The following is a 220,684-nucleotide window of genomic DNA, read 5'->3' on the forward strand; positions in this document are numbered from 1 at the left end:
AGCAGGCTGGCCTCGGCGTGGGCGCTGTCCTGGGCATCGCGCACGCTCAGCTGCAGGCGGCCGGCGCGGTACACGGCGTCGTCGCTGAAGGGGCTGTCCAGCAGGTTCAGGCGCAGGATGCCGTGACGGTCGGTCAGCAGCTCCTGGGTCTCCTTGCCGACGCTCACCTGCACCGGGCGCTCGGCCCAGGGCAGGCTGGAGTACTCGGTGTGCCTGTTGCGCCGCTGTTCGTCGATGTTGGCCAGGTTCTGCTCGGCGCGGCCGTTGGATTGCACGTTCATGAACGGGTTCATGCCGTCGATGCCGTAGCTGATCCAGCCGCGGGTGACGCTTTCCGGCAGGTTGCCCAGGGCGAACACGTTGACCACGTTGGCGCCGATGCCGGCGACGAAGGTCAGCGCACCCAGCGGCACTTCGTAGAACTCGCGCCAGCCCTGGTAGGGCGTGTAGCGGTCGTAGCGGCGGGTGACCTCGAAGGTGGTGACTTCGAAGGTCTTCTGCTCCTGCACGCGGACGCGACGCTGCGGCAGCTGCAGGACGCCGGGCTCGCCGACGTCTATCTGCAGGCTGTGGTCGAACAGCTTGCGCTCGACGCGCTCCTCGTGTTCGCTGCGCTGCGACATCTGGTTGGCGCAGCCGCTCAAGACAAGGCTGCCGCACAGGGCGGCAACCTTGAGGCGGGTAGTGCTTCGGGACATCGCGCTGCTCAGTTGCCGATCTTCGCCTTGAGGAAGCTCATCACGTCGGCCACGGCGATGTTCTGCGACTCGCTGTCGCGACGGCCCTTGTACTCCAGGGTGCCTTCGCCCAGGCCGCGGTCGCTGACCACGATGCGGTGCGGGATGCCGATCAGCTCCATGTCGGCGAACTTCACGCCGGGGCTGGTCTTCTTGTCGCGGTCGTCCAGCAGCACTTCGTAGCCGGCGGCGGTCAGCTCGGCGTAGAGCTTGTCGGTGGCCTCGCGCACGCTTTCGGTCTCGTACTTCAGCGGCACGATGGCGACCTGGAAGGGCGCCAGGGCGGCCGGCCAGAGGATGCCGCGCTCGTCGTTGTTCTGCTCGATGGCGGCGGCGACCACGCGGGAGACGCCGATGCCGTAGCAGCCCATGATCAGGGTGACCGGCTTGCCCTGCTCGCTGAGCACGGAAAGGCCCATCGCCTCGCTGTACTTGGTGCCGAGCTGGAAGATGTGGCCGACCTCGATGCCGCGGCGGATCACCAGGGTGCCCTTGCCGTCGGGGCTGGGGTCGCCGGCGACGACGTTGCGCAGGTCGGCGACTTCCGGCAGCGGCAGGTCGCGTTCCCAGTTCACGCCGAAGTAGTGCTTGTCGTCGAGGTTGGCGCCGATGGCGAAGTCGCTCATCAGGGCCACCGAGCGGTCGACGATGCAGGGCAGCGGCAGGTTCAGCGGGCCGAGGGAGCCGGGGGCAGCGCCGATGGCGGCCTTGATCTCGGCTTCGCTGGCCATCTGCAGGGGGCTGGCGACCTGGGGCAGGTTGGCGGCCTTGATCTCGTTCAGCTCATGGTCGCCGCGGACCACCAGGGCGACCAGCTTGCCTTCCTCGGCGCCGCGGACCACCAGGGTCTTGATGGTCTTCTCGATGGGCAGGCCGAACTTCTCCACCAGGTCGGCGATGGTCTTGGTGTCCGGGGTATCGACCAGGCGCAGTTCCTCGGTGGCGGCGCCGCGCGCGGTTTCACGCGGTACGGCCTCGGCCTTCTCGATGTTGGCGGCGTAGTCGGAGCTGTCGCTGAAGACGATGTCGTCCTCGCCGGAGTTGGCCAGCACGTGGAATTCGTGGGAGCCGCTGCCGCCGATGGAGCCGTTGTCGGCCTGCACGGGACGGAAATCCAGGCCCAGGCGGGTGAAGATCTTGCAGTAGGCCGTGTACATGCCGTCGTAGGTCTGCTGCAGCGACTCCTGGTTCATGTGGAAGGAGTAGGCGTCCTTCATGATGAACTCGCGGCCGCGCATCAGGCCGAAGCGCGGACGGATCTCGTCACGGAACTTGGTCTGGATCTGGTAGAAGTTGATCGGCAGCTGCTTGTAGCTGGACAGCTCATTGCGCGCCAGGTCGGTGATGACCTCTTCATGGGTCGGGCCGACGCAGAACTCGCGGTCGTGGCGGTCCTTCAGGCGCAGCAGCTCGGGGCCGTACTGCTGCCAGCGGCCGGATTCCTGCCACAGCTCGGCGGGCTGCACGGCCGGCATCAGCACTTCCAGGGCGCCGGCGGCGTTCATTTCTTCGCGGACGATGGTCTCGGCCTTGCGCAGCACCCGCAGGCCCATCGGCAGCCAGGTGTAGAGACCCGAGGCCAGCTTGCGGATCATGCCGGCGCGCAGCAGCAACTGGTGGCTGATCACCACGGCATCGGCAGGGGTTTCTTTCAGGGTGGACAGCAGGTACTGACTGGTACGCATGGTTGGCCGTTATTCGATAGCGAGACAGGGGTAGGCGGGCATTGTACGGTGCGTGCCTGGCGCCGTACAGGGCGCGGCCGGGGGAGCCGGATGCCGCGGAACGCGGAAAAGGAAAAGCCCGGCGCGGGGCCGGGCTTTCCTTGACCTGCGGTCGTTCCGGTTACAGAACGGACAGCGGGTAGTCGACGATCAGGCGGAACTCGTCGATATCGCCTTCGGCCTGGTCGGAGTTGGCGCGGTGCCAGGCTTGGCGGATGCGGAAGGACAGGTCCTTCGCCGGGCCGCTCTGGACGACGTACTTGGCTTCCACGTTGGTTTCGTGGTGCTTGCCATCTTCGCCGTAGCCGTAGGCAGCGTAGGCGCTGGTCGGATCGATCTTGGTGCCGTCGATGTCCTTACCGTTGATGTAGCGAGCCATGAAGGTCAGGCCAGGTACGCCGTACTCGGCCATGTTCAGGTCGTAACGAGCCTGCCAGGATTTTTCGCCCGGGCCGTTGAAGTCGGAGTATTGGACGGAGTTGGCGAGGAAGATCGAGTCCGCCGCTTCGTTGTTGTCACCGATACCGATGTAGTCGAACGGAGTGTTGCCGTTCACCTTCTGGAAGGCCAGGGTGAAGGTGTGGGCACTCAGGGTGTAGGCGGCGGCCAGGGAGAAGGTGTTGTTGCTGATGTCGCCAGCTTTCGCGCTGCCTTCATCCTTGGTGTTGTAGTAGTTGAAGTCGAAGCCCAGGGACTGGGAGTCGGCGATCGGCAGGGTGTAGTTCAGGTTGACGTAGTACTGCTTCCAGATGTCTTCCAGCTTGGCGCCGTACAGCGATGCGCTGAAGTTGTCGTTGAAGGCGTACTTGCCGCCGACGAAATCGGCGGAGCTGGCGTCGATGCCGGCATAGGTGGCCCAGATGTCACCATCGCGGTTGGTGGTGGTCTGGCCAGTGCCGGAATAGTAGTGACCTGCCTCGACGTCCAGACCTGCGATCTCGCTGCTCATCAGGCTGAAGCCAGTAGCGGTCTGCGGCAGCAGGCGGGTACCGCCAACGGCGAATACCGGTGCGGTGGGCTGCATGTCGCCGAATTTCAGCTCGGTCTTGGATACGCGGACTTTGACGGCTGCACCGGCTTTGCCGTAGTCGTCGGCCTTGTCGCCGTCGTCGTGGACCGGCAGGTTGCCGGTGGCGCCATAACCGCTGCCGCCATCCAGTTTCAGGCCCAGGTAGCCGAAGGCGTCAACGCCGAAACCGACAGTACCCTGAGTGAAGCCGGAGTTGTAGTTGGCCCAGAAACCTTGGGTCCAGTCACGGGCGTCAGCGGCGCCATCTTTCTTGTTGCGGTTGAAGTAGTAGTTGCGAACCAGGAAGTTCAGGCTGCTGTCTTCGACAAAGCCTTTGGATTCCGCTTGGTCGCTGACGAAGGCTTCGGCCATGGCCAGTTGCGAGGTGGCTGCAGAAATCGCCAGGGCAATGGCGCTCCACTTCATCACTTTCATCGTGATTGCTCCTTTGGTTTTGAAATTATTTGCCATCACTATGTGCCGCGGTGACGGCTCGTTCTTCTTGTCGGCGCTAACTTATAGCACGCGTGTTGTCTTGGCGATAGTTGCCGGAAACTTCAAACGGTTTCTTTATGGCACTGTCGCAAACATGTATGACAAGTGTCGCTTCCAAGTAGGTCTCATCTTGAGAATCTGGTTACGCGACCACTTGACACTCGTTTCTTTTATTTCCCCTTGGTATTTCCCCTTGGTGATGTCGCGTATCTTCTGGTTGTTTTTTGCTCAGTTGCGATCCGCGCTTTTGTTTGTTCTTCCCGGTGGCGAGCATCTAGCAACATCCGTGCTCAAAACCCGATTCGTCCCCTCGAAGGTTTCGCCATCGTTCCGGATGCTGCACGGTGTATGCCGTTGGCGCGCAGATTTCAAGATGTTGCGAGAATATTTGCGGCTTGCCTTACTCCCTTGGCGCTCGCCCGGGGTTGCAGGTTCGTTCGAGAAGCCGGGGTTTTCCTGCCAGGTTCCTTTCCGTAGGCAGCAGATGCCTTAGCTTCCCTGTTGTCGGAAAGTGCCCCGATTTGGCGCAGTGCACGAATAGGGTGCCGCGCCGCCGCGGGACGGCTGCCGTTCCCCGCCTGCCTCTAGTATCCTGCGCGCCCAGCGCTCCCCCGAGGGGGCTAAGCTTCTATTTCAAGACTGGTCGAACAGGAGAAGTCAGATGTTCGTCTTGGATTCCCGCCTGCAGCAGGACACCATCGCGCTGGGCGACTTTCCCCTGAGCCGCCTGCTGCTGATGAACGATGCGCAATATCCCTGGCTCATCCTCGTGCCGCGCCGCGACGATGTCAGCGAGATCTTCCAACTGGCGCCGGACGAGCAGCAGGAGCTGTGGCGCGAGGCGACCCATCTGGCGGAAGTGCTCAAGGACACCTTCAAGGCCGACAAGATGAACGTCGCCAACCTGGGCAACGTGGTCAGCCAATTGCACATGCACGTCATCGTGCGGCGCCGCGACGACGCGGCCTGGCCGGGCCCCGTCTGGGGCCGGCATCCGGCGCGCCCCTACACGCCCGAGGAGTTGCTGGCGGTGCGCGGCAAGCTGCGCATGGCCCTGGGCGACGCCTTTCGTTTCGAGGAGTGAATGCCATGAGCCTGGAGGAACGGGTAACCGATCTGGAGAGCCGGCTGGCGTTCCAGGATGACGCCCTGCAGACGCTGAGCGACGTGGTCTATGAGCAGGAGCGGCTGATCGAGCGCCTGCGCCTGCAGATGCAGGTGCTGCTCAAGCGCCTGGAAGACCTGCAGGGGCAGGTCGGTATTGCCGAGGATGATGTGCCGCCGCCGCATTATTGAGTGGTGGTAGTAGAGGCAGCGTCGTTTACGGGGCTGGTGTCTGCCGGTGGCGTTTAAGAGCCCCCTCTCCCGAAGGGTGAGGGGGTTGTTCTGAGCGGCTTCTTGGTTTGGCGCCATCCTCCTGCCCTCGTCATTTCCGCGAGCGCGGGTTTCGCTCGGCCTTCTGAAGGGGCGTTTCGGCGTGCGCGGAGGTTTCTCTGGAAATCCGTAGGGCGCATAACGCCTACGGCGTTATCCGCCGAATCGCGGACGGAGTCCGCTCCTACACCCTCCGGCAAGCACAAGACCCGTAGGATGGTGTTGAGCGAAGCGATACCCATCGCCATGACCGCATGGGTTTCGCAAGCTCAACCCATCCTACGAAGAGCACCCCGGCGCGGCTTGCAAGACAGTTGCTCCTACGGTTACAGGGAAGCGCGGGCGTAGGAGCGGACTTGTCCGCGATTGGATTCACCGGCCACGCCGGACACCCCGGTGGCACGAACAGCCCGCTCTCCCTTCCAGGCAGGGCGCGCAGCCGGGGGGCGCTCTTGAGCCAAAAATGAAAAATGCCGTTTCCCCATGGAGGGAAACGGCATCTGTCTCAAGCAACCAGCATGCGCCGATCGGCGCTTCGGCTCGTTCCTCAGCGGCGGCCGGGCAGGGCGGCGATCACATCCTCCGCCTGCAGGCCCTTGTCGCGTTGCACCACGGAGAACTCCACGCGCTGGCCCTCGATGAGGATACGGTGCCCTTCGCCACGGATGGCGCGGAAGTGCACGAAGATGTCCTCGCCGGTGTCGCGGGAGATGAAGCCGAAGCCCTTGGAGGTGTTGAACCACTTCACGGTGCCGGTCTCGCGGTTCTCGTCGCTGATCGGGGCTTCGGGCGCTGTGCTTGCGCTGGGGCGCTTCTGCAGTCGGCCGGCGAGTTGCAGGGCCACGGCGACGGCCAGGATCAGCAGGGGCAGGACGATGGCCGGCTGGTCGCCGATGGACGGCAGCGGCGCCAGCAGGATGAGGATCTGCAGGACCACGGCCAGGGCGATCAGCGCCGATACCAGGCTCTGCAGCTGTTGCACCCGCTGGCTGGCGGGGGTGAGCAGCAGGGCGGTCAGGCCGAGCAGGGCCAGGTAGACGGCGTCGGGGTTCTGCAGGTAGGGGATGGCATCGGTGCGCAGCGAGGGTGCGAAGGACAACACGAGGGCGGCAACGCCCGTTAGCAGGTGGACGATTTTCAGCATGGTTATGGATTCACCTTGAGCGATAAGCGTAAAGAGAAGCAGCCGGTCGTGCGGTCTGGTTCGCAGCGATGAAAATGACCTGAAAGAGGCCGGCGGCCTATGCGCGAGGCGCACGGGCGGTATTTAACAGCAAACCGATAGCCTTCTCAAATCAACCGCTTAGCGCCTGGGCGAGCAGAGGGGCCCGGCATGATGCCGGGCCCGGCGGGGAGCGTCAGTGGGCGAGCAGGCTGCGCAGCATCCACGCGGTCTTCTCGTGGACCTGCATGCGTTGCGTCAGCAGGTCGGCGGTGGGCTCGTCGGCTGCCTTGTCGGCCAGCGGGAAGATGCTGCGCGCGGTGCGCACCACGGCTTCCTGGCCCTGGACCAGCAGGCGGATCATTTCCTGGGCGTCCGGCACGTCCTGCTCTTCCTTTATAGAGGAGAGGCGGGCGTAGGCGGCGTAGGTGCCCGGCGCCGGGAAGCCGAGGGCGCGGATGCGCTCGGCGATGCTGTCCACCGCCAGGGCCAGCTCGGTGTACTGCCCCTCGAACATCAGGTGCAGGGTGTTGAACATCGGCCCGGTGACGTTCCAGTGGAAGTTGTGGGTCTTCAGGTAGAGGGTGTAGGTATCGGCCAGCAGGCGCGAGAGCCCTTCGGCGATGGCGGCGCGGTCCTGTTCGGCGATGCCGATGTCGATTTCCATGGCGTCTTCCTCTTGATGAAAATTCCCGGTCAGGCTAGCACGGGCTTTGACGGGAGCCTTTTGGTTTGAATCAAAGCTTCCGATAGAGGATTTCTATCGACTGCCCGCCGCGGGGGCCGCTGGAGGGCGGCTGCAAGTCATGGTTTTTTCAGGCTATAATCCGCGCCTTTGCCGCGGGATGCGGGCCCGCGGCCATGTAGCAGCCAAGGTGTCCCGATGCCGATTTACGAATACCAATGCCGTTCCTGCGGCCATCAGCTGGAAGCCATGCGGAAGCTCAGCGATGCGCCGCTGGTCGATTGCCCGGCCTGCCAGGCCCCGGAATTGAAGAAGATGGTCTCCGCCCCCGGCTTCCGCCTGAGCGGCGGCGGCTGGTACGAAACCGACTTCAAGACCGGCGCGAAGAAGAACCTGGCGTCCGCCGAGCCCGCCTGCCCCGCCACGGGCTGCGGCTCGGGCGCCTGTGCCGCCGGCGAATGAGCGGTTCCCTCGAATCCAAGACTTGCGAGAAGCGAAACACACCATGATGCGCAGCCACTATTGCGGCCAATTGAACGAGAGCCTGGACGGCCAGGAAGTCACGCTTTGCGGTTGGGTGCACCGCCGCCGCGACCACGGCGGGGTGATCTTCCTCGACATCCGTGACCGCGAAGGCCTGGCCCAGGTGGTGTTCGACCCGGATCGCGCCGAAACCTTCGCCAAGGCCGACCGCGTGCGCAGCGAGTACGTGGTCAAGGTCACCGGCAAGGTGCGCATGCGTCCGGAAGGCGCACGCAACGCCAACATGGCCTCCGGCGCCATCGAGGTGCTGGGCTACGAGTTGGACGTGCTGAACCAGGCTGAGACTCCGCCGTTCCCGCTGGACGAATATTCCGATGTGGGCGAGGAAACCCGCCTGCGCTACCGCTTCATCGACCTGCGCCGTCCGGAAATGGCCGCCAAGCTGAAGCTGCGCGCGCGCATCACCAGCAGCATCCGCCGCTACCTGGACGACAACGGCTTCCTCGACGTCGAGACGCCGATCCTCGGCCGCCCGACCCCCGAGGGCGCGCGCGACTACCTGGTGCCCAGCCGCACCTACCCGGGCCACTTCTTCGCCCTGCCGCAGTCGCCGCAGCTGTTCAAGCAACTGCTGATGGTCGCCGGCTTCGACCGCTACTACCAGATCGCCAAGTGCTTCCGCGACGAGGACCTGCGCGCCGACCGCCAGCCGGAATTCACCCAGATCGACATCGAGACCAGCTTCCTCGACGAGAGCGACATCATCGCCATCACCGAGAAGATGGTGCGCCAGCTGTTCAAGGAAGTGCTGGACGTGGAGTTCGACGAATTCCCGCACATGCCTTTCGAAGAGGCCATGCGCCGCTACGGCTCGGACAAGCCGGACCTGCGCATCCCGCTGGAACTGGTGGACGTCGCCGACCAGCTCAAGGAAGTCGAGTTCAAGGTCTTCTCCGGCCCGGCCAACGATCCCAAGGGCCGCGTCGCCGCCCTGCGCGTTCCGGGCGGGGCGAGCATGCCGCGCAAGCAGATCGACGACTACACCAAGTTCGTCGGCATCTACGGCGCCAAGGGCCTGGCCTACATCAAGGTCAACGAACGCGCCAAGGGCGTGGAAGGCCTGCAGTCGCCGATCGTCAAGAACATCGCCGAGCCGAACCTGAACGTGATCCTCGATCGCGTCGGTGCGGTCGATGGCGACATCGTGTTCTTCGGCGCCGACAAGGCCAAGGTCGTCTGCGACGCCCTGGGCGCGCTGCGCATCAAGGTGGGCCATGACCTCAACCTGCTCACCAAGGAGTGGGCGCCGATGTGGGTCGTGGACTTCCCGATGTTCGAAGAGAACGACGACGGCAGCCTGACTTCGCTGCACCATCCGTTCACTTCGCCCAAGTGCAGCCCGCAAGAGCTGGAGGCCAACCCGGCCGCCGCGCTGTCCCGCGCCTACGACATGGTGCTCAACGGCACCGAGCTGGGCGGCGGTTCCATCCGTATCCACGACAAGTCCATGCAGCAGGCGGTGTTCCGCGTGCTGGGCATCGACGATGCGGAGCAGGAAGAGAAGTTCGGCTTCCTCCTTGACGCCCTCAAGTACGGTGCCCCGCCGCACGGTGGCCTGGCCTTCGGCCTGGACCGCCTGGTGATGCTGATGACCGGCGCCGCGTCGATCCGCGAAGTGATCGCCTTCCCGAAAACCCAGAGCGCCGGCGACGTCATGACCCAGGCTCCGGGCACCGTGGACGGCAAGGCCCTGCGCGAGCTGCACATCCGCCTGCGCGAGCAGCAGAAGGCCGCCGAGTAATTCCAGATGAACCGCGGCGGCGCACAGCCTGCGCCGCCGCCGCAACAAGCTAGACGGAGTGAGTTATGGCTGGTCATTCCAAATGGGCCAACATCAAGCACCGCAAGGAGCGTCAGGACGCCAAGCGCGGGAAGATCTTCACCAAGCTGATCCGCGAACTGACGGTCGCCGCCAAGCAGGGCGGCGGCAACCCGGCTGACAACCCACGTCTGCGCCTGGCCGTGGACAAGGCGCTGACCGCCAACATGACCCGCGACACCATCGATCGCGCCATCGCCCGTGGCGCCGGCTCGAACGACGCGGACAACATGGAAGAACTGACCTACGAAGGTTACGCGCCCAGCGGCGTGGCGATCATCGTCGAGGCCATGACCGACAACCGCAACCGCACCGCGGCGGAAGTGCGCCATGCCTTCAGCAAGTGCGGCGGCAACCTCGGCACTGATGGCTCGGTGGCCTACATGTTCGACCGCAAGGGGCAGATCAGCTTCGCCCCCGGCGTCGACGAGGATGCCCTGATGGAAGCGGCCCTGGAGGCCGGCGCCGACGACGTGGTGACCAACGACGACGGCTCCATCGACGTCTTCACCAGCTTCGCCGACTTCATCGCGGTGAACGAGGCGCTGACCGCCGCCGGCTTCAAGGGCGAGGAAGCGGAGATCTCGATGATTCCCTCGACCACCGCGACCCTGGACCTGGAGACCGCGCAGAAGGTGCTCAAGCTGATCGACATGCTCGAGGACCTGGACGACGTGCAGAACGTCTACTCCAACGCGGACATCCCCGAAGAGGTGATGGCGCAGCTTGGCTGACGCCATCCCCGACATGGGCCTCGCGCCGGAAGCCGGAGCCGTCGGATTCGACCGCTCCGGCTTCCGGCTTTTGGTATCCGGCACATGACCCTGATCCTAGGCATCGACCCCGGCTCGCGCATCACCGGCTTCGGCGTGGTGAGGGACACCGGCCGCGGCTGCGAATATGTCGCCTCCGGCTGCATCCGCACCGGCAGCGGCGCCCTGCACGAACGCCTGCAGATCGTCTTCCGCGGCGTGCGCGAGGTCATCCAGACCTACCACCCGAGCATGATGGGCATCGAGCAGGTGTTCATGGCGCGCAACGCCGACTCCGCGCTCAAGCTTGGCCAGGCCCGCGGCGCGGCCATAGTGGCGGCGGCGGAGGAGGGGCTGGAAATCGCCGAATACACCGCCAGCCAGGTCAAGCAGGCCATCGCCGGCACCGGCGGGGCCGACAAGCTGCAGGTCCAGATGATGGTCATGCACCTGCTGAAACTGACGCAGAAACCGCAGATCGACGCCTCCGACGCCCTGGCCATCGCCCTGTGCCACGCCCACACCCGGCAGAGCCTGGTGCCCCATGGCCTGTCCACCGCGCGCCGCCGCGGCGGGCGCCTGCGCCTTTGACCGACAACCTGCAAGGACCCTGAGCCGTGATTGGACGCCTGCGTGGCACCCTGGCGGAAAAGCAGCCGCCGCACCTGATCCTCGACGTCAACGGCATCGGCTACGAGCTGGAAGTGCCGATGACCACCCTTTATCGCCTGCCCGCCCTCGGCGAGCCGGTGACCCTGCACACGCACCTGGTGGTGCGCGAAGATGCCCACCTGCTCTACGGCTTCGCCGAGAAGCGCGAGCGCGAGCTGTTCCGCGAGCTGATCCGCCTCAACGGCGTCGGCCCCAAGCTGGCCCTGGCCCTGATGTCGGGCCTGGAAGTGGATGAGCTGGTGCGTTGCGTGCAGGCGCAGGATACTTCCACCCTGGTGAAGATCCCCGGGGTCGGCAAGAAGACCGCCGAGCGCCTGCTGGTGGAGCTCAAGGACCGCTTCAAGGCCTGGGAGAACATGCCGACCATCGCCCCCCTGGTGGCGGAACCGAAACTGGCCGCAACAGTCTCAAGCGCCGAGGCCGATGCCGTCAGCGCGCTGATCGCGCTAGGCTTCAAGCCCCAGGAGGCGAGCCGCGCCGTGGCCGCCGTGGAGGAAAAAGATTTGTCCAGCGAAGAACTCATCCGCCGCTCGCTCAAGGGCATGGTCTAGGTAGCCGCGCATGATCGAGACCGATCGCCTGATCTCGGCCGCCACCGCCGGCCCTCGCGAGCGCGAGGAGCAGCTGGACCGCGCCATCCGCCCGCTGAGCCTGTCCGACTACATCGGCCAGCCCAGCGTGCGCGAGCAGATGGAGCTGTTCATCAGCGCCGCCCGCGGCCGCAAGGAGGCCCTGGACCACACGCTGATCTTCGGCCCGCCGGGCCTGGGCAAGACCACCCTGGCGAACATCATCGCCCAGGAGATGGGCGTGGCCATCAAGAGCACCTCCGGCCCGGTGCTGGAGCGCCCGGGCGATCTCGCCGCGCTGCTGACGAATCTCGAGCCGGGCGACGTGCTCTTCGTCGACGAGATCCACCGCCTCTCGCCCATCGTCGAAGAGGTGCTGTACCCGGCGATGGAAGACTTCCAGCTCGACATCATGATCGGCGAAGGGCCGGCGGCGCGCTCCATCAAGCTCGACCTGCCGCCCTTCACCCTGGTCGGCGCCACCACTCGCGCCGGCATGCTGACCAACCCGCTGCGCGACCGCTTCGGCATCGTCCAGCGCCTGGAGTTCTACAGCGTCGACGACCTGGCGACCATCGTCGCCCGTTCGGCCGGCATCCTCGGCCTGGACATGGACCCGGCCGGCGCCTTCGAGATCGCCCGCCGCGCCCGTGGCACGCCGCGCATCGCCAACCGCCTGCTGCGCCGCGTGCGCGATTTCGCCGAAGTGCGCGCCAGCGGGGCGATCAGCAGCGAGGTGGCGGACAAGGCGCTGAACCTGCTGGACGTCGACGAACGTGGCTTCGACCACCAGGACCGGCGTCTACTGCTGACCATGATCGACAAGTTCGACGGCGGGCCGGTGGGGCTGGACAACATCGCCGCGGCCATCGGCGAAGAAAAACATACGATCGAGGACGTGCTGGAGCCCTATTTGATCCAGCAAGGCTATATCATGCGCACGCCGCGGGGACGGGTGGTCACCCGGCATGCATACCTGCATTTCGGCCTGAAGTTGCCGAAGCGGATGGGCGAGGGGGCGATGCCGGATCTTTTCTCCCCTGAAGATGGTAATTAATTGCATTTGTGGCTGATTGCCGATTGGCAAAGCCCCAACTTGGTTCTAGAGTATGCGCGCGCAACACGGGGGTCAGCCGTTCGAGCATCGATTCCGGGTCTATTACGAGGACACCGATGCAGGCGGCATCGTCTACTACGTCAACTACCTCAAGTTCATGGAGCGGGCTCGCACCGAGCGGCTGCGGGCTTTGGGCTTCGCCCAATCCCAGCTGGCAGGTGAGAACCTGCTTTTCGTCGTTCATTCGGCCGAAGCGCGCTACCACGCGCCGGCTCGCCTGGACGACGAACTGGTCGTCAGCGCCGAGGTCGAGGAGTTGAACCGTGCGAGCCTGCGGTTCCGTCAACAGGTTCGTCGAGCGTCGGATTCGGCCCTGTTATGCGAGGGCCGCTTCCTGGTGGCGTGCGTGCGGGCCGACAACCTGAAGCCCCGCGCCATCCCCGAAGCGTTGCGTGCGGCATTTGCCGGCACTCCGGACACCCTTTCAGCAGGAGAATAACGTGGAACCGAACGTCGTCGACCATACCTCCATGTGGAGCCTGATCAGCAACGCCAGTATCGTGGTGCAACTGGTCATGCTCACCCTGGTGGCCGCCTCGGTCACTTCTTGGATCATGATCTTCCAGCGCAGCAACATGATGCGCTCGGCCAAGAAAGCCCTGGATGGCTTCGAAGAACGCTTCTGGTCGGGCATCGACCTGTCCAAGCTGTACCGCCAGGCCGGCAGCAACCCCGACCCGGACTCGGGCGTGGAGCAGATCTTCCGTGCCGGCTTCAAGGAATTCTCGCGCCTGCGCCAGCAGCCCGGCGTCGACCCGGACGCGGTGATGGAAGGCGTGGCCCGTTCCATGCGCGTGGCCATCTCCCGTGAGGAAGAGAAGCTGGAAACCAGCCTGCCGTTCCTCGCCACCGTCGGTTCCACCAGCCCGTACATCGGTCTGTTCGGCACCGTCTGGGGCATCATGAACTCCTTCCGCGGCCTGGCCGCCGTGCAGCAGGCCACCCTGGCCACCGTCGCCCCCGGCATCGCCGAGGCCCTGGTCGCCACCGCCATCGGCCTGTTCGCCGCGATCCCCGCGGTCATCGCCTACAACCGCTTCGCCGCGCGCTCGGAAATGCTGATCGGCCGCTACTACACCTTCGCCGACGAGTTCCAGGCCATCCTGCACCGCAAAGTCCACGCCAGCGACGATTGACCAGAGAGGTAAGCCGACATGGCAAGGGTCCGTCATAAACGCAAGCCGGTCGCGGAAATGAACGTGGTGCCATACATCGACGTGATGCTGGTACTGCTGGTCATTTTCATGGTGACCGCACCGATGCTGAACCAGGGGGTCAAGGTCGACCTGCCCAAGGTTTCCAGCGAAGTGCTCCCGCAGGACAACGATTCGCGGGTGCTGACCATTTCGATCAAGGCCGACAAGACCTACTACTGGAACATGGGTTCGGAAGTCGATCCTGACCAGGGCAAGGGCAGTCAGACCGCGATCAATCTCGACCAACTGGTGAGCGCAGCCACCGGCATCATGGCCGAGAACAGCCGTCAGGGTAAGAAAGTGCAGGTCTTCGTGCGTGGCGACAAGGCTGTCGACTACGGCTCCGTCATGGCTGTCATGGGCGGGTTGCAGAAGGCCGGTGTAGGTAACGTCGGGCTGATCACCGAGGCGCCCGGAAGCTGATATGCACCAACTCGAACGCTCTCCATCGGAAAGCTACTTCTGGCCGGTCGTACTGGCGGTAGCGCTGCACGTCCTGATTTTCGCGATGCTCTTCGTCAGCTGGGCCATGACGCCCGAGTTGCCGCCTGCGCGTCCGATCGTCCAGGCTACGCTCTACCAGCTCAAGTCCAAGAGCCAGGCCACGCAGCAGACCAACCAGAAGATCGCCGGGGAGGCGAAGAAGACCTCTGCCAAGCAGTACGAGCAGGAACAGCTGGAGCAAAAGAAGGTCGAGCAGCAAGCCATAGCCGAAGCGAAAGCTGCGGAACAAAAGAAAGCCGATGAGGCTCGAAAGGCTTCGGAGGCCGAGAAAGCTGCGGAAGCAGCCAAGGCCGCCGAGGCGAAGAAGGCCGCGGACGCCGCCAAGAAGGCGGCCGAGGCCAAGGCTGCGGCGCAGAAGCAGCAGGCCGACATCGCCAAGAAGAAGGCCGAGGAAGAGGCCAAGAAGCAAGCCGAGGAAGAAGCCAAGAAACAAGCCGCGGAGGAGGCCAAGAAGAAGGCCGCCGAAGAGGCCAAGAAGAAAGCTGCGGAGCAGGCCAAGAAACTCGCCGCCGCGGAGGACGCCAAGAAGAAGGCGGCCGCCGACGCCGCGAAGAAGAAGGCCGCGGCCCAAGCTGCAGCGAAGAAGGCTCAGGAAGACAAGAAGGCCCAGGCCCTGGCCGAACTGCTGTCCGACGACACGCAGCGGCAGCAGGCCCTGGCCGACGAACAGGGCAACGAGGTGGCAGGCAACTTCGACGACCTGATCCGCTCCCGGGTATCCGAGGGCTGGTCGCGTCCGCCATCGGCCCGTAACGGCATGAGTGTTACCGTGCAGATCAACATGCTGCCCGATGGCACCATCACCAATGCGACCGTCGTCCGCTCCAGCGGCGACAAGGCGTTCGACAGTTCCGCGGTGAACGCCGTGAGGAACGTCGGTCGCATTACTGAAATGCAGGGCCTGAGTCCCAAGGACTTCAATCCCTACCGTTCCTTCAAGATGACCTTCACGCCTGAGGACCTCACGCTGTGATCAAGATTTTCAGAGGATTGCTCGTCGCCCTGCTCTGCGTGGCAGGCGTGGCGATGGCAGATGAGAAGAACATTCTGGTGACCAGCGGCGCCGATCGCGCCGTGCCGATCGCCGTGGTGCCCTTCGGCTGGCAGGGCGGCAACGTCCTGCCCGACGACATGGCCAACATCATCGGCAACGACCTGCGCAACTCCGGCTACTTCGAGCCGATCCCGCGGCAGAACATGATCAGCCTGCCGGCCCAGGCCAGCGAGGTGATCTACCGCGACTGGCAGGCCCTGGGCGCGCAATACGTGCTGATCGGCAACATCACCCCGGCCGGCGGCCGCCTGCAGGTGCAGTACGGCCTGTTCAACGTCGCCACCCAGCAGCAGATCGTCACCGGCAGCGTCGGCGGCAGCGTCGAGCAGCTGCGCGACATGTCGCACTTCATCGCCGACCAGTCGTTCGAGAAGCTCACCGGCATCAAGGGCGCCTTCTCCACCAAGCTGCTCTACGTGACCGCCGAGCGCTTCTCCGCCGACAACACCCGCTTCACCCTGCAGCGCGCCGACTACGACGGCGCCCGCCCGGTGACCCTGCTGCAGTCGCGCGAGCCGATCCTCTCGCCGCGCTTCTCGCCGGACGGCCGGCGCATCGCCTACGTGTCCTTCGAGCAGAAGCGCCCGCGCATCTTCATGCAGTACGTGGATACCGGCCGCCGCGAGCAACTGACCAACTTCGAAGGCCTCAACGGCGCCCCGGCGTTCTCCCCGGACGGCAACCGCCTGGCCCTGGTGCTGTCGCGCGACGGCAACCCGGAGATCTACCTGATGGACCTGGGCTCGCGCCAGCTGCGCCGCCTGACCAACAACGCGGCCATCGACACCGAACCCTTCTGGGGCAAGGACGGCTCGACCCTGTACTTCACCTCGGACCGTGGCGGCAAGCCGCAGATCTACAAGATGAACGTCAACAGCGGCGCCACCGACCGCGTGACCTTCACCGGCAACTACAACGCCAACCCGAAACTCTCGGCCGACGAGAAGACCCTGGTGATGGTCCACCGCCAGGAAGGTTTCACCAACTTCCAGATCGCCGCCCAGGACCTGCAACGCGGCAATCTGCGGGTGCTTTCGAACACCACGCTGAACGATTCGCCCACTGTTGCGCCAAATGGCACGATGCTAATATACGCCACCCGCCAGCAGGACCGGGGCGTGTTGATGCTCGCCAGCATCAACGGACGTGTTCGGTTACCGCTACCCACCGCTCAGGGCGACGTGCGCGAGCCATCCTGGTCCCCTTACCTGAACTGACGGTTGCCAACTGTTCCAAACTTATACACTGGGGTTCATTAGGAGTTACATGATGGAAATGCTGAAATTCGGCAAATTTGCCGTTATCGCCCTCGCCATGGCCGTAGCCGTAGGTTGCTCGTCCAAGAAAGGCGATGCTACTGGTGAAGGCGCCAATGGCGGCGTTGACCCGAACGCTGGCTACGGCGCCAACAGCGGTGCCGTTGACGGCAGCCTGAGCGACGAAGCCGCTCTGCGTGCGATCACCACCTTCTACTTCGAGTACGACAGCTCCGACCTGAAGCCGGAAGCCATGCGCGCTCTGGACGTACACGCCAAAGACCTGAAAGGCAGCGGCCAGCACGTCGTCCTGGAAGGCCACACCGACGAACGCGGCACCCGCGAGTACAACATGGCTCTGGGTGAGCGTCGCGCCAAGGCCGTTCAGCGCTATCTGGTGCTGCAGGGCGTGTCCCCGGCTCAGCTGGAACTGGTTTCCTACGGTAAAGAGCGTCCGGTTGCCACCGGCCACGACGAACAGTCCTGGGCTCAGAACCGTCGCGTTGAGCTGAAGAAGTAAGACCCTATGCGCCTGCGACTCCTGACCTTGATGGTCTGCGGCCTGCCGCTGATGGCGGCGGCCGCGGTTCCGGTGGTGGATGGTAACGATGGCGGTTACGCCAGCGCGCCGCCCGCGGGGTACGGCACCGCAGGTGCTGATGGTGCTTATGCCGGTGGCGGGGCGGCTTCGGCCGCTCCCGTCTCCGGGCAAGCCCAGCTGTTCCTGCAACTGCAGCAGATGCAGGACGAGATCGCCCGCCTGCGCGGCACCCTCGAAGAGCAGCAGAACCAGATCCAGCAGCTGAAGCAGGAAAGCCTCGAGCGTTATCAGGACCTCGACCGCCGCCTTTCCTCCGCTCCGGCAGCCCAGAACCCCTCCACCGACGGCAGCGCCGCCGGTGCGGGCGCAGCGGCCGGCGCCGCTGCCGCCCAGCAGCAACAGGCCCAGCCCGCGAGCAGCGAGCCGGGCGATCCGGCGAAAGAGAAGCTCTACTACGATGCGGCTTTCGACCTGATCAAGGCCAAGGACTTCGACAAGGCCAGCCAGGCCTTCGGCGCCTTCCTGCGCAAATACCCCAGCAGCCAGTACGCCGGCAACGCGCAGTACTGGCTGGGCGAGGTGAACCTGGCCAAGGGCGACCTGCAGGGCGCTGGCCAGGCCTTCGCCAAGGTCAGCCAGGCCTACCCGAGCAGCCCCAAGGTGCCGGACTCGCTGTACAAGCTGGCCGACGTGGAGCGTCGCCTGGGTAACAACGACAAGGCCCGTGGCATCCTCCAGCAGGTGGTTGCCCAGTACCCGGGCAGCTCCGCGGCCCAACTGGCCCAGCGGGACCTGAAGAGCCTCAAGTAAGCCTCTTGTCGTTCATCTGAAAACGCCGTTTCTTCCAGCAGGGGGAAACGGCGTTTTTCATTCCAGCGGGACATGCTCCTCCTGTAGGAGCGAGCTTGCTCGCGAACCTTTATCCCGCGCTCTGATCCTCACCCGGAGGTTTCTGCGATTGGATTCACCGGCCACGCCGGACGCCCCGGTGGCACGAGTCCCGTAGGATGGGTTGAGCGAAGCGATACCCATCACCATGGCCCGATGGGTATCGCAAGCTCAACCCATCCTACGAAAAGCTCCTCGACGCAGACAGTTGCTCCTACGGTTCAGGGAAGCGCGGGTGTAGGAGCGGACTTTGTCCGCGATTGGATTCACCGGCCACGCCGGACGCCCCGGTGGCACGAGCAGCTTAGCCCCTACGAAAAGCGTGCCCGCCCGTTACACCCGAACGAACGACTCTGCGCGCCGAACACCTGGTTTTCCGTTAGAATCGCCGCCACCCGGAGCCGCGGAGCGGTTTCAGCTCGGCTGATGTCTGCCCGCCCGGGAATTCCCGAACGCCTGGCGTTCGTTCGATTACACCGCAACGGAGGCGGATGGCCTGTGTAGCCGTCACGCCCGTGGCTGATATGCAACAGACCCTGCGAATCACCGAGATCTTCTACTCGTTGCAGGGGGAAGCGCGCACCGTCGGATTGCCGACCGTGTTCGTGCGCCTGACCGGCTGCCCCCTGCGTTGCCAGTACTGCGACTCCGCCTACGCCTTCAGTGGCGGCGAGATCCGCAGCCTGGACAGCATCCTCGAAACCGTCGCCGGCTACCGGCCGCGCTACGTCTGCGTCACCGGCGGCGAGCCGCTGGCGCAACCCAACTGCCTGCCGCTGCTGCAGCGCCTGTGCGACGCCGGTTACTCGGTATCCCTGGAGACCAGCGGCGCGCTGGACATCTCCGCCACCGACCGCCGCGTCAGCCGGGTGCTTGACCTGAAGACCCCGGGCTCCGGCGAGGTGCGCCGCAATCGCTACGAGAACATCGCCGAGCTCACCGGCAACGACCAGGTCAAGTTCGTCCTCTGCTCCCGCGAGGACTACGACTGGGCGGTGTCCAAGCTGATCGAATACCGCCTCGACGAGCGCGCCGGCGAAGTGCTGTTCTCGCCGAGCCATCACCAGCTGGCGCCGCGCGAGCTGGCCGACTGGATAGTCGCCGACAACCTGCCGGTGCGCTTCCAGATGCAACTGCACAAGATCCTCTGGAACGACGAACCGGGCCGCTGAGGCGCGGACGGGAAGGGTAACCACATGACTCAGAAGAAAGCCGTCATCCTGCTCTCCGGCGGGCTCGACTCCGCCACCGTGGTAGCCATGGCCAAGGCCGAGGGCTACGCCTGCTACAGCATGAGCTTCGACTATGGCCAGCGCCACCGCGCCGAACTCCAGGCCGCCGAGCGCGTGGCCCGCCAGTTGGGCGTGGTCGAGCACAAGGTCATCGGTCTGAACCTCGACGGCATCGGCGGCTCGGCGCTGACCGACAGCAGCATTGCCGTGCCCGAGGCGCCCAGCGAGGGCATCCCGGTGACCTACGTGCCAGCGCGCAACACCGTATTCCTTTCCCTGGCCCTGGGCTGGGCCGAGGTGCTCGGTGCGCGGGACATCTTCATCGGCGTCAACGCCGTGGACTATTCCGGCTACCCGGACTGCCGCCCCGAGTTCGTCGAGGCCTTCGAGCGCATGGCCAACCTGGCCACCAAGGCCGGGGTGGAAGGCGATGGTTTCCGCATCCAGGCGCCGCTGCAGTTCCTCTCCAAGGCGCAGATCATCCAGGCCGGCGTGGCCCGCGGCGTGGACTACGCGCTCACCGTGAGCTGCTACCAGGCGGACGACGCAGGCCGTGCCTGCGGCAAGTGCGACAGTTGCCGCCTGCGCGCCGAAGGCTTCGCCGCGGCGGGAATTTCAGACCCTACGCGATATTTCTGAAAAATTTTTCGTAAAGGTGTTGTTTTTGCGTTAGAAATCAGTATTATACGCCTCGCGTTGGGTCGTTAGCTCAGTCGGTAGAGCAGTTGGCTTTTAACCAATTGGTCGTAGGTTCGAATCCTACACGACCCACCACTTCGCAAAGCCCCTGGCCATCGGCCAGGGGCTTTTTCTTTGCCCTCGGGAAACTCAGAACGGCCGGCTGCCGCCCAGGCTGATGCGCTTCAGGCGGCGCCGCTCGCTGGCCGGGAAGGCGTTGCGGCCGTGCAGGGTGGCCTGGTTGTCCCACCAGACGATGTCGCCGACCTGCCATTTGTGGCTGTAGATCAGCTCCGGCTTCTGCAGGTGGGCGCGCAGGCGCTCGACCAGGGCCTTGCCCTGCTGCGGCTCGTGGCCGGGGATTTCCACTTCGGTGTGGACGCTGAGGTAGAGCACGCGCTTGCCGCTTTCCGGATGGGTGCGCACCAGCGGGTGCTCGGTGCCCTGGATCGGCTCGATGTCCGGGGTGCGGTAGGTGACGAAGCCGCCCGAATAGCCGTTCTTCAGGCGCACGAAGGGGTTGTAGCTGATCAGCCGCAGGTCGTCGATTTCCTTGCGCGTGGCTGCGTCCAGGCTCTGGTAGGCGAGCGCCAGGTTGGTGAACAGGGTTTCGCCGCCCTGGCTCGGCACTTCCAGCGCGTAGAGGAAGGAGCCGGAGGAGGGCAGCGGCGTCCACTGGTGGTCGATGTGCGCGGGCAGGGCGAAGTTGCCCAGTTCGCCATCGCCGGTATTGGCCACCTTGACGATGTCCGGGGCCTTGCCGTCGACGCCGGAAGACAGCACCGGCACGTCCGCCGGCGGCTGGAACACCGCGCCGAACAGGGTGGCGAAATTCAGGTACTGCCGATCGTCCAGTTGCTGGTTCCTGAAGATGAGGATGTGGTGGTCGCGGTGGGCCTGCTTGATCGCCAGGATCTGCTCGGGCGTCAGCGGCTGGCGTGCGTCCAGGCCGCGGACCTCGGCGCCCAGTGGGGCGTCGAGGGGGATGATGGTGAAGGGGGCGGGGGCGATCTTCAGGGCGGCGGATTGGCTCATGCTTGGGTGCTCCGTATCGGGTTTGGGTTGCCCTCTCCCCAGCCCTCTCCCTGAAGGGAGAGGGGGTATCCGTGTGAAGCGGACCTTGCTGTCTTCCTGCTGCATGCTTGCAGGCGAGAGAGGTTGTTCCGCTTGATGCCGATCCAGTCCCCTCTCCCTTCAGGGAGAGGGTTAGGGAGAGGGGCTCTTGCTGTGCTTTCAGGCTTTCCTGACGGTCCGGCTCCGCTGCCCATCCACCCCCACCGGCACCTCGCCGGCCAGCGTCACGCGCCGCACGATGCGCGGCTGGGTGCCGTAGTCGTCCACCGCGTAGTGCTGGGTGGCGCGGTTGTCCCAGATGGCCACGTCGCCGGCCTGCCAGCGCCAGCGCACGGTGTTCTCCAGGCGGGTGACGTGGCTCTGCAGCACCGCGAACAGATGCTGGGAGTCATGCTGCGACAGGCCCTTCAGGCGCTTCACGAAGTGCCCCAGCAGCAGGTTGCGTTCGCCGCTGACGGGGTGCACGCGCACCACCGGGTGCTCGGTCTCGTAGACGGTGGAGGTGAACACCTTGCGGTACTGCTCCAGGCGCGCCGGGTCGGCGTTGGGTTTGATGGCGGCGTAGTCGTATTCGTTGCTGTGCACCGCCCAGAGCTTGTCGGCCAGGGCCTTGAGTTCGTCGCTGAGGTCGTCGTAGGCGGTCGCGGTGTTGGCCCAGACGGTGTCGCCGCCGGCCTCCGGGGCCACCACGTTGCGCAGGATCGAGGCCTTCGGGTAGGCCTCGACGAAGGTCACGTCGGTGTGCCAGGAGTTGGCCCGGCGGCCTTCGGCGCCGTCCAGTTCGAGCAGGTATTCGGTGCCGTCGCGCACCGGCACCGTCGGGTGCGCCACCGGCTCGCCGAGCAGCTTGGCGAAGGCTTCCTGGCCCTGGTCGTCGAGCTGGCTCTGGCCGCGGAAGAAGATCACCTTGTGCTTCACCAGGGCGGCCTGGATGGCCTCGACCGTGGCCGCGTCCAGCTGGCCGGAAAGCGTCACACCGCGGATCTCGGCGCCGATGCGCCCGGCCACCGGGTGGATGTCGAGTTGTACGGCGGGTCGAATGGCTTGTGCTGCGTTGCTCATCTCGTGTTCCTCATTGCTGTAGGTGGTACTGCAAGGAGCCGCGCGGGGCGGCGAGTGGGATCAGAAGTCGTAGCGGACCGAGGCGCCCAGGGTGCGCGGCTGGCCCACCGAGGCGGTGTAGGAGCCGTTGATGCTGGCGAAGGCGGCCAGGTAGTAGTCCTTGTCGAAGGCGTTCTTCAGCCAGACCGAGGCGTCCAGCTGGCCGTCGCCCAGGTCGTGGCGCACGCCCACGGAGAAGTTCGCCAGGCCGTAGCCGGGGATCTTCGAGAGGTCGGAATCGTCCAGCGTGCCCTCGGCCTCGGAGCGGTACGAATAGCTGGCGTTGACGTAGGGCTCGAAGCGGTTGGCCAACTGCCACTTGTATTCGCCGTTGAGGTTGGCGATCCATTTCGAGGCGCCGACCACGCGCTTGCCGGTGAGGTCGCAGCTGGCCGGGGCGCCGGGCTGGGTGCTGATCTCGGCCGGGCACGGGGCGTCCTTGAACGACAGGTAGCTGACGTCGTTGTAGGAGCCGTTGAAGTTCAGCGTCAGGCCGCGCAGCGGCAGGGCGGTGGCCTCCAGCTCCAGGCCGCGGGAGCGCACGCTGCCGGCGTTGGACAGCACCTGCACCAGTTGGGTGGAGCCGGCCGGCTGGTACAGGGTGGTGGCCTGGTAGCCGTGGATGCCGGTCCAGAAGATGTTGGCGTTGAGCTGCAGGCGGCGGTCGAGCAGCGTCGACTTGATCCCCAGTTCGGCATCGTTGGCGCGTTCCGGGCCGACCAGCAGCGAGTCGGCGCCAGCGCTCGGCGCGCTGGCCACCGCCAGGTTCACCCCGCTGGACTTCTCACCGTGGGACAGCGAGGCATAGCCCAGCAGCTCGTCGCTGAACTGGTAGCTCAGGCTGAGCAGCGCCGAGGGGGCGAAGCTGTAGATGCTGAGGTCGCCGGAGTCGTAGGCGCCCAGTTGGCCGTTGCGCACCACCGCGCCGGCGCCGCTCACGGGGGCGCCGCCCACCGGGGCGTAGCGCTTCACCTTGGCGTCCTTCTCCTCGTAGGTGCCACGCAGGCCGGCGGTGAAGTCGAGTTTGTCGGTGAGGTGCCAGGTGCCCTGGGAGAAGAGCGCGAAGCTGTCGGTCTCGATCTTGCCGTTGGCCTTGCTGGAGGTGTCGTTCAGGGCGTTGAGGTTGGTGCCCAGCAGGTAGCTGTCGGCGAAGGGGCCGTAGTCGGTGAAGGTCTTGTTGCCCAGGTTCTGGTTGAACGCGTAGGCGCCGACCACGTAGTCGAAGGCGCCGCCGGTGGGCGAGGCCAGGCGGATTTCCTGGGAGAACTGGCGGTCGCGCACCGCCACCCCGGTATTGCGGATCGCCGAGACGTTCAACTGTTCGTCGTTGGCCGGGGTGAAGTTCCAGAAGCGGTAGGCGCTGATGGAGGTCAGGGTGAAGTCGTTGGCCAGCTTCCAGTTGGCCTCCACCGAGCTGCCGCCCTGGTGCACGCTGACGTGCTGGCGGCTGTCGATGTTGACCTTGTGCCGGTCCGGATCGGCGATCGGCGAGGCGCCGACCAGCGCGGCGCGCTGCCAGAAGCGCGGGGCGGCGCCGTAGACCACCATGCTGCCGTTGCTGGAGTCCTCCTCGTTGTACTCGCTGATCCAGCGCAGGCTGAAGTCCTCGCCGGGCTTGTACAGCAGCTGGCCGCGGATGCCCTGGCGCTCGCCGCCGTTGAGCTTGTTGTCGTCGTGGATGTTGGTGATGTAGCCGTCGCTGCGCGTGCGGTAGGCGGAAACGCGCCCGGCCAGCTCGTCGGTGAGTGGCCCGGAGACGGTGCCGCGGCCCTGGAAGTAGCCTTCCTGGCCGCCGGAGACCTCCACCGTGCGCTCGGGGGTGAAGGTCGGCGCGCGGGTGCTGATGTTCAGCACGCCGGCGGTGGTGTTCTTGCCGAACAGCGTGCCCTGCGGGCCGCGCAGCAGCTCCAGCTGCTCGATGTCCAGCAGGTCGAACACCGCCATGCCCGGGCGGCCCAGGTAGACGTTGTCCAGGTAGACCCCGGCGGAGCCCTCCAGGCCGTCGCTGGCCGGGTTGTTGCCGATGCCGCGCACGGCGATGCTCGACTGGCGGGCGTGGATGTAGGCGACGTTGACGCTGGGCAGCACCTGCTGCAGGTCCTGCACCTTGGTGATGCGCTGGTTCTCCAGGGTGGCGCCGTCGAGCACGGTGATCGGCGTGGGCACCTTCTGCGAGTCTTCCTCGCGGCGCCGGGCGGTGACCGTGACCTTGCCCAGGGCGGTGGCCTGGGGGCTGGTGCCCTTGTCGGCGGTGCTGGCGGCCTCGGGCGTGGCGCTGGCCTCGTCCTGCTCGGCGGCCTGCAGCGGCAGCGCGCCGCCCAGGGCGAGCAGCAGGGCCAGGGCGTAGTCGGGAGCGCCGGGCCGGGTTCGGCCGGGGCGCAGCGTGAACGGGGTTTGCAGCGAAGCACTCTGGCTCATCGTCTTTTCCTTGCATCAGGCACTGCCCGGCGGATCGCGGGCAACAGGGGGCCGCGCCATGCGGGGCATGGCGAAAACGGCTCTCTTCTAATCGGTGGGCGTCGTCCGGCGACGCCGGGGCTCAGCGGCTACAGCCGCGAGAGGGAAGCATTCGTGCCGGCAACAGGCGTGGGGCGAAAGGGTGCAAGGCCATTGGGGCTCCTGGTCGAGGGGCATATTCTTATTTCTTAAAAGAATAAATTTAAGTTTTATTCTTCGTTGACGGAATAAGAGCTTGCATTTAAAACCAGCGCATCCCCGAGGGCAAATGCCTTTGTCCAATATTTTCAATGCCGGTAAAGCATCATGGATCTGCGCCAACTGCGTTACTTCATCGCCCTCACCGAACACCGCAGTTTCGTCCGCGCGGCCGATGCCATGGGCATCACCCAGCCGGCCTTCAGCCGCAGCATCCAGGGCCTGGAGCAGGAGCTGGGCTGCCAGCTGGTGGACCGCGGCAGCAAGGAACTGCGCCCCACGCCGGAAGGCCAGGTGGTGCTGCAGCACGCGCTGCGCCTGGTGCAGGGGGCGGCCAACCTGACCCAGGAAATCACCCAGTTGAACAAGCTGGATGCCGGCGAACTGCACTTCGGCTGCGGGCCGGCGCCGGCGCAGAAACTGGTGCCCGACGCGGTGGCGCGGCTGATCCGGCGCCACCCGCGGCTGCAGATCGATTTCCAGGTGGACAACTGGGAGCGTCTGTCGCGCAGCCTGCTGCGCGACGAGATCGAGTTCTTCATCGCCGACATCCGCCACTTCGAGGCCGACCCCGGCTTCCAGACACGGCCGCTGAGCCCGCGCCGGGGCTTCTTCTTCTGTCGCACCGGGCACCCGTTGCTGGCCAAGGAGAGCCTGTCCACCAACGACCTGTTCGCCTACCCGCTGGCCTCGGCGCGGATGCCGCCGGGTATCCGCAAGCTGCTGGCCAACCTGAGCGGCAAGAGCGACCTGCAAGCGAACATCCAGTGCGAGCACCTGGGCTCGCTGGTGCGCATCGTCAGCCAGACCGATGCCATTGGCGTGGGCAGCGAGGATGGTTTGCGCCATGCGCTGGCCAATGGCGAGGTGGCGCGCCTGCATCTGCGTAACCTGCCGCATAACATCGACAGTCTGCAGGCGCGCTGTGGGATCGTCAGCCGTACCGGCTATCGCCTTTCGGCGGCGGCGCGGGCGTTGATCGAGATGTTGGTGGAGTTGGACGAGGAAGAGCGGAGTGCGGTGGCGTGAAGGTTTGCGGGGAGGGGGCGGCGGATAACCGCGAACGGTTATACGCCCTACGGTGGGTTTGGCGTAGGGCGAATAACGCTCCGCGTTATCCGCCGTTTGGCCTTGGTTCCAGGCGGCGCCGGGGTTGACCTGGGCGTTATCCGCGATTGAGCTCGCAGGCTGCTACGGGCTCAATCACCGCACCTGCGCCACCGGCTGCGCCGCAGCCAGCTTGGCGGCGGCCGCGAGGTAGTCCGGCTTGGCCCAGTCGGCGGCCTTGAAGTCGCGGCGGATCAGGCCGTACTGCCTGGCCGCCTGGATCGAGGCGTCGAGCTGGCCGAGGAAGCCGGCGTCCAGTTGCGGCGACAGGGCCTCGGCCAGCGGGCGGTCCTTGTATTCGGTCTGCAGGATGATCGGCGGGTAGCCGGCCTGGTTCGACACCAGGTCGATGAAGGCCGCGTGGTTGGCTTCGGCGCCGGCCCAGGCCAGGGCCTGCAGTTCCACCTTGAGCAGGCGCTGGGTGATTTCCGGGTGGGCGTCGACGAAGGCGCCGTTGCCTACCAGCACGGCTTGCAGGGTGCCGGCGCCGCCGAGGTCGCGGGTGCTCAGGGGGATTTCCGCCAGACCTTTCTCGCGCAGGGCGAAGAGACCGGCCAGGCCCCAGGTGGCGTCGATCTGCTTGGCCGCGAGGGCTGCCAGGGCAGCGTTGAAGTCCAGGCTGATGACTTTCAGGTCCTTCTCGCTCAGGCCCACGCTGGCCAGGGCGTTGTCGAACGACAGTTGGCTGGCGGTGCCGCGGAAGATGCCCACGCGCTTGCCCTTGAGGTCGGCCAGTGTCTTGATCCCCGAGCCCGGCTGCACGCCCAGGTAGTGGTTGACGCCGCGCCCGGTGGCGGCCAGCAGGCGGGTGTCCAGGCCGCTGGCCTTGCCGATGATGGCCGCCAGGTCGCCGAGGTAGGCGAAGTCCACCTGGCCGTTGGCGAAGGCCTCGTTGATCACCGGGCCGGCGCCCTTGAAGTAGGTCCACTTGATCTGGATGCCGTCGTTGGCGAACTCCTTCTCCAGCAGCTTGCGGGTGTAGAGCACGTCGACGAGGCCGCCGCCGGAATGGTTCTGCCCGGCGCCCACGTCGGGCACGGCGATGCGGATTTCCTTCGGCGCTTCGGCGGCGCTGGTGAACGGGGCGTAAGCGCCGAGCAGCCCGGCGAGCACCGGGGCGGCGAAGAGCGATAGCAACGGGTGGGTGAGGGCCTTCATGGCGCCTGCCTCCTGCGGGGGAATGGGAAAGGCACTAAGGCAGGTCATGGATGATTAATAAAATAATAAAAATTTATTTTTTAATAATTTATGGAGATAAGTCAGTCCGCATCCGCGCTGCCGGGCGAATGCACGAAAGGCATAAAAAATATTCGTCGAATGCATTGGCTGCGCTGGGGAGGCTTCCCTTAAATGGGGACTCTTAGCTCATAAATGCATTGATAGATTTTTTCATATTCCAATGAAGAATATTTCTAAGGCACTCGCCTTGCCTGTGTACCCCACCGCAAGCGCCGCCGCCTCGCAGCGGCTGGCGCTGATCGCCCCGCGCTTGCTGCCCTGGCTGTTGCCGGTGGCCCTGTTCGTCCTCTGGTGGCTGGCTGCCGACCAGCACTGGATGTCGGCGCAGATACTGCCGGCGCCGTCGCTGGTCTGGCAGAGCGCCCGCGAGCTGTTCGCCGGCGAACTCTGGCAGCAGCTGTGGATCAGCCTGCAGCGGCTGTGCTGGGGCCTGCTCGCCGGCATCGCCAGCGGCGCGGCGCTGGGCGCCTGGCTGGGCTTCAGCCGCCGCGCCGAGCGCTTCGTGCTGCCGACCTTCCTGGCCCTGGCGCAGGTCCCCACGCTGGCCTGGATCCCGCTGTTCATGCTGTTCTTCGGCATCGGCGAACTGCTCAAGCTGGTGGTGCTGGTCAAGGCGGTGATAGTCCCGGTGGCGCTGCATACCCTGGTCGGCGTGCGCGATGCCCAGCCCAGGCTGCGCGAGGCCGCCGCTGTGCTGCGCCTGCCGCCGCCGCTGCTGGTGCGCCGGTTGCTGTTGCCGGCGGCGCTGCCGGCCTTCCTCACCGGCGTGCGCCTGGCCCTGGCCCAGGGCTGGACCTCGCTGCTGGCGGTGGAGCTGCTGGCCTCCAGCGAAGGCATCGGCTACCTGATGGTGCAGAGCCGCCAACTGTTCATGCTCGACGTGGTGTTCGTCTGCATCCTCGTCATCGGCCTGGTGGGCGCGGCCATGGACCAGGGCATCCAGGCCCTGGAGCGGCGCCTGGTGCGCTGGCCGCAGCAGGCCGCCGGCGAGTTCCGCCGTAGTGTCCGTGGCCAGGGCTGGCAGCGCCTGCAGCCGTGGCTGCTGCCGCTGGCGCTGATCGGCCTGTGGCAGGCGGCGAGCGTCGGCCAGTGGGTCGATCCGGCGATCCTCGCCAGCCCCACCGCGGTGGTCGAGACCACCTGGCGCGGCCTGCTCGACGGCAGCCTGCCGACGGCCTTGCTGGCCAGCCTGCAGCGTTCCCTGCTGGGCCTGCTGCTGGGCGGCGGCGCCGGCTTCCTGCTGGGCCTGGCCCTGGGGCTGTGGCGCCCGGCGGAGCGCCTGCTCGGCCCGTCGTTCTCGGCCCTACGCCAGGTGGCGATCTTCGCCTGGGTGCCGCTGCTCACCGCCTGGTTCGGCCTGGGCGAGGCGGCCAAGGTGGTGTTCGTCGCCCTGGCCAGTTTCTTCCCGCTGCTGCTGGCCACCCAGCGCGGCATCGCCAGCCTGCCGGCGCAACTGGGCGAGGCCGCCCGCGTGCTGCGCCTGTCGCCCTGGCAGCGTCTGCGCCGCCTGGTGTTGCCGGGCGCGGCGCCGTCGATCTTCGCCGGCCTGCGCCTGGGCCTGATCTACGCCTGGCTGGGCACCATCGGCGCCGAGTACTTCATGCCCTCGGACGGCGGCATCGGCAGCCTGATGATCGGCGCCCAGCAGCTGTTCCGCATGGACCTGGTCAGCGCCGGGATGCTTCTGGTCGGCCTCACCGGCGCCCTGCTCGGCGCCCTCGGACAACGCATCGAAGCGCGCGCCACGCGCTGGAGACACACATGAACGCTTTCACTTCCGTGCCGCTGGTGAGCTTCCGCCAGGTCGGCAAGAGCTTCCCGGTGGACGGCCGGCAACTGGAGGCCATCCAGCGCTTCGACCTGGACATCGCCACGGGCGAGTTCATCGCCATCGTCGGCGCCAGCGGCTGCGGCAAGTCCACCCTGCTGCGCCTGCTGGTGGGCCTGGACCGCGAGTACCGCGGCGAGATCCGCATCGGCGACAAGGCCATCGACGGCATCGGCGGCGAGCGTGGCATCGTGTTCCAGGAACACCGCCTGTTCCCCTGGCTGACGGTGGAGCAGAACGTCGCCCTGGGCCTGGTCAACGAGCCGCTGAGCGAGGAGGGCAGGGCGCGCAAGGTCGCCGACTACCTCGAACTGGTCGGCCTGTCCGCGTTCAACCGCGCCTACCCGCACCAGCTCTCCGGCGGCATGGCCCAGCGCGTGGCCATCGCCCGCGGTCTGGTGGCCAGCCCGCGCATCCTGCTGCTGGACGAACCCTTCGGCGCCCTCGACGCGCTGACCCGCCAGCAGTTGCAGGAAGAACTGCTGCGCATCCGCGAGCGCGAGCGCATCACCACCCTGCTGGTGACCCACGACGTGGAGGAGGCGCTGTTCCTGGCCGACCGCGTGGTGGTGATGGCGCCGCGCCCGGGGCGCATCAAGCGCATCGTCGAGGTGCCCCTGGCGCACCCGCGCGAGCGCGGCGGCTTCGACTTCCTGTGCCTGCGCGAGGAACTGCTGCACGAGCTGACCGGCGATGGCGACTACCTCGCGCCGCAGCCCAGGCGGGTGGAGAACCTGCCGTTCGAGTTCATAGCCTGCTGAGGCGCCTTTTCTTTTTTTCGTAGGAGCGAGCTTGCTCGCGAACAGACTCCGCTGCGGGGCTCATTCGCGAGCAAGCTCGCTCCTACAGGAAACTTCCCAAACACCGACCGAGTTCCGACATGAGCAAACGCCCCAACTTCCTGGTGATAGTCGCCGACGACCTCGGCTTCTCCGACATCGGCGCCTTCGGCGGCGAGATCGCCACGCCCAACCTCGACGCCCTGGCCCACGCCGGCCTGCGCCTGACCGACTTCCACACCGCGCCGACCTGCTCGCCGACGCGCTCGATGCTGCTCACCGGCACCGACCATCACATCGCCGGCATCGGCACCATGGCCGAGGCGTTGACGCCGGAGCTGGAAGGCAAGCCCGGCTACGAGGGCTACCTCAACGACCGCGTGGTGGCGCTGCCCGAACTGCTGCGCGAGGCCGGCTACCAGACGCTGATGGCCGGCAAGTGGCACCTGGGCCTGAAGGCCGAGCAGGCGCCCCACGCGCGCGGCTTCGAGCGTTCCTTCTCGCTGTTGCCCGGCGCCGCCAACCACTACGGCTACGAGCCGCCCTACGACGAAAGCACGCCGCGCATCCTCAAGGGCACGCCGGCGCTCTACATCGAGGACGACCGGTTCATCGAGCAACTGCCCGAGGGCTTCTATTCCTCCGACGCCTTCGGCGACAAGCTGCTGCAGTACCTCAAGGAACGCGACCAGGCGCGGCCGTTCTTCGCCTACCTGCCGTTCTCCGCGCCGCACTGGCCGTTGCAGGCGCCCAAGGAGGTGGTGGACAAGTACCGCGGCCGCTACGACGCCGGCCCCGAGGCGCTGCGCCAGGAGCGCCTGGCCCGGCTCAAGGCGCTGGGCCTGGTGGCGCACGACGTCGAGGCGCACCCGGTGCTCGCCATCAGCCGCGAGTGGGAAGCGCTGAGCGACGAGGAGCGGGCCAAGTCGGCACGGGCCATGGAGGTCTATGCGGCGATGGTCGAGCGCATGGACTGGAACATCGGCCGGGTGGTCGACTACCTGCGCCGGCAGGGCGAGCTGGACAATACCTTCGTCCTGTTCATGTCCGACAACGGCGCCGAGGGCGCGCTGCTGGAAGCCTTCCCGAAGTTCGGCCCGGACCTGCTGGGCTTCCTCGACCAGCACTACGACAACAGCCTGGAGAACATCGGCCGCGCCAACTCCTACGTCTGGTACGGCCCGCGCTGGGCCCAGGCGGCCACCGCGCCGTCGCGGCTGTTCAAGGCCTTCACCACCGAGGGCGGCATCCGCGTGCCGGCTTTCGTGCGCTATCCGCAGCTGGCGCGCCAGGGCGTGATCAGCGAGCAGTTCGCCACCGTCATGGACATCACCCCGACCCTTCTCGACCTGGCCGGCGTGCGCCACCCGGGCAAGCGCTGGCGCGGCCGCGAGGTCGCCGAGCCGCGCGGCAAGTCCTGGCTGGGCTGGCTCTCCGGCGAGACCGAACGCGCCCACGACGAGAAGACCGTGACCGGCTGGGAACTGTTCGGCATGCGCGCCATCCGCCAGGGCGACTGGAAGGCGGTGTACATCCCCGCGCCGGTGGGGCCGGCCAGTTGGCAGCTGTACGACCTGGCCAGGGACCCGGGCGAGATCCACGACCTGGCCGAGGCCCAGCCGGGCAAGCTGGCGGAGTTGATCGAGCATTGGAAGCAGTACGTCAACGAGACCGGCGTGGTGGAGGGGGCTTCGCCGTTTCTGGTGAAGTGATGCGCTGAGCGACGAAAAAGCCCCGGGCAGCGATGCCCGGGGCTTTTGTTTTGTAGTCCGCGGTACCAGGGAGGCACAGTTGTAGGAGCGGGCCCTGCCCGCGAATCGCGCGCAGGGCGCGCTCCTACATGGGAATGGCGACATCCGCGATGATTCGTCGTTGGGAACGGCGGGACTCCCGTCCCAGCGCCGAGGTGCTCTTCGTAGGAGCGAGCTTGCTCGCGAATAAGTCCCGCAGCGGAGTCTGTTCGCGAGCAAGCTCGCTCCTACGAGAAGCCGCGCCTGCCCGTACGGTAGGAGCGGATCTTATCCGCGAATCGCGCCGGGATGCCCGGCTATCGCGGACAAGGTCCGCTACGGGGAAACGCGGCATACCCAAGGCTCTTTCGCGAAGATAAAAAAAGGCCGCTTTCCCCTGCCTGAGTTGAAGAAAGCGACCTGGAAGAACGGATGTTTCGATGGGGTATTACATGAAGATCCGCGCGGAACCTCTCAGCGCGCCGTGATCACCGAAAGCTTGGTGATCCCGGCCTTTTCGATCGAGGCCATGGCCTTGGCCACCTGGCCGTAGTTCACGCCCTCGTCGGCCTGCAGCTGCACGCGCAGTTCAGGTTCCTTGGCCTTGGCCGCCTCCAGGCTGCCCTGCAGCAGCTCGGGCTGGATCTCGTCCTTGTTGATGAACCACTTGCCGGCGCCGTCGATGCTCACCACCAGCGGATCCTTCTGTTCCGGCGGGGCCACCGATTCGGTCTTGGGCAGGTTGATCGGGATGGCGTTGGTCAGCAGCGGCGCGGTGACGATGAATACCACCAGCAGCACCAGCATCACGTCCACCAGCGGGGTGACGTTGATCTCGGAAAGAACCTCGTCGCTGTCCTGGGTCGAGAAGGCCATGTCAGCTCGCCTCCTTCACGCTTTTGCCGCCGGCCACCGGCTTGCGGGCCGTGGCGGGGTGCACGATGACGCGGAAGGCGTTCTTCTGGGCGAGGCTGTAGAAGTCGTGGGCGAAGTCGTCGAGGTCGGCCGCGGTGAGCTTCAGGCGGCGCAGGAAGTAGTTGTAGACCAGCACCGCGGGCACGGCGACGGCGATGCCCACGCCGGTGGCGATCAGCGCCGAGCCGATCGGGCCGGCCACGGTTTCCAGGCTCGCCGAGCCCGCGGCGCTGATGCCCTTGAGCGCTTCCATGATGCCCCACACGGTGCCGAACAGGCCGATGAAGGGCGAGGTCGAGCCGATCGAGGCGAGCACCGCCAGGCCCGATTCCAGGGAGCGCCGCTCGCGCTGGATCTGCTGGCGCAGGGCGCGCTCCAGGCGGTCCTGGTGGTTGATCGACTGGGCCAGGTCATGCGGGTTGCCGTCCGGCACCTGGATGGCGGCGAAGCCGGCCTGGGCCACGCGGGCGCTGGCGCCGGGCTGGCCGGCGGACTGCTCGCCGGCCGATTCGAGGCTGGTGGCGCCCCAGAACTGCTTCTGGAAGCGGCGGTCCTGGGATTTCTGCCGGCCGAACTGGATGCCCTTGACCAGGGCCAGGCTCCAGGTGAGGACGGAGAAGCCGGCCAGCAGCCAGATCACCGCGCCTTCGACGGATTCCACGGGGTTGAGGGGCAGACTCATGGGGTTCTCTCCTGTGCGAACGGGTCGCAGATCAATTCAGTTTGAAGTCGATGGGCACGCTGACCCAGCCGTCCTGGGCCACGTCGCCGCGTTTGGCGGGTACGAACTTCCAGCGCTGCACGGCTTTGATCGCCGCCTGGTCGAGGGCCTCGCGGCCGCTGGAGGTCTGCACCTGGATTTCGCTCGGGCCGCCGCTGGCCAGCACGTGGACGCGCAGCAGCACCGTGCCTTCCCAGCCGCGGCGCTGCGCCAGGGCCGGGTATTCCGGCGCCGGGTTGTGCAGGTAGCCGGCGTGGGCCGAGGGCGGCGTGACCGGGGCCGGCGCCGGTGGAGCCGGGGGCGCGGGCGGTGCCGGCGGGGTTTCCGCCTTGGGCGGCGCGGGCGGCTGTTCCACCGGCTTGGGTTTGGGCTTGGCCACGGGTTTCGGCTTGGGCTTGGGGATCGGCTTGGGCGGCGGCGGTTTCACCGCGTTCTCGTCCACCACGGGCGGCGGCGGTTCCTCCACCACCGGCGGCGTCGGCTCGGGTGGCGGCGGTTCCACCACCGGCGGGGTGGGGGCGCTGAATTCGATGGTCATGGGCGGTACCTGCGGCGGCACCTCGGGCAGCCTGGGCGTGGGCTGCTGGCTCAGCCAGTAGGCCACGGAGCCATGCAGGGTCAGGACCAGCAAGCCGAGCAGCAGCGCTTCGCGGCGGCCCAGCACACTGTGTTTCGCCGGCACGTGGCGCACCAGCTGCAGGGGCGGGCGCAGCGGCCGGCCCAGCTCGACCATATCGCCACCGGGCGCGTGGCGCAGGAGCGGGTCCTGCGCGACGGCGGGCTGGGGGTTGGCCATGGACGATCTCCTCGGGTTTCTAGCGAAAGCGCGGCACCGTGGAGGCGCCGGGTACGGGCTGGATGATTGAGGGAGCGCCTTAGCTATTAAAGTAATTGTTTGCCTTATTTAAATTTCCCTAAGGAATAAGTGATTCGTGCGGATCGCTGCAGGCGGCGTGGCACTAGGGCTTGGCCGATCCGCTGGAAGCCTTCATGCCTTTGCGGCATGAAAAATATGCCCGCAGGGCTGGGCGCCGGAGCCCGTTCCAAAGCCTTCGCGACAGGGCGTCGCCAGGTGCCCCGAAACCATCGCCGTTGCCGAGTCCCATACCCAGGCCCGCGCCAGCCCGCGGCCGCCTGGCGCTTGCCTCCCGGCGGCTTTCCCCGCAAGATCGCGCGCTCGCTTTCGCGGCGATGTAAAATCGCCCCCACAGCTGGTCGTACCCCCGCAGGTGCAGTAAAGACATGACGCAGATATCCGAACGCCTCCTGGTCCAGGCCCACCTCGCCGCCAAGCAGCCCCGTGTGCTGAGCGCGCAGGAAGAGGCCGAGTACCGCGCGGCCATCGCCGCCGAGCTGAAGGCGCAGAACGCCGTGCTGGTGGCGCACTACTATTGCGACCCGGTGATCCAGGCCCTGGCCGAGGAGACCGGCGGTTGCGTCTCCGACTCCCTGGAGATGGCCCGCTTCGGCAACCAGCACCCGGCGCAGACCGTGGTGGTGGCCGGGGTGCGCTTCATGGGCGAGACGGCGAAGATCCTCAACCCCGAGAAGCGCGTGCTGATGCCGACCCTCGAGGCCACCTGCTCGCTGGACCTGGGTTGCCCGGTGGAGGAGTTCTCGGCCTTCTGCGACCAGCACCCGGAACGCACCGTGGTGGTCTACGCGAACACCTCGGCGGCAGTGAAGGCGCGCGCCGACTGGGTGGTGACCTCCAGCTGCGCGGTGGAGATCGTCGAGCACCTGATGGACAACGGCGAGCCGATCCTCTGGGCCCCCGACCAGCACCTGGGCCGCTACATCCAGCGCGAGACCGGCGCCGACATGCTGCTCTGGGACGGCGCCTGCATCGTCCACGAGGAGTTCAAGGCCAAGCAGCTGGAAGACCTCAAGGCGCTGTACCCGGACGCGGCCATCCTGGTCCACCCGGAATCGCCTGAGGCGGTGGTAGAGCTGGCTGACGCGGTGGGCTCCACCAGCCAGTTGATCAAGGCCGCGCAGACCCTGCCGAACAAGCGCTTCATCGTCGCCACCGACCGCGGCATCTTCTACAAGATGCAGCAGCTGTGCCCGGACAAGGAATTCATCGAGGCCCCCACCGCCGGCAACGGCGCGGCCTGCCGCAGCTGCGCGCACTGCCCGTGGATGGCCATGAACACCCTGGAACGCACCCTGGCCTGCCTGAAGGAAGGCAGCGGCGAGATCTTCGTCGACCCGGCGCTGATCCCGCGGGCCATCCGCCCGCTCAAGCGCATGCTGGAGTTCACCCAGGCGGCGAGGCTGAAGGTGGCGGGCAACGCCTGAGCCTTCCAGCGGAGATGAAAAAGCCCGGCGATGCCGGGCTTTTCTTTTACTGTAGAGCGGGCCCTGCCCGCGATTCGCGCGCAGGGCGCGCTCCTACAGGGGAATGGCGCGGGTGGGGCGGCGTAGGAGCGGATCTCATCCGCGAATCGCGCCGGAACGTCCGGTTATCGCGGACAAGGTCCGCTCCTACGGGGGACGCCATGCCTCATGGTGAGTTGTAGGAGCGGGCCCTGCCCGCGATTCGCGCGCAGGGCGCGCTCCTACAGGGGAATGGCGCGGGTGGGGCGGCGTAAGCGGATCTCATCCGCGAATCGCGCCGGAACGTCCGGCTATCGCGGACAAGGTCCGCTCCTACGAAGAGCCCGCAATCGCTTCTACGACCGCGATCCGGCCGCCAGGCCGGTCAACCGCGCATCATCTCCTTGAGGATCTTCTCCTGCTCGCGGAACGCCTGCTGGCGCGCGTCCAGCTTAGCGGCCAGGGTGAAGTTGCCGCCGGCGCGGCGCTTGGCGAAGTCCAGCTGCTCGATGGCCGAGGGGTAGTCGCCGGTCAGCGCCAGGTACTCGGCGCGGGCCTGGTGCACGCCGATGGCGTTGCCGTCGATGGTGCGGGCGTCGGCCAGGCGGCTCCAGACGTCCGGGTCCAGCGGGCGGTCCTGGGTCAGCTTGATCAGGATCTTCTCGGCGTCGGCGGCCTTGTTCTGCTTGAGCAGGATGTCGGCCTGGGCCTGGACCAGCGGGTAGTTGCCGGGGTACTGGCCGAGCAGGCGCTGGACCCGGGCGAGAGCGTCGCCGAGCTTGTTCGAGGTGATGTCCAGGTCGACCTGGGCCAGGTTGTAGGCCACGTCGTTGGGCGCCTTGGCCAGCAGCGGCTGGAGGGTGGCGCGGGCGTCGTTGAGCTGGCCGACGCGGATCTGCGACAGCGCCAGGCCGTAGCGCGCGGCGTCGAGCTTGGGATTGTCGTCGAGCATGGCTCGGAAGCGCTTGCCGGCGATGCCCGGGGTTTCCTCGAAGAGCAACTGCACGCGGGCGCGCATCTGCTGGTAGCGCAGTGAGTCTTCCTTGCCGCCCTGCGGGTACTGCTCGGCGCGGTTGCGGGTGTCGGCGATACGCGAGTCGGTCACCGGGTGGGTGAGCAGGAACTCCGGCGGCCTGGCGTCGTAGCGGTACTGCCGCGCCAGGCGCTCGAACATGGTCGGCATGGAGCGCGGGTCGTAGCCGGCGCGGACCATGTTGGTCACCCCGACGCGGTCGGCCTCCTGCTCGTTCTGCCGGGAGAAGCGCAGCTGGTTCTGGATCGCCGCCGCCTGGGTCGAGGCGATGGCGGCGATGCCGGCATCCCCGGCGCCCGCCGCCGCGGCCACGATGCCGGCGAGCATCGCCGCCATCACCGGCAGCTGCATCTGCTTCTGCGCTTCCAGGCCACGGGCGAAGTGGCGCTGGATCAGGTGGCCGAGTTCGTGGGCCAGCACCGCGGCGTACTCGCCTTCGGTCTGGGCGTAGAGGAACAGGCCGCCGTTGACGCCGATGACGCCGCCGGGGGCGGCGAAGGCGTTGATCTGCGGGTCCTTGATCAGGATGAAGGCCAGGCGGTGGTCCTGCAGGTCGCTGGTTTCCGCCAGGCGGTAGACGCTGCTTTCGACGAAGTCCTTGAGCTGGGTGTCGTTGATCGAGTCGACCTGGTTGCGCAGCATGCTCAGCCAGGCGCGGCCGAGCTGGAATTCCTGTTCCGGCGAGACGATGGACGAGCTGGCGTCGCCCAGGGCGGGCAGGTCGTCGGCCAGGGTGGGCATGGCCAACAGGCAGGCAAGCGACAGCAGGGCGGGGCGCAGTACTTTCATGTACAGGGAGCTCGTTCCGGGAAAGGCTCTACTTTAGCCGCAGGTCGTCGCCCATGCCTAGGTCGGGGCGGCGCCCGGCGGCCGTCTGTGCGAAGGCCGTCCAACCCTTGTAGGCCGCGCGCCTGAAGGATCGCTTAAGGCCGCGTGCATGCCGGCCCCTGGCGGCTTTTCCAACGGATTCGGTATTCTTGGGCGCCCATCTCGGAGTGCGTCGCCATGCCACCTGTCTCGTCCGCCGAAATTCCTTGTGACGCGGAACTGGACGCCAGCGGTCTCAATTGTCCCTTGCCCCTGCTCAAGGCCAAGCTGGAGCTCAACCGCCTGGCCAGTGGCCAGGTGCTCAAGGTGACGGCCACCGATGCCGGCTCGCAGCGCGATTTCCGCGCCTTCGCCCAGCTGGCCGGGCACCAGTTGCTGCATGAAGAGGTCGAAGACGGCCTGTACCGCTACTGGTTGCGCAAGAAGTAACCCGCCCCCGGACGCCCGGGACGGCGTCCTCATCGATCGCAGGAACCCCGATGCTCAAAGTTCTGCAAGGCTGGATGCAGCGCTACTTTTCCGACGAGGAAGCAGTGGTGCTGGCGGTCATCCTGGCCCTTGGCTTCACCGTCATCCTGGCCTTCGGCAGCATGCTCGCGCCGGTGCTCGCGGCCATGGTCATCGCCTTCCTGATCAAGGGCCTGCAGGGCCACCTGGAGCGCCTGCGGGTGCCGCGGCTGTTCGCCCTGTGGCTGGTCTACGCGCTGTTCCTGGGCATGCTCGCGCTGTTCCTGCTGGTGCTGGTGCCGCTGATCTGGAAGCAGCTGTTCACCCTGCTCAACGAGTTGCCGCGGATGTTCGGCGAATGGCAGTCGGTGCTGCTGATGCTGCCCGAGCGCTACCCGGCGATGGTCACCGAGGAGCAGGTGCTGCGCCTGATCGAGACCGCGCGCAACGAACTCGGCCAGCTCGGCCAGTGGGCGCTGACCTTCTCCCTGTCGGGCCTGCCGGTGCTGGTCAACGTGATGATCTACCTGGTGCTGGTGCCGATCCTGGTGTTCTTCTTCCTCAAGGACCGCCGGCGCTTCTACAACTGGTTCCGCAGCTACCTGCCGCGCGAGCGCGGGCTGATGAAGCAGGTGTGGGCGGAGATGGACAAGCAGATCGCCAACTACATCCGCGGCAAGGTGATCGAGATCATCATCACCGGCGGCGTCACCTACGTGGCCTTCGTCGCCCTGGGGCTGAACTACGCGGCGCTGCTGGCCCTGCTGGTCGGCCTGTCGGTGGTGGTGCCCTACATAGGCGCGGTGGTGGTGACCGTGCCGGTGGCGCTGATCGCGCTGTTCCAGTGGGGCTGGAGCGACCAGTTCATCTACCTGATGGCTGCCCACGCGATCATCCAGGCGCTGGATGGCAACGTGCTGGTGCCGCTGCTGTTCTCCGAGGCGGTGAACCTGCATCCGGTAGCGATCATTTGCGCGGTGCTGCTGTTCGGCGGGCTGTGGGGATTCTGGGGGGTGTTCTTCGCCATTCCCCTGGCCACTCTGGTCAAGGCGGTGCTCGATGCCTGGCCGCGGCAGCCGGAGGCGCAGCCTCAGGTTAGTCCGATGATGTGAGCGTTTGGCTGAGCGGGGGAGCCCAGGCCGCTCCCTCCCACATCGCGGACGGAGTCCGCTCCTACGGTTACAGGGAAGCGCGGGCGTAGGAGCGGACTCCGTCCGCGATTGGATTCTCCGGCCGTGCCGGCCGCCCCGGTGGCACGAACAGCTTGTGAGAGGGATTTCCTGGCAACGGGCTCAGGCCTTGGCCAGCTCCTGGGCAGCGGCGAGCACCTCGTCGACATGGCCAGGCACCTTGACCCCGCGCCACTCGCGACGCAGCACGCCCTTGGCGTCGATCAGGAAGGTGCTGCGGTCCACGCCCATGTATTCCTTGCCGTAGAGCTTCTTCAGCTTGATCACGTCGAACAGCTGGCACAGCGCCTCGTCCTTGTCGCTGATCAGCTCGAAGGGGAAGCACTGCTTGGCCTTGAAGTTCTCGTGGGACTTCAGGCCGTCGCGGGAGACGCCGAAGATCACGGTGTTGGCCTTGGCGAAGGCCTCGATCTTGTCGCGGAAGCCCTGGCCTTCGGTGGTGCAGCCCGGGGTGCTGTCCTTGGGGTAGAAGTACAGCACCACCTGCTGGCCCTTCAGGGCCGAGAGTTGCACCTGCTGGCCGCTGGTGGCCGGGGCCTGGAAATCGGCGACGGGTTTGTCGAGTTCGACGGCCATGGAGCTCTCCTTGGAAATATCGGCCTTGGAAATACTGGCGACTTACGGGTGCTGCGGGCGCCAGGGTTCGATCAGCGCGTCCAGGTTCAGGGCGTCGGCGAAGTCGAGGAACTGGTCGCGCAGCCAACTGATCTGGGTGCCGGCCGGCAGCGTCACGGTGATGGTGGCGTTGAGCATGCTGGTGTTGGTGTGCGGCGCCTGGTAGGTGTCGCAGGTCAGGTTCTCCAGCTCGATGTTGTGGTCGATGAAGAACTGGCACAGTTCGTTGAGGATGTCCGGGCGGTACACCGCGCTGACATAGGCCACGTAGGGCAGGGCCTGGGCGCGGGTGACGTGGGCGTTGCTGCGGGTCAGGCTGAGGGTGAAGGAGTGGCGCTTGGCCAGCGCCGGCAGGCCGCCCTCGAGGCGGGCCAGGGCGTCCCAGCTGCCGGACACCTGGAGCACCAGCGCGCTGAACTCGCCGTGGCGGGTCAGGCGGCTGCTGACGACCGAGCAGCGGTTGTCCACGCAGGTGCGGCAGAGCACGCTGGTCAGCTCCATGGGGTTGGGCCCCAGGGCACTGATCAGCAGGAATTGTTCACGGGGGTGTGAGGCGGACATGCAGCTTTCCTGGGATGGGCGGCCAAGAGGGCCGCGTCGACAAAGGGGAAAGGGTAGCGAAAAGCGGCCGCCAGGGGAATGTCCGGCGTGCGCCGGGCGCCGCGCTCAGCTTGTGCAAGGCAGGTGGCACCAGTACCATTACGGCTTTCTTTTTCCGGCAGGAGCGGTTGCATGATTGCGGGCAGTATGGTGGCGCTGGTCACCCCCTTCGATGCTCAGGGTCGACTGGACTGGGACAGCCTCGCCAAGCTGGTGGACTTCCACCTGCAGGAAGGCACCAACGCCATAGTCGCCGTCGGCACCACCGGTGAATCGGCGACCCTCGACGTCGCCGAGCACCTGGAAGTCATCCGCCGCGTGGTCGACCAGGTCAAGGGCCGCATCCCGGTGATCGCCGGTACCGGCGCCAACTCCACCCGCGAGGCGGTCGAGCTGACCGAGGCGGCCAAGAGCGGCGGCGCCGACGCCTGCCTGCTGGTCACCCCGTACTACAACAAGCCGACCCAGGAAGGCCTGTACCAGCACTTCCGCCACATCGCCGAAGCCGTGGCCATCCCGCAGATCCTCTACAACGTCCCCGGCCGCACCGCCTGCGACATGCTGCCGGAGACCATCGAGCGCCTGTCCAAGGTGCCGAACATCATCGGCATCAAGGAAGCCACCGGCGACCTGCAGCGCGGCAAGGAAGTGCTCGACCGCGTCGGCAAGGACTTCCTGGTCTACTCCGGCGACGACGCCACCGCCGTCGAGCTGATGCTGATGGGCGGCAAGGGCAACATCTCGGTGACCGCCAACGTCGCCCCGCGCGCCATGAGCGAGCTGTGCGCCGCCGCCATGCGCGGTGACGCCGCCGCCGCGCGCGCCATCAATGACCGCCTGATGCCGCTGCACAAGGCGCTGTTCATCGAATCCAACCCCATTCCGGTGAAATGGGCCCTGCACGAGATGGGCCTGATCCCCGAGGGCATCCGCCTGCCCCTGACCTGGCTCAGCCCGCGTTGCCACGAGCCGCTGCGTCAGGCCATGCGCCAGACCGGCGTGCTGGCCTGAGGAGCATCGCGCATGAAGCGACTGGCAGGACTGACCGCGCTCGCCCTGGTCATCGGCAACACCTCCGGCTGCGGCTGGCTGTGGGGCAAGGACGGCTACTTCCGTGACCGCGGCACCGACTACCTGGATTCCCGGCAGACCGGGCCGATGAAGGTGCCCGAAGGGCTGCAGAGCAAGCAGCTCGACCCGCTGCTGCCGATTCCCATGAACATCGCCGACAGCCACGAGAAGGCCGGCGAGTTCGAAGTGCCGCGCCCGCTGCCGCTGGCCAACGCCGGCAGCTCCAGCGACTACAGCCTGCAGAAGAGCGGCGACTCGCGCTGGCTGATCGCCCAGCGCCCGCCGGCGGAAGTCTGGCCGGTGGCCCACCAGTTCTTCCAGGACAACGGCTTCTCCTTCGCCGACGAGCGCCCGCAGACCGGCGAGTTCTCCACCAACTGGCAGCCGCTGACGCAGCTCTCCGCGCCCCTGGCCCGCCGCCTGGGCAGCCGCGTCGCCGGCGTCGACCCCAGCAGCGAGGCGCGCGTGCGCGTGCGCATCGAGCCGGGCGTGCAGACCAACACCAGCGAAGTCTACGTCCTCAGCGAAACCCGTCCGGCCGGCAGCAGCGCCAGCGCCGACTGGCCGAGCAAGCCGGCGGTGCCGGCGCTGGACGCCGCGCTGCTCGACGAAATGCTCGCCAACATGTCCACCAGCGCCGAGAAGGGCGGTTCGGTGTCGTTGCTGGCCGCGCACTCCACCTACGACACTCCCGGCAGCGTGACCCTGGAGAAGGACGGCAACGGCAACCCGATGCTGACCCTCGACTCCGACTTCGACCGCGCCTGGGTCAGCGTCGGCCGCGCCCTGGAGCGCGCCGACATCCGCGTCGACGACCTCAACCGCAGCCTGGGCGTTTACTACGTGAACGTCGCCGAGGGCGCGAAGAAGCTCGAGGAAGCGAAGAAGCCCGGCTTCTTCAGCCGCCTGTTCGGCGCCAGCGAAGAGAAGGCCAAGGCGGAGGAAGACGCCAAGGCGCAGCGCTACCAGGTGCGCCTGACCACCGTGAGCAACACGGTGCAGGTCACCCTCGACAAGGACATCAACACCTCCGCGCCGACCGACGTCGCGCAGAGCGTCCTGGAAAAACTTCAAGAGAGCATGCGCAATGCGTTTCGCGGTACTGGGGAGCGGAAGCCGGGGCAATTCGGCCTTGGTGAGCAGTTCTGACACCCGGGTACTGATCGATTGCGGCTTTCCGCTGCGTGAAACCATCAAGCGTCTGGCTCGCCTGGGTATGCACCCCGGCGAGCTGGACGCCATCCTGGTGACCCACGAGCATTCCGATCATGTCCACGGCGTCGAGCTGCTGGCCCGGCACTACGGCATTCCCGTGTACCTCAGCGACGGCACCCTGCGCGGGCTGCGCAAGCCGCTGCAGCCGGCGGGCCTGCTCAAGGCCGGCGAGCGCCTGGAGCTGAAGGACCTGGAAGTGACCGCGGTGGGCGTGGCCCACGATGCCCGCGAGCCCCTGCAATACGTGATTTCCGATGGCCGGCGGCGTTTCGGCCAGCTCACCGACCTGGGCAGCGTCACCGCCGAGGTGCTGGAATGCTATCGTGGCCTGGATGCCCTGGTAGTGGAGGCCAACCACGACAGCGACATGCTGGCGCGCGGCCCCTATCCCTACCCGCTGAAGGTCCGCGTGGGCGGCCAGTGGGGACACCTGAACAACCGCCAGTCCGCGCAATTCGTCGCGGAACTGGGCTGGGAAGGGCTGCAGCACCTGGTGCTGGCCCACCTCAGCGAAAAGAACAACACGCCGCAGCTGGCCCGGCAATGTTTCGTCGACACCCTCGGGTGCGACCCGGACTGGCTGCAGGTAGCCGATCAGCATTCGGGGCTGGACTGGCGCGAAATCGCCTGACCCCCTACCAACCTAGCAAGCGGAGCCCATCATGGAAAAACGCGAAGAACTCTATCGCGGCAAGGCCAAATCGGTTTACACCACCGACGACCCCGACCGCCTCGTCCTGCTGTTCCGCAACGACACCTCGGCGTTCGACGGCAAGCGTATCGAACAGCTGGACCGCAAGGGCATGGTGAACAACAAGTTCAACGCCTTCATCATGCAGAAGCTGGAAGCGGCGGGCATCCCGACCCAGTTCGACAAGCTGCTGGCCGACAACGAAGTGCTGGTGAAGAAGCTGGCGATGATCCCGGTCGAATGCGTGGTGCGCAACTACGCCGCCGGCAGCCTGGTGCGCCGCCTGGGTGTGGAAGAGGGCCTGCAGCTCAATCCGCCGACCTTTGAACTGTTCCTGAAGAACGACGCCCTGGGCGACCCCTTCATCAACGAATCCCACGTCCAGGCCTTCGGCTGGGCGACCCTGGAACAGCTGGCGCAGATGAAGGCCTACTCCTTCAAGGTCAACGAAGTGCTGAGCAAGCTGTTCGACGACGCCGGCCTGCTGCTGGTGGACTTCAAGCTGGAATTCGGCGTGTTCCACGGCCAGATCGTCCTTGGCGACGAATTCAGCCCCGACGGCTGCCGCCTGTGGGACAAGGAAACCCGCAAGAAAATGGACAAGGACCGCTTCCGCCAGGGCCTGGGCGGCGTGATCGAGGCCTACGAGGAAGTGGCGCAGCGCCTGGGCGTACCGCTCTGACCTGTTCCAGGCGCGCAAGCATCTGATAGCACGCGAAAATTTCTCAAAAGAAGGCTTCGCGTTCGCCAATCAAGCTGATATGATGCGCGCCGCACGGAGAGATGCCGGAGTGGTCGAACGGGACGGATTCGAAATCCGTTGAGTCAGCAATGGCTCCTAGGGTTCAAATCCCTATCTCTCCGCCATTATTGAAATGGCTGAAGCCCCTGAAATTCCTAGCGTTTCAGGGGCTTTGTCTTTTCTGCGCCAGGGCAGTCGAAACCTCCGACGCAAGCCTGCTTCCGTTCCGTCAATGACTGCAGCAGAATGCCGGGAACATGGATGCCCGGGAAGCAGCGGATGCGTACCAACTACGTACTGATCGACTACGAAAGCATTCCGGTCCGGTCGCTCGACCTGCTGCAGGACGCGCATTTTCGCCTGCGGGTCTTCCTCGGCCCGAACAACTCCAGGCTGCCCACCGAACTGGTCGTCGCCATCCAGCGCCTGGGTGAGCGGGCGGACTACATCCAGCTCGAAGCCGCCGGCCCCAACGCCCTCGACTTCCATATCGCCTACTACTTGGGGCGCTTCGCCCTGGAGGATCCCACGGCTTTCTTCCACGTGATTTCGGCCGACAAGGGCTTCGATCCCCTGCTCAGGCACCTGAAGGGCAAGGGTATCTTCGCAATGCGTTCCGAAAGCATCGAGGCCATGCCCTGCTTCAAGGATTTGCCTGCACTGCAGGCGACGCTGGCAGCCAGCGCGGCAAGCGCGAACGATGCCAAGCCGGCCAGCCAGGCATCTTCCAAGCTTGCTTCTGAGAGCGATGCCCATCTGAAGACCGTCATGGCCGACCTTGTTCGTCGGAAGGCTTCGAAGCCGGCTTCGGTCAAGACGCTGACCAGCACGATTCGAGCGACGCTTGGCAAGGACACTCCACTGGCCGAGGCTGAGCGCGTTTACCAGCTCCTGTGCAAGCGTGGCCTCGTGAAGGTGAAAGGGCAGAAGGTCACCTATTCGCTGCCGGAGCGTGTCTAGGGATGGTTTCCATACGCTGCGAATCTGGAGCTTACGCATCCATGGGGATCAAGCCGAACGGGAGGGCGCTCTAGACGCTGGAGTTCTATGCGGAATGTAGGCGCCGCGATCAGGCAAAGCCCTGCAGATAGTCAAAGCTCCTGGAGCGCCCAGCGCTCCAGGAGCTTTGTCCTTTCTGCGTCTACCTCAATCCTGCCCCTTCCACGCCCCCGAAGTCGCCGCGGCGCGGAACTTGGCGCGATTGGCCGGGGTGTCGGCCGGTTCCGATTCGCCGAAGATCGCTTTCATCCAGTGGCCGTCGGTGGGGTTGGGGAAGAGGATGAAGCGCTCGCCGAACTGGGCGCGGTCCTCGTCGAGCAGGGCGGCGCGTTGCTTGGCGTCGTCGACGTAGTAGCGGCGTTTGAAGTCGTTGAGGTTGTCGCCCAGCATCAGCAGCACGTCGTAGCGTTCGGCGATGGCTTTCTGCGCGGGCTCCTTGTTGGAGCTTTCGCGCAGGATGGTGACGTGTTCCTTGTCGGCGAAGGGGACCTTGAGGCTGCGCAGGTTGTTCAGGGCGTATTCGTCGGTCCTGTCGCCCTGGTCGCGGCTGGAGACGTAGAAGATTTCCACGCCCCGGGACTTGGCGTAGTCGAGGAAGTCCAGCGCGCCGGGCGTCAGGGTGGGGCCGTTGGCGGCCACCCAGCGGTCCCAGAGGGTGTCGTCGAAGAAGTCCTTGCCCTGGCTGAGCAGGGCGCCCCAATAGCTGTTGCTGCTGAGGATGGTGTCGTCGAGGTCGCTGATGATCGCCGGTGGCCTGGCGCCGGGCTTGCGTTCGGCCAGGGCCTGGTCCAGGCGCAGCTTGGCCAGGTTGAAGCCCTGGTAGTAGAGGGCGCGGTATTCGGCGGCCGTCTGCCGCCAGGCGACGGCGGCGGTCAGCAGGTTGGGCGAGGCGGTGTCGGTTTTCGCAGTGTCGGCCAGTGCCAGTTGGAGGGGTGCGGCGAGGACGAGCAGGGCGGCAGCGATTGTCGTTCCTGGATTGGGCATGGGTGACGATCCTTGTGGCTTGTGTGCCATGGCGGCGGGGGTGGAGTTCTCATACCCCAGGCGGGGGCGGGCCTCAATCGGGGCGACGCATATCCGTAAGGAGTTGGCGTGCTTGCGGAAGGATCGGACCCGGTCGCGGGGGATGGCCTACAGACTCGTTCCGCCATGGGATTGGCGCTGTGGCCGGGCGATGGCGTGGGCGGGAGGTAATGTCAAATTGCCGCCAATCCGCGTAGGCGCTTTCCTGCCGATCTGCTAGCTTGCTCTATCGGATGCCTGGATCAGGATTATGTATGGGGGCTGTGGTCGGTAAGGGGTTGTCTTTCGCCAGGCGCATCTACGTGCCGCGCATGGTCGGGTTGGGCATCGGCTTCTTCTGCGTGGCGGCGGCGCTGGAGCCGTTGCAGCGGCCGGGTTGGGCCTGGGCTCTGCTGGTGGCCAACGGCTTTCTCTGGCCGCAGCTGGCCTACCAGTTGGCGCGCCTGTCGCGGGCGCCGTACCAGGCGGAGCGGCGCAACCTGTTGCTGGATTCGCTGTTCGGCGGCTTCTGGGCCGGCGCCATGCAGCTCAACCCGCTGCCGAGCGTGACCATCCTGTCGATGATGGCGATGGACAACATCGCCGCCGGCGGCCTGCGCTTCTTCCTGCTGGGCAGCGTGGCGCAGCTGCTGGGCGTGCTGCTGGCCTGGCTGTGCTTCGGTATCGCCTTCACCACCGTGGCCACGCCGCTGCAGGTGTATGCCTGCCTGCCGATGCTGGTGGTCTACCCGCTGGCGGTGGGCGGCGTGAGCTACAGCCTGGCCAGGCGCCTGTCCGAGCACAAGCAGGCGCTGCGCGCGGTCAGCCGCACCGACAGCCTCACCGGGCTGCTCAACCACGGTTCCTGGATGGACCAGTTGGAGAACGAATTCCAGAAGTGCCGCCAGCAGCACACCCGGGCCAGCGTGGTGCTGATCGACATCGACCACTTCAAGGGCATCAACGACCGCTTAGGCCATGTGCTGGGCGACATGGTCATCACCGAGCTGAGCCACCTGCTCACCCATTCGCTGCGTGAAACCGACACCCCGGGGCGCTATGGCGGCGACGAATTCTGCGTGATTCTGCCCGGCACCACCCAGACGCTGGCGGTGGAGATCATGGAGCGCTTGCGCCAGAGCTTCGCGGAAAAGCACTACCAGTTGGCGACGGACCTGTCCGTCGGCCTGAGCATCGGCGTGGCGTCCTACAGCCCCTACCAGGTGGATGCCAGTGCCTGGCTGAGCGACGCGGACAAGGCGCTGTACCGGGCCAAGCACCAGGGCCGCAACCAGGTGGTGGGCGCCGGGCCTCAGCCGCAGTAGCCGTCCATCTTCAGCCGGTTCTTCTCGCTGGGGTCGGCCTGGTACTGCTGGCGCCAGAACTGGCAGGGCGCGCTGTTGAAGCGCTGTTCCCGCTCGCTCTGTTCGAGTTGCCGGCTCTGTTCGGCCTGGGCCTTGCGCTGGTTCTCCAGGTACTGCTGGAACATCGCCGCGTTGGCATCCGGGATGGGCGCCGGAGCGCTGGCCGGCGCTGGCGACAGGCCGGCGGGCAACGGCAGGGGCGCGCCGGGCCAGAAGCGCAGGAGCAGGAGGCAGCTCAGGGCCACGGCGACGAAGCCCAGCCAGATGCCGGCAGCGATGCCTAGGGCGAGTTTGCAGAGACTGATGCTGGGCGAGGACATGGCGGCTCATCGTTGGGCGAAAGCGCAATGGATAACCCAATTCCGCCGCCGGAGAAAGCCTGGGCGCGGCGCCCGGCGCCGCGCCTGAACCTCAGCCCTGCGGCTGTTCGAAGGCCTCCAGCGCGCGCAGCGAGTAGACGTAGGCGGCGCCGGCGTTCATGGCGATCGCCGTGGCCAGCGCCTGGGCCACTTCGGCCTCGCTGGCGCCGGCCTTGCGCGCGGCCTCGGCGTGCACGCCGATGCAGCCGTCGCAGCGGGTGGTGATGGCCACCGCCAGGGAGATCAGCTCGCGGGTCTTGGCGTCCAGCGCATCGCCATCCGCGGCGGCGGCATCCAGCGCCTGGTAGGCGGCGATCATCTTCGGATGTTTCTTACCCAATGAGCCGAAGGCCTTCTTCACCGCGGGAACGTATTCGGACCAGTTGAACAGCATGGCGGCATCTCCTTTTCGGGTTGACGGCCATGCAGCTTAGTCCGGGATTCGCCGGTCTGCGGGCGGGGTGCTCAGAGCGTCGCGACGATCTCGTAGGCCTGGCGCGCCGAGCCCAGGCCGACCTCGATCTCGTCGCCGGGGTGGCGGCCGAGCAGGGCGCCGCCCAGCGGCGAGCGCGGGGTGATGACCAGGACCTCGTGGCCGTCCAGTTCGATCTTCAGGCCGGCGGCGTCCGGACCCAGGAACAGCCAGCGACGGCGGTCCTCATGGTCTGCCAGTTCGACCAGGGCGCTGGTCTGGATGCCCAGCTCGGCGTCGAAGTCGCGCAGCACCAGGCCCTGGAACGAGGCGAGCGCCTGGCGGATCTCCTCCACCCGGCGCGATTGCCCGGCGGCCAGGTAGGCCGCTTCCAGGCCGAGGGTGTCGTACTTGTTCTCGGCGATGTTTTCCTCGTGGGTGGCGGCCTCGTGGGCGGTGCGCGCGGCGCGGACGGCGACATCGAGGTCGGCGTCGAGGCGCTGGAGGATCAACTGGTGGGCGCGTTGCTTGTCCATGGTGACGGCTGCCTGGGCATGAAGGGGCCTATCCTAGGGCCTTTGCCTGGCATCGGCGAATGGTCTTTCAAGTTTTTCCTACAGCAGTCGATAGAGCGGCAGAACACCCGGAAAAAGGAACCTCGGGCATGAACCTTTCCCTGACGCCTTCCAGCCAGGCCCTCGCCGGTCAATTGCGGATAGCTGCCAATGGCGATGGCGGCACGGCGGCCGATGCCACCCAGGACGACGGCGCCGTGACCAGTCGTGGCGCGAAGGCCGGAAGCCAGGGCGCGGCTGGCGCCGGCGCCGAAAGCGGCGGTAGCTCCAGCGTCGCCGTCGAGCAGTTGCAGAAGCGCCTGCAGCAGCTGCAGAAGCAGTTGCAACAGGAGCAGCAGGAACTGGCGGCCGCGCAGGAGCGGCAATATTCCTCGGAAAACGAGCGCACCGCGATCATCATGGCCCTGCAGAGCCGCATCGCCAGCACCAGCGCCGCCATGCAGGCCACGGCGGCGGCGCTGGCCGAAGCGATCCGCAATGGCGGCGGTGGCGCCGGCGCCTTGCTCAGCACCAGCGCCTGAGGCGCCTCAATAGCCGGCCAGGATGTTGACGATCACCCCGGTGGCGATGGCCACCAGCACGTAGTCGCCGTTGACGTACAGCCAGCGATGGTCGCGCGGCGGCGCGTAGAGGTGACGGGCGCGCCAGTCGGTGACCCAGTAGCGGTCGCTGCGGTAGACCGGCTGCACCACCACGCCGCGGCGCCATTCGCGATGCGGCACCGGCATGCCGGCCTGCGGGCGGAAGTGCGGGTCGCGGTAGTAGCGCGGGTCGGCGTGGCCCGTGCGGCCCTGGTAGTGGCCGCCCTGGTGGCCTTTCTGCTGCTGGTATTGCTGGTGCTGCTGCGGGCGATTGTCCGGGCGGTTCGGGCCGTGGTCCGGGCCGGGGCCCGGCTGGGCGAAACTCGCCAGCGGGCTGCCGAGCATCAGGGCGGCACAGAGCAGGGCGACGGTCTTCTTCATGGTGTTCTCCTGGCGCGGCCGGCGGTTGCGGCGCGCGCTGCTATCGGTCGATCCCGGCACCGGGCGCAGCCGGTTCGGGTACTTCATGAGACCGTGCGTCCAGGTCAAGAAACGCCAATGTGGAGTAAAGGTCCGGTAAAGAATTCGTCGCTTTCGTCAGGGCGCTGATACATGGCCGCCCGAACCGCGTCCGGCGCTCTGCCGGAAAAGGGGAAGTGCTTTGTGCGGTTTTCACATTTGATGGTATGTTTGCATCAAATGCACGAAAGAGGTACGGCATGAGCGCACTGATCAGGGAAACTCCGTCGGCCGATCTGGTCCTGGCCAAGGCGGTACTGGCTGCCCGTGAGCAACTGGGCATGACGCAGCAGGAGCTGGCCGCCATCGTCGGCGTCGACCGCAGCGCGGTGAGCCGCTGGAAGAGCGGCGGCCTGCGGGTGGGCAGCAAGACCGGCGAGCTGGCGCTGCTGCTGGTGCGGGTATACCGCGCGCTCTTCGCCCTGTTCGGCGGCAACTTGGACGACATGCGCCACTTCCTGCGCACCCCCAACCGCCACCTGAGCGGTGTGCCGCTGCAGCGGATGGAGCAGGTGCAGGGCCTGGTGCAGGTGGTCGAGTACCTCGACGCCATCCGGGGCAAGATCTGAATGGCCCTCGACGCCGGCGCCGAACTGTGGCGCGAATGCCGGGGCGAGCAGGCCATCGCCCCGCTGCGGGGCAAGCTGGTGCGCCTGGTGGAGAGCCAGGAGCAGGTCGCGACCCTGCAACTGGTGGATACCCTGGAGGAGCAGGCCCTGCTGGAAGAGCTGATCGAGACCAGCAAGCCGCACCTGCCGCCGTCCACCGAAACCCTGCACTACCTGCTCAAGACGCCGTTCCGCTACCCGCCGCTGCGCTGGGGCTCGCGCTTCGGCCGGCGTCACGAACCCAGCCTGTTCTACGCCGCGTTGCGCCTGGAGACGGCCATGGCCGAGGCGGCCTATTACCGCTTCGTGCTCTGGGAGGGCATGGCCAGCCCGCCGCCCAGCGGGCGCATCCTTTCCGAGCACGCTTCTTTCGAGGCGCGTTTCCAGGTGCAACGGGGCATACGCCTGCAGGCGCCGCCCTTCGACAGCTATGCCGAGCGCCTGCAGGACCCGCGGGACTACCGCCTGACCCAGGCGCTGGGCAGCGCGATGCGCGCTGCCGCGGTGGAGGCCTTCGAATACCGCTCGGCGCGCTGCCCGGAAGGTGGGCTGAATGCCGCGCTCTTCGTGCCTTCGGCCTTCGTCGACAAGCGCCCGCGCAACCTCATGCCCTGGCTGTGCGAGACCACCGCCGACTACGTGGCCTTCAAGCATGCCCAGGTGCCGGGGGCGCCGCGGTTGTTCCCGCGCGCGGGATTCCTGGTCGAGGGCGACCTGCCGCACCCGGCGTGACCGTCCGTCGTCCTGCCCGCGCGGGGTGGGGCGAACGCGCTAGCTTATTGCGCTGGCCAAGCAACGGAGTGCGCCATGGACATTCGCCTGGAAGCCCATCCCCATGACCGCCGCCAGTGGCGCGTCTACCTCAACCAGTACTTCTTCCAGTACCCCGACAAGCCCGCCGCGCAACGCATGTACGAGCGCGTGCTGGAGTCGTTGGGTCAAGCCGCGCCTGTTGCCGGGGCGGGCAATATTCCTAGCCAGGAACGTCGGCGCAGAGCCCGCGAATGCGTCTGATTCGCTGCTGAAGCTTGCCTGAAAATCCCTTCGGATTGCCCTGAAATGAGGCGGTCCGCCCCTGTCCGGCGCGGACTTGTGCACAATGTTGGTGGCTGTTGTCAAGCGCTGGAAACATTCCTCCGTAAGCGCTTGATTTTTCGTTGAGCGTTTGTAAATTATTGATTTTTAATGGCTTTATTTATTGGTGAAAAAAGCACCAATCTAAGCGGCAGCCCCAGCGGGCAAGGCGTATAAGACGTTTTCATCACCTTATCCACGAAGTTATCCACAGCTTCTGTGGATTGTCCCAAGCGCTTGCTTTCCTTCCGCATTGTCAAGAGCCCTGACGGCAAAAGCCGCACTGAATTCCTATTCGCGGCTGCTACCATGACGCGAATTTTCCTGCGACCACCCGCCCTGGAGCGCCCATGCCCGTCGACTTGCCCAACCTGCTGATCGGACTGCTGGCCGCCACGCTGCCGCTGGGCTGGTTGGCCTGGCACCTGCGCGAGCGCGCGGCGCGGCAGGAGAGCGAACTGGCGCTGTTGCGCGAACGCCTGACCACCGCGCAACTGGCCCAGGATGGCCTGGGTGCGCAACTGGAGGCCGAGCGTGAAGCCTTCCAGCGCCTGAGCGGCCGACACGGCGAGCTGGCCGGCGAGGCCGCGGCCTTGCGCCGCGAGGTGGACCTGGGCCGCGCCGAGCGCGAGCGCCAGCAGCAGGCCGAGCGCAGTTGGCAGGCCGAGCGCGAGGGCCGCGAGGAGGAGCTGCGCCGGCTGTCCGCCGAACGCGCCGCGCTGGCTGCCGAACTGCGCGAGCAGCAGGAAGGCCACCAGCAGCGCCTGGGCGACCTGCAGGCGGCGCGGGACGAGCTGCGCGCGCAGTTCGCCGAGCTGGCCGGGAAGATCTTCGAGGAGCGCGAGCAACGCTTCGCCGAGGCCAGCCAGCAGCGCCTGGGGCAATTGCTCGACCCGCTGAAGGAGCGCATCCAGGCCTTCGAGAAGCGCGTGGAAGAGAGTTATCAACAGGAAGCCCGCGAGCGCTTCTCCCTGGGCAAGGAACTGGAGCGCCTGCAGCAGCTCAACCTGCGCCTGGGCGAGGAGGCGACCAACCTGACCCGCGCGCTCAAGGGCCAGAAGACCCAGGGCAACTGGGGCGAGCTGGTGCTGGAGCGCGTGCTGGAACACGCCGGCCTGGAGAAGGGCCGCGAGTACGAGACCCAGGTGAGCCTGCGCGCCGCCGACGGCGAGCGCTTCCAGCCCGACGTGCTGATCCGCCTGCCCGGCGACAAGCAAGTCGTGGTGGATGCGAAGGTCAGCCTCACCGCCTACCAGCAGTTCGTCGCCAGTGACGACGAGGTGATCCGCCAGCAGGCGCTGAAGCAGCACGTGCTGTCCCTGCGCAACCACGTGAAGGGCCTCTCCGGCAAGGATTACCGGCGCCTGGAGGGCCTGCATAGCCTGGACTTCGTGCTGCTGTTCATGCCGGTGGAGGCGGCTTTCTCGGTGGCCCTGCAGGCCGAGCCGAACCTGTTCCAGGAGGCCTTCGAGCGCAATATCGTGATCGTCAGCCCGACCACCCTGCTGGCCACCCTGCGGGTGATCGACAGCCTCTGGCGCCAGGAGCGGCAGACGCAGAACGCCCGCGAGATTGCCGAGCGCGCCGGCGCGCTGTACGACAAGTTCGTGCTCTTCGTCCAGGACCTGGACGAGATGGGCTCGCGCCTGCAGCAGCTGGACAAGGCCTACGCGGCGGCGCGCAACAAGCTCTGCGAGGGCCGCGGCAACCTGATCAGCCGAGCGGAACAGATCAAGCTGCTCGGCGCGCGGGCCAGCAAGAGCTTGCCGGGGGATTGGCTGGAGCGGGCGCTGGGCGACGAGCCGCAGGTTCTGGAAGAAGACAAATAGTCCTACGTTGCCGCGCTTTTCGTAGGAGCGAGCTTGCTCGCGCACCCTAGGCTGTGGCGCGGGGATTGAGTCCGCTCCCTCTCCCCAGCCCTCTCCCTGAAGGGAGAGGGGGCTAGTCCGTGCCGAGAGAAGGAATGGCTCCAGCCGGTAACCCTCGGTGTTGCCGGCTAACTCCAGAACACCCAGCTCTGCCCAACGGCCCCTTCTCCCTGAAGGGAGAGGGGGCTTGTCCGTGCCGAGAGAAGGAATGGCTCCAGCCGGTAACCCTCGGTGTTGACGGCTAACTCCAGAACACCCAACTCTGCCCAACGGTCCCCTCTCCCTTCAGGGAGAGGGTTAGGGAGAGGGTGCTCTTGCTCTTACCCGGAACTCCCCTCAACCCCGCGCCGCCCGACTCGCCGCCGGCGAGCGCGCCAGGTAGTCCAGGGCCTCCTGGGTGTTGGCCTCGTGGTCCGGGTGGTACCAGGGCTTGAAGTAGCGCAGGAAGCTTCCGGCCAGCGAGGCTCGCCGCGGCAGCAGGCCGCGTTTTTCGCTGTCGCGCCAGATGCGCCAGAAGGGCCGCGGCCTGCCCAGGCTCGGGTCCTGGCGGGCTAGGGTGCGGGTGCCGAAGGCGAACAGCCAGATGATCAGCGGCCAGACCACGAACATCCACAACTGGCGGCTGACGAAGCTGCCGCCCAGGTGCACGTGCAGGTCGTGGGCGACGTTGCGGTGCTCCACTTCCTCGGCGCCGTGCCAGCGGAACAGGTCCAGCAGCACCGGATCGGAGCCGGCGCGGTCCAGCGCCTCGGCTTCCAGCACCCATTTGCCCAGCACACAGGTGAAGTGCTCGACCGCGGCGACTATGGCGCAGCGCTGGCCGATCCACCAGCGGCGCAGCCAGGGCGTTCTGTTGAACAGCTGCAGCCCCAGCGGGGTGTCGCTGAGCAACTGCTCGAACAGGTAGTCCATGGCCTTCAGGTAGCGGCTGGAGTCGATGCCGTGCACCGTCAGGTAGCGCTCCACGGCGCCGGAGTGGGCGCGGGCGTGCATCGCTTCCTGGCGGATGAAGCCCTGCACGTCGTCGCGCATGCGCGCGTCCTTCACGAAGGGCAGGGCCTTGTTGTACAGGCGGCAGAACCACAGCTCGCCGGCCGGCAGCATCATGTGGATGACGTTGATGACGTGGGAGGCCTCGGCCTGCCCGGGGATCCAGTGCAGCGGCGAGGCGCTGTAGTCGAACTGCACCTTGCGTTGCACCAGGCGGTGATGATGGTCGGTCATGGTTGGCCTCGGGAAGTCAGGTCGAAACGGGCGAACAGGCGCGACAGGCCTGGCAGCAGGCGCCACTGCCAGCGCGCCAGGTGCACCTCGGCGCCGACGGCGACCACCGGCTGGTTGCGCTGCACGGCCTGGACGATCTTCTCGCCCACCCTGTCCGGGCTCAGCCGGCGCCGGCGGTAGAAGCGCTGCACCCTGGCGCGGCGGCGGGCCTGCTGCTCCTCGCTGAGGCCGGCGAAGCGGGTGGCCTGGACGATGCCGGTGTCGACGAAGCCGGGGCAGGCCGCGCTGACGCCGATGCCGTGCCCGGCCAGTTCGGCGCGCAGGCATTCGCTGAGCATCAGCACCGCCGCCTTGCTGGTGGCGTAGGCCGGGTAGTTGCGCGAGGGCGCGAAGGCCACGCCGGAGGCGACGTTGACCAGGTGCCCGGGCTTGCCGGCCTCGACCATCTGCCGGCCGAACAGGCGGCAGCCGTCGATGACGCTCCACAGGTTGACGCGCAGCAGGTGCTCCCAGTCCTGCGCGCTGGTGTCGAGCATGGCGCCGGCCAGGCCGATGCCGGCGTTGCTGACCACCACGTCGGGCACGCCCAGACTGCTCTTCACCCAGGTGGCGAAGCGTTCCATGGCGGCGCTGTCGCCGACGTCCACGCAATAGCTGAAGGCCGTGGCGCCAAGGCTGCGGGCCTGGGCGGCGCTGGCTTCGGCGGCGGCCGGGTCGATGTCCGCGGCGAGCACGCTGGCGCCCTGTTCGGCGAAGCGCAGCAGCGTGGAACGGCCGATGCCGCCGCCGGCGCCGGTGACCACCACCAGCTTGCCGGCGAAGGGCCCGGCGCCGGGTTTCTGCTGGGCGCGCTGCAGCGGCTGGCTGGCCTCGCCGCCGTCGATGTGGCGGGCGAATTCGTCGATCCAGCCGGCCAGTTGCTCCGGTTCGGCGAGCAGTTGCCAGTGTCCGGCGGCCACCTCGCGGCGCCACAGCCGCGGCGCCCACAGCGAAAGCTGCTGGAACAGCTGCTGGCCGACGTAGCGGTCGCGGGTCGGCACCACCAGTTGCACCGGCACCTCGGTATGGCGCTTGCGCGGCTTGAAGATCGAACCGATGAAGTTGGCCCGGTACAGCTTCACGCCGTGCTCGCCGTCGCTGGCCTGGTGCGGGTTGCGCCCGGGGTTGCGGATGCCCTCGACCTTGCGCAGGTACTGCGGCCACAGGCGCGCGGCGCCCAAGCGCCAGGACAGCGCCGGGAGCAGCGGCAGGTGGAAGTAGTAGATGTACCAGGAGTGCAGCAGCTGGCTGAGCATCTGCAGCAGCGCGGCCGGGCGCCTGCGCCGCAATCGGTCGCGCATCCAGTGGCCGACGTGGTCCAGGCAGGGCCCGGAAATGCTGGTGTAGGAGGCGATGCGCTGGCGCAGCGCCGGGTCGGTGACGCTCTCCCAGGTCTGGATCGAGCCCCAGTCGTGGGCCACCAGGTGCACCGCGCGTTCGGGGCTGACGGCGTCGAGCACGGCTTTCAGGTCCTGGCTGAGCAGCTCCAGGCGGTAGTCGCGGGTGCGCCGTGGTTTGTCCGAGGCGCCGGCGCCGCGCACGTCGTAGGCCACCACCTGGTAGCGGCCGAGCAGGCGGGCGATCAGCGGCAGCCAGACTTCGTGGTTGTCCGGGTAGCCGTGGACGAACAGCAGCATCGGCTTGTTCGCATCGCCCCAGCGGTACACCGCCAGGCGCACCGCGCCGGATTGCACGTCGAGGCGTTCGGCCGGCGGCAGGCCGGGGTTTTCGAGCATGGCGTTCATGCGGCCTCCCGTGGCGGCGGCGGGAGCGGATGGGCGGACGGGGTGCCTCGGGGCATGACGTTCTCCAGGCCATTGTTGTTGTACGGAGCGACCATGACATTGGTCGATGTCACGGTGGATGCTGACCCATTCGCCACGCCCGCGCCATGCCCGGCGGCGCTGTTACCAATGCGGGCAGCGGCGCGCAGCCCAGTTGTCATGCGGGTTTGGCGGCAAGGGCAGGGTGCGCGGGGCGATGAAGTCCCGCCTTTGGTTGGGCGTTGTGATGGGCTTCGCAAGCGCTTGGGTATTGATGCCTTGCGGTTGTGGCCGGCGCCGGGCGCTGGCTATGATCGCCGCCATGAGCACGCCCCTGAGCCTTCTGCAGCGCCTGCTCCAGCGCCCCGAGCAAAGCCCGGCGGCGCTGGAGGACGAGCGCGAATTCAGCGTCGACGAGCTGGCCCGCGAGGCCGGCAGCACGGTGCGCAACATCCGCGCCTACCAGGACCGCGGCCTGCTGCCGCCGCCCGAGCGGCGCGGCCGCAGCGGCGTGTACTTCGCCAGCCACCTGCGCCGCCTGCGCCTGATCGGCGGCCTGCTGGAGCGCGGCTACGGCCTGTCGAACATCAAGGAGCTGCTGGAAAGCTGGGAGCGCGGCCACGACCTCGACCACGTGCTGGGCCTGGACCAGGCCATCCTCGGCGCCTGGAACCTGGAGACTCCGGGGCAGATCGGCTTCGACGAACTGCAGGCGATCTTCGGCGACGAACTCAACGACGAGGTCATCGACCGCGCCCTGCAGCAGGGCCTGCTGCAATTCGACGGCGAGCGCATCAGCATCCCCAGCCCGCGGCTGTTCAACGCCGGCGTCGAGCTGTACCGCTCGGGCATTCCCCTGGCCGCGCTGCTGGAGCACCTGGCGGTGCTGCGCGGCGACACCGAGCACCTGGCCGCCGGCATCGTGCGCCTGGTGGTCACCCACCTGGTGGACAAGCGCGGCGCCGAGCTGCTGCCCGGCGCCGCCGACCTGGAACAGCTGGCCGAGGTGTTCATGCGCCTGCGCCCGCTGGCCGAGCAGGTGGTGCTGGTGGAACTGGCGCGGGGCCTGAAGCGGTCGGCCAACGAGATGCTCGGCGAGCGGGTGGGGGAGATCCTCCGCCAGTTCGAGCAGCCGCGCTGACGCCGCTTCTGCAAGGTGCTTTTCGTAGGATGGGTTGAGCTTGCGAAACCCATGCGGTCATGGCGATGGGTATCGCTTCGCTCCACCCATCCTACGGGCGTTGCATTGGCTCGCCTGATCTACACGAAGAGCAGCGTCAGCGCCCCCGCGGCGAGGCCGGCGACCATCACCGGTACGCAGCGCAGGGCCAGCCGGGCGCCGCCGACCAGGGCGATCAGGACGGCCTTGACCAGGCTGTTGCTGACCACGGCGAGGACGATGCCGTGCCCGGCCACTTCGGCGTCCAGCCCGCCCAGGGCGTTGCTGGCCAGGGACAGGGTGATGGCGTCGACGTCGGCCAGGCCCGAGAGCAGCGCCACCAGGTACACGCCGACGTCGCCCAGGTAGCGGTGCCCGGCCTCGACCAGGAACAGGATCAGCGCCAGCAGGGCAGCGAAGCGCAGGGCCGGTCCCAGTTCGAAGGGGTTCTTCAGCGGCGGTTCGCTGGTGGCGGGCGTCTCGTCCCGGCTGGCGCGCTGCCAATACAGCAGCGCGCCGCCGGCATAGACCAGGGTGGCGACGATCAGCGGCGGCAGCAGGTCCGGCAGCAGCTCGACGTTGACCAGGCCGACCTCCAGGGCCACCCGCGGGAACATCAGCGCCGAGGTGGCCAGCAGGCCGGCGGCCAGCAGCGGTTGCAGGCGGCGTTGCCCGTGCATGCCGGCGAGGGTGAGAGTCATTGCCGTGGAGGACACCAGGCCGCCGAGCAGCGCGGTGATCAGCAGGCCGTGACGGGTGCCGGTGAGGCGCACGGCGACGTAGGCGGCGAAGCCCAGGCCGGCGATCAGCACCACCATCCACCAGCTGGCGTAGGGGTTGAACACCTGCCAGGGACCGTAGCCCTGGTTGGGCAGCACCGGCAGCATCACCACCGAGATGAACAGCAGCTTGAAGGCCGCCGAGAGTTCGCGGGCGTCCAGGTGCTTCAGCGCGGCATGCAGGGATTCCTTCAGGCTCAGCAGCAGCGCCACCACCACGCCGCCGCCGGCGGCCAGCAGGCGGCTGTCGGCCACCGCCAGGCTGCCCAGCAGGAAGGTGGCGAGCAGGGCGACCTCGCTGGTCATGCCCTGGTCGCCGCTGCGGCCCACGTCGGCCAGGTAGCCGGCCACCGCCAGCAGGCCCACCAGCAGCGCCATCACCGCCCAGGCCCAGACGCCGAAGTGCCCGGCCAGCAGCGCGCTCAAGCCGCCCAGCAGGCCGGCCAGGGTGAAGGTGCGGATGCCGGCGACCTGGCGGATGTCCTCGAAGTCGCGCTCGCGCCAGCCGCGCTCGGTGCCGACCAGCAGGCCGATGGCCAGGGCGGTGGTGAGGTCGAGGACGAGTTCCATGTGGTCCAGCATCGCGGGGCGGCTCCGTGCGGGGATGCTGGGAGTCTAGAAGCTGACGGCGTGGAGGGGATGTTCCAGGTCAAGGCGGGGATGCCATTCGTTACAAGGGAATGGCGTGGCTGGGGTGGCGTAGGCGGATCTTATCCGCGAATCGCGCCGGTGGTTCCGGCTATCGCGGACAAGGTCCTACCCCCTCCGGCAGGCACAAGACCCGTAGGATGGTGTTGAGCGAAGCGATACCCATCAGCGCAACCGCATGGGTTTCGCAAGCTCAACCCATCCTACGCAAAGCACTCTGGTGCGGCTTGCAAGACAGTTGCTCCTACGGGGGAGAATACCGTGCCTCCCGGAACCGTAGGGCGGATAACCGTTCGCGGTTATCCGCCGATACACCGGGGCCACAGCCAACGCCAAGGTCAACCCCGGGGCCGCCGGCAAGCAAGGCCAGGCGGCGGATAACGCCGTAGGCGTTATGCGCCCTACGACGTCCGCTCAGCGCAGGCTCAGGTGCCGGCTCAGCAGCGCCCGCAGCGCCGCCGGCTTCACCGGCTTGGCGAGGAATTCCAGGCCGGCGGCGTGGATCTGCGCCACCAGCTCGGGGCGGGCGTCGGCGCTGATCACCACGCCGGGCACCGGCTCGCCCAGGCGGGTGCGCAGCCAGGCCATCAGCTCGGCGCCGGTCTCGCCGTTGTCCAGGTGGTAGTCGATCAGCGCCAGTTCCGGGCGCGCGTCGCTGTCCAGCAGTCGCTCGCACTCGGCCTTGCTGCGCGCGGTGAGCACGCGGCAGCCCCAGCGGCTGAGCAGGCTGTTCATGCCGACCAGGATGCTGTCCTCGTTGTCCACGCACAGCACCTGGGCGCCGTTCAGCTCGGTGGGCACCTCGGCCTTGTGGCCGTTGAGCTCGGCCGGCGCCGGCTGCCGCGCCAGCGGCACGCTGACGCTGAACACGCTGCCCTTGCCCGGCCAGGAGCGCACCTGCAGGCGGTGGCCGAGCACCTTGCACAGCCGGTCGGCGATCGCAAGACCCAGGCCCAGGCCCTTCTCGGCGCGGGTCTGGTGGCTGTCCAGGCGCTTGAACTCCTCGAAGATCACGCTGAGCTTGTCCTCGGGGATGCCCGGGCCGCGGTCCCACACCTCCAGGCGCAGGTGCCCGTCCTCGCGGCGCACGCCCAGCAGCACGCGGCCCTTGGCGTAGCGGAAGGCGTTGGTCAGGAAGTTCTGCAGCACCCGGCGCAGTAGCTTGATGTCGCTGTCCACCCGCAGCTTGCTGCCGCGCAGGTGGAAGTCGATGCCCTGTTCCTGGGCCAGGGCGCGGAATTCGGCGCCCAGCGGGTCGAGCAGGGCGCTGAGCGGGAAGGCCGCGCGCTCGGCGCTGACGCGGCCGCTTTCCAGGCGCGAGATGTCCAGCAGGTCGGTGATCAGGTCCTCGGCCGAACGCAGCGAGGAGTCCAGGTGGCGCACCAGGTCGCTGGACTCGCCGGGCAGCTCGCTCTGGGCCAGCGCCGCGGAGAACAGCCGCGCGGCGTTCAGCGGCTGCATCAGGTCGTGGCTGACCGCGGCGAGGAAGCGCGTCTTCGACTGGTTGGCGGCCTCGGCGGTGCCCTTGGCCTCGGTCAGCGCCTGGTTCAGCTGGGAGAGTTCCTGGGTGCGTTCCTCGACGCGCTGCTCCAGGCTCTCGTTGGCTTCCTTGAGGCCGTGCTCGGCGTCGCGGAACGCGGTGATGTCGGTGAAGCTCATGACGAAGCCGCCGCCGGGCATGGGGTTGCCGATCAGCTCGATGACGCGGCCGTTGGGGAACAGCCGCTCGGAGGTGTGCGGGGTGCCCTGGCGCATCCAGTACAGGCGCTTGGCCACGTGCAGGTCGGGGTCGCCGGGCCCGCACAGGCCGCGCTCGGCGTTGTAGCGGATGATGTCGGCGATCGGCCGGCCGACGTGGATCAGCCCCTCGGGGTAGTCGAACAGCTCGATGTAGCGGTGGTTCCAGGCCACCAGGCGCAGCGACTGGTCGACCACGCTGATGCCCTGGGTGATGTTCTCGATGGCGCCCTGCAGCAGCGCGCGGTTGAACTGCAGCACCTCGGAGGCTTCGTCGGCGATCTTCACCACGTCCTCCACCTGCATCTCGCGGCCCTCGATGGCGGCCTTCACCACCGCGCGCGCCGAGGAGGCGCCGAGCACGCCGGCGAGCAGGCGCTCGGTGTGGGCGATCCACTCGTCGTTGGCGTTCTGGCTGGGCACGAAGCCCTTGCCCTGGCGGTAGGCGAAGCGGATGAAGCTCTGCCGCGCGCGCTCCTCGCCGACGAAGCGCGCGGCGAGCATCAGCAGGTCTTCCAGTTGCACCGCCAGCATCGAGCGCGAGCTGAGCCGCTGGGAGATTTCCTGGCCGATGAAGCGGCTGGCCTGCCAGTGCTCGGAGACGCGGGTGCGGGAGAACACCGAGACCAGGCCGAACAGGGCGAAGTTGCCGATCAGCGAGAGCAGCACGCCGAGGGTCAGCGGCTCGATGTTGATGCCGAAGGGGTGGGCGGCCAGCCAGGTCAGCCCGGGGAAGTGCTCCAGCGGCCAGCCCAGGCTGCGGGCGATCACCGGCAGCACCAGGGTGTAGGCCCAGAGCGCGGCGCCGGCGGCCAGGCCGGCGAACACGCCGCGGCGGTTGGCCTGCTTCCAGTACAGCGCGCCGATCATCGCCGGGCCCAGCTGGGCGATGGCGGCGAAGGCGATCTGGCCGATGGTCGCCAGGCTCGCGGTGGAGCCCAACAGGCGGTAGCTGACGTAGGCCAGCAGGAGGATCAGCGCGATGCTCACCCGGCGCACGGTCAGCAGCCAGTGGCGGAACACCTCGAACGGCTGCTCGGCGTCGGTGCCTTTGCGGCGCAGCAGCCAGGGCAGCAGCATGTCGTTGGAGACCATGGTGGACAGCGCCACGCTGGCCACGATGACCATGCCGGTGGCCGCCGAGGCGCCGCCGATGAAGGCCAGCAGCGCCAGCGCCGGGTGCGCCTCGGCCAGCGGCAGGCTGATCACGAAGGAGTCGGGGATGACCCCGGCCGGCAGCTGCATCTGCCCGGCCAGGGCGATGGGCACCACGAAGAGCGCGGCCAGCACCAGGTAGGCGGGGAACACCCAGCGCGCCAGGTTGAGGTCGCGCGGCTCGATGTTCTCCACCACCAGCACGTGGAACTGCCGCGGCAGGCACATGATGGCGGTCATGGCCACGCCGGTTTGCAGCAGCATGGCCGGCCAGTGCACGGTCTCCTGCCAGTATTCGGCCAGCTGCGGGGCGTCGCGGGCCCTGTCGAACAGGTCGCCGAAGCCGTCGTAGAGGCCGAAGGTGACGAAGATGCCCACGGCGAGGAAGGCGGTCAGCTTGACCAGCGACTCGAAGGCGATGGCCAGCACCATGCCGCGGTGGTGCTCGGTGACGTCCAGGCTGCGGGTGCCGAAGACGATGGTGAACAGCGCCAGCACCAGCGAGACGATCAGCGCCGTGTCCTGGGCGCGGCTGCCTCCGGAGTCGGCGCCGGCGCCGATCAACAGGTTCACGCCCAGGACGATGCCCTTGAGCTGCAGGGCGATGTAGGGCAGCACGCAGACCACGCAGATCAGCGCCACCACCACCGCCAGGGCCTGGGACTTGCCGTAGCGCGCGGCGATGAAGTCGGCGATGGAGGTGATGTTCTCCTGCTTGCTGATCATGATCATCTTCTGCAGCACCCAGGGCGCGAAGAGCATCAGCAATACCGGGCCGAGGTAGATCGGCAGGAACGACCAGAGCTGGCCGGCGGCCTGGCCGACGGCGCCGAAGAAGGTCCAACTGGTGCAGTACACCGCCAGCGACAGGCTGTAGACCCAGGCGCGCAGGCGCGGCGACAGGGGCGCGCGGCGGCGGTCGCCATAGAAGGCGATGGCGAACAGGATGGCCATGTAGAGAAGGGCGACCGTGGCGATCAGCCCACTGGACAACGACATGCGAACTCCGACAAATCGACTCGCTCCCCCGCAGGAGCTGCTGGGATGCAGTTTCGCACCAAAGTCCGATGCTGTCAGAACCCCTGCGACCAAGGTCTCAGAGGCCGCTTGCCGCAGTGGGAAAGCGCTGGTAGCTTTGCCGGCCTTTTCGCCCGGCCCCCGCCCGTCGCGCCCTGGCGCGGCTGTGGCACTATTGCCGGGCGCCGGGTTCCGATAGGAGCCGGCGGAAAGTCGAGGTACGAGGAGGGGCCATGTTCAGACCGTCACCCATCACCCTGCAGCGCGGTGCGCTGCGCCTGGAGCCCATGGTCGAGGCCGACGTGCCGGACCTGGTGGCGCTGGCCGAGGCCAACCGCGAGGCGCTGAAGTTCATGAGCGCGCCGCAGCGTCCGGACTGGTACCGCAACAGCCTCGCCGAGCAGCGCGAGGGCCGCGCCCTGCCGCTGGTGGTGCGCCTGGGCAACCAGCTGGTGGGCACCACCCGTTTCATGGATTTCCTTCCGGCGCTGCCGGCCTGCGAGATCGGTGGCACCTGGCTGGATGCGGCGCAGCACGGCACCGGGCTGAACGCCAGCATCAAGTACCTGATGCTGCGTCAGGCCTTCGACAACTGGAAGATGGTCCGCGTGCAGCTGAAGACCGCCGCCAGCAACCTGCGCTCGCAGCGCGCCATCGAGAAGCTCGGCGCGGTGCGCGAGGGCGTGCTGCGCAACCACCGGCGCCTGGCCGGCGGGCGCCTGGACGACAGCGTTCTCTACAGCATCACCGACCTGGAGTGGCCGCAGGTGAAGGCCGCCCTGGAAGCCGGCTTCATCGGCTGAGGCCCCGGCATGCCCCTCGACAGCGCCCAGGGCGAGCGCACGCGCTTCTGGCGGGCCCAGGAACTGGGCGGCCTGGAGCTGCTGCACGCGCGCTTCATCGAGCAGCGCTTCGCCCCCCACGTCCACGAAGGCTTCGCCCTGGTGCTGATCGAGCAGGGCGCCCAGCGCTTCCGCCACCGCGGCGCCGAGCACCTGGCGCCCAGCGGCAGCCTGGTGCTGATCAATCCCGACGAGGTCCACACCGGCTCCAAGGCCCATGAGGCGGGCTGGTTGTACCGGGGGTTCTATCCGGAGATCGGCCAGGTCGGCAGCGTGCTCGACGAGCTGGAGCTGGGCGGCCGCGGCCTGCCCACCTTCGACGCCAGCGTGTTGCACGATACCGAGTTGAGCCGGGCCTTCCTGCACGTGCACCGCCTGCTGGAATCCAATGCCAGCAGCCTGGAGCGCCAGACCTGCTGGCGCGAGGCATTGCTGTTGCTGTTCCAGCGCCACGCGCGGGTGCCCGAGGCGCGGCCGGCCGGCCAGGAACCCCAGGCGGTGGCCCGCGCCCGCGAGCTGCTGGCGGCCCGGCTGGTCGAGCCGCCGTCGCTGGAAGAACTGGCGGCGGCGGTGAACCTGTCGCCCTTCCACTTCGCCCGGGTGTTCCGCAAGGCCACCGGCCTGCCGCCCCACGCCTGGATCAAGCAACGCCGCCTGGAACAGGCCCGCGCCCTGCTCAAGGGCGGCTGCGCGCCGGCCTCGGTGGCGGCGCAGTTGGGCTACGCCGACCAGAGTCACCTGAGCCGCCAGTTCAAGCAGGCCTACGGCGTGGCGCCGGGCGAATACCGCCAGGCCTGCGGACGCTCCGGCCTGCCACCTGGCAACCTGTAGGAGCGGGCCCTGCCCGCGATTTCGCGCGCAGGGCGCGCTCCTACATGAAATGGTGCGGGTGGGGCGGCGTAAGCGGATCTTATCCGCGAATCGCGCCGGTGGTTCCGGCTATCGCGGACAAGGTCCGCTCCTACGGGGGAGGAATACCGTGCCCCCGGCAACCTGTAGGAGCGGGCCCTGCCCGCGATTCGCGCGCAGGGCGCGCTCCTACATGGAATGGTGCGGGTGGGGCGGCGTAGGAGCGGATCTTATCCGCGAATCGCGCCGGTGGTTCCGGCTATCGCGGACAAGGTCCGCTCCTACGGGGGAGGAATACCGTGCAACCTGTAGGAACGGGCCCTGCCCGCGATTTCGCGCGCAGGGCGCACTCCTACATGGAATGGCGTGGGTGGGGCGGCGTAGGAGCGGATCCCATCCGCGAATCGCGCCGGGGCGTCCGGCTATCGCGGACAAGGTCCGCTCCTACGGGGAGAGGAATACCGTGCAACCTGTAGGCGGGCCCTGCCCGCGATTTCGCGCGCAGGGCGCGCTCCTACATGGAATGGTGCGGGTGGGGCGGCGTAGGAGCGGATCTCATCCGCGAATCGCGCCGGTGGTTCCGGCTATCGCGGACAAGGTCCTACGGGGGAGGAATACCGTGCAACCTGTAGGAGCGGGCCCTGCCCGCGATTTCGCGCGCAGGGCGCGCTCCTACATGGAAATGGCGTGGGTGGGGCAGCGTAGGATCTCATCCGCGATTTCGCCCCGGCCTGTCCGGCCACGCGAGAGGCAATTCGGAATTTTTGCCCGTGGATGTGGCCAGAGGCATCGCAGTTGCAGTCAAATTTGCGACGGACGCCGCGGCGTTCTCCCGGCCCGCTTTCGGGGTCGCCTGACCAGGTACACACGGACGATGAGCCAACACTCGCAATTCGCCCTGCTGGGCTCCCGGCGCTTTTTGCCGTTCTTCATCACCCAGCTGCTCGGCGCCTTCAACGACAACATCTTCAAGCAGTCGCTGATCCTGGCGATCCTCTACCACCTGAGCGTCGGCGGTGACCGCAACCTGCTGGTCAACCTCTGCGCCCTGCTGTTCATCCTGCCGTTCTTCCTGTTCTCCGCCCTGGGCGGGCAGTTCGGCGAGAAGTTCAACAAGGACGCGCTGATGCGCGCCCTGAAGGCCGCAGAGATCGTCATCATGCTGGTCGGCGCCGCGGGCTTCCTGCTCGGCAGCCTGCCGCTGCTGTTCCTCGCGCTGTTCGCCATGGGCACCCACTCGGCGCTGTTCGGCCCGGTGAAGTACTCGATCCTGCCGCAGCACCTGCGCGACGACGAACTGGTCGGCGGCAACGCCCTGGTGGAGATGGGTACCTTCCTGGCCATCCTCGCCGGCACCATCGGCGCCGGCGTGCTCATGTCGCGCCAGGCCTACGCTCCGGCGGTGGGCATCGCCGTGGTGCTGGTGGCCGCCTGCGGCTACCTGGCCAGCCGCGGCATTCCCCGCGCCGCCGCCGCGCTGCCGCAGCTGCAGCTGGACTGGAACATCTTCAAGCAGTCCTGGGCCATCCTGCGCCTGGGCCTCGGCCAGCGCCCGGCGGTGTCGCGCTCGCTGGTGGGCAACTCCTGGTTCTGGTTCCTCGGCGCGGTCTACCTGACGCAGATCCCCACCTACGCCAAGGAGCTGCTGCACGGCGACGAGAGCGTGGTGACGCTGATCCTCACCGTGTTCTCGGTGGGCATCGCCCTGGGCTCGATGCTCTGCGAGAAGCTCTCGGGCAAGAAGGTGGAGATCGGCCTGGTGCCCTTCGGCTCCATTGGCCTGAGCCTGTTCGGCATCCTGCTGTGGTGGCACAGCGGCGGCTTCCCCGTCGGCGCCGCGCCGTTCACCTGGCTGGAAGTGCTGGAGCACCCGCAGAGCTGGGCGGTGCTCGGCGACATCCTCGGCATCGGCGTCTTCGGCGGCTTCTACATAGTGCCGCTGTACGCCCTGATCCAGGCGCGCACCGAGGAGGACAAGCGGGCCCGGGTGATCGCCGCGAACAACATCCTCAACGCGCTGTTCATGGTGGTCGCCGCCGTCGTCTCGATCCTGCTGCTGTCGGTGGCCAAGCTGAGCATCCCGCAGCTGTTCCTGGTGCTGTCGCTGATGAACGTCGCGGTGAACGTGTACATCTTCAAGATCGTGCCCGAGTTCACCATGCGCTTCCTGGTCTGGCTGCTCAGCCACTCCATGTACCGCGTCGACCACCAGAACCTAGAGGCCATCCCCGACGAGGGCCCGGTGGTGCTGGTGTGCAACCACGTGTCCTTCGTCGATGCGCTGCTCATCGCCGGCTCCATCCGCCGCCCGGTGCGCTTCGTGATGTACTACAAGATCTTCCGCCTGCCGGTGCTCAACTTCATCTTCCGCACCGCCGGCGCCGTGCCCATCGCCGCGCGCCACGAGGACGAGCGCATCTACGAGGAGGCCTTCCGCCGCGTGGCGCAGTACCTGAAGGACGGCGAGGTGGTGTGCATCTTCCCCGAGGGCAAGCTGACCGCCGACGGCGAGATGAACGAGTTCCGCGGCGGGGTGGAGCGGATCATCGAAGAAACCCCGGTGCCGGTGATCCCCATGGCGCTGCAGGGCCTGTGGGGCAGCTTCTTCAGCCGCGACCCGGACAAGGGCTTCTTCCGCCGCTTCTGGTCGCGCGTGCGCCTGGTGGCGGGGCAGCCGCTGCCGCCGCAGGAGGCTGGGCGCCAATACCTGCAGGCGCAGGTGGCTGGCCTGCGCGGCAACGCCCGCTGAAACGAAAAAGCCCCGGCAGAGCCGGGGCTTTTTCACAGGGGCGCGAGGTTCAGATGACCTGAACTTCGTCCGCCTGCAGGCCTTTCTGGCCTTCTACAACGATGAAGGAGACCTTCTGGCCTTCCTGCAGCGACTTGAAGCCATTGCCCTGGATGGAACGGAAGTGAACGAACAGGTCGCCACCGTTTTCCTGGGTGATGAAGCCAAAGCCCTTGGCATCGTTGAACCATTTGACGGTGCCGGTCTGACGATTCGACATGGAGTTACACCTTGAACGTTGTGGTTTGCTGCACGGCGTTACCGCCGCCTGTTCTGAGTTGCAAGGTGTGGGCCGGGCCGAACGAAGAGCGTCGCCGCCTTCAGGTCATCAGCCGTGACGATCCTGGCAAGCACAGTTGCCGCAGCATACCGGGACTTTTCCGGGAAAGCGACAGGACGGACGTGCCGATTTCAATGGCTTAACTTCAGCCCGACCAGGCCGCAGAGGATCAGCGCGATGCTGAGCAGGCGCAGCGGGGCGACGGATTCGCCGAACAGCAGGATGCCGAGGGTCACCGTGCCCAGCGCGCCGATGCCGGTCCAGATGGCGTAGGCGGTGCCCAGCGGCAGGTGTTTCATGGCAAGGCCCAGCAGGCCGATGCTGGCGGCCATGGCCAGCGCGGTCAGCACGCTGGGCCACAGGCGGGTGAAACCTTCGGTGTATTTCAGACCGACGGCCCAGGCCACTTCGAACAGGCCGGCGAGGAAAAGGATGAACCAGGACATGGGAGACCTCCGGGATGACTGATGGGCAGGGCCGTCCCCGTCGGTGCACCAGGTGGTGGTGAGGTCGTCCTCACGATGTGCAGTATTTTGCACAATCTGGCCCGGACGGCAACCTGTGCAGGCGCCGCCCGGGCCAGCAGGTTTCAGGAGGATTGTTCGGGCTTGTCCGTCAGGCGGCGGAACCAGCTCGACAGGGTGGCCCCGGAGATGTTGTGCCAGACGCTGAACAACGCGCTGGGCACCGCCGCCAGCGGCGAGAAGTGCGCGCTGGCCAGGGCCGCGCCGAGCCCGGAGTTCTGCATGCCGACTTCCAGGGCTAGCGACTTGCGCTGCGCCAGGGGCAGGCCGAAGACGCGTCCGGCGAGGTAGCCGAGGAGGAAGCCGAAGCCGTTGTGCAGGATCACCACGGCCATGATCAGCAGGCCGGACTCGGCGATCTTCGCCTGGCTGGCCGCCACCACCGCCGCGACTATCACCACGATGCACACCACCGAGACCAGCGGCAGCACTTCCACCACCTTGCCCACCCGTGCGCCGAACAGGCGCTGGGCGACCACGCCGAGGGCGATGGGCAGCAGCACCACCTGCAGGATCGACCAGAACAGCTCGGCGAAGGACACCGGCAGCCAGGCCGAGGCCAGCAGCCAGATCAGCGCCGGCGTCAGCAGCGGGGCGAGCAGGGTGGTCACCGCGGCGATGGCCACCGACAGCGCCAGGTCGCCGCGGGCGAGCCAGGTCATGACGTTGGAGGCGGTGCCGCTGGGGCAGCAGCCGACCAGGATCACGCCCACGGCGATCTCCGGCGGCAGGTGCAGCAACTGGCACAGCAGCCAGGCCACGCCGGGCATGATGACGAAGTGGGCGACCACGCCCAGGCACACGCGCCAGGGGTGCCGCGCCACTTCGGCGAAGTCTTCCAGCTTCAGCGTCAGGCCCATGCCGAACATGACGATGCCGAGCATCGGCACTATCGCCGGCGCCAGCGGGCGGAACCACTGCGGCGCGAGGAAGGCCAGCACGGCGAACAGCAGTACCCAGAGGGCGAAGGTGTTGCCGACGAAGCGGCTCAGCAAGGCGATGGCGCGCATGGACGGTGATCCTTGTCGTTATTGTCGGGCCGGCGCCATATAGGGCGCCGGCCGGGATGGGCTTAAATGCCTTGTGGGATTTCCTCGCCACCCAGCGCTTCGAACAGCGCCGGCAGGAACTGGCCGAAGGTCAGCATCATCAGGATGAAGCTGGCGTCGAGCTGGCCGAGGGCGTCGTCGCCGCCGTCCTTCTCGGCCTGCTCCTGCAGCAGTTCCTCGAAGCGCAGGCGCTTGATCGCCAGCTTGTCGTCGAGCACGAAGCTGAGCTTGTCCGACCAGGCCAGCGCCAGCTGGGTGACCAGCTTGCCGGAGGACAGGTGCAGCTGGATCTCGTCGCTGGTCAGGTCCTGGCGCTTGCAGCGCACCACGCCGCCGTCCTCGTGGGTGTCGCGCAGTTCGCACTCGTCGAGCACGAAGAAGTCGCCGGCGGCTTCCTGGGTCTTCACCCAGTCGGTGAGGGTGGCGCTGGGCGCGACCTTGACGCTGAGCGGGCGCACCGGCAGCGAGCCGAGGGCCTCGCGCAGGGTGGAGAGCAGGTCCTCGGCCTTCTTCGCGCTGGCGGTATCGACCAGGATCAGGCCCAGCTCCGGGGCGATCGCCGCGAAGGTCGAGGAGCGGCGGATGAAGGCGCGCGGCAGCAGGCTCTGGACGATCTCGTCCTTGAGCTGGTCGCGTTCCTTCTTGTAGACCTTGCGCATCTGCGCGGTCTCGATCTCGTCCACCTTGTCCTTCAGCGCATCGCGCACCACGCTGCCGGGGAGGATGCGTTCCTCCTTGCGCGCGCTGATCAGGTAGAAGCCCTGGCTGACGTGGGCCAGGGGCGCGTCGGGGCCCTTGCCGAAGGGCGCGGTGAAGCCGTAGGTGGTCAGTTCCTGGCTGGCGCAGGGGCGCGCCGGCTTGCTGGCCAGGGCTTTCTCGAGGGCATCGGCATCGATCTGCAGATCCTGGGTGAGGCGGTAGACGAGCAGGTTACGGAACCACATGAGGGTCAAACTCCCGGACACAAAGGACTGCATTATTCCCACAGCGGCGGTCCAGGCCAAGCCCATGGCGTTTCGCCGGCGTTTTCCTAAGCCTTTGGAACGGCAGAAAAAATTTTTCACGCGGGGGCTTGCCAGGGTGCGAATGCCTCCGTAGAATGCGCCCCACTTCGAGAGTGAAGGGTGATTAGCTCAGCTGGGAGAGCATCTGCCTTACAAGCAGAGGGTCGGCGGTTCGATCCCGTCATCACCCACCAAACTCGAGGTCCGACGCAGCGGTAGTTCAGTCGGTTAGAATACCGGCCTGTCACGCCGGGGGTCGCGGGTTCGAGTCCCGTCCGCTGCGCCATATTCCAAGCCCTCAGGCAGAAATGCCTGGGGGCTTTGTCTTTTCCGGCTCCGGAAAAGGCCCGCGTGCGACGCCGTTCGCAACGCCTATCCCGTTAATTTTTCTATAAGTTTGCCGTGGGAACTTATCCCCCGGCAGCGGTTCCTATTGCCCATAGCCATTGGCCGCGGCGCCCTGATAAGCTCGCGGTTTCATCGAAATGCCAGCATGGCAATCAGACAAGGAATCAGCATGAAACAACATCGGTTGGCGGCAGCGATCGCACTGGTCGGCCTGGTTCTCGCGGGCTGCGATCAGCAGGCTGCCAATGTGGAGCTCAAGACGTCGGCGCAGAAGGCCTCCTACGGCATCGGCCTGAACATGGGCAAGAGCCTGGCCCAGGAAGGCATGAACGATCTGGACTCCAAGGCCGTCGCCCAGGGCATCGAAGATGCCATCGGCAAGAAGCCGCAGCGCGTCACCGATGAAGAGCTGACCCAGGCGTTCACCGACCTGCAGAAGCGCTCCGAGGAGCGCATGGCCAAGCTGAGCGAGGAAACCCTCAAGGCCGGCAAGAAGTTCCTCGAGGACAACGGCAAGCGCGAAGGCGTGGTCACCACCAAGTCCGGCCTGCAGTACGAAGTGGTGAAGAAGGCCGACGGCCCGCAGCCCAAGGCCACCGACGTGGTCACCGTGCACTACGAGGGCAAGCTGACCGACGGCACCGTGTTCGACAGCTCCATCCAGCGCGGCAGCCCCATCGACCTGCCGGTCAACGGCGTGATCCCGGGCTGGGTCGAAGCCCTGCAACTGATGCACGTGGGCGAGAAGATCAAGCTGTTCATCCCCAGCGAACTGGCCTACGGCTCGCAGAGCCCGAGCCCGACCATCCCGGCCAACTCGGTGCTGGTGTTCGACCTGGAACTGCTGGGCATCAAGGATGCCAACCAGGCCGGCGGCGAGCAGCCGCAAGCCCCGGCGCAGAACTGAGTACATTCGTACCAAGAGGACGCCCCGCCCGTGCGGGGCGTTCCTGTTTCTGCAGGAAGATGGCGCTGCTCCGCGGCTGACCAGTCGGTCGGAAAGGGCGTAGTCTGGTGCGGGATGTTACCCTTATGCACATATATGTCGCAGCCGTGGTTACGGCCGGTGCTTGACAGCGAAGGGTGATATCGAATAGCCGCAACTGTATGATTTTTATAAGGTTTCCCGAGCTGAACAAAAAATCGCCGATCTGTCTGTAGGCCGCTGGCGACGGGCTTTCCGGCGTGGAGACCGGATACTTTCAACAGAGTTATCCACAGGAAAGGTGGATAACCCAAACGTCCCCCGGTGACACCGCCGGGACGAGGTGCCCGATGAAGAAACCCGCCGGTTTCGACCGTTATCTGGCCCTGGCCGAACGCTTTCTCGCCCGGGGCCGGGTACCGGCGCTGCTGTTCGCCGTGGCGCGCAAGAGCGCGCGCCTGAAGCTGGTCAAGGCCGACCTGCGCCTGCTGCAGGAGCTCGCCCTGGCCACCGTGCGCGGGCAGTATCGCCAGCTCAACCCCAGGGCGCTGCTGGCCGTGGTGGCGGCGCTGCTGTATTTCCTCTCGCCGCTGGACATGATTCCCGACTGGCTGCCCGGCGTGGGCCTGCTGGACGACCTGGCGGTGCTGGCCTGGGTGGTGCGCCACTGGCAGGCCGAGCTGGATGCCTTCAAGCTCTGGCGCGACGCGCAGAGCCGTGAGACGCGCCAGTCCCTGGCGCTGCTGCCGGGGCCGGAGCGGCCGGCGCGCGGCTGAGTTGCCGTCCACGCGAACCGTGCGCGGCGTTGCGATGCCGTGCGCGATGATGCGCCCGATGAGGCCGAGCGGCGTTTCATGGGCGATACTGTGAAGGGTCGGAATGCCGGGCAGGCGCCAGTGGTTGCCGTCATTGCCCGTTGAAATGCCGGCATGCAAGGAGTGTTGTCGATGAATGTGCAAGTGATCACACGAGACGGCGAAGCGGAGTACGCCGTGCTTCCCTGGGCCGACTACCAGGCGCTGCTGGCCGCTGCCGGCGCCCGCGCCGCCCAGCCCCCGGCGCCTGCCGTCACGGTGGCGGCGCCGACCGCCTCCTGGCGCGAACTGCGCGAGGCGCGCGGCCTGTCCCTGGAGAGCGTGGCCCGCGAGGTGGGGATCAGTCCGTCCTACCTGGGGATGATCGAAAGCGGCGAGCGCGAGGTCAGCGAAGCCATCGAGCACGGCCTGCGTCGCGCACTGGGAGCGAAGTCGGAGTCGGCATCTTGAGCGTGCATATCAGCCGCAAGCACTGGCAGGGCTTGCTGGACGAGCTGGAAGACGCGCGCCGCCAGCGCCACCTGTTGACCTACCGGGCACTGATCGAGCGCCTGCAACTGCCGACCCCGGCGATGACCACCCTGACCGCGGCCCTGGAACACCTGGCGCAGCTCGATGCCCGCGCCGGCCGGCCGCTGCGCAGTTCGCTGGTGATCAGCCAGGGCGCCAGCCGTCTGCCGCGCACCGGGTTCTTCGAGTGCGTGGAGCGCCTGGGGCGCTTCTCCGGCGCTTCTGACGGCCCGGCGGCGGCGGGCTGGCATGCCGCCGAGGTGGTGCGGGTGTTCGAATTCGATTACCCGGAAGAGCCGTGAGCCGCGAGTTCGTCTGGCGCCTGCGCGCCCGCCTGTCCTACGCCGTGGCGCGACGCCTGATGGGCTGGCCCTGGCTGGTCCGCCAGCCGCGCGCCTGGCAGTGGATGCAGGGGCAGTTCTCGCGCATGGCCAATCTTGGCGACGTGGCTGCGCAGAGCTTCTACGGCCACCTGCTGCTGTTCCGCGGCCAGGGCTTCGGCGCCCGCGAGGAGGGCCTGCGCCTGCTCGCCCTGGCGGCTGCCGGTGGGGATGCCAAGGCTGCCTATCAGTTGGGCGTGCAGGCTCTGCAGGGCAGCGCGCAGCGGCAGCCGGACGGCGCCGCTGCGGCGCGTCATTGGGCCCAGGCCGCCGAGGCTGGCCATCCGCTGGCTGCGCGGCGCCTGGCCGAGCTCTATCGCGACGGGGCCGAAGGCCTCGCCGCCGATGCCGAGCAGGCCGCGCGCTACCAGGCCCTGGCGGCGCGCCTGGGCCTCTGAGCGGCTGCTACTCCAGGGTGATGACGTGCCGGCTGTAGCCCGGGACTTCCTTGGCGTGGCGCTTGGCCTCGGAGGCGATGCTCGCCAGCTGCGCCGCGTCCAGGCGTTCGCCGGCACCGGGCTTGAGGTGCACCACGCCCACCGACAGTGACAGCAGCGGGAATTCCTGGCGCTGGCCGCGGCGGTTGTAGGCGACGAAGCAGCCGGCCTGCAGGTGCTCCTGGTTGTAGAAGCGCCGGCACTGGCCCTGGAAGTCCTCCAGCAGCTGGTTGAGGCGGTTGCGCCAGTCCTCGGAGGTGAACACCAGCATGAAGTCGTCGCCGCCGATGTGGCCGACGAAGTCGCAGCCGGGGTCCACCCGGTCGCTCAGGCATTGCGCCAGGCACAGCAGCACCTCGTCGCCGCGGGCGTAGCCGTAGAGGTCGTTGAAGGGCTTGAAGCTGTCGATATCGACGTAGCACACCGCCGCCTCGCGCTCCTGTTGCAGTAGACGGCCCAGGCACTGCTGGATGGGCACGTTGCCCGGCAGCAGGGTCAGCGGGTTGGCGTAGCGCGCCTGGCGGATCTTCAGTTCGGTGATCAGCTTGAGCACGTCGATCACCCGGCCCAGGCCGAGGTAGCGGCCGCCCTGGGTGATGATGAAGTCTTCCTCGATGCGCTGCCGCGCGCGGCTGGTGAGCAGGCGGCTGACCTGTTGCAGCGACTGGCTGCGCTCCACCGCGAGGAAGTCCTCGCTCATCAGCCGGCTGATTGGCTTGCGCGCGTACAACTCGGTGCCGAAGGGCTTGAGCAGGGCATCGGAGAGCGCATGGCGGTGGACGATGCCCACCGGCTGCTGGTGCTCGTCGAGCACCGCCAGGGCGTTCAGGTTGGCCTGGGCGCGGAACGCTTCCAGCACTTCGGCGATCGGCGTGTCGCGGCCCACCGCCGGCTGTTCCAGCAACAGCGGGCGCAGGTCGGCCTGTTCCTCGCCGTGCAGGGCGTCCGCCCGTTCGAGGTCCGGCAGCAGCCCGCGGACCTCGCGTACCGGCTGTTCCTGCGGGCGGCCGATCAGGTAGCCCTGGACCAGGTCGACGCCCATCTCCGAGAGCACCGCCAGTTCCTCCGGCAGTTCGATGCCTTCGGCTATCACCTGGGCGCGGGAGGCGTGGGCCATCTTCAGGATGGAGCCGACGAACTCGCGCTTGACGCCGTCCTGGTGGATGCCGTCGATGAAGTGGCGGTCGATCTTCACGTAGTCCGGGCGCAGCTCAGACCACAGGCGCAGGCTGGAGTAGCCGGCGCCGAGGTCGTCCAGGGCGATGCAGAAGCCCATGGCGCGGTAGTGGTGCAGCGCGGTGTCGAGCAGGCCGAAGTCCTCGATGGGCGCCTGCTCGGTCAGCTCGATGACCACGTCGCCCGGCGCTATGCCGAGGGTCTGCAGCAACTGCAGGGTGCGGCCGGGCTGGTGGTTGGGGTCCAGCAGCGACTCGGGGGCGACGTTGAGGAACAGCTTGCCGCCCAGCCCCAGCTCGTGGAAGCGCTGGCAGGCGCGGCGCCGGCAGAGCACGTCCAGCTCGCTCAGGCGGCCGGCGTGGCGCGCGGTGCTGAACAGGGTGAGGGGGGAGTGCAGCGGGCTGTTGGAGGGGCCGCGGGTGAGGGCCTCGTAGCCCACCAGGCGCCGCTCGGAGAGCGACACTATGGGTTGGAACAGACAATGCAGGTCGCCGTGAGCGATGATCTGGGCCAGCGCGCTCAACTGCTCGGTGACGGTCATGACGGTTCTCTGTGGGTGAAAAGACGAAGGGCCGGTCTCCCGGCCCTTGCGCATTTCACTACTGAGTCATGACTGTTTCGTGACGACTCCGCTCTTTCAGTGCTTGGCCAGCGCCGAGCTGAGCGTCAGGTAGTCCAGCAGGATGTGCCCGGACTCGGTGAGGTAGGCGTCGTCCTGCGGCTTGGTCTTGTCGTCGTCCGGCAGGGCGTTGTCGTCTTCCTGCTTGAGCTCCTTCAGCGGCTCCTGGCCCTTGGATTTGCGCAGTGCGTTCTCCATGGCCAACTGGCGGCCCTCGATGCTGCTCTGCTGGGCGCGGCGCTTGGCCTCGTTCAGGCTGACGGTCTTCTCCTTCATCAGCTCCTGGGCCAGGGCCAGGCGCTGGCGGGCGTAGACGAAGTCGGCATTGTTCGCGGTGCGCGCGTCGTGCTGGGTCTTCAACTGGTCGAGGAACGGCTTGAAGGGGTCGCTCTGCGCCGACAGCACCGGGCGGATGGTGTCCCAGGGCATGGAGTCGGGCAGGGCGCTCTCGCCGATTTCCTTGTCGTCGACGATGGACGGGTAGGCGATGTCCGGGATCACGCCCTGGTGCTGGGTGCTCTGCCCGGAGACGCGGTAGAACTTGGCCAGGGTCAGCTTCAGCTCGCCGTGGTTGAGCGGCTGGATGGTCTGCACGGTGCCCTTGCCGAAGGTCTGGCCGCCGACGATGAGCGCGCGGTGGTAGTCCTGCATGGCGCCGGCGAAGATTTCCGAGGCCGAGGCGGACAGGCGGTTGACCAGCACGGTCATCGGCCCGGTGTAGAAGGCCTTGCCCTCGTCATCGTTGAGCACGTCGACGCGGCCGTCGCTGTTGCGCACCAGCACGGTCGGGCCCTGGTCGATGAACAGGCCGGTCAGCTCGGTGGCTTCCTGCAGGGAGCCGCCGCCGTTGTTGCGCAGGTCGATGACGATGCCGTCGACCTTGTCCTTCTGCAGCTCGCCGATGAGCTTCTTCACGTCGCGCGTGGTGCTCTTGTAGTTCGGGTCGCCGGCGCGGTAGGCCTTGAAGTCCAGGTAGAAGGCCGGCACGTCGATCACGCCGAGCTTGTAGCTGCGGCCGTCGTGGTCGAGGGTGATTTCCGACTTCTTCGCCGCCTGGTCTTCGAGCTTCACCGCCTCGCGGGTGATGGTGACGATCTTGCTGGTCTGGTCGTTCGGCGCGTTGCTCGCCGGGATCACTTCCAGGCGCACCTGCGAGCCCTTCGGCCCGCGGATCAGCTTGACCACCTCGTCCAGGCGCCAGCCGACCACGTCGACCATCTCGCCCTTGCCCTGGGCGACGCCGATGATCTTGTCCGAGGTGGCGATCTGCTTGCTCTTCTCCGCCGGGCCCGCCGGCACCAGGCGCACGACCTTGACGTAGTCGTTGTCGCTCTGCAGCACCGCGCCGATGCCCTCCAGGGAGAGGCTCATGTTGATGTCGAAGTTTTCCGCGCTGTCCGGCGACAGGTACTGGGTGTGCGGGTCGTAGGTCTGCGCGAAGGCGTTGATATAGGCCTGGAAGATGTCTTCGCTGCGCGTCTGCTCCAGGCGCATCAGCTGGTTCTTGTAGCGCTTGGTCAGCTGTTCCTGGATGGCCTTGTCGTCCTTGCCGGCGATCTTCAGGCGCAGCACCTCGTCCTTGACCTTCTTGCGCCAGAGGTCGTCGAGCTCGGCGCCGTTCTTGGCCCAGGGCGCGTTCTCGCGGTCGATGGTCAGGCTCTCGTCGACCTTGAAGTCGATCTTGTCGACGCCCTTGCCGAGCATCGCCAGGGCGAAGTCCAGGCGCTCCTTGAGGCGGTCCAGGTGACGCTTGTAGATGGTGAAGCCGGGGTCCAGCTCGCCGCTCTTGAGGAAGTCGTCGAACTGGGTGCGCCAGGGCGCGAACTGGGCGATGTCGCCGGCGGTGAAGTACATCCGCGACGGGTCCAGGGCCTTGATGTAGGCGTCGTAGATCTTCGCCGAACGGTCGTCGTTGAGCGGCGGCTTGCTGTAGTGATGGCGCTTGAGCAGCTCGACGATGTTGAGGCTGGCGATCACCTGGTCACGGTCCGGCTGCAGGCCGTCCCAGGAGTTCTGGCCGGCGGAGGGCGCGGCGAACGAGGACAGGGCGCTGGCGCCGAGGACCAACAGCAGGGCGGTGCGGGGCAGAAATCGCTTCATGCTTAATCGACTGGGTGCGGAGTTATGACGCATATTAGGCCGTATCTGGCGTCGCCGGGTTCCAAGCTTGTCGAGATTGGGCTCTGGCGCGACGAGCGAAGAGAAAGGCCCGACCGACGTGGTGCGGGCCGTGCAAGCACTATGGAGGTAGCGTGAACGCATTGCAAGGTATCGAAGGGCGGGTGGAGTGGGCCGAGCGCGCCGCGCCGACCTGCGGGGCTGGGCAGGTGCGCATCCGCGTGGCCGCGGCGGGTCTGAACCGCGCCGACCTGCTGCAGCGCGCCGGGCTCTACCCGCCGCCGCCGGGGGCCAGCGACGTGCTCGGCCTGGAATGCGCCGGGGTGATCAGCGAAGTGGGCGCCGGCGCCACCTGGCAGGTGGGCGACCGCGTCTGTGCGCTGCTGGCCGGCGGCGGCATGGCCGAGGAAGTGGTGGTCGACGCCCGCCACGTGCTGCCGGTGCCCACCGGCCTGTCGCTGGCCGAGGCGGCGGGATTGCCGGAGGTGTACGCCACGGCCTGGCTCAACCTGTTCCAGCTGGCTGGCCTGCAGCCGGGCGAGAAGGTCCTGCTGCACGCCGGCGCCAGCGGCGTGGGCTCGGCCGCCATCCAGCTGTGCAAGGCCTTCGGCAGCCCCTGCTGGGTCAGCGTCGGTTCCGCCGACCGCCTGGCCTACTGCGAGGCCTTGGGCGTCGAGGGCGGCGTTCTGCGCGGCGAGGGGCTGGAATCGCTGCGCGATTTCGCACCCTTCGACGTGATCCTCGATCCGGTGGGCGCCAACTACGCGGAGCTCAACCTGCAGGTGCTGCGCCAGGACGGCCGCTGGGTGGTCATCGGCCTGATGGGTGGGCGCAAGGCCGAGCTGGACCTGGCGCTGCTGCTGGGCAAGCGCATCCAGCTGACCGGCTCGACGCTGCGCAGCCGCGACGCCGACTTCAAGGCGCAACTGATCGCCGAGCTGGGCACCCGCGTCTGGCCGCTGTTCGCCAGCGGCCAACTGCAGCCGCGGCTGGAACGCCAGTTCGCCGCCAAGGACGCCGAGCAGGCCTTCGAGGTCCTGGCCAGCAACCAGGTGCAGGGCAAGGTGGTGCTGCTGGTCGACGAGAGCCTGGCCTGACGGGCTGTTCCGCACGGTGTTTGCCCTGAATCTGTAGGCGCAACTGTCTTGCCGGCTGCGCCGAGGCGCTCTTCGTAGGATGGGTTGAGCCTTGGCGAAACCCATGCGGCCATCGGCGATGGGTATCGCTTCGCTCAACACCATCCTACGCGGCGTCGTGTTTGCCGGTGGGTAGCGGGCCCTGCCCGCGATTTCGCGCGCAGGGCGCGCTCCTACAGGGGAATGGCGTTTCCTGGTGGACTCAGCGCCAGGCGAGGATTTCCCAGCCGTGTTTTTCCGCTTCGGCGCGCAGTACCGGGTCGGGGTTGACCGTGTGCGGGTTGCCGATGCGGCGCAGCAGCGGCAGGTCGTTGCGCGAGTCGGAATAGAAGTGCGCGGCGGCCAGCGGGTCTTCGTCGCCGCCCAGCCAGTCGAGCAGGCGGACGATCTTGCCGTCGCGGTAGGTCAGCACGCCCTGGGTGCGGCCGGTGTAGTGGCCGTCCAGCACTTCCAGGTCGATGGCCAGGACGTCCTGGATGCCGATGCGCTCGGCTATCGGCTGCACCAGGTGTACGCCGGAGGCGGAGATCACCAGCGGGCTGTCGCCGGCGGCGCGGTGGCGGGCCAGGGTGCGGCAGGCGTCGTTGTAGATCAGCGGTTCGATGACGTCCTCGACGTAGGCCTCCACCTCCCGCTCCACTTCCTCGACGCTGCGCCCGGCCATGGGCTCCAGGCTGAAGGCCATGTAGGCCTCCATGGACAGTTCGCCCAGGGCGTAGCGCGCCATCAGCTCGGTATCGCGGCGGATGAAGGATTCGCCGTCGACCCAGCCCAGCTCGGCCATGCGCCGGCTCCACAGGCTGGCACAGTCGCCGTCGATGAGGGTTTCGTCAAGGTCGAAGATCACCAGGGCCATCAGGCCACCTCCCGGATGCTTTCATGATCGATCGCCAGTGCCAGTTGGCTGCCGGCCGGATAAAGGCGTTCCGCGCTGCGGTTGAGCACGTCCACCGTGAGTTCGACGCCGTTGGCCCGCACCCGGTAACGGATGACGTTGCCCAGCAGGCTGTGGGACAGCACCTGGGCGGCGATGCCGTCGCCCGCATCCACGCTTAGGCGCAGGGATTCCGGGCGGATCGCCACCTGCCCGGTGAAGGGCCGGCCGAGCAGGCGGCCGGCCTGCTCGGCGTCGAGCAGGTTGTAGTTGCCGATGAAGCCGGCGGCGAAGGCGTCGGCCGGCGCGGTGTAGAGGGTTTCCGCGTCGCCGCTCTGGACGATGCGCCCGGCGTTCATCAGCACGATGCGGTCGGACAGCGTCAGCGCCTCCTCCTGGTCGTGGGTGACGAACACCGTGGTCAGCTGTAGCTCCTGCTGGATGCGCCGGATCTGCTCGCGCAGGTGCTTGCGGATGCGCGCGTCCAGCGCCGACAGCGGCTCGTCGAGCAGCAGCAGGCGCGGGCGGGTGACCAGCGAGCGGGCCAGGGCCACGCGCTGGCACTGGCCGCCGGAGAGCTGGTGCGGGTAGCGCGCGGCGTACTGGCCCAGCTCGACCATCTCCAGCACCTCGGCCACCCGGCTGGCGGCCTCCGCGGCCGGCACCTTGTGCATGCGCAGGCCGAAGGCGACGTTCTGCTGCACGGTCATGTTGGGGAACAGCGCGTAGCTCTGGAACACCATGGCGATGCCGCGCTTCTGCGGCGGCAGCGGCACCAGGTCCTGGCCGTCGACCAGGATGCGCCCGCTGTCCACCGCGGTGAGCCCGGCGATGCAGCGCAGCAGGGTGGACTTGCCGCAGCCGCTGGGGCCGAGCAGGGTGACGAACTCGCCGCGCCGGGCGGCGAAGTCGATGTCCTGGAAGACCTGGGTGTCCCCGAAGCTCTTGTCCAGGCGTTCGACGCTGAGGAAGCTCATGTGCGGTCCTTGTTCAGGCGGTTGGCGGCCCAGGTCAGCAGCAGGATGAAGAGGAAGTAGGAGACCACCACCGCGCTGGTGTAGTGGCCGCTGCTGTTGCGCATGTTGTTGAGGAAGACCTGCAGCGTCTCGTAGCGGGTGCCGACCAGCAGGTTGGCGAAGACGAACTCGCCGATGAGGAAGCTGAAGGACAGGAACAGCGCCACCATCAGGCCCTTGCGCAGGTTCGGCAGCACCACCAGCAGGGCCGCCTGCCAGGTGCTGGCGCCCAGCAGCTGGGCGGCGTCCATCAGGTCGTGCAGGTTGATCGCCTGCAGGTTGTTGCCGATGGCCCGGTACATGAACGGCAGGGCGATGGTGAAGTAGCAGCCGATGAGGATCCAGGGCGTGCCGGTCAGCGCCAGGGGCCCGGAAGCATACAGCTGCAGCAGACCCACCGAGGAGACCACCGGCGGCACCGCGAAGGGCAGCAGGATGAGCACGTTCATCAGCGCGTCCAGGCGCGGGTAGTGGTAGTGCACCACGAACATCAGCGGCAGGATCAGCAGCACGCTCAGCAGCAGCGCGCCGCAGCACACCAGCAGCGACTGGCCGAAGGCGGTGAGGAAGCGCGGGTCGGTCCACAGCGCCAGGTACCACTTCAGCGTCAGTCCGTCGGGCAGCACGCTGGCCGACCACTGGGTGGCCAGGGAGTAGAGCAGGGTGGCGGCCAGCGGCAGCAGCAGGATCAGGAACAGGGCCCAGACCACCAGCCGGTGGTACAGCGGGCTAGCGTTTCTGGACATGGTAGCTCCGCCGCAGCAGCCACTGGTGGGCCAGGGTGATGACGGTCATCAGCCCGACCAGGATCATCGCCAGGGCGCTGGCCATGTTCGGGTCGAGGAATACGTCGCCGGAGACCAGGCCGGCGATGCGGATCGGCACCACGTTGAAGTTGCCGGTGGTCAGCGAGTAGACGGTGGCGTAGGCGCCCAGGGCGTTGGCCAGGAGGATGACGAAGGTGCCCAGCAGCGCCGGCGTCAGCACCGGGATGCCGATGTGCCGCCAGAACTGCCAGTGGTTGGCCCCCAGCAGCGCCGCCGACTCGCGCCAGTCCTCGCGCAGGGCGTCGAAGGCCGGGTAGAGCAGCATCACCCCCAGGGGAATCTGGAAGTAGGTGTAGAGGATGATCAGGCCGGTCTTGGAATAGAGGTTGAAGTCCTCGATCAGCCCGGCCTGCTTGAGCAGCAGGGTGATGGCGCCGTTGAAGCCGAGGATGATGATGAAGGCGAAGGCCAGCGGCACCCCGGCGAAGTTGCTGGTCATGTTGGCGAAGGCCATGACGAAGTCGCGCAGGCGGCTGTCCACCTGGCGCAGCGAATAGCTGCCGAGCACGGCGATGGCCAGGCCGATCAGGCTCGACCACAGGGAAATCTCCAGGCTGTAGCGGATCGCTTGCCGGTAGAAGGGCGAGGCGAATATCTCGGCGAAGTTGCCCAGGCCCCAGGCGTCCTCGCTGCGCAGGCTGTTGACCGCCACCCACAGCAGCGGGGCGATCTGGAAGGCGAAGAAGAATAGCGCGAAGGGCAGCAGGCAGAGCAGGGCCAGGCGCTTTCCGCGGTTCGCGCTCATGGCCGCAGCAGCCCTTGGCAGACCGGCTTGTCGTGGGGCGCGCCGAGGATTTCGCAGAGGCTGCCGCACAGCTCGACCTGGCGCGGGCGCACCTGGTCGTCGAGGCTGAAGGCCTCGCCGAAGACGAACAGCGGCACCTCGCGCTCCTCGGGGAGGATGCCGCCGTGGGTATGGTCGTCGTTCATGCCGTGGTCGGCGGTGACCATCACCTGGTAGCCGGCGGCCAGCCACTGGTGCAGGTATTCCGAGAGCAGCACGTCGGCCTGGCGCGCGGCGTTGCGGTACTGGGCGCTGTTCAGGCCGTGGCGGTGGCCGGCGTCGTCGATGTTCATCGGGTGCGCCAGCAGCACGTCGGGCTTGTGGCGGCGGCGCAGGTGCTCGGCGTCGGCCAGCAGATGCGAGTCGGGGTAGTGGTCGGTCCAGTAGAAGTGGCCGAACTGGATCGGTAGCGCCGTGTCCTCGGTGTGGCGGTCGCGGGCCGCATCGAAGGGCGAGCGGTTGTACAGCTCGCTGACCCAGTGGTAGGCCGCCGCCGCGGTGCTCAGGCCGGCGTCGCGGGCGTAGTGGAACAGGCTGCGCTCCTTCGACAGGCGCGACACCTGGTTGTGCAGGATGCCGCTGTCGATCGGCGCGACGCCGGTGAGCAGGCATTCGTAGAGCGGCCGCGACAGCGACGGCAGCTCGCACTGCAGGCGGTAGAGGCGGCCGCGGCCGGCGTTGCAGAGCGCCTGCAGGTGGCCCATGCAGTCATGGGCGACGCCGTAGTTGAGGCCGTCGAGAATGACCAGGATGACGGGACGGGACATCGTAGCTGCCTGTGTCGGGGAAACCGGAACGGGCGCCCCGGCCGTGGCCGGGGCGGCGCCGCGTCACTGCATGTTGATGATCACGTTTTCCTGCCACATGCGCGGCAGGCGCTTGGAGGTTGCTTCCCAGGCCTGGCCGTCCTTGATCGGCTGGGCCTTGGCGTACTGCTCGTTGGGCAGCAGCTTGGCCTTGACCTCGGCCGGCAACTGCAGGTGCTCGGCGCGGATCGGCCGGGCGTTGCCCTTGGCCAGGTTGATCTGCCCGGCGTCGCTGAAGATGTACTCGCGGGCCAGCTTGGCGGCGTTGGGGTGCTTGGCGTACTTGTTGATGATGGTGGTGTAGCCGGAGATCACCGAGCCGTCGGAGGGGATCAGCACCTCGAAACGGCTGGGGTCGATCTGGTCGCGGTAGCTCAGGCCGTTGAAGTCCCAGACGATGCCGACTTCCACCTCGCCCTTCTCCAGGGTGTTGATCACCGGGTTGGTCAGCGACAGGCGGCCCTGCTTGGCCAACTGGGCGAAGAACTCCAGGCCCGGCTTGATGTTCTTCTCGTCGCCGCCGTTGGCGATGGCCGCGGCGAGCACGCCGTTGACCGCCTGGGCCGCGCTGCTGACGTCGCCGATGGTGACCTTGTACTTGCCCTTGAGCAGGTCGGCCCAGCTGCGCGGCACGTCCTTGACCAGTTGCTTGTTGACGATGAAGGCGATGGTCCCGGTGTAGGCCAGGGCCCAGTGGCCGTCCTTGTCCCTGGCCCAGTCCGGGACCTGGTCCCAGGTGCTCGGCTTGTAGGGCTGGCTGACGTCCTGTTGCACGGCGATGGGGCCGAAGGCGGCGCCGACGTCGCCGATGTCGGCGCTGGCGTTCTCGCCCTCGGCCTTGAACTTGGCCAGCTCCTGGGCCGAGCTCATGTCGGTGTCCATGTGCTTGAGCCCGTACTTGCTCTCCAGGTCCTTCCAGGTGTCCTTCCAGTTCGCCCAGCTGTCGGGCATGCCCACGCTGTTCACCTGGCCTTCCTTGCGCGCGGCCTGTTCCAGCGCCTGCAGGTCGGCCTCGGCGGCCATGGCGGTCGCGCTGCCCAGGGCAATCGCGGTTCCCAGCAGTGAAGCAAGCAAGCGTTTCATTCGGTGCTCCTTCGGTCATCGGGTTTGGCAGTCGGGCCCGCGCCTCGGCAAGGGCGCGGCGCGTCGCTGGTCTAGATCAGCAAGACCCAGGCCAATCTACGAAGCGGGCATGACAATTTCGTGTCCGGGCGGCGGCCGGTCGTTCGGCAGACAGCGCCCGGATACAGCCTAGACCATGCACAAGACCTTGATGCGCCGGGGCTATGCCGGGCCCGGGAGCTGGCATGGGGCCTGCTTGCCATGGCATTGTCACCGGACGGTCACCGGCGATTCCTACAGTGGAAGCTGCCGCCGGTTGCGGTGAAGTGCCCCAGGTTGGGGCTGGTCTAGTCCAAAAGAGGGAAACAGCATGCGCGACGAGGCGCTACCGACGGTGACGGCGATCTGCCGGGCGCTGCTGGAACAGATCGACAGCGGCCTGCTGCCGGCCGGCGGCAAGCTGCCAGCGGAGCGGCGCCTGAGCGAGCTCTTCGACACCACGCGCATCACCCTGCGCGAGGCGCTGACGCAGCTGGAAGCCCAGGGCCTGATCTACCGCGAGGAGCGCCGCGGCTGGTTCGTCTCGCCGCCGCGGCTGCTGTACAACCCGCTGGTGCGCAGCCACTTCCACGCGATGGTCGCCGGCCAGCAGCGGGTACCGGCCACCGAGGTGCTGTCGGCGCGCCAACTGCCGGCCAGCCCGGCGATCTGCGCGCACCTGGAGCTGCCGGCGCTGTCCAGCGTCTACCAGATCCGCCGCGCACGGCGGGTGGACGGGCGCCTGGTGCTGTACGTGGAGCACTACCTGAACCCGGCCTACTTCCCCGGCATCCTCGACAGCGACCTGCGCCAGTCGCTGACCGATCTCTATGCCAGCCGCTACGACATCCGCTACGGCCGCGTGCGTTTCGACATGGTGCCCACCGCCCTGCACGGCGAAGCCGCCAGCGCCCTGCGGGTGGCCGAGGGCAGCCCGGCGCTGCGCATCACCCGCATCAACCGCGACCAGCACGGCCGGGTGATCGACTGCGACCTGGAGTTCTGGCGGCACGATGCCATTCATGTGAGCGTGGAGGTGCCGGATTGAGGGCGTGGGGCTCTTCGTAGGAGCGAGCTTGCTCGCGAACCTGGACCTTCGTGCGTTTGGCTGACCTTCGCCCCCTCTCCCCAGCCCTCGGCTGCGCGCCCCGCCCTGAAGGGAGAGGGGGCTTGTCCGTGCCGAGAAGAGGCCTGGTTTCAGCCGACAATCTCTGTGCTAGCCGGCTAACTCCAAACTATCCAAACACACCGAACGGTCCCCTCTCCCTTCAGGGAGAGGGTTAGGGAGAGGGAACAGAGGTCATCCCGAACATCGGAGTGCCCGGGAAACGCCGTTCGCGAGCAAGCTCGCTCCTACGAAAAACCGCAGCCTCAAGGCAGCTCGGCACTGCCATAGAACGCCCCCAGCACCTTGGCCAGGTAGCGCAGGTCGTGGCTGCCGGCCAGTTCGCGGATGCTGTGCATGGCGAAGGTCGGCAGGCCGATGTCGACGGTGCGCACGCCCAGCTGGCTGGCGGTGATCGGGCCGATGGTGGAGCCGCAGCCCATGTCGCTGCGGGTCACGAAGCTCTGCACCGGCACTTCGTTTTCCAGGCACAGGTGGCGGAAGTAGCCGGCGGTCTCGCTGCTGGTGGCGTAGCGCTGGTTGCTGTTGACCTTGATCACCGGGCCGCCGTTGAGCAGCGGGCCGTGGTTGCCGTCGTGTTTGTCGGCGTAGTTGGGGTGCACGCCGTGGGCGTTGTCGGCGGAGACCAGCAGCGAGCGCTGGATCACCCGCACGAAGGCGTCGCCGTCGGGCAGCAGGCGGCGCAGCACCTGCTCCAGGAAGGGGCCGTCGGCGCCGCAGGCCGAGCAGGAGCCGACTTCCTCGTGGTCGGTGCAGACCAGCACTGCGCTCTGCTCGTCGCCGCTGGCCAGCAGGGCCTCCAGGCCGGCGTAGCAGGACAGCAGGTTGTCCAGGCGGGCGCCGGCGATGAACTCGCCGCCCAGGCCCACCACCGTGGCGCGCTGGGTGTCGTAGAAGCTCAGTTCGTAGTCGAGGATGGCGTCGGCGATGATGCCGTGCTCGTTCTGCAGCTGTTCGCCGAGCAGGTCGCGGAAGTCGCGGGTCTCGCCGGCGGCCAGTTGGGCGAGGATCGGCGGCAGTTCGGTCTGGGCGTTGATCGCCCAGCCCTGGTTGGCCTCGCGGTTGAGGTGGATGGCCAGGTTGGGGATTACCGCGATGGGCGCGCGGAAGTCGATCAGGCGGCTTTCCACCTTGCCGGCCAGGCGGAAGGTGACGCGCCCGGCCAGGGACAGGTCGCGGTCGAACCAGGGTGCGAACAGGGCGCCGCCGTAGACCTCGACGCCCAGCTGCCAATAGCCCTTGCGGGCCAGTTCCGGGTTCGGCTTGACGCGCAGGCAGGGGCTGTCGGTGTGCGCGCCGACCAGGCGCAGGCCGTGCTCCAGCGGGGCGTTGCGGCCGAGCTTGAAGGCGATCAGCGAGGAGTCGTTGCGCGTCACGTAGTAGCGCCCGCCGGCCTCGGTGCGCCAGGCGTCGCGCTCGTCGAGGCGCTGGTAACCGGCCTCCTCGAGGCGCCGGGCGAGGCTGGCGGTGGCGTGGAACGGCGTCGGCGAGGCCGCGAGGAAATCGATCAGGCCCTGGTTGAGATCTGCACGCATGGGAAACTCCGGACAACGATGGGCGGAAGTTTATCGCAAATGGCGGGGGCGGCGGGGTTGTGGCTATGCCGGCGGGGATTCATCGCGGACTCCGTCCGCGATTCGCGCGCAGGGCGCGCTCCTACAGGGGAATGGTGCGGGTGGGGCGGCGTAGGAGCAACTGTCTTGCCCAGCGCACCGGGGCGCTTTTCGTAGGATGGGTTGAGCCTGCGATACCCATCGGACCATGGCGATGGGTATCGCTTCGCTCAACACCATCCTACGAGGCCTTGTGTGCCGGTGGCGTAGAAGCGGATCTCATCCGCGAAACGCGCCGGGATGTTCGGCTATCGCGGACAAGGTCCTACGGGGGAGGAACACCGTGCCCCCGGCGACCTGTAGCGGGCCCTGCCCGCGATTTCGCGCGCAGGGCGCGCTCCTACAGGGGGATGGTGCAGGTGGGGCGGCGTAGGAGCGGATCTCATCCGCGAATCGTGCCGGGACGTCCGGCTATCGCGGACAAGGTCCATCCAACTACTGGATAAGGCGGGTTCCCGCTCAGAACGGCGCCGGCGACTCGAAGCGCAGGCGCTCGCCGGTCTGCGGGTGGGTCAGGCACAGCAGGCTGGCGTGCAGGCACAGGCGGTCGCGCAGGGTCAGGGCTTCGCCTTCGGCGTAGAGGCGGTCGCCGAGCAGCGGGTGGCCGATGGACAGCATGTGTACGCGTAGCTGGTGCGAGCGGCCGGTGATCGGCGTCAGCTCGACTCTTGCGTACTGGCCGCAGCGTTCCACCACGCGCCAGAAGGTCAGGGCGTGGCGGCCGTGCTCGTGGTCGACGATGTGTCGCGGCTTGTTCTCCGGGTCGTAGCGCAGCGGCAGTTCGATGCGCCCGCTGTCCAGCTCCGGTTCGCCCCAGCACAGGGCGGTGTAGGCCTTTTCGGTCTCGCGGTCGTGGAACTGCCGGGACAGCTCGCGGTGGCTGTCGGGGTCGCGGGCCAGCACCATCAGGCCGGAGGTTTCCCAGTCCAGGCGGTGGACGATGCGTGCCTCCGGGTAGCCGTTTTCCTGTAGGCGAGTGACCAGGCAGTCCTTGTTGTCCTCGGCGCGGCCGGGCACCGAGAGCAGCAGGGTGGGCTTGTTCACCACCAGCAGGGCGGCGTCCTGGTGGACGATCTGGATGTTCGACAGCGGCATGGGGCCTCGACAGCGGCTAGAAATGACTGCGGCGGCCGAGGCCGCCGCAGTTCACTCCGGGAACGATCAACGTTCCGGCAGAGTGATGTTGAGTTCCAGGATCGAGCAACTGCCCTGGTTGGCCAGTTCCACCTGGACCTGTTCCTGGTCGATCGGCACGTATTTGCGGATCACTTCCAGCAGGTCTTTCTGCAGCTGCGGGAGGTAGTCCGGTTGCGAACGGTTGCCGCGCTCGTGGGCGACTATGATCTGGAGTCTTTCCTTCGCGATGGACGCGCTGTTCGGCGCTTTCCGGCTGCGAAAGAAGTCTAAAAGGCTCATTCACGTCCTCCGAACAGTCGTTGCAGGAATCCTTTCTTCTGCACATCGAGGAACCGATGTGGCATCTCTTTGCCCAGCAGGCGGTCGACCGCGTCGCTGTAGGCCTGGCCGGCGTCGCTCTGCTCGTCGAGGATGACCGGCACGCCCTGGTTCGAGGCCTTGAGCACGGCCTGCGACTCGGGGATCACGCCCAGCAGGCGGATCGCCAGGATTTCCTCGACGTCTTCCACGCCGAGCATCTCGCCCTTGGTGACGCGCTCGGGGTTGTAGCGGGTCAGCAGCAGGTGTTCCTTGATCGGCTCCTCGCCCTTCTCGGAACGCGCCGACTTGCTGGCCAGCAGGCCGAGCATGCGGTCGGAGTCGCGCACCGAGGAGACTTCCGGGTTGGTCACGACTATCGCCTCGTCGGCGAAGTACATGGCCAGGTGGGCACCCTTCTCGATGCCGGCCGGGGAGTCGCAGATGATGTATTCGAAGTTCTGCTTGAGTTCTTCCATGACCTTGCCGACGCCTTCCTGGGTCAGGGCGTCCTTGTCACGGGTCTGGCTGGCGGCCAGGACGAACAGGTTCTCGAGGCGCTTGTCCTTGATCAGGGCCTGGGTCAGCGTGGCTTCGCCGTTGATGACGTTGACGAAGTCATAAACCACGCGGCGTTCGCAGCCCATGATCAGGTCGAGGTTACGCAGGCCCACGTCGAAGTCGACGATGACGGTCTTGTGGCCGCGCAGGGCCAGGCCGGTGCCGATGGCGGCGCTGGTGGTGGTTTTACCGACGCCACCCTTACCGGATGTGACTACGAGGATCTTGGCCAAGGTGATTCACCCCAAAGAAAAAACGAAGAGTTCTGGTCCCTGAAATTCGCGGCAGTATCCGTTAAAGGCGGGTGATGTTCAACACGTCTCCCGACAGGCTGACGTGTACCGCCTGCCCCCATTGCGGACTGCGCCTAAGGTCTTCTGCCACCTTGTAATTCCCGGCGATCGAGACCAGTTCGGCGCCCAGTTGCTGACAGAAGATTCGCGCGCTGGTGTCGCCCTTGACGCCGGCCAGGGCACGACCGCGCATCGGACCGTATACGTGGATGTTGCCGTCGGCCAGAAGTTCCGCACCGGGGCTCACGGGGGCGAGCACGATGAGGTCGCCGCCGGCGGCGTAGATCTGCACGCCGCCGCGTACCGGGGTGGTCACCAGTTTAGTCGGACGGACGGCCGGGGCGGCGGGTTCGGCGGCCTTTTCAGAGGTCTTTTCAGGGGCTTTTTCAGGCGCCTTGTCCGCCGTCTTGCCGTTGGCCTTGTCGATGGCTTTTTCGACCACCGGTTCGGCCAGCTTCTCGCTGCGCGGGCGGCGCACTATGCCTTCGTTCGCCGGGGCCGCCGCGGCGTCCCGGGGTTCCAGCGGGCGGTCGCGGGAGCCGGAGGGCGGCAGCACCGGGATGTCCAGCATGGTCGCCAGGCGCAGGTCTTCCTCGCGGTTGGCGCGGATGGCCAGGGTGCGCAGGCCGTGGCGGCGGCAGATGTCCAGCACGCCCTGCAGGTCGAGCTGGCCCTCGCCGTCGGGCAACTTGTCCAGGGCCAGCACCAGCGGGGTGTCGCGGAAGAAGTTGGGAGCCTGGGCGACCTTGTCGGCGAGCTGACGGTCCAGGCGCGACAGGTCGTTGTGCGCCAGTTCCAGCACGGTGACGGCGAGCATGCTGCCCTTGAGCTGGAAAACGGGATCTTGGTCGAGGAGGTCGGCTTGGCTCATGGTCGCACTGCATCGCTAAATGGCCTCGACTTATAGCGAACCCTCCCGGCAGCCGCAAGCCTGGCGCGGGGCCAGGTGCGATAGTGGCACCGGGGCGGCGGCGCAAAGGCGGCGCTCGCGGTAGAATGCCGCCTTTGCCCGTCATTTCGGAACCCTCCATGGATCGTCCCAGCTTTCGTCCCGCCTTCCTCCATCCGCGCTACTGGCCGCTGTGGCTGGGCCTGGGCGCGCTGTGGCTGGTAGTGCAGCTGCCCTATCCGGCGCTGCTGGCGCTGGGGCGCGGCCTGGGCGCGCTGATGTACCGCGTGGTCGGCAGCCGCCGGGCGATCGCCGCGCGCAACCTGGAGCTGTGCTTCCCCGAGCTGTCCGCCGCCGAGCGCACCCGGCTGCTCAAGGCCAACTTCGCCTCCACCGGCATCGCCTTCTTCGAGATGGCCATGAGCTGGTGGTGGCCCCGGGCGCGCCTGGCGAAGCTCGCCCATATAGAAGGCCTGGAGCACCTGCGCCAGGCCCAGGCCGAAGGCAAGGGCGTGATCCTCATGGCCATGCACTTCACCACCCTGGAGATAGGCGCGGCGCTGCTCGGCCAGGTGCAGACCATCGACGGCATGTACCGCGAGCACGACAACCCGGTGTTCGACTACGTGCAGCGCCGCGGCCGCGAGCGGCACAACCTGGACGCCAGCGCCATCGAGCGCGAGGACGTGCGCGCCATGCTCAAGGTGCTGCGCGCCGGGCGCGCCATCTGGTACGCCCCGGACCAGGACTACGGCGCCAAGCAGAGCCTGTTCGTGCCGCTGTTCGGCATCCAGGCCGCCACCGTCACCGCCACCACCAAGTTCGCCCGCCTGGGCCGCGCGCAGGTCATGCCCTTCACCCAGACGCGCCTGGCCGACGGTTCCGGCTACCGCCTGGTGGTGCACCCGCCGCTGCAGGACTTCCCCGGCGAGAGCGAGGAGGCCGACTGCCTGCGCATCAACCAGTGGGTGGAAGCCGAGATCCGCCAGCAGCCCGAGCAGTACCTCTGGGCCCACCGCCGTTTCAAGAGCCGCCCGGAAGGCGCGCCGAAGCTCTACGACAAGCGCTGAGCGCGGCGGCCGGCTTTACCGCGGCGAGCGGCGCTGCATACTCAAATGCAGGACGCATCCAGGACTCCGGTCGTGACTGAATCTGCCGTTCCCCAATCCCCCCAGGCCGTCACCGGCCTCATCCTCTCCGGCGGCGGCGCCCGCGCCGCCTACCAGGTGGGCGTGCTGGCGGCCATCGCCGAGCTGCTGCCGGAGGGCGCGGCCAATCCCTTCCCGGTCATCGTCGGCACCTCGGCCGGCGCCATCAACGCGGTGGGCCTGGCCTGCGGCGCGCTGTCCTTCCGCGAGGCCATCCACAGCCTGACGCGGGTGTGGAAGGGCTTCCACACCGGCCAGGTGTACCGCGCCGATTTCACCGGGGTGCTCGGCCAGGCCCTGCGCTTCCTCGGCCACAGCCTGCTGGGCCTGGGCCGGCGGCGGCCGGTGGCGCTGCTCGACAGCACGCCGCTGCGCCACCTGCTGGCCCGCGAGATGGACTTTTCCGGCATCAGCGCCGCCCTGCAGCAACGCAAGCTGCGCGCGGTGGCGGTGACCGCCTTCGGCTACGACTCCGGGCAGGCGGTGACCTTCTACCAGGGCCGCGCCACCATCGAGCCCTGGCTGCGCCACCGGCGCATCGGCGTGCCGACGCGGCTGTGCCTGGAGCACCTGCTGGCCAGCTCGGCGATCCCGCTGCTGTTCGCCCCGGTGCGCATCAAGCGCGAGTACTACGGCGACGGCGCGGTGCGCCAGCAGGCGCCGATCAGCCCGGCGCTGCACCTGGGCGCCAACCGCGTGCTGGTGATCGGCGTCAGCGGGAACCCGACGAACAACGGGCCCGACGAGGGCGCCAGCGGCCACGCCAGCGGGCGGCCGCCGAGCCTGGCGCAGATGGGCATCCACCTGCTCAACAGCACGTTCATCGATAGCCTCGAAGGCGATATCGAGGTGCTGCAGCGCGTCAATTACCTGGGCTCGCTGGTGCCCCAGGAGCGCCGCTGCCACGAAGCGGGACTGCGCGAGGTGGAAGTGCTGCTGGTGTCGCCGTCGCGGCCGCTGGACGAGATCGCGGCCAAGCACCGCAAGGAACTGCCCTGGGCGGTCCGCCTGTTCCTGCGCGGCCCGGGCGCGACGCGGGCGAGCGGGGCGGGGGTGCTGAGCTACCTGCTGTTCGAGCGCGGCTATTGCCACGAGTTGATCCGCCTGGGCTACAAGGACGCCATGGACAAGCGCGCGGAGCTGGTGCGCTTTCTTGGGCTGGAGGAGCATTGTCTGTAGGGTGGGGCAGCGTAGGAGCGGACCTTGTCCGCGATAGCCGGAGGTTCCGGCGCGATTCGCGGATAAGATCCGCTCCTACGCTGCCTCACCCTCGCCGTATCCATGTGGGCGCGCCCTGCGCGCGATTTCGCGGGCAGGGCCGCGACGCCGGCGGCTCAGACCGCCAGCACGCCGTCCCGGTAATCGCGCAGGGCCTGTTCGATTTCCTCGCGGGTGTTCATCACGAAGGGCCCGTATTGCACGATCGGCTCGTTCAGTGGCTTGCCGGCCAGCAGCAGGACGCGCGCGCCCTGGTCGCTGTGCAGCTTCACCGCGTCGCCTTCGCCCAGGCGCGCCAGGCGGTTGGTGCCGACCTCGCCGCCGCGCTCGGCCTGCACCTGCAGGCTGCCTTCGTAGACGTACAGCAGCGTGCGGTGGCTGCCCGGCAGGTTGAGGCCGATGTCGGCGCCGGCCGGCAGCTTCAGGTCGTAGTAGTGCGGTTCGGTGTCCGGGCGCTGCACGGCGCCGTCGAGTTGCGCCTGGCCGTCGTCGAAGCGCCCGGCGATCACCGTCACTTCCACGCCGTTGGCGGTGGTGGTGCGCGGTACGTCTTCCGGCTCGATGTCGCGGTAGCCGGCCGGGCCGAGCTTGCTCTTGCCGGGCAGGTTCAGCCACAGCTGGAAGCCGCGCATGGCGCCGTGCTCCTGCTCGGGCATCTCGCTGTGGATGATGCCGTGGGCGGCGGTCATCCACTGCACGCCGCCGGGCTTGAGCAGGCCCTCGTTGCCCAGGTGGTCGCGGTGGCGCATGCGCCCTTCGAGCATGTAGGTCACTGTCTCGAAGCCGCGGTGCGGGTGGTCGGGGAAGCCGCCGATATAGTCGTCGGGGTTCTGGGTGTCGAACTGGTCGAGCATCAGGAAGGGATCGAAGCGTTCGATGCCCGGGCCGCCGATCACGCGGGTCAGGCGCACGCCGGCGCCGTCGGAGGCGGGGCGGCCGATGTGCAGGTCGATCAGGTTGCGCAACTGGGTCATGGTGGACCTCCTCGTTCAGGCATGGAGGCCATGGTAGTCCCGCCGATTGAATGAATGGTTGCGAGTTTTGCGGGCCGAATATCGAATTTGTCGATATTCGGCCCGGCCCACTCATTCGCCGATCTGCAGCTTGCGCGCCTCGGTATAGAAGTAGCGCAGCTTCTCGTACTCGAAGGGCGTGTTCATCTGCCCGTAGCGGAAGCTGTTGCTGTAGCGCCGGTCGATGACCTCCAGGGTGGGGATTTCCCAGTAGTCGCCGCTGGCGCTGGCCACGCCCAGGTAGTCCACCTGCTGGCCGGCGACGAAGTCGGTGACCAGCCCGCCGGTGTCGCGCAGGTTGGACGGGCCGAGGATCGGCAGCATCAGGTAGGGGCCGGCGGGCACGCCGTAGAAGCCGAGGGTCTGGCCGAAGTCCTCGGGTTGCCGCGGCAGGCCCATGCGGGTGGCCGGGTCCCACAGGCCGAGTACGCCGAAGGTGGTGTTGAACAGCAGCCGCGCGGTGGTGTTCATGGCCCGCTTGCCCTTGAACTGCAGCAGGCTGTTGAGCAGGCTTGGCACCTCGGCGATGTTGCTGAAGAAGTTGCTCACGCCGCTGCGCACGAAGCGTGGGGTGACGTACTCGTAGCCGTGCACCACGGGCAGGAACACCCACTCGTCGAAGCGGTAGTTGAAGTGGTAGACGCGGCGGTTCCACGACTCCCAGGGGTCGTAGACGTTGAGCGCGCTGAGGGTGGCGCGTTCGAACTCGCGCTGGTCCAGGCCGGGGTTGAACTTGAGCGCGTCCAGCGGGTGCTTGAAGCCGTCCGCGTCGGGCGTCAGTTGCACCTGCCTGGCGGCCGAGGGCGGCACGGCGGGTGCCGGGCCGAGGTCGGAGGCGTTGTCGGCGTGGGCCAGCGCGCTGCCCAGCAGCAGGGCCAGCAGCCAGGGGGATCGGCGGGTCATCTAGCGCTTTCCTGTGTCGGCGGCGGCCTGCAGGGTGGCGTCCTGGCCGCGGAAGAAGTCCAGCATGTCCTGGGCGTTGACCCGGTAGTTGAGGTTGCCGCAATGGCCGCCCAGCGGGTACAGCGTCAGCCGGTTGCCGAAGGTGCGGCGCAGGAAGCCGATGTCGCCGGGGCCGAGGATGACGTCGTCGGCGTTGTGCATCACGGCGATCTTCGGGCTGTCGTGCAGGTACTGCTGCAGGGCGTACAGGCTGGTCTGCTGGATCAGCTGCGGCAGGCTGCCGCCGCCATGGCGCTTGCGCCACATGGGGATCAGCTGCTCGACCATGTAGCAGTCGAAGTCGCATTGCAGCGCGCGCTTGAAGAAGGGTTCCAGGCTGGTGCCCTCGTTGATCGGGTAGTGCGGCGGGGTGACCAGCCCGCGCTGGTTGATCAGGTCCGAGGTGAAGGCGATGTCGGCGGAGGAGAAGCGGAAGCTCGTGCCGATCAGCATGGCCATCTCTTCGTTGGTCAGGTGCTGCCTGGAGTGCTGGAAGTCGTAGAGGAAGGCATCGTTGAGGTCGATGTAGCCCTTCTGCTGGAAGTAGCGCGTCAGCTTGCCGAGCACCAGCTGGTAGTAGGTCCTGGAGTCGGTGATGCCTTTGACCTGGGTCTGCACCAGCCGGTCGAGGTTGCTCACCGAGGTGTAGAGGTTCACCGGCGGGTTGAGCAGCAGCACGCGCTTGAAGTTGAAGCTGCGGCGGGTTTCGTCGAGGTGGCTGACGAAGGCCGCGTGCAGCGCGCCCAGGCTGTAGCCGGTGAGGTAGTAGTCGGTCACCGGCAGGCTCGGGTGCTGGGCGCGCACCGCCTGCATCACCCGGTACAGGTCGTCGGCGTCGTCGGGGCTGTAGCCGGGGGTGGCGCGCATCGAGGCGCCGGCCATGAAGTCCCAACTGGTCGGCGAGGAAATCTGCACCACGTGGTAGCCGGCGCCGTAGAACAGGCGCTTGAGGTACTCCGGGGTGCTGCTGAGGTAGCTGGCGCCGGTGCCGGCGATGACGAACACCAGCGGCGCGGGGTGGTCCTGGCGGGCCAGGCGGTAGTGCAGCTTCTTCACCGGCCAGAAGTTGTCCGGCAGCTGGAACTCGCGCTCCGGACGCAGCTTGAGGGCGTAGTCGTGCTGGTCGATGTCGGCATCGTCCGGCAACTGCGGGCGCAGCTCCGCCGGGGTGGTGGCGATGGTCGCTTCGAAGGGGTTGCCCAGGGGGTAGCCGTAACTGGCTGGGTCGACATCCCTGGCGAGCGCCGGACCTGCGAAGCCCATGACGAGGCTGCCGAGCAGGGCAGCCACGCGCGTAAGCAGAGGCATGCGGTGGATTCCTTTCAGTAGGACGCGAAATGCAGTGAAACCGAGCACTGTGACAAGTGCAAGTTCTACAAGTGCTGTAGGACGCGTCCGGAATCCTCCTGGGTGGTCGTTCAGTCGCGCCGGCCGAGGCGGGCGAGGGCATCGCCCGCCAGGCGGTAGACGGTCCATTCGTCCAGGGGCACGGCGCCCAGGCTGCGGTAGAAGCCGATGGCCGGTTCGTTCCAGTCCAGCACCGACCACTCCAGGCGCCCGCACTTGCGTTCCACCGCCAGGCGCGCCAGTTCGCTCAGCAGCGCCTTGCCCAGGCCCAGGCCACGGGCGCTGGGGCGCACGTAGAGGTCTTCGAGGTAGATGCCGGGCTGGCTCAGCCAGGTGGAGTAGTTGTGGAAGAACAGCGCGAAGCCGGCGCCGACGCCGTCCACCTCGCCGATCAGCACCTCGGCGTAGGGGCGCGGGCCGAACAGGTGCTCATGCATGCGCCCGGCGTCGGCCTTGTTCTCGTGGGATAGGCGTTCGTAGTCGGCCAGCTCGGCGATCAGTTCGAGAATCAGCGGGACGTCGTCGGGGCGGGCGGGGCGCAACTGGATGCGGGACATGGCGATCTCCTTGAAGCGGACCGCCGAGCATGCCGTGCCGGCCCGGCGCTGGCAACCTCGGCGGTGGGGGATGCGCAGCTGCTGCAGCCGCCCACGCCAGGGGGCTGCGCCTCTTGCATCGGGCCTTGCGCTGGTTATGCTGGGCGCCCTTCGCCCGCGGAAGTGGCGCCATGCCCTCACGTTCATCGCTGATCCTGCTCTGCCTCGCCGCCCTCTGGCTGGCCGCCTGCTATGGCGTGCGCTTCGGCCTGCTGGAAAACGGCAGTTGGGTGGACGTGTGCGCCGACGATGCGGCGCTATGGGCGTGCCAGGCGCGCTCCGGGCTGGGCCTGCTGATCCATTTCGGGGTGTTCGGCCAGGCGGCGTTGGCGGCGTCCGTGCCGGCCTTTCTGCTGCCAGGGCGCATCGGCTGGTGGCTGGCGGTCCTGGCGCTGTTCGTCGGCCTGCTGGCGCTGGTGTTCTACAGCGTGAGCATGGCGGTGTTCGCCGTAGTGCTGGCCGGGCTGCGCCTGGTGCGCCAGCCGCGCCCGGCGCGGGCCTGAGTCAGGCGGTCGAGGCTGCGGCGGTCACGTACCTTTCCTGGCGCAGGCCGCGCCACAGGGCGCCGGCGAGCAGCAGGGCGATCCCCGCCCAGATCAACGCCTGGCGGTTGCCCAGCCCTTCCAGCACGAGTTGCGGGACTATGCCCGCGGCGATCAGCAGCGCCAGCAGGCCGGCCTCGCGGCGTGGCGCGGTCGTTGGCCGGCAGAGGTAGACCAGCGCCGGGAACAGCAGCGCCGCGTTGGGGAAGTTGCGGTAGCGCGCGTCGAACACCAGGGCCAGCATCCACACTGCGCCGGCGAAGCCGCTGGCCAGCAGCCACCAGCCGCCGCGGGCCTCCAGCCAGGCCAGCAGGCGCGCGCGCCAGCCGGTGCCGGCGCCCAGCGCCAGGGAGAGGTGCGCCAGCACCAGCAGGTTGAGCAGCACCAGGTAGGCCGCCCACAGCCACTCGTCGAGGAAGGTGCTGATCACCAGTGCCTGGGCGCCCCACAGGCCGACGCAGGCGGCGCCGAGGGTGGCGGCCAGCGGTTGCAGCAGGGCGTCACGGGCGCGGGCCGGGCGGCCGCCGAGCAGCAGCGCGGCGCCCCACAGCGCCAGCGAAAGGCCCAGCCAGAGCGGCCAGTCCGGTTGGTTGGAAACCGGCCCGGCAAGCACGTTCTTGTCCTGCCGGTCGGCGTCGAACAGGCCCCAGTAGCCGCCCACGGCGCCCTCGATGCGGCGCTTCCACGGCTGGTCGAAGGCCTCGATCAGGTTGTAGCGCCAGCCGTGTTCCTCGGCCAGGCGCACGAAGTCGCGGATGTAGCGCGCCTCGTTGACGCGGCTGGGCAGGGCGGTCTGGCGCTGGCGGCCCTCGCTGGGCCAGCCGGTCTCGCCGATCAGGATGGCCTTGCCGGGGAAGGCCTGGTCGAAGCGCCGGCGGATGTCCGCGACGTGTTCCAGGGCGCCGTCGATGCCGCTGGGCTGGTTGTCCCAGTAGGGCAGCAGGTGCAGGGTGATGAAGTCGACGCCGCCGGCCAACTGCGGGTGCTTGAGCCAGTATTCCCAGACCTCGGCGTAGGACACCGGCTGACGCACCTGGCTTTTCACCCGCGTCAGCAGGCCCTCCAGGTACTTGCTGGTGACCTCCTGGCGCAGCAGCGTCTCGTTGCCGACGATCACCGCCTGGACCACGTCGGGGTAGGCGTTGGCCGCCGCTATCAGCTTCTGCACCTCGCGTTCGCTGTCCGCGGGGATGGCGTTGATCCAGGCGCCGAGGATCAGCTTCAGGCCATGCTTGCGGGCCAGCTCGGGAATGCCCTCCAGGCCGCTCATGGAATAGGTGCGCACGCAGCTGAAGCGCGTCGCCAGCAGCGCCAGGTCGGCGTCCATCTGCGCCGGGCGCAGGGTGAAGGGCTGGTCGAAGGGCGACTGGTCCTTGCCGAAGGGGCTGTAGGAGGCGCACTGCAGCTTGTGCGTGGGGCCGGCGGCGTCGGGCAGGACGATGGCGCGGCCTTGCAGGTACCAGGTGGCGCAGAGGGCAAGGGTGGCCAGGAGCAGACCGAGACAGTAGGCTGAAAAAGGATGGCGCTGGAATATGGGCATGGGCGCGGTGCTTTCGAGCAGGTCGCGCATCTTAGCAATGCCCCGCCTCCGGCGTCTGTGCAGACGAGCGTGGGATGGCTCTCTGGCATCAGTGGGGGACACGAGCATGTCGTAAATGCTCCGTGGTTGTCGCAATTGGACAGTCGTTGTCGCGTACCGGCAGGTTGCGCGTCGTTCTCGGAGCAGCCCGCCAGCCCCTCGCGCAGATGATGGAGGGGCGGCCAAGACCGTCCCGGAGCGCTCGTTCCGGTGAACCTAGAACAAGGGGAGACTCTTATGCGAATGATGCGACGACTGATGGGCCTGGGTGCGGGGCTCGTGCTGTCGGCGGCAGCGGGCCTGGCCGGTGCGGCGGCCAAGCCGGAGATCACCATCGGCTACGTGGATGGCTGGTCGGACAGCGTGGCGACCACCCACGTGGCCGCCGAGGTGATCCGCGAGAAGCTCGGCTACCCGGTCAAGCTGATGCCGGTGGCGGCCGGGATCATGTGGCAGGGCGTGGCCCGCGGCAAGCTCGACGCCATGCTCTCGGCATGGCTGCCGGTGACCCACGGCGCCTACTACGCGAAGATGAAGGACCAGGTGGTCGACCTGGGCGTCAACTACCCCGGGGCGAAGATCGGCCTGATCGTGCCGGAGTACGTCAAGGCCAACAGCATCGAAGACCTCAAGGCGATGAAGGACGACTTCGGCGGCCGCATCGTCGGCATCGACGCCGGCGCCGGGGTGATGCTCAAGACCGACCAGGCGATCAAGGACTACGGCCTGGACTACAAGCTGGTGGCCAGCTCCGGCAGCGGCATGATCGCCGAGCTGACCCGCGCCGAGAACGACAAGAAGGCGGTGGCGGTGACCGGCTGGATTCCGCACTGGATGTTCGCCAAGTGGAAGCTGAAGTTCCTCGATGACCCGAAGAAGGTCTACGGCGAGGAAGAGCACGTCGACAGCGTGGCCAACCCGGCGCTGGAGAAGAAGGCCCCGGAAGTCTGGGCGCTGCTGAAGAAGCTGCAGTGGAAGGACGGCGCGGAGATCGGCCAGGTGATGCTCGCCATCCAGGACGGCGCCAAGCCCGAGGAGGCGGCCAAGCAGTGGGTGGCCAGCCATCCGGACCGGGTGAAGGAGTGGACGCAGTAAGGCTTTGCCTGGCCTGGCGGTAGGTTGCTGCCGGGTCGGTGGAGGTTGTGAGGAGAGCCGCTTCCCTTTTGGGGGAAGCGGCTTTTTTGTTTGTTGGGGGCTGTTCGTGCCACCGGGGCGCCTGGCGTGGCCGGCGAATCCAATCGCGGACAAGGTCCGCTCCTACGCCCGGCCTTCCTGGAGCTGTAGGAGCGGGCCCTGCCCGCGATTTCGCGCGCAGGGCGCGCTCCTACATGGGAATGGTGCGGGTGGGCGGCGTAGGAGCGGCTCCTACGAAGAGCCCCACGGCGTGGCCGCCAAGGCTCAACCCATCCTACGAAAATCATCCTGGCGCGGTCGGCAAATGACGGGAGTGGAGGAGGGTGCCGGACTGGCAAGCCACTCCGAACGGCCCCCTCTCCCTCTGGGAGAGGGCTGGGGTGAGGGCGCCCTTGAACCCAGCACCATAACTCCCGGCAAACCCCATTCGCGAGCAAGCTCGCTCCTACAGGTACCTCCGCCATTTCTGCGCCGAAGGCTCTAGCCAGCACCTCCCAGCCCGCTACGACTAAAGTCGTCTGGAGGCCTTGCACCAGAGTCCTAAAGTGGGGATCGACGACATCCGCGTCATCCCCCGCTGTGAGGACAAGAACAAAATGAACGACAGCATCTACCAGCGGATTGATACCAATCCGCGCTTCAAGGAACTGGTGGCCAAACGCGAGCGATTCGCCTGGCTGCTCTCACTGATCATGCTGGGCCTGTACGTGGCCTTCATCCTGCTGATCGCATTCGAACCGCAAGTGCTGGGCACCAAGGTGAGCCCCGATTCCTCGGTGACCTGGGGCATTCCCCTGGGCGTCGGGCTGATTCTGTCCGCCTTCGTCCTCACCGGCATCTACGTGCGCCGCGCCAATGGCGAGTTCGACCGCCTGAACCAGGAAGTCCTCAAGGAGGTCCAGCAATGATCGCCCGCCTGTTCGCGGCCCTCGGCCTGGCCGCCTTCGCCCCCGCCCTCTGGGCCGACGCCCTGACCGGCGATGTGCAACGCCAGCCGATCAACGTCTCGGCGATCGTCATGTTCGTCGCCTTCGTCGGCTTCACCCTGTGCATCACCTACTGGGCCTCCAAGCGCAGCAAGTCGGCCGCCGACTTCTACACCGCAGGCGGCAGCATCACCGGCTTCCAGAACGGCCTGGCGATCGCCGGCGACTACATGTCCGCCGCGTCCTTCCTGGGGATTTCCGCGCTGGTGTTCACCTCCGGCTACGACGGCCTGATCTACTCCATCGGCTTCCTCGTGGGCTGGCCGATCATTCTCTTCCTGATCGCCGAGCGCCTGCGCAACCTCGGCAAGTACACCTTCGCCGACGTGGCCTCCTACCGCCTCAAGCAGAAGGACATCCGCACCCTGTCCGCCTGCGGCTCGCTGGTGGTGGTGGCCTTCTACCTGATCGCGCAGATGGTCGGCGCCGGCAAGCTGATCGAACTGCTGTTCGGCCTGAACTACCACGTCGCCGTGGTCATGGTCGGCATCCTGATGGTGCTCTACGTGCTGTTCGGCGGCATGCTGGCCACCACCTGGGTACAGATCATCAAGGCCGTGCTGCTGCTGTGCGGCGCCTCCTTCATGGCGATCATGGTGCTCAAGCACGTCAACTTCGACATCAGCGCGCTGTTCTCCGAAGCCATCAAGGTGCACCCCAAAGGCGAGGCCATCATGAGCCCCGGCGGCCTGGTGAAGGACCCGATCTCGGCCTTCTCCCTGGGCTTCGCGCTGATGTTCGGCACCGCCGGCCTGCCGCACATCCTGATGCGCTTCTTCACCGTCAGTGACGCCAAGGAAGCCCGTAAGTCGGTGTTCTTCGCCACCGGCTTCATCGGCTACTTCTACATCCTGACCTTCATCATCGGCTTCGGCGCCATCGTGCTGGTGAGCACCAACCCGGCCTTCAAGGACGCCGCCGGCGCCCTGATCGGCGGCAACAACATGGCCGCCGTGCACCTGGCCGACGCCGTGGGCGGCAGCCTGTTCCTCGGCTTCATCTCCGCGGTGGCCTTCGCCACCATCCTCGCGGTGGTCGCCGGCCTGACCCTGGCCGGTGCCTCGGCGGTGTCCCATGACCTGTACGCCAGCGTGATCAAGGGCGGCAAGGCCAACGAGAAGGACGAGCTGCGCGTGTCGAAGATCACCACCGTCGCCCTGGGCGTGGTCGCGATCGTCCTCGGCATCCTGTTCGAGAAGCAGAACATCGCCTTCATGGTCGGCCTGGCCTTCTCCATCGCCGCCAGCTGCAACTTCCCGGTGCTGCTGCTCTCGATGTACTGGAAGAAGCTGACCACCCGCGGCGCCATGATCGGCGGCTGGCTGGGCCTGATCACCGCGGTGGTGCTGATGATCCTCGGCCCGACCATCTGGGTGCAGATCCTCGGCCACGAGAAAGCCATCTACCCGTTCGAATACCCGGCGCTGTTCTCCATGGCCGTGGCCTTCATCGGCATCTGGTTCTTCTCCATCACCGACAAGTCGGCGGCGGCGGACGAGGAGCGCGCACGCTTCTTCCCGCAGTTCATCCGCTCGCAGACCGGCCTGGGCGCCAGTGGCGCAGTAGCCCACTGATGCCTCGCGGCTGACCCGACGAAGCCGGAGGCTCGCCTCCGGCTTCGCCTTTTACGCACTGCCACAAGGGGCTCGCGATGCCCGAGAGCTTCAACTTCTCCGCGCCGCCGTTCGACCAGTTGCGCGCGGGCGAGCGCCAGGCCTTCGCCGAGGCCCTGAGCGTCGCCTACTACACCAGTGGCGAGACCGTGCTCGAAGCCGGCGCGGCGGTACCCTGCCTGTTCATCGTGCTCAAGGGCGTGGTGGAGGAACGCGGCGAGGACGGCCGTTTGTTCGCCCAGTACGCCGGCGACGACCTGTTCGACATCCGCGGGCTGTTCTCCGGCAGCAGCAAGCACGCCTACCGCGCGGTGGAGGAGAGCATCCTCTACGAACTGCCGGCCAGCACCTTCCACCAGCTGTGCGGCGACAACCCCGGCTTCGCCCGCTTCTTCCAGGCCGACCTTGCGGCCAAGCGCCAATTGGCGCGGCGCGACGGGCAGAACCTGGCCGAATTCATCCTCACCCGCATCGCCCGCGAGCACCTGCTGCCGGCCATCGAAGTGGACGCCGGGTTGCCCCTGGGCGACGCCGCGCGCCTGCAGCTCAGCCATGGCGCCGATGCCCTGCTGGTGCGTAGCGGCGGCGAGCTGGGCATCGTCACCCGCACCGACCTGATGCGCGCGCACTTCCGCGACGGCCGCGCCGAGGACGAGGCCATCGGCCCGCTCGCCCACGGCCCGCTGGCCAGCATCGAGCTGGGCGACTTCCTGTTCGACGCCATGATCCTCATGACGCGCCTGCGCATCGAGCGCGTCGCGGTGCACGAGGAGGGCGAAGTGGTCGGCCTGCTGCACCTGACCCAGGTGCTCAGCCTGTTCTCCACCCATTCCCACGTCCTGGCGCTGCGCATCGCCCGCGCCGAGACCGAGGAGGAACTGCGCGGCGCCGCCGAGACGCTGCACACCCTGATCGCCACCCTGGCCGGCAACGGCATCCGCCTGCGCTTCATCATGCAGCTGGTCGGCGCGCTCAACGAGCAATTGCTCGAACGCCTCTTCGAACTCTTGATACCGGCGCCGCTGCGCAGCCGCTGCTGCCTGGTGGTGATGGGCAGCGAAGGCCGCGGCGAGCAACTGCTCAAGACCGACCAGGACAACGCCCTGATCCTCGCCGACGACTTCCCCCAGGAGCAGGCCTTGGCGCTGATGCAGCGCTTCAGCGAAGCACTGCTGGCCTGCGGCTACCCGCCGTGCCCCGGCGGCGTCATGGCCAGCCACGCGCAGTGGTGCAAGCCACTGGCCGCCTGGCAGCGCGAGCTGAACGCCACGGCCCTGGAAGGGCGCCCGGAACAACTGCTGCGCCTGTCGATCCTCGCCGACGCCTGGCCGGTGGCCGGCAACCGTCAGCTGTTCGACGGCCTGCGCCAGGGCCTGCTGGGCTTCGCCGCGGACGGCGAGCGCTGGCTGGCGGACATCGCCGTGGCGGCCCTGCAGTTCGACACCCCGCTGACCTTCCTCGGCCAGCTGAAGACCCGCGAAGAACACCTGGACATCAAGCGCGGCGGCATCTTCCCCATCGTCCACGGCTGCCGCGTGCTGGCCCTGCGCGAGGGCCTGGAGGCGCGCGGCAGCCTGGCCCGGCTGGAGGCGCTGAAGGCGCGCGGCGTGCTCGACGAGGGCCTGGCGGAGAACCTCGCCGAAGCCTTCGAGCTGTTCCTGCAGCTGCGCCTGGTCCAGCAACTGGCCGGCGAGCGCGATGGCCGCCAGCAGGGCCTGGACGTCGCCCGCCTGAGTCGCCACGAGCGCGACATGCTGCGCTTCGGGCTGCATGCGGTGAAGAAGTTCAAGCAGAGCCTGGAACGGCAGTTCCACCTGGAGAGCCGATGAACGCCCTGGTGAAGATTCCCGACCATCACTGGTCCGGCTGGCGCCGCCGGCTGTACTGGTGCCTGCACGCCCCGGAGGAGGCCGAGGAGATCGTCTCCCTGGACCTGGAGACCACCAGCCTCGACCCGCGCAAGGCGGACATCCTCAGCATAGGCGCGGTGCTCATCCGCCGCGGCAAGCTGGTGCTCGGCGAGCGCCTGGAGCTGCTGGTGGAGCCGCCGGCCAGCCTCGACGGCGAGTCGATCCGCATCCACAAGCTGCGCCGCGCCGACCTCGAAGGCCAGTTGCCGCTGGACGAGGCGCTGCGCCGGACGCTGGCCTTCATCGGCGACCGCCCGCTGCTGGGCTACTACCTGTCGTTCGACGTCGCCGTGCTGCGCCGCCACCTGCGCGAGCGCCTGGGCGAGGCCCTGGGCAATCCGCGCATCGAGGTCTCCGCGCTGTACCAGCGCAAGATGGCGCGGCGCTACCCGGACCTGCACCTGGACCTGCGCTTCGACACCCTGGCGCGCACCCTCGGCATTCCCGTGGAAGGCCGCCACACCGCGCTGGGCGATGCGCGCAGCGTGGCGCTGATGTTCCTGCGCCTGCGCAAGGGCTCGCTGCCCGACCTGCAGCACTGAGCCCGCGGCGCAGAAAAACTGAATCCCGGCGTTGCGGCGCCAGTCCCAATAGCAGGTGGGCAGCCCGTGCGCTGCCCGTTCCGCGGACGCGGGCCGGCATTGCCGGCGTGCCGTCCGACTGCCTACGGGAGGCGCACCATGGGAACCATTCTGCTGGTCATCCTCATCCTTCTGCTCATCGGCGGCCTGCCGGTGTATCCCTATTCGCGCAGCTGGGGCTACGGGCCCTCGGGGATCCTCGGCGTGGTCCTGGTGGTGCTGCTGGTCATGCTCCTGCTGGGCTACGTATAGCGTGAACCCTTTGCGGTTCGCCGCCGGCGCAAGGTGCGCAAAGTGATCCAGGACACAGCCCGCCGTCCGCCCACGCCCTACCATGATGGCCTTTTGCAGGACGGGGGAAAGGGAATGCTCGGAGTCGTACTGGTCGCCCTGGGCAGCCTGTGGCTGCTCGGCCAGTTGCTCAGTGGCCTGGTGGCGCTGCCGGCGGCGGACTGGCTGGCGCGGGAGAGCGATCCGCAACGCTACTGGCAGTTCGTCTATTTCGCCCCGGCCCTGCTGCTGGCGCTGGGCTTCTTCCTGTTGCGCTACCGCGTGCATTCGTTCGCCGGCCTGCGTCGCGAGAAGGTCAATTGCGCGGCCTTCGTGCTGATCTTCGCGGGCGTCGCACTGGTTCTCGGGAAGCTTTCCTGTCTGCTGCTTCCATTGTTCTGAAGGCCGCGCCTTACCTGGCTGTGGCGCCGGTTTGCCGGCGCCATTCAGCAGCCTGATTAAAGCGCAGCGCGGGCGGGGCCTTGGCTACACTGCCGGACAATTCCCCGGACAAGACAAGGCAACCCCCTATGCAAAACCGCATGATGATCACCGGCGCCGGTTCCGGCCTGGGCCGCGAAATCGCCCTGCGCTGGGCCCGCGAAGGCTGGCGCCTGGCCCTGGCCGACATCAACGACGACGGCCTGGCCGAAACCCTGCGCCTGGTGCGCGAGGCCGGCGGCGACGGCTTCACCCAGCGCTGCGACGTGCGCGACTACAGCCAGCTGACGGCGCTGGCCCAGGCCTGCGAGGAGAAGCTCGGCGGCATCGACGTCATCGTCAACAATGCCGGCGTGGCCTCCGGCGGCTTCTTCGAGGAGCTGTCGCTAGAGGACTGGGACTGGCAGATCTCCATCAACCTGATGGGCGTGGTCAAGGGCTGCAAGGCCTTCCTGCCGCTGCTGGAGCGCAGCAAGGGGCGCATCGTCAATATCGCCTCCATGGCCGCGCTGATGCAGGGCCCGGCGATGAGCAACTACAACGTGGCCAAGGCCGGCGTGGTGGCCCTGTCGGAAAGCCTGCTGGCCGAGCTGAGCCTGGTGGACGTGAAGGTCCACGTGGTCTGCCCGTCGTTCTTCCAGACCAACCTGCTGGATTCCTTCCGCGGCCCCAGCCCGGACATGAAGAACCAGGTGGGCAAGCTGCTGGAAGGCTCGCCGATCAGCGCCGCCGACATCGCCGACTACATCCACCAGGAAGTCGAGCGCGGCAGCTTCATGATCCTGCCCCACGAGCAGGGCCGCCTGGCCTGGCAGGTCAAGCAGCAGAACCCGCAGGCGATCTACGACGAGATGACGCGCATGGCGCAGAAGATGAAGGCCAAGCAGCGCAGCCTGGCCTGAGTCTCTGCACCGCTTCGGTGCAAGCGAAAACAGCGCTTGCCCAGGGCGGTGCAAAAGCGTAGTTTTGCTTCACCGGCCTGCCTGCCGATGTAAGTTGGACCCCAGTGAAAGCCCCGCCTCCATCGCGGGGCTTTCGCTTTTCCGGGCCAGGCCACGCAACATTGCCGCCCGGCGCTTCCGTGGCGCCAGCGCCTGTGCTAGAAGGCAGCGTCGTCCAGAGGGAGTCTCACCGTCTTGCAGTCCGAATCCATCGTCTATGGTTGCATCCGCGACTGGCCCGGCGACTCCATGGAGCGGCGCCTGCGCCGCGCGGCCAACCGCAAGGTGCTGGACAGCCTGCCGATGGGCGAGGCCTGGCCGTTCCTCGGCCGCGAGATGTTCAGCCGCTGCGAGCAGGAAGGTGCCGGCCTGTACCAGTCCCAGGTGATCCACTTCGGCGCCAGCTACCCGGCCATCGAATACGAGTGGAACCTGTGGGTGGAACAGTTCGAGGCGCTGCTCAAGCGCCTGTACTGGGCCAGCGCGGTGGTGCACCTGGAAACCGAACTCAACGGCTGCCACACCTTCCGCTGGGAATCCGAACGCGGCTTCCACAGCCCCCAGGAAGGCGACCTGCGGGTACGCTGCGCCTGGGAACGCGAAGGCGGCCTGCGCGGCTGAGCCGCCAAGGAAAGCGAGATGCTCAACTACCTGTGGTTCCTCCTGGCGGCGTTCTGCGAGATCGCCGGCTGCTACGCCTTCTTCCTCTGGCTGCGCCTGGACCGCACGCCCCTGTGGATAATTCCCGGGCTGTTCAGCCTGCTGTGCTTCGCCCTGCTGCTGACCCGCGTCGAGGCGGCCTATGCCGGGCGTTCCTATGCGGCCTATGGCGGCATCTACGTGGCGGCGTCGCTGTTCTGGTTGGCCTATGTGGAGAAGAGCCGGCCGCTGTGGAGCGACTGGCTGGGCGTGGCGCTGTGCATCGTGGGGGCGAGCGTGGTGCTGCTGGGGCCGAAGTTGGCGCCTTGATGGAGGCTGGCTTTTCGTAGGAGCGAGCTTGCTCGCGAACAAGCTCCCCGGTGACTCCGCCGCTGGGCCCACCTCTGTTCCCTCTCCCTAACCCTCTCCCTGAAGGGAGAGGGGACCGTTCGGCGTGCTCGGGTATTTTGGAGTTAGCCGGCAACTCCGAAGGTTGCCGGCTGAAACCATTTCCTCTCTCGGCACGGACAAGCCCCCTCTCCCTTCAGGGCGGGGCGCGCAGCCGAGGGCTGGGGAGAGGGCGCTCCAAAGCCCAGCACCTAAAGTCCCCGGCAAGCGCCATTCGCGAGCAAGCTCGCTCCTACGCGGCATCAGCCATGGCGTACCCCTGTAGGAGCGGGCCCTGCCCGCGATATCGCGCGCAGGGCGCGCTCCTACACCACCACACACCCCGTAGGATGGGTTGAGCGAAGCGAAACCCATGCGGCCGTGGCGATGGGTATCGCTCAGCTCTCCAGCCACTCCTTCGGCACTTCCACCTTGAGCATCAGTTGGCACTGCTGGCTCTCCGGATCGAACACGATCACCGCCTCGCCGCGCCTGAGCGCGTGGCGGGCGCGTTCGACGCGGGTGGCCAGGGGGGTGTCGTCGCCGTTGTCGGTGCCTTCGCGGGTGACGAAGTCTTCCAGCAGGTTGTTGAGGGTCTCGGCTTCGAGCAGGTCGTGGGGAATCAGCATGGGCGGGTACTCGGCGGAACAGGCGGCGATTCTAGTCGCGCGCCGGCCCGCCGGCGAGTGCGGAGCGCCTCAGTGGTGCCCCTTTTCGTCGTCCTTGCCGTTGTCCAGCAACTCGCCCACCGGTTGCACGTGGGTGGTGCTCTCCATGTGCACCGGGTGTTCCAGCTGCTTGCTGAAGCGCTCGATGGCGCCTTCCTTGGGCTCGGCGTCGCTGTCGAACACCGGCGGGCTGAGCAGGTAGGCGCAAAGCAGGCGCGCCAGGTTGGCCAGGCTGTCGATATGGGTACGCTCGTAGCCGTGGGTGGCGTCGCAGCCGAAGGCCAGCAGCGCGGTGCGGATGTCGTGGCCGGCCTCGATCGCCGACTGCGCGTCGCTGTGGTAGTAGCGGAACAGGTCGCGGCGCACCGCCACCTCGTGGCGCTCGGCCAGGCGCAGCAGGTGCCGCGAGAGGTGGTAGTCGTAGGGCCCGCCGGAGTCCTGCAGGGCCACGCTGACTGCGTGTTCGCTGGAGTTCTGCCCCTCGGCCACCGGGGCGATGTCGATGCCGACGAACTCGCTCACGTCCCAGGGCAGGGCGCCGGCCGCGCCGGAGCCGATCTCCTCGGTGATGGTGAACAGCGGGTGGCAGTCGATCGGCGGTTCCTGGCCGCTTTCGACGATGGCCTTGAGCGCCGCCAGCAGCGCCGCCACGCCGGCCTTGTCGTCCAGGTGGCGGGCGCTGATGTGGCCGCTGTCGGTGAACTCCGGCAGCGGGTCGAAGGCCACGAAGTCGCCGATGGACACACCCAGCGAGGCGCTGTCGGCCGGGCTCACGGTGTAGGCGTCCAGGCGCAGCTCGACGTGGTCCCAGCTGATCGGCAGGCTGTCCACCGCGGTGTTGAAGGCGTGCCCCGAGGCCATCAGCGGCAGCACGCTGCCGCGCAGCACGCCGTTGTCGCAGAACACGGTGACGCGGCTGCCCTCGGCGAAGCGGCTCGACCAGCAGCCCACCGGGGCCAGCGCCAGGCGGCCGTTGGGCTTGATCTCGCGGACGATGGCGCCGATGGTGTCCAGGTGCGCCGAGACCGCGCGGTCCGGGCTGTTGCGGCGGCCGGCGAGGGTCGCGCGGATGGTCCCGCGGCGGGTCATCTCGAAGGGGATGCCGATCTCCTCCAGGCGCTCGGCGACGTAGCGCACGATGGTGTCGGTGAAGCCGGTGGGGCTGGGGATGGCGAGCATCTCCAGCAGCACCCGCTGCAGGTAGTTGAGGTCCGGTTGCGGCAGTCGGCTCATGCGGGCACCTCGCGGTCCAGGGGTTCGCGGCTGAGCGGGAAGAGCAGGTCGAGGAAGCGTTCGGCGGTGGGCTGCGGCTCGTGGTTGGCCAGGCCCGGGCGCTCGTTGGCTTCGATGATCACGTAGTCCTCGCCCTCCACGTCGGGCACCAGCAGGTCGAGCCCGGTGACCGGGATTTCCAGCGCCCGCGCGGCGCGGATGGCGGCCTCGCTCAGGGCCGGGTGGAGCTTGTCGGTGACGTCTTCCAGGGTGCCGCCGGTGTGCAGGTTGGCGGTGCCGCGCACGGCCAGGCGGCGGCCTTCGGGCAGCACGTCGTCGTAGCCGAAGCCGGCGGCCTGCAGGGTGCGCTCGGTCTCGCCGTCCTGGGGGATGCGGCTTTCGCCGCCGGTGGCGGCCTGGCGCCGGCGGCTCTGCGCCTCGATCAGCTGGCGGATGCTGTGGCGGCCGTCGCCGATCACCGTGGCCGGGTGGCGCACCGCGGCGGCCACCACCTCGTAGCCGATCACCAGCACGCGCAGGTCCTGGCCGGGGTGGTAGCTCTCCAGCAGCACGCGGCCGTCGAACTGGCGGGCGTGTTCGATGGCGGCCTCGACCTCTTCGCTGTTCGTCAGGTTCACCGCCACGCCCTGGCCCTGCTCGCCGTCCACCGGCTTGACCACCAGCGCGCCGTGCTCGGCGAGGAAGGCGGCGTTGTCCGCGGCGCTGGCGGCCAGGCGCTGCTGCGGCTGCTTCAGCCCGGCGCGTTCCAGCGCCCGGTGGGTCAGGCGCTTGTCCTGGCAGAGGGTCATGCTCACCGCGCTGGTCAGGTCGCACAGCGACTCGCGGCAGCGGATGCGCCGGCCGCCTTGGGTCAGGCTGAAGATGCCGGCCTCGGCGTCCTGCACCTGCACCTCGATGCCGCGGCGATGGGCCTCGTCGACGATGATCCGGGCGTAGGGGTTCAGGCCCTGCTCGGGGCCGGGACCGAGGAACAGCGGCTGGTTGATGCCGTTCTTGCGCTTGATGGCGAAGGTCGCCAGCTCGCGGAAGCCCAGCTTGCGGTACAGCGCCTTCGCCTGCTTGTTGCTGTGCAGCACCGAGAGGTCGAGGTAGGCCAGTTCGCGGCTCATGAAGTGCTCGATCAGGTGGCGCACCAGCGCCTCGCCGACGCCGGGCCGGCTGCATTGCGGGTCCACCGCCAGGCACCAGAGGCTGGAGCCGCCTTCGGGGTCGTGGAAGGCCTTGGCGTGGTTCAGGCCCATGACCGCGCCGACCGCATTGCCGGTCTCGCTGTCCTCGGCCAGCCAGTAGGTGGGCCCGCCCTGGTAGTGCGGGGTGAGCCGCTGCGCGTCCACCGGCAGCATGCCGCGGGCCAGGTACAGGCGGTTGACCGCCGCCCAGTCGTCCTCGCCGTGTACCCGGCGGATGCGGAAGCCGCGGAACGAGCGGCGCGCCGGGCGGTAGTCGGTGAACCACAGGCGCAGGGTGTCGGAGGGGTCGAGGAACAGCTGCTGCGGCGCATGGGCCAGCACCTGCTGCGGCGCCGCCACGTAGAGGGCGATGTCGCGCTCGCCGGGGCGCTCGTTGAGCAGCTCGCCGGCCAGCGCGTCGGGTTCGGCGAAGGTGTGCCCGATCAGCAGCCGGCCCCAGCCGCAGTGCAGGCTGTGGGGCTCGCAGCCGGGCCGCTCGTGGTCCTCGGCGAAGCGCGCCTGCAGGCGCTGGTAGGTCGGCACCTGGCCGCGCAGCAGGCGCTGGTTGTGCGGATGGGGCAGGTTGAAATGGCTTTTCATGGTTCGCTCCCTGGAGGGCGGGCCGCCGGTATGGTGCCGGCGGCCCGCGCTGCTGGCTGGGTCAGAGTCCCTGTTCGGTCAGCCAGAGGTTGAGGGCGGCCAGCTGCCAGAGCTTGGAGCCGCGCAACGGGGTGAGGTCGTCCTGCGGGCTGCCGAGCAGGCGGTCGATCTGCGCCGGCTCGAACAGGCCGCGGTCCTGGCTCGGGTCCAGCAGCAGTTCGCTGACCCAGGCCCGGGTGTTGCCCTGCAGGTGCTTGAGGCCCGGCACCGGGAAGTAGCCCTTGGGCCGGTCGATCACCTCGGCCGGGATCACCCGCCGCGCCGCGGCCTTGAGCACCTGCTTGCCGCCGTCGCCGAGCTTGAAGCGCGCCGGGATGCGCGCCGAGAGTTCGGCCAGGCGGTAGTCGAGGAACGGCACGCGGGCCTCCAGGCCCCAGGCCATGGTCATGTTGTCGACGCGCTTGACCGGGTCGTCCACCAGCATGATGGTGCTGTCCAGGCGCAGCGCCTTGTCCACCGCGTCGCTGGTGCCGGGCATGGCGAAGTGCTCGGCGACGAAGGCCTGGGCTACGTCCTCCACGCGCATGGCCGGACGCACCGTGGCCTCGTACTCGCCGTGGCTGCGGTCGAAGAAGGCCGCGCGGTAGGCGTGCAGCGGCGAGGCGGCGTCGACCATGGGCGGGTACCAGTGGTAGCCGGCGAAGAGTTCGTCGGCGCCCTGGCCGCTCTGCACCACCTTGCAGTGCTTCGACACCTCGCGGGCGAGCAGGTAGAAGGCGATGCAGTCGTGGCTGACCATGGGTTCGCTCATGGCGCGGAAGGCCGCCGGCAGCTGCTCGATCACCTCGTTCTCGCCGATGCGCAGCTGGTGGTGGCGCGTGCCGTAGCGGCGGGCGATGAGGTCGGAGTAGCGGAACTCGTCGCCGCGCTCGCCGCCGGCATCCTCGAAGCCGATGGAGAAGGTCAGCAGGTCGTCCACCCCGGCCTCGTGCAGCAGGCCGACCAGCAGGCTGGAGTCCACCCCGCCGGAGAGCAGCACGCCCACCTCGCGGGCGGCGCGCTGGCGGATGGCCACGGCCTCGCGCAGGCTGTCCAGCACGCGGTCTTCCCAGTCCTCCAGGCGCAGTTCGCGCTCGTCCTCGCGGCAGCCGTAGTCCAGGCGCCACCAGCAGTGCTGCTCGCTGCGGCCGTCGGCGTCGATGCTCATCCAGGTCGCTGGCGGCAGCTTGCGCACGCCGTTGAGAATGGTGCGCGGCGCGGGCACCACGGCGTGGAAGTTCAGGTAGAGGTTGAGCGCCTCGGCGTCCAGGCTGGTGTCGACGCCGCCGCCCTGCAGCAGCGCCGGTAGGCTGGAGGCGAAGCGCAGGCGCTTGTCGTCCCGGGCCAGGTACAGCGGCTTGATGCCCAGGCGGTCGCGGGCGATGAACAGCCGGCGGGCGTCGCGCTCCCAGATGGCGAAGGCGAACATGCCATTGAGCTTGGGCAACAGCTCCTTGCCCCAGGCGTGGTACCCCTTGAGCAGCACCTCGGTGTCGCCGCCGGAGAAGAAGCGGTAGCCGAGGGCTTCCAGCTCCTTGCGCAGCTCGGGGTAGTTGTAGATGGCGCCGTTGAACACCAGGGACAGGCCCAGGGTGGTGTCGATCATCGGCTGGCCGGAGGCTTCGGCCAGGTCCATGATCTTCAGCCGGCGGTGGCCGAGGGCCACTGGCCCTTCGCTGTGGAAGCCCCAGGCGTCGGGTCCGCGGGGGGCGAGATGGTGGGTGATGCGTTCGACCGCCGCGAGGTCGGCCGGTTGATTGTCGAAGCGTAGTTCTCCTGCTAAGCCGCACATTTTCCTTACCGGTTCTCCGTTGGGGATGAATGGGGTTCAGGCCGGGGCCCTTTTTTGTGTTAACAGAAAGACTCTTTCATGTGAAAGTAGTTCTATGATTTTTTTATGAATTACTGCGGTTTTTGAACGGACGATTGATTATGGTTGAAAGGAAAAATGCCTTGGAGGATGCCTATGCGCTGTCCATGTTCCAGGCCCTGCGGCGGCTGCAGCAGGGCAGCGAGGTGCACGCCAAGCGCCTGAGCCGCTTCGGCGGGCTGACGCCGCTGCAGTTGCTGATCCTGCAGGTGATGCTGGTGGAGCGGGAGATCACCGCCAGCCGCCTGGCCAAGCGCGTGAGCCTGTCCCAGGCTTCGCTGTCCGGGGTGCTCGACCGTCTGGAAAGCCGTGGCCTGCTGGCGCGCCGGCGTGATGAGCAGGACAGGCGCAAGCAGTGGTTGCTGCTGGAGGACGCCGGCCGCGATGCGCTGCTGTCGGCGCCGCCGCTGTTGCCGGAGTATGTGCTGGCGCGCTTCGCCGAATTGCCCGAGTGGGAGCGGCATGCGGTGCTGGCGGGGTTGTTGCGGGCGGCGGAGTTGTTCGAGTTGCCGGAGGAGGAGGAAGAGGAGTGATGGGGCCACGCAATGCCAATCGCGGTACGACCGTGCCTCAGCGTAGGGCGAATAACCGTTCGCGGTTATCCGCCGATGCACCGAAGCCACAGCCCACGCCAAGGTCAACCCAGACGCCGCCGGGAACCAAGGCCAAACGGCGGATAACGCCGTAGGCATTATGCGCCCTACGATTTTCTGATGGGTATCGCTTCGCTCGACACCATCCTACGGGGTGGTTTGCCGGCCACGCCGGACGCCCCGGTGACAATCCGTTCAGCCTTCAGCCTTCAGCCTTCAGCCTTCAGCCTTCTTCTGCCCCCGCACCAACTCGCGCAGGAAGAACCGGTTGGGATGGCAGGCCTCGGCCACGGCGCGGGGCAGGGGTAGCGGTTCGTCGTCCAGCCAGGCCGCCAGCAGTTCGCCGGACAGCGGCGCGCTGATCAGCCCGCGGGAACCGTGGGCGCTGTTCAGGTACAGGCCGTCGAGCCAGGGGCAGGGCGCTTCGGGCACCTGGCGGGCGTCCTTGGCCAGCACGGCGTAGGCCTCGGCGAAGGCTTCGCGCGCGGCCAGCGGGCCGATCAGCGGCAGGTAGTCCGGAGTGGTGCAACGGAACGCGGCGCGGCCTTCGAGGGCTGCCGGGTCCTGCGGGCCCAGGCGCTGCAGCAGGTCCGGGGAGATTTCCCGTAGCAGCTCCAGGTTGCCCTGGTGTTCGGCGACGGTGGGCTGCAGGTCGTCGCTGTGAAAGTCGAAGCTGGCGCCCAGGGTGTGCTCGCCCAGGCGCGGCGGGGCGACGTAGCCCTCGGCGCAGACCACGGTACGCAGCGCCGCGCTGGCGTCGGTGGCCGGCAGGCGGCTGATCTGCCCGCGGATGCGCTTGAGCGGCAGGCTGGCCGCGCCGGGGAAGGCGCGTACCTCGGCGGCGGTGGCCAGGACTGCCACCGGCGCCGAGGCCAGGCGCTGCTCGCCGTCGAGGGCATGCCACTGCCCGCCGTCGCGCTCCAGGCGCACCTCGTGGCCGCTCAGCAGTTCGATGTTCGGGTGTTCGGTCAGGGCCCGGCACAGCGCCGGCGGATGCGCCCAGCCGGCTTCGGGGAAGAACAATCCGCCGGCGGGCAGGGCGACACCGGCGCGGGCCTCGGCGTCTTCCTTCGACAGGGCTTGCAGCAGGTCCTCGGGGAAGGCCTCGGCCAGCTTCGCCTGGCGCTTGCCCTCGGCTTCGTCGAAGGCCAACTGCAGCACGCCGCAGGCGTCCCAGTCGCGGCCGCGTTGCAGGCGTTCCAGCAGCCGGCGGGTATGGCCGAAGCCGGCCACCACCAGGCGCGACAGCGCCGTGCCGTGGGCCGAGAGCTTGAGGTAGAGCACGCCCTGGGGGTTGCCCGAGGCTTCCGTGGCCAGTTCGCCATGGCGTTCCACCAGGCTCACCTTCCAGCCGCGCGCAGCCAGGCTGGCGGCCGTGGCGCAGCCGGCCAGGCCGCCGCCGACGACCAGCGCGCGGCGTTCGCCCATAGGCGCCGGCGGGCGCGCGTACCAGGGCTTGGCGGCGCCCTGCGGTTGGCCCTGGAACTCGCCCACCAGCATCTCGCGCTTCTGCCCGAAGCCCTTGACCCGCTGCATGGCGAAGCCGGCGGCGATCAGCCCGCGGCGGACGAATCCGGCGCTGGTGAAGGTGGCCAGCGTCGCGCCGGGGGCTGCCAGCCGCGCCAGTTCGGCGAACAGCGGCTCGGTCCACATCTCCGGGTTCTTCGCCGGGGAGAAGCCGTCGAGGAACCAGGCGTCGATGCGTGCGTCCAGCTCCGGCAGGGTTTCCAGCACGTCGCCTACCAGCAGGGTGAGCACCACCCGGCCGCCGTCGAACAGCAGGCGCTGGAAGCCGGGATGGATGGCCTGGTACTGCGCCAGCAGCTGTTCGCTCCAGGGCCGCAGTTCGTCCCACAGGGCCAGGGCGCGCGCCAGGTCGTCGCGGCGCAGCGGGTACTTCTCCACGCTGACGAAGTGCAGGCGCGCATCCGCCGGGGCCTGGGCCTGGAACTGGCGCCAGGCGCAGAGGAAGTTCAGGCCGGTGCCGAAGCCGGTCTCGCCGATGCACAGGCGCCCGCCCGCCGGCAGTGCGGCGAAGCGTCGCGGCAGCTGGTTGCCGTCGAGGAACACGTGGTGGGTTTCCGCCAGGCCCGAGGCGCGGGAGAAGTACACGTCGCCGTAGGCGCGCGACAGGGGCTGGCCGTTTTCGTCCCAGTCGAGCTGGGCGCTGTGGTGGTCGGGCATGGGGCTACCGGCAGGAAAGCGAAGCGCGCATTTTAGCCGATCCCCCGCGCAGACAGCCTGCGTCACATCCGCTACCTTCAATGCAACCCGCAGTCAGGAGGCAGTGCATGTTCGAGTCCGCCGAGATCGGCCATTCCATCGACAAGGAAACCTACGAAAGGGAAGTCATAGAGCTGCGCGAAGCCTTGCTGGAGGCCCAGTACGAGCTCAAGCGGCAGGCGCGGTTCCCGGTGATCATCCTGATCAACGGCATCGAGGGGGCCGGCAAGGGCGAGACGGTCAAGCTGCTCAACGAGTGGATGGACCCGCGGCTGATCCAGGTGGACAGCTTCCTCTGGCCCACCGACGAGGAACTCGCCCGCCCGCCGCAGTGGCGCTTCTGGCGGCGCCTGCCGCCCAAGGGGCGCACGGCGATCTTCTTCGGCAACTGGTACAGCCAGATGCTCCACGCGCGGGTCAACGGCGACATCAAGAGCAGCCGCCTGGACGTGGCCATCGACGCCGCCGAGCGTTTCGAGCGCATGCTCTGCGACGAGGGCGCGCTGATCTTCAAGTTCTGGTTCCACCTGTCCAAGAAGCAGCTCAAGGAGCGCCTGAAGACACTGGAGAAGGACCCCCAGCGCTCCTGGCAGCTGAGCGAGATCGACTGGCTGCAGAGCGAGGTCTACGACAAGTTCGTGCGCTACGGCGAGCGCGTGCTGCGCCGCACCAGCCGCGACTACGCGCCCTGGTACATAGTCGAAGGCGCGGACGAGCGCTACCGCAGCCTGACCGTCGGCCGCACCATCCTCGAAGGCCTGCAGGCGGCGCTCGACGTCAAGGACCGGCCGCGCCGGCAGCCCCATGCCGCGCCGCTGGTGGCCAGCCTGGACAACCGCGGCCTGCTCGACAGCCTCGACCTGAGCCTGGCGCTGAGCAAGGACCAGTACAAGACGCAACTGGCCCGGGAGCAGGCGCGCCTGGCCACGCTGATCCGCGACAAGCGCTTCCGCCAGCATTCATTGCTCGCCGTGTTCGAGGGCAACGACGCCGCCGGCAAGGGCGGCGCCATCCGCCGCGTCACCGACGCCCTGGACCCGCGCCAGTACCACATCGTGCCCATCGCCGCGCCCACCGAGGAGGAGCGCGCCCAGCCCTACCTGTGGCGCTTCTGGCGGCACATGCCGGCGCGCCGGCAGTTCACCATCTTCGACCGTTCCTGGTACGGCCGGGTGCTGGTGGAGCGCGTCGAGGGCTTCTGCCCGCCGGCCGACTGGCTGCGCGCCTACTCGGAGATCAACGACTTCGAGGAGCAACTGGTGGAGTTCGGCATAGTGGTGGTGAAGTTCTGGCTGGCCATCGACAAGGACACCCAGTACGAGCGCTTCAAGGAGCGCGAGAGCATTCCCTTCAAGCGCTACAAGATCACCGAGGAAGACTGGCGCAACCGCGACAAGTGGGACCAGTACGTCGACGCGGTGGGCGACATGGTGGACCGCACCAGCACCGAAATCGCGCCCTGGACCCTGGTGGAGGCCAACGACAAGCGCTTCGCCCGGGTCAAGGTGCTGCGCACCCTCAACGATGCGCTGGAGGCGGCGTTCGATAAGGACAAGTGAAGGAGACGGCGATGGTCTACGTGCAGCGCGATGATAACGGCCGCCTGGTGCGGGTCGAACGCGAACCCTTCGCCGGCGGCCAGGGCGCCCCGGCCGACGACCCCGAGGTGCTGGCCTGGATGAGCGGCGCCCTGGACGCGCGCCTGCAGTCCCTGCAGCGCTCGGACCTGGAGCTGGTGCGGGTGATCGAGGACTTGGTCGGCGTGCTGGTGGGCCGCGGCCTGATCCGCTACACCGACCTGCCCGAAGCGGCCCGGCGCAAGCTGGAGGACCGCGCCACCACCCGCGCGGGGCTGGATGGGTTGGGGGCTTTGGTGGAGGAGGAGGATGAGCGGTTGTTCTGAGGGGGCATGGTTTTTTTGGTGTTGGGCTCAAGAGCGCCCTCACCCCAGCCCTCTCCCAGAGGGAGAGGGGGCCGTTCGTGCCACCGGGGCGTCCGGCGTGGCCGGTGAATCCAATCGCGGACAGAGTCTCCTACAGCATGAACGAGCATGGCTTTTCGTAGGATGGTGTTGAGCGAAGCGATACCCATCAGCGCAACCGCATGGGTTTCGCAAGCTCAACCCATCCTACGAAGAGCGCCCTCGGCGCAGACAGTTGCTCCTACGTCCGTGCGCCCCTGTAACCGTAGGAGCGGACTCTGTCCGCGATTCGGCGCCCCTCTATCCCCTCTCACCCCAGGGCGCCGGCGCCCCGACCAACCGCCCCATCGCCCCCTTGATCCCCATCTCGCGCAACACCCGCAGTTCCCCCTCGCTCTCCACCATCTCCGCGATCAGCGGCAGGTCGATGCTGTTGGTGGCGCGGAACACCGCCTCGATGAATAGGCGCTTGGCCTGGTCCTGGTCGATGGCGCGGATGTAGCTGCCGTCGAGCTTCAGGTAGGCCAGGCCCAGATGGGTGAGGTTGCCGATCAGGCTGAAGCGCCCGCCGAAGTGCTGCAGGCCGAGGCTGGCGCCGGTTTCGCGCACGGCCTGGCCGAGTTGTTCCAGTTCGGCCGGCGGCGGCAGGTAGCGCTCGTCCAGTTCCAGGGTCAGCAGGGCGGCCTGCTGCGGGTTGGCCTTGATGGCTTCGAGCAGTTGCCGCAACGCCCGGGGCTCGCGCACGCTGGCGGCCGACAGGCTCAGCGCCACGGGCTCGGGGTGCTGGGCCAGATGGGCCAGGGCGTGTTCGAGCATGGCCCGGTCCAGGCGCGCCGCCCAGCCGAAGCGATCCACCCAGGGCAGGAACTGCCCGGCGGCTACTGCCTGGCCCTGCGGGTCGAGCAGGCGCGCCAGCAGCTTCTGCTGCAGCAGGGCGCCGTCGGCGCAGGCGCGTACCGGTTGGAACCACAGTTGCAGCTGGCTCTTCTGCAGCGCGCTGTCGATCCAGGCGTGCCAGGCGTGGCTGTCCTGGGCCGGCTGGCCATTGGATTCGTCGAGGCGCTGCCAGGGCCGTTCGGCGCTGGCCTGGGCGCTGGCCAGGGCCTGGTCGGCGCGGGCCAGGACGCTGGCCGCCGCTTCCCCCGGGCGGAAGGCGGCCAGGCCCAGGTGCGCCACCGGCTGGACGTCGCTGGCACCGGTGCGCTGGAGGCTTTCCAGCTGGTCGCTGAGGGCTTCGGCCAGGCGCTCGGCGCCGCTGCCGTCCAGCCCCGGGGCGAGCAGGGTGAATTCGCCGCCGCGGCTGCGCGCGGCCAGCCAGTCGGGCTTGCCGTGCTGGACCTGGGCGCCCTGCAGCAGGCCGGCGACTTCGCGGATCAGCGCGTCGGTGCGCTGGCCGCCCAGGCGCTGGTTGAGCCCGGCCAGGTCGTTCAGGCGCAGCAACAGCAGATAGCCGGCGGCGCTCTGCTCGCCGGGGGTCAGCTGGGCTTCCAGGCGGGCGTCGAACAGGCGCCGGTTGGCCAGACCGGAGAGGCTGTCCTGGTAGGCCTCCTCGCGTAGCTTCTCGCTGCGCGAGGCCTCCTCGGCGAACAGCGCCTTGAGCTTCTCGACCATCTGGTTCATCGCCTGCACCACCCGGCGCAGTTCCGGGGTGCGCGGCTCGCGGGGCAGGGTGAGGAATTCGCGGCGGGTGATGGCCCGGGCCTGTTGCACCATCTGGTCCAGCGGGCGTAGCTGGGTGCGCAGCAGCCAGCCGCCGAGGATCGCGCTGACCACCCCGCAACCGAGCAGCCAGGCCAGGCTGCCCAGGGCGCTGTCCCACAGCCGCGCCAGGGCGAACTGCGGGTGGCTGACCACCTCGACCCGCGCCGCCTGTTCCCAGCCGCGCATGATCAGGGCGTCGCCGCCTTCGGCCTTGAGGTTGACCAGGCGGGCGAACCAGCCGGGCACCTCGCCGTTGCCCGGGGCGGCCTTGCGTTCCACCAGCACCTGGCCGTCGGCGATGCGCACCACGCGGATGCTGGCGAAGTAGCCGCTGTCGAAGATCGAGCTGACCATCAGCTCGATCATCGCCGGGTCGTCGACGTGGGGCGTCAGCGACAGGCCCAGGGCGGTGGCGGCGTCCTGGGCGTGGGAGCGCAACTGGCTTATGAGCTGCTCGCGGGAACTCTCCAGGCTGGTGGCGAAGCTGCCGGCGAAGGCCACCACCAGGAACAGGCAGATGGCCAGGAAGAGTTGCTTGAGTAGCGACATGCATGCCTCCTAGCGCGTCTCGTCGAGGATCAGCCCCTCGCCGCGCATCTTGGTCAACAGGTCCTGCCAGCGCGACAGCTGCTTGCTGCTGCCGCTGCGCTTGCCGCCGCCGGGGCCGGGCAACCACAGCCCCTCGGCGTTGAAGGCGTAGACCGGGAGCAGGTCCTGGCGCTGCGAGGCGGGGCGGATCTGCGGGATGAGGTTGTCGAGCACCAGCGGCTCGGCGTCGGGGCTGGCATACCAGGTCAGCACCATGTGCGCCTGGTTCAGGCGCAGCGCCTTGACGTAGGTGATGCGTAGCTTGTCGCTGGGGATGCCGAGCTGGCGCAGGGTGACGTACTTGGCGATGGCGTAGTCCTCGCAGTCGCCGGCGCCCTTGTACAGGGCCTCGACGGGCGTCGCCCAGTAGTCTTCCTGGCCCCACACGCTGCGGTCGTCGCGGAACGCCAGGCTGGCGTTGAAGAAGTCGTTGGCGGCCTTGAGCTTGCCGGCCTCGTCCTGGCCCCGGGCGCTTTGCAGCAGCTCGCCCCAGTCGCGGATGCGCTGGCGCGCCGTGCCCAGGTCGCCCCAGCGTTGCTCGGCGCTGCGCAGGATGGCGTCGAAGTCCCACTGCGCCTGGATGCCCAGAGCCAGGACGAGGAGCAGCGCCAGGCCGGCCCGGAGGTGGGGCAGGCAGACGAACAGCCGACGGGCTCCTCGCAATGGCTGCATCGCCAGTGCTCCAGGGGGGATGTGGCAAGTCTAGGCGCTGTTCGCCGGCTGTCGATGCCGCCTCAGAGACGGCGGGTCTTCACCTTCAGCAGGATGTACAAGCTGACCAGCACCGCGCTGGCGAGCATGAACACCCGGGCCCAGAGGTGCGGGACCAGGTAGCAGGAGAAGCCGATGCTGATCCACATCAGCCCCACGGTGTAGAGCTTGCCCTTGAGCGGGATGCCGTTGCCTTCCAGGTAGTCGCCGATCCACGGGCCCAGCCTGGGGTGGCTCACCAGCCAGTCGTAGAAGCGCTGCGAACTGCGCATGAAGCAGGCCGCGGCGAGCAGCAGGAAGGGCGTGGTGGGCAGCAGCGGCAGGAAGATCCCGGCCACGCCGAGCGCCACGCTGAGCCAGCCGACGGCCAGCAGCAGGTAGCGCACCCAGGCGTGACGGCTATGGCGGATTTCCCGCGTTGCCATAGGCGCCGGATCAGTGTTGGCGGGGCTTGAGCAGCGCCGGCTTCTCTTCCGGGGCCTGGCAGAGCAGGAACAGGTTGGTCAGCAGCTCGGGAATCTGCGCGACCATGTCGTCCACCAGGTGGCGGTCGCGGGCGATCTCGTCGAACTCCGGCTGCTCGTCGAACAGCCCGGAACCGACCATGATCGGCAGCAGCAGCTCGCTGACTTCTTCCTCGGCCTGCTCGAACCACACGGCCTCGCGCAGGAACACGCCTTCCATGAAGCCGATGCACCAACCGCGGATATCGGAGTCGTCCGGCTCGTCGCCCAGGTAGGGCTCGCAGGGCAGCTCCAGCTCCTCGTCGCCGGCCAGCTGGCGGGTGATGTGCGCCTTGAGCAGCAGCAGGGAGCCCTCGATTTCCTCGCGCTCGGCCTCGCTGCGGTAGTGCGGCGGCTCGGCGAAGAGCGCATCGATCCACTCGCGGTCGGGCACCTGGTCCGGGCAGATCGCCAAGGCGGTCAGGTAGCCGTGGGCCGCGACATAGTCCAAGGCTTCCTCGTGCAGGTCGTCGGCATCGAGAAAGGCTTGCAGGCGGGCCAGTTGGTCGGCGAAGGACATCGGTTACTACCTCGGCGGGGATGCGGGCCTGAATTGTAGTCTTTCCGCGGCCCGCGGGCCAGCCACGGGGCTTGGTGGCCGGCGTAGGGTTCTGCTTTCGTGGGAGCGAGCTTGCTCGCGAACGGAGTTCCCCGGTTGCAACGGAGCCTTGGATTGACTCCGTTCCCTCTCCCCAGCCCTCTCCCTGAAGGGAGAGGGGGCTAGTCCGTGCCGAGAGGAGGTGTGGTTTCATCCTGATGGCGCGGAGTAGCCGGCTAACGCCGAAACATCAGCGCGCTCCGAACGGTCCCCTCTCCCTTCAGGGAGAGGGTTAGGGAGAGGGCGCTCTTCAGGACTCGCACCGACCCCACCCGGCAGAACGCCATTCGCGAACCTCCTGAGCGGGGGTTTCGTTCGGCCTTCTGAAGGGGCGTTTCGGTGCGCTCGGATGTTTCATCGTAGGGCGGAGTCCGCTCCTACGCCTGAACCTTAGGCGTAACTGTCTTGCGCCGAGGTGCTCTTCGTAGGATGGATTGAGCTTGCGAAACCCATGCGGTGGCGGCGATGGGTATCGCTTCGCTCAACCCATCCTACGAAAAGCCGTGCTTCCTGGAACCGTAGGACCGGACTCTGTCCGCGATTGGATTCTCCGGCCACGCCGGACGCCCCGGCGGCACGAACGGCGCTCTCTTCCGTCAGGGAGAGGGCGCTCTAATAGAGCAGGTGCCTCCATCCATTGCGACGGCTGACCCACCCCCATCGCCCCGCTTGCGTATAATGCCCGGCTCGAAACGGAGTCCCCCATGCTCGACCAGGCTCAGCGCATCCTCAAAGACGTATTCGGCTACGACGCCTTCCGCGGCAACCAGGCTCGCATCATCGAACGCGTGGCCAGCGGCGGCGACGCCCTGGTGCTGATGCCCACCGGCGGCGGCAAGTCGCTGTGCTTCCAGGTGCCGGCGCTGCTGCGCGAGGGCCTGACGGTGGTGGTCTCGCCGCTGATCGCGCTGATGGAGGACCAGGTCGCCACCCTCGACGAGCTGGGCGTGCCGGTCGCCGCGTTGAACTCCTCGCTCAGCCCTGAGGCGCAGCGCGACATCGCCGCGCGCCTGCAGCGCGGCGAGATCAAGCTGCTCTACCTCGCCCCCGAGCGCCTGGTGCAGCCGCGCATGCTGGACTTCCTGCAGCGCCTGAACGTCGGCCTGTTCGCCATCGACGAGGCGCACTGCGTGTCGCAGTGGGGCCACGACTTCCGCCCGGAATACCTGCAGTTGGGCCAGCTCGCCGAACTGTTCCCCGACGTGCCGCGCATCGCCCTGACCGCCACCGCGGACATGCGCACCCGCGAGGAAATGATCCAGCGCCTGCACCTGCAGAACGCCGAGCAGTTCCTCTCCAGCTTCGACCGGCCGAACATCTTCTACCGCATCGTGCCCAAGGAGCAGCCGCGCAAGCAGCTGCTGGGCTTCCTCGCCGAGCGCCGCGGCGACGCCGGCATCGTCTACTGCCTGTCGCGCAAGAAGGTCGAGGAGGTCGCCGAGTTCCTCTCCAACCAGGGCTTCCCGGCGCTGCCTTACCACGCCGGGCTGTCCAACGAACTGCGCGCCTTCCACCAGAAGCGCTTCCTCAACGAGGAAGGGCTGATCATGGTGGCGACCATCGCCTTCGGCATGGGCATCGACAAGCCCAACGTGCGTTTCGTCGCCCACCTCGACCTGCCCAAGAGCCTGGAGGCCTACTACCAGGAAACCGGCCGCGCCGGCCGCGACGGCCTGCCGGCGGACGCCTGGATGGCCTACGGCCTGCAGGACGTGCTGCTGCTGCGGCAGATGATGCAGAACTCCGAGGGCGACGAGCGCCACAAGCGCGTCGAACGGCACAAGCTCGAAGCCATGCTGGCGCTGTGCGAGGAGCCGCGCTGCCGGCGCCAGGCGCTGCTGGCCTACTTCGACGAGGTCATGCCCAACCCCTGCGGGCATTGCGACAACTGCGTCGACGGCGTCGAGACCTGGGACGCCACCGAGCCCGCGCGCCAGGCGCTGTCGGCCATCTACCGCAGCGGCCAGCGCTACGGCGTCGGCCACCTGGTGGACATCCTGATGGGCAAGGAAACCGAGAAGGTGCGCAGCCTCGGCCACCAGCACCTGGCGGTGTTCGGCATCGGCAAGGGCCGCCCCGAGGACGAGTGGCGCACCCTGTTCCGCCAGTTGGTGGCGCGCGGCCTGGCCGACGTCGACCTCGACGGCTACGGCAGCCTGCGCCTGACCGAAGCCTGCCGGCCGCTGCTGCGTGGCGAGGAGACCCTGGCCCTGCGTCGCGATCCCAAGCCGCAGCGCAGCAAGTCCCCGTCCTCCGGCGGCGCCAGCCCGGCCAGCCAGCTGGTGCGCCAGGAAGAGCGCGAAATGTGGGAAGCCCTGCGCACCCTGCGGCGCAAGCTGGCGCAGGAACATTCGGTGCCGCCCTACGTCATCTTCCCCGACGCCACCCTGCTGGAAATGCTGCGCAGCCAGCCGACCACGCTCACCGCCATGGCCCAGGTCAGCGGAGTCGGCGCGCGCAAGCTGGAGCGCTACGGCCAGGCCTTCCTCGACGTGCTCACCGAGTCCGAGGCGGCGCCCGCCACGCCGACGCCGGTGGTCGACCTCAGCCACGAACTGGTCAGCCTGGCCCGCGCCGGCATGACCCCGGCGCAGATCGCCCGCCAGCTCGATTGCACCGAGAAGAACGTCTATAACCTGCTGGCCGAGGCCATTGCCGCGCAGCAGCTGAGCCTGGAACAGGCCCTGGACCTGCCCGAGGAGCTGCTGGCCGAAGTGCAGGACGCCTTCCTCGAAGAGGACGGCGAGCTGCCGCCGGTAGCGGCCCTGGCCGAGCGCTTCGAGGGCCGCGTGCCGCAGGGCGTGTTGCATTGCGTGCGCGCCGCGCTGCAGGCCGAACTGGAAGTCTGAGACCGGCGCCGGCCATGCTGGCGCTCTGATGGCTGACAGAAAAGTGGCGTTTCGAGGCGACAAACTTGTGACGCGCTTCGCAACGGGCTAAGGTGTGCCCAAGACCTCCACCAGAAGAGGCGGACGTGCCACACCATGCCTGGCTCGACGACGTGCGCGCCAACCCCTACGCCGAACAGCTCGCCCGCGGTTTCCGCCGCCTGCGCTTCGACGCGCCCGTGGAAGGCGAGTACCGCGCCTACCTGCTGGAAGACAACTTCGCCCTCAAGTGCAGCGCCCTCGGCTTCGCCGTGCTGGCCTGGCTGGCGCTGGCGGCCATCGACCTGCTGCTGATCCCGGGGCCGGAGCACTGGAGCATGCTCGCCGTGCGCGCCGCGGTGCTGGTGCTGCTGGTGGTCTGCGGCGGGCTGATCCTGCAACGGCGCTTCGTGCGCCTGGTGGTGCCGCTGAGCCTCGCCTGCATCCTCGCCGTGGGCATCGGCGCCGCCGTGGTGGTGGGCATCGCCCACCGCGTCGACCCCGGCTATCCCTACGAGGGCCTGCTGCTGGTCAGCATGGCCGCCTACTTCCTGGTCGGCCTGCGCTTCTCCGAGGCGCTGGGCTCGGCCTCGCTGATCCTCCTGGCCTACCTGGGCTGCGAGCTCTACGCCGGCCTGGCGCCGGCCAAGCTGCTGAACAACCTGGTGTTCCTGCTGCTGGGCAACCTGGTCGGCGCGGTGGGCTGCTACCTGCTGGAGTACAAGTCCCGCGAGCACTTCCTGGTCAGCCGGCTGATGCGCCAGATGGCCGACCACGACGCCCTCACCGGCCTGCACAACCGGCGCAGCTTCGACCGCCAGTTGGAGCGCTTGTGGCGCCAGGCCCAGCGCGACGGCACGCCGCTGTCGCTGCTGCTCTGCGACGTCGACCACTTCAAGGCCTACAACGACCGCTACGGCCACCAGGCCGGCGACGAGGTGCTGCGCCGCATAGGCAAGGCCCTGGCGGCCAGCGCGCGGCGGCCGCTGGACATGGCCGTGCGCCTGGGCGGCGAGGAGTTCGCCGTGCTGCTCTATGGCACCGACCTGGACGAGGCCCGGCAGCGCGCCGAGGTGTTGCGCCAGGCGGTGCAGAGCCTGGGCATCAGCCACGAGGGGTCGAGCACCGCGGCGGAGGTGACGCTGTCCATCGGCGTTTCCTGCCTGCAGCCCGGCGCCGCCTCGGCCCTGCAGGCGATCTACGCCCATGCCGACCGCGCCCTCTACGAGGCCAAGGCGTTCGGCCGCAACCAGGTGGTGGCCTGACCCATTCGGTCCCCCGTCCTGGCGCCGCCGGTGACTGCGCCTGCCGGCACGCCGGTGCTAGGATGCCGCCGACCCCGCAGCCGAGCGCCCGCCATGCAGCGACTGATCCAGGCCAACGGCCAGCCCCACTACGGGGTGTTCGCCGAGACCCCGCAGGACGTCAACCACCGCGACTTCGACTACCGCTCGCCCATGGGGCGCAAGCTGGGCGCGCTGAGCAAGTGGCGCAACTTCCACCAGTTCCAGTACTTCGGCCTGATCAGCCCGCAACTGATCGGCGGCTGCGCCCTGGCCGAACTGAGCCTGGTGGCCGTCGGCTTCGTCTACCTCTATGAACCGAGCAGCGGGCGCATGCTCGAGCGCCGCTTCAAGTGCCCGCTGGGGATGGGCACGCGCTTCTCGCAGCGCCCGGACGACGGTGCCTGCGAACTGCGCCAGGGGCGCAACCGGCTGCGCCTGGAGAACTCTGCCGGGCCGCTGCGCAAGCGCCTGCTGGTGGAACTGGACGATGGCACGCGCATCGACGCCTGTTTCGACGAGACTGAGCCGGCCTTCCAGCCCATGAGCCTGTGCACGCCCGCGGCGGTGAACGGCTGGGTATACGCGCGCAAGGTCGCCGGGGTGCGCTGCGCGGGCCAGGTGCGCAGCGCCCTGGGCGATTTCGACCTGCGCGCCATCGACGCCTTCGCCCACCACGACTGGTCGGCCGGCTACATGCGCCGCGAGACCTTCTGGAACTGGGCCTGCCTGTCCGGCGAAGCGCAGGGGAGGCGGGTGGGGCTGAACCTGTCGTGCGGGGTCAACGAGACCAGCTTCACCGAGAACTGCTTCTGGCTCGACGGCGAGCTGTGCAAGGTCGACAGCGTGCGCTTCGAGTTCGACCGCGACCGGGAGCTGGGCCCCTGGCGCATCCGCTCCTTCGATGGCCAGGTGGACCTCACCTTCGAGGCCCACGGCCTGCATCGCGAACGCCTGAACCTGGGCCTGCTGGCGAGCAACTTCAAGCAGATCTTCGGGCGCTTCCGCGGCGAGCTGCGCCCCCATGGCCGCGCGCCCGTGGCCATCGACGACCTGTGGGGCTTCGTCGAGGACCAGTACGCCAAATGGTGAACGGGTAAAGCCCTGCGACAAAATGTCATTGTACGGGCTTGATTAGCCGACTAATAATTAGCCAAATCAATTAGCCTGAAACTGCTGCAGCACAATGACAGATAAAGACAAGCACTACTTCGGCACCCAACTGGCCCAGGCCTCGCGTGCATGGCGCGCCGAACTCGACCGCCGCCTCAGCCACCTGGGGCTTTCCCAGGCCCGTTGGCTGGTGCTGTTGCACCTGGCGCGCAATTCCGGCATCCCCACCCAGCGCGAGCTCGCGCAATCGGTCGGCGTCGAAGGCCCGACCCTCGCGCGCCTGCTCGACGGCCTCGAATCCCAGGGCCTGGTGCGCCGCCAGGCGGTGGCCGAGGACCGCCGCGCCAAGCGCATCTGCCTGACGCCCAAGGCCGACGTGCTGATCGCCGACATCGAGAACATCGCCGCCAGCGTACGCAATGACGTATTGGCCGGCATCGATGAGTCGGACATAGCAATCTGTCAGAAAATCCTCTCCCGCATCCTCTCCAACCTGGAAAAGAACTGAGCGATTCTTCACACTTTTTCGAGTAGAATTGCCAAACTTCTGACGGCTCCTACGGGGGCCGTCATCCGTTCGGAGTGGCACCCAGACCTTTCGCCGGGTTTCCGACGAATTGTCTTGACCTAGACGGGACCTGCGCCTAATCGTGATGGCAATGAGCCTTTATGGCGTTGCCGGGCCAACCCATGTCCCGGATGGGCGTCTATATTGCATGGACAGCACGACCGATCGCACAGCGAGGTCAAGGATGGCCTGCAGACCTGGACACAACTGGGATGGGACCTATGGCTCGACTCACTCGCTTGCCGCTGGCAATGGCCGTACTCTCGGCACTCATGACTTCCCAGGCCCATGCTCTGGGGCTCGGCGACATCACCGTGCGCTCGGCGCTGAACCAGCCGCTGGATGCGGAGATCGAACTGCTGCAGCCCGGCGACCTGAGCAGTGACGAACTCATCGCCCGCCTGGCCGACATGGCCACCTTCGAGCGCATGGGCGTGGACCGCACCGCCTTCCTGCAGAACCTGCGCTTCACCCCGGTGATCCGTAACGGTCGCGGTTACATCCGTGTGGTTTCCACCCAGCCGGTGCATGAGCCCTACCTGAATTTCCTCCTCGAACTGGAGCGTCCCAACGGCCGCCTGCTGCGCGAGTACACACTGCTGATCGACCCGCCGGGCTATGCCGATGGCAGCTATGCCCAGAGCGCTCCCACGCGCGGCGCCGACAGCGGATCGGCAGCCAGCCGCCCGGCCAAGCGCAGTACGGCAGCGCGCCCGGCACCCGTTCCAAGCGTGCCCGTCGCCGCGGGCGAGGGGCGCTACACCACTGCCGCGGGCGACACCCTGTGGAGCATCTCCGGCCGCCTGGGCGCCAAGGGCGCCGCCCGCCAGGCGCTGATGACCCAGCTGCAGCAGCTCAACCCGCAGGCGTTCATCGGCGGCAACCCGCACCGCCTGCGCCTCGGCTACCAGTTGGTGCTGCCCGCCGGCCAGGCCGCGCCTGCGGCTGCCACGAACACCGCTGCCGCCGCGCCGACCAGCGCCGCGCCTGCCGCGCCGGCGCCGAGCGAGGCGACTGTGGCCCAGGCCCAGGGGCAACTGGCTGGCCTGACCGCCGAGCGCGAGCGCCTGAACCAGCGCATGGACACCCTGCAACAGCAGCTCGACACCCTGCAGAAGGCCCTGGAAAGCCGCGACCAGCAGGTGCAGAGCCTGCAGGCCGAGCTGGCCCGGCGCCAGGCCGAGCAAGCGGCCGCGCCGGCCAGCGCTCAGGTGCCTGAAGCCGCGCCTGCCGCACCCGTGGCTGCACCGGCTGCTGCGTCTGCGCCGACGGCGGAAGCCGCCAAGCCGGCGCCCCAGGCGCCCGCCGCGCAGGATGAAGAAAACGCTTCCCTGAGCCGCTATTGGCCGTGGGCCGCCCTGGCAGCCCTGGTGCTGGCCCTGGGCCTGGTCTACAAGCGCCGGCGCAAGCCCAGCGGCGACGAGCCGCCCCAGGCGCAGCCCGAGGCCGTCAGCCTGCCGCCGCTGGCGCCGGCCCGCCCGGCAGCACCGGCCAGGCCGGTGGTGGCTTCCGCCGTCGAGCCGCTGGCCAGCGTCAACGAAGCCTCCCTGGCACGGCTGCCGGCGGCCAGCAGCGACAGCCTGGAAGGGGCGAACATCTACATCGCCTACGGCCGCTTCGGCCAGGCCCGTGACATGCTGGTCAAGTCCGTCGCCGCCGAACCGCAGCGCCGCGACCTGCGTCTGAAGCTGCTGCTGGTGCTCGCCGAGCTCGGCGACCGGACCGCCTTCCACGAGCAGGAGCGGGCGTTGCAGGCGATGGGCGGCGACCAGAAGCAGATCGACCAGCTCAAGGCCCGCTACCCCGCCATGCTCGAGCGCGAAGACGAGCAGGCCATCAGCGACGGCCTCGGCGAATGGGACGGGCTGGAACTGGGCGACATCGGCGAGCACCCCGCGCCGGCACAGCCGCCGCTGAGCGACGCCGGCGACCTGAACCTGGGCGAACTGTCCCTGGACCTGGACTGGAACAGCCTGGACGCCTTCGATTCGCCCAAGGGCTCGCCGGCCAAGGGCGGCAAGGACCACACCGACGATCTGCTGAAGGATTTCCGCAGCAACCTGCGCGAGTTGCCCGAAGTCACCGAGTTCGACCTGGACGACGAACAGGCCGGCGCCTTCGGCCTGCCGAGCCGTTCCGGCGGCGAGCAGGACAAGTTGCTGGCCAGCCTCGACCAGGCCCGTGCCTGCATCGACCGCGGCGACCTCGACGAGGCCTACCGGATCCTTGAGCAGGTGTTGCAGAAGGGCGACAAGCAGGAACAGGAAGAGGCCCGCGAGCTGTTGGCGCGGATTGCCTGAAGCATCCTGAGTCATCCGGAGCCCGGCCTTGTGCCGGGCTTTTTGTTGCCTGAAGCCGGTGAGGCTCGGCGCTCGGGCTTTCCCCTCACCCCAGCCCTCTCCCGGAGGGAGAGGGGGCAGTACGTGCCGGCTGGGAGTGAGGTTTCAGCCGGAGAATCCTTACTCTCCGGCTAACTCCAATCTCCCCGAGCACACCGAACGGTCCCCTCTCCCTCCGGGAGAGGGTTAGGGTGAGGGAGCCGCAGGCCTGCTCCCTCAATCCCGAGGGGAATGGCGCGGGGGAGCAACTGTCTTGCAGGCCACGCCGGAGGGCTCTTCGTAGGAGCGAGCCGTGCCCGCTCGTACGGTAGGAGCGGATCTCATCCGCGAATCGCGCTGGGATGTCCGGCTATCGCGGACAAGGTCCGCTCCTACAGGGGAAGGAATACCGTGCCTCCCGGCGACCTGTAGGAGCGGGCCCTGCCCGCGATATCGCGCGCAGGGCGCGCTCCTACACCACCACACACCCCGTAGGATGGGTTGAGCGAAGCGATACCCATCACTGTGGCCGCATGGGTTTCGCAGGCTCAACCCATCCTACGAAGAGCGCCCTGGCGCAGTCGGCAAGACAGTCGCTCCTACACCCGCGTCCGACCGTAGGGCGAATAACCGTTCGCGGTTATCCGCCGCCAGCCGGAACACCTGCGCCCGAGGACGGCAGGGCTCCCTCAGAAATTCCGCCCCAGGTTCAGGTACACCGCATGCTCGTCGGCATCGTTGAGCCCATAGCTGAACGACAACGGCCCCAGCGGCGTCTCGAAGCCGAGCATGATGCTCATGGCGTTGATATAGCCGGTGTCGTAGCTGTTGTCGTTGTTCCACACCCGCCCGCGTTCCAGGCTGCCGCCGAGGTAGAAGGGGAAGTCCAGGGGCAGGAACGAACGCTCGGTCATGCGTCGGTAGTAGATCACCCGGCCGAGGCTGTAGTTCTGCCCGGCCAGGGCGTCCTGGCGGAAGCCGGAGAGCTCGCGCGCGCCGCCGAGCAGGAAGCTCGACACCACCACCTCGGCGTCGTCCAGGGTGCGCCCGTAGCCGCCGCCGAGTACCCAGGTGTTCGGCCCGCTGCTCAAGGCCTTGTCCAGGCGCAGTTCCCACTGGCGGTAGCGGTCGTCGTCGCCCAGCGACGGCGTGTGCTCGCGGTAGCTGGCCTGGATGTCCTCGCCCTCGCGGGGGAAGTCGACGTTGTCCATGGTGTCGAAGGAGTACTTCAGCTCGGCGTAGCCTTCGTTGAAGTGGAAGTCCGGCAGGTCCTGCTGGCCCACGCGCACGTCGGCCTTGCCGAAGGCCTGGGCCACGCCCAGGCGGATCTCGCCGTTGTTGGCGATCTGCCGGCCGAGGTTGAGGCCGTAGCCGTAGCGCTCCAGGCGGTATTCGGCGATGGGGTCGTCGTTGTCGGTGGCCTCGACGTTGCGCGCCTCGTTGAACAGGTAGGGCGCCACGAAGTAGCGCGAGCCGGCGTCCAGCGGCTGGTAGAACTCGCTGTAGAGTTCCTGCTGGTCGCCGATCTGCAGGCGCGTCAGCCATTCCGCGCCCAGGCGGTTGATGCCGTTGACGCGGTAGCTGGCGCCGACGTTGAAGGTGCTGTCGCCGCGCAGGTCGTCCGACAGGTTCAGGCCCAGGCGCAGGTAGTCGGTGCCGCTGCGCTTGCCCAGGGCATGGATGACCAGGGCGTTGCCGTCCTTCTCGCGGACCACGCGGTACTGCACCTGGTCGAAGTAGTCCAGGCCGTAGAGGGTGCTCATGTCGCTCTGCAGGCGCTCCAGGTCCAGCGGCTGGCCCAGCGGCTGGCGGATGTAGTGGCGGATCACCTCGTCGCCGACCTTGGAGTCGTTCTCCACGCGGATGCTGCCGATCACCGGGGTGCGCTCGTCCGGCGTGCGCGCCTCGGCCAGGGCCACGGCCTCCTGGTCGCGGGGCTTGCGCAGGGCGGCCAGGCGCGTGGCGAGGATGCTGGTAGCGCGGTAGCCGGCGTCGATCAGCTGCGGCACGCGGCCGAAGTCGGTGGAGCTGTAGCCGCTGAGCGGCGGCTGGATGAGCACGTCGTCGGGCTTGAGGGTGGCCAGCTGCGCCTCGGAATTCTTGCGCGTCATCAGGGTGACCGACTGGTTGAGCATGTCCACCACCGTCGTCAGTTGCTTGCGCTCCAGCAGCGGGTTGCCGATGTCGACCACGATGACCACGTCGACGCCCATCCTGCGCGCCACGTCCACCGGGATGTTGTCGACCATGCCGCCGTCCACCAGCAGCTTGCCGTCGACCTCCACCGGGGCGAACACCGCCGGGATCGACATGCTGGCGCGGATCGCCTGGGGCAGGTGGCCGCGGTCGAACACCACCTTCTCGCCGGTGGCGATGTCGGTGGCCACGGCGCGGAAGGGGATGGCCAGCTTGTCGAAGTCGCGGGTACCGCTGGTGTGCACCAGCAGGCTTTCCAGGAGCATGGTCAGGTTCTGCCCCTGGATGGCGCCCAGTGGCAGGCCGAGGGAGCCGTCGTCGCGGAAGCTGAGCTTCTGCTTGACCAGGAAGTCGCGGTCGTCCTGCTTGCGCCGGAAGGGCACGTCCACCCGCGGCGGCGAGTCGGACAGCGCCTGCTGCCAGTCCAGGCCGAGGGCGATGCGCTCCAGCTCCTTGGGCGTGTAGCCGGCGGCGTAGAGCCCGCCGACCACCGCGCCCATGCTGGTCCCGGCGATGGCGTCGATGTGGATGCCCTGTTCGTCCAGGGCCTTGAGCACGCCGATGTGGGCCAGGCCGCGGGCGGCGCCGCCGGACAGCACCAGGCCGATCTTCGGCGGGTGCCCGGCGGCGAGGGTGGACAGCGGAAGGAACAGCAGCAGGGCGAACAGCAGGCGGCGCATGGGGCGGGGTCCGATCGGGCTTCCAGGCGGCTATTATAGGCATCCCAGAGCAGGAGCCCGGTCGCCATGAGCCAGCCCAGAGCGGAAATCGTCATCACCTATTGCACCCAGTGCCAGTGGCTGCTGCGCGCCGCCTGGCTGGCCCAGGAACTGCTCAGCACCTTCGCCGACGACCTCGCCCGGGTGAGCCTGGAGCCCGGCACCGGCGGGGTGTTCCGCATCACCTGCGACGGCGAGCAGATCTGGGAGCGCAAGGCCGACGGCGGCTTCCCCGAGGCCAAGGTGCTCAAGCAGCGGGTCCGCGACCGCATCGACCCGCAGCGCGACCTGGGGCACAACGACCGGCCGTGAGTCGGGTGTTTCGTTAGTGAGCTATCTTTTCCTGCCTTATATCAAAGGCTGCCGGCGTCGCGCGCAATAGCCTGTGGGCAACTCATTCTCCCCAGGGGAGGGTTGCCACATGAGCATCATCGTCACCGGGGCGGCCGGCTTCATCGGCAGCAACCTCGTCAAGGCGCTGAACCGGCGTGGTGAAACCGACATCATCGCGGTCGACGACCTGACCGAGGGCGACAAGGTCCGCAACCTGGCCGACTGCGACATCGCCGACTACCTGGACAAGCGCGACTTCGTCGAACGCTACGCCCGCGGCGGCTTCGGCGTGGTCCGCGCGCTGTTCCACCAGGGCGCCTGCTCCAGCACCCTGGAAGGCGACGGCCGCTACCTGATGGACAACAACTACCGCTACAGTTGCGACCTGCTGGAAGCCAGCCTGAAGCTCGGCGTACCGTTCATCTACGCCTCCTCGGCGGCGGTGTATGGCGCCGGCCGCGACTTCCGCGAGCTGCGCGAGTACGAGCGGCCGCTGAACGCCTACGGCTACTCCAAGTTCCTCTTCGACCAGCGCGTGCGCCGCGCCCTGCCGCAGGCGCGCAGCCAGATCGTCGGGCTGCGTTACTTCAACGTCTACGGCCCGCGGGAGCAGCACAAGGGGCGCATGGCCTCAGTGGCCTTCCACTGCTTCGAGCAGTTCCGCGCCAGCGGCAAGGTGCAACTGTTCGGCGAATACGGCGACTACCTGGCCGGCGGCCACCTGCGCGACTTCGTCTACGTGGACGACGTGGCGCGGGTCAACCTGCACTTCCTCGACAACCCCGGCCGCAGCGGCATCTTCAACCTCGGCAGCGGCCGCGCCCAGCCCTTCAACGACGTGGCCCTGGCAGTGATCAACAGCCTGCGCGCGCAGCAGGACCAACAGCCGCTGGACCTGCAGCAGGCCATCGCCCAGGGCCTGCTGGAATACATCGAATTCCCCGACAGCCTGCGCGGCAAGTACCAGTGCTACACCTGCGCCGACATCGCCTTCCTCCACGAGGCCGGCTACCGCGCGCCCATGCTGGGCGTGGAGGAGGGGGTGGAGCGTTATTGCCGGTGGTTGCTGGAACAGGCCGCCTGAGGCCCGCTCAGGCGGTGGGGTCCTGGCCGAGCACCTTGCCCAGCGCCACCCGGGCGTCTTCCAGCTGCACCAGCGAGGCGTGCCGTGCGCCCAGGGCGTCGTGGTTCTTGATCGCGGTGAGTATCGCCTTGTGCCGCGGCAGCGCCAGCTCGTGGAAGTTGGGGCGCTGGTTGGAATAGCGCATCGATTCCCTCAACGCCAGCGACAGCATGTTGCACAGGTAGGCCAGCAGGTCGTTGTGGGTGGCGTCGGCGATGCGCGTGTGGAAGTCCAGGTCCGGCTGCAGACGTTCCTCGTGGGTGCGCGCCGCCTCCATGCGTTGGTAGGCCTCTTCTATGGCCTCCAGGTCTTCCTCGCTGGCGTTGGTCGCGGCCAGGGCCGCGGCGGCCGGCTCGATGACCCAGCGCACGCTGGATAGGGTGCTGAAGAACTCCTGCTGCGGGGTGCACTGCATCAGCCAGTGCAGCACATCCGGGTCGAGCATGTGCCAGTCGCGCTTGGGCCGCACCAGGGTGCCCAGACGGGGCCGCGCGTAGATCAGGCCCTTGGCCGTGAGCACGCGCATGGCCTCGCGGAACACCGGACGGCTGACCGCGTACTCCTCGCACAGGCTGGCTTCGGAAGGCAGCTTCTGCTCGGGCTGCAGCCGGCCGGAAACGATCTGCATACCCAGGTCCTGGACCAGGGTGGCATGCATGCTCTTGCGCGGTTTGGGCTTGCGGTAGTCCATGTGCTCGGGCGGCGATCCATGAGGGCTGGGCGCCGCATCATAGCATCGCCGCCGGCACTGGCGCCCGGCCTGCGCCGGGAGCCCCGGCTTCAGTGGGAGTGGCGGGGCACGGCGCTGCCGCGGCAGCCGACCAGGAAGTCGAAGTCGCAACCTTCGTCGGCCTGCATCACATGGTCCACGTAGAGCCGCGCGTAGCCGCCGCTGATCAGCCTCGGTGGCGGTTGCAGGTCGGCCAGGCGAGCGGCGAGTTCCTCGTCGGGGATGTCCAGGTGCAGGCGGCCCTGGTGGCAATCCAGCTCGATCCAGTCGCCCTCGCGGACCACCGCCAGCGGGCCGCCGGCGGCGGCCTCCGGGGCGACGTGGAGGACCACGGTGCCGTAGGCGGTGCCGCTCATGCGCGCGTCGGAGATACGCACCATGTCGGTCACGCCCTGGGCCAGCAGCTTGGCCGGCAGGCCCATGTTGCCGACCTCGGCCATGCCCGGGTAGCCCTTGGGCCCGCAGTGCTTCATCACCAGTACCGAGCTGGCGTCCACCTCCAGCTGCGGGTCGTTGATCCGTGCCTTGTAGTCCTCGAAATTCTCGAACACTACCGCGCGGCCGCGGTGGCGCATCAGTTCGGGGGTGGCCGCCGAGGGCTTGAGCACCGCGCCCTTGGGCGCCAGGTTGCCGCGCAGCACGCAGATGCCGCCATCGGCCACCAGCGGCTTGTCGATCGGGCGGATCACCTCCTCGTCATACAGAGGCGCCTCGCGGCAGTTGTCCCATAGCGCCTTGCCGTTGGCGGTGAGTGCGGCGGGATGGGGAAGCAGGCCGTTCTCGCCGAGGCGGCGGATCACCGCGGGCAGGCCGCCGGCGTAGTAGAACTCCTCCATCAGGAAGCGCCCGGAAGGTTGCAGGTCGACCAGGGTCGGGGTGCTGCGGCCGACGCGGGTCCAGTCGTCCAGTTGCAGGTCCACACCAATGCGCCCGGCGATGGCCTTGAGGTGGATCACCGCGTTGGTCGAGCCGCCGATGGCGGCGTTGACGCGGATAGCGTTCTCGAAGGCCTCGCGGGTGAGGATCTTCGACAGCCGCAGGTCCTCGTGGACCATGTCGACGATGCGCATGCCGGACAGGTGGGCCAGCACGTAGCGGCGCGAGTCCACCGCCGGTATGGCGGCGTTGTGCGGTAGCGAGGTGCCCAGCGCCTCGGCCATGCAGGCCATGGTGGAGGCGGTGCCCATGGTGTTGCAGGTGCCGGCCGAGCGCGACATGCCGGCCTCGGCGGAAAGGAATTCGTTGAGGTCGATCTGCCCGGCCTTATAGGCCTCGTGCATCTGCCAGACGATGGTGCCGGCGCCGATGTCGCGGCCCTTGTGCTTGCCGTTGAGCATGGGCCCGCCGGTGACCACGATGGCCGGCACGTCGCAGCTGGCGGCGCCCATCAGCAGGGCGGGAGTGGTCTTGTCGCAGCCGGTGAGCAGCACCACGGCGTCCACCGGGTTGCCACGGATGGCTTCCTCCACGTCCATGCTCGCCAGGTTGCGGGTGAGCATGGCGGTGGGGCGCAGGTTCGATTCGCCGTTGGAGAACACCGGGAACTCCACCGGGAAGCCGCCGGCTTCCAGCACGCCTTTCTTCACGTGCTCGGCGATCTTGCGGAAGTGCGCGTTGCAGGGAGTCAGCTCGGACCAAGTGTTGCAGATGCCGATGATTGGCTTGCCCTGGAACTCGTGGTCCGGGATGCCCTGGTTCTTCATCCAGCTGCGGTACATAAAGCCGTTCTTGTCGGCGGTGCCGAACCACTGGGCGGAGCGCAGGACGGTTTTTTTGTCAGGCATGGGATAGGTGCTCTTATTGTATTACTAATTTGTCGGTGTTTCGGCAATCTACTGCGTGATTTGCGCTTTGTGAAGGGTTGTTGTGATTAATAGTAATACTATATAGTCGATTCTACCGAGCCGAAGGCCTGCCAGAAATGCCTCGGCCATGCGCAGTTCCCATTACAAGAACAATCGGAGTCCCCGCCATGATTCAGGAACAGCGGCTCGTCCGCCGGATCACGCTGAAACTCATTCCCTTCCTGGTGCTGCTGTACCTGGTCGCCTACGTGGACCGTTCCGCCGTCGGTTTCGCCAAGCTGCACATGGGGGCCGACGTGGGCATCGGCGACGCCGCCTACGGCTTCGGCGCCGGTCTCTTCTTCATCGGCTATTTCCTCTTCGAAGTACCCAGCAACCTGTTGCTCGACCGCTTCGGCGCACGCCGCTGGTTCGCCCGCATCCTGATCACCTGGGGCGCCATCACCATCGGCATGGCCTTCGTCAGCGGGCCCAACAGCTTCTACGTGATGCGTTTCCTGCTCGGCGCCGCCGAGGCCGGCTTCTTCCCCGGGGTGCTGTACTACATCACCCAGTGGTACCCGGTGCGCCACCGCGGCAAGATCCTCGGCTTCTTCATCCTTTCCCAGCCGCTAGCGATGCTGGTGACCGGGCCGCTGTCCGGCGCACTGCTGGGGCTCGACGGTCACTTCGGGCTGCATGGCTGGCAATGGCTGTTCATCTGCATCGGCACGCCGGCGGTGCTGCTCGCCTGGCCGACCCTGCGCCTGCTGCCGGACGGCCCGGACAAGGTGCGCTGGCTGAGCGAACCCGAGCGTGCCTGGCTCAAGGAGCAGTTGCAGAACGACCTGCGCGAGTTCGGCCAGACCCGCCACGGCAACCCGCTGCACGCCCTGAAGGACCGCCGTGTGCTGCTGCTGGCGCTGTACTACCTGCCGGTGACCCTGAGCATCTACGGCCTGGGCCTGTGGCTGCCGACGCTGATCCACCAGTTCGGCGGCAGCGACCTGGTCACCGGCTTCGTCTCGGCGGTGCCCTACCTGTTCGGCATCATCGGCCTGCTGGTGGTGCCGCGCAGCTCCGACCGCCTCAACGACCGCTATGGCCACCTCGGCGCGCTCTACGCCCTGGGCGCCCTGGGCCTGTTCCTCAGTGCCTGGCTGAGCGTGCCGGTGCTGCAACTGGCGGCGCTATGCCTGGTGGCTTTCGCGCTGTTCTCCTGCACGGCGGTGTTCTGGACCCTGCCGGGACGCTTCTTCTCCGGCGCCAGCGCGGCGGCCGGCATCGCGCTGATCAACTCCATCGGCAACCTCGGTGGCTACCTGGGCCCGTTCGGCATAGGCGCGCTGAAGGCGTACACCGGGAACCTGGCCTCGGGCCTGTACTTCCTGTCGATGGTGATGCTGCTGGGCCTGGTGCTCACCGGCGTCGTCTACAGCCGCCTGGAGCGGCGCCAGCGCGAAGGCGCGGCGCTGGCCGGCAGTTCCCGTTGAACCCGACAACCGACAAGCGAGCAAGAGCATGCGACTGATCCAATTCGAAACCGCCGCCGGCGAACGCCGGGTCGGCGTGGTGGAGGGCCGGCGCGCCCTCGAGGTCCAGGACGCCAGCAGCGTACGTGTCCTGGCCCTGGCAGCCATCGAGGCCGGCCGGGACCTGACCGGCGAAATCCTGGCCAGGGGCCAGGGCGAAGCCCACGACTACCCGGCGCTGCTGCGCGAGGGGCGCGTCCTGCCGCCGCTGGACCACGAGGACCCGGCGCACTGCCTGGTCACCGGCACCGGCCTGACCCACCTGGGCAGCGCCGCCACCCGCGACAAGATGCACCAGCAACAGGCCGAGGCGGCTGCCGTCACCGACAGCATGCGCATGTTCCAGTGGGGTGTGGAGGGCGGCCGCCCGCCTGCCGGCCAGGCTGGTGCGCAGCCGGAATGGTTCTACAAGGGCGACGGCGGCATAGTCGTGCGCCCCGGCGCCGCGCTGCCGCTGCCGGATTTCGCCGAGGATGCCGGCGAGGAGCCGGAACTGGTCGGCCTCTACGTCGTTGGCCCTGATGCGCGGCCCTACCGTGTGGGCTTCGCCCTGGGCAACGAGTTTTCTGACCACGTGATGGAGCGCCGCAACTACCTGTACCTGGCGCATTCCAAGCTGCGCTTCTGCAGCTACGGCCCGGAGCTGCGCCTGGGCGAACTGCCGCGCCACCTGGAGGGCAGCAGCCGCATCCTGCGCGACGGCCAGGTGCTGTGGGAGAAACCCTTCCTCTGCGGCGAGGAAAACATGTGCCACAGCCTGGAGAACCTGGAGTTCCACCACTTCAAGTATGCGCAGTTTCTGCGCCCGGGCGATGTCCACGTGCATTACTTCGGCACCGCCACCCTGTCGTTCGCCGACGGCGTGCAGGCGCGCCCCGGCGACGTCTTCGAGGTCAGTCTGGGCGAGTTCGGCGAGCCCCTGCGCAATGGCATCGCTCCGGCCGCCGAGACTCCGCGGCCGGGGCTCGTCCGGGCGCTCTGAGCGCCCACCCCCCCCGCGCATCGGCCAGGCGCCTATCCGGGGCCTGCAGCGCGGCTTCCGCCACGGCCCCAGGTCCGACCTGCCCCCCAGGGGCCATGCCGGGCCCACGAGGCCCGGCAGTTTTTCCGTAGAACCAGGAGACCCTCCATGTTCGGACACAACTTCATCGGCGGCGCACGCACCGCCCAGGGCAACCTGACCCTGCAAAGCCTCGACGCCAGCACCGGCGAGGCGCTGCCCTACAGCTTCCACCAGGCCACCCCGGAAGAGGTGGACGCCGCCGCGCTCGCCGCCGAAGCGGCCTTCCCTGCCTACCGCGCGCTGCCCGACGCGCGCCGTGCCGAATTCCTCGATGCCATCGCCGCCGAACTGGATGCCCTGGGCGAGGATTTCATCGCCATCGTCTGCCGCGAGACCGCCTTGCCGGCGGCGCGTATCCAGGGCGAGCGCGCTCGCACCAGCAACCAGCTGCGCCTGTTCGCCCAGGTGCTGCGCCGCGGCGACTACCACGGCGCGCGCATCGACCGTGCGCTGCCGGAACGCCAGCCGCTGCCGCGTCCGGACCTGCGCCAGTGCCGCATCGGCGTCGGCCCGGTGGCGGTGTTCGGCGCCAGCAACTTCCCGCTGGCCTTCTCCACCGCCGGCGGCGACACCGCAGCGGCGCTGGCCGCCGGTTGCCCGGTGGTGTTCAAGGCCCACAGCGGGCACATGGCGACCGCCGAGCACGTCGCCTCGGCCATCGTCCGCGCGGCGCAGGCCACCGGCATGCCGGCCGGGGTGTTCAACATGATCTACGGCGGCGGCGTCGGCGAGCGGTTGGTCAAGCACCCGGCGATCCAGGCCGTCGGCTTCACCGGCTCGCTCAAGGGCGGACGCGCGCTGTGTGATCTGGCCGCGGCCCGGCCGCAGCCGATCCCGGTGTTCGCCGAGATGAGCAGCATCAACCCGGTGCTGGCGCTGCCGGCGGCGTTGGCCGCGCGTGGCGAGCAGGTGGCTGCGGACCTGGCCGCCTCGGTGGTGCTGGGCTGCGGGCAGTTCTGCACCAACCCCGGCATGGTGATCGGCATCGCCTCGGCCGAGTTCTCCGCCTTCGTCGCCAGCCTAACCGGGCGCATGGCCGACCAGCCGGCGCAGACCATGCTCAACGCCGGCACCCTGAAGAGCTACGAACGCGGCATCGCCGCCCTGCACGCGCACCCCGGCATCCGCCATCTGGCCGGCCAGCCGCAAAAAGGCCGCCAGGCGTTGCCACAACTGTTCCAGGCCGACGCGCGCCTGCTGATAGAGGGGGACGAACTGCTGCAGGAGGAGGTCTTCGGGCCGGTCACCGTGGTCGTCGAAGTGGCCGATGCCGCCGAGCTGCAGCGCGCCCTGCAGGGGCTGCGCGGCCAACTCACCGCGACCCTGATCGCCGAGCCGGAGGACCTCTCGTGCTTCGCCGCCCTGGTGCCCCTGCTCGAGCGCAAGGCCGGGCGCCTGCTGCTCAACGGCTACCCGACCGGCGTGGAAGTCTGCGACGCCATGGTCCACGGCGGCCCCTATCCGGCCACCTCGGACGCCCGCGGCACCTCGGTGGGCACCCTGGCCATCGACCGCTTCCTGCGCCCGGTGTGCTACCAGAACTACCCTGACGCACTGTTGCCCCCCGCCCTCAAGGACGCCAACCCGCTGGGCATCGCCCGCCTGGTGGACGGCGTCGCTAGCCGCGAGCCCCTCTAGCCGCCCCGACATCGGCTGCATCGCCCGCGCCGGCGGGCGATGTATCGGTTGTTTTGCCTGGTACGGGGAGCTGTTGCCCGTACCCGGTGTCGGCCGTCGCAAACTTTGCTTAAGACGCCCCTGCACGCCATGTGATTTATGACTGTTCGGCACATGGGGTGGTAAGGGGAGTGCTGCCCGGGTTTTGTTCATTTCTCTATTGGCTGCGGGATTCTTCCTGAAGCTAGGTTTTGTCCGCGTAATTGATTGCCTTGTGTTAGTTATCGTCGTGGGTGACTGACCGAGGAGGTGAACGTGGCAATCCATGGATATCTGCGTAAGGCAGGCAGCAGCGGCGAAGCGAAGAAAGGTACGTATCGAGGTTGGGTCAGGGAAGCTGGTCGAGCGAATGGCGTGGCAAGCAAGACCGATGCATAGGGAGTGTGCGGATGAGCAGAATATATTGCTATGCGGGCGAGTGCGGCTTTACCGCGGCGGATTTGTTTTGGACTGTCGCGATTGAAACTACGTTGGAAGAATTGGGGCTCGATGATGTTGCCGCTGCTTTGGCTATCATTGGCGGTATGAATATCGTGGCACCGCCCCGTGGAAAACTCGCGGGCACTACACCCAATACGAGTTTGCTGTCCTTGCATTTGCGGCGTGTGCTGAAAAAGAAAAAATTCCGGGTAGCTTGCGATTACCAAGCTTGACTGGCTGGGCGCCACCCAGAATAGCCTATACAAAGAGCGTAGGGGCATTCATCGCTCGAGCTATACCGGTTTTAGGTTGGGCCTATACGGTGGTCGAAATCGGGACGATTGCATATAAAATCGTCACGAAGTACGACTCGCTTGTTTCGACCGAGGACAGGTTCTTTTGAATGTATTGCCCGAACTGCCAATAGATAGAAAGTTGCTGGACGAGGTTGTGATCTTCTATCAGGAGAGTCTTGGCTTCGGAAAAAGAGACTTCGAGACGCTCAGTTTCGCGACCCGGATCAATCAAGACCTGGGCGTCGATGGCGATGACTCCAATGATCTGGTTCCGCCTTTCTTCCAGCATTTCCAGGTGGACACCGCGGAATACGATTGTCTGCGTTACTTCCGCCCCGAAGGATTCGGTCCCTTCTACAGGAGACCGAAAGACAAGGCGCGCCAAGGTGACAAGGCCTTTACGTTCGGCATGCTTTACCAGGCGGCCCTGATGAAGAAGTGGTGCCAGGCGACATTCGAGTCGGCCCAATGGCGGAGCGAGAGGCTCTATGTGCGGACGGAGGAATTGCCTGTGAAGGGGTTCGTCATCCGCAATTGATGGCTACCAGGCTTCGCGCCGATTGCGTTCCCTCTCCACATGAACCGTGTTGCGGATGTATCGGTTGTTTTACCCAGTCTTTACCAAGCGCTGACAACCGACAGGCCCCGGACGAGCGATGATAGGCACCATGAAAGGCGGGTGCTTGGGCGCCCGTGTCCGGAGGTGCAATCAAGATGTCGTCGCAAGCCGTGTTCAAGTCGATCGCCGCTGCCTTGGCCCTGAGCCTGTCGGCCGCCGCCGTGGCCGGACCGCCCGGTTATGGTCCCGGCCCGGGGCATGGCTGGGGGCCGGGCCCCGGGCATGGCCATGGCCTGCCGGATTATGCGCGGTCGCTGTGGATCGGCAGTGCGCTCTATTTCGTCGCTGCGGGCACCTACTACCTGTGGAACGCCGACCGTCGCGAATACGTGGTGGTGGAGCCGCCGCCGGCTGTGCAGCAGGCGCCGGCAGGCGTGAGCTACGACGTGATTGCCTACCCGGCGCGCGGGCAGACGCCCGACCAGCAGAGCCGCGACCGCTACGAGTGCCACACCTGGGCCGTTGGCCAGAGCGGCTTCGACCCGGCCGCGGCCAGCCAGGCGCCGGCACCGGGTGTGGCGGATACCTACCGGCGGGCGCTGGGCGCCTGTCTGAACGGGCGCGGCTACAGCATCAACTGAAACAACCGGCCCCGGGCCGGACCGAACAGGCCGCTTCGCAGGCAATCGTGCGGTGATTCCTTGGCAATCCCTCCCCAGGGCAAGGAGTCGGGTTACGCATGCTGCGGGGCGGCCTTCTTATTTTTCCCGACGCTATTGGAGCGGAATCATGCCCTCACCCCAGCCCTCTCCCGGAGGGCGAGGGGGCCGTTCGGAGCGGGGCTGAGTCCGGAGCCATCCTGAAACGTCTACGGCGTATTCGCCGAATCGCGGACAGAGTCCTGCACCTTCCGGCAGTGCCCCGTAGGATGGCGTTGAGCGAAGCGATACCCATCGCCATGGTCCGATGGGTATCGCAGGCTCAACCCATCCTACGAAAAGCGCCCCGGTGCGCTGGGCAAGACAGTTGCTCCTACAGCTCCAGGGAAGCACGGGCGTAGGAGCGGACTCCGTCCGCGATTGGATTCACCGGCCACGCCGGACGTCCCGGCAGCACAGGCTAAGCGGCACTACGCGCACTGAGGAAGGTGGCGAAGATGATCAGCGCGCCACCGGCCAGCATCCGCAGGCTCGGCTGTTCGCCGAACAGCACGGCGGCGAAGGCGATGCCGTAGACCGGCTCCAGGGCAAAGATCACCGCTGCGGTGCGCGCCTTGATCAGTTGCAGGCTGGCGACGAACAGGCTGTGCGCCACGCCCGTGCACAGTACCCCCAGCAACACCAGCCACAGCCAGTCCAGCGCCCGTACCGCGGGCAGTTCGAACAGGGCCAGCGGCGCCAGGCAGAGGACGATGGTGAGGTTCTGCGCGAAGGCCGAGAGGATCGGGTCCAGCCCGCGCACGCTGGCGCGGTTGGCCAGCGACAGCAGGGCGAACAGCAGGCCGGAGGCGATGCCCCAGAACAGCCCGGCGGTGGCGCCCTGGCTGAAGTCCAGGTTCGGCGTCACCAGCACCAGGCCCAGGCACACCAGCCCCACCACCAGGTACTCGGCGCGGCGGATGCGTTCGCGGAACAGCAGCCCTTCCAGCAGCACGGTGAAGGCCGGGAAGCTGGCGAAACCCAGGGTGGCCACGGCGACGTTGCCCACCTTCACCGCGAGGAAGAAGGTCAGCCAGTGCGCGCACAGCAGCAGCCCGCTGCCGGCCAGCGCGGCGGCCTGGCGCAGGCTTGGCCGCGGTTGCGCCGCCAGGTGCCCGGCGAAGGCGCCGCCCAGCGCCGCCAGGCCGAACAGCGCGCGGCCGAAGACGATCACCAGCGGGGCGGCGAGGATGAGTTTGCCGAAGATGCCGCTCAGGCCGAACATCAGGGCGCCTACGTGCAGGCCGACCAGGGCCGAGCGGGGTGTCAGTCGGGGAACGCGCATTGCTTCTCTATCTATCGCGGGATCGCAGGTGCTCGATGAGCCAGTCGCCCGGCGGTGAAAGGCCTCAGGCCAGGCGCGCGCCGTTGGGCAGCGGCTTGTCGAAGCCGGCCAGCACCACTTTGTCGTCGCTGTCGTAGACGCCGGTGACCAGCACTTCCGAGCGCACCCCGGCGATGGACTTGGGGGCGAAGTTGCAGACGCACAGGACCTGGCGGCCGAGCAGTTCGTCGAGGGAATAGTGCGCGGTGATCTGCGCGCTGGAGGTCTTCAGCCCCAGCGGGCCGAGGTCGACCTGCAGGATGTACGCCGGCTTGCGCGCCTTGCTGTTGGGTTCGGCGTGGACGATGGTGCCCACGCGCAGTTCGACGCGCTCGAAATCCTGCCACTCGATGGTTTCTGCCGACATCGCCGATCTCCTCAGCTCATCTGCTCAATGATGGAGCGGCAGTCTAGGGCGTGGCGGGGCGTTTGTCTGTCGCGCGGCTAGCGGGAATTGTCGCGCGCCTCGCGGCGGATCTGCCGCGGCGTGCTGCCGAACTGGCGGACCAGGGCGGCGGTGAAGGCGCTCTGCGAGGCATAGCCGACCCGCGCGGCGATCTCGCCCACCGCCAGGTGCGTGGCGCAGAGCAGTTCGCGGCCCAGTTGCAGGCGGCGCTGGCGCACGTAGTCCATGGGCGTCTGCCCGGTCTCGGCGAGGAAGCGGGCGTGGAAGCGCGCCGCCGACAGCCCGGCCAGCCGCGCCAGGTCGGCGACCTGCAGCGGGTGCCCGGCATGACGGTCGACGTAGGCGTCCAGGCTGGCCAGCGGCAGGCGCGCCGGTTCCTCGGCGGCGCGCATGCCGGCCAGGCTGGCGAGCAGCAGCAGGGCGCCCTGGCGGGCGATCACCGGGTCCTGCAGGGGGCTGGCGGCCAGCCAGTGCACCAGTTGCCCCTGGGCCGGGTTCAGGGCCAGGGCGGCGGGGCGCTCCAGCAGGCGGCGGATGCTCTGTGCGTGTTCGCCCAGGCCGCGCAGGAGCAGGTCCTCGTCCTCCAGGTCGAACACCAGGCACTGGCTGCCGCCGGGGGCGGCGCAGGCGTGGTGCGCGCCGCGCGGCACCACCGCGAAGTGCTGGCGGGTGACGCGGCTGCCCAGGCCGCCGACCTCGAACTCCAGATCGCCGGACAGCCCCAGGACCAGTTGCGCGTGGTCGTGGCTGTGGGCGAGGTGCTCGTGGCTGTAGCGGCGCAGGGAGAGGATCTGGCTCATGGCGGGCTCCGGGGGCAGGCCCACAGTCTAGCGCGGCGCAGGCTGTCACGGGACTGTCGCGCGGCCGTCATGCGCGGGTCACCGCCGGGCCGGAAAATCGACTAAACCCCGCCGGAGGCCGCCCATGACCAGCGCCCAACGCCTGATGCCGACCAAGAAACAACGGGTGCGCACCCTGTGGATATCCGACGTCCACCTGGGCACGCGCGACTGCCAGGCCGAGCACCTGGCGGGCTTCCTCAAGCGCTACCACGCCGAGCGCATCTACCTGGTGGGCGACATCATCGACGGCTGGAAGCTGCGCGGCGGCATCTACTGGCCGCAGGCGCACACCAACGTGATCCGCCGCCTGCTGACCATGAGCAAGCGCGGCACCGAGGTGATCTACGTCACCGGCAACCACGACGAGTTCCTGCGCCGTTACTCCACGCTGCTGCTGGGCAACATCCGCCTGGTCGACGAGATCGAGCACACCACCGCCGACGGCCGCCGCCTGCTGGTGATCCACGGCGACCAGTTCGACGTCATCACCCGCTACCACCGCTGGCTGGCGTTCCTCGGCGACTCGGCCTACGAATTCACCCTGACCCTCAACCGCTGGCTGAACCACTGGCGCAGCCGCTACGGCTATGGCTACTGGTCGCTGTCGGCGTACCTGAAGCACAAGGTGAAGACCGCGGTGAACTTCATCAGCGACTTCGAGGAAGCCATCGCCCACGAAGTCCACAAGCGCGGGCTGAACGGCGTGGTCTGCGGGCACATCCACCACGCGGAGATCCGCCAGATCGGCGAGGTGGAGTACCTCAACTGCGGCGACTGGGTGGAGTCCTGCACGGCGCTGATCGAGCACTGGGACGGCAGCATCCAGCTCTACCGCCTGGCCGAGGAGCAGCTCCAGCACGCCAGCGAGGCCATCGTCGCCGAGCCGGCGGCATGAGGCTGCTGATCGTCAGCGACGCCTGGGCGCCGCAGGTGAACGGCGTGGTGACCAGCCTGCGCGCGCTGGTCGCTGAACTGGAAGCGATGGGGCACCAGGTGCGCCTGCTGTCGCCGGCCGAGTTCCGCAGCCGGCCCTGCCCGAGCTACCCGGAAATCCCCCTGGCCTGGGACCTGTGGAAGGTCGGCCCGGCCATCGAGGCCTTCGCCCCGGACTGCGTGCACCTGGCCACCGAGGGCCCGTTGGGCTGGGCCGCGCGGCGCTGGCTGTTGCGCCGTGGCCTGGCCTTCACCACGGCGATCCACACGCGCTTCCCGGAATACCTGAACAACCGCTGGTCCTGGCTGCCGTTGTCCTTCGGCTACGCCGTGTTGCGCCGCTTCCACGCGCCCAGCGCGGCGGTGCTGGTGAGCAGCGAGCGCATGCGCGGCGCCTTCGCTGACTGGGGTGTGCAGGCCCTGGAACTGTGGCGCAAGGGCGTGGATACCACGCAGTTCCAGATGGGGCCGGGGCCTGCCGAGGGCCCGGTGTTCCTCTATGTCGGGCGCCTGGCGCCGGAGAAGAACCTGGAAGCCTTCCTCGACCTGGACCTGCCCGGGCTCAAGCGGGTGGTCGGCGACGGCCCGTCACGCGGCGAGCTGCAGGCGCGTTATCCCCAGGTGGAATTCCTCGGCTACCGCCATGGCGAGACGCTGGCCGAAGCCTATCGCGCGGCCAGTGTACTGGTGTTCCCCTCGCGCACCGACACCCTCGGCCTGGTGATGTACGAGGCCCTGGCCTGCGGTACGCCGGTGGCCGCCTTCCCGGTGCCGGGCCCGCTGGACGTGCTGGAGGATGGCGTCATTGGCGCCATCGATAGCGACCTGCGCAAGGCCTGCCTGCGCGCCCTGGCGCTGGACCGCCAGGCCTGCGCCGAATGGGCCGCCGGGCAGTCCTGGCGGCTCTCGGCGCAGCAGTTCCTGGCCCTGCAGCGGCCGCTCGGCGAGCCGGGCGGCATGACCGAGGCCGAGGCCCTGGCCGACTGAGGCCTAGTGGAACAGGTCGCGGTCGCTGTCCAGGCTCTGGTCCACCAGCCACTTGCCGTGGGCGATGGAGGCGTGCTGCGCGGCGTCCAGGTCGGCGAGGAAGGCCATCTTCGTCGGCAGCGGCTGGCGCCGCGTGCTGCGTCCGTCCGGGGCGATGATCTGGCAGCCGCCGGCATAGGGCGTGGGCAGCCCCGGGTGTTCGAAGACGCGGGCGATGATGGTGTAGTCGCGATGGGTGCATTGCAGGGTTTGCATGGCATGGACCTCGCTGTCGGGCCAGGGGGCGCTGCCTGCGCCATTGCCGGCGCCAGGCGCCGCGCCGCTCTGGCGTGGCTGTCCCGCCGGCGGCGGGGCCTGTGCTTTCGCGTAACCCCACCTTAGAACAGCGGGCCGGCCGTGCAAGGACGGGGCGACGAAGGGCGCCGCAGCTCTTTTCTTCCGCCGCGCCCGGCGCCAGACTGTCGGCATGCCTATCCACAGACTTTCCCGCCTCGGCGACCTCGCGCCCGGCCAGTGGGACGCCCTGCTGCCGGACGCCCAGCCGTTCCTGCGCCATGCCTTCCTCGCCAGCCTGGAGGACAGCGGCAGCGTCACTGCGCGCACCGGCTGGCGCCCGTCGCACCATGTGCTGCTCGACGCCGCCGGGCGGCTGTGCGCGGCGCTGCCGGCCTACGTGAAGGCGCATTCCTATGGCGAATACGTGTTCGACTGGGGCTGGGCGGACGCCTGCCAGCGCGCCGGCATCCGCTACTACCCCAAGCTGCTGGTGGGCGTGCCCTTCTCGCCGGTGAGCGGTGCGCGCCTGCTGGGCTCGGACGAGGGCATCGCCGAGTTGCTGGGCGTGCTGGCCGAGGGCACCGCGGAAGGCGTGTGGTCCGGCGTGCACGTGAACTTCACCGACCCGCGCGCCGACGGGCTGATCGCCGCGCAGGGCGGCTGGCTGGAACGCCTGGGCTGCCAGTACCACTGGTTCAACCGCGGTTACCGGGATTTCCAGGACTTCCTCGATGCACTGGCCTCGCGCAAGCGCAAGCAACTGCGCAAGGAGCGTGAGCAGGTGGCGGGGCAGGGCATGGAGTTCCGCTGGATGGAGGGACCCGAACTGGCCGAGGCCGACTGGGACTTCGTCTATGCCTGCTACGCCAGCACCTACGAGGTGCGCGGCCAGGCGCCGTACCTCACGCGCGAGTTCTTCAGCCTGCTGGCCGAGCGCATGGGCGAGGCGATCCGCGTGGTCTTCGCCCGCCGCAACGGACGGCCGGTGGCCATGGCTTTCAGCCTGGTGGATGGCGACACCCTCTACGGGCGCTACTGGGGCTGCCTGGCGGAGTACGACCGCCTGCACTTCGAAACCTGCTTCTACCAGGGCCTGGACTACGCCCTGGCCGCCGGGCTGCGCCGTTTCGACGCCGGCGCCCAGGGCGAGCACAAGCTGATCCGCGGCTTCGAGCCGGTGCTCACGCGCTCCTGGCACCAGTTGGGGCACCCGGGCCTGCGCGCCGCGGTGGACGACTTCCTCGCCGAGGAACGCGCCGGCATCCGCGCCTACGCCGAGGAGGCGCGGGCGGCGCTGCCTTACCGGCAGGCGGAGTAAGGGGAAGTCGGGTAGAAGGTCGGCCCCCGGCCGCTACGACAGGCTCGCGGGGTGGCCAAGTCGGCCAGGGACCGAGACCGGGTGGGGCTCAGACGTGGCTCGCCTGGCCGCCCCATTCGAGGAAGCGCACGCGGTGCGTGGTGCCCTCGTGGTCCTGGTACACGAGGTAGGCGGGGACCATGCCCACCTTGTGCGAGTTGTCGGTACGGTGCAGCACCTTGTCGATATCCAGCGACATGCCGTAGTGATATTCGACCGTCGGAAGGTCGGCGCCCGGCTCCTTGATCGCGTCCTGGGCGAAGACCATGGGAGCGAGGCTGGAAAGCACCGCCGATACGACAGAAGCAATCTTCATTCTGGTGGTCCTCATAGCGAAGGGGATGAAGCCCCGCCCTGGAGCACTGGCATCCGATGTCTGGCCGCGGGTCCGGGGGCGGGCAGGGGGCGATGCTTCAGGCGTCCACCGCGTGGCGGGGCGTGGAACAGATATGACCACCGAACCACCCCACGCGAGAAATTGATGTGCTTGCTAATGATCATCGACTGGGGTGATGCGGCGACTTGTCGCAGGGTTCGGGATAGAGGCTTAAGGCTTCATTAACGGACTGGGCGATATGCCGCAAGAATCCTGTAGAAGCGGGCCCTGCCCGCGATTCGCGCGCAGGGCGCGCTCCTACAAGGTGCGGTGCTTTGCGAATGGGCTGGGCAGGAGATTCGGCGTCAACCCGTAGGAGCGGGCCCTGCCCGCGAAATCGCGCGCAGGGCGCGCTCCTATGTATGGACTCACCCCCACCGTCAACCCGCTTTTGAACATGAAAACCCGACTGCATCTATGTATTAGGCCTGTTCGAGGAAGCCACGTCGGGCTTCTGGCCAACATTGGGTAAGCCCGCGGAATGCCGATTACAAAGAGGCCTCGAAGGCCGGTAGGAGCGTAGGCATCGATCCGCGACGGTCTGACCAGGGGTCAATGTTCTTCAGCAAGGGTTGGAGCGACTTGGCGCCCCGTTGGCGGGAACTCGTTGATCAGTGGCTCATTTCCATCTCCCGGTAAGCATTCGGCTTGCGCTGGTAGGTTTGTTCGCTGCACAGCAGCACCCAGGCGATACGCAGGTTGCGGTTGGCCAGTCGCACTGCCGCGCCCTTGCGCCCCAGACGTTGTAGCCAGCGCTGCAGGCGCCGATCATCCGGGTGTTCGGAATCGGGCCGCAGTTGCTTCAACACCGCATGCGAGCCCACCACCATCAGGCTGCGCACATAGGCGTCGCCACGCTTGGTCATCTTGCCCAGCCGTACCTTCTGCCCGCTGCTGTGCTGGTCGGGCACGATACCGAAGTAGGCAGCGAACTGACGCGCATTGGCGAAACGTTCCGGCTCGACCTGTTTGGCCAGCAAGGCCGTGGCCGTGATCGGACCGATACCACGTACCGTCATCAGCCGTTTGGCTGTCGGGTCGGCGGCGGCACAGGCTTCCAGACGCCCGGTCAGCGCGGCGATACGCTCGCCCAGCCGTTTCCATTCGTTCAGCATCTCGTCGATCAGCTCGCGCAGCAGCGCCGGCAACGGCTGGCGGGCGTCTTCCAGCACCCGGGTGACACCTTGCTTCAAGCCTACATCCCCCTGCGCCAGGGCGATGCCCTGCTCCAGCAGCAGCCCGCGGATCTGATTACCCATGGCGGTGCGCCGCTGCACATAGCCCCGCCGGACACGGTGCCAGGCCTGCATCGCCAGTGCCGCGACGCTCTTCACCGGCACCGACGCGATACTGCTATCCCGGCCCGCCCGCAGAATGGCGTGGGCATCATTGCGATCATTCTTCGCTCCGCTCCGGTGCTCGGCCACCCGCTGAGCCGGCAGGATACGCACCGGGTTGCCCTGCGCCTGCAGCAGCCGAGCCCAGGCTTGTGCTCCAGGGCCGGTTTCCATCAGCACCGTCACGCCCTCCGGCAGCTTCTGCAGAAACACCTGAAACGCTTCACGCGACTTGATTCGCTGTTCGTATGCCAGTTGACCCTGGGCGTCTTCCCCCGCCACCTGGAAGACCTTTTTCGCCAGATCCACGGCGACTGTCGTGCACACCGATACATCGGTTGCAGACACCGGCTTATTCATCGTCGTATGCTTTTTCATGGACTCACCCTCACTGTCGGTGGCTTCTTAGACCGCCACCGTGGCGCCTCGACGCCTCGGTGAGGGTGAGTCCATCCAATTACAAGGTGCGGTGCTTCGCGAAGCGGCTGGGCGGGAGATTCGGCGTCAACCTGTAGGAGCGGGCCCTGCCCGCGATTTCGCGCGCAGGGCGCGCTCCTACAGCCAGACCGCGTTCCAGAAGGGGTAGTCGCCAACCTTGGCCACCAGGCCGGCACGTAGGGGATTGGCGACGACGTAGCGTGCGGCGGCACGCAGGTCCTCGTCTCGGCGCAGTGCGCGATCATGATACGCCCGTGCCCATAGTGTTCCGGACCTGCCCAGGCACTGGTTCACGTGCCGGGCACTGCATGATTTCAGACGGTTCACAAGACTGTTCAAGCTCGCCCCAGAACCGATCTGGAGCAGCCAGTGGGCATGGTCGGGCATCAGTACCCAAGCCAGCATATGGCAGTCGTCGAGGAGCCTCGGGTCGCCGAAGCAGCGCGCTGCCGCACAGGCGGCAGGAAAGCAGCGAAAAATGGGTGTGCGGTCGTATGTGGTGGTCGTAACCAGGTAGGTCGTATGAGGCTGGGAAAACCGACCTTTGCGCAGCGCCGAATGGCCCGGGGATTGCTCGTCCATATTCAGTCCTCAGGGGAAAGGACTGAATATCGCTTCCAACCCCTGAGGAAAGAGCGCTGGCCGCTACCGAATGCGCTGCCTGCCCTGTAGGAGCGGGCCCTGCCCGCGAAATCGTGCGCAGGGCGCGCTCCTACAGGGGGGATTGCGGGTTAATCCACCCCCACGAACCCGCCGGTCTGGTGGCGCCACAGGCGGGCGTAGAGGCCGCCGTGTTCGATCAGCTCGGCGTGGCTGCCGCTTTCGACGATGCGGCCGTGTTCCAGCACCACCAGGCGGTCCATGCGGGCGATGGTGGAGAGGCGGTGGGCGATGGCGATCACCGTCTTGCCCTGCATCAGCGTCTCCAGGCTTTCCTGGATGGCCGATTCCACTTCCGAATCCAGCGCCGAGGTGGCTTCGTCGAGGATCAGGATCGGTGCGTCCTTGAGCAGCACGCGGGCGATGGCGATGCGTTGGCGCTGGCCGCCGGAGAGCTTCACGCCGCGCTCGCCGACGTGGGCGTCGAGGCCGGTGCGGCCCTGGGCGTCGTACAGCTGCGGGATGAATTCGCTGGCGCGGGCCTTGCGCACCGCCTCCTGCAACTCCTCCTCGCTGGCGCCGGGGCGGCCGTAGAGCAGGTTGTCGCGGATCGAGCGGTGCAGCAGCGAGGTGTCCTGGGTGACCATGCCGATCTGCGCGCGCAGGCTCTCCTGGGTCACGTGGGCGATGTCCTGATCGTCGATCAGGATGCGCCCGCCCTCGATGTCGTACAGGCGCAGCAGCAGGTTGACCAGGGTCGACTTGCCGGCGCCGGAGGGGCCGACCAGGCCGATCTTCTCGCCCGGGCGCACCACCAGGTCCAGGCCCTGGATCAGGCCGCTGCCCTTGCCGTAGCTGAAGTCCACCTCGTCGAAGCGCACCTCGCCGCGCGCCACCACCAGCGGCTTGGCGTCGGGCGCGTCGACCACCTGGCGGGGGATGGCGATGGTCTGCATGCCGTCCTGCACCTGGCCGATGTTCTCGAAGATGCCGCCGACCACCCACATGATCCAGCCGGACATGTTGTTGATGCGGATCACCAGGCTGGTGGCCAGGGCGATGGCGCCCACCGAGATCAGTTCCTGGCTCCACAGCCACAGCGCCAGGCCCGTGGTGCCGGCGATGAGGATGCCGTTCATGATGGTGATGCTGACGTCCATGGAGGTCACCACGCGCCCGGCGCGCTGGGCCTTGTGCGTCTGCTCGGCGATGGCCTCGCGGGCGTAGTCCTCTTCCTGGCGGGTGTGGGCGAACAGCTTGAGGGTGGTGATGTTGGTGTAGCCGTCGACGATGCGCCCCATCAGCTTGGAGCGCGAGTCCGAGGCGGCCACCGAGCGGCGCTTCACTTGCGGCACGAAGTAGGCGAGGGCGCCGACGTAGGCGATCACCCAGAGCACCAGGGGGATCATCAGCCGCCAGTCGGCCTCGGCGAACAGCACCAGGGCGCTGATGGTGTAGATCGCCACGTGCCAGAGGGCGTCCACCACCTGCACCGCCGAGTCGCGCAGCGAGTTGCCGGTCTGCATGATGCGCTGGGCGATGCGCCCGGCGAAGTCGTTCTGGAAGAAGCCCAGGCTCTGCTTGAGCACGTAGCGGTGGTTCTGCCAGCGGATCAGGTTGGTCATGCTGGGGTTGATGCTCTGGTGCACCAGCATGTCGTGCAGGGCGTTGAACAGCGGGCGCAGCACCAGCGCCACCGCGGCCATCCAGGCCAGTTCGTTGCCGTGCAGGCGGAAGAAGTCGGCGGGCGCGGTGTTCTGCGCCAGGTCGACGATGCGCCCCAGGTAGCTGAACAGCGCCACCTCGATCAGGGCGACGATCAGGCCGACCACCAGCAGGATCGAGAACACCGGCCAGACCTGGCGCAGGTAGTAGGTGTAGAAGCGCCAGACGTCGGCCGGCGGCATGTGCTCGGGGGCGTCGCGGAAGGGGTCGATGAGCTTTTCGAAGCGGCGGTAGAGCATGATGTCTCTCGGTTGTCGCGGGCCCGTCCCGGGCCCGCCGTTTCAGGCCTCCGTCAGCGTGGGAATCGGGGATTCTCAGAGACGCTTGGCGGAGAGTATGACCACCGGCTCGGCGGGCACGTTCTGGTACATGCCGCGGTTGGTGGTGGGCACCTTGGCGATCATGTCGACCACGCCCATGCCGCGCACGACCTTGCCGAACACGGCGTAGCCGAAGTCGCGCTGGCCGTGGTCGAGGAAGTCGTTGTCGGTCAGGTTGACGAAGAACTGGCTGGTGGCCGAGTTCACGTCGCTGGTGCGGGCCATGGCCAGGGTGCCGCGGGCGTTGAGCAGGCCGTTGTCGGCCTCGTTCTTGATCGGCTCGCCGGTGTCCTTCTCCTGCATCTTCTCGGTGAAGCCGCCGGTCTGCACCATGAAGCCGGGGATCACCCGGTGGAAGATGGTGCCGTTGTAGAAGCCGCTGTCGACGTAGCCGAGGAAGTTCTTCACGCTGATCGGCGCCTTGGCGCTGTCGAGTTCCACCTCGATCTCGCCCAGGGTGGTGGACAGCAGCACGTGGGGTTTCGCCGGGTCGGCGGCGAGCGCCGAGGTGGCCAGGACGAGGGAACAGGCGGCGAGCAGGAAGCGTTTGAACAGGGTCATTTTGCGGATGTTTCCTGAGGTGTTTTAGGAATGGTCTACCTGCTCGAGGAAGTCGAGCAGGGTGCTGTTGAAGGCTTGCGGCTGGTCCAGCGGGGTGGCGTGGCGCGAATCCTCGATCACCACCAGGCGCGCGTTGGGCAGGCGCTCCACGTAGGCCTGCTTGAGCGTCACCGGGGTGTAGTCGCGGTCGGCGCTGACCACCAGTGTCGGACAGGTTATGCGCCCCAGGCGCTCCTGCACACCCCAGCCGATGATGGCGTGCAGGCTGGAAAGGTAAGCGCGTTTGTCATTCTGCGGCCAGCGCTGCTCGATCTTGCGCCGCAGGTCGGCCTGCTCCGGCTTGGGGAACAGCAGCTTGCCGAGGGCCTTGCCCACGGTGTCCAGGCCCAGCACGTGGGCGAGGAACAGCCGGCGCGCCACTTCCAGGTATTCGCGCAGGGTGCGCGGCTTCACTTCCGGTGCGCTGTTGACGATGGTCAGGCTCTTGAGCAGTTCCGGCCGGCGGGTGGCCAGCTCGAAGCCGATCATCCCGCCCATGCTGATGCCCACCAGGTGCACCGGGGCCAGGCGCAGTTCCTCGATCAGCGCCGCCACGTCCTCGGCGAAGCCGGCGATGCTGTAGCGCTCGCGGGGCTTGTCGGACTGGCCGTGGCCGCGCACGTCGAGGGCGATCACCCGGTGCCGCCGGAGCAGCTCCGGCACCTGGTATTCCCAGTCACGGCTGCTCGAGCCCAGGCCGTGCACCAGCAGCACGGGCGTGCCCTGGCCGCTGTCCTCGAAGTACAGGCGCTGGCCGTCGTGGTGCAGGTAGGGCATCGGCGGTTCTCCGGGTCAGGCGCTCGGCGGCGCGGCGAAGGGGGCGTCCAGGGGCACGTTGGCGAAGGTCTTCAGCAGCTCGACGAGGATCTGCGTGGCCGGGCCCAGGGGCTTTTCCTTGTTCGGATAAAGATAGAAGCGGCTCTCGCGGGTGACGCCCTGGGTCAGCGGCAGCGGCTTGAGCGAGCCGTCGCGCAGTTCGCGCTCGATCATGTGCCGCGGCAGCCAGGCGAAGCCCAGGCCGTTGCCGACGAAGGTGGCGGCGGTGGCCAGGCTGCCCACCGTCCAGCGCTGCTCGGCGCCCAGCCAGCCGACGTCGCGCGGCTGCAGGCGGCCGGAGTCGCGGATGACCACCTGCATCTGGCTTTCCAGGTCCTGGTGCGTCAGCTCGCGCTGCAGGCGGTGCAAGGGATGGTCGGGGTTGGCCACGGCGACGAATTCCACGGTGCACAGGTCGGCGCCCAGGTAGCCGGCGATGTTCAGGCCGCTGATGGCCAGGTCCGCATGGCCCTGCTGCAGCGCCTCCTCGACGCCGGAAAGCACCTCCTCGCGCAGCAGCACGCGGCAGCCGCGGCTCTGCGGCACGAACGCGGACAGCGCGCGGACCAGGCGCAGGGTGGGGTAGGCGGCGTCCACCACCAAGCGCACTTCCGGCTCCCAGCCCTGCTCCATGTGGTGGGCCAGTTCCTCCAGCTGGCCGGCGCTCTTCACCAGTTGCCGCGAGCGCCGCAGCAGCACCTCGCCGGCCTCGGTGAGCACCGCCTTGCGGCCGTCGATGCGCAGCAGCGGCACGCCGAGCTGCTCCTGCATGCGCGCCACCGTATAGCTGATGGAAGACTGCGAGCGATGCAGGGCCTCGGCGGCCTGGGCGAAGCCGCCGTGGTCGACCACCGCCTGCAGCGTGCGCCATTGATCCAGGGTAACGCGGGGCGCTTTCATCCTCGCCTCCTCTTGTCTAATCTGGCGCTCTGCCTGAACCGAGCGAGACCGCCACATGAAAAGAATCTGCTGTGCGTTGCTGCTGTCGCTGCCGTTGACCGCCCTGGCCTACCCGATCGAGGTGGAGAAGTCCCTCAACGGCACGGAGATCGACGTCCAGACCCAGGACATCGGCGACAGCATGGGCGCCGTGCTGTTGCAGAACTACGGCAAGCAGGACGTGGCCTGCACCGCGGTGTTCCAGAACGGCCCGGAGTCGCCCAAGGTGCGCAAGACGGTGCTCGCCGCCGGCAAGTCCAGCAACCTCACCGCCAGCTTCGGCCGCGCCATCATCAAGCTGCGCATCAAGCTGACCTGCAACCCGGCCTGAGCCGGCAGCGCATGTTCTCCAGACTAGGAGCAGACGCGGTACAAATCAACTAAATCGATATTTTGAAGCAATTATTTCTGCTTTTTTATCGATAAGTCATTCCATAAGCTGGCCTCCATCGACGCAAACGACCGCTGGAGGTCAAGCCCATGTCCCGTGTTCTGGTAATCGAAAGCAGCGCCCGCCAACAAGGTTCGGTCTCCCGCCAGCTGACCGCCGAATTCATCGCCAACTGGCGCGCCGCCCACCCCGCCGACGAGATCCAGGTCCGCGACCTGGCGCTGGAACAGGTGCCGCACCTGGACGCCGACCTGCTGGGCGGCTGGATGAAGCCGGCCGAGCAGCACAGCGCCGCCGAGCAGGCCGCGCTGCAGCGTTCCAACCTGCTCACCGAGGAGTTGCTGGCCGCCGACGTGCTGGTGCTGGCCGTGCCCATGTACAACTTCGCCATCCCCAGCACCCTGAAGTCCTGGCTGGACCACGTGCTGCGCGCCGGCGTCACCTTCAAGTACACCGAGACCGGTCCCCAGGGCCTGCTCGGCGGCAAGCGCGCCTACATCCTGACCAGCCGCGGCGGCGTCTACGCCGGCGGCCCGCTGGACCACCAGGAGCCCTACCTGCGCCAGGCCCTGGCCTTCATCGGCATCCACGACGTCACCTTCGTCCATGCCGAGGGTCTGAACATGGGCCCCGAGTTCGCCGAGAAAGGCCTGGCCAAGGCCCGCGAGCAACTGGCCGCGGTGGCCTGACCCCAGATTCCGGCTTACCACTTGCGCGCCCGTCGCTCCTGGGCGCGACGCCCGGTCGACGCACTTCCCCCCTGCGAATGTCGACCGGGCTTTTTCTTTGCCGGGGTTCGCGATGACATGGGGCGCCGGCCCTGCCGGCGGGATCGCGGATGAATCCTATCCACGTCGTTCCCATGTAGGAGCGCGCCCTGCGCGCGAATCGCGGGCAGGGCCCGCTACAGGCCGACGCTGAACCTCCCGTTCATGCCGGACAGCACCCTGGCCCTTTCTTCGCCCCGGCAAAACCGCTATGTTCCACGCCCCTTTTCGGTGCGCCTGTCCGGTCATGCCTTACCTGCTTTTCGTAACCGTCCTCTGGGCGTTTTCCTTCAGCCTGATCGGTGAATACCTCGCCGGCCAGGTCGACAGCTATTTCGCCGTGCTCACCCGGGTGCTGCTGGCTGGCGCGGTGTTCCTGCCGCTGACGCGCTGGCGCGGGGTGGCGCCGCGCTTCATCGGCGGGGTGATGCTGGTCGGCGCGCTGCAGTTCGGCATCACCTACGTCTGCCTGTACCAGAGCTTCCGGGTGCTGACGGTGCCCGAGGTGCTGCTGTTCACCGTGCTCACGCCGCTGCACGTGGCGCTGATCGACGACGCCCTGAACCGCCGCTTCAACCCCTGGGCGCTGCTGGCCGCGGCGGTGGCGGTGCTGGGCGCGGCGATCATCCGTTACGACGGCGTCAGCGGCGACTTCGTCGAAGGCTTCCTGCTGCTGCAACTGGCCAACGCCACCTTCGCCGCCGGCCAGGTGCTGTACAAGCACCTGGTGGCGCGCTACCCGTCGGACATCCCGCAGTACCGGCGCTTCGGCTACTTCTTCGTCGGCGCGCTGCTGGTGGCGTTGCCCGGCTGGGTGCTGCTGGGCAACCCGGCCAAGCTGCCGACCACCGAGGTGCAATGGCTGGTGCTGCTGTTCATGGGCTTGCTGGCCACTGCCCTTGGGCAGTTCTGGTGGAACAAGGGGGCTACGCTGGTGGATGGCGGCACCCTGGCGGTGATGAACAACCTGCACGTGCCGGTGGGGCTGCTGATCAACCTGCTGATCTGGAACGAACATGCCGACCTGGCCCGCCTGGCCCTGGGTGGCGGGGTGATAGTGGCGTCGCTCTGGGTGAACCGTCTGGGGCTGGCGCGGAGGGCCGTGGCATGAACATTTCCGGTCGCGGCGTCGTCCTTTCCCTGGCCGCCTCGGTGCTCTTCGTCACGCTGCCGGGCTACCTGCGCTGGCTGGCGCCGCTGGACAGCATCCAGATCGTGGCGCACCGGGTGGTCTGGTCGATCCCCATGGTCCTGCTGCTGGTGGCCTTCACCGGCCAGGGCGGCGTGCTGCGCGATGCCGGCCGGCGCCTGCTGCGCGAGCGCTGGCTGCTGCTGTGCTTCCCGCTGAGCGCGGCGATGATGCTGGTGCAGTGGGGCGTGTTCATCTACGCGCCCATGGTCGGCCAGACCCTGCAGCTGTCCCTGGGCTACTTCCTGCTGCCGCTGACCATGGTGCTCTGCGGCCGGCTGTTCTACGGCGAGCGCCTGACGCCGCTGCAGGGCATCGCCGTGGCCTGCGCGCTGGTCGGCGTGCTCCACGAACTGTGGCTGACCCGCGCCTTCTCCTGGTTCAGCCTGATCACCGCCCTGGGTTATCCACCGTATTTCATGCTGCGCCGGCGCATGGGCGTGGACGCGCTGTCCGGCTTCGTCTTCGAGATGGCGGTGCTGCTGCCCTTCGCCCTGTGGACCATCTGGCACTTCGGCGACCTCCAGGTGTTCGCCGAGACGCCGCGGCTGTGGGCGCTGCTGCCGATGCTGGGGCTGATCAGCGCCCTGGCCTTCGCCGCCATGATGGCCTCCAGCCGGCTGCTGCCCATGGGGCTGTTCGGCATCCTCAGCTATGTCGAGCCGATGCTGCTGTTCCTGCTGGCGGTGCTGTTCCTCGGCGAGGCGTTCCAGCCGCAGCAGTTGTGGACCTACGGGCCGATCTGGCTGGCCATCCTGCTCACCGGCTGGGACAGCGCGCGGCTGCTGCGCAAGCAGGCGCGGCGCGAGCGGCGGGGTGGTGGGGCGTGATGAGGCACGCTTTCAGCCACGCCATTTCAATGTAGGAGCGCGCCCTGCGCGCGATTCGCGGGCAGGGCCCGCTCCTACAGCCCTGCCCAACCGTGGGGCGAATAACCGTTCGCGGTTATCCGCCGTTGGCCCCGCGCCCATGAAAAACGCCGTTTTCCCTGCCCGGGAAAACGGCGTCCTTGTTCTTGCGGCGCGGGCCCTTACTCGAAGCGATTGCCCGGCAGGTCGGCCTTGGCCAGGGTCTCCGGCAGCACGCGCTTGGCCGCCAGGTAATGGCGTTGCCAGTACTTGTCGTTGAGGTTGGCCACCTTCACCCGCTGCCCGCGGCGCGGGGCGTGGACGAAGCGGTCATTGCCGACGTAGATGCCCACGTGGTCGACGTTGCGGCTGCGGATGCGGAAGAACACCAGGTCGCCGGGCTGCAGGTCGCGGCGCGCCACCTTGGGGTTGCTGCTCTGGTAGATGGCCCGTGCGGTGCGCGGCAACTCGACGTCGTCGACGTCGCGGAACACGTACTTGACCAGGCCGCTGCAGTCGAAACCCTTGGGCGAGGTGCCGCCCCAGCGGTAGGGCGTGCCGATCATGCTGAAGGCGCGCTGGGTGACCTGGTGGGCGTCACTGGGCTGCTGCTTCGCCGGTTGGGCTATGCTCAGCAGCTCCTTGCCCTGTACCGGGACACGGAGTTCGAGAGGGGCGGGCGCGTAGGAACGCGAGGCCCGTGGGGAAGCTTCCACCCCGGTTACAACGGCGGCCAAACTGGCTGCCAAGCCTATGGAAAGGCATGTCAAAAGGGTACTGCGCATTCGGCATGTCTTCTTTCTGGTTGTGGATGTAACCCAGACTCCGCTGGATCGCCGTTGCTCTTCGGCGGGCGATGGTTTCCTTTGGTCCGCGAAAAATTCCGCGCATTCTGACCGACTTTTCGTGACAGTGTTTTGACCGTCCGTCGCTTGTGGATAAGCCCATGTGACTCGGCGGGCGTTCGATGACATGTGTTCGGACTGCCCGGTCGGGCGCCGACCTTATAGCCGAAAGCCCTATGCCAGGCGGGTTGCCGGGAGATGGCCAAGGGCCGCGCGAGCATGTCCGGAAGGGGGCGGGAAAGGCGCGGGGTGGGACCTGATGTCGCAGGGAAAAACCCGACGAAATGCAGGCCCTCTGACGATTTTCGTCAGTCGGCGAGGTGTTCGCGCAGCGCCGGCAGGACTTTTTCGCGCAGCAGCGGCGCCAGCGGCTCGGGGTGGCGGCCGTCTTCCAGCCAGGCCAGCTCTTCCGGTTCGGCGGCGGCGCGGGGGCTCACTTGAGGACCTGGTAGCGCACCTGCACGATGCCGCTGGGGAAGCTGCGCTGTTCCAGCAACTGCAGGCGCCGTTCGAGCCCGATGCCGAACAGCGGGATGCCGGCGCCGAGCAGGTGCGGAATGATGCTGACGATCACCTCGTCGAGCAAGTCCGCCGCCAGGCAGTTGCCGGCCAGGCTGCCGCCGCCCACCAGCCAGATGCGCTGGCAGCCGCGGGCCTCCAGGTTGGCCAGGGCTTCGCTGGGCGGGCAGTGCTGCAGTTCCACCTGGGGCGAGGCCAGCGGCAGTTGGTTGGCGCGGGTGAGGACGATGGCCGGCTTGTCCGGGTAGGGCCAGTCGCCGAAGTCCAGGCATTGCAGGTAGGTGCCGCGGCCCATCAGCAGGCCGTCGATGCCGGCGTAGAAGGCTGAATAGCCATGGTCGTCGTCATGGCCGTCGAATGCGTCCAGCCAGTCGACGCTGCCGTCGGGGCGGGCGATGTAGCCGTCCAGGCTGCTGGCCACGTAATAGATGAGGGTGGCGGACACGGCGTTTCTCCGGGAAAGGCGCGCGGAAGCGCGCGCCTGCCTTGAGCATGGCACCGGCCAGGCGAGGCAGCCAGGCCGGGGGCTGTCGCCCGTCCGATCGGAGCCTGGCGCGGGTTCTCAGGCCTGTTCCATGTCCAGCGCCGGGTGGCGTTCGCCACGAGCCGCCGGCGTCGGCAGCAGGCCCTGCAGCCCGCCACGCAGGTCCTGGCCGCTGGGCTGCTGGTAGACGCCCAGGCCGAACTCCGGCAGCACCGCCATCAGGTAGTCGAAGATGTCGCCCTGGATGCGCTCGTAGTCCAGCCACGCGGTGGTGCGGGTGAAGCAGTAGATCTCCAGGGGCACGCCCTCGGCGCCGGGCTGCAGCTGGCGGACCATGCAGGTCATGTGCGGGTGGATGTCCGGGTGGGCCTTGAGGTAGGCCTCGGCGTAGGCGCGGAAGGTGCCGATGTTGGTCAGCCGCCGGCGGTTGGCCGACAGCGGCACGTTGCCGGCGTTGGCCTGGTTCCACTCGGCCAGCTCGTCCTGCTTGCGCCGCAGGTAGTCGGTCAGCAGGCGCACGCCGGACAGCTTCTGCGCCTCGGCCTCGTCGAGGAAGCGCACCTGGCTGGCGTCGAGGTACAGGCTGCGCTTGATGCGCCGCCCGCCGGACTGCTGCATGCCGCGCCAGTTCTTGAACGATTCGGACATCAGGCGCCAGGTGGGCACCGAGACGATGGTCTTGTCCCAGTTCTGCACCTTCACCGTGTGCAGGGTGATGTCCACCACGTCGCCGTCGGCGCCGACCTGGGGCATCTCGATCCAGTCGCCCACCCGCAGCATGTCGTTGCTGGTCAGCTGCACGCTGGCGACGAAGCTCAGCAGGGTGTCCTTGTAGACCAGCAGCAGGACCGCGGACATGGCGCCCAGGCCGGAGAGCAGCAGCATCGGCGAGCGGTCGATGAGGATCGACACCACCACTATGCCGCCGAAGACGAAAAGGAACAGCTTGGCCAGTTGCACGTAGCCCTTGATCGAGCGGGTGCGGGCGTGCTCGGTGCGTGCGTAGATGTCCAGCAGAGCGTCGAGCAGGGCGCTCAGGGCCAGCAGCAGGAACAGCGCGGTGACCGCCATGGCCAGGTTGCGCAGGAAGGCCTCGGGCCTGCCGGTGAGGTTGGGGATCAGCACCAGGCCGAACTGCACCACCAGCGACGGCACGGTCTGCGCCAGGCGCTGGAACACGCGGTTGTCGCGCAGGTCGGCGAGCCAGCTCAGGGCCGGCTGGCGCGCCAGCAGGTCGGCGGCGCGGCGGACCAGGAAGCGGGCCAGGCGGCCGACGATCCAGGCCACTGCGAGGAGGATGACGAGGCCGAGGGCGGCGCTGGTCAGCGGGTGTTGGTCGAGCAGGGCCCAGTAGCCCTGGAGGGTGGCGAGGGGAGAGGAAAGGTCCATAGGCCGGAAACATCCTTTGGATCGGGGCGCCAGTGCGGGGTGGCGCGTGGTGCGGAGGCTACGGGGTAGCCGCGAAGGCCCGGCCGCGGTGGCCGGGATGAGCGCGGCATTGTAACGGCAAGCTAGCGGCAGGGCCGAGCAGGATATTTCCGAAATGTAACCTCAGCCCGCCAGCTCCTCCAGGGTGCGCCCGCGGGTCTCGATGCCGAAGCCCCAGACCACCGCCGCGGCGACCAGGAAGCACAGCGCGCCGAGGGTGAACACGCCGCCCTGGCCGGCCACCGGCAGGACCAGGCCGCTGACCGTGGGCCCCAGCAGCGAGCCGACGCGCCCCACCGCCGAGGCGAAGCCCGAGCCGGTGGCGCGCGCCGAGGTGGGGTACAGCTCCGGAGTGTAGGTGTAGAGCACCGCCCACATGCCGAACAGGAAGAACTGCATGGCCAGGCCGAAGCCGATCAGCAGCGCTAGGCTGCCGCCGAACACCGCGGTCTGGCCGTAGGCGTAGGCCATGGCGCCACCGCCCAGGAGCATCAGCACGCAGCTGGGCTTGCGGCCCCAGCGCTCCACCAGCCAGGCGGCGCAGAGGAAGCCGGGGATGCCGGCCAGGGAGATCAGCACCGTGTAGTACACCGACTGCGTCACGGCGAAGCCGGATTGCTGCAGCAGGGCGCTGAGCCAGGAAGTCAGCCCGTAGAAGCCGAGCAGGGCGAAGAACCACAGGCTCCAGACCGTCAGGGTGCGGCTGCGGTAGGCCGGCGACCAGAGTTCGGCGAAGGCGCTGAAGAAGCCCGGGCGGTTCGGCTCGGGGCGCGCCAGGGCCTGCGGCTCGGGCAGGCTGGATAGCTTCAGCGAGGCCATCACCCGCGCCTCGATGCGCTGCAGCGAGCGCTCGGCCTTGTCCGCCAGCCCGGCCTGCTCCAGCCAGCGCGGCGATTCCGGGACCATGAAGCGGATGGCCAGGACGAACAGCGCCGGGAAGGCCAGCAGCAGGAACAGGCTGCGCCAGCCGGCCGCCGGCAGCACGAAGTAGGACAGGCAGCCGGCGGCGATGAAGCCCAGCGGCCAGAAGCCGTCCATGAGGGCGATGTAACGGCCGCGGGCCCTGGCCGGGATCATCTCCGAGAGCAGCGACTGGGCGATGGGGAATTCCATGCCCATGCCGATGCCCAGCAGCACGCGGTACAGCGTCAGGCTCTGCACGTCGCCGGCGGTGGAGCACAGGTAGCTGGCCAGGCCCCAGAGCACGATGCTCCACTGGAACACCGGCTTGCGCCCGAAGCGGTCGGCGAGCATGCCCGACAGCGCCGCGCCCAGGACCATGCCGAAGAAGCTGGAGCTGGCCAGCAACCCGGCCTGGGCGCTGGACAGGCCGAACTCGGTTTTGATCGAGCCGAGCAGGAAGGTCATCATCGCCAGGTCCATGGAGTCGAAGAAGAACGCCAGGGCGATGATCACGAAGATCAGCCGGTGGTAGGGGCTCAGCGGCAGGCGCTCGAGGCGCTCGGCGGCGGTGGGGCGATGCGGCATCTCGACACTCCTTAGGCTGTCCTGCGGCCAGTCTGGGACGGGCCTGCGCGGCGGACTTGCCCGAGGGCGACACGGGGCGTGCGGATCGCGACCGGCGAATAAAACCTGCTTTCGGGCGCGGCAACCGTTAGGCTATGCAGCTATTTGGTCTTTTCGTCTTCCCGAGGTCTGCCTTGTTCGCCCAATTCGCCCTCCACGAACGCCTGCTCAAGGCGCTGGAAACCCTGTCCTTCACCGAGCCGACCGCCGTCCAGGCCGCGGCCATCCCGAAGGCGCTGGAGGGCCGCGACCTGCGCGTGACCGCGCAGACCGGCAGCGGCAAGACCGCCGCCTTCGTGCTGCCGCTGCTGCACCGCCTGCTCAGCGAGGAGAAGCCCAAGACCGGCGCCCGTGCGCTGATCCTGCTGCCGACCCGCGAGCTGGCCCAGCAGACCCTCAAGGAAGTCGAGCGCTTCGCCCAGTTCACCTTCATCAAGGCCTGCCTGATCACCGGCGGTGAGGACTTCAAGGTGCAGGGCGCGCGCCTGCGCAAGAACCCGGAGATCATCATCGGCACTCCCGGCCGGCTGAACGAGCAGTTCAACGCCGGCAACCTGCCGCTGGGCGACGTCGAGGTGCTGGTGCTGGACGAGGCCGACCGCATGCTCGACATGGGCTTCGCCGAGGACGTGCTCAAGCTTGCCGGCGCCTGCCCGGCGCAGCGCCAGACCCTGCTGTTCTCCGCCACCGCCGGCAGCGGCCTGCACGCGATGGTCGAGCAGGTGCTGCGCGAGCCGGAAAGCCTGCAGCTGAACCGCGTCAGCGAGCTGAACGAGGACATCGCGCAGCAGGTCATCCTGGTCGACGACAACGCCCACAAGGAAGCCATCCTGCATTGGCTGCTGGAGAACGAGACCTTCGACAAGGCCATCGTCTTCACCAATACCCGCGTGCAGGCCGACCGCCTGACCGGCCGGCTGATCGCCGCCGGGCACAAGGTCTTCGTGCTGCACGGCGAGAAGGACCAGAAGGACCGCAAGCTGGCCATCGAGCGCCTGAAGCAGGGCGCGGTGAAGATCCTCGTCGCCACCGACGTGGCCGCCCGCGGCCTGGATGTCGAGGGCCTGGACCTGGTGCTGAACTTCGACATGCCGCGCCGCGGCGACGAGTACGTGCACCGTATCGGCCGCACCGGCCGCGCGGGCGAGGCCGGCCTGGCCATCTCGCTGGTGTCGCACAGCGACTGGAACCTGATGTCGAGCATCGAGCGCTACCTCAAGGTGCGTTTCGAGCAGCGCACCATCAAGGAGCTCAAGGGCAGCTACAAGGGGCCGAAGAAGGTCAAGGCCTCGGGCAAGGCCGCCGGCAGCAAGAAGAAAAAGACCGATTCCGGCAAGAAGGCCGGGGCCAAGCCCGCCGCCAAGCGCAAGCCGGCGAACAAGCCGAAGGCGGCGCCCTCGTCGGTGGTCAGCAACGACGGCATGGCGCCGCTCAAGCGCAAGAAGCCGGCTGCCGAGTAAGCCGTAGCCCCCTCGCGGGCCCTGCCCGCGATCGCGCGCAGGGCGCGCTCCTACAGGTTGACGCCGACCTTCTCGCGCACGCCGAACGGCCCCGTAGGATGGGGTGAGCGAAGCGATACCCATCGCCATGACCGCATGGGTTTCGCAAGCTCAACCCATCCTACGACGACTGCCGGGACCTGGCGGGCGTCCCGGATCACTCGAAGGCGAAATGCTCCGCCTTCAGCCCCATCACCGAACGCACCGGCTTGCCCATGACCGCCGCGTGGCCCTTGGCGCGGGGCAGCAGGCGGGCGAAGTAGAAGTCGCTGGTGGCGATCTTGGCCTTGTAGAAGTCGCTGGACTCGCTGCCGCCCTGGCGCAGGCGCTTGCGGGCCGTGGCTTCCTGCAGGGCCCAGGCGTAGGCCAGGGCGACGTAGCCGGAGAACATCAGGTAGTCGTGGCTGGCGGTGCCCACTAGGTCACGCTGCTTGCGGGCGCTCAGGGCGATGCGCAAGGTCAGCAGGTTCCATTGCGCGCATAGCTTCAGCAGCGTCAGCGCGCGACCACGCATGGCCGGTTCTTCCTTGAGCAACCCCATGGCGAACTTGCCCACGATCCTGGTGAAGTCGCGCACCGCCTTGCCCTGGGTCATCAGCAGCACCTTGCGCCCGAGCAGGTCCAGCGCCTGGATGCCGGTGGTGCCTTCGTAGAGCGTGGCGATGCGCGCGTCGCGGACGATCTGCTCCATGCCGTGCTCGCGGATGTAGCCGTGGCCGCCGAACACCTGCATGCCCAGGTTGGCGCTCTCCAGGCCCAGTTCGGTGAGGCAGCCCTTGAGGATCGGGGTGAGGAAGCCGAGCTTGTCGTCCCAGCGCTCGTACTCGGCGTTGTCGCTGGTGAGCAGGCCCTGGATCATCTTGTCGGCGTACTGCGTGGCCAGGTAGACCAGCGCGCGGCCGCCCTCGGCCACGGCCTTCTGCGTCAGCAGCATGCGCCGCACGTCGCCGTGGTGCATCAGGCTGTCGGCCACCTGTTCCGGTTCCTTGGCGCCGGACAGCGCGCGCATCGAGCGGCGCTCGCGGGCGTAGGCCAGGGCGCCCTGGTAGGCCAGCTCGGCGGTGGCCACGCCCTGGATGGCGGTGCCGATGCGCGCGCTGTTCATGAAGGTGAACATGCATTCCAGGCCCTTGTTCGCCGGGCCGATGAGAAAGCCCGTGGCGCCGTCGAAGTTCATCACGCAGGTGGCCGAGGCCTTGATGCCCATCTTCTTCTCCAGCGCGCCGCAGACCATGCCGTTGCGCGGGCCGAGGCCGCCGCCTGCGCCGGGCAGGAACTTGGGCACGATGAACAGCGAGATGCCGCGGGTGCCCCTGGGCGCGTCGGGCAGGCGGGCGAGGACGATGTGCACGATGTTCTCGGTGAGGTCGTGCTCGCCGGAGGAGATGAAGATCTTGGTGCCGGTGATGGCGTAGCTGCCGTCGGCGTTGGGTTCGGCGCGGGTCTTCACCTGGCCCAGGTCGGTGCCGCACTGCGGTTCGGTGAGGCACATGGTGCCGCCCCAGCGGCCTTCGGTGAGGGGCGTCAGGTAGGTGCGCTTCTGCTCCTCGGTGCCGTGCTGCATCAGGGTGTTCATGGCGCCCAGGGACAGCCCCGGGTACATGGAGAAGGGCCAGTTGGCGGTGCCGAGCATTTCCTGCTTGAGCGCGCCCAGGCTCATCGGCAGGCCCTGGCCGCCGTATTCCACCGGGTGCGACAGGCCTTGCCAGCCGCCGGCCACGTAGGCGTCGTAGGCTTCCTTGAAGCCCTTGGGCGTGCGTACCTCGCCGTTCTCCAGGTGGCAGCCTTCCTCGTCGCCGGAGTGGTAAAGCGGGGCGATCACTTCCTCGCAGAGCTTCGCGCATTCGCCGAGGATGGCGTCGACCATGTCCGGCGTGGCCTCGGCGCCGTTGATCAGGTTGCGGTAGTGCTCGGGGAAGTCGAAGACCTCGTTGAGCAGGAAGCGGGTGTCGCGCAGCGGGGCTTTGTAGACGGGCATCGCGGTGATCTCGGAAGGACGGTGGCGCAGTTATACGGCCGCGCACCCGGCCTGGCCTTGGCAGCGGCAACAGCCGGCGCCTGGCAGATCGGACAATCGACCGCGATTGACCTTCACGGGTGTCGCGGGTATATACACGTATCATGCTGACCACCCAATGCCTCTGCACCCAGCTGCGCCGCGCCGCCCGAGGTGTCACCCGCGTCTATGACGATGCCCTGCAGGGCATCGGGCTGACGGTCGCGCAGTTTTCCCTGCTGCGCCACCTGGCGCGCCTGGAGCGCCCGAGCATTTCCGAACTGGCCGAGGCCATGGGCCTGGACCGCAGCACCCTGGGGCGCAACCTGCGGCCGCTGCAGGCCGAGGGCCTGGTGGAGCTGCAGGGCGATGTCGGCGACCAGCGCAACCGCCTGGTGCTGCTCACCGCCGCCGGGCGCGAGCGCCTGGAGCAGGGCGCGCAGCCCTGGGAAGCGGCGCAGCGGCGGATGTACGAACGCCTCGGGGTGGAGCGCCGCGAGCAGCTGATGGCGCTGCTGGGGGAGTTGGAAGCCCTCGATTGAACGCCCTGCCAAGGCGTTCGTATGGATGAATGCGGGTATATACCCCTGTTGGAGCGAGAAGAACAATGTCCAAGCTGTCGCGTGCGGGTTTCTGGATACTGCTGTCCGGCGCCCTGATCCTGACCCTGTCCCTGGGCGTCCGCCACGGCTTCGGCCTGTTCCTCGCGCCCATGAGCGCCGAGTTCGGCTGGGGCCGCGAGGTGTTCGCCTTCGCCATCGCCCTGCAGAACCTCATCTGGGGCATCGCCCAGCCCTTCACCGGCGCCCTGGCCGACCGCTTCGGCGCGGCGCGCGCGGTGCTGGTGGGCGGCCTGCTGTACGCCCTGGGCCTGGTCATGATGGGCTATTCGGACTCGGCAACCAGCCTGTCGCTGTCCGCCGGGCTGCTGATCGGCATCGGCCTGTCCGGCACCTCCTTCTCGGTCATCCTCGGCGCCGTCGGCCGCGCCGTGCCGCTGGAGCGGCGCAGCATGGCCATGGGCATTTCCGCCGCCGCCGGCTCCTTCGGCCAGTTCGCCATGCTGCCCGGCACTCTCGGCCTGATCGGTTGGCTCGGCTGGTCGGCGGCGCTGCTCGCCCTCGGCCTGCTGGTGGCGCTGATCGTGCCGCTGGCCGGGCTGATGCGCGACAAGCCGCTGCCGGTGCAATCCCACGAGCAATCCCTGGGCGAGGCGCTGCGCGAGGCCTGCGGGCATTCCGGTTTCTGGCTGCTGTCGCTGGGCTTCTTCGTCTGCGGCTTCCAGGTGGTGTTCATCGGCGTGCACCTGCCGGCCTACCTGGTGGACCGCCACCTGCCGGCCACCGTCGGCACCACGGTGCTGGCGCTGGTGGGGCTGTTCAATGTGTTCGGCACCTACATCGCCGGCTGGCTCGGCGGGCGCTTCAGCAAGCCGAAGCTGCTGACCGGGCTGTACCTGATCCGCGGCCTGGTGATCCTGGCCTTCCTCTGGGCGCCGCTGACGGTGTGGACGGCCTACGCCTTCGGCATCGCCATGGGCCTGCTGTGGCTGTCCACGGTGCCGCTGACCAATGGCACCGTGGCCACCCTGTTCGGCGTGCGCAACCTGTCGATGCTCGGCGGCATCACCTTCCTGTTCCACCAGATCGGCGCCTTCCTCGGCGGCTGGCTGGGTGGCTACGTTTATGACCACACCGGCAACTACGACCTGGTCTGGCGGATCGCCATTCTCCTCTCGCTGCTCGCCGGCCTGCTCAACTGGCCGGTGCGCGAGCGCCCGGTGGCGCGCCTGGGCGCCGCGGAGGTAGCGTGAGGCCGCTATTGCGCCTGGGCGCGGCCGTGCTGGCCGCGGCGCTGCTGGGCCTGGCCTGGTGGGGCTGGCGGCATGGCGGCCTGGCATTGTTGCAGGCCGGCCTGGGCCATTGCTTCTGAGGATTGCCGCGGGCGGGGCAGGGGAGTAGCGTCCTTCGATCGAAGAAGGAGAATCGCCATGTCCCGCTACCTGTTCCTCGGCCTGCTGTGCTGCCTGCCCCTGGCCGCCCAGGCTGCCGACTGCCCGCCGCTGCTGGCGCAGCAGGGGCACCTGCAGAAGCTGCGCTCGAAGGTCGACCTCGACCTTTGCGGGCTCTACGCCGGCAAGCCGCTGCTGGTGGTCAACACCGCCAGCCACTGCGGCTTCACCCCACAGTTCAAGGGCCTGGAGGCGATCTACCAGCGCTACAAGGGCCAGGGCCTGGAAGTGCTGGGCGTGCCCTCGGACGACTTCAAGCAGGAGGCTGACGACGCCGCCGAGACCGCCCAGGTCTGCTACGGCAACTACGGCGTGACCTTCAACATGACCCAGGTGCAGCCGGTGCGCGGCGACGACGCCATCCCGCTGTTCCGCGAGCTGGCACGCCAGGCCGACCAGGCGCCGCGCTGGAACTTCTACAAGTACGTGGTGGACCGCCAGGGCAAGGTGGTGGCGCAGTTCCCCAGCCTGACCAAGCCGGACGATCCGGCTTTGCAGGCCGCCATCGAGAAGGCCATCGCCAGCCAGCCGTGAAGATGGAAGAGCTGGACGATGCTTGGTTCAGCGGAGGTGCCAAGCCTGGCTCCGCTCCCTCACCCCAGCCCTCTCCCGGAGGGAGAGGGGGCTGTCCTGAGCGAGTGGGGAGTTTGGAGTCATCCTGATACGCTTCCTCGTCATTCCCACGCGGGAGCGTAGGGGGTGAGGCGGGGGTTGGGGCTCTGCAAAGAGCGCCCTCTCCCCAGCCCTCTCCCTGAAGGGAGAGGGGGCTTGTCCGTGCCAACGTCGACAATGGTTTTAGCCGGAAGCGCCGGAGCTGCCGGCTGATGCGGGAATACCCAAGCGCTCCGAACGGTCCCCTCTCCCTTCAGGGAGAGGGTTAGGGAGAGGGAGCGGAGTCGATCCAAAACACCGCAGCCGCCGGGAAACTCCCTTCGCGAGCAAGCTCGCTCCTACGAAGAGCAAAAGCAAAAGCGCGTTTGCTCTTGGGACTTCCAGAGAAACATCCGAGCGCACCGGAGTGCCCCTTCAGAAGGCCGAGCGAAACCGGCGCTCAGGAGGTCATGCGACATGGATGTCGCGAGAGCCCCGCGGGCTACAGGGATGTACCCTCGGGGCGGGCCTCCGTGGCGGGGGAGTTCGTGAGGGTAGCCCGACTCCGTCGGGCCCGTATGCGGGGCAAGCCTTTTTGGTTCCTTTTGTGGCGTTTGACAAAAGGGACTCGCCCGAGGGGGCGAAACAAAAAATCTCCGCGGACTCGGTGCGGCGCAGAAACACCCAAGCTGAGGTAGCTGGGTTCCCGCGTTCGCAGGAATGACGGGGTTAGGTTGGGCGCGCGGGGCTAAGCCGCAAGCGAAGCAATAGCCCCATCCCAAATGAAAAAATGCCGTTTCCCCCATGGAGAGAAACGGCATTCTTTTTAAGGAAACAGCATCAGGGCATCTGCCCGGCTCTTCCCCGTGCGCTCGCGCCTATCAGAAGCGATAGGTCACTTGCGCGGTCAGACCGTTGGCGCTGTTGTCGTACTTGGCGCTGTAGGCCGGTTGCAGGCCGATGCCGGTGCCGTCCTTGACGTTGACGCTGGCGGTGTCTTCCCACAGGTAGGCGTAGGCGAAGTCGACGGTCAGGTCCGGGTTCGGCGACCAGCCGGCGCCGAAGGTGACGATCTGACGATCACCCACCGGGATGCGCACGTTGCGGTAGTCGTTGTCGGTCGGCGACGGGTCGTAGGCGTAGCCCGCGCGCAGCACCCATTCCGGGTTCAGCTGGTAGGACGCGCCGATCGAGCCGGACCAGGTGTCGTGCCACTTCAGGTCTTCGCCGATGGTGCCGAAGCCCAGTGCCTGGCCCAGGGCCGGTACGCCGCTGTTGCGCACTTCGATGGCTTCCAGGCGGCTCCAGCGGGTCCACACGGCGCCGATGTAGCCGGTCCACTTGTCGTTGAACTTGTGGGTGATGGAGGTATCCACGGATTCCGGCAGGGTGATGTCCAGCTTGGCGTCGTAGCTGCCGTTCAGGCCCAGGGCGCCAGGGGCGTTCTTGACCTTGGTGTGGCCGCCCAGGTGGTAGTCGACCTTGGAGTGGTAGGTCAGGCCCCAGGTGGTGTCGTCGGTCAGGTCGACCATCACGCCCAGGTTGTAGCCCAGTGCGGTGTCGTCGCCCTTGATGTCGATGTGGGTGTCGCCATTGCCGCCGTTGAGCACATTGGTCGCCAGGTCGTTCTTCAACTGGCCGTCGATGCGGTTGAAGGTCGGGCCGAAGCCGACGGAGACCTTGTCGTTGATCTTGTAGGCGATGGTCGGCTGGACGGTGATCACCTGGACCTTGCTGTAGGAGCCGTGGTAGCTGCCCTGGAAGCCGTTCTCGTAGTCGTTGATGATGCCGTAGGGCACGTAGATGCCCAGGCCGACGGTGAAGTCTTCGTTGATCGGCGTGGAGAAGTAGCCGAACGGTACGGCAGCCAGGGGCACGGAATCGCCCTTGTTGGAGCCCGGGCCGGAGGCGCCGCTGATGTCGTCCTTGGCGTCGACGATGGCCAGGCCGCCGCTGACTTCGGTGCGTTTGAGCTTGGTCAGGCCGGCCGGGTTGCCGTAGATGGTGCTGGCGTCGAGCGCCGAGGAAGCACGGCCCGCGTAGGCGGTGCCGGCGCCGCTGGCGCTCTGTTCGTTGATGGCGATGCCGTTGGCCAGGGCCTGGGCAGAGGCAGCGCTAATCGTCAGTGCGAGAGTGGTTTTGAGCCATGTTGTTTTCATTGTAAGAGCAACTCCTGTGGTCAACGGCGCGCAAGCTACCAAGATTCCCAGGCCTTTGGTAGTACCTCTGGGGGCTCTATATCGGGCATCTGCGCGTAAAGTACCGTCCTTGTGCGAGGTTTTCCCTTCGTTAATGTATGTAAACGAAAGTTGACTGATCGGTCATTGATCGTGGTCAGGCTGCGAGGAGCGAATCGCCGATGTACGCCTGCCAGGCGTCGAGGAAATCACGCAGGTGGCCGTGGGGCTGGAAGACCCGTCGCCAGACCCTGGCCTGGCCGAGGTGATCGCAGGCTTCGGGCAGTGGCAGGCGTTGGGATTCCACCAGCATCCAGGCGATGGCGGTGCTGTAGCGCAGGTTCACGGTCAGTTCCAGGTGCGGAGCGTCGAGGAAGGCGTGCTGGCTGGCCAGGCCGCGCACGCGGCTGGCGAGGTTCGGGTCCAGGGCCAGGTAGCGATCCCAGAGCTGTTGGTGGCGGTGTTCGTCGATGCGGAAAAGGCCGTGTCCGCGGCCGCTGTCCAGGCTGCTGCCAAGCGCCGATTGACAGGCCGCCGCTCCCAGCAACAGCGCCTCGGCCGCCCCGCTGTGACGTTCCAGGTACAGCAGGGTGGGCCGGATGACGTGCTGTCGCAGGTCGCAGGCGGCGATTCCCATGGTCTTGTCCCTCTATAGAACGGCGGGGCTGGGCGTCTTGGCAGCTTCTGATGTTCTCCTGGGCCCCGCCGTAAGCGGACTTAGCCGCTCGATTTGAAGTGTAGTGCGATAAACCTGCTGTAAAGGACTGTTTTTAAATTGTTTTGACTTTCTGCAGCGCAGGCATATTCCTCGATGTGATTAACCGGGAATGGGTTACCGCGTCGGGAAAGGAGCCCCAGGCCGCGCCAGATGCGGCCTGGGGCGGCGCGTCAGGCGCCGGTGGCCACCGGGTGCCGCGGGTCGGTGATCCACTCGCTCCAGGAGCCGGCGTAGAGACGGCCCAGGGGATAGCCGGCCAGGCTCAGGGCGAACAGGTTGTGGCAGGCGGTGACGCCGGAACCGCAGTAGGCCACCAGCTCCTGGGCCGGGCGGCCGCGCAGCAGGTGGGCGAAGCGCTGGTGCAACTGCGCCGGCGGCAGGAAGCGGCCGTCGCTGCCGAGGTTGTCGGTGAAGGCCGCGCACTGCGCGCCGGGGATGTGCCCGGCGACCGGGTCGATGGGCTCCACCTCGCCGCGGAAGCGCGGTTCGGCGCGGGCGTCGATCAGCGGCAGCTGCGGGTCGGCCAGCAGCGCCGAGAGTTCGCCGGCGTCGATCAGCAGGCCGTTGTCCGGCTCGCCGTGGAAGGCGCCCGTCGGCACCGCCGGCTCGGCGGTGGTCAGCGGCAGGCCGGCGGCGCGCCAGGCGTTCATGCCGCCGTCGAGCAGGTACACGCCGTCGCGCTTGCCCAGCCACAGCAGCAGCCACCAGGCGCGGGCGGCGAAAGCGCCGGGACCGTCGTCGTAGAGCACCACCTCGTCGCTGTTGTCCAGGCCCCAGGCGCGCAGGCGCTGGATCAGCGCGTCGGCGTTGGGCAGCGGGTGGCGGCCGGTCACGCCCTTGACCACCGGGGCCGAGAGGTCGCGTTCGAGGTCGGCGTACTGGGCGCCGGGAATGTGGTTCTCGGCGAACACGCGGGCGCCGTAGCCCGGGTCGTCCAGGGCGAAGCGGCAGTCGAGGATCAGCAGGCCGGGTTCGTCCAGGCGGGCTGCCAGTTGTTGCGGGCTGAGCAGGCGGGCGAGTGACATCGTGCGGGTTCCTGTGTCGTGACGGTTTCCTCGCGCATCATAAGGCTTGTGCAATGGAAAACGCCGGTTCGCGGCGGCTTTCTTCGATCCGATGGAGTTTTCGCCCATGTTCAGTCTGCAACCGGCGACCCAGGCGGCCTCGCGGGCGCGCGTCTGCGCCATCGCCCTGGCGACCGGCCTGATCACCCTCTACTACAGCCTGCTGGTGCTGTCCCTGGCCGCCATCGGCCGCCTGCGCCGCGAGCGCGTGGACCGCTACACCCGCCAATGGTCGGGCCTGCTGTTGCGCCTGGTGCGTATGCGCCTGAGCGTGCACGGGGCCATGCCGGACTTCGGCGACGGGCGGCGCTACATGATCCTCTGCAACCATTCCAGCCACTACGACATCCCGGCCAGCTTCGCCGCGCTGCCCGGCTCGATCCGCATGCTGGCCAAGAGTGAGCTGTACCGCATCCCGGTGCTCGGCCGGGCCATGCGCGCCGCCGAGTTCCCCTCCATCGACCGGCACAACAGCCAGCGCGCCCGCGCCGACCTGCAGCGCGCGCGGCAAATGATGGAGAGCGGCATAGTGCTGTGGGCGGCGCCGGAAGGCACCCGCTCGGACGACGGGCGCCTGCTGCCGTTCAAGAAGGGCTGCTTCCGCCTGGCCCTGGACACCGACGCGGTGATCATCCCGGTGGCCATCCGCGGCATCCACCGGGTGCTGCCGGCGCGCACCTTCGACCTCAACCTGGGCCAGCCAGTGGACCTGCTGGTGGGCCGCCCGGTGGACGCCGCGGCCTTCCACGGGAAGGGCCTGGACGCCCTGATGGGCGAAGTCCGCGGGCGCATGCAGGAACTGCTGGAGCCGGGCGCCGCGAAATGCGCCGAAGCGGCCCGCGAGGAGCCGCTGGCGCTGGGCTGAGGCGCTTCAGCGAATCTTCAGGCGGCCGATGCGGTCGTTTTCCAGGCTGCCGAAGTAGAGGTAGTCGCCCACCGGCTTGGCCGAGGTGATCATGCGCAGGTGCTGGCCGCTGGTGTCGTGCAGGCTGCGCACGATCTGGCCGTTCTCGTCCACGGCGATGACCAGGCCATAGGGCACCGGCTTGGGCAGCAGCGCGCGCGGCAGCTTGGTCAGCTGGCGCTTGAGCCAGGGTTGGGCGAGGATGAAGTCGGCGTCGGCCTTGCGCGGCGTCGGCAGGGCCACCCAGAAGGTGCCCTTGCGGTCGCCCTGGAGGTTGTCCGGCAGCCCCGGCAGGTTGTCGATGAAAATGTCCTGCTGCCCGGCCTTCGGGCCTTTCAGCCAGTAGCGGGCGATGCGGTAGCGGTAGGTCTCGTTGACCAGCACGAAGTCCTCGTTGGCCGACAGCGTCACGCCGTTGGCGAAGTACAGGTCCTTGAGCAGCGTCTCGGTCTTGCCGGTCGCCGGGTCGTAGCGCAGCAGGCGGCCGTGGGGGCGGGTCTCCAGGTAGTCGAGGATGTAGTCGGGCTGGTGGAAGCGGCTGGAGGCGTCGCTGAAGTAGATGCGCCCGTCGCTGGCGATGTCCAGGTCGTCGGCGAAGGCGAAGGGCACGCCGTCGGCCTCGGTGCTGAGCACCGTGATCTTGCCCTGCGCGTCGATCTTCAGCAGGCCCTTCCAGGCGTCGGCGACGATCAGGTTGCCCTGGGCGTCGAAGTCCATGCCCAGCGGGCGGCCGCCGGTCTCGGCGAAGGTCGTGACCTGGCCGTTGTCCAGGCGCACCACGCGGCCGTCGTCCAGGCCGGCGTAGACGCGGCCCTGGGCATCCACCGCGGTGTCCTCCGGGCCCTTCACCTGGCCCAGACCGAGCAGCTCGGCCTTCATCAGGGTGTCGTTGGGTTCCAGCACGCCGGTCATCGGCGGCGCCGGCGGCGGGTTCCAGGCCACGGGGTCGATGGGGCTGGGGGTGATGGCGAGGTAGACCGCGGCGGCGGCGATCAGCAATACCAGCAGGCTTGCGAATTTCTTCATCATGAAGGCTCTTGTCATGGGTCCTGGGGCAGGAAAGATAAGCCTTCGTTCGCGTCTGTACAGCCTTGTAGGCAAAAGCGGAATGCTCGGACATCATCCAGCCCGATATACTGCGCTCCACGTGAAGCAAGGAGATGTTCGTGAGCGCCCTCGATATCCGGTGGATCCGCGACGATGCCAGCCTGGCGCAGCAATGCCGGGACTGGAAACAAAGGCCGTACCTGGCACTCGATACCGAGTTCATGCGCGTCGATACCTTTTACCCCGAAGCCGGCCTGGTGCAGGTCGGCGACGGCGAGCGGGCGTGGCTGATCGACCCGCTGCTGATCCGCGACTGGTCGCCCTTCGCCGAGGTGCTGGAGGCGTCCTCGGTGGTCAAGGTGTTCCATGCCTGCGGCGAGGACCTGGAAGTCTTCCAGCGCCTGACCGGCAGCCTGCCGCAGCCGCTGTTCGACACCCAACTGGCCGCCGCCTACCTGGGCATGGCGCATTCCATGGGCTATTCCAAGCTTGTGCTGGAAATCCTCGGCCTGGACCTGCCCAAGGACGAGACGCGTTCTGACTGGCTGCAGCGCCCGCTGACCGACATGCAGGTGCGCTACGCCGCGGAGGACGTGCAACACCTGGCCGAGGTCTACGTGAAGCTGGCGCCGCGCCTGCCCGAGCACAAGCTGGCCTGGCTGCTGGCCGATGGCGCCGACCTGGTCGCCAACCAGACCCGCGTCAGCGACCCGCGCCAGGCCTGGCGCGACGTCAAGCTGGCCTGGAAGCTGGCCCCGCAGCAACTCGCCGTGCTGCGTGAACTCTGCGCCTGGCGCGAGGAACAGGCGCGCCTGCGCAACCAGCCGCGCAACCGCATCCTGCGCGAGCAGACGCTGTGGCCGCTGGCGCGCCTGCAGCCGAAGGACAAGCTGGCGCTGTCGCGCATCGACGAGATGCACCCGCGCACCGTGCGCCAGGACGGCGACACCCTGCTGGCGCTGCTCGCCCATGCCGCCGCGCTGCCCGCCGAGCAATGGCCCGAGCCGCTGCCCGAGCCGCTGCCGCGCGAGGTGGCGCCGCTGCTCAAGCAACTGCGCGAGGTCGGCCAGCGCGAGGCCGAGCGCCAGGGCATGGCCCCGGAGTTGATGCTGCGCAAGAAGATTCTCGAGGCGCTGCTCAAGACCGGCTACCCCGATGGCCCCTACCGCCTGCCCGATTCCCTGCAGGGCTGGCGCCGTGAACTGATGGGCCAGGCCCTGCTGGACTGCCTGGCCGCCCCGGAGAAACCATGAAACGCATCTGCTCCATCTACAAGAGCCCGCGCAAGAACGAGATGTACCTGTACGTCGACAAGCGCGAGGCCCTGAGCCGCGTGCCCGAGGCGCTGCTGGCGGCGTTCGGCGCGCCGCAGCACGCCTTCGACCTGGTGCTCAGCCCCGAGCGCAAGCTGGCCCGCGAAGATATCCACAAGGTGCTGGAGAACATCGAGAAGCAGGGCTTCCACCTGCAGATGCCTCCAGTGGAGGAGGAATACATCGAGCACCTGCCCGAAGAGTTGCTGCGCATGAACGACCCACTTTGAGAACCTGTCTACGCCCTGCTGCGCGTCGGCATAACTGCGTTGAAAACAGGCGAGTGATGCTCATTTAGCGGCCTAAACTGCGCTCCCTCGCCTGTTTTCGCCTTGTTCTGCTCTAGCTCGCGAGACCGTAGACAGGCTCTCAGGCGTCGAAAAGCCGTCGCTTTCGCGAATTGGTACGAAATTGCTGTGCAAGTTGTAGGCTCAAGAGCATTATTGCGTCAGAAATTGCCTGAGCAGGCGGAACGCCTGGGCTTCCTGCCGGTCTACAGGCCCTTCGTTCAACTCGCACAAAATCGCCGCTGCATGCAGGGACGATAACGACAATGCCAATCAACGTGCCTACGCCTTGCCACCCCGGTGCGATCTAGACCATGCGCCTGCTCATCCTCGATCGCGAACACACCCTCTACGCCGCGCTGACCATGGCTGCCGAGCCCGGTCTCAGCGTGGTATCCGGCGACAAACCCGACAACCTCGTCGAGGCCGCCGCCGAATGCCCGGTATGGCTGGGCGAGCCCGACCTGGTGGCGCAGCTGCTGCGCAAGGGCGTGCACCCCGTCTGGGTGCAGTCCACCTGGGCCGGCATCACCCCGCTGCTGGCCGACGACCTGCCCAAGGACTATGCCCTGACCCGCGCGGTGGGCATCTTCGGCCAGGTGATGAGCGAATACCTGCTGACCTACATGCTGGCCCACGAACGCCAGTTCCTCGGCCGCCTGGCCAGCCAGGTCGGCAGCCAGTGGGACGACCGCGCCCCCGGCAGCCTGCGTGGCCGCCACGTGCTGCTGGTGGGCACCGGCGAAATCGGCCTGGCCGTGGCGCACATGCTGGCGGCCTTCGGCGTCGAGCTGACCGGCGTGGCGCGCACGCCGCGGCCGCTGCAGCCGTTCCAGCGGGTGGGCGCGCTGGACGAGTTGCCGCGTCTGGTGGAAACCGCCGACTACGTGGTCAACCTGCTGCCCGACACCCCGGATACCCAGGACATCTTCGACCTGGCGCTGTTCCAGCGGATGAAGCCCTCGACGCTGTTCATCAACGCCGGGCGCGGTGTTGCGGTGGTCGATGCCGACCTGATCAGCGCCCTGGAAAACAATCGCCTGGCCGGCGCCGTCATCGATGTCTGCCGCCAGGAGCCGCTGCCGCCGCAGCACCCGTTCTGGAGCGCGCCGCGCCTGCTGCTCACCGGCCACACCGCCGCGCCGACACTGCCGGGGCCGATGGTGGAGCTGTTCCGCGAGAACCTGTCGCGCTTCTGGGCCGGGCAGCCCATGCGCGGCGAGGTGGACTTCACCCGCGGCTATTGAAAGTGGGCGCCCCGTGCGGGGCGCCCTGTCCCTCACAGGCTGAAATCGCCCTCGGCGGCCAGTTGCTCCAGCGGCCGGCGCGGGCTGGGGACTTCGCGCGCCTGCAGGCTTTCCGAGAGGATCGACTTGTCGCCGAGCCTGCCGATGGCGATGGCGGCGTGGATCTCGTGGTCGTCCGGTACCTTCAGTTCGACGCGGGTGGCCTCGCGGTCGAAGCCGGCCATGCCGTGGCTGTGCCAGCCGGCCAGGCTCGCCTGCAGGGCCAGGAAGCCCCAGGCCGCGCCGGTGTCGAAGGTGTGCCAGAGCGCCGGTTTCTCTTCGCTGGAGCCGGGCGGGGCGAAGGTGGTCTTGGACAGCACTATCACCAGCGCCGCGGCGTTCTGCGCCCAGCCGCGGTTGAACTCGCCCAGCAGGTCCAGGTAGCGCTGCCAGTTCGGCGTGTCGCGGCGCGCGTAGAGGAAGCGCCAGGGCTGCGAGTTGAACGAGGAGGGCGCCCAGCGCGCGGCTTCGAGGAAGCCCAGCAGGGTTTCCTCGGGGATGCTCTCGCCACTGAAGGCGCGGGGCGACCAGCGATTGATGAACTGCGGGTCGATGGGATAGTCGGCAACGCGGGGATTGGCGCTCATGGCGGCTCCTGCTGGCAAAGGGGGATGGTGCCGTGGACGGCTGGGCATCGCGGATCGTGGGTGAGGCGGCGGCCCGCTCGGGCCTGATGGTGGGGGAAAGCTACCCAGCCGCGCGGCCCCTGGCAAGCGCTCCGGCGGTCACCTGCGCTTGGCCGGCGCGGCGCCTGGGCATAGACTTGGCGCCCCCGTGAAAAGCCCTACCTAGAAAAACGATGGCCGCCAAAGTCGAACCCTTCTGGAAACGCAAGACCCTCGAACAGCTCGACCAGCAGGAGTGGGAGTCGCTGTGCGACGGCTGCGGCCTGTGCTGCCTGCAGAAGCTCGAGGACGAGGACGACGGCACCGTCTACTACACGCGCATCGCCTGCAAGCTGCTGGACCTGAAGACCTGCCGCTGCACCGACTACGCCAACCGCCGCGCCAGCGTGCCCGACTGCATCCAGCTCACCCCGGCCCAGGCCGATGAGTTCCGCTGGCTGCCGCCGACCTGCGGTTACCGCCTGGTGGCCGAGGGCAAGGACCTGCCGTTGTGGCATCACCTGGTCTGCGGTGATCCCGATGCGGTGCATCATGAGCGGATTTCGCAGTCGGGGCGGATGCTCAGCGAGACTGTGGTGGCTGAGGATGACTGGGAAGAGCATCTGATCTTCCGGGCGGGGTGAGGTGCTGGGCGGGAATTGATTTTCGTGGGAGAGAGCTTGCTCGCGAATCTTGTCCCTTCGCGCTTCCCTTAACCTCGTTATTCCCGCGAATGCGGGAGCCCAGTGGCGTGGGGGCTTGGTGTAGCGCGCCGCTCCGAGTCTGCCCGACCGTCTTGTTTCGCCCCCTCGGGCGAGTCACTTTTGTCAGTCGCCACAAAAGTAACCAAAAAGGCTTGCCCCGGCATACGGGCCCGATGGAGCCGGGCTACCCTCACGAACTCCCCCGCCACGGAGGCCCGCCCCGAGGGTACGTCCCTGTAGCCCATCGGGGCTCTCGCGACATCCATGTCGCATGACCTCCTGAGCGCCGGTTTCGCTCGGCCTGCTGAAGGGGCGTTTGGGTGCGCTCGGATGTTTCTCTGGAAATCCGAATCGCGGACAAGGTCCGCTCCTATGGTTACAGGGAAGCACGGGCGTAGCGGACCTTGTCCGCGATGGGATTCACCGACCACGCCGGACGCCCCGGTGGCACGAACAGCCCCCTCTCCCGCTTGCGGGAGAGGGCTGGGGTGAGGGTGCTCTTGAATATAGAGAAACCACGCGAACAGCAACACACCGAACCGGCTCTTCTCCCACCCCGGCTCAGCGCCAGACAGGCTCCATGTCACCTGGCATCAGGCCGGCTCCAGCAGGCCCAGCACCTTGAGCACGAAGGCGTATTCCAGGGCCACGTCCTTCAGCCCCTGGTAGCGCCCGCTCATGCCGCCGTGGCCGGCGCCCAGGTCGGTCTTGAGCAGCAGCAGGTTGTCGTCGGTCTTGCTGGCGCGCAGCTTGGCCACCCACTTGGCCGCTTCCCAGTACTGCACGCGGCTGTCGTTGTAGCCGGCCACCACCAGCAGCGCCGGGTAGTCCTGGGCGCAGACGTTCTCGTAGGGCGCGTAGGCGCGGATGCGCTCGTACACCTCGTGCTCCTGCGGGTTGCCCCACTCGTCGTACTCGGTGACGGTCAGCGGCAGGTCCGGGTCGAGCATGGTGTTGAGCACGTCGACGAAGGGCACCTCGGCGATGCACGCGGCGAACTGCTGCGGGCGCTGGTTGAGCACCGCACCCATCAGCAGGCCGCCGGCGCTGCCGCCGCTGATCACGGTCTGCTGCGGCGTGCTGTAGCCCTCGGCGCAGAGGTGCTCGGCGCAGGCGATGAAGTCGCTGAAGCTGTTCTGCTTGTTGGCCAGCTTGCCGGCGCGGTACCAGGCCTCGCCCAGTTCGCCGCCGCCGCGCACGTGGGCGATGGCGAAGACGAAGCCGCGCTCCAGCAGGCTCAGGCGAGCGTGGGAGAACCAGGGATCGAGGCTCGCCCCGTAGGCGCCGTAGCCGTACAGGTACAGCGGCGCCGGGCGGCCGGCGGCGATGCCCTGCAGCACCTCGCGGCGCCCCACCAGGCTGATCGGCACCTGCACGCCGTCGACGCTGCTGGCCCAGAGCCGGCGGCTTTCGTAGGCGTCGGCGTCGAAGGGGCCTTCCACCGGGGTTTCCTTGAGCACCTTTTGGGCGCCGTCGAGCAGGCCCAACTGGCGGATCTGCGCGGGGCGGTTGAGCGCCTCGTAGCGCAGGCGGATGGCCGTGCTGTGGAATTCCAGGCTGTCCTGCACGTACAGGTTGTAGGCCGCGTCCGGCAGCTCCACGCGGCGCGGCGCCTGGCCGGCGGCGTGGACCTCGACGATCGGCAGGCCGCCCTCGCGCAGGCTGAGGGTGAAGGCGTCCTGGTTGAGGGTGAGATCTTCGAGCATCACGCTGTCGCGGTGGGCGATCAGCTCGCGCCAGTGCTCACGGTCGGGCGCCGCTTCGCTGGCGCTGTAGAGGGCGAAGTTGATGCCGCTCTGGTTGCTGCGGATGAACCAGGTCCATTCGCCGTCCAACAGGCCGTGGTCGACGTGGTACTCGTGCTCTTCCTGGCGCGGGGCGATGCAGTGGAACTCGCCGCGCGGCTGTTCGGCATCCAGCACCCAGGCCTCGCTGGTGGTCTTGCTGCCCAGCAGCAGCACCAGCTGGCGCTCGGAGCTGGCGCGGTAGCAATGCAGGAAGAAGCGCCCGTCGCGCTCCTCGAACACCTGCTCGGCGCCGGGTTCGCCCAGGGTGTGGCGGTACAGCTTGTGCGGGCGGTGGGTGTCGTCCAGCTCGCCGAAGAACAGGGTGCGGCTGTCGTTGGCCCAGGTCATGCTGCCGTCGCAGTCGTCGAAGGGCAGTTCCTCCACGGTGCCGCTGGCCAGGTCCTTGACGTACAGGCGGTAGATCTCGTCGCCGCTGGTGTCCAGGCTGTAGGCCAGGCGCGAGTGGTCGGGGCTGATGCTGAAGGCGCCGAGGGAGAGGAAGCCGCCGGCGGCCAGTTCGTTGGGGTCCAGCAGCAGTTGCTCGGCGCTTTCGTCCACGCTCAGCGAGTCGTCGGCCGGGCGCGGGCAGCGATAGTGGCGCGGGTATTCGTCGCCGGCGGTGGTGCGCTGGTAGTACAGCCACGGGCCCCAGGGCGAGGGCAGCGACAGGTCGGTCTCGCGGATGCGGCCCTTGATCTCCTGGAACAGCTGCTCGCGCAGTTCGGCCTGGCCGGCCAGTTCGGTTTCGAGGTAGGCGTTTTCCGCCTTCAGGTAGTCGAGCACTTCGGCGCTGTCGCGGTGCTGCAGCCAGGCGTAGGGATCGGCGGCGGCTTCGCGGCGGGCGACGGGGGGCTGGCGGTCGGTCATGGCGGCTCCTTGGCGGGGCAGGGGTGACACCCGGCTGCGCACCCGTGGGGAAAAGCGGCTATCATAAGCCCCCTTCCGCCGCCATCGCACGCACGCGCATGAACGAACACGATTATCAACTCGCCTGGGGCGTCTACCTGTTCGCCGCTTTCGGACTCCTGGTCGTCTGGTTCCTGATGACCGGCTGGATGTGGCGCTGGCTGCGCGAACCGCTGCGGGTGATCGTGCTCGTGCTGTTGTTCACTCCGACGCCGGTTGACCCGGCCAACAACGAATACGCCCCGGCCATCGCCATCACCGCCCTGGACGTGCTGTTCAAGGTGGGCAACAACGCCTGGCGCGCCGTGTCCGACCTGGCCCTGGTGCTGCTGGCGGCCTTCGTCGTGTACCTGATCTTCGTCGCCGTGCGCTGGCCCATCGAGCGTGCCGCGCGCAACCGCCGCCAGCGCGCCGAGGCGGAGAACGAGCCGACCATGCGCCAGCTCATGCAGCCGCAGCTGATGCCCGACGTGGACGACAGCCGCGCCGACGAGCGCAACGGCAACCGCGGCATGCGCATCGAGCCGCGCCTCTGAGCGAGCCCGGCGCCGCCCTTGCGCGGCGCCCGCCCGGCGTTCAGCATGGCGGCATAGCCGTAGCGGAACGAGCCCGATGCTGCCCCAGACCTTCGCGCCAGGCCGGCGCCTGATTTCCCTTTCCACCTTCCAGTCCGTGCCGGGCGACCGCCTGCCACAGGAGCGCTGACCATGTGCGAACTGCTCGGCATGAGCGCCAACGTCCCCACCGACATCGTCTTCAGTTTCACCGGCCTGATGCAGCGCGGCGGCGGCACCGGCCCGCACCGCGACGGCTGGGGCATCGCCTTCTACGAGGGGCGCGGCGTGCGCCTGTTCCAGGACCCGAGCGCCAGCGTCGAGTCGGAGGTGGCGCGCCTGGTGCAGCGCTACCCGATCAAGAGCGAGACGGTGATCGGCCACATCCGCCAGGCCAACGTCGGCAAGGTCTGCCTGTCCAACACCCATCCCTTCGTGCGCGAGTTGGGCGGGCGCTACTGGACCTTCGCGCACAACGGCCAACTGGCCGACTTCGCGCCGCCGCCGGGGCTGTACCGGCCGGTGGGCGACACCGATAGCGAGGCGGCCTTCTGCGACCTGCTCAACCGCGTGCGCCGGGCCTTCCCCGAGCCGGTGCCGGTGGAGGTGTTGTTGCCGACGCTGGTCTGCGCCTGCGCCGAGTACCGCCAGAAGGGCGTGTTCAACTGCCTGCTGAGCGACGGTGATTGGTTGTTCACCTTCTGTTCCAGCAAGCTGGCGTACATTACCCGCCGCGCGCCCTTCGGCCCGGCGCGGCTGAAGGACGCCGACCTGACCGTGGACTTCCAGTCCGAGACCACGCCCAACGACGTGGTCACGGTGATCGCCACCGAGCCGCTGACCGACAACGAGCACTGGTCGGTGCAGCAGAGCGGCGAGTGGATGCTCTGGTGGCGCGGCGAGATTCTCGACCAGGGCCGCGTCTGAGAGGGGGACTCCCATGTTGCGCAGCTACATCCGCCTGGTGCTTTTCGCCCTCGGCCTGCTGGTCGGGGTGCAGGTGCCGGGTTTCATCAAGGACTATTCGATTCGCGTCGACGCCCACCGCCAGGAGGCCCTGCAGGCCCTGGAGGGCTATCGCAACACCGCCGGGCAGTACTTCCAGGGCGACCTCGACGCCCTGGTGGCGCACTACCGCGGCAGCCCGGACCCGGTGTTCCAGCGCGACGGCGATAACGTCGAGCGCCTGCTGCGCCGCGCCAAGCTGTTCGACAACGAATGGCAGGCCCTGCAGGGCCCCTGGTACGCCCGCGCCTGGCACCTGCTGAGCGCGCCGAACCGCGAGCTGCTGCAGGAGACCCTCGACGGCTACAGCTACCAGGTGGTGCTGGCGCCGGAGGCGATCGGTTGGGCCCTGGGCGGCGGTTTGCTGCTGGCCTGGATCGTCGAGCTGCTGATCGTTTCGGTCGGGGCGCTGGCGGGGCTGGGGGACAACCGCAACGTCGCGCGGCGGCATTGGAGCTGATGAGGGCCGGTTGGACGCCGTGCGGGACGGGGAGGGCGGTCAGGCGGCGGATAACCGCGAACGGTTATTCGCCCTACGTCCATGATGGTCCTCGCGTAGGGCGGATAACGCCACGGCGTTATCCGCCATTTTCCTAACCGCGGGCGTTGATGGCCCGCTGGTTGGAGGCGTAGATGTTGTCGCGCTCCAGGGCCTTGCCGCTTGCCACCGCCGCCAGCCAGTCGGCGGTGCTGGCCACCGCGGCGAACGACGAATGCAGCACCACGCTGAACACCCGGTGGATTTCCTCGGCAGTGGCCGCGCCCGCGCTATTGGCGTAGGGCAGCGAGCCGCTGGCGTCGTCGAGGAATTCCACCTGCCAGCCTTCGTGGGCGGCCTGGCGGGCGGTGGAGTCGTCGCAGTTGTGCGTCATGTAGCCAACGATCGTCAGGGTGTCGACGCCGCGTTCGCGCAGCCAGTCGCCCAGCCCGGTGTCGCTGAGGGCGCTGGCCTTGCTCTTGTCCAGCAGCAGGTCGCGGGGGCGCTCGGCCACCTGCGGGTGCAGTTCCACGCCGTGGCTGCCGGGGGCGAAGATGGGCGCGCCGGCCGGGGCCTGGTGGCGCACCACCACCACCGGGATGCCGGCGGCGTGGGCGGCGTCCATGGCGCGCAGGATGTTCGGCAGCGAGTCGCCGACCGGCGGGTATTCGATGCGCAGGTTGCCGCTGAAGTATTCGTTCTGCACGTCGATGACGATCAGGGCGCGTTTCGGGGCGTTGCTCATGCTGGGTGTCTCCGCTGGAGTGGGGATGGGGCCATTCTGCGCAGGGGCCGGCGGTCGGCGTGAGTGGCCCGCAAGACAGCTTTCGCTAGAATCGGGCCAAAGCCTTGCCCGGATGATGCCCATGGAAACCCATCGCGTGGCCGTGGTGGCCTTCGACCAGATCAGCCCCTTCCACCTCTCGGTGCCCTGCCTGGTGTTTGGCGAGGGCGACCCGGGAGGGACGCGCACGCGCTTCGAATTGCAGGTCTGCGCCGCCGAGCCGGGGCCGCTGAACACCACGGCCGGCTTCGCCATCGATACGCGCCACGGCCTGGAGGCGCTGGAAACCGCCGATACCCTGATAGTGCCGAGCTGGCGCGAGCCGGCGGAACGCCCGCCGCAGGCCCTGCTCGACGCCCTGGTGGCCGCGCATGCGCGCGGCGCGCAACTGGTGGGCTTGTGCCTGGGCGCCTTCGTCCTGGCCGAGGCCGGTCTGTTGGACGGCCGCCGGGCCACCACCCACTGGCTGTGGGCGGACTATTTCACCCAGCGTTATCCCCAGGTGCGGGTGGAGCCGGACGTGCTCTACGTCGACGATGGCCCGATCCTCACCTCCGCCGGCACCGTGGCCGGCATCGACTGCTGCCTGCACCTGCTGCGCCAGCGCTGCGGCGCCGGCCTGAGCAACCAGCAGGCCCGCCGCCTGGTGGTGGCGCCGCACCGCCAGGGCGGCCAGGCCCAGTTCATCGAACAGCCGCTGCCGGCCACGGCGCGGGACAACCGCCTCTCCGGCCTGCTCGACTGGGTACGCGAACGCCTCGACCAGCCCCACGACCTGGACAGCCTGGCCGAACGCGCGCTGATGAGCCGGCGCAGCTTCAGCCGCCACTTCCGCCAGCTCACCGGCAGCACCCTGGGCGACTGGCTGCGCGGCGAACGCCTGGCCCTGGCGCAACGGCTGCTGGAGTCCACCGAACAGCCTATTCCGGAGGTGGCGGCGCTGGCGGGGTTCGGCTCGGTGGCTTCGTTGCGGCAGCATTTCAGCGCGGCGCTGGGGGTGTCGCCGAGTGCCTATCGGCAGGCGTTTCGGGGGTGAACGGATTTTTTTGTAGGAGCGAGCTTGCTCGCGAACAGTGGTTACCGGTGGCTGCGGTGTTGGGGGGTAAGAGCGCCCTCTCCCCAACCCTCTCCCTGAAGGGAGAGGGGGCTGTTCGGAGGGGGTGGGGAGTTTGGAGTTATCCTGAGACGCCCATCTCCCCCTCATCATTCCCGCGAATGCGGGAACCCAGTGACTGCGGGGTTCGCGAGCAAGCTCGCTCCTACTCCTCCAACACCCTCTCCGGCAACTCATTACGCCGATAGGGGAACACGTCTATCACCTTGCCCGCCCGTATCTGCGCCTGCAGCCCCTTCCAGTAATCCGCGTCATAGAGATCGCCATGCAACTTGGCGAACAACCGACGCAGCTTCAGGTCGACGAACAGGAAGCGCGGAAACTCCTCGGGAAACACATCCATCGGCCCCACCGAATACCAGGGCTCGGAAGACATCTCGTCCTCCTCGTAGCGCGGCGGCGGGATGTGGCGGAAGTTCACCTCGGTGAGGTAGCTGATCTCATCGTAGTCATAGAACACCACGCGGCCGTGGCGGGTGACGCCGAAGTTCTTCAGCAGCATGTCGCCGGGGAAGATGTTCGCCGCTGCCAGTTGCTTGATGGCCAGGCCGTAGTCGTACAGCGCCTCGTGCACCTGGGCCTCGGTGGCGTGCTCCAGGTAGAGGTTCAGCGGGGTCATGCGGCGCTCGGTCCAGCAGTGGCGGATCAGCACCACGTCGCCTTCCATCACCACCGTGGAAGGCGCCACCTGCAGCAGTTCGGCCAGGCACTCGGGCTCGAACTTGGCCACCGGGAAGCGGAAGTCGGCGAACTGCTGGGTGTCGGCCAGGCGGCCGACGCGGTCGTGGTTCTTCACCAGTTGGTACTTCTGCACCACGGTGGCGTGGTCCACGGTCTTGGCCGGGTTGAAGTTGTCCTTGATGATCTTGAACACGGTGTTGAAGCCGGGCAGGGTGAATACGCTCATCACCATGCCGCGCACGCCGGGGGCCATGACGAAGCGGTCGTCGGTGCTCGCCAGGTGGTTGATCAGGGCGCGGTAGAACTCGCTCTTGCCCTGCTTGTAGAAGCCGATGGAGGTGTACAGCTCGGCGATGTGCTTGCCCGGCAGCAGGCGCTTGAGGAAGGCCACCAGCTCCGCCGGCACCGGCACGTCGACCATGAAGTAGGAGCGGGTGAAGGAGAAGATGATCGACACCTCCGCCTCGTCGGTGATCACGGTGTCGAAGCGGATGCCGCGGCCCTCGCGGTGGATCAGCGGGAACACCAGCGGCCACTGCTCGTCGGGGGTGAACAGGCGGCCCACCAGGTAGGCGCCCTTGTTGCGGTAGAACACCGAGCCGATCAGCTCCAGGGCCAGCTCCGGGTCCTTGCACACCCAGTCCGGCAGGTTGCTGTGCAGCAGGGCGTCCAGGCGCGCCAGGTCGCCTTCGGCGTCTTCGTAGGGCACCTGGAAGCGGTAGTCGGCGAAGATCTGCTGCAGCGCCTGGCGCAGGTTGCCCCGGGGCCGGTAGAGGCGGGTGTGCGGGTCGCGCGCGTGGGGCCGCAGCGACGGCCGCGTGGTGTGCACGAACATGGTGCCGTCGCTGATGTTGTCGTGGCTGAACAGGCCGCAGAAGATCGAGTTGAACCAGGTTTCCGCCAGTTCGTCGTCGTTGCGCGGGTCGATCAGGACGATGTAGGCGCTCTTGATCAGCGGCCAGCGCTCCACGTCCAGCAGCTCCGCGGGGCTGAAGCGGCTGCCGACCCGCGCCACCGTCTCGGCGACCTTCTCCTCGTAGAGGTCGATGCGCTCGGCCGAGGTCCGCTGGATCTCCTGCCACTGCGCCTGCTCGAAGCGCGCCTGGGCGCCATCGGTGATCTGCTTGAAGCGCTCGCGGTAGACGTCGAAGCCGTCGAGGATGGTCTGCGCGATCTGGGCATGGCTCATGGGGCGCATCTCGTTCATGGATGTGCAGCGAGCTTAGCCAGACTCCGGGGGCGGCGAAAGCGACATGGCCGACCGGCCGGTCAGGAAGCGGGGGCGTCACCGCCCCCGTTCGTTCAGTACGTCGTGCGGAGGCTTACTTGCCGGTCTTGACGTTGGTCCAGATGCGCGTGCGCAAGCGGTCGATCTTCATCGGCATGGATTGCAGGGCGAACAGCTTGGCCATCTTGTCCTGCGGCGGGTAGATCGCCGGGTCGGCCTTGATCGCCGCGTCCACCAGCGGTTCGGCGGCCAGGTTGCCGTTGGCGTAGTGCACGTAGTTGCTGATGCCGGCCATCACGTCCGGGCGCAGCAGGTAGTTCATGAAGGCGTAGGCGGCCTTCTCGTCGGGCGCGTCGGCCGGCATGGCGACCATGTCGAACCACAGCGGCGAGCCTTCCCTGGGCGTGGAATAGTGGATCTCGATGCCGTTCTTGGCTTCCTTGGCGCGGGTGGCGGCCTGCAGGATGTCGCCGGAGAAGCCGACGGCCACGCAGATGTTGCCGTTGGCCAGGTCGCTGACGTACTTCGAGGAGTGGAAGTAGGCGATGTAGGGGCGCACCTTCATCAGCGCCTCTTCGGCCTTCTTGTAGTCCTCGGCCTTCTGGCTGTGGTGCGGCAGGCCCAGGTAGTTCAGGGCGATGGGCAGCAGCTCGGGGCCGTTGTCCAGCACGGCGACGCCGCACTTGGCCAGCTTCTGCATGTACTCGGGCTTGAAGAACAGGTCCCAGGAATCGACCGGTGCGTCCGTACCCAGCACTTCCCTGACCTTGGCCGGGTTGTAGCCGATGCCGGTGGTGCCCCACAGGTAGGGGAAGCCGTACTGGTTGCCCGGGTCGTTGACCTCCAGGGCCTTCATCAGCACCGGGTTGAGGTTCTTCCAGTTGGGCAGCTGGCTCTTGTCCAGCTTCTTCAGGGCGCCGGCCTGGATCTGCTTGGCCATGAAGTGGTTGGACGGCACCACGATGTCGTAGCCGGACTTGCCGGTCATCAGCTTGCCGTCCAGCGTCTCGTTGCTGTCGTAGACGTCGTAGGTGGTCTGGATGCCGGTTTCCTTGCTGAAGTTGGCGACGGTGTCGGGGGCGATGTAGTCGGACCAGTTGTAGATCTTCAGGGACTCGGCCTGGGCGCCGGCGGCGACGCCCAGGGTGAGGGAAAGCGCTAGGGCACTGGACAGCGGTGCGGTCGTTTTCATTGTTGTTTCCTGACGGCAAACGGTAGTGGCGCGGCCGGGGTGGGGCCGCGGCTGCTCAAGGAATAACCGGATTGCCGGAGGATTTGGAGGGGGCGCGGTTGCCCGCGGGTCCGCAGACAGTGGCAAAGGGCCGCCGCGCGGGGCGCCGCCCCGCAGTGGGGCGGCGCGGGGGGCTTACTGCACCATTTCCTGCTCGTCGAACACGCCTTCGAAGAGCATGCTCGACAGGTAGCGCTCGGCCGAGTCGGGGAGGATGACCACGATGGTCTTGCCCTGCATGGCCGGCTCCTCGGCCAGGCGCACGGCGGCGGCCATGGCGGCGCCGCAGGAGATGCCGCAGAGGATGCCTTCCTCGTGCATCAGGCGCTGGGCCATGCTGCGGGCCTCGTCGTCGCCGACCAGCTCGACGCGGTCGACCATGGCCAGGTCGAGGTTCTTCGGCACGAAGCCGGCGCCGATGCCCTGGATCTTGTGCGGCGAGGGCTTGACCTCTTCGCCGGCGAGGGTCTGGCTGATCACCGGCGAGCTGGTCGGCTCCACGGCCACCGAGAGGATCGGCTTGCCCTTGGTGTTCTTGATGAAGCGCGACACGCCGGTGAGGGTGCCGCCGGTGCCGACGCCGGCCACCAGCACGTCCACCGCGCCGTCGGTGTCGTTCCAGATTTCCGGGCCGGTGGTCTTCTCGTGGATCGCCGGGTTGGCCGGGTTGTCGAACTGCGCCGGCATGAAGTACTGGGCCGGATCGCTGGCCACCAGCTCCTCGGCCTTGGCGATGGCGCCCTTCATGCCCTTGGCCGGTTCGGTGAGGACCAGCTCGGCGCCGAGGGCCTTGAGCACCTTGCGCCGTTCCAGGCTCATCGACGAAGGCATGGTCAGCACCAGCTTGTAGCCGCGCGCGGCGGCGACGAAGGCCAGGCCGATGCCGGTGTTGCCGGAGGTCGGCTCGACGATGGTCATGCCCGGCTTCAGGCGGCCGCTGGACTCGGCATCCCAGATCATGTTGGCGCCGATGCGGCACTTCACCGAGTAGCCGGGGTTGCGGCCCTCGATCTTGGCCAGGATGGTGACGCCGCGCGGGGCCAGGCGGTTGATCTGGACCAGCGGCGTGTTGCCGATGGACTGCGCGTTGTCTGCGAAGATGCGGCTCATGATGGGTGTCCTTGTGGATCGATGCTGACCCACCAGCCTATTCCCCGGCGCCCTGGCCGTAAAGCCGCGAAACCGTCGGAAAGGTCGGCTCCAGGCCGGCGGCCCCGGTGAGAGGGTGGTACGCGCCGGTAGCCTTCGACGAATGGATGAATGGCCGTGCATTCAGTGACTGAATGCCATGCCTGCGTTCACAGTCGACGGAGCTGCGCGGTATAGTCGCAGTCTGTCTCCCAGTTCCTGCAGCCCGGGCAGCGGCCCGGCCGATACCGTTCGAGGATTCCCCGATGAAGTTCGAAGGCACCCAGTCCTACGTCGCCACCGACGACCTCAAGCTGGCGGTCAACGCCTCCATCACCCTGCAGCGCCCGCTGCTGGTGAAGGGCGAGCCGGGCACCGGCAAGACCATGCTCGCCGAGCAGCTGGCCGAAGCCTTCGGCGCCAAGCTGATCACCTGGCACATCAAGTCCACCACCAAGGCCCACCAGGGCCTCTACGAATACGACGCGGTGAGCCGCCTGCGCGACTCGCAGCTGGGCGTGGACAAGGTCCACGACGTGCGCAACTACATCAAGAAGGGCAAGCTCTGGGAGGCCTTCGAGGCCGACGAGCGCGTCATCCTGCTGATCGACGAGATCGACAAGGCCGACATCGAGTTCCCCAACGACCTGCTGCAGGAACTCGACAAGATGGAGTTCTACGTCTACGAGACCAACGAGACCATCAAGGCCAGGCAGCGGCCGATCATCATCATCACCTCGAACAACGAGAAGGAACTGCCGGACGCCTTCCTGCGCCGCTGCTTCTTCCACTACATCGCCTTCCCCGACCGCGAGACGCTGCAGAAGATCGTCGACGTGCACTACCCGGGCATCAAGGCCTCGCTGGTCAGCGAGGCGCTGGACATCTTCTTCGACGTGCGCAAGGTGCCGGGCCTGAAGAAGAAGCCCTCCACCAGCGAGCTGGTCGACTGGCTGAAGCTGCTGATGGCCGACGACATCGGCGAGGCGGTGCTGCGCGAGCGCGACCCGACCAAGGCCATCCCGCCGCTGGCCGGCGCCCTGGTGAAGAACGAGCAGGACGTGCAGCTGCTCGAGCGCCTGGCTTTCATGAGCCGCCGCGCTTCACGCTGAAAAATCGCCCCAGGGACGGCTGCGCGTCGGCCATGCTGCGTTGGGGGCAGGCGAGGAATGCTCATTTACAGTCGTAAACTCCGCTTCCTCGCCTGTCCCCGCCTTGCCTGGCTCTAGCTCGCCGCCCCTGGAACGATTTTGGGTGTCAACGAATACACGAGGGTGCAGCCATGCTGCTCAACCTGTTCAACGAAATGCGCGCGGCCAAGGTGCCGGTGTCGGTGCGCGAGCTGCTGGACCTGATCAACGCGCTCCAGCAGCGCGTGGTGTTCGCCGACATGGACGAGTTCTACTACCTCGCCCGCACCATCATGGTGAAGGACGAGCGCCATTTCGATAAGTTCGACCGGGCCTTCGGCGCCTACTTCAAGGGCCTGGAGAAGCTCGACGACCACCTCAAGGCGCTGATTCCCGAGGAGTGGCTGCGCAAGGAGTTCGAGCGCCTGCTGACCGACGAGGAGCGCGCGCAGATCCAGTCCCTGGGCGGCCTGGACAAGCTCATCGAGGAGTTCAAGAAACGCCTGGAAGAGCAGAAGGAACGCCACGCCGGCGGCAACAAGTGGATCGGCACCGGCGGCACCAGCCCGTTCGGCTCCGGCGGCTTCAACCCCGAGGGCATCCGCGTGGGCGATGCCGGCAAGCGCCAGGGCAAGGCGGCCAAGGTGTGGGACCAGCGCGAGTACAAGAACCTCGACGACCAGGTCGAGCTGGGCACGCGCAACATCAAGATCGCCCTGCGCCGCCTGCGCAAGTTCGCCCGCGAAGGCGCGGCGGAAGAGCTGGACATCGACGGCACCATCGACCACACGGCCAAGGACGCCGGGCTGCTCAACATCCAGATGCGCCCGGAGCGGCGCAACACCGTGAAGCTCCTGCTGCTGCTGGACATCGGCGGTTCCATGGACGCCCACGTGAAGGTCTGCGAGGAGCTGTTCTCGGCCTGCAAGACCGAGTTCAAGCACCTGGAATACTTCTACTTCCACAACTTCATCTACGAGTCGGTGTGGAAGAACAACCTGCGCCGCACCAGCGAACGCACCGCCACCTTCGACCTGCTGCACAAGTACGGGCCGGACTACAAGGTAGTGTTCGTCGGCGACGCGGCCATGGCGCCCTACGAGATCACCCAGGCCGGCGGCAGCGTCGAGCACTGGAACGAGGAAGCCGGCTACGTGTGGATGCAGCGCTTCATGGAGAAGTACAAGAAGCTCATCTGGATCAACCCGTACCCGAAGGACACCTGGAACTACACCGCCTCCACCAACCTGGTGCGCGAACTGGTGAAGGACCAGATGTACCCGCTGACCCTGCGCGGGCTGGAAGAGGGGATGCGCTTCCTTTCGCGCGGGTGAGCCCGCTCTGCGCCAACCATCGCGCTCCCCTGTAGGAGCGCGCCCTGCGCGCGAATCGCGGGCAGGGCCCGCTCCTGCAATTGCCGCCTTTGCCTTGCCAAATCCCATGCCCGCGACGGTAACATCGCGGGCACGGCGCAGCGCACCGATGGGCAAGACATGACCGGAACCAGTTTTTCCCGCAACACCTGGCTCAACTCCCTGCACATGACCACCCTGACGGTTTCCCTGCTGGAAGCCGAAGGCCATGAGCGCGACGGCATCCTCGAAGGCAGCGGCATCACCGCCGCCGACCTGGTGGACCTGCGCCGCCTGGTCAGCCCCTGGCAGGAGCAGCAGGTGTTCGCCAACGCCGAGCGCCTGGCCGCCGAGCCCGCCCTGGGCCTGCGCCTGGGCCTGCGCACGCGGATTTCCGCCTACGGCCTGCTGGGCTATGCGCTGCTTTCGGCGCCGACCCTCGGCGAGGCGCTGCGCATCGGCCTGAGCTACCCGGTGCTGCTGGGCACCTACTTCCACCTGTCGCTGCAGGTCGAAGGCGAGGTGGCCTGGCTGGTGGCCATCGGCTACAGCGAGGACGAGGCCCTGCGGCCGTTCAACACCGAACTGTGCCTGGGCTCGATGAAGGTCACCTGCGGCGACCTGCTGGGCCAGCCGCTGGAGCTGCTGTGCGCGGAGTTCGACTATGCCGGCCCGCCCGAGCGCGAGGCCGCCTACGCCGAAGGCTTCGCCTGCGGCCTGCGCTTCGGCGCCACGCGCAGCGCCTTCGGCTTCCCCGCCGCCTGGCTGGAACGCCGCCTGCCGCTGGCCGACCCGGTGACGCACCGCGAGATGCTCGAACAGTGCCGCCGGCAGAACGTCGACCTGGCCGCCCGCCGCGCCTGGCTGGACAAGGTCCGCGGCATCCTCGGCGAGCGCCTGCAGGCGCCGCCGGGCCTGGAGGAACTGGCGCGGCGCCTGAACTGCTCCTCGCGCAGCCTGCGCCGTCACCTGCAGCAACAGCAGACCAGCTACCAGCAACTGCTCGACGAACTGCGCTTCGCCCGCGCCAAGGAACTGCTGCAGGGCGGCGACATGCCCATCTACCGCATCGCCGAGGAGCTCGGCTTCAGCGAAACCGCCAGCCTGCGCCACGCCTTCCAGCGCTGGAGCGGCCAGCCGCCGAGCCATTTCCGCGCCTGAAACCCGTAGGGAGCATAACGCCTACGGCGTTATCCGCCGTTTGACCTTGGTTACCGGCTCGCTCGGTGTCGAGCTTGGCGTGGGTCACGCATTCCCCCGGATCGACCGAGGCAGGGTCGATGAGAAAGGTGAGGCGGCGGATAACCGCGAACGGTTATACGCCCTACGCAGCCCCACCCGCGCCATTCCCATGGGAGCGCGCCCTGCGCGCGAATCGCGGGCAGGGCCCGCTCCTACAGGAGGCACGGTGCCGAGAATGGCGTAGGAGCGGATCTTATCCGCGAATCGCGCCGGTGCGTCCGGCTATCGCGGACAAGGTCCGCTCCTACGACCGTGCTACCTGAAACTGTAGGAACTCCGTCCGCGATTATCCGCACCTACCGCTCAGGGCCGCGCCTCCAGGATCAGGTTGAACGGCGTCTCCGCCGCCCGGCGGAAGCGGGTGAACCCGGCTTCCTCGAACACCGCGCGCAGCCGCGCCTCGCCCGCCTGGGCGCCCAGGCCCAGCCCCACTTCCTGGGACAGCGAGTTGGGCGTGCAGATGAAGGTCGAGGCGGCGTAGAACAGCTTGCCGATGGGCGTCAGGTTGTCCTCCAGGCGGTCGCCGGCGTAGGGCTCCACCAGCAGCACCGTGCCGTCCGGCGCCAGGTGGCGCAAGGCGTGGCGGGCGGCGCCCACCGGGTCGCCCATGTCGTGCAGGCAGTCGAAGTAGCAGATCAGGTCGTATTCGCCCAGGTAGTCCTTGGCGCTGGCCTGGGAGAAGGCCACGCGGTCTTCGACGCCGGCCTCGCGGGCGCGCTGGCTGGCGGTTTCCACCGAGGGCGCGTGGTAGTCGAAGCCGGCGAAGCGCGAGGCCGGGAAGGCCTGGGCCATGATCACCGTGGAAGCGCCGTGGCCGCAGCCGATGTCGGCCACCCGCGCGCCGTTCTGCAGCTTGGCCACCACGTCGTCCAGCGCCGGCAGCCACTCGTCCACCAAGTGCGCGCGGTAGCCGGGGCGGAAGAAACGCTCGGTGCCGCGGAACAGGCAGGGGTGGTGGTCGCCCCAGGGCAGGGCGCCGTCGCCGCGCATGGCGGCCAGCAGCTTGTCCTTGTCCTGGTACAGCGCGGCCAGCACGCCGGCGCCGCCGGCCACGTACACCGGCGAATCCTCGATGGCCAGGGCCATGGCCTGTTCCTCGGGCAGGCGGAAGTTGCCGCCTTCGTGCTCCAGGTAGCCGGCGGCGGCCTGGGCGCTGAGCCATTCGCGCAGCAGCCGCGGGTTGCAGCCGGTGCGCTCGGCCAGGGCCTGCGGGCTTACCGGCTGGTTGTCGGCCATGGCCCGGTACAGGCCCAGTTCGTCGCCGAGGATGACGTTCGCCAGCATGGCCGCGCCGCCCATGTCGGCGACCAGACGGCCCATGAAGTCGTTGAGTTTGGCTTCGTCCATGGCAACTCCTCCGCTGTCGGGCGCCCGTGCGGCGGCGGGGGCTCCGGGTGGATGGCGGGAGGTGCCGGTTCTCCATACGCGCGGCGAACAGCGGGGCAGGGCAGGCGCCGGCCCGGGACGGGCGCGTGCCGGCAGCCGCGGTTCGCGCGTCATTGCCGGCCCGGGGCGGGCGGCCCCTCGGCGGGGCGTCGTTTCAGTCTAGCGCTGCGGCCGCGGCGGGTGGCGCCGGCCGACGCCCGGCGTCAGCGGGCGGAATCGCCCAGGCCGCCGTTGCGCATGATCTGCGCGATGATCGGCACCGGCGTCATCAGGTGGTTGCGCATCATCTCGCTGGCCTTGGCGGCATCCCGGGCGAGGATCGCCTCCACCAGCGCGGCGTGCTCCTGGCGCTTGAGCTCCAGGGCCTGCTCGGAGAACACCGTGTGCGTCAGCCACAGGTGGCGGTAGCGCTCGGCCTGGTCGAACAGGTAGGTGCGCGCCTGCAGCAGGTGCTTGGAGCCGCAGCCCTGGGCGATGGCGGTGTGGAAGGCCTTGTGCCGCTCATCCCAGACGTCCAGGCGCTGCTCGCGGGTCTTCACCTCCACCACCTTGGCCAGGGTGTGCGAGTGCGCCAGCACCTGCGCCTCCCAGGCGTCGTCGCCGCGCTGGATGGCCAGGCCGACGATCATCGCTTCCAGGTTGGCGCGGGCATCGTAGATGTCCTGCATCTCTTCCAGCGACATGGGCGCCACGCGGTAGCCCTTCTGGCTGATGGCCACCACCAGGTGCTCCGCCACCAGTTGCGACAGGGCCTCGCGCAGCGGGCCCACGCCCAGGTCGTAGCGCTCCTTCAGGGTGCTCATCAGCAGCTTTTCGCCGGGTTTGAAGACGCCGCGGATGATGTCCTTCTTGAGCCACTCGTAACCGCTGACGGCCGAGTTCTGACGGGGGGCGATCGCTTCCAAATCCAGCTCCTGTGGGGATTTGCGCTGGATCATACCCAAATGTCGTATGGACGAAAAACAATAGACAGGACGCCTATTTGTCGTCGAAAAATAAAAATGTAGACATTTTTATTTTGTGGCGATATTTTTCTCCTGCCCGCCTGATCCAGGTCATTGCCGGACGGCGCCACCCCATCATTGCCAGGACACCGCCATGAACGCCTTCACCTCCATCCAGGACCTCGCCATGCCCCTGCCGCTGGAGACCCGCGGCTACTCGGTAGCGCCCTCGGCGCAGTCGCCGCGCCTGCTGGAACTGACCTTCGCCCGTGAAACCGTGCAGGCCTTCGTCGAGGCGGTGGCGCAGTGGCCGGTGCAGGCCCTGGAGTACAAGTCGTTCCTGCGCTTCCGTGTCGCCCAGATCCTCGACGAGCTGTGCGAAGGCACCCTGCGCCCGGTGCTGCTGAACACCATCCTCGACCGCGCCACCGGCGGCATGCTGGTCAAGCCCGAGGGCCTGGACGACGTGGCCCAGGCCGAGGACATGGTCAAGTTCTCCACCGCCATCGCGCACCTGATCGGCCGTTCCAACTACGACGCCATGAGCGGCCAGTTCTACGCCCGCTTCGTGGTGGTCAACAGCGACAACTCCGACAGCTACCTGCGCCAGCCGCACCGCGTGATGGAGCTGCACAACGACGGCACCTTCGTCAATCAGATCACCGACTACGTGCTGATGATGAAGATCGAAGAGAAGAACATGGAGGGCGGCAACTCGCTGCTGCTGCACCTGGACGACTGGAACGAGCTGGACGAGTTCTACCGCCACCCGCTGGCCCGCCGCGAAATGCGCTGGACCGCGCCGCCGAGCAAGAAGGTCAGCGAGGACGTGTTCCACGCGGTGTTCGACTGCGACGCCGAAGGCCGCCCGACCATGCGCTACATCGACCAGTTCGTGCAGCCGAAGGACTTCGAGGAAGGCATCTGGCTGAACGCCTTGTCCGACTCCCTGGAGACCAGCCCGGCCAAGCTCTCGGTGCCGGTGCCCCAGGGCTGCTTCGTGCTGATCAACAACCTGTTCTGGCTGCACGGCCGCGACCGCTTCACCCCGCACGAGGGCCTGCGCCGCGAGCTGATGCGCCAACGCGGCTACATCGCCTACCAGAAACCGCTGTACCAGCGCGGCCAGTAATCCCCAACGCGTCACCCTTTCCACAGGGGAGGGCCGGCTGGCGAAGCGTCCGCGCACGACCTCCGCCGCCGGCTCCTCCTGTGGAGTTTTTTCAGCTGAGCCAGTGCGCGAGGTAATGGCTGTGTACGATTTCATCATCATCGGCGGCGGCATCGTCGGCATGTCCACCGCGATGCAACTCACCCAGGTCTACCCGGACGCGAAGATCCTCCTGCTGGAGAAGGAAGCCGGCCCGGCGCGCCACCAGACCGGGCACAACAGCGGCGTGATCCATGCCGGCGTCTACTACACCCCCGGCAGCCTCAAGGCGAAGTTCTGCCTGGCCGGCAACAAGGCCACCAAGGCCTTCTGCGACAAGCACGGCATCCGCTACGACGAATGCGGCAAGCTGCTGGTGGCCACCAACGAGCTGGAGATGGAGCGCATGCGGGCGCTCTGGGAACGCACCGCGGCCAACGGCCTGGAGCGCCATTGGCTGAGCGCCGGCGAGCTGCGCGAACGCGAGCCGAACATCGTCGGCATGGGCGGCATCTTCGTGCCCTCCAGCGGCATCGTCAGCTACGCCGAAGTCACCGCCGCCATGGGCCGCGAGTTCCAGGCCGCCGGTGGCGAGATCCGCTACAACGCCGAGGTGACGACGCTGGACGAACGCGCCGAGGAAGTGGTGGTGCGCACCACCGACAACGAGTTCCGCGGCCGCTACCTGGTCACCTGCTCGGGCCTGATGGCCGACCGCATCGTGCGCATGCTGGGCCTGGAGCCGCAGTTCATCATCTGCCCGTTCCGCGGCGAGTACTACCTGCTGCCCAAGCAGCACAACCAGATCGTCAACCACCTGATCTACCCGATCCCCGACCCGTCCATGCCGTTCCTCGGCGTGCACCTGACGCGGATGATCGACGGCACCGTCACCGTCGGCCCCAACGCGGTGCTGGCGATGAAGCGCGAGGGTTACCGCAAGACCGACGTCAGCCTTTCCGACCTGTTCGAGACGCTGACTTCGCCGGGCATCCTCAAGGTGCTGGCGAAGAACCTGCGCCCCGGCCTGATCGAGATGAAGAACTCGCTGTTCAAGGGCGGCTACCTCAAGGAAGTGCAGAAGTACTGCCCGAGCATCGTCAAGAGCGACCTCACCGAGTACCCGGCCGGCGTGCGCGCCCAGGCCGTGTCGCGCGACGGCAAGCTGATCGACGACTTCCTCTTCGTCAACACCAGGCGCAGCGTCAACGTCTGCAACGCGCCGTCGCCGGCCGCCACCTCGGCCATTCCGATCGGCGCCTACATCGTCGAGAAGGTCCGCGAACAGGTCGCCGCCCAAGGCGGCAACTTCGCCAAGGCCGCCACCCCGGACACCACCCTGGACAGCAACCTGCGGGCCGCCGGCTGAGCCGCCCGCCACCTATAACGAGGAAGAACGCGTGCAACTCAAAGACTCCAGCCTGTTCCGCCAGCAGGCCTACATCGACGGTGCCTGGGTGGATGCCGACAACGGCCAGACCCTCAAGGTCAACAACCCGGCCAGCAACGAAATCATCGGCAGCGTGCCGAAGATGGGCGCCGCCGAGACCCGCCGCGCCATCGAGGCTGCCGACCGCGCCCTGCCGGCCTGGCGCGCGCTGACCGCCAAGGAGCGCGCCAACAAGCTGCGCCGCTGGTTCGAACTGATGATCGAGAACCAGGACGACCTGGCCCGCCTGATGACCCTCGAACAGGGCAAGCCACTGACCGAGGCGAAGGGCGAGATCGCCTACGCCGCCTCCTTCCTCGAGTGGTTCGGCGAAGAGGCCAAGCGCGTCTACGGCGACATGATCCCCGGCCACCAGCCGGACAAGCGCCTGATGGTGATCAAGCAGCCCATCGGCGTCACCGCCGCCATCACCCCGTGGAACTTCCCCTCGGCGATGATCACCCGTAAAGCCGGCCCGGCCCTGGCCGCCGGCTGCACCATGGTGCTCAAGCCCGCTTCGCAGACGCCGTATTCCGCCCTGGCCCTGGCCGAACTGGCCGAGCGCGCCGGCATTCCGAAAGGCGTGTTCAGCGTGGTCACCGGCAGCGCCGGCGAAGTCGGCGGCGAGCTGACCAGCAACCCGATCGTGCGCAAGCTGACCTTCACCGGTTCCACCGAAATCGGCCGCCAGCTGATGGCCGAGTGCGCCAAGGACATCAAGAAGGTCTCCCTGGAGCTGGGCGGCAACGCGCCCTTCATCGTCTTCGACGACGCCGACCTGGATGCCGCCGTGGACGGCGCGCTGGTCTCCAAGTACCGCAACAACGGCCAGACCTGCGTCTGCGCCAACCGCCTGTACATCCAGGACGGCGTGTACGACGCCTTCGTCAAGAAGCTCAAGGCCGCCGTGGCCAAGCTGAACATCGGCAACGGCCTGGAGCAGGGCATCACCACCGGCCCGCTGATCGACGCCAAGGCCGTGGCCAAGGTCGAGGAGCACATCGCCGACGCCGTGGGCAAGGGCGCCAAGGTCGTCGCCGGCGGCAAGCCGCACGCCCTGGGCGGCACCTTCTTCGAGCCGACCATCCTGGTCGACGTGCCGAACGACGCCGCCGTGGCCAAGGAAGAGACCTTCGGCCCGCTGGCGCCGCTGTTCCGCTTCAAGGACGAGGCCGAGGTGATCGCCATGTCCAACGACACCGAGTTCGGCCTGGCCGCCTACTTCTACGCCCGCGACCTGGGCCGCGTGTTCCGCGTCGGCGAGGCGCTGGAGTACGGCATCGTCGGCATCAACACCGGGATCATTTCCAACGAAGTCGCCCCCTTCGGCGGCATCAAGGCCTCGGGCCTGGGCCGCGAAGGCTCCAGGTACGGCATCGAGGACTACCTGGAAATCAAATACCTGTGCATCGGCGTGTAACGCGCGTCCGCCCACCCATTCCTGACCTGGAGACAGCATGAACAGCAACCAGAGCCTGCAACAACGGCGCATGGCCGCCATCCCGCGCGGCGTCGGCCAGATCCACCAGATCTACGCCGAGCGCGCCGAGAACGCCACCATCTGGGACGTGGAAGGCCGCGAATACCTGGACTTCGCCGGCGGCATCGCCGTGCTCAACACCGGCCACCTGCACCCGAAGGTGATGGCCGCCGTGCAGGCGCAGATGGCCAAGCTGACCCACACCTGCTTTCACGTGTTCGGCTACGAGGGCTACGTGGCCCTGGCCGAGAAGATCAACGGCATGCTCCCCGGCGACTTCGAGAAGAAGACCCTGCTGGTGACCACCGGCGCCGAAGCCGTGGAGAACGCCATCAAGATCGCCCGCGCCGCCACCGGCCGCAGCGGCGTGATCGCCTTCACCGGCGCCTACCACGGCCGCACCCACTACACCCTGGCGCTGACCGGCAAGGTGGTGCCGTACTCCGCCGGCCTGGGCCTGATGCCCGGCGGCGTGTTCCGCGCGCAGTACCCGAACGCCCTGCACGGCGTGTCGGTGGACGACGCCATCGCCAGCATCGAGCGCATCTTCAAGAACGACGCGCAGCCGCGCGACATCGCCGCGATCATCCTCGAGCCGGTGCAGGGCGAGGGCGGCTTCAACCCGGCGCCGAAGGACTTCATGCAGCGCCTGCGCGCCCTGTGCGACGAGCACGGCATCGTCCTGATCGCCGACGAAGTGCAGACCGGCGCCGGCCGCACCGGCACCTTCTTCGCCATGGAACAGATGGGCGTCGCCGCCGACCTGACCACCTTCGCCAAGTCCATCGCCGGCGGCTTCCCGCTGGCCGGCGTGGCCGGCAAGGCCGAGCTGATGGACGCGGTGGCCCCGGGCGGCCTGGGCGGTACCTACGCCGGCAACCCGATCTCCTGCGCCGCCGCCCTGGCGGTGATCGAGGCCTTCGAGGAAGAAAACCTGCTGCAGCGCGCCCAGGCCGTGGGCGAGATCCTCGGCGCCGGCCTGCGCCGGATCGGCGAGCGTCACGCCAGCGTCGGCGACGTGCGCATCCTCGGCGCCATGGTCGCGGTGGAACTGTTCGAAGCCGACGGCCAGACCCCAGCCGCCGAACTGACCGCCAGGATCGTCGCCAAGGCCCGCGACAAGGGCCTGGTGCTGCTGTCCTGCGGTACCTACTACAACGTCCTGCGCATCCTCGTGCCGCTGACCGTCAGCGACGCCGACCTGCAGCGTGGCCTGGGCATCATCGGCGAGTGCTTCGACGAACTGGCCTGAGGTTCCTCCGCGTGCCCCGCGGCCCCTTTCCCTGAAGGGGCCGCGCCGAAGAGAACAAAGACGGACCCCGTACCCGCCCGTGCCCACGCACGGGTGGGCCGGGCCATTTCCGCCGCAGGGACGCAGCTTTACAAGGTGAGACCATGCAACAGCTCAACAAGAACAACCTGAGCCATGGGTTGAAATCGCGGCATGTGACCATGCTGTCCATCGCCGGCGTGATCGGCGCCGGCCTGTTCGTCGGCTCCGGCCGCGCCATCGCCGAGGCGGGCCCGGCGGCCATTCTCGCGTACATGCTGGCCGGCGCCCTGGTGGTGATCGTCATGCGCATGCTGGCCGAGATGGCCGTGGCGTCGCCCGACACCGGCTCCTTCTCCACCTACGCCGACCGCGCCATCGGCAAGTGGGCCGGCTACACCATCGGCTGGCTGTACTGGTGGTTCTGGGTCCTGGTGATCCCCATCGAGGCGAACATCGCCGCCACCATCATCAACAGTTGGGTGCCGCAACTGGACATCTGGGTGCTGTCCCTGGCCATCACCCTGCTGCTCACCGTGACCAACCTGTTCAGCGTGAAGAACTACGGCGAGTTCGAGTTCTGGCTGGCGCTGGTGAAAGTGATCGCCATCGTCGGCTTCATCCTCCTCGGCGCCTGCGCCATCCTCGGCCTGCTGCCCAACACCGGGGTCAGCGGCGTGTCGCGCCTGTGGGACAACGGCGGCTTCATGCCCAACGGCTTCGGCGCGGTGCTCAGCGCCATGCTGATCACCATGTTCTCGTTCCTCGGCGCGGAAGTGGTGACCATCGCCGCCGCCGAATCGGACGCGGCCGAGAAGCAGATTTCCAAGGCCACCAATTCGGTGATCTGGCGGATCACCCTGTTCTACATCCTGTCGATCTTCATCGTCGTCGCCCTGGTGCCCTGGACCGATTCGCGCCTGGCCGCCGACGGCTCCTACGTGACCGTGCTGGAAGTGCTCGGCGTGCCCCACGCCAAGGCGCTGATCGACGTGGTGGTGTTGACCTCGGTGACCAGTTGCCTGAACTCGTCGCTGTACACTGCCTCGCGCATGCTCTACTCGCTGAGCAGCCGCGGCGACGCCCCGGCCGCCGCGCGCATCACCAGCCGCGCCGGCACCCCGGTGGTGGCGGTACTGTTGTCGACTGCTGCAGCCTTCGCCACGGTGATCGCGAACTACCTGGTGCCCGCGCAGGTGTTTGGCTTCCTCATGGCCAGCTCCGGCGCCATCGCGCTGCTGGTGTACCTGGTGATCGCCATCTCCCAGCTGCGCATGCGCAAGCGCATGAACGCCGAGGGCCAGGCACCGCAGTACCGCATGTGGCTGTTCCCCTGGCTGACCTGGGGTGTGATCCTGTTCATCGTCGGCGTACTGGTGCTGATGCTGCTGCGCCCGGACCACCGCGTGGAAGTGACCGCCACCGCGTTGCTGAGCGTGCTGATCGTCTGCTCCGGCCTGCTGGTCACCCGCCGCCGCGCGCGTGGCGAGCAGGGCGCCACACGCCTGAGCGTGGCCGAGCGCTGATGGGCTTTTCGTAGGAGCGAGGCACGTAGCTCAACCGTAGCGGACCTTGTCCGCGATAGCCGGACATATCGGCGCGATTCGCGGATGAGATCCTACAGGTTGCCCATACGCCGTGCCCCTGTAGGAGCGCGCCCTGCGCGCGATTTCGCAGGCAGGGCCTGCTCCTACAGGTTTCCGTGAGGCACGTAGTTCAACCGTAGGAGCGGACTTTGTCCGCGATAGCCAGTCATCCCGGCGCGATTCGCGGATGAGATCCCTACAGGTTGCCCATACGCCGTGCCCTTGTAGGAGCGCGCCCTGCGCGCGAAATCGCGGGCAGGGCCCGCTCCCACAGGTATCCGTCACTCCCAAACGAAAACGGGGCGCCAATGCGGCGCCCCGTTTTCGTTTCCTCAGGCCAGCTTCAGCAGCGCCATCCCCGCCACCAGCAAGCCCAACCCGAGCCAGCCACGCCACACCAGGCGCTGGCCGAACAGGGCCCAGCCCATGGCCACGGTGGCGAGGATGCCGAAGCCGCCCCACACCGCATAGGCCACCGACAGTTCTATGTCCTTCACCGCCTGCGCCAGGGCCGAGAAGGCGCCCAGCACGCAGAGGATCGAGGTGACGCCCAGGGCGCGCCTGCGGAAGCCGTCGGAATACTTCAGCAGCAGGTTGGCGATCACTTCCAGCACGATCGCCAGGCCCAGCCAGGCGAACGGAACCCAATCGAGGCTCAGCATGCGACGGCCTCCTCTGCGGACGGCTCGCGCTTGCTGCGGGTGCCGGACTTCACCAGCAGGATGCCGGCGATCATCACGGCCAGGCCCAGGACCTTCTCCGGGGCCAGGTTCTCGCCCAGCCAGGCGACGCTGACCAGGGTGATGAGGACGATGCCGATGCCCTCCCAGAGGGCGTAGGCCACGCCCACCGGCACGCGCTTGATGGCCAGCGACAGGAAGTAGTACGACAGGCCGACCATGGCGTACATCAGCAGGTGGCCATAGAACGGGGCCAGGGTGGTGGTGAGTTTCATCGAAGTGGTGCCGACCACTTCGAAACCGATGGCGGCGAACAGATAGATCCAGGAACGCATGAGCGAGCCCTCCCTTGGGCAAGCCGCTACCCCCACGTTTGCACGTGCGGCCAGGCGGAAAGTCGGAGCGGGGGAGGTGACGCAGGGCGAGCGATAGGCTCGGGTACATCGTCACCAAAGACGTGACTTCGAGGGAGGGCGCTAGAGATCGCCGGTCCAGTGGCGCTCGCGGGAGACCAGGCGGGAAGTGAAGAGGGTTTGAATCGTGATGTTCAACATAATGAACACTATGTTGCCTGAACTTAGGAGGATTGGCAAATCGATAGACTCAAGCAATGAGTAGATGGCGCAGGAATTCATTATTTTCTTGTGATGAGGCCCAGGCAGGAAGTCTTCTGTTCAAGATGGGTGTGCAATATTTTGTTCATCGTGCTGTGCGCCCGCCTGCTCCCGGCATCCTGGCTGGGCAAAACCGCCAGAAGAGAGTAGCCTTCATTTGACGGTTTGTTTTTCATCATTTGAGGGGCGCATGTTGGCCATCAAGACGGAAGATCGTCGTCGCAGCGACTCGCCGTCCCCGGTGTTCTGGCATCTGGTGCACGACCATGCCAGCCTCACCGAGGCCCAGCGGCTGCAGCACATCCGCCACGGCTTGAGCTGGCGCTGGGTCGAATCGGTGCGCGATACCTTCCGCATCAGCGGCCCCGGCTTCGTCGAGCTGTTCAACATCTCCCTGTCCACCTACGAGCGCAAGAAGAAGGCCGGCCAGGCGCTGGACCTGGTCACCTCGGAGCGCCTCGACCGCCTGGCCTCGGTGGCCGTGCTGGCCGAGCAGGTGTTCGAAGACAAGGACGCCGCGGCCCAGTGGCTGGCGCGCCCCAACCAGGCCCTCGGCGGCCAGACGCCGCTGAGCCTCTGCGACACCGAGATAGGCGCCAACCAGGTACGCCGCGTGCTGCACGCGCTGGAGTGGGGCGGGGCCGCCTGATGCGGGCCTGGCGCGTCGCCAAGGCGGCCCGGGCCGGCGACCTGAGCGGCCAGGGCGCGGCCATCCTCGGCGGGCGCTGGAATCATCGTGACGTACCGGTCGTCTACCTGGGCCTGACGCCGGCCATCTGCTGCCTGGAAACCTTCGTGCACGCCAGCGGCCGGCCGACCTTCCCGATGAAGATCACTGCCTTTCGGCTCCCGGAAGGCGACGACCTCTACCTCAAGCCCGATCCCCGGGACCTGCCCGAGGGCTGGAACAGCCTGCCGGCGGACCGCCCGAGCATGGACTACGGCACCCGCTGGCTGCAGGCCGGCGAACAGCTCGGCCTGATAGTGCCCTCGGCGGTGCTGCCGCTGGAGTGGAGCCTCCTGCTCAACCCGCGGCACCCGGCGATGAGCCGGGTGCGGGTCGAGGACAGTTACGACTTCATGTATGACGACAGGATGTTCTAGGCGCGCTTGATAGTGCGATCACGATAAAAGTGTGAAACGTCTTATTCTCCAAGTATCTCCTCGGTTGAATCAAGTGCTCCATCATAATATTTGTGCTTGGGGGCTGATATGTAATCTATCAGCGTTTTCTGAATGAAGACGGTTCGATGGTATCCTTCCACTGGCAAGCATATCGGATCCAAATTGCTTGGATCGACTTCTGTTAAGCTTAGTGCTTCGTATATTTCTTTGTTCTCTAGGATTTCCACGTTCCTGACTTTTCCATTGGAAAGCTGCCAGATTATTTTTCGAGATCTATCTATTAGTGCTTCTATTCTTTCTTGGAAAACCTTTAGTGCCTGGTGATGTTCCTCGGAGGATATTTCACCGCTAGAAAGCAGCTCATCTATGTGGTGTCCGGAGAAATCATGCTCTTTTGTTAGACGTAAAATCACCTCTCTCTCAAGCTCCTGATCTAGGCATTCTGGGTTCTCGAGATATTCAACAAATGTCCAGAACTCATCATCAGGAAATATTCCAAGATTTCCTGAATATGATTCTGGGCCATAGTCATCATAGGCATCGCTTGAGAAATATATGTCGGCTATTGCCGCTTTTCTTATGAAAACAATTCTATTGTCAAGGGATTCGGTGACTATAAAGTCATCAGAATTTTGGATGGATTGATAAAGTCGAGAGAATGATCCTATTGATATCGGCAGGAGTAAGGGGGCTCCGGTTTCGAAGTGGATCGAGACTTCTCCATAATACTTCCTGGTATCGGATATATCCTCATCTATACCGAATATATCAAAGTCAGGCTGCTTCCCAAGTAGCCTATCTAAGGACGTCTTGAGAAGTTTAGCCAGCTTCTTTTGCTTGGATTCTGGAATGGGGAATGCACCACTTTCCCAGCGCTGATAAGTTGGCTGGCTAATGCCCATGGCTTCGGCAACTGCCATCTGAGTCATTCCTGCCTCCAGTCTGCATTTTTTTAGGGCTGATTTGATCATCTGAATCTACTTTGTCGTTAATGGGGATTGGATGAATAAAATATTCATTTGTGAATAATGTCAAGTGCAAGATGGTTCGTGCCATCGAGTCCTAGATGCCGAGGTCTAATGCGCTTGCCTGGCTTGACGCCTTGGGCTACCTCCCAATACCCTCAGCGCGCCCCTGTGAAAGCGACAGGGGACGGGTTTGGCGACCTGTTACTACCTAGTGCGGCGACGCTTCATTGCCCTGCGACGTATTCCTGTGCGTAGTGCTTTGCCATGGCGGGCCGTATGGGGAGACCTTCGGGTCTGCCGGGACCTAGGTAGCCGGTTCGCCAACCCTGTGCGGTTCCGCCTCCAATTCGTTTGGCGACGAAGCGGTGGTGGCTCTTTTTCTACCTAGGAGCTTCACCATGGACGATGTATATCCGCCCCTTGTTTTTCAACGCTACAACCGATCTCTGCGCGGTGTGCCGATTGACGGCCAGCCTTGGTTGGTAGCCCGAGATCTGGGCTCACTGATCGGCGAACGGGTCGAGCCTTATGTCATCAACCGCCTTGACTGCGACCTCAAGTGCCAGGCACGACTGGCTACCCGTAATGGTGAGGAGAGCGTTTGGCTGATAAACGATTTCGGCTTGTTCTATATGCTCAGCCGCTACCGCAACCCTGAACATCGCAGCCTGCGAAGATGGCTGATGGTGGAGGTTCTGCCGGTTCTGCGCGATCACACCGAATGTTCGCCGATACAACCTCGTCGCGTGCAACTCCAAGGGCTTAGGCCGGCGGTGGGCATGCTGGAGTGGCAGGGCGAGCTATGGATGAGGTTCAACGACATCCCCTCTCTGTTCAACGCGCCGAACTCGGCCGCTAGATGGCGAGGGTTTCTGCCTAACTGGCGACGCTCATCTTGAGCGACGATGGGTATCGCTGCGAAGCGATACCCATCCCACGGCGGCTGAAATGCTCAGCCGCCGAGCAGGCCCCGTGCGCGCAGCAGTTCCGGCAGGCCATCGGGAAACAGTGGCGTGTGTTCGTCGAAGTCGGCGGCGCTGCACCAGACCGCGGTGAAGGGTGTGCCATCGCTTTCGCTGCCGGGCAGCTCGGCCAAATGGTAGGTCGAGGTATCGGCGAAGCGGCCGTCGTAGACCATCACCAGCTCATGCCCAGGACGGCCCGCGTAGGTGAATAGATTCTCCAGCGTCCCAAGTAGGCGCAACTCCTGGATGTCCAGGCCTAGTTCCTCGCGGATTTCCCGCGCCACTGCGACGGCGCTGGTCTCGCCAAACTCTATGCCGCCGCCTAGCGGCCGGTAGTAATGGCGCCCTTTGACCGGGTCGTAGGCCTGATTGACCAGGATTCGCCCCTGGTGGTGAAAGACGCAGAGGGCTACCGCGCGGATCCTTCCCTGGGACATGTTCATTTCCTCCTGACGAATGGCCGGCAATGATAGCGCCGGCCATTCAAGCGCGATATCAGCCCGGGTCCGACACCAACCCCGCCGCCAGCCGCCCAACCTCCGCCAGCAGCGCATCGCGCTTTTCCGCCGGGACCGGGCTGCCGGTGAGGTAGGCCGCCACCAGGATCGGCGCGCGGCCCGGCGGCCGGAGGATGGCCACGTCGTTGCTGGTGCCGCGTTCGCCGGTGCCGGTCTTGTCGCCGACTTTCCAGCCCGTTGGCAGGCCGGCGCGGATGCGTTTGTCGCCGGTCTTGTTGGCCGCCAGCCAGGCGTTCAGCCGATCGCGCGAGGCGGGTTGCAGGACGTCGGCCAGCAGCAGGCGCTGCAGGGTGGCGACCATCGCCCGCGGGGTGCTGGTGTCGCGCGGGTCGCCCGGGAGGGCCTGGTTGAGGGTGGGTTCGTTGCGGTCCAGGCGGCTGACGTCGTCGCCGGTGCTGCGCAGCCAGTCGGTCAGCCCGGCGGGGCCGCCCAGGCTGGCCAGCAGCAGGTTGGCGGCGCCGTTGTCGCTCAGGGTGATCGCCGCCTCGCAGAGTTCGGCGACGCTCATGCCCGGCTGGCCGACGTGGCGCTCGCTGACCGGCGAATATTCCACCAGGTCCGCCTGGCTATAGACGATGCGCCGCGCCAACTGCTCCTCGCCGCGGTCCACGCGGGCCAGGATGCAGGCGGCGAGCAGCAGCTTGAAGGTGCTGCACAGCGGGAAGCGCTCGTCCTCGCGCAGGCCGAAGCGGCGGCCATCGCCGGTGTCGAGCACGGCCACGCCCAGGCGCCCGCCGCTGTCGCGCTCCAGTTGCTGCAGGCGTTCCAGCGTGGATTGCCCGTCCGCCCGCGCGGCGCCGGCGAGCAGGCCGGCCAGGGGCGCCAGGAGCATGGCGCGGTTGATCTGTCTTCTGCTGAACATGCTGCCTCCTTGTCGATGCGCGACTATCGGCCAGCCGGGCGGGGTGGGGCAAGCGGGCACGCCCATCGGTTTTTCCCGGCCGGCGCGGCGAGCGCTTCTACCCTGAAAAGGTGCGGCCCCGGCGACAATTCGTTGCAACCTTTGACCGGGGCCGCGGCTCGAACCCGATGAGTGCGACGCAGCGGTGCCTTCCACCCGGAGAAGGCCAGCCTCGAGAACGAATGGCCGCCTGCGTTCCGAACCCGCCCACGGAAAAGGGGACCACCCCATGTCCAGCAAGGCCCCATCCCTGCTCGATGCCTACCGCCAGGTGCGGCGGCACAGCGAGGAACTGATCGCCACCCTCGGCGCCGAGGACGCGGTCGCCCAGTCGATGCCCGACGCCAGCCCGGCCAAGTGGCACATCGCCCACACTACCTGGTTCTTCGAGACCTTCCTGCTCAAGCCGCGGCTGGCCGGCTACGCCGAGTTCGACTCCAGCTTCGGCTACCTGTTCAATTCCTACTACGAGGCCCTGGGCGCTCGCCAGCCGCGGCCGCAGCGGGGGATGCTGACGCGGCCGCCGCTGCACCGGGTGCTCGACTACCGGCTGCACGTCGACGAGCACATGCAGGCGCTGCTGGACGGGGAACCCGACGCCGAGCTGGAAGCCCTGGTGCGCCTGGGCCTGGCCCACGAGGAGCAGCACCAGGAACTGCTGCTGATGGACATCCTCCACCTGTTCAGCCTGTCGCCGCTGGCGCCGGCCTATGGCGAGGGATATGCGCCCCCGGCCTGCGGGCCGCAGCGCTTCCTAGCGATCCAGGGCGGGCTGCTGGGCATCGGCCATGACGGCCAGGGTTTCGCCTTCGACAACGAGGCGCCGGCGCACCGCTGCTTCCTGGCGCCCTTCGAGATCGCCGAGTCGCTGGTGAGCAACGGCCAGTGGCTGGCGTTCATCGAGGATGGCGGTTACCGGCGCGCGGAGTTCTGGTTGTCCGACGGCTGGGCCAAAGTGCAGGAGGAGGGCTGGGAAGCGCCGCTGTACTGGCGACGGCAGGATGACGGCTGGCACGAGTTCGGCCTGGCCGGCCTGCGCCCGCTGGACGTGGACGCGCCGGTGCTGCACGTCAGCTACTACGAGGCCAGCGCCTACGCCAACTGGGTCGGCGCGCGGCTGCCCACGGAGATGGAGTGGGAAGTGGCCGCCCGCGACGGCCGCCTGCGCCAGCTCTACGACGCCGCCTGGCAGTGGACGCAGAGCGCCTATGCGGCGTATCCCGGCTTCCGCCCCGGCGCCGGGGCGGTGGGCGAGTACAACGGCAAGTTCATGGTCAGCCAGATGGTCCTGCGCGGCGGCGCCTGCATCACCCCGGTCGGGCATTCGCGGCCCAGCTACCGCAACTTCTTTCACCCCGAGAAGCGCTGGATGTTCGCCGGCCTGCGCCTGGCCCGCGACCTGCCCGAGCAGGCCGCGCTGGACCCGCGCGCGCGCGAGCTGGCCGAGGACCTGGAGGCGGGCTTCTCGCTGCAGCCGCGGCAACTGTCGCCCAAGTACTTCTACGATGCCGCCGGCTCCGAGCTGTTCGAGGCCATCTGCCGCACCCGCGAGTACTACCCCACGCGCAGCGAGACCGCGTTGCTCAAGCGCATCGCCCCGGACCTGGCCGAGCGCATCCCGGCCGACTGCACCCTGGTGGAGTTCGGCAGCGGCGCCAGCGAGAAGACCTGCCTGCTGCTGGACGCGGCGCCGCAGATCCGCCGCTACGTGCCCATCGACATCAGCCCGGCGGCCCTGGACAAGGCCGCCGCGCGCCTGCAGCGCGACTACCCGGCGCTGCGCGTCGAGCCCCTGTGCGCCGACTTCACCCGCCTGGAGGCGCTGCCCCCGGCGCTGGCCGACGGCCCGCGGCTGGGCTTCTTCCCCGGCTCCACCATCGGCAACTTCGCCCCGGAACAGGCCCTGGCCTTCCTCCAGGGCGCCCACGAACTGCTGGGGCCGGGGGCGAGCTTCATCGTCGGGGTCGACCTGCGCAAGGACGTGAAAGTGCTGGAGGCCGCCTACAACGATGCCGAGGGCGTGACCGCGCGCTTCAACCTCAACCTGCTGCAGCGCATCAACCGCGAACTGGGCGCCGACTTCCAGCTCGACCAGTTCGACCACCTGGCCTTCTGGAGTGCCGAGCACAGCCGCATCGAGATGCACCTGGTCAGCCGCGTCGAGCAGCGCGTGCGCATCGCCGGCATGGAGTACCTGTTCCGCGCCGGCGAGCGCCTGCACACGGAGAACTCCTACAAGTACACCATCGACGACTTCCGCACGCTGGCCGAGCGCGGCGGCTGGCTGGTGCGCGAGCACTGGACCAGCGCCGAGCCGGCCTTCGCGGTGTTCCGCCTGCAGGCCTAGCGCTCCAGCCCCAGGCGCCGGTGCCAGTCGGCGATGGACTCCTCCGGGTAGCCGTCGAAGTACAGGTCGCGCGGGTGCTTTTCCACCTCCACCCAGGGGGCCTTGGAGTCCAGCAGCAGGTGGGTGTGTTCCGGCGGCACCGGCAGCGGGGTGTCGATGGCCGAGGCGAAGGGGTGGATCAGCTCCGGCCATTCCGGGCTGAACAGCCACAGCGCGCTGCCGCATTCGCCACAGAAGTTGCGCTCGGCGGTGCTGGTGCGGGTGCGCTGGCCGGGCTCGCGCAGCTTGGCGTGATAGACGCGCAGGTGCTTGCGCCCGCGCACCTTGAGGCTGGCGGCGTCGCCGCCGAGGTTGATGGCGTAGCCCCCGCCACCCTGGGTCTTGCGGCAGATCGAGCAGTAGCAGCGCTGGTAGGGGTATGGGTGAGCGCTCTCCAGGCTGAAGGTCACGGCGCCGCAATGGCAGGAACCTTCCAGTCGCATGGCTGATCTCCTCTGTAGGGATACGGGACCCGGGCAAGGGTGGTCGATCGCGCCCCGCCGCGCCGAGCGCGACGACGGATGGTCGGCTCGCCCGGGATGTTATATGTTGATCGTAATTCAATGATGGCAAAGCCATCCCCATGCAGGTGAAATCATGGCCGTACAACGCATCGTGGTAACCGGGACCGGGGTGGTCAGCCCCCTCGGATGTGGCACCGAGAAGGCCTGGCAGCGCCTGCTGCAGGGGCGCTCCGGCATCGTCCGGCTGGCCGACGAATTCGTCCGCGACCTGCCCTGCGAGGTGGGCGGCCCGGTGCCGGACATCGCTGTGGACGCCGAGGCCGGCTTCGATGCCGAGCGCGCCGCGCCGGCCAAGGAGCAGAAAAAGATGCACCGCTTCATCCTCTTCGCCCTGGCCGCCGCCGAGGAGGCCCTGGCCCAGGCCGGCTGGGCGCCCCGGGACGAGCGCGGGCAGACGCGCACGGCCACGGTGATCGGCTCGGGCATCGGCGGCTTCAGCGCCATCGCCGACGCCGTGCGCACCACCGACGGGCGCGGGCCGCGGCGCCTGTCGCCGTTCACCATCCCGTCGTTCCTGGTCAACCTGGCGGCCGGCCACGTGTCCATCCGCCATGGCTTCAAGGGGCCGATCGGCGCGCCGGTGACCGCCTGCGCCGCCAGCGTGCAGGCCATCGGCGATGCCGCGCGGATGATCCGTGCCGGCGAGGCGGACGTCGCCCTGTGCGGCGGCGCCGAGGCTTCCATCGACCGCGTTGCCCTGGGCGGCTTCGCCGCGGCGCGGGCACTGTCCAGTGGCTTCAACGACCGCCCGCAGCAGGCCTCGCGGCCCTTCGACCGCCAGCGCGACGGCTTCGTCATGGGCGAGGGCGCCGGGCTGCTGGTGATCGAGTCGCTGGAGCACGCCCTGGCCCGCGGCGCGCAGCCGCTGGCCGAGGTGGTCGGCTACGGCACCAGCGCCGACGCCTACCACCTGACCGCCGGCCCGGAAGACGGCAGCGGCGCGCGCCGGGCCATGCAACTGGCCATCGCCCAGGCCGGCATCGACCCGGCGTCGATCGGTCACCTGAACGCCCACGCCACTTCCACGCCGGTGGGCGACAAGGGCGAGCTGGCGGCCATCCGCGCGGTGTTCGGCGACACCGGCTCGGTGGCGGTGAGCGCCACCAAGTCCGCCACCGGCCACCTGCTGGGCGCGGCCGGCGGGCTGGAGGCGATCTTCACCCTGCTGGCCCTGCGCGACCAGTTGGCCCCGGCGACCCTCAACCTCGACGAGCCGGACGAAGCCGCCGCCGGCATTGACCTTGTGCGGGGCGCGCCGCGGGCGCTGCAGACGGAATACGCGCTGTCCAACGGTTTCGGCTTCGGCGGCGTCAACGCCAGCGTGCTGTTGCGCCGCTGGACCGGCGCCTGAGGCGAACGCAAGGCGCCCGGCGCTGTCGGATCGTCACTGAAACCCCTTATCATTCAGCGACATCCTCCAGGGCCGGAGCCTTCCGATGCTGTCTGCCGTAAGGCGCTACAAACTGCTGTTGTCCGAATCCCTGGCGCGGTATTTCCCGCGCACCACCGCCTACCTGCGCGAGCAGAACGAGGCCGCCCAGCCGCCAACGGCGAAGAAGCCGCGTGCCACGGCGCGGAAGCAGGACGGCGCCGCGGCCAAGCCCCGCGCACCGCGCAAACCCAAGGCCGAGGCGGGCGAGAAAGCTTCGGCGAAGCCTGCGGTGGAAGGCCCCGCCGGCATCTACCCGGCGCGCGTCCTGGCGGTGCGCCCGGAACAGGTCGAGGCGATGCGCGAGCGGGTGCGCCAGGCGGTCAGCGCCGGCGTGGTCAGCCCGCCGTCGGACGAGCAGTGGGCGATGATCCTCTGCCGCCAGCCGCTGGCGCGCATCTTCGCCGGCGCAGGCTCGGGCAAATCCACCACCCTGGTGCTGCGCCTGGTGTTCATGCTCTGCCACCTGGGTATCGAGGCGGACAAGGTCACGGTGATCTCCTTCACCAACGCCTCCTGCGCGCAGTTGCGCGAACAGCTGGTGCGCGTGCTCGCCTTCTGGCAGTACCCCTTCGACATGGCCCGCGCCCGCGAATGCGTGCGCACCTTCCACTCGGCCATGGGCGTGCAGGCCCGCGAGCTGCTGGGCAAGCAGCGCTGGTTCGAGCAACTGGAGGAGCGCAACCCCGACGAGCCGGACAACCCCCTCACCGGCGGCCGCCTGCGCCCGGCGCAGCAGCGCCTGCTGCTGGAGGCCTACGAGGAGTGCTACGCGGTCAACGGCGCCTTCCGCGCCAAGGTGCACCGCCTGCTGGGCCTGGAGAAGCCGGAGGAAGTGCCGGGCCCGGCGCCGGTCCAGCCGTTCCGCCTGCCCGGCGAGTTCGTCGAGGCGCCGCTGGTGGAAGTCTTCCACACCCAGGCCGGCTTCATGGAAAGCCTCGGCCTGCGCCCCCAGGACCTGAAGGTGGCCGAGCTGGACTGCTCGACCCGCGAGAAGATCTTCCTCGAAGCCCTGGCCATCTACTGGAGCTTCTTCCTGGCCCTGCTCAAGCGCCAGCGCCTGACCACCTTCAACGCCGCCTTCCAGCAACTGACCAAGCGCTTCGCCGAAGGCGATGCCAAGCTCGAAGCGGCCGAGCCGATGACGCACCTGCTGATCGACGAGTTCCAGGACATCTCGCCGCAGATCGTCCTCTGGCTGCAGGCCCTGCACCGTTTCCTGGCGCGCAGCGGCAAGGCGCCGAGCCTGATGGCCATCGGCGACGACTGGCAGTCGATCTACGGCTGGCGCGGCAGCTCGCCGGAGCTATTCATGGACTTCGACAAGCACTTCCCCAGCAAGGGCCGTAGCCGCCAGAGCACGGTGCTGCTGCTGGAGACCAACTACCGCAGCATCGAGCCGGTGATCCGCGATGCCGAGTCGGTGCTGGCCGAGGTGAACTTCAAGCAGGCCAAGACCTGCCGCGCCTTCAAGCCGATGCAGCCGGGCGACCATGGCGTGCGCGTGGAAACCCGCTTCGACCTGGCTCGCGACCTGCCCAGGCTGGTGGCCGACATCCGCGCCCAGTGCGAGCACGTGGCCCAGCGCGGCAGCCGCGAGAGCACCGCGGTGATGCTGCTGAGCCGGCGCAACGAGCCGCTGCAGCAGATTCAGGCGCAGCTCGACGCCAAGCTACCGGTGAAGGCCATGAGCATCCACCGCGCCAAGGGCCTGCAGGCGGAGGTGGCGATCATCATCGACGACTGCGCGCCGCCGGAGCGCCATCCGTTGCGCAACGTGCTGTATGCGCACAGCGGGTTCTTCCGCAACAGCTATGACCAGGCGATGCAGGATGAGAGTTTGCGATTGGCCTATGTGGCCGTGACGCGCGGGGTGAGCCGGGTGTTCTGGTATTCGCGCAAGGCGCAGGGGGCGGCGGCGTTGTTGGCGAGGAAGGGTTAGAGGGCGCTCTGGCTTTTCGTAGGAGCGAGCTTGCTCGCGAACGGATGTTCGCCGGAGATTCCGCTGCGTCGGTTGAGTCCGTTCCCTCTCCCTAACCCTCTCCCTGAAGGGAGAGGGGACTGGTTCTGAGCGGCTATATGTCCCGCGTCATCCTGATAGCCAGGTGTTGCCGGCGAGCGCCATCGCTTCACTTCACACCGAACGGCTCCCTCTCCCTTCAGGGAGAGGGCTGGGGAGAGGGGCTCTCAGGCTTTGGCTTTTCACCCGAAGCAGAATCCTCCACCAACCGCCCATCACCCCCCACCAACCGCAAACTCCTTGGCGCCACCAGGCTGATGCCTTCCTCGCGCAACCTGCCGAAGATGGTGAACAGCAGATCGCTCCGGGCGCCGGAGACCCCCCGTGGGCTGCTGACGCTGCCGCTGGCCGCCAGCGTCAGGCCCTGGTCGGTGAGCTGGGTGAAGCTCACCGAGGGCCTGGGGGTTTCCAGGATGGCCGGGTGCTCGGCGTAGGCCGCCAGCAGCAGTTCGCGGACCTTGTGCACGTCGGTGTCCAGCGGCAGCGTGAGGCTGATGCCGACGCTGCCCAGCGCGCCGCCCATGGTCACGTTGCGCACGTTCTGGGTGATCAGTTGCGAGTTGGGCACTATCACCGTGGAGTTGTCCGACTGCTGGATTTCCGTGGCGCGCACGTTGATCCGGCGGATGTCGCCCTCCACCCCGCCGAGGCTGACCCAGTCGCCGACCTTCACCGGGCGCTCGGTGAGCAGGATCAGGCCGCTGATGAAGTTCTGCACGATGGCCTGCAGGCCGAAGCCGATGCCCACCGACAGGGCGCTGACCACCCAGGTCAGGCTGGTCAGGTTGATGCGCAGGGCCGAGAGCGTCAGCAGGCCGAGCAGGACGAAGCCGAGGTAGCCGACCAGGGTCACCAGCGAGGCGCGCATGCCGGCGTCCATGCTGGTTTCCGGCAGCAGCCGCTCGGCCAGCCAGCGCTTGAGCAGGCGCAGGGCGAACAGCCCGCCGAGCAGGGTGAGCAGGGCCAGCAGGATGTCCTGCGGGACGATGTTGAGGTTGCCCAGGGCCTGGCCGCCCTGGGCCAGGCGCTCGACGCCGGCGAGCAGTTCGTCGGGGGTGCTGGCGGTGGGCGAGAGCATCACCATCAGCGTCATCAGCACCAGCAGGGTGCGGCCCACCCCGGACAGCAGGGTGGCGGCCTGGGCCTGGTGCTGCGACGACAGGCCGAGGGCGCGGGCAAGGGTCTTGCCGCTGGCCTGGCGCGGTGACAGCAGGGTGTCGCAGAGGTCGCCGAAGAAGGCCGTGATCAGGTAGCCGGTCGCCGCCACGGCGCTGATCCACAGCAGCTTGGTGGCCAGGTAGAAGGCCAGCGACAGGTAGCCGCTGAGCAGCGCCAGGACGATCAGCAGCACCACCAGCAGGGCGATGAGGTGGATCACCCCGGCCAGCGCCGGGCGCGGGTGTTCCTCGTCCTCCTCGTCGCTGCGGCGCAGGCGCAGCAGGGCGATGCCGAAGAGCACGGCGATCAGCAGCGCGGTGAGGCCGTTGACCGCCACGGTCAGCGCCAGGCTGGCGCCGATGGCGCTGTTGATGCGGTCCTGGGCGCCGAGCAGCATGGCCACTAGCGCCAGCAGCCCGGGGAAGTGGGCCACCGCCCTGGCGGCAGTGTCCGGGATCGGCAGCAGGCGCCAGGAGGGCCGGCTGACCATCAGCAGGGCGCGGCCCAGGCCGGTGATGAAGGCGCTGAACACCGCCAGGGTGACCATCTGCCCGGCCAGGCTGGCCAGGCCGTTGTCGAGGCCCTCGTTCCAGTCCAGGCCCTGGTGGACCAGCGCGGCGGCGCCGCCGAAGGTGACCACGCTGGCCAGGGCGATGGCCAGGGCCAGGCTGCTGCGGCGCAGGCGGCCCTCGGGGATGAAGTGGCTGGCCAGGTAGCCGGCGAACCTTTCCAGCAGGCGCCGGCCCGGTATCCACAGCAGCGCGGCGGCGACCAGGCAGGCCAGCAGCGGCAGGCGCGCACCATGCCAGGTGTCCTCCAGGCTGGCGGTGAGCTTGTCGCCCAGGTTGCGCAGGCGCGCCAGGTCGTCCTCGGTGGGGCGCGTCAGGGTGGACCAGAAGACGGGGCTGAAGGGCGGCGCGGAGCGGGTGGCGATCTGCGAGTTGAACAGGCTGCGGCGCAGGTTGACGATCTGCGCGGCCAGGTCCTGGGCCGAACGCAGGATCTGCGCCGCCTGGGTGGCCTGGGCCTGCAGTTCGGCCTTCTGCTGGTTCAGCTCGGTGCGCTGCAGTGCCAGGGCGGCGGCCTCGCCCGCGACCGGCGGGCCGAGCACGTTGAGCTGGTCGGACAGGCGGTCGAGGCGGGCCTGCAGCTCGTCGCCGCGCTCACCCGCCATCCTCTGCACCTCCAGGGTGGCCAGGCGCAGGCGCGCCAGCTCGTCGTCGCCGACCTGCTCGGAGACGCCCTGGCGGATGCTTTCCAGGCGCTCGGTCAGGGTCGGCAGGCCGGCGTCGTCGGCCAGCGTCGGCAGCTCGTCGGCGGGCAGGCCCGGGGCCGGCGCGGCCAGGGCCCAGCCGGCGCAGAACAGGTTCAGGATCAATAGGCAACGGAGCAGAATCTTGCGGTCCCCCGACATCTCTTCTTCCTTCCCTCGCCAGGTGCATGCCGTTCGACCGATGGGGCCGGCAGCCATTCCCCAGAGCATAGCGAGCCGGCGGGGATACGCAGGTTCGCTGTAGTAAAGGGCCATAAATGTTGGCCATATCTATCCCCTTTTGGCCGCCGCCACCGTTCAGCCGAGGCCGCCCGAATGGGCAGAATCCCCCCACCAAGAACAACAAAGCCGAGAGGTTTTACTCATGCTGACCGTCTACAGCGACGATCACCGCCTGCATTTCGGCCAGTCCGAACTGGTCGATGGCAAGCTCCAGCCCTGCTTCGAAATGCCCAGCCGCGCCGACACCGTGTTGGCCCGGGTGAAGTCGCAGCAGCTCGGCGAGATCATCGCGCCGAAGGATTTCGGCCTGGATGCCATCCACCGCGTGCACGATCCGAAGTACGTCGCCTTCCTCAAGGGCGCCTGGGCCCGCTGGGCCGCCGAGGGCCACAGCGGCGACCTGGTCTCCACCACCTTCCCGGGCCGCCGCCTGCGCCGCGACGGCCCCATCCCCACCGCCCTGATGGGCGAGCTGGGTCACTACAGCTTCGACACCGAGGCGCCGATCACTGCCGGTACCTGGCAGGCCGTGTACAGCTCGGCCCAGGTCGCGCTGACCGCCCAGGACCACATGCGCCAGGGCGCGCGCACCGCCTTCGGCCTGTGCCGCCCGCCGGGCCATCACGCCGGCAGCGACTTCATGGGCGGCTACTGCTTCATCAACAACGCCTCCGTCGTCGCCCAGGCCTTCCTCGACCAGGGCGCCAAGCGCGTGGCCATCCTCGACGTCGACTACCACCACGGCAACGGCACCCAGGAGCTGTTCTACGACCGTGGCGACGTACTCTTCGCCTCGATCCACGGCGACCCGCTGGTGGAGTACCCGTACTTCCTCGGCCATGCCGACGAGCGCGGCGAAGGGGCGGGCGAGGGCTTCAACCACAACTACCCGCTGGCCCACGGCACCGGCTGGGACGGCTGGTCCGCCGCCCTGGAGGACGCCTGCCGGAAGATCGCCGCCTACGCGCCGGACGCGGTGGTGGTGTCCCTGGGCGTGGACACCTACAAGGACGACCCCATTTCCCAGTTCAAGCTGGACTCCCCGGACTACCTGCGCATGGGCGAACGCATTGCCGCCCTCGGCCTGCCGACGCTGTTCATCATGGAAGGCGGCTACGCGGTCGAGGCCATCGGCGTCAACGCAGTCAACGTCCTGCAAGGTTACGAGGGCGCCGCCCGCTAAGAGCCTGTCTACGATCTGCTGCGCGTCGGCATAACTGCGTTAAAAACAGGCGAGCGATGCTCATTTAGCGGCCTAAACTCCGCTCCCTCGCCTGTTTTGACTCGCTGCGCTCGCCCTTCGGGCCAGCCTTCGGCTGTTACTCCCGTTGGTCGTTGCGCCTTGTTCTGCTCTAGCTCGCGAGATCGTAAACAGGCTCTAAGGGCGCGCCGTTTCGAGGAGCGACTCATGCGCGAGAACAACAAGATCATCCGCGGCCTGCTCGGCGCCGCGCTGCTGGCCGCCGCCGGCATCGCCAGCGCCGAGCCGGTGGTGCGCATCTACAACTGGTTCGACTACATCGGCCCGGACACCCTCAAGGGCTTCCAGAAGGACAGCGGCATCGCGCCCAAGTACGACGTCTACGACAGCAACGAGGTGCTGGAGGCCAAGCTGCTCTCCGGGCATTCGGGCTACGACCTGGTGGTGCCCAGCGACAGCTTCCTGCCCAACTACCTCAAGGCCGGCGTGTTCCAGAAGCTGGACAAGAGCAAGCTGCCGAACT

207 protein-coding genes, 4 tRNA genes and 1 pseudogene (2 of these 212 only partly in view) are annotated in these 220,684 nt (G+C 67.6%); 117 read left to right on the plus strand and 95 right to left on the minus strand.

Going from position 1 to position 220,684, the window contains the following annotated elements; all coding sequences use genetic code 11:
• The 3 genes from PM1_RS07960 to PM1_RS07970 form a co-directional block, all read right to left on the minus strand.
• Positions 1–698, minus strand: partial view of a hypothetical protein gene (locus PM1_RS07960; RefSeq protein ID WP_009616914.1) — the 5' portion only. It extends 256 nt beyond the left edge of the window; 698 of the gene's 954 nt are visible here — the first part of the coding sequence; its start codon is at positions 696–698; its stop codon lies off the left edge, out of view.
• Positions 699–706: 8 nt separating this feature from the next.
• Entirely contained in the window at positions 707–2,422 is a 1,716-nt protein-coding gene (locus tag PM1_RS07965) for a proline--tRNA ligase (protein WP_009616915.1), read from the minus strand.
• A 160-nt stretch (positions 2,423–2,582) separates the two neighbouring features.
• A complete protein-coding gene (locus tag PM1_RS07970; RefSeq protein ID WP_009616916.1) occupies positions 2,583–3,905 on the minus strand; it encodes an OprD family porin in 1,323 nt (440 codons plus the stop codon).
• Here PM1_RS07970 and PM1_RS07975 point away from each other — a divergent pair.
• The 3 genes from PM1_RS07975 to PM1_RS07985 all read left to right on the plus strand — a co-directional run bounded on the left by PM1_RS07975 (position 3,880) and on the right by PM1_RS07985 (position 5,261).
• Positions 3,880–4,458: a hypothetical protein gene (locus tag PM1_RS07975; RefSeq protein WP_152604468.1), complete on the plus strand. Its 579-nt coding sequence runs from the start codon at positions 3,880–3,882 to the stop codon at positions 4,456–4,458. The two genes, PM1_RS07970 and PM1_RS07975, sit on opposite strands and share 26 nt — an antisense overlap.
• Positions 4,459–4,626: 168 nt before the next feature.
• Positions 4,627–5,049, plus strand: a complete 423-nt coding sequence (locus PM1_RS07980; protein ID WP_009616918.1) for an HIT family protein — start codon at positions 4,627–4,629, stop codon at positions 5,047–5,049.
• Positions 5,050–5,054: 5 nt separating this feature from the next.
• Complete coding sequence (locus PM1_RS07985; RefSeq protein ID WP_009616920.1) at positions 5,055–5,261, plus strand: SlyX family protein; 207 nt, start codon at positions 5,055–5,057, stop codon at positions 5,259–5,261.
• A 625-nt stretch (positions 5,262–5,886) separates the two neighbouring features.
• On the opposite strand, the gene PM1_RS07990 is transcribed toward PM1_RS07985, so the two are convergent.
• From PM1_RS07990 to PM1_RS07995, 3 genes and pseudogenes are all read right to left on the minus strand, one after another.
• A complete protein-coding gene (locus PM1_RS07990; RefSeq protein ID WP_134163507.1) occupies positions 5,887–6,117 on the minus strand; it encodes a cold-shock protein in 231 nt (76 codons plus the stop codon).
• Between the two features lie 60 nt (positions 6,118–6,177).
• A pseudogene (locus PM1_RS31220) lies at positions 6,178–6,483 on the minus strand (cold shock domain-containing protein membrane protein); the annotation flags it as partial.
• 214 nt (positions 6,484–6,697) lie between these two features.
• Positions 6,698–7,168, minus strand: a complete 471-nt coding sequence (locus tag PM1_RS07995) for a Dps family protein (protein ID WP_009616923.1) — start codon at positions 7,166–7,168, stop codon at positions 6,698–6,700.
• A 216-nt stretch (positions 7,169–7,384) separates the two neighbouring features.
• Here PM1_RS07995 and PM1_RS08000 point away from each other — a divergent pair, with 216 nt between their 5' ends.
• The 16 genes from PM1_RS08000 to PM1_RS08075 all read left to right on the plus strand — a co-directional run bounded on the left by PM1_RS08000 (position 7,385) and on the right by PM1_RS08075 (position 20,103).
• Entirely contained in the window at positions 7,385–7,648 is a 264-nt protein-coding gene (locus PM1_RS08000; RefSeq protein WP_009616925.1) for an FmdB family zinc ribbon protein, read from the plus strand.
• Positions 7,649–7,691: 43 nt separating this feature from the next.
• Positions 7,692–9,470, plus strand: a complete 1,779-nt coding sequence (aspS, locus tag PM1_RS08005) for an aspartate--tRNA ligase (RefSeq protein ID WP_009616927.1) — start codon at positions 7,692–7,694, stop codon at positions 9,468–9,470.
• A 65-nt stretch (positions 9,471–9,535) separates the two neighbouring features.
• Positions 9,536–10,282, plus strand: a complete 747-nt coding sequence (locus PM1_RS08010) for a YebC/PmpR family DNA-binding transcriptional regulator (RefSeq protein WP_009616929.1) — start codon at positions 9,536–9,538, stop codon at positions 10,280–10,282.
• A gap of 84 nt (positions 10,283–10,366) precedes the next feature.
• Positions 10,367–10,891, plus strand: a complete 525-nt coding sequence (gene ruvC, locus PM1_RS08015; protein ID WP_009616931.1) for a crossover junction endodeoxyribonuclease RuvC — start codon at positions 10,367–10,369, stop codon at positions 10,889–10,891.
• 26 nt (positions 10,892–10,917) lie between these two features.
• On the plus strand, positions 10,918–11,523 hold the full coding sequence (gene ruvA / locus PM1_RS08020; protein WP_009616936.1) for a Holliday junction branch migration protein RuvA: 606 nt from the start codon (positions 10,918–10,920) through the stop codon (positions 11,521–11,523).
• A 10-nt stretch (positions 11,524–11,533) separates the two neighbouring features.
• The gene (gene ruvB, locus PM1_RS08025) at positions 11,534–12,598 is read left to right on the plus strand and encodes a Holliday junction branch migration DNA helicase RuvB (protein ID WP_009616937.1); all 1,065 of its coding nucleotides are present in this window, start codon (positions 11,534–11,536) and stop codon (positions 12,596–12,598) included.
• A gap of 52 nt (positions 12,599–12,650) precedes the next feature.
• Positions 12,651–13,097: a tol-pal system-associated acyl-CoA thioesterase gene (gene ybgC / locus PM1_RS08030; RefSeq protein ID WP_009616938.1), complete on the plus strand. Its 447-nt coding sequence runs from the start codon at positions 12,651–12,653 to the stop codon at positions 13,095–13,097.
• Between the two features lies 1 nt (position 13,098).
• Positions 13,099–13,794, plus strand: a complete 696-nt coding sequence (gene tolQ, locus PM1_RS08035) for a protein TolQ (protein WP_009616939.1) — start codon at positions 13,099–13,101, stop codon at positions 13,792–13,794.
• A gap of 18 nt (positions 13,795–13,812) precedes the next feature.
• Positions 13,813–14,277: a protein TolR gene (gene tolR, locus PM1_RS08040; RefSeq protein WP_009616940.1), complete on the plus strand. Its 465-nt coding sequence runs from the start codon at positions 13,813–13,815 to the stop codon at positions 14,275–14,277.
• 1 nt (position 14,278) lies between these two features.
• Entirely contained in the window at positions 14,279–15,331 is a 1,053-nt protein-coding gene (tolA, locus tag PM1_RS08045; RefSeq protein ID WP_009616941.1) for a cell envelope integrity protein TolA, read from the plus strand.
• 53 nt (positions 15,332–15,384) lie between these two features.
• Positions 15,385–16,629, plus strand: a complete 1,245-nt coding sequence (tolB, locus tag PM1_RS08050) for a Tol-Pal system beta propeller repeat protein TolB (RefSeq protein ID WP_218585322.1) — start codon at positions 15,385–15,387, stop codon at positions 16,627–16,629.
• Positions 16,630–16,681: 52 nt separating this feature from the next.
• The gene (pal, locus tag PM1_RS08055; RefSeq protein WP_009616943.1) at positions 16,682–17,188 is read left to right on the plus strand and encodes a peptidoglycan-associated lipoprotein Pal; all 507 of its coding nucleotides are present in this window, start codon (positions 16,682–16,684) and stop codon (positions 17,186–17,188) included.
• 6 nt (positions 17,189–17,194) lie between these two features.
• Positions 17,195–18,019, plus strand: coding sequence for a tol-pal system protein YbgF (gene ybgF / locus PM1_RS08060; RefSeq protein ID WP_009616944.1), 825 nt, complete (start codon positions 17,195–17,197; stop codon positions 18,017–18,019).
• Between the two features lie 602 nt (positions 18,020–18,621).
• Positions 18,622–19,269 carry a 7-carboxy-7-deazaguanine synthase QueE gene (gene queE / locus PM1_RS08065; protein ID WP_024128550.1) on the plus strand — a complete coding sequence of 216 codons (648 nt, stop codon included), beginning with the start codon at positions 18,622–18,624 and terminating at the stop codon, positions 19,267–19,269.
• Between the two features lie 24 nt (positions 19,270–19,293).
• Entirely contained in the window at positions 19,294–19,968 is a 675-nt protein-coding gene (gene queC, locus PM1_RS08070) for a 7-cyano-7-deazaguanine synthase QueC (protein WP_009616946.1), read from the plus strand.
• A gap of 59 nt (positions 19,969–20,027) precedes the next feature.
• Positions 20,028–20,103, plus strand: a tRNA-Lys gene (locus tag PM1_RS08075).
• Between the two features lie 54 nt (positions 20,104–20,157).
• Here the strand turns inward: PM1_RS08075 and PM1_RS08080 are convergent.
• From PM1_RS08080 to PM1_RS08090, 3 genes are all read right to left on the minus strand, one after another.
• Positions 20,158–21,042: a TauD/TfdA dioxygenase family protein gene (locus PM1_RS08080; protein WP_009616947.1), complete on the minus strand. Its 885-nt coding sequence runs from the start codon at positions 21,040–21,042 to the stop codon at positions 20,158–20,160.
• A 198-nt stretch (positions 21,043–21,240) separates the two neighbouring features.
• Positions 21,241–22,143, minus strand: coding sequence for a TauD/TfdA dioxygenase family protein (locus PM1_RS08085; protein ID WP_009616948.1), 903 nt, complete (start codon positions 22,141–22,143; stop codon positions 21,241–21,243).
• Positions 22,144–22,203: 60 nt separating this feature from the next.
• Entirely contained in the window at positions 22,204–24,600 is a 2,397-nt protein-coding gene (locus PM1_RS08090) for a TonB-dependent receptor (RefSeq protein WP_009616949.1), read from the minus strand.
• Positions 24,601–24,945: 345 nt separating this feature from the next.
• Between PM1_RS08090 and PM1_RS08095 the strand changes: the two genes are divergently transcribed.
• A complete protein-coding gene (locus PM1_RS08095) occupies positions 24,946–25,866 on the plus strand; it encodes a LysR family transcriptional regulator (RefSeq protein ID WP_009616950.1) in 921 nt (306 codons plus the stop codon).
• A gap of 174 nt (positions 25,867–26,040) precedes the next feature.
• On the opposite strand, the gene PM1_RS08100 is transcribed toward PM1_RS08095, so the two are convergent.
• Positions 26,041–27,102 carry an ABC transporter substrate-binding protein gene (locus PM1_RS08100; RefSeq protein ID WP_024128551.1) on the minus strand — a complete coding sequence of 354 codons (1,062 nt, stop codon included), beginning with the start codon at positions 27,100–27,102 and terminating at the stop codon, positions 26,041–26,043.
• Between the two features lie 241 nt (positions 27,103–27,343).
• Here PM1_RS08100 and PM1_RS08105 point away from each other — a divergent pair, with 241 nt between their 5' ends.
• The 3 genes from PM1_RS08105 to PM1_RS08115 all read left to right on the plus strand — a co-directional run bounded on the left by PM1_RS08105 (position 27,344) and on the right by PM1_RS08115 (position 31,502).
• Positions 27,344–28,948: an ABC transporter permease gene (locus tag PM1_RS08105; protein WP_009616952.1), complete on the plus strand. Its 1,605-nt coding sequence runs from the start codon at positions 27,344–27,346 to the stop codon at positions 28,946–28,948.
• A complete protein-coding gene (locus PM1_RS08110) occupies positions 28,945–29,772 on the plus strand; it encodes an ABC transporter ATP-binding protein (RefSeq protein WP_009616953.1) in 828 nt (275 codons plus the stop codon). The genes PM1_RS08105 and PM1_RS08110 overlap by 4 nt, the downstream gene beginning before the upstream one ends.
• Before the next feature lie 119 nt (positions 29,773–29,891).
• Complete coding sequence (locus tag PM1_RS08115; protein ID WP_009616954.1) at positions 29,892–31,502, plus strand: arylsulfatase; 1,611 nt, start codon at positions 29,892–29,894, stop codon at positions 31,500–31,502.
• Between the two features lie 492 nt (positions 31,503–31,994).
• Here PM1_RS08115 and PM1_RS08120 read toward each other — a convergent pair whose 3' ends face one another.
• The 3 genes from PM1_RS08120 to PM1_RS08130 are packed head-to-tail and all read right to left on the minus strand — an operon-like array spanning position 31,995 to position 33,952.
• A complete protein-coding gene (locus PM1_RS08120) occupies positions 31,995–32,396 on the minus strand; it encodes an ExbD/TolR family protein (protein WP_009616955.1) in 402 nt (133 codons plus the stop codon).
• 1 nt (position 32,397) lies between these two features.
• Positions 32,398–33,117, minus strand: a complete 720-nt coding sequence (locus PM1_RS08125) for a MotA/TolQ/ExbB proton channel family protein (RefSeq protein ID WP_009616956.1) — start codon at positions 33,115–33,117, stop codon at positions 32,398–32,400.
• A gap of 31 nt (positions 33,118–33,148) precedes the next feature.
• On the minus strand, positions 33,149–33,952 hold the full coding sequence (locus tag PM1_RS08130) for an energy transducer TonB (RefSeq protein ID WP_009616957.1): 804 nt from the start codon (positions 33,950–33,952) through the stop codon (positions 33,149–33,151).
• Between the two features lie 446 nt (positions 33,953–34,398).
• Here PM1_RS08130 and nadA point away from each other — a divergent pair, with 446 nt between their 5' ends.
• The gene (gene nadA / locus PM1_RS08135) at positions 34,399–35,457 is read left to right on the plus strand and encodes a quinolinate synthase NadA (protein ID WP_009616958.1); all 1,059 of its coding nucleotides are present in this window, start codon (positions 34,399–34,401) and stop codon (positions 35,455–35,457) included.
• 403 nt (positions 35,458–35,860) lie between these two features.
• On the opposite strand, the gene PM1_RS08140 is transcribed toward nadA, so the two are convergent.
• Positions 35,861–37,297: a M48 family metalloprotease gene (locus tag PM1_RS08140; protein WP_009620617.1), complete on the minus strand. Its 1,437-nt coding sequence runs from the start codon at positions 37,295–37,297 to the stop codon at positions 35,861–35,863.
• Positions 37,298–37,513: 216 nt separating this feature from the next.
• Here PM1_RS08140 and PM1_RS08145 point away from each other — a divergent pair, with 216 nt between their 5' ends.
• On the plus strand, positions 37,514–37,765 hold the full coding sequence (locus PM1_RS08145) for a sulfurtransferase TusA family protein (protein WP_009620615.1): 252 nt from the start codon (positions 37,514–37,516) through the stop codon (positions 37,763–37,765).
• Between the two features lie 50 nt (positions 37,766–37,815).
• Positions 37,816–38,895 (plus strand): AI-2E family transporter, encoded by a 1,080-nt coding sequence (locus PM1_RS08150; RefSeq protein ID WP_009620612.1) that lies wholly within the window; start codon positions 37,816–37,818, stop codon positions 38,893–38,895.
• A gap of 180 nt (positions 38,896–39,075) precedes the next feature.
• Here the strand turns inward: PM1_RS08150 and PM1_RS08155 are convergent, their stop codons facing one another.
• Together PM1_RS08155 and PM1_RS08160 are read right to left on the minus strand one after the other, a co-directional pair.
• Entirely contained in the window at positions 39,076–39,549 is a 474-nt protein-coding gene (locus PM1_RS08155) for a peroxiredoxin (RefSeq protein ID WP_009620610.1), read from the minus strand.
• 42 nt (positions 39,550–39,591) lie between these two features.
• Complete coding sequence (locus PM1_RS08160; RefSeq protein WP_009620608.1) at positions 39,592–40,149, minus strand: glycine cleavage system protein R; 558 nt, start codon at positions 40,147–40,149, stop codon at positions 39,592–39,594.
• 171 nt (positions 40,150–40,320) lie between these two features.
• Here PM1_RS08160 and dapA point away from each other — a divergent pair, with 171 nt between their 5' ends.
• The 6 genes from dapA to PM1_RS08190 all read left to right on the plus strand — a co-directional run bounded on the left by dapA (position 40,321) and on the right by PM1_RS08190 (position 44,867).
• On the plus strand, positions 40,321–41,199 hold the full coding sequence (gene dapA, locus PM1_RS08165; RefSeq protein ID WP_009620606.1) for a 4-hydroxy-tetrahydrodipicolinate synthase: 879 nt from the start codon (positions 40,321–40,323) through the stop codon (positions 41,197–41,199).
• Between the two features lie 12 nt (positions 41,200–41,211).
• A complete protein-coding gene (gene bamC, locus PM1_RS08170) occupies positions 41,212–42,408 on the plus strand; it encodes an outer membrane protein assembly factor BamC (RefSeq protein ID WP_009620603.1) in 1,197 nt (398 codons plus the stop codon).
• Entirely contained in the window at positions 42,347–43,105 is a 759-nt protein-coding gene (locus PM1_RS08175; RefSeq protein WP_009620601.1) for an MBL fold metallo-hydrolase, read from the plus strand. Before bamC ends, PM1_RS08175 begins: the two co-directional genes overlap by 62 nt.
• A 31-nt stretch (positions 43,106–43,136) precedes the next feature.
• Positions 43,137–43,847, plus strand: a complete 711-nt coding sequence (gene purC, locus PM1_RS08180; protein ID WP_009620599.1) for a phosphoribosylaminoimidazolesuccinocarboxamide synthase — start codon at positions 43,137–43,139, stop codon at positions 43,845–43,847.
• A gap of 95 nt (positions 43,848–43,942) precedes the next feature.
• Positions 43,943–44,032 (plus strand) — tRNA-Ser (locus PM1_RS08185).
• Between the two features lie 154 nt (positions 44,033–44,186).
• A complete protein-coding gene (locus tag PM1_RS08190) occupies positions 44,187–44,867 on the plus strand; it encodes a PIN domain-containing protein (protein WP_152604469.1) in 681 nt (226 codons plus the stop codon).
• A 186-nt stretch (positions 44,868–45,053) separates the two neighbouring features.
• On the opposite strand, the gene PM1_RS08195 is transcribed toward PM1_RS08190, so the two are convergent.
• Positions 45,054–45,890 (minus strand): 5'-nucleotidase, lipoprotein e(P4) family, encoded by an 837-nt coding sequence (locus tag PM1_RS08195; RefSeq protein ID WP_009620594.1) that lies wholly within the window; start codon positions 45,888–45,890, stop codon positions 45,054–45,056.
• A gap of 293 nt (positions 45,891–46,183) precedes the next feature.
• Between PM1_RS08195 and PM1_RS08200 the strand changes: the two genes are divergently transcribed.
• Positions 46,184–47,233: a diguanylate cyclase gene (locus PM1_RS08200; protein WP_009620592.1), complete on the plus strand. Its 1,050-nt coding sequence runs from the start codon at positions 46,184–46,186 to the stop codon at positions 47,231–47,233.
• On the opposite strand, the gene PM1_RS08205 is transcribed toward PM1_RS08200, so the two are convergent.
• The 3 genes from PM1_RS08205 to PM1_RS08215 all read right to left on the minus strand — a co-directional run bounded on the left by PM1_RS08205 (position 47,221) and on the right by PM1_RS08215 (position 48,579).
• Positions 47,221–47,592: a hypothetical protein gene (locus PM1_RS08205; protein ID WP_009620590.1), complete on the minus strand. Its 372-nt coding sequence runs from the start codon at positions 47,590–47,592 to the stop codon at positions 47,221–47,223. The two genes, PM1_RS08200 and PM1_RS08205, sit on opposite strands and share 13 nt — an antisense overlap.
• A 91-nt stretch (positions 47,593–47,683) precedes the next feature.
• On the minus strand, positions 47,684–48,025 hold the full coding sequence (locus PM1_RS08210) for a carboxymuconolactone decarboxylase family protein (RefSeq protein WP_009620588.1): 342 nt from the start codon (positions 48,023–48,025) through the stop codon (positions 47,684–47,686).
• Positions 48,026–48,096: 71 nt separating this feature from the next.
• Positions 48,097–48,579, minus strand: a complete 483-nt coding sequence (locus PM1_RS08215) for a GreA/GreB family elongation factor (RefSeq protein WP_009620586.1) — start codon at positions 48,577–48,579, stop codon at positions 48,097–48,099.
• A 128-nt stretch (positions 48,580–48,707) separates the two neighbouring features.
• On the opposite strand from PM1_RS08215, the gene PM1_RS08220 reads away from it, so the two are divergent.
• Entirely contained in the window at positions 48,708–49,139 is a 432-nt protein-coding gene (locus tag PM1_RS08220) for a hypothetical protein (protein WP_009620584.1), read from the plus strand.
• Positions 49,140–49,145: 6 nt separating this feature from the next.
• Here PM1_RS08220 and PM1_RS08225 read toward each other — a convergent pair whose 3' ends face one another.
• Positions 49,146–49,580 carry an RcnB family protein gene (locus PM1_RS08225; RefSeq protein WP_024128552.1) on the minus strand — a complete coding sequence of 145 codons (435 nt, stop codon included), beginning with the start codon at positions 49,578–49,580 and terminating at the stop codon, positions 49,146–49,148.
• Between the two features lie 278 nt (positions 49,581–49,858).
• Here PM1_RS08225 and PM1_RS08230 point away from each other — a divergent pair, with 278 nt between their 5' ends.
• From PM1_RS08230 to rmuC, 4 genes are all read left to right on the plus strand, one after another.
• Positions 49,859–50,227, plus strand: a complete 369-nt coding sequence (locus tag PM1_RS08230; protein ID WP_009620580.1) for an antitoxin Xre/MbcA/ParS toxin-binding domain-containing protein — start codon at positions 49,859–49,861, stop codon at positions 50,225–50,227.
• Positions 50,228–50,998 (plus strand): RES family NAD+ phosphorylase, encoded by a 771-nt coding sequence (locus PM1_RS08235; RefSeq protein ID WP_009620578.1) that lies wholly within the window; start codon positions 50,228–50,230, stop codon positions 50,996–50,998.
• 75 nt (positions 50,999–51,073) lie between these two features.
• Positions 51,074–51,280 (plus strand): hypothetical protein, encoded by a 207-nt coding sequence (locus PM1_RS08240; RefSeq protein ID WP_009620576.1) that lies wholly within the window; start codon positions 51,074–51,076, stop codon positions 51,278–51,280.
• Positions 51,281–51,804: 524 nt separating this feature from the next.
• Positions 51,805–53,169 carry a DNA recombination protein RmuC gene (gene rmuC, locus PM1_RS08245; protein ID WP_161788527.1) on the plus strand — a complete coding sequence of 455 codons (1,365 nt, stop codon included), beginning with the start codon at positions 51,805–51,807 and terminating at the stop codon, positions 53,167–53,169.
• Positions 53,170–53,544: 375 nt separating this feature from the next.
• On the opposite strand, the gene PM1_RS08250 is transcribed toward rmuC, so the two are convergent.
• Together PM1_RS08250 and PM1_RS08255 are read right to left on the minus strand one after the other, a co-directional pair.
• Complete coding sequence (locus PM1_RS08250) at positions 53,545–54,432, minus strand: metal-dependent hydrolase (RefSeq protein ID WP_009620572.1); 888 nt, start codon at positions 54,430–54,432, stop codon at positions 53,545–53,547.
• The gene (locus tag PM1_RS08255; protein WP_009620570.1) at positions 54,429–56,216 is read right to left on the minus strand and encodes an SDR family oxidoreductase; all 1,788 of its coding nucleotides are present in this window, start codon (positions 56,214–56,216) and stop codon (positions 54,429–54,431) included. The genes PM1_RS08250 and PM1_RS08255 overlap by 4 nt, the downstream gene beginning before the upstream one ends.
• A gap of 340 nt (positions 56,217–56,556) precedes the next feature.
• Between PM1_RS08255 and PM1_RS08260 the strand changes: the two genes are divergently transcribed.
• A complete protein-coding gene (locus tag PM1_RS08260; protein ID WP_043300329.1) occupies positions 56,557–57,375 on the plus strand; it encodes a MerR family transcriptional regulator in 819 nt (272 codons plus the stop codon).
• A 119-nt stretch (positions 57,376–57,494) separates the two neighbouring features.
• On the opposite strand, the gene PM1_RS08265 is transcribed toward PM1_RS08260, so the two are convergent.
• Together PM1_RS08265 and PM1_RS08270 are read right to left on the minus strand one after the other, a co-directional pair.
• Positions 57,495–58,754, minus strand: a complete 1,260-nt coding sequence (locus PM1_RS08265) for an MgtC/SapB family protein (RefSeq protein WP_009620567.1) — start codon at positions 58,752–58,754, stop codon at positions 57,495–57,497.
• A gap of 480 nt (positions 58,755–59,234) precedes the next feature.
• Positions 59,235–62,711, minus strand: a complete 3,477-nt coding sequence (locus PM1_RS08270) for a PAS domain-containing hybrid sensor histidine kinase/response regulator (RefSeq protein ID WP_009620566.1) — start codon at positions 62,709–62,711, stop codon at positions 59,235–59,237.
• Positions 62,712–62,962: 251 nt separating this feature from the next.
• Between PM1_RS08270 and PM1_RS08275 the strand changes: the two genes are divergently transcribed.
• From PM1_RS08275 to PM1_RS08285, 3 genes are all read left to right on the plus strand, one after another.
• Complete coding sequence (locus tag PM1_RS08275; protein WP_009620564.1) at positions 62,963–63,532, plus strand: GNAT family N-acetyltransferase; 570 nt, start codon at positions 62,963–62,965, stop codon at positions 63,530–63,532.
• A 9-nt stretch (positions 63,533–63,541) separates the two neighbouring features.
• Positions 63,542–64,402, plus strand: a complete 861-nt coding sequence (locus PM1_RS08280) for an AraC family transcriptional regulator (RefSeq protein ID WP_009620562.1) — start codon at positions 63,542–63,544, stop codon at positions 64,400–64,402.
• A gap of 892 nt (positions 64,403–65,294) precedes the next feature.
• The gene (locus tag PM1_RS08285) at positions 65,295–67,169 is read left to right on the plus strand and encodes an MFS transporter (RefSeq protein ID WP_009620560.1); all 1,875 of its coding nucleotides are present in this window, start codon (positions 65,295–65,297) and stop codon (positions 67,167–67,169) included.
• Between the two features lie 49 nt (positions 67,170–67,218).
• Here PM1_RS08285 and PM1_RS08290 read toward each other — a convergent pair whose 3' ends face one another.
• The 4 genes from PM1_RS08290 to rdgC form a co-directional block, all read right to left on the minus strand.
• The gene (locus PM1_RS08290; protein WP_009620558.1) at positions 67,219–67,428 is read right to left on the minus strand and encodes a cold-shock protein; all 210 of its coding nucleotides are present in this window, start codon (positions 67,426–67,428) and stop codon (positions 67,219–67,221) included.
• 191 nt (positions 67,429–67,619) lie between these two features.
• Positions 67,620–67,934: a quaternary ammonium compound efflux SMR transporter SugE gene (gene sugE, locus PM1_RS08295; RefSeq protein ID WP_009620556.1), complete on the minus strand. Its 315-nt coding sequence runs from the start codon at positions 67,932–67,934 to the stop codon at positions 67,620–67,622.
• Positions 67,935–68,077: 143 nt separating this feature from the next.
• The gene (locus PM1_RS08300; RefSeq protein ID WP_009620554.1) at positions 68,078–69,022 is read right to left on the minus strand and encodes a bile acid:sodium symporter family protein; all 945 of its coding nucleotides are present in this window, start codon (positions 69,020–69,022) and stop codon (positions 68,078–68,080) included.
• Between the two features lie 62 nt (positions 69,023–69,084).
• Complete coding sequence (gene rdgC / locus PM1_RS08305; protein ID WP_009620552.1) at positions 69,085–70,005, minus strand: recombination-associated protein RdgC; 921 nt, start codon at positions 70,003–70,005, stop codon at positions 69,085–69,087.
• 178 nt (positions 70,006–70,183) lie between these two features.
• On the opposite strand from rdgC, the gene PM1_RS08310 reads away from it, so the two are divergent.
• The 7 genes from PM1_RS08310 (at position 70,184) to PM1_RS08340 (ending at position 73,441) form a co-directional block, all read left to right on the plus strand.
• Positions 70,184–70,259: transfer RNA gene (locus PM1_RS08310), tRNA-Val, on the plus strand.
• Between the two features lie 15 nt (positions 70,260–70,274).
• A tRNA-Asp gene (locus PM1_RS08315) sits at positions 70,275–70,351 on the plus strand.
• Between the two features lie 231 nt (positions 70,352–70,582).
• Positions 70,583–71,320, plus strand: coding sequence for an FKBP-type peptidyl-prolyl cis-trans isomerase (locus PM1_RS08320; RefSeq protein ID WP_009620550.1), 738 nt, complete (start codon positions 70,583–70,585; stop codon positions 71,318–71,320).
• A 368-nt stretch (positions 71,321–71,688) separates the two neighbouring features.
• Positions 71,689–72,114 carry a YkvA family protein gene (locus tag PM1_RS08325; protein ID WP_009620548.1) on the plus strand — a complete coding sequence of 142 codons (426 nt, stop codon included), beginning with the start codon at positions 71,689–71,691 and terminating at the stop codon, positions 72,112–72,114.
• Between the two features lie 171 nt (positions 72,115–72,285).
• Complete coding sequence (locus PM1_RS08330; protein WP_009620546.1) at positions 72,286–72,603, plus strand: helix-turn-helix domain-containing protein; 318 nt, start codon at positions 72,286–72,288, stop codon at positions 72,601–72,603.
• Positions 72,600–72,965, plus strand: a complete 366-nt coding sequence (locus tag PM1_RS08335) for a hypothetical protein (protein ID WP_009620544.1) — start codon at positions 72,600–72,602, stop codon at positions 72,963–72,965. The genes PM1_RS08330 and PM1_RS08335 overlap by 4 nt, the downstream gene beginning before the upstream one ends.
• Positions 72,962–73,441 carry a hypothetical protein gene (locus PM1_RS08340; RefSeq protein ID WP_009620542.1) on the plus strand — a complete coding sequence of 160 codons (480 nt, stop codon included), beginning with the start codon at positions 72,962–72,964 and terminating at the stop codon, positions 73,439–73,441. The genes PM1_RS08335 and PM1_RS08340 overlap by 4 nt, the downstream gene beginning before the upstream one ends.
• A gap of 7 nt (positions 73,442–73,448) precedes the next feature.
• Here the strand turns inward: PM1_RS08340 and PM1_RS08345 are convergent, their stop codons facing one another.
• Together PM1_RS08345 and PM1_RS08350 are read right to left on the minus strand one after the other, a co-directional pair.
• Positions 73,449–75,197, minus strand: coding sequence for a GGDEF domain-containing protein (locus PM1_RS08345; RefSeq protein ID WP_009620540.1), 1,749 nt, complete (start codon positions 75,195–75,197; stop codon positions 73,449–73,451).
• A gap of 96 nt (positions 75,198–75,293) precedes the next feature.
• Positions 75,294–77,375 carry a carboxy terminal-processing peptidase gene (locus PM1_RS08350; RefSeq protein WP_009620538.1) on the minus strand — a complete coding sequence of 694 codons (2,082 nt, stop codon included), beginning with the start codon at positions 77,373–77,375 and terminating at the stop codon, positions 75,294–75,296.
• A gap of 152 nt (positions 77,376–77,527) precedes the next feature.
• Between PM1_RS08350 and PM1_RS08355 the strand changes: the two genes are divergently transcribed.
• Positions 77,528–78,490 carry an NAD(P)H-quinone oxidoreductase gene (locus PM1_RS08355; RefSeq protein ID WP_009620536.1) on the plus strand — a complete coding sequence of 321 codons (963 nt, stop codon included), beginning with the start codon at positions 77,528–77,530 and terminating at the stop codon, positions 78,488–78,490.
• A 241-nt stretch (positions 78,491–78,731) separates the two neighbouring features.
• Here PM1_RS08355 and PM1_RS08360 read toward each other — a convergent pair whose 3' ends face one another.
• The 6 genes from PM1_RS08360 to PM1_RS08385 all read right to left on the minus strand — a co-directional run bounded on the left by PM1_RS08360 (position 78,732) and on the right by PM1_RS08385 (position 83,919).
• Positions 78,732–79,385, minus strand: coding sequence for an HAD family hydrolase (locus PM1_RS08360; RefSeq protein WP_009620534.1), 654 nt, complete (start codon positions 79,383–79,385; stop codon positions 78,732–78,734).
• On the minus strand, positions 79,385–80,380 hold the full coding sequence (locus PM1_RS08365) for an ABC transporter ATP-binding protein (RefSeq protein ID WP_009620532.1): 996 nt from the start codon (positions 80,378–80,380) through the stop codon (positions 79,385–79,387). The genes PM1_RS08360 and PM1_RS08365 overlap by 1 nt, the downstream gene beginning before the upstream one ends.
• Complete coding sequence (locus tag PM1_RS08370; RefSeq protein WP_009620530.1) at positions 80,377–81,165, minus strand: ABC transporter permease; 789 nt, start codon at positions 81,163–81,165, stop codon at positions 80,377–80,379. The genes PM1_RS08365 and PM1_RS08370 overlap by 4 nt, the downstream gene beginning before the upstream one ends.
• Entirely contained in the window at positions 81,149–81,991 is an 843-nt protein-coding gene (locus PM1_RS08375; RefSeq protein WP_009620528.1) for an ABC transporter permease, read from the minus strand. Before PM1_RS08375 ends, PM1_RS08370 begins: the two co-directional genes overlap by 17 nt.
• Positions 81,988–82,797: an alkaline phosphatase family protein gene (locus PM1_RS08380; RefSeq protein WP_009620526.1), complete on the minus strand. Its 810-nt coding sequence runs from the start codon at positions 82,795–82,797 to the stop codon at positions 81,988–81,990. Before PM1_RS08380 ends, PM1_RS08375 begins: the two co-directional genes overlap by 4 nt.
• Positions 82,798–82,860: 63 nt before the next feature.
• A complete protein-coding gene (locus tag PM1_RS08385) occupies positions 82,861–83,919 on the minus strand; it encodes an ABC transporter substrate-binding protein (RefSeq protein WP_009620524.1) in 1,059 nt (352 codons plus the stop codon).
• A gap of 349 nt (positions 83,920–84,268) precedes the next feature.
• Here PM1_RS08385 and PM1_RS08390 point away from each other — a divergent pair, with 349 nt between their 5' ends.
• A complete protein-coding gene (locus tag PM1_RS08390) occupies positions 84,269–84,985 on the plus strand; it encodes a UTRA domain-containing protein (RefSeq protein ID WP_009620522.1) in 717 nt (238 codons plus the stop codon).
• A 323-nt stretch (positions 84,986–85,308) separates the two neighbouring features.
• On the opposite strand, the gene PM1_RS08395 is transcribed toward PM1_RS08390, so the two are convergent.
• The 5 genes from PM1_RS08395 to minC all read right to left on the minus strand — a co-directional run bounded on the left by PM1_RS08395 (position 85,309) and on the right by minC (position 89,835).
• Positions 85,309–86,598, minus strand: coding sequence for a M18 family aminopeptidase (locus PM1_RS08395; protein WP_009620520.1), 1,290 nt, complete (start codon positions 86,596–86,598; stop codon positions 85,309–85,311).
• Between the two features lie 537 nt (positions 86,599–87,135).
• Positions 87,136–87,771, minus strand: a complete 636-nt coding sequence (locus PM1_RS08400; protein WP_009620518.1) for an RluA family pseudouridine synthase — start codon at positions 87,769–87,771, stop codon at positions 87,136–87,138.
• Positions 87,772–87,837: 66 nt separating this feature from the next.
• Entirely contained in the window at positions 87,838–88,092 is a 255-nt protein-coding gene (gene minE, locus PM1_RS08405) for a cell division topological specificity factor MinE (protein ID WP_009620516.1), read from the minus strand.
• Positions 88,089–88,904: a septum site-determining protein MinD gene (minD, locus tag PM1_RS08410; protein WP_009620514.1), complete on the minus strand. Its 816-nt coding sequence runs from the start codon at positions 88,902–88,904 to the stop codon at positions 88,089–88,091. Before minD ends, minE begins: the two co-directional genes overlap by 4 nt.
• 61 nt (positions 88,905–88,965) lie before the next feature.
• Positions 88,966–89,835 carry a septum site-determining protein MinC gene (gene minC / locus PM1_RS08415; protein ID WP_009620512.1) on the minus strand — a complete coding sequence of 290 codons (870 nt, stop codon included), beginning with the start codon at positions 89,833–89,835 and terminating at the stop codon, positions 88,966–88,968.
• Between the two features lie 158 nt (positions 89,836–89,993).
• Between minC and PM1_RS08420 the strand changes: the two genes are divergently transcribed.
• A complete protein-coding gene (locus PM1_RS08420; protein ID WP_009620510.1) occupies positions 89,994–90,923 on the plus strand; it encodes a lipid A biosynthesis lauroyl acyltransferase in 930 nt (309 codons plus the stop codon).
• 72 nt (positions 90,924–90,995) lie between these two features.
• The gene (locus PM1_RS08425; RefSeq protein ID WP_009620508.1) at positions 90,996–92,180 is read left to right on the plus strand and encodes a patatin-like phospholipase family protein; all 1,185 of its coding nucleotides are present in this window, start codon (positions 90,996–90,998) and stop codon (positions 92,178–92,180) included.
• 155 nt (positions 92,181–92,335) lie between these two features.
• Here the strand turns inward: PM1_RS08425 and PM1_RS08430 are convergent, their stop codons facing one another.
• From PM1_RS08430 to PM1_RS08445, 4 genes are all read right to left on the minus strand, one after another.
• Positions 92,336–93,193, minus strand: coding sequence for a pirin family protein (locus tag PM1_RS08430; protein WP_009620506.1), 858 nt, complete (start codon positions 93,191–93,193; stop codon positions 92,336–92,338).
• Positions 93,194–93,304: 111 nt separating this feature from the next.
• Complete coding sequence (locus PM1_RS08435) at positions 93,305–94,135, minus strand: MlaA family lipoprotein (RefSeq protein WP_009620504.1); 831 nt, start codon at positions 94,133–94,135, stop codon at positions 93,305–93,307.
• The gene (locus PM1_RS08440) at positions 94,136–95,482 is read right to left on the minus strand and encodes a putative lipoprotein (protein WP_009620502.1); all 1,347 of its coding nucleotides are present in this window, start codon (positions 95,480–95,482) and stop codon (positions 94,136–94,138) included.
• A 110-nt stretch (positions 95,483–95,592) separates the two neighbouring features.
• The gene (locus PM1_RS08445; protein WP_009620500.1) at positions 95,593–96,078 is read right to left on the minus strand and encodes a GNAT family N-acetyltransferase; all 486 of its coding nucleotides are present in this window, start codon (positions 96,076–96,078) and stop codon (positions 95,593–95,595) included.
• A gap of 170 nt (positions 96,079–96,248) precedes the next feature.
• On the opposite strand from PM1_RS08445, the gene PM1_RS08450 reads away from it, so the two are divergent.
• On the plus strand, positions 96,249–96,620 hold the full coding sequence (locus PM1_RS08450) for a hypothetical protein (protein ID WP_009620497.1): 372 nt from the start codon (positions 96,249–96,251) through the stop codon (positions 96,618–96,620).
• A gap of 1 nt (position 96,621) precedes the next feature.
• On the opposite strand, the gene PM1_RS08455 is transcribed toward PM1_RS08450, so the two are convergent.
• Positions 96,622–98,229, minus strand: a complete 1,608-nt coding sequence (locus PM1_RS08455; RefSeq protein ID WP_372241067.1) for a glycoside hydrolase family 17 protein — start codon at positions 98,227–98,229, stop codon at positions 96,622–96,624.
• Between the two features lie 246 nt (positions 98,230–98,475).
• On the opposite strand from PM1_RS08455, the gene PM1_RS08460 reads away from it, so the two are divergent.
• The 10 genes from PM1_RS08460 (at position 98,476) to PM1_RS08505 (ending at position 107,083) form a co-directional block, all read left to right on the plus strand.
• Entirely contained in the window at positions 98,476–99,333 is an 858-nt protein-coding gene (locus PM1_RS08460; RefSeq protein ID WP_009620494.1) for a glycine betaine ABC transporter substrate-binding protein, read from the plus strand.
• A gap of 635 nt (positions 99,334–99,968) precedes the next feature.
• Entirely contained in the window at positions 99,969–100,280 is a 312-nt protein-coding gene (locus PM1_RS08465) for a DUF485 domain-containing protein (RefSeq protein ID WP_024128557.1), read from the plus strand.
• Complete coding sequence (locus PM1_RS08470) at positions 100,277–101,932, plus strand: cation acetate symporter (RefSeq protein ID WP_009620490.1); 1,656 nt, start codon at positions 100,277–100,279, stop codon at positions 101,930–101,932. Before PM1_RS08465 ends, PM1_RS08470 begins: the two co-directional genes overlap by 4 nt.
• A 77-nt stretch (positions 101,933–102,009) precedes the next feature.
• Complete coding sequence (locus tag PM1_RS08475; RefSeq protein ID WP_009620488.1) at positions 102,010–103,800, plus strand: DUF294 nucleotidyltransferase-like domain-containing protein; 1,791 nt, start codon at positions 102,010–102,012, stop codon at positions 103,798–103,800.
• The gene (locus tag PM1_RS08480; protein WP_009620486.1) at positions 103,797–104,423 is read left to right on the plus strand and encodes a 3'-5' exonuclease; all 627 of its coding nucleotides are present in this window, start codon (positions 103,797–103,799) and stop codon (positions 104,421–104,423) included. The genes PM1_RS08475 and PM1_RS08480 overlap by 4 nt, the downstream gene beginning before the upstream one ends.
• Before the next feature lie 138 nt (positions 104,424–104,561).
• On the plus strand, positions 104,562–104,714 hold the full coding sequence (locus tag PM1_RS08485) for a DUF3309 family protein (RefSeq protein WP_009620484.1): 153 nt from the start codon (positions 104,562–104,564) through the stop codon (positions 104,712–104,714).
• A gap of 114 nt (positions 104,715–104,828) precedes the next feature.
• Complete coding sequence (locus PM1_RS08490; RefSeq protein ID WP_009620483.1) at positions 104,829–105,134, plus strand: hypothetical protein; 306 nt, start codon at positions 104,829–104,831, stop codon at positions 105,132–105,134.
• 128 nt (positions 105,135–105,262) lie between these two features.
• A complete protein-coding gene (locus PM1_RS08495; RefSeq protein WP_009620482.1) occupies positions 105,263–106,075 on the plus strand; it encodes an SDR family oxidoreductase in 813 nt (270 codons plus the stop codon).
• Positions 106,076–106,309: 234 nt separating this feature from the next.
• Positions 106,310–106,735 (plus strand): hypothetical protein, encoded by a 426-nt coding sequence (locus PM1_RS08500; RefSeq protein ID WP_009620481.1) that lies wholly within the window; start codon positions 106,310–106,312, stop codon positions 106,733–106,735.
• A gap of 18 nt (positions 106,736–106,753) precedes the next feature.
• Positions 106,754–107,083, plus strand: coding sequence for a YnfA family protein (locus PM1_RS08505; RefSeq protein ID WP_009620480.1), 330 nt, complete (start codon positions 106,754–106,756; stop codon positions 107,081–107,083).
• Between the two features lie 455 nt (positions 107,084–107,538).
• Here PM1_RS08505 and PM1_RS08510 read toward each other — a convergent pair whose 3' ends face one another.
• From PM1_RS08510 to PM1_RS08525, 4 genes are all read right to left on the minus strand, one after another.
• Complete coding sequence (locus PM1_RS08510; RefSeq protein ID WP_009620479.1) at positions 107,539–107,769, minus strand: YheU family protein; 231 nt, start codon at positions 107,767–107,769, stop codon at positions 107,539–107,541.
• Positions 107,770–107,838: 69 nt separating this feature from the next.
• Positions 107,839–109,041: an osmoprotectant NAGGN system M42 family peptidase gene (locus PM1_RS08515; protein WP_009620478.1), complete on the minus strand. Its 1,203-nt coding sequence runs from the start codon at positions 109,039–109,041 to the stop codon at positions 107,839–107,841.
• On the minus strand, positions 109,038–110,810 hold the full coding sequence (ngg, locus tag PM1_RS08520) for an N-acetylglutaminylglutamine synthetase (protein WP_009620475.1): 1,773 nt from the start codon (positions 110,808–110,810) through the stop codon (positions 109,038–109,040). The genes PM1_RS08515 and ngg overlap by 4 nt, the downstream gene beginning before the upstream one ends.
• 61 nt (positions 110,811–110,871) lie before the next feature.
• Positions 110,872–112,641, minus strand: a complete 1,770-nt coding sequence (locus tag PM1_RS08525) for an N-acetylglutaminylglutamine amidotransferase (protein WP_009620472.1) — start codon at positions 112,639–112,641, stop codon at positions 110,872–110,874.
• 140 nt (positions 112,642–112,781) lie between these two features.
• Between PM1_RS08525 and PM1_RS08530 the strand changes: the two genes are divergently transcribed.
• On the plus strand, positions 112,782–113,252 hold the full coding sequence (locus PM1_RS08530; RefSeq protein WP_043300126.1) for a MarR family winged helix-turn-helix transcriptional regulator: 471 nt from the start codon (positions 112,782–112,784) through the stop codon (positions 113,250–113,252).
• Between the two features lie 276 nt (positions 113,253–113,528).
• On the opposite strand, the gene mnmC is transcribed toward PM1_RS08530, so the two are convergent.
• Entirely contained in the window at positions 113,529–115,496 is a 1,968-nt protein-coding gene (gene mnmC / locus PM1_RS08535) for a bifunctional tRNA (5-methylaminomethyl-2-thiouridine)(34)-methyltransferase MnmD/FAD-dependent 5-carboxymethylaminomethyl-2-thiouridine(34) oxidoreductase MnmC (RefSeq protein WP_009620469.1), read from the minus strand.
• A 107-nt stretch (positions 115,497–115,603) separates the two neighbouring features.
• On the opposite strand from mnmC, the gene pap reads away from it, so the two are divergent.
• Complete coding sequence (gene pap / locus PM1_RS08540; RefSeq protein ID WP_009620467.1) at positions 115,604–117,094, plus strand: polyphosphate:AMP phosphotransferase; 1,491 nt, start codon at positions 115,604–115,606, stop codon at positions 117,092–117,094.
• Positions 117,095–117,105: 11 nt separating this feature from the next.
• Entirely contained in the window at positions 117,106–117,438 is a 333-nt protein-coding gene (locus tag PM1_RS08545; protein WP_009620465.1) for a hypothetical protein, read from the plus strand.
• Positions 117,439–117,756: 318 nt separating this feature from the next.
• Here PM1_RS08545 and lapD read toward each other — a convergent pair whose 3' ends face one another.
• From lapD to PM1_RS08565, 4 genes are all read right to left on the minus strand, one after another.
• A complete protein-coding gene (gene lapD / locus PM1_RS08550) occupies positions 117,757–119,706 on the minus strand; it encodes a cyclic di-GMP receptor LapD (RefSeq protein ID WP_009620463.1) in 1,950 nt (649 codons plus the stop codon).
• Between the two features lie 9 nt (positions 119,707–119,715).
• Positions 119,716–120,417, minus strand: coding sequence for a cysteine protease LapG (gene lapG, locus PM1_RS08555; protein WP_009620461.1), 702 nt, complete (start codon positions 120,415–120,417; stop codon positions 119,716–119,718).
• 62 nt (positions 120,418–120,479) lie between these two features.
• The gene (locus tag PM1_RS08560) at positions 120,480–120,881 is read right to left on the minus strand and encodes a YbaN family protein (protein ID WP_009620458.1); all 402 of its coding nucleotides are present in this window, start codon (positions 120,879–120,881) and stop codon (positions 120,480–120,482) included.
• 10 nt (positions 120,882–120,891) lie between these two features.
• Complete coding sequence (locus tag PM1_RS08565; protein ID WP_009620456.1) at positions 120,892–121,479, minus strand: UPF0149 family protein; 588 nt, start codon at positions 121,477–121,479, stop codon at positions 120,892–120,894.
• A gap of 782 nt (positions 121,480–122,261) precedes the next feature.
• On the opposite strand from PM1_RS08565, the gene recQ reads away from it, so the two are divergent.
• From recQ to PM1_RS08590, 5 genes are all read left to right on the plus strand, one after another.
• Complete coding sequence (gene recQ / locus PM1_RS08570) at positions 122,262–124,406, plus strand: DNA helicase RecQ (RefSeq protein ID WP_009620452.1); 2,145 nt, start codon at positions 122,262–122,264, stop codon at positions 124,404–124,406.
• A gap of 125 nt (positions 124,407–124,531) precedes the next feature.
• Complete coding sequence (locus tag PM1_RS08575) at positions 124,532–125,689, plus strand: GGDEF domain-containing protein (protein WP_009620450.1); 1,158 nt, start codon at positions 124,532–124,534, stop codon at positions 125,687–125,689.
• A 93-nt stretch (positions 125,690–125,782) separates the two neighbouring features.
• Positions 125,783–126,799 carry a DUF2804 domain-containing protein gene (locus PM1_RS08580; RefSeq protein WP_009620448.1) on the plus strand — a complete coding sequence of 339 codons (1,017 nt, stop codon included), beginning with the start codon at positions 125,783–125,785 and terminating at the stop codon, positions 126,797–126,799.
• A gap of 94 nt (positions 126,800–126,893) precedes the next feature.
• A complete protein-coding gene (gene slyA, locus PM1_RS08585) occupies positions 126,894–127,328 on the plus strand; it encodes a transcriptional regulator SlyA (protein WP_009620445.1) in 435 nt (144 codons plus the stop codon).
• A 281-nt stretch (positions 127,329–127,609) separates the two neighbouring features.
• Positions 127,610–129,688 carry a FimV/HubP family polar landmark protein gene (locus PM1_RS08590; RefSeq protein ID WP_009620443.1) on the plus strand — a complete coding sequence of 693 codons (2,079 nt, stop codon included), beginning with the start codon at positions 127,610–127,612 and terminating at the stop codon, positions 129,686–129,688.
• Positions 129,689–130,395: 707 nt separating this feature from the next.
• Here the strand turns inward: PM1_RS08590 and PM1_RS08595 are convergent.
• Positions 130,396–132,582 carry a patatin-like phospholipase family protein gene (locus tag PM1_RS08595; protein WP_009620441.1) on the minus strand — a complete coding sequence of 729 codons (2,187 nt, stop codon included), beginning with the start codon at positions 132,580–132,582 and terminating at the stop codon, positions 130,396–130,398.
• A 66-nt stretch (positions 132,583–132,648) separates the two neighbouring features.
• On the opposite strand from PM1_RS08595, the gene PM1_RS08600 reads away from it, so the two are divergent.
• Together PM1_RS08600 and rfaD are read left to right on the plus strand one after the other, a co-directional pair.
• A complete protein-coding gene (locus tag PM1_RS08600; protein WP_009620440.1) occupies positions 132,649–132,933 on the plus strand; it encodes a SelT/SelW/SelH family protein in 285 nt (94 codons plus the stop codon).
• A gap of 109 nt (positions 132,934–133,042) precedes the next feature.
• Entirely contained in the window at positions 133,043–134,038 is a 996-nt protein-coding gene (gene rfaD, locus PM1_RS08605; RefSeq protein ID WP_009620438.1) for an ADP-glyceromanno-heptose 6-epimerase, read from the plus strand.
• A gap of 7 nt (positions 134,039–134,045) precedes the next feature.
• Here rfaD and PM1_RS08610 read toward each other — a convergent pair whose 3' ends face one another.
• Both PM1_RS08610 and PM1_RS08615 read right to left on the minus strand, forming a co-directional pair.
• A complete protein-coding gene (locus tag PM1_RS08610; RefSeq protein ID WP_009620436.1) occupies positions 134,046–134,768 on the minus strand; it encodes a FadR/GntR family transcriptional regulator in 723 nt (240 codons plus the stop codon).
• An 89-nt stretch (positions 134,769–134,857) separates the two neighbouring features.
• Positions 134,858–136,591 carry an IlvD/Edd family dehydratase gene (locus PM1_RS08615; protein WP_009620434.1) on the minus strand — a complete coding sequence of 578 codons (1,734 nt, stop codon included), beginning with the start codon at positions 136,589–136,591 and terminating at the stop codon, positions 134,858–134,860.
• A gap of 188 nt (positions 136,592–136,779) precedes the next feature.
• On the opposite strand from PM1_RS08615, the gene PM1_RS08620 reads away from it, so the two are divergent.
• The 6 genes from PM1_RS08620 (at position 136,780) to PM1_RS08645 (ending at position 142,779) form a co-directional block, all read left to right on the plus strand.
• Complete coding sequence (locus tag PM1_RS08620; protein WP_009620433.1) at positions 136,780–138,084, plus strand: MFS transporter; 1,305 nt, start codon at positions 136,780–136,782, stop codon at positions 138,082–138,084.
• A 28-nt stretch (positions 138,085–138,112) separates the two neighbouring features.
• Positions 138,113–139,105 (plus strand): AraD1 family protein, encoded by a 993-nt coding sequence (araD1, locus tag PM1_RS08625; RefSeq protein WP_009620432.1) that lies wholly within the window; start codon positions 138,113–138,115, stop codon positions 139,103–139,105.
• 147 nt (positions 139,106–139,252) lie between these two features.
• Positions 139,253–140,824, plus strand: coding sequence for an aldehyde dehydrogenase (NADP(+)) (locus PM1_RS08630; protein ID WP_009620431.1), 1,572 nt, complete (start codon positions 139,253–139,255; stop codon positions 140,822–140,824).
• 428 nt (positions 140,825–141,252) lie between these two features.
• Positions 141,253–141,516 carry a hypothetical protein gene (locus tag PM1_RS08635; protein ID WP_238603229.1) on the plus strand — a complete coding sequence of 88 codons (264 nt, stop codon included), beginning with the start codon at positions 141,253–141,255 and terminating at the stop codon, positions 141,514–141,516.
• Positions 141,517–141,718: 202 nt separating this feature from the next.
• Positions 141,719–142,117 carry a DUF1493 family protein gene (locus PM1_RS08640; protein ID WP_160326804.1) on the plus strand — a complete coding sequence of 133 codons (399 nt, stop codon included), beginning with the start codon at positions 141,719–141,721 and terminating at the stop codon, positions 142,115–142,117.
• Positions 142,118–142,293: 176 nt separating this feature from the next.
• A complete protein-coding gene (locus PM1_RS08645) occupies positions 142,294–142,779 on the plus strand; it encodes a hypothetical protein (protein ID WP_009620429.1) in 486 nt (161 codons plus the stop codon).
• A gap of 478 nt (positions 142,780–143,257) precedes the next feature.
• Here the strand turns inward: PM1_RS08645 and PM1_RS08650 are convergent, their stop codons facing one another.
• The 3 genes from PM1_RS08650 to PM1_RS08660 all read right to left on the minus strand — a co-directional run bounded on the left by PM1_RS08650 (position 143,258) and on the right by PM1_RS08660 (position 145,366).
• Complete coding sequence (locus PM1_RS08650) at positions 143,258–144,121, minus strand: DMT family transporter (RefSeq protein ID WP_009620428.1); 864 nt, start codon at positions 144,119–144,121, stop codon at positions 143,258–143,260.
• A gap of 64 nt (positions 144,122–144,185) precedes the next feature.
• The gene (locus PM1_RS08655) at positions 144,186–144,527 is read right to left on the minus strand and encodes a tRNA-binding protein (RefSeq protein WP_009620426.1); all 342 of its coding nucleotides are present in this window, start codon (positions 144,525–144,527) and stop codon (positions 144,186–144,188) included.
• A 77-nt stretch (positions 144,528–144,604) separates the two neighbouring features.
• Positions 144,605–145,366, minus strand: coding sequence for a helix-turn-helix transcriptional regulator (locus tag PM1_RS08660; RefSeq protein ID WP_009620424.1), 762 nt, complete (start codon positions 145,364–145,366; stop codon positions 144,605–144,607).
• Between the two features lie 124 nt (positions 145,367–145,490).
• On the opposite strand from PM1_RS08660, the gene PM1_RS08665 reads away from it, so the two are divergent.
• Complete coding sequence (locus PM1_RS08665) at positions 145,491–146,303, plus strand: UDP-2,3-diacylglucosamine diphosphatase (RefSeq protein ID WP_009620422.1); 813 nt, start codon at positions 145,491–145,493, stop codon at positions 146,301–146,303.
• Positions 146,300–147,328 (plus strand): glycosyltransferase family 4 protein, encoded by a 1,029-nt coding sequence (locus PM1_RS08670; RefSeq protein WP_009620420.1) that lies wholly within the window; start codon positions 146,300–146,302, stop codon positions 147,326–147,328. Before PM1_RS08665 ends, PM1_RS08670 begins: the two co-directional genes overlap by 4 nt.
• Positions 147,329–147,331: 3 nt before the next feature.
• On the opposite strand, the gene PM1_RS08675 is transcribed toward PM1_RS08670, so the two are convergent.
• A complete protein-coding gene (locus PM1_RS08675; protein ID WP_009620418.1) occupies positions 147,332–147,583 on the minus strand; it encodes a hypothetical protein in 252 nt (83 codons plus the stop codon).
• 211 nt (positions 147,584–147,794) lie between these two features.
• Between PM1_RS08675 and PM1_RS08680 the strand changes: the two genes are divergently transcribed.
• The gene (locus PM1_RS08680) at positions 147,795–148,922 is read left to right on the plus strand and encodes a GNAT family N-acetyltransferase (RefSeq protein ID WP_009620416.1); all 1,128 of its coding nucleotides are present in this window, start codon (positions 147,795–147,797) and stop codon (positions 148,920–148,922) included.
• Between the two features lie 88 nt (positions 148,923–149,010).
• Here the strand turns inward: PM1_RS08680 and PM1_RS08685 are convergent, their stop codons facing one another.
• The 7 genes from PM1_RS08685 to PM1_RS08715 form a co-directional block, all read right to left on the minus strand.
• Positions 149,011–149,277 (minus strand): DUF2790 domain-containing protein, encoded by a 267-nt coding sequence (locus PM1_RS08685; protein ID WP_009620414.1) that lies wholly within the window; start codon positions 149,275–149,277, stop codon positions 149,011–149,013.
• Positions 149,278–149,948: 671 nt separating this feature from the next.
• Positions 149,949–151,052 carry an IS110 family transposase gene (locus tag PM1_RS08690; protein ID WP_043300127.1) on the minus strand — a complete coding sequence of 368 codons (1,104 nt, stop codon included), beginning with the start codon at positions 151,050–151,052 and terminating at the stop codon, positions 149,949–149,951.
• Between the two features lie 177 nt (positions 151,053–151,229).
• Complete coding sequence (locus PM1_RS08695; protein ID WP_009623645.1) at positions 151,230–151,694, minus strand: REP-associated tyrosine transposase; 465 nt, start codon at positions 151,692–151,694, stop codon at positions 151,230–151,232.
• Positions 151,695–151,843: 149 nt separating this feature from the next.
• On the minus strand, positions 151,844–153,676 hold the full coding sequence (locus tag PM1_RS08700; protein WP_009623643.1) for an ABC transporter ATP-binding protein: 1,833 nt from the start codon (positions 153,674–153,676) through the stop codon (positions 151,844–151,846).
• 75 nt (positions 153,677–153,751) lie between these two features.
• Positions 153,752–154,312 carry a peptidylprolyl isomerase gene (locus tag PM1_RS08705; protein WP_024128564.1) on the minus strand — a complete coding sequence of 187 codons (561 nt, stop codon included), beginning with the start codon at positions 154,310–154,312 and terminating at the stop codon, positions 153,752–153,754.
• A 30-nt stretch (positions 154,313–154,342) separates the two neighbouring features.
• Complete coding sequence (locus PM1_RS08710) at positions 154,343–155,134, minus strand: alpha/beta fold hydrolase (protein ID WP_009623639.1); 792 nt, start codon at positions 155,132–155,134, stop codon at positions 154,343–154,345.
• A 15-nt stretch (positions 155,135–155,149) separates the two neighbouring features.
• A complete protein-coding gene (locus PM1_RS08715) occupies positions 155,150–156,073 on the minus strand; it encodes a LysR family transcriptional regulator (RefSeq protein ID WP_009623637.1) in 924 nt (307 codons plus the stop codon).
• A gap of 55 nt (positions 156,074–156,128) precedes the next feature.
• On the opposite strand from PM1_RS08715, the gene PM1_RS08720 reads away from it, so the two are divergent.
• From PM1_RS08720 to rarD, 4 genes are all read left to right on the plus strand, one after another.
• Positions 156,129–156,443: a hypothetical protein gene (locus PM1_RS08720; RefSeq protein ID WP_009623635.1), complete on the plus strand. Its 315-nt coding sequence runs from the start codon at positions 156,129–156,131 to the stop codon at positions 156,441–156,443.
• Positions 156,444–156,592: 149 nt separating this feature from the next.
• Positions 156,593–157,192 carry an FMN-dependent NADH-azoreductase gene (locus tag PM1_RS08725; RefSeq protein ID WP_009623634.1) on the plus strand — a complete coding sequence of 200 codons (600 nt, stop codon included), beginning with the start codon at positions 156,593–156,595 and terminating at the stop codon, positions 157,190–157,192.
• 325 nt (positions 157,193–157,517) lie between these two features.
• The gene (locus tag PM1_RS08730) at positions 157,518–158,381 is read left to right on the plus strand and encodes a carboxylate/amino acid/amine transporter (protein WP_024128565.1); all 864 of its coding nucleotides are present in this window, start codon (positions 157,518–157,520) and stop codon (positions 158,379–158,381) included.
• The gene (gene rarD, locus PM1_RS08735) at positions 158,378–159,289 is read left to right on the plus strand and encodes an EamA family transporter RarD (protein WP_009623633.1); all 912 of its coding nucleotides are present in this window, start codon (positions 158,378–158,380) and stop codon (positions 159,287–159,289) included. The genes PM1_RS08730 and rarD overlap by 4 nt, the downstream gene beginning before the upstream one ends.
• 200 nt (positions 159,290–159,489) lie before the next feature.
• On the opposite strand, the gene PM1_RS08740 is transcribed toward rarD, so the two are convergent.
• The 5 genes from PM1_RS08740 to PM1_RS08760 form a co-directional block, all read right to left on the minus strand.
• On the minus strand, positions 159,490–160,092 hold the full coding sequence (locus PM1_RS08740) for a C40 family peptidase (RefSeq protein ID WP_009623631.1): 603 nt from the start codon (positions 160,090–160,092) through the stop codon (positions 159,490–159,492).
• 368 nt (positions 160,093–160,460) lie between these two features.
• Positions 160,461–160,589 carry a hypothetical protein gene (locus tag PM1_RS08745; protein ID WP_009623629.1) on the minus strand — a complete coding sequence of 43 codons (129 nt, stop codon included), beginning with the start codon at positions 160,587–160,589 and terminating at the stop codon, positions 160,461–160,463.
• Positions 160,586–161,116: a dihydrofolate reductase family protein gene (locus PM1_RS08750; protein WP_009623626.1), complete on the minus strand. Its 531-nt coding sequence runs from the start codon at positions 161,114–161,116 to the stop codon at positions 160,586–160,588. Before PM1_RS08750 ends, PM1_RS08745 begins: the two co-directional genes overlap by 4 nt.
• Positions 161,117–161,233: 117 nt before the next feature.
• Positions 161,234–162,544 (minus strand): mechanosensitive ion channel family protein, encoded by a 1,311-nt coding sequence (locus PM1_RS08755; RefSeq protein WP_009623624.1) that lies wholly within the window; start codon positions 162,542–162,544, stop codon positions 161,234–161,236.
• A gap of 162 nt (positions 162,545–162,706) precedes the next feature.
• Positions 162,707–164,071, minus strand: a complete 1,365-nt coding sequence (locus tag PM1_RS08760; RefSeq protein ID WP_009623622.1) for an MFS transporter — start codon at positions 164,069–164,071, stop codon at positions 162,707–162,709.
• A 134-nt stretch (positions 164,072–164,205) separates the two neighbouring features.
• On the opposite strand from PM1_RS08760, the gene PM1_RS08765 reads away from it, so the two are divergent.
• Positions 164,206–165,570 (plus strand): DEAD/DEAH box helicase, encoded by a 1,365-nt coding sequence (locus PM1_RS08765; protein ID WP_152604470.1) that lies wholly within the window; start codon positions 164,206–164,208, stop codon positions 165,568–165,570.
• Between the two features lie 196 nt (positions 165,571–165,766).
• Here the strand turns inward: PM1_RS08765 and PM1_RS08770 are convergent, their stop codons facing one another.
• A complete protein-coding gene (locus PM1_RS08770) occupies positions 165,767–167,587 on the minus strand; it encodes an acyl-CoA dehydrogenase C-terminal domain-containing protein (RefSeq protein ID WP_009623618.1) in 1,821 nt (606 codons plus the stop codon).
• A gap of 143 nt (positions 167,588–167,730) precedes the next feature.
• Between PM1_RS08770 and PM1_RS08775 the strand changes: the two genes are divergently transcribed.
• From PM1_RS08775 to PM1_RS08785, 4 genes are all read left to right on the plus strand, one after another.
• Positions 167,731–168,147: a MarR family winged helix-turn-helix transcriptional regulator gene (locus PM1_RS08775; RefSeq protein ID WP_009623615.1), complete on the plus strand. Its 417-nt coding sequence runs from the start codon at positions 167,731–167,733 to the stop codon at positions 168,145–168,147.
• A gap of 74 nt (positions 168,148–168,221) precedes the next feature.
• Entirely contained in the window at positions 168,222–169,418 is a 1,197-nt protein-coding gene (locus tag PM1_RS08780; protein WP_152604515.1) for an MFS transporter, read from the plus strand.
• Complete coding sequence (locus PM1_RS31065) at positions 169,415–169,537, plus strand: hypothetical protein (protein ID WP_024128567.1); 123 nt, start codon at positions 169,415–169,417, stop codon at positions 169,535–169,537. The genes PM1_RS08780 and PM1_RS31065 overlap by 4 nt, the downstream gene beginning before the upstream one ends.
• Positions 169,538–169,595: 58 nt before the next feature.
• Positions 169,596–170,150 (plus strand): glutathione peroxidase, encoded by a 555-nt coding sequence (locus PM1_RS08785; RefSeq protein WP_009623611.1) that lies wholly within the window; start codon positions 169,596–169,598, stop codon positions 170,148–170,150.
• A 938-nt stretch (positions 170,151–171,088) separates the two neighbouring features.
• Here the strand turns inward: PM1_RS08785 and PM1_RS08790 are convergent.
• The 3 genes from PM1_RS08790 to PM1_RS08800 form a co-directional block, all read right to left on the minus strand.
• Positions 171,089–172,366, minus strand: coding sequence for an outer membrane protein transport protein (locus PM1_RS08790; protein ID WP_009623609.1), 1,278 nt, complete (start codon positions 172,364–172,366; stop codon positions 171,089–171,091).
• Positions 172,367–172,541: 175 nt separating this feature from the next.
• Complete coding sequence (locus PM1_RS08795; RefSeq protein ID WP_009623606.1) at positions 172,542–173,021, minus strand: hypothetical protein; 480 nt, start codon at positions 173,019–173,021, stop codon at positions 172,542–172,544.
• Positions 173,022–173,272: 251 nt separating this feature from the next.
• Positions 173,273–174,127, minus strand: a complete 855-nt coding sequence (locus tag PM1_RS08800) for a sulfurtransferase (RefSeq protein WP_009623604.1) — start codon at positions 174,125–174,127, stop codon at positions 173,273–173,275.
• A gap of 106 nt (positions 174,128–174,233) precedes the next feature.
• On the opposite strand from PM1_RS08800, the gene PM1_RS08805 reads away from it, so the two are divergent.
• Positions 174,234–175,031 carry a lysophospholipid acyltransferase family protein gene (locus PM1_RS08805; RefSeq protein ID WP_009623602.1) on the plus strand — a complete coding sequence of 266 codons (798 nt, stop codon included), beginning with the start codon at positions 174,234–174,236 and terminating at the stop codon, positions 175,029–175,031.
• A 6-nt stretch (positions 175,032–175,037) separates the two neighbouring features.
• Here the strand turns inward: PM1_RS08805 and PM1_RS08810 are convergent, their stop codons facing one another.
• A complete protein-coding gene (locus tag PM1_RS08810) occupies positions 175,038–176,096 on the minus strand; it encodes an SMP-30/gluconolactonase/LRE family protein (protein ID WP_043300334.1) in 1,059 nt (352 codons plus the stop codon).
• Between the two features lie 134 nt (positions 176,097–176,230).
• Here PM1_RS08810 and rnd point away from each other — a divergent pair, with 134 nt between their 5' ends.
• The 3 genes from rnd to PM1_RS08825 all read left to right on the plus strand — a co-directional run bounded on the left by rnd (position 176,231) and on the right by PM1_RS08825 (position 178,964).
• A complete protein-coding gene (rnd, locus tag PM1_RS08815) occupies positions 176,231–177,370 on the plus strand; it encodes a ribonuclease D (protein ID WP_043300128.1) in 1,140 nt (379 codons plus the stop codon).
• A complete protein-coding gene (locus tag PM1_RS08820; RefSeq protein ID WP_009623596.1) occupies positions 177,367–177,660 on the plus strand; it encodes a YcgL domain-containing protein in 294 nt (97 codons plus the stop codon). Before rnd ends, PM1_RS08820 begins: the two co-directional genes overlap by 4 nt.
• A gap of 371 nt (positions 177,661–178,031) precedes the next feature.
• On the plus strand, positions 178,032–178,964 hold the full coding sequence (locus PM1_RS08825; RefSeq protein WP_009623594.1) for a D-2-hydroxyacid dehydrogenase: 933 nt from the start codon (positions 178,032–178,034) through the stop codon (positions 178,962–178,964).
• Positions 178,965–178,996: 32 nt separating this feature from the next.
• On the opposite strand, the gene PM1_RS08830 is transcribed toward PM1_RS08825, so the two are convergent.
• Complete coding sequence (locus PM1_RS08830; protein ID WP_009623593.1) at positions 178,997–179,590, minus strand: nitroreductase family protein; 594 nt, start codon at positions 179,588–179,590, stop codon at positions 178,997–178,999.
• Positions 179,591–179,802: 212 nt separating this feature from the next.
• Between PM1_RS08830 and PM1_RS08835 the strand changes: the two genes are divergently transcribed.
• A complete protein-coding gene (locus PM1_RS08835; RefSeq protein WP_009623592.1) occupies positions 179,803–180,252 on the plus strand; it encodes a YcgN family cysteine cluster protein in 450 nt (149 codons plus the stop codon).
• 653 nt (positions 180,253–180,905) lie between these two features.
• Here PM1_RS08835 and PM1_RS08840 read toward each other — a convergent pair.
• Positions 180,906–182,966: a S9 family peptidase gene (locus tag PM1_RS08840; protein ID WP_009623591.1), complete on the minus strand. Its 2,061-nt coding sequence runs from the start codon at positions 182,964–182,966 to the stop codon at positions 180,906–180,908.
• Positions 182,967–183,064: 98 nt separating this feature from the next.
• Here PM1_RS08840 and PM1_RS08845 point away from each other — a divergent pair, with 98 nt between their 5' ends.
• The 3 genes from PM1_RS08845 (at position 183,065) to PM1_RS08855 (ending at position 185,024) form a co-directional block, all read left to right on the plus strand.
• Entirely contained in the window at positions 183,065–183,541 is a 477-nt protein-coding gene (locus tag PM1_RS08845; RefSeq protein ID WP_009623590.1) for a hypothetical protein, read from the plus strand.
• Positions 183,542–183,712: 171 nt separating this feature from the next.
• Positions 183,713–184,486 (plus strand): class II glutamine amidotransferase, encoded by a 774-nt coding sequence (locus PM1_RS08850; protein WP_009623588.1) that lies wholly within the window; start codon positions 183,713–183,715, stop codon positions 184,484–184,486.
• 13 nt (positions 184,487–184,499) lie between these two features.
• The gene (locus PM1_RS08855; RefSeq protein WP_009623586.1) at positions 184,500–185,024 is read left to right on the plus strand and encodes a DUF2937 family protein; all 525 of its coding nucleotides are present in this window, start codon (positions 184,500–184,502) and stop codon (positions 185,022–185,024) included.
• Between the two features lie 133 nt (positions 185,025–185,157).
• Here PM1_RS08855 and PM1_RS08860 read toward each other — a convergent pair whose 3' ends face one another.
• The gene (locus tag PM1_RS08860) at positions 185,158–185,787 is read right to left on the minus strand and encodes a cysteine hydrolase family protein (RefSeq protein WP_009623584.1); all 630 of its coding nucleotides are present in this window, start codon (positions 185,785–185,787) and stop codon (positions 185,158–185,160) included.
• 121 nt (positions 185,788–185,908) lie between these two features.
• Between PM1_RS08860 and PM1_RS08865 the strand changes: the two genes are divergently transcribed.
• Positions 185,909–186,862, plus strand: a complete 954-nt coding sequence (locus tag PM1_RS08865) for a GlxA family transcriptional regulator (RefSeq protein WP_009623582.1) — start codon at positions 185,909–185,911, stop codon at positions 186,860–186,862.
• Positions 186,863–187,085: 223 nt separating this feature from the next.
• Here PM1_RS08865 and aceK read toward each other — a convergent pair whose 3' ends face one another.
• The 3 genes from aceK to cysK form a co-directional block, all read right to left on the minus strand.
• Complete coding sequence (gene aceK, locus PM1_RS08870) at positions 187,086–188,810, minus strand: bifunctional isocitrate dehydrogenase kinase/phosphatase (RefSeq protein WP_009623580.1); 1,725 nt, start codon at positions 188,808–188,810, stop codon at positions 187,086–187,088.
• Between the two features lie 133 nt (positions 188,811–188,943).
• On the minus strand, positions 188,944–190,041 hold the full coding sequence (locus PM1_RS08875) for a polyamine ABC transporter substrate-binding protein (RefSeq protein WP_009623578.1): 1,098 nt from the start codon (positions 190,039–190,041) through the stop codon (positions 188,944–188,946).
• A 174-nt stretch (positions 190,042–190,215) separates the two neighbouring features.
• Positions 190,216–191,190, minus strand: coding sequence for a cysteine synthase A (gene cysK / locus PM1_RS08880; protein ID WP_009623576.1), 975 nt, complete (start codon positions 191,188–191,190; stop codon positions 190,216–190,218).
• 284 nt (positions 191,191–191,474) lie between these two features.
• On the opposite strand from cysK, the gene PM1_RS08885 reads away from it, so the two are divergent.
• The 3 genes from PM1_RS08885 to PM1_RS08895 all read left to right on the plus strand — a co-directional run bounded on the left by PM1_RS08885 (position 191,475) and on the right by PM1_RS08895 (position 194,851).
• Positions 191,475–192,320: an AAA family ATPase gene (locus PM1_RS08885; RefSeq protein ID WP_009623574.1), complete on the plus strand. Its 846-nt coding sequence runs from the start codon at positions 191,475–191,477 to the stop codon at positions 192,318–192,320.
• A gap of 170 nt (positions 192,321–192,490) precedes the next feature.
• Positions 192,491–193,672 carry a vWA domain-containing protein gene (locus tag PM1_RS08890; protein ID WP_009623572.1) on the plus strand — a complete coding sequence of 394 codons (1,182 nt, stop codon included), beginning with the start codon at positions 192,491–192,493 and terminating at the stop codon, positions 193,670–193,672.
• A gap of 159 nt (positions 193,673–193,831) precedes the next feature.
• The gene (locus PM1_RS08895; protein WP_009623570.1) at positions 193,832–194,851 is read left to right on the plus strand and encodes an AraC family transcriptional regulator; all 1,020 of its coding nucleotides are present in this window, start codon (positions 193,832–193,834) and stop codon (positions 194,849–194,851) included.
• A gap of 384 nt (positions 194,852–195,235) precedes the next feature.
• Here the strand turns inward: PM1_RS08895 and PM1_RS08900 are convergent, their stop codons facing one another.
• Positions 195,236–196,279: a class I SAM-dependent methyltransferase gene (locus PM1_RS08900; protein WP_009623563.1), complete on the minus strand. Its 1,044-nt coding sequence runs from the start codon at positions 196,277–196,279 to the stop codon at positions 195,236–195,238.
• 242 nt (positions 196,280–196,521) lie between these two features.
• Positions 196,522–197,223: a DNA-binding transcriptional regulator CsiR gene (csiR, locus tag PM1_RS08905; protein WP_024128569.1), complete on the minus strand. Its 702-nt coding sequence runs from the start codon at positions 197,221–197,223 to the stop codon at positions 196,522–196,524.
• Positions 197,224–197,416: 193 nt separating this feature from the next.
• Here csiR and glaH point away from each other — a divergent pair, with 193 nt between their 5' ends.
• The 5 genes from glaH to gabP all read left to right on the plus strand — a co-directional run bounded on the left by glaH (position 197,417) and on the right by gabP (position 204,117).
• Positions 197,417–198,394 (plus strand): glutarate dioxygenase GlaH, encoded by a 978-nt coding sequence (glaH, locus tag PM1_RS08910; RefSeq protein WP_009623561.1) that lies wholly within the window; start codon positions 197,417–197,419, stop codon positions 198,392–198,394.
• 121 nt (positions 198,395–198,515) lie between these two features.
• Positions 198,516–199,781, plus strand: a complete 1,266-nt coding sequence (lhgO, locus tag PM1_RS08915) for an L-2-hydroxyglutarate oxidase (protein WP_009623560.1) — start codon at positions 198,516–198,518, stop codon at positions 199,779–199,781.
• 31 nt (positions 199,782–199,812) lie between these two features.
• On the plus strand, positions 199,813–201,261 hold the full coding sequence (gabD, locus tag PM1_RS08920) for an NADP-dependent succinate-semialdehyde dehydrogenase (RefSeq protein ID WP_009623559.1): 1,449 nt from the start codon (positions 199,813–199,815) through the stop codon (positions 201,259–201,261).
• Positions 201,262–201,298: 37 nt separating this feature from the next.
• On the plus strand, positions 201,299–202,573 hold the full coding sequence (gabT, locus tag PM1_RS08925) for a 4-aminobutyrate--2-oxoglutarate transaminase (RefSeq protein ID WP_009623558.1): 1,275 nt from the start codon (positions 201,299–201,301) through the stop codon (positions 202,571–202,573).
• A gap of 143 nt (positions 202,574–202,716) precedes the next feature.
• Entirely contained in the window at positions 202,717–204,117 is a 1,401-nt protein-coding gene (gene gabP / locus PM1_RS08930; RefSeq protein WP_009623557.1) for a GABA permease, read from the plus strand.
• Positions 204,118–204,509: 392 nt separating this feature from the next.
• Here gabP and mdtI read toward each other — a convergent pair whose 3' ends face one another.
• Positions 204,510–204,839 (minus strand): multidrug/spermidine efflux SMR transporter subunit MdtI, encoded by a 330-nt coding sequence (gene mdtI / locus PM1_RS08935; protein ID WP_009623555.1) that lies wholly within the window; start codon positions 204,837–204,839, stop codon positions 204,510–204,512.
• Entirely contained in the window at positions 204,833–205,192 is a 360-nt protein-coding gene (locus tag PM1_RS08940; RefSeq protein WP_009623553.1) for a multidrug/spermidine efflux SMR transporter subunit MdtJ, read from the minus strand. The genes mdtI and PM1_RS08940 overlap by 7 nt, the downstream gene beginning before the upstream one ends.
• A gap of 469 nt (positions 205,193–205,661) precedes the next feature.
• Between PM1_RS08940 and parS the strand changes: the two genes are divergently transcribed.
• Positions 205,662–206,120 (plus strand): type II RES/Xre toxin-antitoxin system antitoxin, encoded by a 459-nt coding sequence (gene parS, locus PM1_RS08945; protein WP_009623551.1) that lies wholly within the window; start codon positions 205,662–205,664, stop codon positions 206,118–206,120.
• Positions 206,120–206,575: an RES family NAD+ phosphorylase gene (locus PM1_RS08950; RefSeq protein WP_009623549.1), complete on the plus strand. Its 456-nt coding sequence runs from the start codon at positions 206,120–206,122 to the stop codon at positions 206,573–206,575. The genes parS and PM1_RS08950 overlap by 1 nt, the downstream gene beginning before the upstream one ends.
• Positions 206,576–206,616: 41 nt before the next feature.
• Here PM1_RS08950 and PM1_RS08955 read toward each other — a convergent pair whose 3' ends face one another.
• Complete coding sequence (locus PM1_RS08955; protein WP_024128571.1) at positions 206,617–207,567, minus strand: helix-turn-helix transcriptional regulator; 951 nt, start codon at positions 207,565–207,567, stop codon at positions 206,617–206,619.
• Positions 207,568–207,962: 395 nt separating this feature from the next.
• Between PM1_RS08955 and PM1_RS08960 the strand changes: the two genes are divergently transcribed.
• Positions 207,963–208,463, plus strand: a complete 501-nt coding sequence (locus PM1_RS08960) for a BRO-N domain-containing protein (protein WP_009623545.1) — start codon at positions 207,963–207,965, stop codon at positions 208,461–208,463.
• Positions 208,464–208,516: 53 nt separating this feature from the next.
• Here the strand turns inward: PM1_RS08960 and PM1_RS08965 are convergent, their stop codons facing one another.
• On the minus strand, positions 208,517–208,966 hold the full coding sequence (locus PM1_RS08965; protein WP_009623543.1) for an NUDIX hydrolase: 450 nt from the start codon (positions 208,964–208,966) through the stop codon (positions 208,517–208,519).
• Positions 208,967–209,024: 58 nt separating this feature from the next.
• On the minus strand, positions 209,025–209,909 hold the full coding sequence (gene bla, locus PM1_RS08970) for a class A beta-lactamase (protein WP_009623542.1): 885 nt from the start codon (positions 209,907–209,909) through the stop codon (positions 209,025–209,027).
• Positions 209,910–210,177: 268 nt separating this feature from the next.
• Here bla and egtB point away from each other — a divergent pair, with 268 nt between their 5' ends.
• Positions 210,178–212,295 carry an ergothioneine biosynthesis protein EgtB gene (gene egtB, locus PM1_RS08975; protein WP_009623541.1) on the plus strand — a complete coding sequence of 706 codons (2,118 nt, stop codon included), beginning with the start codon at positions 210,178–210,180 and terminating at the stop codon, positions 212,293–212,295.
• On the opposite strand, the gene PM1_RS08980 is transcribed toward egtB, so the two are convergent.
• Positions 212,292–212,777 (minus strand): GFA family protein, encoded by a 486-nt coding sequence (locus PM1_RS08980; protein WP_009623540.1) that lies wholly within the window; start codon positions 212,775–212,777, stop codon positions 212,292–212,294. The two genes, egtB and PM1_RS08980, sit on opposite strands and share 4 nt — an antisense overlap.
• 154 nt (positions 212,778–212,931) lie before the next feature.
• Here PM1_RS08980 and fabF point away from each other — a divergent pair, with 154 nt between their 5' ends.
• Together fabF and PM1_RS08990 are read left to right on the plus strand one after the other, a co-directional pair.
• Positions 212,932–214,209, plus strand: coding sequence for a beta-ketoacyl-ACP synthase II (fabF, locus tag PM1_RS08985; protein ID WP_009623539.1), 1,278 nt, complete (start codon positions 212,932–212,934; stop codon positions 214,207–214,209).
• Positions 214,210–214,294: 85 nt separating this feature from the next.
• On the plus strand, positions 214,295–216,229 hold the full coding sequence (locus PM1_RS08990) for a DEAD/DEAH box helicase (RefSeq protein WP_009623538.1): 1,935 nt from the start codon (positions 214,295–214,297) through the stop codon (positions 216,227–216,229).
• Positions 216,230–216,446: 217 nt separating this feature from the next.
• On the opposite strand, the gene PM1_RS08995 is transcribed toward PM1_RS08990, so the two are convergent.
• Entirely contained in the window at positions 216,447–218,879 is a 2,433-nt protein-coding gene (locus PM1_RS08995; RefSeq protein WP_009623537.1) for a DUF3772 domain-containing protein, read from the minus strand.
• A gap of 223 nt (positions 218,880–219,102) precedes the next feature.
• Here PM1_RS08995 and PM1_RS09000 point away from each other — a divergent pair, with 223 nt between their 5' ends.
• Together PM1_RS09000 and PM1_RS09005 are read left to right on the plus strand one after the other, a co-directional pair.
• On the plus strand, positions 219,103–220,143 hold the full coding sequence (locus tag PM1_RS09000) for a histone deacetylase family protein (protein ID WP_009623534.1): 1,041 nt from the start codon (positions 219,103–219,105) through the stop codon (positions 220,141–220,143).
• 225 nt (positions 220,144–220,368) lie between these two features.
• On the plus strand, positions 220,369–220,684 hold the 5' portion of the coding sequence (locus tag PM1_RS09005; protein ID WP_009623532.1) for an extracellular solute-binding protein. The gene runs 785 nt beyond the window's last position; the window shows 316 of its 1,101 coding nt (coding positions 1–316); the start codon lies at positions 220,369–220,371; the stop codon falls past the right edge of the window.

It is taken from the genome of Pseudomonas sp. M1 (genome assembly GCF_022760135.1).
Classification (GTDB): Bacteria; Pseudomonadota; Gammaproteobacteria; order Pseudomonadales; family Pseudomonadaceae; genus Pseudomonas; species Pseudomonas citronellolis.

Bases quoted from the DNA above. Each gene is read 5' to 3' on its own strand.
- PM1_RS07965 (WP_009616915.1), bottom strand. From the start codon at position 2,422: ATGCGTACCAGTCAGTACCTGCTGTCCACCCTGAAAGAAACCCCTGCC.
- PM1_RS07975 (WP_152604468.1), top strand. From the start codon at position 3,880: ATGGCGCTCCACTTCATCACTTTCATCGTGATTGCTCCTTTGGTTTTG.
- PM1_RS07970 (WP_009616916.1), bottom strand. From the start codon at position 3,905: ATGAAAGTGATGAAGTGGAGCGCCATTGCCCTGGCGATTTCTGCAGCC.
- PM1_RS07980 (WP_009616918.1), top strand. From the start codon at position 4,627: ATGTTCGTCTTGGATTCCCGCCTGCAGCAGGACACCATCGCGCTGGGC.
- PM1_RS07985 (WP_009616920.1), top strand. From the start codon at position 5,055: ATGAGCCTGGAGGAACGGGTAACCGATCTGGAGAGCCGGCTGGCGTTC.
- PM1_RS07995 (WP_009616923.1), bottom strand. From the start codon at position 7,168: ATGGAAATCGACATCGGCATCGCCGAACAGGACCGCGCCGCCATCGCC.
- PM1_RS08000 (WP_009616925.1), top strand. From the start codon at position 7,385: ATGCCGATTTACGAATACCAATGCCGTTCCTGCGGCCATCAGCTGGAA.
- aspS (WP_009616927.1), top strand. From the start codon at position 7,692: ATGATGCGCAGCCACTATTGCGGCCAATTGAACGAGAGCCTGGACGGC.
- PM1_RS08010 (WP_009616929.1), top strand. From the start codon at position 9,536: ATGGCTGGTCATTCCAAATGGGCCAACATCAAGCACCGCAAGGAGCGT.
- ruvC (WP_009616931.1), top strand. From the start codon at position 10,367: ATGACCCTGATCCTAGGCATCGACCCCGGCTCGCGCATCACCGGCTTC.
- ruvB (WP_009616937.1), top strand. From the start codon at position 11,534: ATGATCGAGACCGATCGCCTGATCTCGGCCGCCACCGCCGGCCCTCGC.
- ybgC (WP_009616938.1), top strand. From the start codon at position 12,651: ATGCGCGCGCAACACGGGGGTCAGCCGTTCGAGCATCGATTCCGGGTC.
- tolR (WP_009616940.1), top strand. From the start codon at position 13,813: ATGGCAAGGGTCCGTCATAAACGCAAGCCGGTCGCGGAAATGAACGTG.
- tolA (WP_009616941.1), top strand. From the start codon at position 14,279: ATGCACCAACTCGAACGCTCTCCATCGGAAAGCTACTTCTGGCCGGTC.
- tolB (WP_218585322.1), top strand. From the start codon at position 15,385: ATGGCAGATGAGAAGAACATTCTGGTGACCAGCGGCGCCGATCGCGCC.
- pal (WP_009616943.1), top strand. From the start codon at position 16,682: ATGGAAATGCTGAAATTCGGCAAATTTGCCGTTATCGCCCTCGCCATG.
- ybgF (WP_009616944.1), top strand. From the start codon at position 17,195: ATGCGCCTGCGACTCCTGACCTTGATGGTCTGCGGCCTGCCGCTGATG.
- queE (WP_024128550.1), top strand. From the start codon at position 18,622: ATGCAACAGACCCTGCGAATCACCGAGATCTTCTACTCGTTGCAGGGG.
- queC (WP_009616946.1), top strand. From the start codon at position 19,294: ATGACTCAGAAGAAAGCCGTCATCCTGCTCTCCGGCGGGCTCGACTCC.
- PM1_RS08080 (WP_009616947.1), bottom strand. From the start codon at position 21,042: ATGAGCCAATCCGCCGCCCTGAAGATCGCCCCCGCCCCCTTCACCATC.
- PM1_RS08085 (WP_009616948.1), bottom strand. From the start codon at position 22,143: ATGAGCAACGCAGCACAAGCCATTCGACCCGCCGTACAACTCGACATC.
- PM1_RS08090 (WP_009616949.1), bottom strand. From the start codon at position 24,600: ATGAGCCAGAGTGCTTCGCTGCAAACCCCGTTCACGCTGCGCCCCGGC.
- PM1_RS08095 (WP_009616950.1), top strand. From the start codon at position 24,946: ATGGATCTGCGCCAACTGCGTTACTTCATCGCCCTCACCGAACACCGC.
- PM1_RS08100 (WP_024128551.1), bottom strand. From the start codon at position 27,102: ATGAAGGCCCTCACCCACCCGTTGCTATCGCTCTTCGCCGCCCCGGTG.
- PM1_RS08105 (WP_009616952.1), top strand. From the start codon at position 27,344: ATGAAGAATATTTCTAAGGCACTCGCCTTGCCTGTGTACCCCACCGCA.
- PM1_RS08110 (WP_009616953.1), top strand. From the start codon at position 28,945: ATGAACGCTTTCACTTCCGTGCCGCTGGTGAGCTTCCGCCAGGTCGGC.
- PM1_RS08115 (WP_009616954.1), top strand. From the start codon at position 29,892: ATGAGCAAACGCCCCAACTTCCTGGTGATAGTCGCCGACGACCTCGGC.
- PM1_RS08120 (WP_009616955.1), bottom strand. From the start codon at position 32,396: ATGGCCTTCTCGACCCAGGACAGCGACGAGGTTCTTTCCGAGATCAAC.
- PM1_RS08125 (WP_009616956.1), bottom strand. From the start codon at position 33,117: ATGAGTCTGCCCCTCAACCCCGTGGAATCCGTCGAAGGCGCGGTGATC.
- PM1_RS08130 (WP_009616957.1), bottom strand. From the start codon at position 33,952: ATGGCCAACCCCCAGCCCGCCGTCGCGCAGGACCCGCTCCTGCGCCAC.
- nadA (WP_009616958.1), top strand. From the start codon at position 34,399: ATGACGCAGATATCCGAACGCCTCCTGGTCCAGGCCCACCTCGCCGCC.
- PM1_RS08140 (WP_009620617.1), bottom strand. From the start codon at position 37,297: ATGAAAGTACTGCGCCCCGCCCTGCTGTCGCTTGCCTGCCTGTTGGCC.
- PM1_RS08145 (WP_009620615.1), top strand. From the start codon at position 37,514: ATGCCACCTGTCTCGTCCGCCGAAATTCCTTGTGACGCGGAACTGGAC.
- PM1_RS08150 (WP_009620612.1), top strand. From the start codon at position 37,816: ATGCTCAAAGTTCTGCAAGGCTGGATGCAGCGCTACTTTTCCGACGAG.
- PM1_RS08155 (WP_009620610.1), bottom strand. From the start codon at position 39,549: ATGGCCGTCGAACTCGACAAACCCGTCGCCGATTTCCAGGCCCCGGCC.
- PM1_RS08160 (WP_009620608.1), bottom strand. From the start codon at position 40,149: ATGTCCGCCTCACACCCCCGTGAACAATTCCTGCTGATCAGTGCCCTG.
- dapA (WP_009620606.1), top strand. From the start codon at position 40,321: ATGATTGCGGGCAGTATGGTGGCGCTGGTCACCCCCTTCGATGCTCAG.
- bamC (WP_009620603.1), top strand. From the start codon at position 41,212: ATGAAGCGACTGGCAGGACTGACCGCGCTCGCCCTGGTCATCGGCAAC.
- PM1_RS08175 (WP_009620601.1), top strand. From the start codon at position 42,347: ATGCGTTTCGCGGTACTGGGGAGCGGAAGCCGGGGCAATTCGGCCTTG.
- purC (WP_009620599.1), top strand. From the start codon at position 43,137: ATGGAAAAACGCGAAGAACTCTATCGCGGCAAGGCCAAATCGGTTTAC.
- PM1_RS08190 (WP_152604469.1), top strand. From the start codon at position 44,187: ATGCGTACCAACTACGTACTGATCGACTACGAAAGCATTCCGGTCCGG.
- PM1_RS08195 (WP_009620594.1), bottom strand. From the start codon at position 45,890: ATGCCCAATCCAGGAACGACAATCGCTGCCGCCCTGCTCGTCCTCGCC.
- PM1_RS08200 (WP_009620592.1), top strand. From the start codon at position 46,184: ATGGGGGCTGTGGTCGGTAAGGGGTTGTCTTTCGCCAGGCGCATCTAC.
- PM1_RS08205 (WP_009620590.1), bottom strand. From the start codon at position 47,592: ATGTCCTCGCCCAGCATCAGTCTCTGCAAACTCGCCCTAGGCATCGCT.
- PM1_RS08210 (WP_009620588.1), bottom strand. From the start codon at position 48,025: ATGCTGTTCAACTGGTCCGAATACGTTCCCGCGGTGAAGAAGGCCTTC.
- PM1_RS08215 (WP_009620586.1), bottom strand. From the start codon at position 48,579: ATGGACAAGCAACGCGCCCACCAGTTGATCCTCCAGCGCCTCGACGCC.
- PM1_RS08220 (WP_009620584.1), top strand. From the start codon at position 48,708: ATGAACCTTTCCCTGACGCCTTCCAGCCAGGCCCTCGCCGGTCAATTG.
- PM1_RS08225 (WP_024128552.1), bottom strand. From the start codon at position 49,580: ATGAAGAAGACCGTCGCCCTGCTCTGTGCCGCCCTGATGCTCGGCAGC.
- PM1_RS08230 (WP_009620580.1), top strand. From the start codon at position 49,859: ATGAGCGCACTGATCAGGGAAACTCCGTCGGCCGATCTGGTCCTGGCC.
- PM1_RS08235 (WP_009620578.1), top strand. From the start codon at position 50,228: ATGGCCCTCGACGCCGGCGCCGAACTGTGGCGCGAATGCCGGGGCGAG.
- PM1_RS08240 (WP_009620576.1), top strand. From the start codon at position 51,074: ATGGACATTCGCCTGGAAGCCCATCCCCATGACCGCCGCCAGTGGCGC.
- PM1_RS08250 (WP_009620572.1), bottom strand. From the start codon at position 54,432: ATGACCGACCATCATCACCGCCTGGTGCAACGCAAGGTGCAGTTCGAC.
- PM1_RS08255 (WP_009620570.1), bottom strand. From the start codon at position 56,216: ATGAACGCCATGCTCGAAAACCCCGGCCTGCCGCCGGCCGAACGCCTC.
- PM1_RS08260 (WP_043300329.1), top strand. From the start codon at position 56,557: ATGAGCACGCCCCTGAGCCTTCTGCAGCGCCTGCTCCAGCGCCCCGAG.
- PM1_RS08265 (WP_009620567.1), bottom strand. From the start codon at position 58,754: ATGCTGGACCACATGGAACTCGTCCTCGACCTCACCACCGCCCTGGCC.
- PM1_RS08270 (WP_009620566.1), bottom strand. From the start codon at position 62,711: ATGTCGTTGTCCAGTGGGCTGATCGCCACGGTCGCCCTTCTCTACATG.
- PM1_RS08275 (WP_009620564.1), top strand. From the start codon at position 62,963: ATGTTCAGACCGTCACCCATCACCCTGCAGCGCGGTGCGCTGCGCCTG.
- PM1_RS08280 (WP_009620562.1), top strand. From the start codon at position 63,542: ATGCCCCTCGACAGCGCCCAGGGCGAGCGCACGCGCTTCTGGCGGGCC.
- PM1_RS08285 (WP_009620560.1), top strand. From the start codon at position 65,295: ATGAGCCAACACTCGCAATTCGCCCTGCTGGGCTCCCGGCGCTTTTTG.
- PM1_RS08290 (WP_009620558.1), bottom strand. From the start codon at position 67,428: ATGTCGAATCGTCAGACCGGCACCGTCAAATGGTTCAACGATGCCAAG.
- sugE (WP_009620556.1), bottom strand. From the start codon at position 67,934: ATGTCCTGGTTCATCCTTTTCCTCGCCGGCCTGTTCGAAGTGGCCTGG.
- PM1_RS08300 (WP_009620554.1), bottom strand. From the start codon at position 69,022: ATGCGCGCCATCGCCTTGCTGAGCCGCTTCGTCGGCAACACCTTCGCC.
- rdgC (WP_009620552.1), bottom strand. From the start codon at position 70,005: ATGTGGTTCCGTAACCTGCTCGTCTACCGCCTCACCCAGGATCTGCAG.
- PM1_RS08320 (WP_009620550.1), top strand. From the start codon at position 70,583: ATGAAACAACATCGGTTGGCGGCAGCGATCGCACTGGTCGGCCTGGTT.
- PM1_RS08325 (WP_009620548.1), top strand. From the start codon at position 71,689: ATGAAGAAACCCGCCGGTTTCGACCGTTATCTGGCCCTGGCCGAACGC.
- PM1_RS08330 (WP_009620546.1), top strand. From the start codon at position 72,286: ATGAATGTGCAAGTGATCACACGAGACGGCGAAGCGGAGTACGCCGTG.
- PM1_RS08345 (WP_009620540.1), bottom strand. From the start codon at position 75,197: ATGACCGTCACCGAGCAGTTGAGCGCGCTGGCCCAGATCATCGCTCAC.
- PM1_RS08350 (WP_009620538.1), bottom strand. From the start codon at position 77,375: ATGAAGCGATTTCTGCCCCGCACCGCCCTGCTGTTGGTCCTCGGCGCC.
- PM1_RS08360 (WP_009620534.1), bottom strand. From the start codon at position 79,385: ATGGCCCTGGTGATCTTCGACCTTGACGAAACCCTCATCGACGGCGAC.
- PM1_RS08365 (WP_009620532.1), bottom strand. From the start codon at position 80,380: ATGAGCTTCCTCAGCGTCGAACGCCTGGACAAGAGCTTCGGGGACACC.
- PM1_RS08370 (WP_009620530.1), bottom strand. From the start codon at position 81,165: ATGTCCAGAAACGCTAGCCCGCTGTACCACCGGCTGGTGGTCTGGGCC.
- PM1_RS08375 (WP_009620528.1), bottom strand. From the start codon at position 81,991: ATGAGCGCGAACCGCGGAAAGCGCCTGGCCCTGCTCTGCCTGCTGCCC.
- PM1_RS08380 (WP_009620526.1), bottom strand. From the start codon at position 82,797: ATGTCCCGTCCCGTCATCCTGGTCATTCTCGACGGCCTCAACTACGGC.
- PM1_RS08385 (WP_009620524.1), bottom strand. From the start codon at position 83,919: ATGAAACGCTTGCTTGCTTCACTGCTGGGAACCGCGATTGCCCTGGGC.
- PM1_RS08390 (WP_009620522.1), top strand. From the start codon at position 84,269: ATGCGCGACGAGGCGCTACCGACGGTGACGGCGATCTGCCGGGCGCTG.
- PM1_RS08395 (WP_009620520.1), bottom strand. From the start codon at position 86,598: ATGCGTGCAGATCTCAACCAGGGCCTGATCGATTTCCTCGCGGCCTCG.
- PM1_RS08400 (WP_009620518.1), bottom strand. From the start codon at position 87,771: ATGCCGCTGTCGAACATCCAGATCGTCCACCAGGACGCCGCCCTGCTG.
- minE (WP_009620516.1), bottom strand. From the start codon at position 88,092: ATGAGCCTTTTAGACTTCTTTCGCAGCCGGAAAGCGCCGAACAGCGCG.
- minC (WP_009620512.1), bottom strand. From the start codon at position 89,835: ATGAGCCAAGCCGACCTCCTCGACCAAGATCCCGTTTTCCAGCTCAAG.
- PM1_RS08420 (WP_009620510.1), top strand. From the start codon at position 89,994: ATGGATCGTCCCAGCTTTCGTCCCGCCTTCCTCCATCCGCGCTACTGG.
- PM1_RS08430 (WP_009620506.1), bottom strand. From the start codon at position 93,193: ATGACCCAGTTGCGCAACCTGATCGACCTGCACATCGGCCGCCCCGCC.
- PM1_RS08435 (WP_009620504.1), bottom strand. From the start codon at position 94,135: ATGACCCGCCGATCCCCCTGGCTGCTGGCCCTGCTGCTGGGCAGCGCG.
- PM1_RS08440 (WP_009620502.1), bottom strand. From the start codon at position 95,482: ATGCCTCTGCTTACGCGCGTGGCTGCCCTGCTCGGCAGCCTCGTCATG.
- PM1_RS08445 (WP_009620500.1), bottom strand. From the start codon at position 96,078: ATGTCCCGCATCCAGTTGCGCCCCGCCCGCCCCGACGACGTCCCGCTG.
- PM1_RS08450 (WP_009620497.1), top strand. From the start codon at position 96,249: ATGCCCTCACGTTCATCGCTGATCCTGCTCTGCCTCGCCGCCCTCTGG.
- PM1_RS08455 (WP_372241067.1), bottom strand. From the start codon at position 98,229: ATGCGCGACCTGCTCGAAAGCACCGCGCCCATGCCCATATTCCAGCGC.
- PM1_RS08460 (WP_009620494.1), top strand. From the start codon at position 98,476: ATGCGAATGATGCGACGACTGATGGGCCTGGGTGCGGGGCTCGTGCTG.
- PM1_RS08465 (WP_024128557.1), top strand. From the start codon at position 99,969: ATGAACGACAGCATCTACCAGCGGATTGATACCAATCCGCGCTTCAAG.
- PM1_RS08470 (WP_009620490.1), top strand. From the start codon at position 100,277: ATGATCGCCCGCCTGTTCGCGGCCCTCGGCCTGGCCGCCTTCGCCCCC.
- PM1_RS08475 (WP_009620488.1), top strand. From the start codon at position 102,010: ATGCCCGAGAGCTTCAACTTCTCCGCGCCGCCGTTCGACCAGTTGCGC.
- PM1_RS08480 (WP_009620486.1), top strand. From the start codon at position 103,797: ATGAACGCCCTGGTGAAGATTCCCGACCATCACTGGTCCGGCTGGCGC.
- PM1_RS08485 (WP_009620484.1), top strand. From the start codon at position 104,562: ATGGGAACCATTCTGCTGGTCATCCTCATCCTTCTGCTCATCGGCGGC.
- PM1_RS08490 (WP_009620483.1), top strand. From the start codon at position 104,829: ATGCTCGGAGTCGTACTGGTCGCCCTGGGCAGCCTGTGGCTGCTCGGC.
- PM1_RS08495 (WP_009620482.1), top strand. From the start codon at position 105,263: ATGCAAAACCGCATGATGATCACCGGCGCCGGTTCCGGCCTGGGCCGC.
- PM1_RS08505 (WP_009620480.1), top strand. From the start codon at position 106,754: ATGCTCAACTACCTGTGGTTCCTCCTGGCGGCGTTCTGCGAGATCGCC.
- PM1_RS08510 (WP_009620479.1), bottom strand. From the start codon at position 107,769: ATGCTGATTCCCCACGACCTGCTCGAAGCCGAGACCCTCAACAACCTG.
- PM1_RS08515 (WP_009620478.1), bottom strand. From the start codon at position 109,041: ATGAGCCGACTGCCGCAACCGGACCTCAACTACCTGCAGCGGGTGCTG.
- ngg (WP_009620475.1), bottom strand. From the start codon at position 110,810: ATGAAAAGCCATTTCAACCTGCCCCATCCGCACAACCAGCGCCTGCTG.
- PM1_RS08525 (WP_009620472.1), bottom strand. From the start codon at position 112,641: ATGTGCGGCTTAGCAGGAGAACTACGCTTCGACAATCAACCGGCCGAC.
- PM1_RS08530 (WP_043300126.1), top strand. From the start codon at position 112,782: ATGGTTGAAAGGAAAAATGCCTTGGAGGATGCCTATGCGCTGTCCATG.
- mnmC (WP_009620469.1), bottom strand. From the start codon at position 115,496: ATGCCCGACCACCACAGCGCCCAGCTCGACTGGGACGAAAACGGCCAG.
- pap (WP_009620467.1), top strand. From the start codon at position 115,604: ATGTTCGAGTCCGCCGAGATCGGCCATTCCATCGACAAGGAAACCTAC.
- PM1_RS08545 (WP_009620465.1), top strand. From the start codon at position 117,106: ATGGTCTACGTGCAGCGCGATGATAACGGCCGCCTGGTGCGGGTCGAA.
- lapD (WP_009620463.1), bottom strand. From the start codon at position 119,706: ATGTCGCTACTCAAGCAACTCTTCCTGGCCATCTGCCTGTTCCTGGTG.
- lapG (WP_009620461.1), bottom strand. From the start codon at position 120,417: ATGCAGCCATTGCGAGGAGCCCGTCGGCTGTTCGTCTGCCTGCCCCAC.
- PM1_RS08560 (WP_009620458.1), bottom strand. From the start codon at position 120,881: ATGGCAACGCGGGAAATCCGCCATAGCCGTCACGCCTGGGTGCGCTAC.
- PM1_RS08565 (WP_009620456.1), bottom strand. From the start codon at position 121,479: ATGTCCTTCGCCGACCAACTGGCCCGCCTGCAAGCCTTTCTCGATGCC.
- recQ (WP_009620452.1), top strand. From the start codon at position 122,262: ATGCTCGACCAGGCTCAGCGCATCCTCAAAGACGTATTCGGCTACGAC.
- PM1_RS08580 (WP_009620448.1), top strand. From the start codon at position 125,783: ATGCAGCGACTGATCCAGGCCAACGGCCAGCCCCACTACGGGGTGTTC.
- slyA (WP_009620445.1), top strand. From the start codon at position 126,894: ATGACAGATAAAGACAAGCACTACTTCGGCACCCAACTGGCCCAGGCC.
- PM1_RS08590 (WP_009620443.1), top strand. From the start codon at position 127,610: ATGGCTCGACTCACTCGCTTGCCGCTGGCAATGGCCGTACTCTCGGCA.
- PM1_RS08595 (WP_009620441.1), bottom strand. From the start codon at position 132,582: ATGCGCCGCCTGCTGTTCGCCCTGCTGCTGTTCCTTCCGCTGTCCACC.
- PM1_RS08600 (WP_009620440.1), top strand. From the start codon at position 132,649: ATGAGCCAGCCCAGAGCGGAAATCGTCATCACCTATTGCACCCAGTGC.
- rfaD (WP_009620438.1), top strand. From the start codon at position 133,043: ATGAGCATCATCGTCACCGGGGCGGCCGGCTTCATCGGCAGCAACCTC.
- PM1_RS08610 (WP_009620436.1), bottom strand. From the start codon at position 134,768: ATGGACTACCGCAAGCCCAAACCGCGCAAGAGCATGCATGCCACCCTG.
- PM1_RS08615 (WP_009620434.1), bottom strand. From the start codon at position 136,591: ATGCCTGACAAAAAAACCGTCCTGCGCTCCGCCCAGTGGTTCGGCACC.
- PM1_RS08620 (WP_009620433.1), top strand. From the start codon at position 136,780: ATGATTCAGGAACAGCGGCTCGTCCGCCGGATCACGCTGAAACTCATT.
- araD1 (WP_009620432.1), top strand. From the start codon at position 138,113: ATGCGACTGATCCAATTCGAAACCGCCGCCGGCGAACGCCGGGTCGGC.
- PM1_RS08630 (WP_009620431.1), top strand. From the start codon at position 139,253: ATGTTCGGACACAACTTCATCGGCGGCGCACGCACCGCCCAGGGCAAC.
- PM1_RS08635 (WP_238603229.1), top strand. From the start codon at position 141,253: ATGAGCAGAATATATTGCTATGCGGGCGAGTGCGGCTTTACCGCGGCG.
- PM1_RS08645 (WP_009620429.1), top strand. From the start codon at position 142,294: ATGTCGTCGCAAGCCGTGTTCAAGTCGATCGCCGCTGCCTTGGCCCTG.
- PM1_RS08650 (WP_009620428.1), bottom strand. From the start codon at position 144,121: ATGCGCGTTCCCCGACTGACACCCCGCTCGGCCCTGGTCGGCCTGCAC.
- PM1_RS08655 (WP_009620426.1), bottom strand. From the start codon at position 144,527: ATGTCGGCAGAAACCATCGAGTGGCAGGATTTCGAGCGCGTCGAACTG.
- PM1_RS08660 (WP_009620424.1), bottom strand. From the start codon at position 145,366: ATGAGCCAGATCCTCTCCCTGCGCCGCTACAGCCACGAGCACCTCGCC.
- PM1_RS08665 (WP_009620422.1), top strand. From the start codon at position 145,491: ATGACCAGCGCCCAACGCCTGATGCCGACCAAGAAACAACGGGTGCGC.
- PM1_RS08670 (WP_009620420.1), top strand. From the start codon at position 146,300: ATGAGGCTGCTGATCGTCAGCGACGCCTGGGCGCCGCAGGTGAACGGC.
- PM1_RS08675 (WP_009620418.1), bottom strand. From the start codon at position 147,583: ATGCAAACCCTGCAATGCACCCATCGCGACTACACCATCATCGCCCGC.
- PM1_RS08680 (WP_009620416.1), top strand. From the start codon at position 147,795: ATGCCTATCCACAGACTTTCCCGCCTCGGCGACCTCGCGCCCGGCCAG.
- PM1_RS08685 (WP_009620414.1), bottom strand. From the start codon at position 149,277: ATGAAGATTGCTTCTGTCGTATCGGCGGTGCTTTCCAGCCTCGCTCCC.
- PM1_RS08690 (WP_043300127.1), bottom strand. From the start codon at position 151,052: ATGAAAAAGCATACGACGATGAATAAGCCGGTGTCTGCAACCGATGTA.
- PM1_RS08695 (WP_009623645.1), bottom strand. From the start codon at position 151,694: ATGGACGAGCAATCCCCGGGCCATTCGGCGCTGCGCAAAGGTCGGTTT.
- PM1_RS08700 (WP_009623643.1), bottom strand. From the start codon at position 153,676: ATGCTCTACCGCCGCTTCGAAAAGCTCATCGACCCCTTCCGCGACGCC.
- PM1_RS08710 (WP_009623639.1), bottom strand. From the start codon at position 155,134: ATGCCCTACCTGCACCACGACGGCCAGCGCCTGTACTTCGAGGACAGC.
- PM1_RS08715 (WP_009623637.1), bottom strand. From the start codon at position 156,073: ATGAAAGCGCCCCGCGTTACCCTGGATCAATGGCGCACGCTGCAGGCG.
- PM1_RS08720 (WP_009623635.1), top strand. From the start codon at position 156,129: ATGAAAAGAATCTGCTGTGCGTTGCTGCTGTCGCTGCCGTTGACCGCC.
- PM1_RS08725 (WP_009623634.1), top strand. From the start codon at position 156,593: ATGTCCCGTGTTCTGGTAATCGAAAGCAGCGCCCGCCAACAAGGTTCG.
- PM1_RS08730 (WP_024128565.1), top strand. From the start codon at position 157,518: ATGCCTTACCTGCTTTTCGTAACCGTCCTCTGGGCGTTTTCCTTCAGC.
- rarD (WP_009623633.1), top strand. From the start codon at position 158,378: ATGAACATTTCCGGTCGCGGCGTCGTCCTTTCCCTGGCCGCCTCGGTG.
- PM1_RS08740 (WP_009623631.1), bottom strand. From the start codon at position 160,092: ATGCGCAGTACCCTTTTGACATGCCTTTCCATAGGCTTGGCAGCCAGT.
- PM1_RS08755 (WP_009623624.1), bottom strand. From the start codon at position 162,544: ATGGACCTTTCCTCTCCCCTCGCCACCCTCCAGGGCTACTGGGCCCTG.
- PM1_RS08760 (WP_009623622.1), bottom strand. From the start codon at position 164,071: ATGCCGCATCGCCCCACCGCCGCCGAGCGCCTCGAGCGCCTGCCGCTG.
- PM1_RS08765 (WP_152604470.1), top strand. From the start codon at position 164,206: ATGCAGCTATTTGGTCTTTTCGTCTTCCCGAGGTCTGCCTTGTTCGCC.
- PM1_RS08770 (WP_009623618.1), bottom strand. From the start codon at position 167,587: ATGCCCGTCTACAAAGCCCCGCTGCGCGACACCCGCTTCCTGCTCAAC.
- PM1_RS08775 (WP_009623615.1), top strand. From the start codon at position 167,731: ATGCTGACCACCCAATGCCTCTGCACCCAGCTGCGCCGCGCCGCCCGA.
- PM1_RS08785 (WP_009623611.1), top strand. From the start codon at position 169,596: ATGTCCCGCTACCTGTTCCTCGGCCTGCTGTGCTGCCTGCCCCTGGCC.
- PM1_RS08790 (WP_009623609.1), bottom strand. From the start codon at position 172,366: ATGAAAACAACATGGCTCAAAACCACTCTCGCACTGACGATTAGCGCT.
- PM1_RS08795 (WP_009623606.1), bottom strand. From the start codon at position 173,021: ATGGGAATCGCCGCCTGCGACCTGCGACAGCACGTCATCCGGCCCACC.
- PM1_RS08800 (WP_009623604.1), bottom strand. From the start codon at position 174,127: ATGTCACTCGCCCGCCTGCTCAGCCCGCAACAACTGGCAGCCCGCCTG.
- PM1_RS08805 (WP_009623602.1), top strand. From the start codon at position 174,234: ATGTTCAGTCTGCAACCGGCGACCCAGGCGGCCTCGCGGGCGCGCGTC.
- PM1_RS08810 (WP_043300334.1), bottom strand. From the start codon at position 176,096: ATGAAGAAATTCGCAAGCCTGCTGGTATTGCTGATCGCCGCCGCCGCG.
- rnd (WP_043300128.1), top strand. From the start codon at position 176,231: ATGTTCGTGAGCGCCCTCGATATCCGGTGGATCCGCGACGATGCCAGC.
- PM1_RS08820 (WP_009623596.1), top strand. From the start codon at position 177,367: ATGAAACGCATCTGCTCCATCTACAAGAGCCCGCGCAAGAACGAGATG.
- PM1_RS08825 (WP_009623594.1), top strand. From the start codon at position 178,032: ATGCGCCTGCTCATCCTCGATCGCGAACACACCCTCTACGCCGCGCTG.
- PM1_RS08830 (WP_009623593.1), bottom strand. From the start codon at position 179,590: ATGAGCGCCAATCCCCGCGTTGCCGACTATCCCATCGACCCGCAGTTC.
- PM1_RS08835 (WP_009623592.1), top strand. From the start codon at position 179,803: ATGGCCGCCAAAGTCGAACCCTTCTGGAAACGCAAGACCCTCGAACAG.
- PM1_RS08840 (WP_009623591.1), bottom strand. From the start codon at position 182,966: ATGACCGACCGCCAGCCCCCCGTCGCCCGCCGCGAAGCCGCCGCCGAT.
- PM1_RS08845 (WP_009623590.1), top strand. From the start codon at position 183,065: ATGAACGAACACGATTATCAACTCGCCTGGGGCGTCTACCTGTTCGCC.
- PM1_RS08850 (WP_009623588.1), top strand. From the start codon at position 183,713: ATGTGCGAACTGCTCGGCATGAGCGCCAACGTCCCCACCGACATCGTC.
- PM1_RS08855 (WP_009623586.1), top strand. From the start codon at position 184,500: ATGTTGCGCAGCTACATCCGCCTGGTGCTTTTCGCCCTCGGCCTGCTG.
- PM1_RS08860 (WP_009623584.1), bottom strand. From the start codon at position 185,787: ATGAGCAACGCCCCGAAACGCGCCCTGATCGTCATCGACGTGCAGAAC.
- PM1_RS08865 (WP_009623582.1), top strand. From the start codon at position 185,909: ATGGAAACCCATCGCGTGGCCGTGGTGGCCTTCGACCAGATCAGCCCC.
- aceK (WP_009623580.1), bottom strand. From the start codon at position 188,810: ATGAGCCATGCCCAGATCGCGCAGACCATCCTCGACGGCTTCGACGTC.
- PM1_RS08875 (WP_009623578.1), bottom strand. From the start codon at position 190,041: ATGAAAACGACCGCACCGCTGTCCAGTGCCCTAGCGCTTTCCCTCACC.
- cysK (WP_009623576.1), bottom strand. From the start codon at position 191,190: ATGAGCCGCATCTTCGCAGACAACGCGCAGTCCATCGGCAACACGCCG.
- PM1_RS08885 (WP_009623574.1), top strand. From the start codon at position 191,475: ATGAAGTTCGAAGGCACCCAGTCCTACGTCGCCACCGACGACCTCAAG.
- PM1_RS08890 (WP_009623572.1), top strand. From the start codon at position 192,491: ATGCTGCTCAACCTGTTCAACGAAATGCGCGCGGCCAAGGTGCCGGTG.
- PM1_RS08895 (WP_009623570.1), top strand. From the start codon at position 193,832: ATGACCGGAACCAGTTTTTCCCGCAACACCTGGCTCAACTCCCTGCAC.
- PM1_RS08900 (WP_009623563.1), bottom strand. From the start codon at position 196,279: ATGGACGAAGCCAAACTCAACGACTTCATGGGCCGTCTGGTCGCCGAC.
- glaH (WP_009623561.1), top strand. From the start codon at position 197,417: ATGAACGCCTTCACCTCCATCCAGGACCTCGCCATGCCCCTGCCGCTG.
- gabT (WP_009623558.1), top strand. From the start codon at position 201,299: ATGAACAGCAACCAGAGCCTGCAACAACGGCGCATGGCCGCCATCCCG.
- gabP (WP_009623557.1), top strand. From the start codon at position 202,717: ATGCAACAGCTCAACAAGAACAACCTGAGCCATGGGTTGAAATCGCGG.
- mdtI (WP_009623555.1), bottom strand. From the start codon at position 204,839: ATGCTGAGCCTCGATTGGGTTCCGTTCGCCTGGCTGGGCCTGGCGATC.
- PM1_RS08940 (WP_009623553.1), bottom strand. From the start codon at position 205,192: ATGCGTTCCTGGATCTATCTGTTCGCCGCCATCGGTTTCGAAGTGGTC.
- parS (WP_009623551.1), top strand. From the start codon at position 205,662: ATGTTGGCCATCAAGACGGAAGATCGTCGTCGCAGCGACTCGCCGTCC.
- PM1_RS08950 (WP_009623549.1), top strand. From the start codon at position 206,120: ATGCGGGCCTGGCGCGTCGCCAAGGCGGCCCGGGCCGGCGACCTGAGC.
- PM1_RS08955 (WP_024128571.1), bottom strand. From the start codon at position 207,567: ATGATCAAATCAGCCCTAAAAAAATGCAGACTGGAGGCAGGAATGACT.
- PM1_RS08960 (WP_009623545.1), top strand. From the start codon at position 207,963: ATGGACGATGTATATCCGCCCCTTGTTTTTCAACGCTACAACCGATCT.
- PM1_RS08965 (WP_009623543.1), bottom strand. From the start codon at position 208,966: ATGTCCCAGGGAAGGATCCGCGCGGTAGCCCTCTGCGTCTTTCACCAC.
- bla (WP_009623542.1), bottom strand. From the start codon at position 209,909: ATGTTCAGCAGAAGACAGATCAACCGCGCCATGCTCCTGGCGCCCCTG.
- egtB (WP_009623541.1), top strand. From the start codon at position 210,178: ATGTCCAGCAAGGCCCCATCCCTGCTCGATGCCTACCGCCAGGTGCGG.
- PM1_RS08980 (WP_009623540.1), bottom strand. From the start codon at position 212,777: ATGCGACTGGAAGGTTCCTGCCATTGCGGCGCCGTGACCTTCAGCCTG.
- fabF (WP_009623539.1), top strand. From the start codon at position 212,932: ATGGCCGTACAACGCATCGTGGTAACCGGGACCGGGGTGGTCAGCCCC.
- PM1_RS08990 (WP_009623538.1), top strand. From the start codon at position 214,295: ATGCTGTCTGCCGTAAGGCGCTACAAACTGCTGTTGTCCGAATCCCTG.
- PM1_RS08995 (WP_009623537.1), bottom strand. From the start codon at position 218,879: ATGTCGGGGGACCGCAAGATTCTGCTCCGTTGCCTATTGATCCTGAAC.
- PM1_RS09000 (WP_009623534.1), top strand. From the start codon at position 219,103: ATGCTGACCGTCTACAGCGACGATCACCGCCTGCATTTCGGCCAGTCC.